The 214,661-nt window shown below is 68.1% G+C and carries 172 protein-coding genes, 2 tRNA genes and 1 pseudogene; 87 read left to right on the top strand and 88 right to left on the bottom strand.

The genetic code is table 11. From position 1 onward, the window contains the following. On the top strand, positions 1-814 hold an 814-nt coding region (locus tag V5F66_RS17465; RefSeq protein ID WP_394094364.1), incomplete at its 5' end, for a chromate transporter. Beyond that, positions 712-1,188 (top strand): chromate transporter, encoded by a 477-nt coding sequence (locus V5F66_RS17460; protein WP_394051799.1) that lies wholly within the window; start codon positions 712-714, stop codon positions 1,186-1,188. The genes V5F66_RS17465 and V5F66_RS17460, both read left to right, overlap by 103 nt. 224 nt (positions 1,189-1,412) lie before the next feature. Here V5F66_RS17460 and V5F66_RS17455 read toward each other — a convergent pair. The 7 genes from V5F66_RS17455 to V5F66_RS17425 form a co-directional block, all read right to left on the bottom strand. Beyond that, positions 1,413-1,489, bottom strand: a tRNA-Arg gene (locus V5F66_RS17455). Positions 1,490-1,668: 179 nt separating this feature from the next. Beyond that, positions 1,669-3,153 carry an ATP-binding protein gene (locus V5F66_RS17450; protein ID WP_394051801.1) on the bottom strand — a complete coding sequence of 495 codons (1,485 nt, stop codon included), beginning with the start codon at positions 3,151-3,153 and terminating at the stop codon, positions 1,669-1,671. Between the two features lie 192 nt (positions 3,154-3,345). Continuing rightward, the gene (locus V5F66_RS17445) at positions 3,346-3,738 is read right to left on the bottom strand and encodes an HPr family phosphocarrier protein (RefSeq protein ID WP_394051803.1); all 393 of its coding nucleotides are present in this window, start codon (positions 3,736-3,738) and stop codon (positions 3,346-3,348) included. Next, on the bottom strand, positions 3,707-4,108 hold the full coding sequence (locus V5F66_RS17440) for a PTS sugar transporter subunit IIA (RefSeq protein ID WP_012114839.1): 402 nt from the start codon (positions 4,106-4,108) through the stop codon (positions 3,707-3,709). Before V5F66_RS17440 ends, V5F66_RS17445 begins: the two co-directional genes overlap by 32 nt. Positions 4,109-4,216: 108 nt before the next feature. Then, positions 4,217-4,666, bottom strand: coding sequence for an HPr kinase/phosphorylase (locus V5F66_RS17435; protein ID WP_393999132.1), 450 nt, complete (start codon positions 4,664-4,666; stop codon positions 4,217-4,219). A 3-nt stretch (positions 4,667-4,669) separates the two neighbouring features. Continuing rightward, a complete protein-coding gene (locus V5F66_RS17430) occupies positions 4,670-6,478 on the bottom strand; it encodes a stimulus-sensing domain-containing protein (protein WP_393999133.1) in 1,809 nt (602 codons plus the stop codon). A 34-nt stretch (positions 6,479-6,512) separates the two neighbouring features. Next, positions 6,513-7,211, bottom strand: coding sequence for a response regulator transcription factor (locus V5F66_RS17425; RefSeq protein ID WP_012114836.1), 699 nt, complete (start codon positions 7,209-7,211; stop codon positions 6,513-6,515). A 271-nt stretch (positions 7,212-7,482) separates the two neighbouring features. Between V5F66_RS17425 and V5F66_RS17420 the strand changes: the two genes are divergently transcribed. Both V5F66_RS17420 and V5F66_RS17415 read left to right on the top strand, forming a co-directional pair. Then, positions 7,483-8,199: a HugZ family pyridoxamine 5'-phosphate oxidase gene (locus tag V5F66_RS17420; protein WP_394051807.1), complete on the top strand. Its 717-nt coding sequence runs from the start codon at positions 7,483-7,485 to the stop codon at positions 8,197-8,199. Between the two features lie 245 nt (positions 8,200-8,444). Beyond that, entirely contained in the window at positions 8,445-10,058 is a 1,614-nt protein-coding gene (locus V5F66_RS17415) for a phosphoenolpyruvate carboxykinase (RefSeq protein WP_394094363.1), read from the top strand. 111 nt (positions 10,059-10,169) lie between these two features. Here V5F66_RS17415 and V5F66_RS17410 read toward each other — a convergent pair whose 3' ends face one another. After that, positions 10,170-10,589, bottom strand: a complete 420-nt coding sequence (locus V5F66_RS17410) for a Ros/MucR family transcriptional regulator (protein ID WP_012114833.1) — start codon at positions 10,587-10,589, stop codon at positions 10,170-10,172. Between the two features lie 485 nt (positions 10,590-11,074). On the opposite strand from V5F66_RS17410, the gene msrB reads away from it, so the two are divergent. From msrB to rsmA, 8 genes are all read left to right on the top strand, one after another. Further along, positions 11,075-11,530, top strand: coding sequence for a peptide-methionine (R)-S-oxide reductase MsrB (msrB, locus tag V5F66_RS17405; protein WP_012114831.1), 456 nt, complete (start codon positions 11,075-11,077; stop codon positions 11,528-11,530). After that, complete coding sequence (locus V5F66_RS17400; RefSeq protein ID WP_394094362.1) at positions 11,520-13,616, top strand: S9 family peptidase; 2,097 nt, start codon at positions 11,520-11,522, stop codon at positions 13,614-13,616. Before msrB ends, V5F66_RS17400 begins: the two co-directional genes overlap by 11 nt. 234 nt (positions 13,617-13,850) lie before the next feature. After that, positions 13,851-15,068 carry an LptF/LptG family permease gene (locus V5F66_RS17395; RefSeq protein WP_012114829.1) on the top strand — a complete coding sequence of 406 codons (1,218 nt, stop codon included), beginning with the start codon at positions 13,851-13,853 and terminating at the stop codon, positions 15,066-15,068. Positions 15,069-15,073: 5 nt separating this feature from the next. Beyond that, positions 15,074-16,168 carry an LPS export ABC transporter permease LptG gene (gene lptG, locus V5F66_RS17390; RefSeq protein ID WP_393999137.1) on the top strand — a complete coding sequence of 365 codons (1,095 nt, stop codon included), beginning with the start codon at positions 15,074-15,076 and terminating at the stop codon, positions 16,166-16,168. 68 nt (positions 16,169-16,236) lie between these two features. After that, the gene (locus V5F66_RS17385; protein ID WP_393999138.1) at positions 16,237-18,693 is read left to right on the top strand and encodes an LPS-assembly protein LptD; all 2,457 of its coding nucleotides are present in this window, start codon (positions 16,237-16,239) and stop codon (positions 18,691-18,693) included. A gap of 110 nt (positions 18,694-18,803) precedes the next feature. After that, entirely contained in the window at positions 18,804-19,715 is a 912-nt protein-coding gene (locus tag V5F66_RS17380; RefSeq protein ID WP_012114826.1) for a SurA N-terminal domain-containing protein, read from the top strand. A gap of 139 nt (positions 19,716-19,854) precedes the next feature. Continuing rightward, positions 19,855-20,907, top strand: coding sequence for a 4-hydroxythreonine-4-phosphate dehydrogenase PdxA (gene pdxA / locus V5F66_RS17375; protein ID WP_394007499.1), 1,053 nt, complete (start codon positions 19,855-19,857; stop codon positions 20,905-20,907). After that, positions 20,904-21,770 (top strand): 16S rRNA (adenine(1518)-N(6)/adenine(1519)-N(6))-dimethyltransferase RsmA, encoded by an 867-nt coding sequence (rsmA, locus tag V5F66_RS17370; RefSeq protein ID WP_012114824.1) that lies wholly within the window; start codon positions 20,904-20,906, stop codon positions 21,768-21,770. Before pdxA ends, rsmA begins: the two co-directional genes overlap by 4 nt. An 80-nt stretch (positions 21,771-21,850) precedes the next feature. On the opposite strand, the gene metH is transcribed toward rsmA, so the two are convergent. From metH to V5F66_RS17355, 3 genes are all read right to left on the bottom strand, one after another. Then, positions 21,851-25,585: a methionine synthase gene (metH, locus tag V5F66_RS17365; protein ID WP_394094361.1), complete on the bottom strand. Its 3,735-nt coding sequence runs from the start codon at positions 25,583-25,585 to the stop codon at positions 21,851-21,853. A 161-nt stretch (positions 25,586-25,746) separates the two neighbouring features. Continuing rightward, positions 25,747-26,694: a methylenetetrahydrofolate reductase [NAD(P)H] gene (gene metF, locus V5F66_RS17360; protein WP_394051817.1), complete on the bottom strand. Its 948-nt coding sequence runs from the start codon at positions 26,692-26,694 to the stop codon at positions 25,747-25,749. Next, entirely contained in the window at positions 26,694-27,713 is a 1,020-nt protein-coding gene (locus V5F66_RS17355) for an ArsR/SmtB family transcription factor (protein ID WP_394051819.1), read from the bottom strand. The genes metF and V5F66_RS17355 overlap by 1 nt, the downstream gene beginning before the upstream one ends. 276 nt (positions 27,714-27,989) lie before the next feature. Between V5F66_RS17355 and V5F66_RS17350 the strand changes: the two genes are divergently transcribed. Then, entirely contained in the window at positions 27,990-29,249 is a 1,260-nt protein-coding gene (locus tag V5F66_RS17350; protein WP_012114820.1) for a L,D-transpeptidase family protein, read from the top strand. Positions 29,250-29,767: 518 nt separating this feature from the next. Beyond that, positions 29,768-30,340 carry an HdeD family acid-resistance protein gene (locus tag V5F66_RS17345; protein ID WP_012114819.1) on the top strand — a complete coding sequence of 191 codons (573 nt, stop codon included), beginning with the start codon at positions 29,768-29,770 and terminating at the stop codon, positions 30,338-30,340. 179 nt (positions 30,341-30,519) lie between these two features. On the opposite strand, the gene V5F66_RS17340 is transcribed toward V5F66_RS17345, so the two are convergent. From V5F66_RS17340 to V5F66_RS17330, 3 genes are all read right to left on the bottom strand, one after another. After that, positions 30,520-33,591, bottom strand: a complete 3,072-nt coding sequence (locus tag V5F66_RS17340; protein ID WP_041577039.1) for an efflux RND transporter permease subunit — start codon at positions 33,589-33,591, stop codon at positions 30,520-30,522. Between the two features lie 86 nt (positions 33,592-33,677). Beyond that, positions 33,678-34,700, bottom strand: coding sequence for an efflux RND transporter periplasmic adaptor subunit (locus V5F66_RS17335; RefSeq protein ID WP_394094360.1), 1,023 nt, complete (start codon positions 34,698-34,700; stop codon positions 33,678-33,680). Between the two features lie 265 nt (positions 34,701-34,965). Further along, entirely contained in the window at positions 34,966-35,580 is a 615-nt protein-coding gene (locus V5F66_RS17330) for a TetR/AcrR family transcriptional regulator (RefSeq protein WP_012114816.1), read from the bottom strand. A 166-nt stretch (positions 35,581-35,746) separates the two neighbouring features. On the opposite strand from V5F66_RS17330, the gene V5F66_RS17325 reads away from it, so the two are divergent. After that, a complete protein-coding gene (locus V5F66_RS17325) occupies positions 35,747-36,832 on the top strand; it encodes a WD40/YVTN/BNR-like repeat-containing protein (protein WP_394094359.1) in 1,086 nt (361 codons plus the stop codon). Positions 36,833-36,834: 2 nt separating this feature from the next. Continuing rightward, positions 36,835-37,131, top strand: coding sequence for a MoaD/ThiS family protein (locus tag V5F66_RS17320; protein WP_394094358.1), 297 nt, complete (start codon positions 36,835-36,837; stop codon positions 37,129-37,131). 167 nt (positions 37,132-37,298) lie between these two features. Here the strand turns inward: V5F66_RS17320 and V5F66_RS17315 are convergent, their stop codons facing one another. Both V5F66_RS17315 and V5F66_RS17310 read right to left on the bottom strand, forming a co-directional pair. Continuing rightward, complete coding sequence (locus tag V5F66_RS17315; protein WP_394094357.1) at positions 37,299-38,294, bottom strand: phosphoglycerate dehydrogenase; 996 nt, start codon at positions 38,292-38,294, stop codon at positions 37,299-37,301. A 185-nt stretch (positions 38,295-38,479) separates the two neighbouring features. Next, positions 38,480-38,965 (bottom strand): Hsp20 family protein, encoded by a 486-nt coding sequence (locus V5F66_RS17310; RefSeq protein ID WP_012114812.1) that lies wholly within the window; start codon positions 38,963-38,965, stop codon positions 38,480-38,482. Positions 38,966-39,215: 250 nt separating this feature from the next. Between V5F66_RS17310 and V5F66_RS17305 the strand changes: the two genes are divergently transcribed. Then, positions 39,216-39,839 (top strand): hypothetical protein, encoded by a 624-nt coding sequence (locus tag V5F66_RS17305; protein ID WP_394094356.1) that lies wholly within the window; start codon positions 39,216-39,218, stop codon positions 39,837-39,839. Positions 39,840-39,953: 114 nt separating this feature from the next. Further along, complete coding sequence (locus V5F66_RS17300; RefSeq protein WP_012114810.1) at positions 39,954-40,901, top strand: alpha/beta fold hydrolase; 948 nt, start codon at positions 39,954-39,956, stop codon at positions 40,899-40,901. A gap of 45 nt (positions 40,902-40,946) precedes the next feature. Here V5F66_RS17300 and hisN read toward each other — a convergent pair whose 3' ends face one another. After that, on the bottom strand, positions 40,947-41,729 hold the full coding sequence (hisN, locus tag V5F66_RS17295; protein ID WP_393999151.1) for a histidinol-phosphatase: 783 nt from the start codon (positions 41,727-41,729) through the stop codon (positions 40,947-40,949). Between the two features lie 1,230 nt (positions 41,730-42,959). After that, a complete protein-coding gene (locus V5F66_RS17290) occupies positions 42,960-43,847 on the bottom strand; it encodes an N-formylglutamate amidohydrolase (protein WP_012114808.1) in 888 nt (295 codons plus the stop codon). Between the two features lie 190 nt (positions 43,848-44,037). Here V5F66_RS17290 and cpdR point away from each other — a divergent pair, with 190 nt between their 5' ends. Together cpdR and V5F66_RS17280 are read left to right on the top strand one after the other, a co-directional pair. Beyond that, positions 44,038-44,400, top strand: coding sequence for a cell cycle two-component system response regulator CpdR (gene cpdR / locus V5F66_RS17285; protein ID WP_012114807.1), 363 nt, complete (start codon positions 44,038-44,040; stop codon positions 44,398-44,400). 61 nt (positions 44,401-44,461) lie between these two features. Next, positions 44,462-44,536: transfer RNA gene (locus V5F66_RS17280), tRNA-Val, on the top strand. 303 nt (positions 44,537-44,839) lie between these two features. Here the strand turns inward: V5F66_RS17280 and V5F66_RS17275 are convergent. Further along, positions 44,840-45,259 carry an EF-hand domain-containing protein gene (locus V5F66_RS17275; protein ID WP_012114806.1) on the bottom strand — a complete coding sequence of 140 codons (420 nt, stop codon included), beginning with the start codon at positions 45,257-45,259 and terminating at the stop codon, positions 44,840-44,842. A gap of 364 nt (positions 45,260-45,623) precedes the next feature. Here V5F66_RS17275 and hemH point away from each other — a divergent pair, with 364 nt between their 5' ends. Both hemH and V5F66_RS17265 read left to right on the top strand, forming a co-directional pair. Then, on the top strand, positions 45,624-46,685 hold the full coding sequence (hemH, locus tag V5F66_RS17270) for a ferrochelatase (protein WP_012114805.1): 1,062 nt from the start codon (positions 45,624-45,626) through the stop codon (positions 46,683-46,685). 112 nt (positions 46,686-46,797) lie between these two features. Next, positions 46,798-46,974, top strand: a complete 177-nt coding sequence (locus V5F66_RS17265) for a hypothetical protein (protein ID WP_157048112.1) — start codon at positions 46,798-46,800, stop codon at positions 46,972-46,974. Between the two features lie 5 nt (positions 46,975-46,979). Here V5F66_RS17265 and V5F66_RS17260 read toward each other — a convergent pair whose 3' ends face one another. Together V5F66_RS17260 and V5F66_RS17255 are read right to left on the bottom strand one after the other, a co-directional pair. Beyond that, a complete protein-coding gene (locus tag V5F66_RS17260) occupies positions 46,980-47,858 on the bottom strand; it encodes a methylated-DNA--[protein]-cysteine S-methyltransferase (protein ID WP_041577030.1) in 879 nt (292 codons plus the stop codon). A gap of 149 nt (positions 47,859-48,007) precedes the next feature. Beyond that, positions 48,008-48,781 carry an SDR family NAD(P)-dependent oxidoreductase gene (locus V5F66_RS17255; protein WP_012114803.1) on the bottom strand — a complete coding sequence of 258 codons (774 nt, stop codon included), beginning with the start codon at positions 48,779-48,781 and terminating at the stop codon, positions 48,008-48,010. A gap of 295 nt (positions 48,782-49,076) precedes the next feature. Here V5F66_RS17255 and V5F66_RS17250 point away from each other — a divergent pair, with 295 nt between their 5' ends. Continuing rightward, positions 49,077-49,652: a protease inhibitor Inh/omp19 family protein gene (locus tag V5F66_RS17250; RefSeq protein WP_394094355.1), complete on the top strand. Its 576-nt coding sequence runs from the start codon at positions 49,077-49,079 to the stop codon at positions 49,650-49,652. Positions 49,653-49,682: 30 nt separating this feature from the next. Here V5F66_RS17250 and bluB read toward each other — a convergent pair whose 3' ends face one another. The 6 genes from bluB to V5F66_RS17220 all read right to left on the bottom strand — a co-directional run bounded on the left by bluB (position 49,683) and on the right by V5F66_RS17220 (position 57,138). Then, positions 49,683-50,363, bottom strand: coding sequence for a 5,6-dimethylbenzimidazole synthase (gene bluB / locus V5F66_RS17245; RefSeq protein ID WP_394094354.1), 681 nt, complete (start codon positions 50,361-50,363; stop codon positions 49,683-49,685). An 87-nt stretch (positions 50,364-50,450) separates the two neighbouring features. Further along, positions 50,451-51,944, bottom strand: a complete 1,494-nt coding sequence (gene glpK / locus V5F66_RS17240; protein WP_394094353.1) for a glycerol kinase GlpK — start codon at positions 51,942-51,944, stop codon at positions 50,451-50,453. A 23-nt stretch (positions 51,945-51,967) separates the two neighbouring features. Continuing rightward, a complete protein-coding gene (gene glpD / locus V5F66_RS17235; RefSeq protein WP_394094352.1) occupies positions 51,968-53,470 on the bottom strand; it encodes a glycerol-3-phosphate dehydrogenase in 1,503 nt (500 codons plus the stop codon). Between the two features lie 213 nt (positions 53,471-53,683). Further along, the gene (locus V5F66_RS17230) at positions 53,684-54,445 is read right to left on the bottom strand and encodes an SDR family NAD(P)-dependent oxidoreductase (RefSeq protein ID WP_394094351.1); all 762 of its coding nucleotides are present in this window, start codon (positions 54,443-54,445) and stop codon (positions 53,684-53,686) included. A 44-nt stretch (positions 54,446-54,489) separates the two neighbouring features. Further along, the gene (locus V5F66_RS17225) at positions 54,490-56,160 is read right to left on the bottom strand and encodes an acyl-CoA synthetase (RefSeq protein WP_394094350.1); all 1,671 of its coding nucleotides are present in this window, start codon (positions 56,158-56,160) and stop codon (positions 54,490-54,492) included. A gap of 69 nt (positions 56,161-56,229) precedes the next feature. Further along, positions 56,230-57,138, bottom strand: coding sequence for an IclR family transcriptional regulator (locus V5F66_RS17220; RefSeq protein ID WP_394094349.1), 909 nt, complete (start codon positions 57,136-57,138; stop codon positions 56,230-56,232). 194 nt (positions 57,139-57,332) lie between these two features. Between V5F66_RS17220 and V5F66_RS17215 the strand changes: the two genes are divergently transcribed. After that, positions 57,333-58,352, top strand: coding sequence for a TRAP transporter substrate-binding protein (locus tag V5F66_RS17215; RefSeq protein ID WP_394051842.1), 1,020 nt, complete (start codon positions 57,333-57,335; stop codon positions 58,350-58,352). Between the two features lie 196 nt (positions 58,353-58,548). On the opposite strand, the gene V5F66_RS17210 is transcribed toward V5F66_RS17215, so the two are convergent. From V5F66_RS17210 to V5F66_RS17195, 4 genes are read right to left on the bottom strand one after another with little or no spacing between them, the layout of a single operon-like run. After that, entirely contained in the window at positions 58,549-59,511 is a 963-nt protein-coding gene (locus tag V5F66_RS17210) for a HEAT repeat domain-containing protein (RefSeq protein ID WP_012114794.1), read from the bottom strand. Positions 59,512-59,519: 8 nt separating this feature from the next. Continuing rightward, entirely contained in the window at positions 59,520-59,753 is a 234-nt protein-coding gene (locus tag V5F66_RS17205; RefSeq protein WP_012114793.1) for a 4Fe-4S dicluster domain-containing protein, read from the bottom strand. A 33-nt stretch (positions 59,754-59,786) separates the two neighbouring features. Then, complete coding sequence (locus tag V5F66_RS17200) at positions 59,787-61,523, bottom strand: fumarate reductase/succinate dehydrogenase flavoprotein subunit (RefSeq protein ID WP_394051846.1); 1,737 nt, start codon at positions 61,521-61,523, stop codon at positions 59,787-59,789. Then, on the bottom strand, positions 61,520-61,945 hold the full coding sequence (locus V5F66_RS17195) for a gamma-butyrobetaine hydroxylase-like domain-containing protein (protein ID WP_394051848.1): 426 nt from the start codon (positions 61,943-61,945) through the stop codon (positions 61,520-61,522). Before V5F66_RS17195 ends, V5F66_RS17200 begins: the two co-directional genes overlap by 4 nt. A 151-nt stretch (positions 61,946-62,096) precedes the next feature. On the opposite strand from V5F66_RS17195, the gene V5F66_RS17190 reads away from it, so the two are divergent. Beyond that, positions 62,097-63,239, top strand: coding sequence for an NAD(P)/FAD-dependent oxidoreductase (locus V5F66_RS17190; protein ID WP_394094348.1), 1,143 nt, complete (start codon positions 62,097-62,099; stop codon positions 63,237-63,239). A 115-nt stretch (positions 63,240-63,354) separates the two neighbouring features. Here the strand turns inward: V5F66_RS17190 and typA are convergent, their stop codons facing one another. Continuing rightward, positions 63,355-65,184, bottom strand: a complete 1,830-nt coding sequence (typA, locus tag V5F66_RS17185) for a translational GTPase TypA (RefSeq protein WP_012114789.1) — start codon at positions 65,182-65,184, stop codon at positions 63,355-63,357. A 209-nt stretch (positions 65,185-65,393) separates the two neighbouring features. Here typA and V5F66_RS17180 point away from each other — a divergent pair, with 209 nt between their 5' ends. The 3 genes from V5F66_RS17180 to V5F66_RS17170 all read left to right on the top strand — a co-directional run bounded on the left by V5F66_RS17180 (position 65,394) and on the right by V5F66_RS17170 (position 69,230). Then, positions 65,394-65,831 (top strand): potassium channel family protein, encoded by a 438-nt coding sequence (locus V5F66_RS17180; RefSeq protein ID WP_012114788.1) that lies wholly within the window; start codon positions 65,394-65,396, stop codon positions 65,829-65,831. Between the two features lie 48 nt (positions 65,832-65,879). Next, entirely contained in the window at positions 65,880-67,241 is a 1,362-nt protein-coding gene (locus V5F66_RS17175; protein WP_394094347.1) for a PP2C family protein-serine/threonine phosphatase, read from the top strand. A 270-nt stretch (positions 67,242-67,511) separates the two neighbouring features. Beyond that, the gene (locus V5F66_RS17170) at positions 67,512-69,230 is read left to right on the top strand and encodes a thiamine pyrophosphate-binding protein (RefSeq protein ID WP_394094346.1); all 1,719 of its coding nucleotides are present in this window, start codon (positions 67,512-67,514) and stop codon (positions 69,228-69,230) included. A 209-nt stretch (positions 69,231-69,439) separates the two neighbouring features. Here the strand turns inward: V5F66_RS17170 and V5F66_RS17165 are convergent, their stop codons facing one another. Then, complete coding sequence (locus V5F66_RS17165; RefSeq protein WP_394094345.1) at positions 69,440-70,393, bottom strand: helix-turn-helix transcriptional regulator; 954 nt, start codon at positions 70,391-70,393, stop codon at positions 69,440-69,442. Between the two features lie 527 nt (positions 70,394-70,920). Between V5F66_RS17165 and V5F66_RS17160 the strand changes: the two genes are divergently transcribed. After that, entirely contained in the window at positions 70,921-76,560 is a 5,640-nt protein-coding gene (locus V5F66_RS17160; RefSeq protein WP_394094344.1) for a hypothetical protein, read from the top strand. Between the two features lie 160 nt (positions 76,561-76,720). Beyond that, complete coding sequence (locus V5F66_RS17155) at positions 76,721-77,332, top strand: invasion associated locus B family protein (RefSeq protein ID WP_012114783.1); 612 nt, start codon at positions 76,721-76,723, stop codon at positions 77,330-77,332. Positions 77,333-77,749: 417 nt separating this feature from the next. Here the strand turns inward: V5F66_RS17155 and V5F66_RS17150 are convergent, their stop codons facing one another. The 3 genes from V5F66_RS17150 to V5F66_RS17140 all read right to left on the bottom strand — a co-directional run bounded on the left by V5F66_RS17150 (position 77,750) and on the right by V5F66_RS17140 (position 80,979). Next, positions 77,750-78,265, bottom strand: a complete 516-nt coding sequence (locus V5F66_RS17150) for a hypothetical protein (RefSeq protein ID WP_012114782.1) — start codon at positions 78,263-78,265, stop codon at positions 77,750-77,752. Between the two features lie 188 nt (positions 78,266-78,453). After that, positions 78,454-79,830, bottom strand: a complete 1,377-nt coding sequence (locus V5F66_RS17145; protein WP_394094343.1) for a lysine N(6)-hydroxylase/L-ornithine N(5)-oxygenase family protein — start codon at positions 79,828-79,830, stop codon at positions 78,454-78,456. A 75-nt stretch (positions 79,831-79,905) separates the two neighbouring features. Then, the gene (locus V5F66_RS17140; protein ID WP_394094342.1) at positions 79,906-80,979 is read right to left on the bottom strand and encodes a GNAT family N-acetyltransferase; all 1,074 of its coding nucleotides are present in this window, start codon (positions 80,977-80,979) and stop codon (positions 79,906-79,908) included. A gap of 265 nt (positions 80,980-81,244) precedes the next feature. On the opposite strand from V5F66_RS17140, the gene V5F66_RS17135 reads away from it, so the two are divergent. From V5F66_RS17135 to V5F66_RS17120, 4 genes are all read left to right on the top strand, one after another. Next, positions 81,245-82,990, top strand: coding sequence for a cyclic peptide export ABC transporter (locus V5F66_RS17135; protein ID WP_394094341.1), 1,746 nt, complete (start codon positions 81,245-81,247; stop codon positions 82,988-82,990). An 80-nt stretch (positions 82,991-83,070) separates the two neighbouring features. Further along, complete coding sequence (locus V5F66_RS17130; RefSeq protein ID WP_394094340.1) at positions 83,071-83,313, top strand: MbtH family protein; 243 nt, start codon at positions 83,071-83,073, stop codon at positions 83,311-83,313. A gap of 20 nt (positions 83,314-83,333) precedes the next feature. After that, complete coding sequence (locus V5F66_RS17125; RefSeq protein WP_394094339.1) at positions 83,334-92,936, top strand: amino acid adenylation domain-containing protein; 9,603 nt, start codon at positions 83,334-83,336, stop codon at positions 92,934-92,936. 2 nt (positions 92,937-92,938) lie between these two features. Next, positions 92,939-97,051 carry an amino acid adenylation domain-containing protein gene (locus tag V5F66_RS17120; RefSeq protein WP_394094338.1) on the top strand — a complete coding sequence of 1,371 codons (4,113 nt, stop codon included), beginning with the start codon at positions 92,939-92,941 and terminating at the stop codon, positions 97,049-97,051. A gap of 190 nt (positions 97,052-97,241) precedes the next feature. Here V5F66_RS17120 and fhuF read toward each other — a convergent pair whose 3' ends face one another. From fhuF to V5F66_RS17080, 8 genes are all read right to left on the bottom strand, one after another. Further along, a complete protein-coding gene (gene fhuF / locus V5F66_RS17115; RefSeq protein ID WP_394094337.1) occupies positions 97,242-98,000 on the bottom strand; it encodes a siderophore-iron reductase FhuF in 759 nt (252 codons plus the stop codon). Between the two features lie 10 nt (positions 98,001-98,010). Next, positions 98,011-99,990, bottom strand: coding sequence for a Fe(3+)-hydroxamate ABC transporter permease FhuB (gene fhuB, locus V5F66_RS17110; protein WP_394094336.1), 1,980 nt, complete (start codon positions 99,988-99,990; stop codon positions 98,011-98,013). Continuing rightward, entirely contained in the window at positions 99,977-100,882 is a 906-nt protein-coding gene (locus V5F66_RS17105; RefSeq protein ID WP_394094335.1) for an ABC transporter substrate-binding protein, read from the bottom strand. The genes fhuB and V5F66_RS17105 overlap by 14 nt, the downstream gene beginning before the upstream one ends. After that, positions 100,879-101,661, bottom strand: coding sequence for a sigma-70 family RNA polymerase sigma factor (locus V5F66_RS17100; RefSeq protein WP_012114772.1), 783 nt, complete (start codon positions 101,659-101,661; stop codon positions 100,879-100,881). Before V5F66_RS17100 ends, V5F66_RS17105 begins: the two co-directional genes overlap by 4 nt. Before the next feature lie 80 nt (positions 101,662-101,741). Beyond that, on the bottom strand, positions 101,742-102,566 hold the full coding sequence (locus V5F66_RS17095) for an ATP-binding cassette domain-containing protein (RefSeq protein WP_394051882.1): 825 nt from the start codon (positions 102,564-102,566) through the stop codon (positions 101,742-101,744). Continuing rightward, complete coding sequence (locus tag V5F66_RS17090; protein ID WP_394094334.1) at positions 102,560-105,151, bottom strand: TonB-dependent siderophore receptor; 2,592 nt, start codon at positions 105,149-105,151, stop codon at positions 102,560-102,562. The genes V5F66_RS17095 and V5F66_RS17090 overlap by 7 nt, the downstream gene beginning before the upstream one ends. Before the next feature lie 146 nt (positions 105,152-105,297). Beyond that, complete coding sequence (locus V5F66_RS17085) at positions 105,298-106,260, bottom strand: FecR family protein (RefSeq protein ID WP_012114769.1); 963 nt, start codon at positions 106,258-106,260, stop codon at positions 105,298-105,300. A gap of 181 nt (positions 106,261-106,441) precedes the next feature. Next, positions 106,442-107,014: an RNA polymerase sigma factor gene (locus tag V5F66_RS17080; RefSeq protein ID WP_393999182.1), complete on the bottom strand. Its 573-nt coding sequence runs from the start codon at positions 107,012-107,014 to the stop codon at positions 106,442-106,444. A 485-nt stretch (positions 107,015-107,499) separates the two neighbouring features. On the opposite strand from V5F66_RS17080, the gene V5F66_RS17075 reads away from it, so the two are divergent. The 3 genes from V5F66_RS17075 (at position 107,500) to V5F66_RS17065 (ending at position 110,634) form a co-directional block, all read left to right on the top strand. Then, complete coding sequence (locus V5F66_RS17075) at positions 107,500-108,558, top strand: ABC transporter permease (RefSeq protein WP_394094333.1); 1,059 nt, start codon at positions 107,500-107,502, stop codon at positions 108,556-108,558. Beyond that, the gene (locus V5F66_RS17070; protein WP_394051890.1) at positions 108,552-109,358 is read left to right on the top strand and encodes an ABC transporter ATP-binding protein; all 807 of its coding nucleotides are present in this window, start codon (positions 108,552-108,554) and stop codon (positions 109,356-109,358) included. Before V5F66_RS17075 ends, V5F66_RS17070 begins: the two co-directional genes overlap by 7 nt. A 154-nt stretch (positions 109,359-109,512) precedes the next feature. After that, on the top strand, positions 109,513-110,634 hold the full coding sequence (locus V5F66_RS17065; protein ID WP_394051892.1) for an ABC transporter substrate-binding protein: 1,122 nt from the start codon (positions 109,513-109,515) through the stop codon (positions 110,632-110,634). 137 nt (positions 110,635-110,771) lie between these two features. Here V5F66_RS17065 and V5F66_RS17060 read toward each other — a convergent pair whose 3' ends face one another. Genes V5F66_RS17060 through V5F66_RS17050 form a run of 3 tightly spaced genes read right to left on the bottom strand, consistent with a single transcriptional unit; the run spans position 110,772 to position 113,183 of the window. Further along, complete coding sequence (locus V5F66_RS17060; protein WP_394051894.1) at positions 110,772-112,130, bottom strand: LLM class flavin-dependent oxidoreductase; 1,359 nt, start codon at positions 112,128-112,130, stop codon at positions 110,772-110,774. 13 nt (positions 112,131-112,143) lie between these two features. After that, complete coding sequence (locus V5F66_RS17055) at positions 112,144-112,557, bottom strand: hypothetical protein (protein WP_394051896.1); 414 nt, start codon at positions 112,555-112,557, stop codon at positions 112,144-112,146. 23 nt (positions 112,558-112,580) lie between these two features. Continuing rightward, positions 112,581-113,183: a nitroreductase family protein gene (locus V5F66_RS17050; RefSeq protein WP_394051898.1), complete on the bottom strand. Its 603-nt coding sequence runs from the start codon at positions 113,181-113,183 to the stop codon at positions 112,581-112,583. A 556-nt stretch (positions 113,184-113,739) separates the two neighbouring features. On the opposite strand from V5F66_RS17050, the gene V5F66_RS17045 reads away from it, so the two are divergent. The 4 genes from V5F66_RS17045 to V5F66_RS17030 all read left to right on the top strand — a co-directional run bounded on the left by V5F66_RS17045 (position 113,740) and on the right by V5F66_RS17030 (position 118,006). Next, the gene (locus tag V5F66_RS17045; RefSeq protein ID WP_394094332.1) at positions 113,740-114,711 is read left to right on the top strand and encodes a TauD/TfdA dioxygenase family protein; all 972 of its coding nucleotides are present in this window, start codon (positions 113,740-113,742) and stop codon (positions 114,709-114,711) included. An 81-nt stretch (positions 114,712-114,792) separates the two neighbouring features. Beyond that, positions 114,793-115,137: a DUF3088 domain-containing protein gene (locus tag V5F66_RS17040; protein WP_394094331.1), complete on the top strand. Its 345-nt coding sequence runs from the start codon at positions 114,793-114,795 to the stop codon at positions 115,135-115,137. Between the two features lie 46 nt (positions 115,138-115,183). Further along, complete coding sequence (locus tag V5F66_RS17035) at positions 115,184-116,410, top strand: acyl-CoA dehydrogenase family protein (protein WP_393999193.1); 1,227 nt, start codon at positions 115,184-115,186, stop codon at positions 116,408-116,410. A gap of 147 nt (positions 116,411-116,557) precedes the next feature. Beyond that, the gene (locus tag V5F66_RS17030) at positions 116,558-118,006 is read left to right on the top strand and encodes an FAD-dependent oxidoreductase (RefSeq protein WP_394094330.1); all 1,449 of its coding nucleotides are present in this window, start codon (positions 116,558-116,560) and stop codon (positions 118,004-118,006) included. 70 nt (positions 118,007-118,076) lie between these two features. Here V5F66_RS17030 and V5F66_RS17025 read toward each other — a convergent pair whose 3' ends face one another. The 7 genes from V5F66_RS17025 to V5F66_RS16995 form a co-directional block, all read right to left on the bottom strand. Next, on the bottom strand, positions 118,077-118,223 hold the full coding sequence (locus V5F66_RS17025) for a rhodanese-like domain-containing protein (RefSeq protein WP_393999195.1): 147 nt from the start codon (positions 118,221-118,223) through the stop codon (positions 118,077-118,079). A 141-nt stretch (positions 118,224-118,364) separates the two neighbouring features. Further along, positions 118,365-119,399: an ABC transporter ATP-binding protein gene (locus V5F66_RS17020; RefSeq protein ID WP_394094329.1), complete on the bottom strand. Its 1,035-nt coding sequence runs from the start codon at positions 119,397-119,399 to the stop codon at positions 118,365-118,367. Beyond that, on the bottom strand, positions 119,362-120,372 hold the full coding sequence (locus V5F66_RS17015) for an ABC transporter ATP-binding protein (RefSeq protein WP_394094328.1): 1,011 nt from the start codon (positions 120,370-120,372) through the stop codon (positions 119,362-119,364). The genes V5F66_RS17020 and V5F66_RS17015 overlap by 38 nt, the downstream gene beginning before the upstream one ends. Continuing rightward, positions 120,369-121,262, bottom strand: a complete 894-nt coding sequence (locus V5F66_RS17010) for an ABC transporter permease (protein WP_394051912.1) — start codon at positions 121,260-121,262, stop codon at positions 120,369-120,371. Before V5F66_RS17010 ends, V5F66_RS17015 begins: the two co-directional genes overlap by 4 nt. Positions 121,263-121,274: 12 nt before the next feature. After that, positions 121,275-122,243 carry an ABC transporter permease gene (locus tag V5F66_RS17005; RefSeq protein WP_394051914.1) on the bottom strand — a complete coding sequence of 323 codons (969 nt, stop codon included), beginning with the start codon at positions 122,241-122,243 and terminating at the stop codon, positions 121,275-121,277. Between the two features lie 3 nt (positions 122,244-122,246). Next, positions 122,247-123,887, bottom strand: a complete 1,641-nt coding sequence (locus V5F66_RS17000; RefSeq protein WP_394094327.1) for an ABC transporter substrate-binding protein — start codon at positions 123,885-123,887, stop codon at positions 122,247-122,249. 68 nt (positions 123,888-123,955) lie between these two features. Beyond that, positions 123,956-125,590 carry an ABC transporter substrate-binding protein gene (locus tag V5F66_RS16995; RefSeq protein WP_394094326.1) on the bottom strand — a complete coding sequence of 545 codons (1,635 nt, stop codon included), beginning with the start codon at positions 125,588-125,590 and terminating at the stop codon, positions 123,956-123,958. Positions 125,591-125,930: 340 nt separating this feature from the next. Here V5F66_RS16995 and V5F66_RS16990 point away from each other — a divergent pair, with 340 nt between their 5' ends. Next, entirely contained in the window at positions 125,931-126,716 is a 786-nt protein-coding gene (locus V5F66_RS16990; protein ID WP_012114750.1) for an SDR family NAD(P)-dependent oxidoreductase, read from the top strand. Positions 126,717-127,194: 478 nt separating this feature from the next. On the opposite strand, the gene V5F66_RS16985 is transcribed toward V5F66_RS16990, so the two are convergent. Continuing rightward, entirely contained in the window at positions 127,195-128,208 is a 1,014-nt protein-coding gene (locus V5F66_RS16985) for a zinc-binding alcohol dehydrogenase family protein (RefSeq protein ID WP_394094325.1), read from the bottom strand. A gap of 146 nt (positions 128,209-128,354) precedes the next feature. On the opposite strand from V5F66_RS16985, the gene V5F66_RS16980 reads away from it, so the two are divergent. After that, on the top strand, positions 128,355-129,233 hold the full coding sequence (locus V5F66_RS16980) for a LysR substrate-binding domain-containing protein (protein WP_393999203.1): 879 nt from the start codon (positions 128,355-128,357) through the stop codon (positions 129,231-129,233). Positions 129,234-129,243: 10 nt separating this feature from the next. On the opposite strand, the gene V5F66_RS16975 is transcribed toward V5F66_RS16980, so the two are convergent. The 4 genes from V5F66_RS16975 to trxB form a co-directional block, all read right to left on the bottom strand. Continuing rightward, the gene (locus V5F66_RS16975) at positions 129,244-129,504 is read right to left on the bottom strand and encodes a hypothetical protein (protein ID WP_394094324.1); all 261 of its coding nucleotides are present in this window, start codon (positions 129,502-129,504) and stop codon (positions 129,244-129,246) included. Positions 129,505-129,599: 95 nt separating this feature from the next. Beyond that, complete coding sequence (locus tag V5F66_RS16970) at positions 129,600-130,112, bottom strand: peptidoglycan-binding domain-containing protein (RefSeq protein WP_012114746.1); 513 nt, start codon at positions 130,110-130,112, stop codon at positions 129,600-129,602. 316 nt (positions 130,113-130,428) lie between these two features. Continuing rightward, a complete protein-coding gene (locus V5F66_RS16965; protein WP_012114745.1) occupies positions 130,429-131,319 on the bottom strand; it encodes a LysR family transcriptional regulator in 891 nt (296 codons plus the stop codon). 279 nt (positions 131,320-131,598) lie between these two features. Beyond that, positions 131,599-132,561: a thioredoxin-disulfide reductase gene (gene trxB, locus V5F66_RS16960; protein ID WP_394051926.1), complete on the bottom strand. Its 963-nt coding sequence runs from the start codon at positions 132,559-132,561 to the stop codon at positions 131,599-131,601. Between the two features lie 314 nt (positions 132,562-132,875). Here trxB and V5F66_RS16955 point away from each other — a divergent pair, with 314 nt between their 5' ends. Next, positions 132,876-133,361: an Lrp/AsnC family transcriptional regulator gene (locus tag V5F66_RS16955; protein WP_149577726.1), complete on the top strand. Its 486-nt coding sequence runs from the start codon at positions 132,876-132,878 to the stop codon at positions 133,359-133,361. 98 nt (positions 133,362-133,459) lie between these two features. Here V5F66_RS16955 and greA read toward each other — a convergent pair whose 3' ends face one another. After that, positions 133,460-133,933, bottom strand: coding sequence for a transcription elongation factor GreA (greA, locus tag V5F66_RS16950; RefSeq protein WP_041575574.1), 474 nt, complete (start codon positions 133,931-133,933; stop codon positions 133,460-133,462). Between the two features lie 278 nt (positions 133,934-134,211). Beyond that, positions 134,212-137,574 (bottom strand): carbamoyl-phosphate synthase large subunit, encoded by a 3,363-nt coding sequence (gene carB / locus V5F66_RS16945; protein WP_394094323.1) that lies wholly within the window; start codon positions 137,572-137,574, stop codon positions 134,212-134,214. A 356-nt stretch (positions 137,575-137,930) separates the two neighbouring features. Between carB and V5F66_RS16940 the strand changes: the two genes are divergently transcribed. Further along, positions 137,931-138,365, top strand: a complete 435-nt coding sequence (locus V5F66_RS16940) for a GtrA family protein (protein ID WP_394094322.1) — start codon at positions 137,931-137,933, stop codon at positions 138,363-138,365. 14 nt (positions 138,366-138,379) lie between these two features. Here the strand turns inward: V5F66_RS16940 and V5F66_RS16935 are convergent, their stop codons facing one another. Next, complete coding sequence (locus tag V5F66_RS16935; RefSeq protein ID WP_012114739.1) at positions 138,380-139,117, bottom strand: hypothetical protein; 738 nt, start codon at positions 139,115-139,117, stop codon at positions 138,380-138,382. 260 nt (positions 139,118-139,377) lie between these two features. Further along, entirely contained in the window at positions 139,378-139,926 is a 549-nt protein-coding gene (locus V5F66_RS16930; protein ID WP_394094321.1) for a DUF2478 domain-containing protein, read from the bottom strand. Positions 139,927-140,163: 237 nt separating this feature from the next. Between V5F66_RS16930 and V5F66_RS16925 the strand changes: the two genes are divergently transcribed. Beyond that, entirely contained in the window at positions 140,164-140,619 is a 456-nt protein-coding gene (locus V5F66_RS16925) for a DUF930 domain-containing protein (protein ID WP_394094320.1), read from the top strand. Between the two features lie 39 nt (positions 140,620-140,658). Here the strand turns inward: V5F66_RS16925 and V5F66_RS16920 are convergent, their stop codons facing one another. Together V5F66_RS16920 and uvrB are read right to left on the bottom strand one after the other, a co-directional pair. Further along, the gene (locus tag V5F66_RS16920; RefSeq protein WP_394051930.1) at positions 140,659-141,288 is read right to left on the bottom strand and encodes a trimeric intracellular cation channel family protein; all 630 of its coding nucleotides are present in this window, start codon (positions 141,286-141,288) and stop codon (positions 140,659-140,661) included. A 171-nt stretch (positions 141,289-141,459) separates the two neighbouring features. Continuing rightward, positions 141,460-144,060: an excinuclease ABC subunit UvrB gene (gene uvrB, locus V5F66_RS16915; RefSeq protein WP_394094319.1), complete on the bottom strand. Its 2,601-nt coding sequence runs from the start codon at positions 144,058-144,060 to the stop codon at positions 141,460-141,462. A gap of 199 nt (positions 144,061-144,259) precedes the next feature. Here uvrB and V5F66_RS16910 point away from each other — a divergent pair, with 199 nt between their 5' ends. Both V5F66_RS16910 and V5F66_RS16905 read left to right on the top strand, forming a co-directional pair. Next, a complete protein-coding gene (locus V5F66_RS16910) occupies positions 144,260-145,051 on the top strand; it encodes a hypothetical protein (protein ID WP_394094318.1) in 792 nt (263 codons plus the stop codon). A gap of 340 nt (positions 145,052-145,391) precedes the next feature. After that, positions 145,392-145,739 (top strand): DMT family protein, encoded by a 348-nt coding sequence (locus V5F66_RS16905; protein ID WP_394094317.1) that lies wholly within the window; start codon positions 145,392-145,394, stop codon positions 145,737-145,739. Positions 145,740-145,757: 18 nt separating this feature from the next. On the opposite strand, the gene V5F66_RS16900 is transcribed toward V5F66_RS16905, so the two are convergent. From V5F66_RS16900 to V5F66_RS16885, 4 genes are all read right to left on the bottom strand, one after another. Next, positions 145,758-147,122, bottom strand: coding sequence for an 8-oxoguanine deaminase (locus tag V5F66_RS16900; RefSeq protein WP_394094316.1), 1,365 nt, complete (start codon positions 147,120-147,122; stop codon positions 145,758-145,760). Between the two features lie 101 nt (positions 147,123-147,223). After that, positions 147,224-148,468 carry a PQQ-dependent sugar dehydrogenase gene (locus V5F66_RS16895; RefSeq protein ID WP_394094315.1) on the bottom strand — a complete coding sequence of 415 codons (1,245 nt, stop codon included), beginning with the start codon at positions 148,466-148,468 and terminating at the stop codon, positions 147,224-147,226. A 7-nt stretch (positions 148,469-148,475) separates the two neighbouring features. Then, a complete protein-coding gene (locus V5F66_RS16890) occupies positions 148,476-148,838 on the bottom strand; it encodes a hypothetical protein (protein ID WP_394094314.1) in 363 nt (120 codons plus the stop codon). Between the two features lie 182 nt (positions 148,839-149,020). Continuing rightward, a complete protein-coding gene (locus V5F66_RS16885) occupies positions 149,021-149,644 on the bottom strand; it encodes a glutathione S-transferase family protein (RefSeq protein WP_393999213.1) in 624 nt (207 codons plus the stop codon). A 299-nt stretch (positions 149,645-149,943) separates the two neighbouring features. Here V5F66_RS16885 and V5F66_RS16880 point away from each other — a divergent pair, with 299 nt between their 5' ends. From V5F66_RS16880 to V5F66_RS16870, 3 genes are all read left to right on the top strand, one after another. Continuing rightward, the gene (locus tag V5F66_RS16880; RefSeq protein ID WP_394007638.1) at positions 149,944-151,146 is read left to right on the top strand and encodes a pyridoxal phosphate-dependent aminotransferase; all 1,203 of its coding nucleotides are present in this window, start codon (positions 149,944-149,946) and stop codon (positions 151,144-151,146) included. A 135-nt stretch (positions 151,147-151,281) separates the two neighbouring features. Next, the gene (locus V5F66_RS16875; protein WP_012114727.1) at positions 151,282-151,755 is read left to right on the top strand and encodes a DUF992 domain-containing protein; all 474 of its coding nucleotides are present in this window, start codon (positions 151,282-151,284) and stop codon (positions 151,753-151,755) included. Positions 151,756-152,055: 300 nt separating this feature from the next. After that, positions 152,056-152,565, top strand: a complete 510-nt coding sequence (locus V5F66_RS16870; protein ID WP_393999215.1) for a DUF992 domain-containing protein — start codon at positions 152,056-152,058, stop codon at positions 152,563-152,565. A 22-nt stretch (positions 152,566-152,587) separates the two neighbouring features. Here V5F66_RS16870 and msrP read toward each other — a convergent pair whose 3' ends face one another. Together msrP and V5F66_RS16860 are read right to left on the bottom strand one after the other, a co-directional pair. Then, the gene (gene msrP, locus V5F66_RS16865; protein WP_394051946.1) at positions 152,588-153,553 is read right to left on the bottom strand and encodes a protein-methionine-sulfoxide reductase catalytic subunit MsrP; all 966 of its coding nucleotides are present in this window, start codon (positions 153,551-153,553) and stop codon (positions 152,588-152,590) included. A 128-nt stretch (positions 153,554-153,681) separates the two neighbouring features. After that, on the bottom strand, positions 153,682-154,980 hold the full coding sequence (locus tag V5F66_RS16860) for an alanine racemase (RefSeq protein WP_394094313.1): 1,299 nt from the start codon (positions 154,978-154,980) through the stop codon (positions 153,682-153,684). Between the two features lie 346 nt (positions 154,981-155,326). Here V5F66_RS16860 and V5F66_RS16855 point away from each other — a divergent pair, with 346 nt between their 5' ends. The 4 genes from V5F66_RS16855 to V5F66_RS16840 all read left to right on the top strand — a co-directional run bounded on the left by V5F66_RS16855 (position 155,327) and on the right by V5F66_RS16840 (position 158,275). Further along, the gene (locus tag V5F66_RS16855; RefSeq protein ID WP_041575566.1) at positions 155,327-155,803 is read left to right on the top strand and encodes a hypothetical protein; all 477 of its coding nucleotides are present in this window, start codon (positions 155,327-155,329) and stop codon (positions 155,801-155,803) included. Beyond that, positions 155,800-156,462 carry a ribonuclease T2 family protein gene (locus V5F66_RS16850; RefSeq protein WP_394094312.1) on the top strand — a complete coding sequence of 221 codons (663 nt, stop codon included), beginning with the start codon at positions 155,800-155,802 and terminating at the stop codon, positions 156,460-156,462. The genes V5F66_RS16855 and V5F66_RS16850 overlap by 4 nt, the downstream gene beginning before the upstream one ends. A 233-nt stretch (positions 156,463-156,695) precedes the next feature. Continuing rightward, positions 156,696-157,556 (top strand): 23S rRNA (adenine(2030)-N(6))-methyltransferase RlmJ, encoded by an 861-nt coding sequence (locus V5F66_RS16845; RefSeq protein ID WP_012114721.1) that lies wholly within the window; start codon positions 156,696-156,698, stop codon positions 157,554-157,556. Between the two features lie 119 nt (positions 157,557-157,675). Then, positions 157,676-158,275 carry a glutathione S-transferase N-terminal domain-containing protein gene (locus V5F66_RS16840; RefSeq protein WP_394094311.1) on the top strand — a complete coding sequence of 200 codons (600 nt, stop codon included), beginning with the start codon at positions 157,676-157,678 and terminating at the stop codon, positions 158,273-158,275. 54 nt (positions 158,276-158,329) lie between these two features. Here the strand turns inward: V5F66_RS16840 and V5F66_RS16835 are convergent, their stop codons facing one another. Together V5F66_RS16835 and V5F66_RS16830 are read right to left on the bottom strand one after the other, a co-directional pair. Next, entirely contained in the window at positions 158,330-158,719 is a 390-nt protein-coding gene (locus V5F66_RS16835) for a DUF1236 domain-containing protein (protein WP_012114719.1), read from the bottom strand. A 173-nt stretch (positions 158,720-158,892) separates the two neighbouring features. Continuing rightward, a complete protein-coding gene (locus tag V5F66_RS16830) occupies positions 158,893-160,329 on the bottom strand; it encodes an aspartate aminotransferase family protein (RefSeq protein ID WP_394094310.1) in 1,437 nt (478 codons plus the stop codon). A gap of 184 nt (positions 160,330-160,513) precedes the next feature. Here V5F66_RS16830 and tmpT point away from each other — a divergent pair, with 184 nt between their 5' ends. Further along, positions 160,514-161,155, top strand: a complete 642-nt coding sequence (tmpT, locus tag V5F66_RS16825) for a thiopurine S-methyltransferase (RefSeq protein ID WP_393999220.1) — start codon at positions 160,514-160,516, stop codon at positions 161,153-161,155. Between the two features lie 181 nt (positions 161,156-161,336). On the opposite strand, the gene V5F66_RS16820 is transcribed toward tmpT, so the two are convergent. From V5F66_RS16820 to V5F66_RS16810, 3 genes are all read right to left on the bottom strand, one after another. Beyond that, complete coding sequence (locus V5F66_RS16820) at positions 161,337-162,818, bottom strand: aldehyde dehydrogenase (RefSeq protein ID WP_394094309.1); 1,482 nt, start codon at positions 162,816-162,818, stop codon at positions 161,337-161,339. Between the two features lie 80 nt (positions 162,819-162,898). Beyond that, positions 162,899-163,066 (bottom strand): DNA gyrase inhibitor YacG, encoded by a 168-nt coding sequence (gene yacG / locus V5F66_RS16815; protein WP_041576975.1) that lies wholly within the window; start codon positions 163,064-163,066, stop codon positions 162,899-162,901. 317 nt (positions 163,067-163,383) lie between these two features. Next, entirely contained in the window at positions 163,384-164,004 is a 621-nt protein-coding gene (locus V5F66_RS16810; protein WP_393999222.1) for a Maf-like protein, read from the bottom strand. A gap of 351 nt (positions 164,005-164,355) precedes the next feature. Here V5F66_RS16810 and V5F66_RS16805 point away from each other — a divergent pair, with 351 nt between their 5' ends. From V5F66_RS16805 to V5F66_RS16795, 3 genes are all read left to right on the top strand, one after another. Next, positions 164,356-164,757: a thioredoxin family protein gene (locus V5F66_RS16805; protein ID WP_394094308.1), complete on the top strand. Its 402-nt coding sequence runs from the start codon at positions 164,356-164,358 to the stop codon at positions 164,755-164,757. Positions 164,758-164,764: 7 nt separating this feature from the next. Continuing rightward, positions 164,765-165,502, top strand: a complete 738-nt coding sequence (locus V5F66_RS16800) for a cytochrome c biogenesis CcdA family protein (protein ID WP_394094307.1) — start codon at positions 164,765-164,767, stop codon at positions 165,500-165,502. Between the two features lie 261 nt (positions 165,503-165,763). After that, the gene (locus V5F66_RS16795) at positions 165,764-167,134 is read left to right on the top strand and encodes a (Fe-S)-binding protein (protein WP_394032650.1); all 1,371 of its coding nucleotides are present in this window, start codon (positions 165,764-165,766) and stop codon (positions 167,132-167,134) included. Here the strand turns inward: V5F66_RS16795 and V5F66_RS16790 are convergent. After that, entirely contained in the window at positions 167,120-168,052 is a 933-nt protein-coding gene (locus tag V5F66_RS16790; protein ID WP_394094306.1) for a LysR family transcriptional regulator, read from the bottom strand. The genes V5F66_RS16795 and V5F66_RS16790 overlap by 15 nt on opposite strands. A 250-nt stretch (positions 168,053-168,302) precedes the next feature. On the opposite strand from V5F66_RS16790, the gene V5F66_RS16785 reads away from it, so the two are divergent. From V5F66_RS16785 to V5F66_RS16770, 4 genes are all read left to right on the top strand, one after another. Then, positions 168,303-169,484, top strand: coding sequence for an MFS transporter (locus V5F66_RS16785; RefSeq protein ID WP_394094305.1), 1,182 nt, complete (start codon positions 168,303-168,305; stop codon positions 169,482-169,484). Between the two features lie 14 nt (positions 169,485-169,498). After that, positions 169,499-170,323: an aldo/keto reductase gene (locus V5F66_RS16780; RefSeq protein WP_394094304.1), complete on the top strand. Its 825-nt coding sequence runs from the start codon at positions 169,499-169,501 to the stop codon at positions 170,321-170,323. A gap of 349 nt (positions 170,324-170,672) precedes the next feature. Further along, positions 170,673-171,488: a tellurite resistance TerB family protein gene (locus V5F66_RS16775; RefSeq protein WP_393999228.1), complete on the top strand. Its 816-nt coding sequence runs from the start codon at positions 170,673-170,675 to the stop codon at positions 171,486-171,488. Between the two features lie 322 nt (positions 171,489-171,810). Continuing rightward, positions 171,811-172,326, top strand: a complete 516-nt coding sequence (locus V5F66_RS16770; RefSeq protein ID WP_393999229.1) for a hypothetical protein — start codon at positions 171,811-171,813, stop codon at positions 172,324-172,326. Positions 172,327-172,560: 234 nt separating this feature from the next. Here the strand turns inward: V5F66_RS16770 and V5F66_RS16765 are convergent, their stop codons facing one another. Next, positions 172,561-174,009: an NAD-dependent succinate-semialdehyde dehydrogenase gene (locus tag V5F66_RS16765; RefSeq protein ID WP_394094303.1), complete on the bottom strand. Its 1,449-nt coding sequence runs from the start codon at positions 174,007-174,009 to the stop codon at positions 172,561-172,563. Between the two features lie 659 nt (positions 174,010-174,668). Here V5F66_RS16765 and V5F66_RS16760 point away from each other — a divergent pair. From V5F66_RS16760 to V5F66_RS16745, 4 genes and pseudogenes are all read left to right on the top strand, one after another. Further along, positions 174,669-175,781, top strand: a complete 1,113-nt coding sequence (locus tag V5F66_RS16760; RefSeq protein ID WP_394094302.1) for a glycosyltransferase family 4 protein — start codon at positions 174,669-174,671, stop codon at positions 175,779-175,781. After that, entirely contained in the window at positions 175,765-177,966 is a 2,202-nt protein-coding gene (locus V5F66_RS16755; protein WP_394094301.1) for an amylo-alpha-1,6-glucosidase, read from the top strand. The genes V5F66_RS16760 and V5F66_RS16755 overlap by 17 nt, the downstream gene beginning before the upstream one ends. Positions 177,967-178,420: 454 nt before the next feature. Beyond that, positions 178,421-181,261 carry a hypothetical protein gene (locus V5F66_RS16750; RefSeq protein ID WP_394094300.1) on the top strand — a complete coding sequence of 947 codons (2,841 nt, stop codon included), beginning with the start codon at positions 178,421-178,423 and terminating at the stop codon, positions 181,259-181,261. Positions 181,262-181,548: 287 nt separating this feature from the next. Beyond that, positions 181,549-182,307, top strand: a pseudogene (locus V5F66_RS16745) (IS5 family transposase). Positions 182,308-182,359: 52 nt separating this feature from the next. On the opposite strand, the gene V5F66_RS16740 reads toward V5F66_RS16745, so the two are convergent. Further along, complete coding sequence (locus V5F66_RS16740) at positions 182,360-183,238, bottom strand: IclR family transcriptional regulator (protein ID WP_393999234.1); 879 nt, start codon at positions 183,236-183,238, stop codon at positions 182,360-182,362. Positions 183,239-183,632: 394 nt separating this feature from the next. Here V5F66_RS16740 and V5F66_RS16735 point away from each other — a divergent pair, with 394 nt between their 5' ends. The 10 genes from V5F66_RS16735 to V5F66_RS16690 all read left to right on the top strand — a co-directional run bounded on the left by V5F66_RS16735 (position 183,633) and on the right by V5F66_RS16690 (position 195,964). Beyond that, positions 183,633-184,886 (top strand): ABC transporter substrate-binding protein, encoded by a 1,254-nt coding sequence (locus V5F66_RS16735; protein WP_394094299.1) that lies wholly within the window; start codon positions 183,633-183,635, stop codon positions 184,884-184,886. A 93-nt stretch (positions 184,887-184,979) separates the two neighbouring features. Continuing rightward, positions 184,980-185,849 carry a branched-chain amino acid ABC transporter permease gene (locus V5F66_RS16730; RefSeq protein ID WP_012114696.1) on the top strand — a complete coding sequence of 290 codons (870 nt, stop codon included), beginning with the start codon at positions 184,980-184,982 and terminating at the stop codon, positions 185,847-185,849. Continuing rightward, the gene (locus tag V5F66_RS16725; RefSeq protein ID WP_394051982.1) at positions 185,846-188,374 is read left to right on the top strand and encodes a branched-chain amino acid ABC transporter ATP-binding protein/permease; all 2,529 of its coding nucleotides are present in this window, start codon (positions 185,846-185,848) and stop codon (positions 188,372-188,374) included. The genes V5F66_RS16730 and V5F66_RS16725 overlap by 4 nt, the downstream gene beginning before the upstream one ends. Positions 188,375-188,400: 26 nt before the next feature. After that, entirely contained in the window at positions 188,401-189,207 is an 807-nt protein-coding gene (locus V5F66_RS16720) for a shikimate dehydrogenase family protein (RefSeq protein ID WP_394051984.1), read from the top strand. A 9-nt stretch (positions 189,208-189,216) separates the two neighbouring features. Then, a complete protein-coding gene (locus V5F66_RS16715; RefSeq protein ID WP_394094298.1) occupies positions 189,217-190,938 on the top strand; it encodes an FAD-dependent oxidoreductase in 1,722 nt (573 codons plus the stop codon). Continuing rightward, positions 190,935-192,734 carry an FAD-dependent oxidoreductase gene (locus V5F66_RS16710; protein ID WP_394051988.1) on the top strand — a complete coding sequence of 600 codons (1,800 nt, stop codon included), beginning with the start codon at positions 190,935-190,937 and terminating at the stop codon, positions 192,732-192,734. Before V5F66_RS16715 ends, V5F66_RS16710 begins: the two co-directional genes overlap by 4 nt. Beyond that, positions 192,724-193,335, top strand: coding sequence for an NIPSNAP family protein (locus V5F66_RS16705; RefSeq protein WP_394051990.1), 612 nt, complete (start codon positions 192,724-192,726; stop codon positions 193,333-193,335). The genes V5F66_RS16710 and V5F66_RS16705 overlap by 11 nt, the downstream gene beginning before the upstream one ends. Before the next feature lie 11 nt (positions 193,336-193,346). Beyond that, positions 193,347-194,180, top strand: a complete 834-nt coding sequence (locus tag V5F66_RS16700) for a sugar phosphate isomerase/epimerase family protein (RefSeq protein ID WP_393999240.1) — start codon at positions 193,347-193,349, stop codon at positions 194,178-194,180. A gap of 33 nt (positions 194,181-194,213) precedes the next feature. Beyond that, entirely contained in the window at positions 194,214-195,017 is an 804-nt protein-coding gene (locus tag V5F66_RS16695) for an SDR family NAD(P)-dependent oxidoreductase (RefSeq protein WP_012114689.1), read from the top strand. A 38-nt stretch (positions 195,018-195,055) separates the two neighbouring features. Next, positions 195,056-195,964, top strand: coding sequence for an NAD-dependent epimerase/dehydratase family protein (locus tag V5F66_RS16690; RefSeq protein ID WP_394094297.1), 909 nt, complete (start codon positions 195,056-195,058; stop codon positions 195,962-195,964). Positions 195,965-195,975: 11 nt separating this feature from the next. Here V5F66_RS16690 and V5F66_RS16685 read toward each other — a convergent pair whose 3' ends face one another. After that, positions 195,976-196,857 (bottom strand): helix-turn-helix domain-containing protein, encoded by an 882-nt coding sequence (locus tag V5F66_RS16685; protein WP_394051998.1) that lies wholly within the window; start codon positions 196,855-196,857, stop codon positions 195,976-195,978. Between the two features lie 269 nt (positions 196,858-197,126). Between V5F66_RS16685 and V5F66_RS16680 the strand changes: the two genes are divergently transcribed. The 5 genes from V5F66_RS16680 (at position 197,127) to V5F66_RS16660 (ending at position 202,150) form a co-directional block, all read left to right on the top strand. After that, positions 197,127-198,839: an FAD-dependent oxidoreductase gene (locus tag V5F66_RS16680; protein WP_394094296.1), complete on the top strand. Its 1,713-nt coding sequence runs from the start codon at positions 197,127-197,129 to the stop codon at positions 198,837-198,839. Between the two features lie 42 nt (positions 198,840-198,881). Further along, positions 198,882-200,126 (top strand): ABC transporter substrate-binding protein, encoded by a 1,245-nt coding sequence (locus V5F66_RS16675; protein WP_394094295.1) that lies wholly within the window; start codon positions 198,882-198,884, stop codon positions 200,124-200,126. An 82-nt stretch (positions 200,127-200,208) separates the two neighbouring features. Continuing rightward, positions 200,209-200,565 (top strand): NIPSNAP family protein, encoded by a 357-nt coding sequence (locus tag V5F66_RS16670; RefSeq protein ID WP_393999244.1) that lies wholly within the window; start codon positions 200,209-200,211, stop codon positions 200,563-200,565. Further along, complete coding sequence (locus tag V5F66_RS16665) at positions 200,562-201,380, top strand: SDR family NAD(P)-dependent oxidoreductase (RefSeq protein ID WP_393999245.1); 819 nt, start codon at positions 200,562-200,564, stop codon at positions 201,378-201,380. Before V5F66_RS16670 ends, V5F66_RS16665 begins: the two co-directional genes overlap by 4 nt. Next, positions 201,377-202,150: a glucose 1-dehydrogenase gene (locus V5F66_RS16660; protein ID WP_394094294.1), complete on the top strand. Its 774-nt coding sequence runs from the start codon at positions 201,377-201,379 to the stop codon at positions 202,148-202,150. The genes V5F66_RS16665 and V5F66_RS16660 overlap by 4 nt, the downstream gene beginning before the upstream one ends. 56 nt (positions 202,151-202,206) lie before the next feature. Here the strand turns inward: V5F66_RS16660 and V5F66_RS16655 are convergent, their stop codons facing one another. The 4 genes from V5F66_RS16655 to pcaC are packed head-to-tail and all read right to left on the bottom strand — an operon-like array spanning position 202,207 to position 205,361. Continuing rightward, positions 202,207-203,574, bottom strand: coding sequence for an MFS transporter (locus V5F66_RS16655; protein WP_012114681.1), 1,368 nt, complete (start codon positions 203,572-203,574; stop codon positions 202,207-202,209). Between the two features lie 56 nt (positions 203,575-203,630). Then, positions 203,631-204,221 carry a protocatechuate 3,4-dioxygenase subunit alpha gene (pcaG, locus tag V5F66_RS16650; RefSeq protein WP_012114680.1) on the bottom strand — a complete coding sequence of 197 codons (591 nt, stop codon included), beginning with the start codon at positions 204,219-204,221 and terminating at the stop codon, positions 203,631-203,633. After that, on the bottom strand, positions 204,221-204,946 hold the full coding sequence (gene pcaH, locus V5F66_RS16645) for a protocatechuate 3,4-dioxygenase subunit beta (protein ID WP_012114679.1): 726 nt from the start codon (positions 204,944-204,946) through the stop codon (positions 204,221-204,223). The genes pcaG and pcaH overlap by 1 nt, the downstream gene beginning before the upstream one ends. After that, a complete protein-coding gene (gene pcaC / locus V5F66_RS16640; protein ID WP_393999247.1) occupies positions 204,939-205,361 on the bottom strand; it encodes a 4-carboxymuconolactone decarboxylase in 423 nt (140 codons plus the stop codon). The genes pcaH and pcaC overlap by 8 nt, the downstream gene beginning before the upstream one ends. 176 nt (positions 205,362-205,537) lie before the next feature. On the opposite strand from pcaC, the gene pcaQ reads away from it, so the two are divergent. Together pcaQ and V5F66_RS16630 are read left to right on the top strand one after the other, a co-directional pair. Next, complete coding sequence (pcaQ, locus tag V5F66_RS16635; RefSeq protein WP_394094293.1) at positions 205,538-206,449, top strand: pca operon transcription factor PcaQ; 912 nt, start codon at positions 205,538-205,540, stop codon at positions 206,447-206,449. Between the two features lie 85 nt (positions 206,450-206,534). After that, positions 206,535-207,596 carry a 3-carboxy-cis,cis-muconate cycloisomerase gene (locus tag V5F66_RS16630; RefSeq protein ID WP_394094292.1) on the top strand — a complete coding sequence of 354 codons (1,062 nt, stop codon included), beginning with the start codon at positions 206,535-206,537 and terminating at the stop codon, positions 207,594-207,596. Between the two features lie 34 nt (positions 207,597-207,630). On the opposite strand, the gene pobA is transcribed toward V5F66_RS16630, so the two are convergent. Further along, positions 207,631-208,803: a 4-hydroxybenzoate 3-monooxygenase gene (gene pobA / locus V5F66_RS16625; RefSeq protein ID WP_012114675.1), complete on the bottom strand. Its 1,173-nt coding sequence runs from the start codon at positions 208,801-208,803 to the stop codon at positions 207,631-207,633. 245 nt (positions 208,804-209,048) lie between these two features. Here pobA and V5F66_RS16620 point away from each other — a divergent pair, with 245 nt between their 5' ends. Beyond that, positions 209,049-209,945: a helix-turn-helix domain-containing protein gene (locus V5F66_RS16620; RefSeq protein ID WP_041575549.1), complete on the top strand. Its 897-nt coding sequence runs from the start codon at positions 209,049-209,051 to the stop codon at positions 209,943-209,945. A gap of 366 nt (positions 209,946-210,311) precedes the next feature. Here the strand turns inward: V5F66_RS16620 and V5F66_RS16615 are convergent, their stop codons facing one another. Then, entirely contained in the window at positions 210,312-210,422 is a 111-nt protein-coding gene (locus tag V5F66_RS16615; RefSeq protein WP_394094365.1) for a hypothetical protein, read from the bottom strand. 293 nt (positions 210,423-210,715) lie between these two features. Between V5F66_RS16615 and V5F66_RS16610 the strand changes: the two genes are divergently transcribed. Then, complete coding sequence (locus V5F66_RS16610) at positions 210,716-212,011, top strand: acyl-CoA dehydrogenase family protein (RefSeq protein ID WP_012114673.1); 1,296 nt, start codon at positions 210,716-210,718, stop codon at positions 212,009-212,011. Positions 212,012-212,026: 15 nt separating this feature from the next. Here V5F66_RS16610 and V5F66_RS16605 read toward each other — a convergent pair whose 3' ends face one another. Next, a complete protein-coding gene (locus V5F66_RS16605; protein WP_394094291.1) occupies positions 212,027-212,665 on the bottom strand; it encodes a helix-turn-helix transcriptional regulator in 639 nt (212 codons plus the stop codon). A 258-nt stretch (positions 212,666-212,923) separates the two neighbouring features. Here V5F66_RS16605 and V5F66_RS16600 point away from each other — a divergent pair, with 258 nt between their 5' ends. Beyond that, positions 212,924-214,324 carry an acyl-CoA dehydrogenase family protein gene (locus tag V5F66_RS16600; RefSeq protein WP_394052009.1) on the top strand — a complete coding sequence of 467 codons (1,401 nt, stop codon included), beginning with the start codon at positions 212,924-212,926 and terminating at the stop codon, positions 214,322-214,324. Between the two features lie 145 nt (positions 214,325-214,469). On the opposite strand, the gene V5F66_RS16595 is transcribed toward V5F66_RS16600, so the two are convergent. Beyond that, the coding region (locus tag V5F66_RS16595; protein WP_394094290.1) for a hypothetical protein at positions 214,470-214,661 on the bottom strand (192 nt) is incomplete at its 5' end.

Below are 214,661 nucleotides of genomic sequence, written 5' to 3'. Positions count from 1 at the left end.
GCTCACGATGCGGGCATGCACGGCACCGCCGGGGGGGGGGGGGCTGGTGGCCGGCCTGCTGTTCGTCCTACCTGACGCTGTCGTGATGCTCGCCCTCAGCATCCTCTATGCCCTCTATCGCCACATCCCGCTCATCGATGCCGCTTTCCTCAGCGTGAAGGCGGCCGTGCTGGCGGTGGTGGTGGAGGCCCTGCTGAGGATCAGCCGGCGCGCGTTCAAGAACCGCCTCATGGTGGCCATTGCCGGCCTCGCCTTCCTGGCCATCTACATTCTGCACATCCCTTTCCCGCTGATCATCCTCGCCGCGGGCCTCGCCGGGTGGGCGGGCAGCCGGGCCGCGCCCGAGCTGTTCCAGAGCGCAGGCCACGGAAACGCGAAGGCGGATTCGCATGGGGTCGTGGACCAGATGTTCGAACGTGGGGAGTTGGCCCATGCCGAGCCGTCTCTCCGGCGGGCAGCCGGCATCGTCGCGGTCTGGCTGCCCGTGTGGCTCGATTCGGTCGCAGTGCTGTGGGCGGCCCTCGGAAGTGACAGCGTCTGGACGCAGATCGGCTCCTTCTTCAGCCTGATGGCGGTCGTCACCTTCGGCGGGGCCTATGCGGTGCTCGCCTATGTGGCACAGGCGGCGGTGGACGGCTTCGGCTGGCTCGCACCGGGCGAGAGATGCTGGACAGCCTCGGGCTTGCCGAGACGACGCCTGGGCCCTTGGTCATGGTGCTCCAGTTCGTCGGCTTCCTGGCCGCCTACCGCGCGCCAGGCGCGCTCAACCCGATGCTGGCGGGATGCCTCGGAGCCCTATTCACGCTTTGGGTGACGTTTGCTCCCTGCTTCTTCTGGATCTTCCTCGGGGCGCCCTATGTGGAGGCCCTGCGAGGCAACCGCGAGCTGAGCGCGGCGCTGTCTGCCATCACCGCGGCGGTGGTGGGCGTGATCCTGAACCTCGCCCTCTGGTTCGCGATCCACGTCGTCTTCCGGCAGACGGTGAACGTGGATTGGCACGGCGTTGAGCCGGACCTTCCCTTGCTCTCGTCCATCGACTGGCGTGCATCGACTGGCGTGCGGCCGCGCTCTCCGCGATGGCCATGCTCGCCATGTTCCGGCTCAGGCTCGGGATGCTCCCCACGCTCGCGGCTGGCGGGTTGGCGGGGATGTTGCTCTCGATGTCGGGCTGGCGCGGCCGCTTGTTAGTACGACGGCGCGATCCGCAGAACACGTCACGGTCGTCCTGCCCGGATTCCAATCGAGTGCGGGAGGAGACGGCATGAGCGGGCTGCGTCTCGCCACCCAGCGTCATCCAGGATAGGCCAACTGCGCCCGCGCACATGCTGCTTCTGGTGATGACCCGACAGCGCGAACGCGCTTTCACGCGTCCAAGCATGCGGGATATTATCGTTTGTTTTCGTGAATTTAGGTGGCGCGCCGGGGAAGATTCGAACTCCCGACCCCCAGATTCGTAGTCTGGTGCTCTATCCAGCTGAGCTACCGGCGCCTGTGCCCGAAACCGGTGGGAACCGGCCTGGAAGGGAAGCCCTTCCGGGGCGTCGCGGCGTTGGAGCGCCGCGAGGACCCGTGAGCTACACCGTTCCTGCGGACCACGCAAGACCGGAGGCTTGAGAAAAATGGCGCGCTCCGTCTCCCATGTGGAAAACTATGCGGTACGCCAAAACCTCAGGCGCGGATGCGCTCGCGTCGGTGGTGGCGGCTTTCCGGTTGGTCGGGAATGGTGATGCGGAAGGTGGTGCCCACCTGGGTGTCCAGAAGGCGGATCTCCCCGCCGTGGGCCCGCACCAGTTCATCGGCGATGGGCAGGCCGAGCCCGGTGCCGCCGCGCCGCGCCGAGGACACGAACGCCTCGAACAGATGCTCGCGCCGCGCCGCCGGAATGCCCGGCCCGGTGTCGCCCATCTCGATTTCCACCACCGCGCCCTTACGCCGGGCCTTGATGCGGATCTGGTCGCGCTCGGGATCCACCGGCGCGCGCACCTCCAGCGCCTGCACGGCGTTGCGGGCGATGTTCAGGATCACGCGGAACAGCTGGTCCGGGTCCGCATCGGCCACGAGGCCCCGCTCGATATCCACCACCCAGCCGATCCCCGAGCCGCTTTGCAGGCCGAGCGTCTCGCGCACCTCGTCGAAGAGGTGGGCAAGCGCCACGTCGCGCCGCTCGGGCAGCGGCTCCTTGGCGCGGCCGTAGGAAAGGGTCTGCTCGCAATAGGTGATGGCGCGGTCGAGAGCCGCCAGCAGCTTCGGCGCGAAGCGCTGCACGGTGGGGTCCGGCACGGTGGCGAGACGGTCTGAGAGCAGCTGCGCGGACGACAAAAGGTTGCGCAGATCGTGGTTGATCTTTGAGACCGCGAGGCCGAGGGCCGCCAGGTGGCTCTTCTGGTGCAGTGTCTGGGACAACTCGCGCTGCATCTCCTCCAGCGCCTCCTCGGCGGTGCCGATCTCGTCGGAGCGGCCGGAGGGCACGATGATGCGGGAGGCATCCTCCGGGTTCTCCCGGAACGCCGAAATGCGCTCGGTGAGCCGCCGCATGGGCCGCACGAACAGCCAGTTGAGGCTCAAATAGACCAGCACGCCCGCCGCCACCGCCACCGCCAGCGACACCAGCAGCACGGTGGCGGCGAAGCGCAGCAGCGCCGCGCGCAGGGGCGTGCCGCTGAGCACGATCTCGATGAAATCCGCGCCGCGCGGCGGATCGCCCACCACGCGCAGGATGCGTCCGTCGGGGGCGGTGAGCGTGTCGAAGGCGTCGCGCACCGCGGTCCACAGGGTGGTCTCGCGCATGTCGATGTGGACATTGGCCATGGGCGGCATGTCGGAGGCGGCGAGGAGGCGGCGGGTGTCCTCGCGCTTCACCACGATCACCTTGGCGCCGACGCTTTCCAGCAACTGGCGGGTGAGGTCGGGGGAGATGCCCTCCTGCGGGGCGGCATCGAGCACGAGGGCGGCGGTGCGAGCCGCCGCCAGCCGGTCGGAGAGCCAGGCGATGCGATAATTGGCGATGGTGGGCACCAGCACCGCAATCTCGGCCATGGCCACCACGGTGACGGTCAAGGCGAGGAGCTTGGTGGACAGCCCGAGGCTCCACCGTGCGCCCCTGGGCGCCGGCCGGGTATCCGGCTGATGGCTCGTCGGCTCCAACATGGCCATGATACGGGGGGAAGGCCCGTCCCGGATCCCCGCGCCCAGCGCGCGAGCGATCGATATTAAGAAATAGGCAACCAATCGGTCACCGGCCAGAGGGACTTGAGATTGAGGTAAACGGAGGGCCAGGCGGAGCGCCGGAATGCAAAGCCGCGGCGCCTATGGCAGCCAGCGAGGCGATGCCGGCCGGGTGCGGCGTTACTCTTCCTCGCCGAAGCGGTCAGCCACCAGGGTATCGAGAGCCTCGAGCACCGCTGCCGCCTCATTGCCGGTGGCGGTCACGGTCACGCTGGTGCCGGGGCCGGCGGCCAGCATCATCAGGCCCATGATGGAATTGCCGCCGACCGCCTCGCCGTTGCGACATACGGTCACGTAAGCGTCGAACCGCTCCACGGTCTGCACGAACTTGGCGGAGGCCCGGGCGTGCAGGCCGCGCTTGTTCACGATCGGCAGGGCGCGCACCAGGGCCTCTGGGGCGATGGGGCGACCGCACGCCACCTCGGGCGACTCAACGTCCTGCAGGTCCGCCTCGTCCGCGTCCGCCCGCGGGACGAAGGCGTCATTTACCGGAGAGGACACGGCTTGCGACATTGATGTATTTCCTACCGGCTTCCTGCGCCACGTCGACGGCCTGTTCCAGCGGCATCTCTCCCCGCACCTTGGCGAGCTTCACCAGCATGGGCAGGTTGATGCCCGCCACCACTTCCACGTCCGGCGTGTTCATCACCGAGATGGCGAGATTGGAGGGGGTGCCGCCGAACATGTCGGTGAGGATCACCACCCCGTCGCCGGTGCGCACCCGGTCCACGGCTTCGATGATGTCCTGCCGCCGCCGCTCCATATCGTCCTCGGGACCAATGGTAACAGTGGCCATCTGGGTCTGCGGACCCATGACGTGCTCCAGGGCGGAGCAGAATTCGTCGGCAAGGCGGCCATGTGTGACGAGGACGAGACCGATCATGCTTCCTCCGCCTTCACCACCCTTGGATGAAGGCCTCCCGCGCTGCGGGACGGCCATATTCAGATCGGCTCAAAAATTACGCAAGGGGTGCAACGCACAAAAGCACATTTAATCATCGTGGTCACGCGTTCCGATAATGCAAGCGAGAACCAGTAGCGCCTGATCCCACTCACCCAAGGGAATACGTTGTATTTCAACACCTTGGATGACAATCCGCCGGGCCTCGATGGCCGGCATCCGGGCTGCGTCGGGTGCCGCAAGATCGACCACATGCCGCACTGCGACCAACGGACGATAGGGTAGCCGGCGGATGCCGAGGCCCCGCATCTCGATCAAACCGGCAAGCTCGGGCACCGGCCGCGCCACCAGAACGCCCTCCTCCGGCGACAGCAGCACCCGGTCGTCGGCCACCAGTTCGGCGGGCGGCAAGCTGCGCGGCGCGTCGAGGACAAGCTGCAGCGCGAGGCTCGACTTGCCCGAGCCGGACGGGCCACGGATCAGCACCCCGAGGTCGCCGATGGCGATGCAGCTGGCGTGGATGCTGGCCGGTGCGCTCACGGCTCAGGCCGTCGGCAGGCGCACGACGAAGCGGGCGCCGGCCACCTGCGAACTGCCGTCGGGGCCGGTCGCCATGCGGTTCTCGGCCCAGATGGTGCCGCCATGGGCCTCCACGATCTGCCGCGAGATGGAGAGGCCGAGCCCGGAATTCTGCCCGAACCCCTGGTGCGGCCGGTCAGTATAGAAGCGCTCGAAGATGCGCGCGAGGGCATCGGGGCGAATGCCGGGGCCGTCGTCGTCCACCACGATCTCGGCGCCATCCTTCAGGCGGCGGCAGGTGACGCGCACCGATCCGCCGTTGGGCGAGAACGAACGGGCGTTGGAGACCAGGTTATCCACAACCTGTCCCAGCCGCGAGGCATGGCCCGCGACCAGGAAATCGGCGGGCGCGCCGTGCACCCGCTCGAAGCTGAGGGAGACGCGGACGCCGTCGTCCTTGCGCACGTCCTGGGCGAGGCCCACCACCATCTCCAGCAATTGCTTGAGATCGACGTTCACCGCCTCCTGCCGCTGCAGCTCGGCATCGAGCCGGCTGGCGTCGGAGATGTCGGAGATGAGGCGGTCGAGCCGCTTCACATCGTGCTGGATCACCTCCATCAGGCGGTTGCGCGAGGTATCGGTCTTGGCGAGCGGCAATGTCTCCACCGCGCTGCGCAGGGAGGTGAGCGGGTTCTTCAGCTCGTGCGCCACGTCGGCGGCAAAGCTCTCGATGGCCTCGATGCGGTTGTAGAGGGCGCCGGTCATATCGCGCAGGGCGCCGGAGAGATGGCCGATCTCGTCGGAGCGGGCGGTAAAATCAGGGATCTCCACCCGCGACTTGATGCGCCGGCGCACCCGTTCGGCCGCCGCCGCGAGCTTGCGCACCGGATCGGCGATGGTGCCGGCGAGCAGCACCGAGAGCAGCACCATCACCACCGCCGCCACCAGGAACACGCGGACGATGACGAAGCGCTCGGCCTTCACCGCCGCGTCGATCTCGCCGCTCTGGGTGGACAACAGCAGCACGCCGAGGATGGCGCGGAAGCGCTGGACCGGCACGGCGACGGAGACCACCACCTGCCCGCGCTCATCCACCCGTACCTCGCTGGCCTTGGCGCCCAGCGCGGCCGAGGCGACCTCGGGGTAATTCTTGCCGGCCTGGGGGCCGAACTCCTTGTAGAGCGGCAGGTCGCCGCGGCCGAGCCACAGCTGCACCGCCTGCCAGGCCCGTTCCAGCACGCCGGGCTTGGGCTCGTTGGGGGAGGGCAAATCGTAGCGCAGGATCTCGCCGCGCGAATAGAGCGAGCGGGAATCCAGCAAGAGCTGGCCTTCGCGGTCATAGATGCGAGCGCGGGTGCGGGTCGGGCCCACCAGGCGCCGCAGCACCGGGGCGACGCGCTCGGGATTGATGGGGAATTCCAGCGGCGCGAAGCCGTCGTCGGGGCCGTAGCTCTCGCCCGCCTGCAATTCCAGCAGCCGCTCGGGATCGAGCGTGATGGCATTGGTCTCCACCTGCGCCGACGAGGCGATGGCGGCAGCGATGATCTCGCCCTGCACCAGAAGGCTCTGAATGCGCGCGTCGATAAGGCCGGAGCGGAATTCCGACAGGTAGAGGATGCCCGACACCAGGGCGCACAGCCCGGCGAGGTTGAGCAGCACGATGCGCCGGGTGAGAGAGGAGAAGCCCTTGAAAGCCACGAAGCGGCGCACGCGCTTCAGCCACGCGATGACGCCGCCACGCGGCTCGCGCCCCCGTTCGGCCCGGCCGCCGGAGGCCCCGGGTCCGCCCGGAGCCATCTCGTCGGCCCTGGCCTCGTCGGTGTGCGCCGTCATGTCGTCCAGAGCCCCCGGCGCGGTGCCGTGGTGCTCACTCCTTGAACCGGTAGCCGACGCCGTACAGGGTCTCGATCATCTCGAAGCTGTCGTCCACCGACTTGAACTTCTTGCGCAGCCGCTTGATGTGGCTGTCGATAGTGCGGTCGTCCACATAGACCTGGTCATCATAGGCCGCGTCCATCAGGGCGTTGCGGCTCTTGACCACGCCGGGACGCTGGGCCAGCGCCTGCAGAATGAGGAATTCGGTGACGGTGAGGGTCACCGGCTCACCCTTCCAGGTGCAGGTGTGGCGCTCGGGATCCATGCGCAGGTTGCCGCGCTCCAGCACCTTGGCACTGTCGGTCTCGCGCGGAGCGGCACCGTCCTTGGCGCCCACCCGGCGCAGCACGGCCTTCACCCGCTCCACCAGCAGGCGCTGGGAGAACGGCTTCTTGATGAAGTCGTCGGCGCCCATCTTGAGGCCGAACAATTCGTCGATCTCCTCATCCTTGGAGGTGAGGAAGATCACCGGCATGTCGGTCTTCTGGCGCAGGCGGCGCAGCAGCTCCATGCCGTCCATGCGCGGCATCTTGATGTCGAGGATGGCGAGGTCCGGCGGGTTGGTCTTGAATCCGTCCAGGGCCGAGGCGCCATCGGTGTAGGTGTCGATGCGATAGCCTTCCGCCTCCAGCGCGATGGAAACCGAGGTCAGAATGTTGCGGTCGTCGTCGACGAGGGCGATGGTGGGCATGACACCTCTTTTCAGCCGTCTGGGTACAGCGGCCTCAACTGCGGCCTTGCGCGAGGGGTGAACCCCGTTCGCGTGGCCGAAATGTGACACACAAGAGTCGACTGCCGCAAAATAGCGGGATTCTCCACCGACGCCAAACGTCACCTGTCAAACACCGCCCGTCAGGCGTCACTCGTCTCATTACCCTTGCGTCACATTACGGCAGCGGTAGCGCTTGCGCAGGGTGGGGCGCCCGCATCATCCTGCGCCGGTTCGAAGGGAGCATGGTTTCATGGCCGAATCTGCCGCCACCGCCGTCCGCCGGCTTATCCGCGAAGCGCGCTTTGGCACGCTGGCGACGCTGGAGGCCGCGGGCGGACCCTATGCCTCGCTGGTGGCGGTGGCCACGGATCCGGAAGGCCGCCCCACCCTGCTCATCTCCCGCCTTGCCCGGCACACCCGCAACATCGCGGGCGATGCGCGGGTCTCCCTGCTGATCTCGGCGGCGGGCGCCATCGACCCACTGAACGCGCCACGGGCCAGCCTCATCGGCCGCATCGTGCCGGCGCCCGAAGCCGAGGTGCGCACCCGGTATCTGGCCCGCCACCCGGCGGCGGCCGGCTATGTGAACTTCGCCGACTTCGCCTTCCACGCCATCCATGTGGACGAGGCCCACCTGGTGGAGGGGTTCGGCCGCATCGTGGATGTGCCGGGCGCCGCCCTCCTCACCGACTGGAGCGGTGCCGAGGCGCTGGCGGCCGGTGCCGACGGCGTCATCGCCCACATGAATGCGGACCACTCGGATGCGGTCGGCCTTTATGCCACGGTGCTCCTCGGCGCGCCCGAGGGGGCGTGGCGCATGGTGGCGGTGGACCCGGAGGGCTGCGAGATTTCCAGCGGCGAGCTGGTCCGGCGGCTGGAGTTTTCGCAACGCGTCACCGATCTTACTGCGGTGCGGCAAGAACTCGTGGCCCTCGTGCAGAAAGCGCGGCAGGGAACGGCAGCCTGAACGGTGGTGTTTTCAGGAAAACGCCGAACGATATGGCCGCAACGACAGAGCTTATGCCTTCAATCGGTTAGAGAGCGATGTCATCCCGGCAGATCGCGCCGTGAAGGTACACGCTTGGCCTTGTTTCTTTTGGCAACGTCTCCTTATACGCTAAGAGAGCGCGGCATCATCAAGGACGCAGGATGGCGTTCATGCGCCGCGCGGGGCCGGCTTCAGGCCGGCGGGAACATCAGGAGGACGAGTCCTTGCTCGAAACCGGTCACCGGAACAGCGCCTGCGGCGCCGCCAGCTTCGGTCTGAAACACCTCACCGCGGTTCATTGGAACCTGCTGGAGCCCGCGCTCTACGAGCACGCCCTGGCGAACCGGGAAGCCCGCCTGTCCTCCGGCGGCGCGCTGGTGGCGGAAACCGGCGCCCATACCGGCCGCAGCCCCAAGGACAAGTTCGTGGTCCGCGACGCCGACACCGAGGCCGAGGTGTGGTGGGACAACAACGGCGCCATCTCGCCGGAGCAGTTCGAGACCCTCTACCAGGACTTCCTCGCGGCGGCCGAGGACAAGACCCTCTACGCCCAGGACCTCTACGGCGGCGCCGACCCTTCCTGCCGCATCAAGGTACGCGTCTATACCGAGTTCGCCTGGCACTCGCTGTTCATCCGCACCATGCTGCGCCGGCCGGAGCAGGCGGAGCTGGACAGCTTCGTGCCGGAACTCACCATCATCGACCTGCCGTCCTTCAAGGCGGATCCGGAACGCCACGGGGTCCGCTCGGAAACGGTGATCGCGGTGAACTTCACCCGCGGCATCGTGCTGATCGGCAACTCGTCCTACGCGGGCGAGATGAAGAAGTCGGTGTTCACGGCGCTGAACTACATCCTGCCGAAAAAGGGCATCATGCCCATGCATTGCTCGGCGAACGTAGGCACCGAGGGCGACGTCTGCCTGTTCTTCGGCCTGTCCGGCACCGGCAAGACCACGCTCTCCGCCGATCCCAACCGCACCCTTCTGGGCGATGACGAGCACGGCTGGAGCCAGAGCGGTGTCTTCAATTTCGAAGGCGGCTGCTATGCCAAGACCATCCGCCTCTCGGCCGAGGCCGAGCCGGAGATCTTCGCCGCCTCCAACCGCTTCGGCACGGTGCTGGAGAACGTGGTGCTGGACAAGGTCACCCATGTCCCCGACTTCGACGACGGCAGCCTGACCGAGAACACCCGCTCCTGCTATCCCCTGTCGTTCATTCCCAATGCCAGCGCCACCAGCGTCGCGGGCATGCCGAAGAACGTGGTGATGCTCACCTGCGACGCCTTCGGCGTGCTGCCGCCCATCGCCCGGCTGACCCCGGCGCAGGCCATGTATCACTTCCTGTCCGGCTATACCGCCAAGGTGGCCGGCACCGAGAAGGGGGTGAAGGACCCGGAAGCCACCTTCTCCACCTGCTTCGGCGCCCCCTTCATGCCGCGCCATCCCTCGGTGTACGGCAATCTGCTGCGCGACCTCATCGCCGAGCACCAGGTGGATTGCTGGCTGGTGAACACCGGCTGGACCGGTGGCAAGTTCGGCACCGGGCGGCGCATGCCCATCAAGGTCACGCGCACCCTGCTCACGGCGGTGCTGGATGGCTCTCTGAAAGGCGCCTCCTTCCGCACCGACCCCTATTTCGGCTTCGAGGTGCCAACCTCCGTGCCCGGCATCGAGCCGCACGTGCTCTATCCCTCCAAGACCTGGGCGGACAAGGCGGAATTCGACGCCACGGCGCGCCGGCTGGTGGAGATGTTCCGGGAGAATTTCACAAGGTTCGAGAGCCATGTGGACGCCGCCGTCCGCGACGCCCAGCCTCACGTCCGCATCGCCGCCGAGTAGGCCCTGAAGCGGGACGGCAGCGTCCCGCCGCCGCATTCTCAAAATGCAAAGGCCCGGCGCCATGGCGCCGGGCCTTGCTGTTCCAGGGGAAGCTCTGGATGCAGGCGTGTGTCAGGCGGCGCCGCGGCGGCGCTGCTGGCCGAGGCCCATCTGCTTGGCAAGCTCCGAGCGGGCGGCCGCATAGTTCGGCGCCACCATGGGATAGTCGGCCGGCAGGCCCCACTTCTCGCGGTACTGCTCGGGCGTCATGTCGTAGCGGGTGCGCAGGTGGCGCTTCAGGGACTTGAACTTCTTGCCATCCTCCAGGCAGATGATGAAGTCCGGATGGACGGACTTCTTCACCGCCACGGCGGGCTTCGCCGGCTCGGAGACGGGCTCCTCCTCGCCGCTGGAAAGGCGCTGGAGCGTGCCGTACACCTCATGGATGAGGGACGGCAGATCGGTGAGGGCCACCGTATTGTTGCTGACATAGGCCGAAACGATGTCCGTCGCGAGCTCGATATAGGTGGTCGTATCCGTGGTTTCGCTCATGGGACCTTCTTCGCAGTTTGTTTTCCTGGCATCGAATGGATAAAATTCAAACGGGTCCACGCACCCGGCGCCGAGCCATCACTGCACGCACTGCAGGATCTTGCGCGCGAAGTTGATCTTGAACAGCACCATCTTTGAGCGAAGATCGAACCTGCATCGGCAGCTGTCGAAACCTCTACCGACCCGGCCCCGCAGGCGGCGAACCTTGTGCCCCTCCCCATTCAGCCGCCCCGCTGCAATCCGACGAAGAAGGTGCTCTATATTTGTTAGTTTCGCGACTTCACCTTTGCAACCAGTATTTCGCGAAAACGTTTGCTGTTCTTGTATACATGAGGCTGAACTCAGTTCCCGGCCGTCATCGGCCACCGGGCGCCCGCGACCGCCAACGCAGCCCGGCTCCAAAAACACCGCGCCGCGCCTGCCGCCGCCTTGCCGTCGCCACCTCGAATGCCTACCTCTCGTGAAAATCGAACCAGGGGTTTCCAATGCCCAATCCTGCCCCGTCTCCCGCCGCCGAGGGCCACGGCGATGCCAAGGTGGTGAAAAGTGAGAGCGAATGGCGCTCCTGCCTGACACCTGAGCAGTTTCGAATCACCCGCGAGCACGGCACCGAGCGCGCTTTCACCGGGCCCTACTGGGACGAGAAGCGGGCGGGCCTTTATTCCTGCGTCGCCTGCGGAACCCCTCTGTTCCGCTCCGAAGCCAAGTATGATTCGGGTACCGGCTGGCCGAGCTTCTTCGCCCCGATCTCCCCCGATTCGGTGGTGACGCACGAGGATACCTCCCACGGCATGCGCCGCATCGAGGTGCGCTGCGCCAGCTGCGAGAGCCATCTGGGCCACGTCTTCCCGGATGGACCGGCCCCCACCGGCCTGCGCTTCTGCCTGAACGGCACCGCCCTCAAGCTTGCGCCCGACGACGGAGATACCCGTGGCGCCTGAGCCGCCGCGCGCGCCACGCCGACCGAGTGAGCGCACTGTCCACGGCGTGACCCTCTCCGACGACTATGCTTGGCTGCGCGCCGAAAACTGGCGCGCAGTCATGCGCGATCCGTCCGTGCTGGACGCCGACATCCGCGCCTATCTGGAGGCGGAGAACACCTTCGCCGAGGCCTATTTCGCCCCCATGGGCGAGGCCAAGGCCGCCCTCGTCGCCGAGATGCGCGGGCGCATCAAGGAGGATGATTCCTCCGTTCCCGCCCCGGACGGGCCGTTTGCCTATTTCTCCCGGCACCGGGAGGGCGGCCAGCATCCGCTCTATTGCCGCAAGCCGCTGCCCGATGGCCCCGAGGCCATCCTGCTCGATGGCGACAAGGAGGCCGAAGGCAAGGCCTATTTCCATTTCGGCCACTGGCGCCACACCCGTGACCACGCCTTGTTCGCCTTCGCGGCGGACACCTCGGGCTCGGAGCTGTACGCCATCCGCATCCGCGACCTGTCGAGCGGCGCCGACCTGCCCGACGTGATCGAGGAAACCACCGGCGACCTGCTCTGGAGCGCCGACGGGACCGTTCTTTATTACATCCGCCGCGATGCCGAGCACCGGCCGTCGAAGCTGTTCCGCCACGTCCTGGGGACCGATCCGGCCGCCGACACCCTCATTTATGAGGAACCGGACAAGGGCTTCTTCGTCTCGCTGGGCGAGACCCAGTCCCACCGCTACGGCCTCATCGCCTGCGGCGACCACGACACCTCGGAGGTCCACCTTTTGGACCTCACCGAAGCTGCGCCCCTGCCCCGCTGCATCGCCCCGCGCGAGGCCGGCGTGCGTTACGAGGTGGAGCACCACCCAAGCCTCGCCGGCACCGACAGCCTGATCCTCCTCACCAACGCCGACGGGGCGGAGGATTTCAAGATCGTCACCGCTCCCACGGGCACTCCGGACCGCGCCCACTGGCGCGACCTGGTGCCCCACCGGGCCGGGCGGATGATCCTGAGCCACACCGTCTTCGCCGGCCACATGGCCCGGCTGGAGCGGGAGGCGGGGCTGCCGCGCATCATCATCCGGGAGCTGGCCTCGGGCGACGAGCACGCCATCGCCTTCGACGAGGAGGCCTATGCGCTGGGGCTTCACCCCGGCTTCGGCTTCGACACCAGCGCGGTCCGCTTTACCTACGCCTCCATGACCACGCCGTCCGAGGTGTGGGACTATGACATGGCGACCCGCCGCCGGGAGATGCTGAAGCGCCAGGAAGTCCCCTCCGGCCACGACCCGGCCGACTACGTGACCCGGCGCCTTTATGCCGTCGCGCCGGACGGGGAGAGCGTTCCGGTCTCCCTGCTCTATCGCAAGGGAACCCCGCTGGACGGCTCCGCCCCCCTCCTGCTTTATGGATATGGAGCCTACGGCATCACCATTCCGGCCGGCTTCTCCACCAGCCGCCTGTCGCTGGTGGATCGCGGCTTCATCTATGCCATCGCCCATGTGCGCGGCGGCACGGACAAGGGCTGGCGCTGGTATGCCGACGGCAAGCTTGCGGGGAAGACCAACACCTTCACCGACTTCATCGCCTGCGCCGAGCATCTGGTGGCCGAGGGCTTCACCCGGCCCGACCGCATCGTCGCCCAAGGCGGCTCGGCGGGCGGCATGCTGATGGGCGCGGTGGCGAACCTGCGGCCGGACCTGTTCGCCGGCATCGTGGCCGAGGTCCCGTTCGTGGACGTGCTCACCACCATGCTGGACGACACCCTGCCCCTGACCCCGCCCGAATGGCCTGAATGGGGCAATCCCATCACCGACGAGGCGGCGTTCCGACGCATCCTGGCCTATTCGCCCGTGGATAACGTGCGCCCGCAGGCCTACCCGTCCATCTTCGCCCTCGCCGGGCTGACCGATCCTCGCGTGACCTATTGGGAGCCGGCGAAATGGGTGGCGCGGCTGCGCGCCGCGGACACCGGGGGGCGGACAATCCTGCTGCGCACCAACATGGATGCGGGACATGGCGGCGCCGCCGGACGATTCGACAAGCTGGACGAGGTTGCTCTCGTCTATCTGTTCGCCTTGAAGACGGTGGGCCGCACAACCTGAGGACGCCGGGGCACGGCGCCGGCCCGGATCATGCGACGATCCGGGCGGCGAAGCGGTCTCTTTCCTTGATGTTGGCGGAACGTTCAGCGGTCTGGCCGGAGACTGAAGATCGCTCCGGACGACGAAAGCCTGCCCCGGCGGCATTTGCGCCGGGCGCAGCTTCCGGTTATCCAGAGCGCGCTCGACTGGGGGAATGCGAGAGAGGGGCGGCTCCGCGCATTGAGGCACGCTTTGATGGGCCGTCTGGATCGTTACATTTTCTCGACCGCCGCGGTGGCGTTCCTGGGTGTCGTGGTGGTGCTCGCCGGCATGATCTGGGCGACGCAGGCCCTGCGCCAGCTCGACCTCGTCACCAGCCAGGGCCAGACCATCATTGCGTTCGTCGCCATCACCAGCCTCACCATGCCCACGCTGGTGCTGGTGATTGCCCCGGCGGCGCTGTTCATCGCCACCGCCTACACCTTGCTCAAGCTCAACGGCGACAGCGAGATCGTGGTGATGGCCTCCGCCGGCATGGGGCCATGGCGGCTGCTGCGGCCCCTCATCATCCTTGCCTTGCTGGTCTCGGCCTTCTGCGCGCTCCTCGCCATCAAGGTGGTGCCGGCAAGCCTTGCCACCTTCCGCGAGCAGGTCACCAAGGTGCGCGCGGACGTGGTATCCTTCGTCGCCCAGCCGGGACGGTTCGTGAACCTGTCGCAGGGCCTGGTCTTCCACGTGCGCGAGCGTGCGCCCAACGGGGTGATGCGCGGCATCTTCATCAATGACGCGCGCGATGATGGCGTCTCCACCTACCTCGCCGACCGCGGCCAGATCATCGAGAGCGACGCAGGCATCTTCCTGGTACTGGAGAACGGCTCCATCCAGCGCCGCGGCGGCGCGGCCAAGGAGGCCGAGAAGGACGCGAGCGAGGCTAACAAGGACGCCGGCAAGGACAAGGGCAAGTCGTCCAATTCCTCGGTGGTGGAATTCCAGCGCTACGCCTTCGATCTGTCGTCCCTCGCCCCCAATTCCCAGGGCCAGGACGTGAAGCCCATGGAGCGGCCCCTGTCCTATGTGATGAATCCGCCGCAGGATGACCTCTACGTGCGCTTCTTCCCCGGCCGCTACCGGGAGGAGTTGCACAAGCGCCTGTCGGCCGGGCTCTATCCCATGGCCTTCTTCGCCATCGCCGCCGCCGCGCTGGCGAGCCCCCGCACCACCCGGCAGAGCCAGGTCGCGGCGCTCGGCGCCATCATCCCGGCCATGGGCCTGGTGCAGATCGGCAATTTCGCCATCGCCGGCCAGTTGAAGACCCAGGCCGCGGCGGTGCCGCTGATCTATCTTCTGCCCATCGTCACCGTGGCCCTCTGCGCCATGGTGGTCCAGGGCTGGATCCGCCTCTCCGCGCCGGCCGCGCTGGTCGCCTTGGCGGAGTGGCTGAGGCAGCGCTTCACGCGGCGCGCGGCGGCCTGATTCCCATGATCGGACGTATTCTCGGCTTCTATTTCGCGCGGCGGTTCGCGAGCGCGGTGGTGCTCATCTTCCTGTCCTGCGTCACGCTCATCGTGCTCGTGGACTTCCTGGAGATGGCGCGCCGCACCGCCGATCGCGAGCAGGTGACGGTGGGCCTGCTCGCCCTCGTCACGCTCTACCGCGCGCCCTCCTTCACCGAGCAGCTCATGCCGTTCGCGGTGCTGTTCGGCGCCATCTCCACCTTCGTCCTGCTGTCGCGGCGGCTGGAACTGGTGGTGGCGCGGGCGGTGGGGCTGTCGGTCTGGCAGTTCATCACCCCGCCGGTGCTGGTGGCGTTCCTCATCGGGGTCTTCTCCACCACCGTGTTCAACCCCGTCTCCGCCGACTTCAAGGAGCGGGCGAACCAGATCGAGGGCGAGATCTTCGGCTCCTCCTCGTCGGGCCTCCTGCCCCAGGGCAAGAAGGAGTTCTGGGTGCGCCAGCAGAGCGTGGACGGCCAGTCCATCATCCAGGCCCAGGCCACCCGCCAGGGCGGACGGGCGCTGTCCGGCGTGGTGGTGTTCGAGTTCGACAAGGCCGACCGTCTCGTGGAGCGTGTAGAAGCCCGCTCTGCAACCTTGGGAGATGGTGCATGGATTCTTACCGACGCCAGGGTGCTGGTTCCGGGCCTCGATCACCAGCACTATGATACCTATCTCATCGCCACGAATCTCGATCCCAAGCAGATCCAGGAGTCCCTGATCGCCCCGGAAACCGTGTCGTTTTGGCAACTTCCCGCGGCCATCCGCAGTGCAGAACAATCCGGCTTCGGCGCCGAAAGATACCGCCTCCAGCTCCAGAGTCTTCTGGCGCGGCCGTTTCTGCTGGTGGCAATGGTACTCATTGCCGCGGTGGTGGGGCTGCGGGTGTTCCGCTTCGGCGGGGTGGGACAGACGATTCTCGGTGGCGTGCTGGCGGGCTTTCTGCTTTATGTGGGGACCAAGCTCGCTGAGGATCTCGGCGAGGCGGGTTTTGTTCATCCCGTTGCTGCAGCATGGTTTCCTGCAGTAGCCGGGATTCTTCTGGGGGTCCTCATTCTGTTGCATCGGGAGGACGGATGACGGTCGGGCTTCCCCCCGCCGTAGGCAGCATCACCGGGGACCGGCGCCGCGTCGCGCGCCGGACGGGGATGCTTGCGTCCGCGGCCAGCCTCTTCCTGATGGCAGCGAGCCTCTTCGCATCCGCTCCCGCGGTTGCTCAGACGCAGGGCGGCCAGCAGCCCAACGTCACCTCCAGCGCGCTCGGCTCGGGCTTCGCGGGAACCCGCAAGCTCGACCCGAACCAGAAGATGCTGGTGACGGCCGACCAGCTTGAATACGACTACCAGAAGGAAACGGTCTCCGCCGTCGGCACGGTCCAGATCTATTATGACGGCTCGACCCTGGAGGCGAACCGGGTGGTGCTCGACCGCAAGGCGAACACCCTGTTTGCCCAGGGCAATGTCCGGCTGAAGGACAAGGACGGCAAGATCGTCACCGCCGACAATTTGGAGCTGACCCAGGACTTCAAGCAGGGCTTCATCGATTCCCTGCGTCTCGACACCCCGGACAAGACCCACTTCGCCGCCACCCGCGCCGATCGCACGGACGGCAACGTGACCGTGTTCCAGAACGGCGTCTACACCGCCTGCGAACCGTGCAAGGACGACCCGAGCAAGCCTCCGCTGTGGCAGATCAAGGCCAAAAAGATCGTCCACAACGAAGACGAGAAGATGATCTACTACCAGGATGCCTGGGTAGAGTTCTTCGGGTTTCCGGTGGCCTATTTCCCGTATCTGTCGTCGCCCGACCCGACGGTGAAGCGCAAGACCGGCTTCCTCATTCCGGAATTCTTCTCGTCGAGCCAGATCGGCTATGGCGTCGGCACGCCGTTCTTCTGGAACATCGCGCCCGACCGCGACCTGACCCTGACGCCCGCCTTCACCACCAAGCAGGGCGTGCTGATGCAGGGCGAGTGGCGCCAGCGCCTGATGAACGGCGCCTACACCATCCGCGCCGCTGGCATCCTGCAGCAGGACAAGGACGCCTTCACCACCACCTCCAACGGGGTGACCGATTATCTGCCAGGCTACCGCGACAACCGCGGCTCGCTTCAGAGCACCGGCGCGTTCGCGCTGAACAAGTTCTGGACCTTCGGCTGGGACGGCACCCTGGTCTCCGACCGCACCTTCCTGCAGGACTACAACCTGATCGGCGACGGGGTCACCACCAAGACCTCCACCGTCTACCTCACCGGCCAGGGCGACCGCTCCTTCTTCGACGTACGCGGGCTCTATTTCCTCGGCCTGTCGGTGACCGACAACCAGGACCTCCAGCCCATCGTCGGCACGCTCAATTACAACAAGGTGTTCGACAAGCCCCTGTGGGGCGGTGAATCCGGCATCAAGGTCAACCTCACCAGCCTGACCCGCCAGGAGGCCGACTTCATCGGCACCTCGGCGCTCACCTCCAACGTCGGCGCCACGGGCATCCCCACCGGCTCCTGCGCGCTGATGAACCCCAATCCCGAGCAGTGCCTGCTGCGTGGCGCGCCGGGCGACTACACGCGCCTGTCGGCGGAGCTCTACTGGAAGAAGGCCATCACCGATCCGATGGGCCAGATCTGGACGCCGTTCGTGACCGCGCGGGTGGACGTCGCCTCCGTGGATACCGGCTACCTGCCCTACAGCTACATGTATGGCGCCACCCTGCCCGGCCAGAACCCGCTCCAGTCCGGCAGCGACGACCTGATCCGCGGCATGCCGGCGGTGGGCCTCGACTATAAGTACCCCTTCATCTCCGCCGAGAGCTGGGGCACCCAGACCATCGAGCCGCGGGCCCAGGTCATCATCCGTCCCAACGAGACGGACATCGGCAAGTTCCCGAACGAGGATGCCCAGAGCCTGGTGTTCGACGACACCAACCTGTTCGAGGTGAACAAATATTCGGGCTACGACCGGGTCGAGGGCGGCAGCCGCCTCAATCTCGGCGTGACCTACACCGCCGCCATCAACGGCGCCGGCCTGGTTACCGCCGTGGTCGGCCAGTCCTACAACCTGTTCGGCCGGAACTCATTCGCCTACGGCGACATGGCCAATACCGGCCTCGAATCGGGCCTCGAGACCACGGCGTCGGACTACATCGCCAAGTTCGGCTACTCGCCCACCAAGTATCTCGAGTTTGTGACCCGATTCCGGTTCGACAACGACAACCTCTCCATGCAGCGCTTCGAACTGCAGGGGCGGGCGGAGCTGGACCGCTTCAACGTGGCCGTCACCTACGGCCGCTACGAGGCGCAGCCGCTGCTCGGCTATTACGACAAGCGCGAGGGCATCTACACCAACGCCTCGTACAAGCTGAACGACAATTGGGCCATCCGTGGCGCGGTGCGCTACGATTTCGCCGCCGGCGAGTTCGACTACACGCTGGTGGGCCTCAGCTATATCGACGACTGCTTCACCCTCGCCCTCAACTACGTCACCGACTACACCCTGAACGGCCCCAATGCGGCGCCGGTCAACAAGGTGATGTTCCGCATCGGGCTGAGAACACTTGGCGAAGGCGGCTTCTCCACCTCGTTAGGCTCCAGCAGCGAAACCAACCAGTGAGGCGGCGCGCCGGCTGACCTGGCCGCGGCCTGTGCTGCGGTCCGCGAGGCAGGCCGCATTGCCGCCACAGGAAGGGGACACAAGTCGCCGTCTGACCTTCGGACAGGACCATGCTGCTTCGTCATTTCCTCCTTACGGCCCTCGCGCTGGCCTTCCTTGCCCTCGGCGCCGGCGCGCCGGCGCAGGCCCAGCAGATCATCGTCATGGTGAACGGCGATCCCATCACCACCTTTGACGTGTCGCAGCGCCAGCTCATGCACCAGATGATCGAGCGCAAAAGCGTCAGCGCGCAGCAGGCCCTGGAAGACCTCATCGACGAGCGCATCAAGATCCAGCAGGCCATCCGCCTCAAGATGGAGGTGGAGCAGAAGGACGTGGACCGCCTGTACGCGTCCGTGGCCGAGCGCTCGGGCCGCACGCCGGAGCAGCTCACCGAGGGCTTCAAGCAGCAGGGCCTCAACGACCGCACCTTCAAGCAGAAGCTGTTCGCGGATTATGTCTGGGGCCAGTATGTGCGCGCCCGCTCCGGCACGGTGAACGTGCGCGACGCGGACGTGGTCGCCGCCCTGCAGAAGCGTGGCGAGACCCAGATGATCGCCACCGAATACACGCTCATGCCCATCGTCTTCGTGGTGCCGCGCAACGCCGGCAACTATGCCGCGCGCCTGGCGGAAGCCAATGCCCTGCGCGGCCGCTTCACCGACTGCGATGCCGGCGCGCAGACGGTGAAGTCGCTGAAGGAGGTGGTGGTCCGCCCCAAGGTGACGCGCCTGTCCTCCGAGATGCCGCCGCAGCTGCGGCAGATCCTCGACAAGACCGAGATCGGCCGCCTCACCCCGCCGGAAGTGGCCCAGTCCGGTGTCGAGACCTTCGCCATTTGCGGCAAGCGCGAAGTGCGCGGCGAGAGCGCGCAGAAGAAGGAAATCAAGGACGAGCTGTCCAACGCCCAGTTCGCCGCCGAATCCAAGAAGTTCATGGCGGAGCTGCGGAAGCAGTCGCTCATCGAGTACCGCCGCCACTGAAGCGCCTGCGGGTTGCAAACCCGGGCCTTTGCTCCGACCTTAGTATCCAACGGCCGGTTCCGGCGATTTTGCCGCGTGCCGCCGTTCAGCGCGTTTTCATGACGCAAAACCGGTTTCAACTTTTGCGGAAAACGCTGTGATGGTCGCGCCCGCTCCCCTCGTCCTCTCCCTCGGTGATCCTGCCGGCATCGGCCCCGACATCACGCTCACGGCATGGGCGCAGCGCCGGGAGCTGGGCCTGCCCACCTTCCTCGTCGCCGGCGATCCCGAAGCGCTCAAGGCCCGGGCCCGCCAGCTCGGCCTCACCGTGCCGCTGGCCGAGACCGGTCTGGAAGACGCCGCCGGCCACTTCGCCGAGGCGCTGCCGGTGATGCCCGCCGGTCCCGCCTCCACCGCCCTGCCCGGCGCGCCCGATGCCTCCAGCGCGCCCTGCGTGGTGGCAAGCCTTGAGGCGGCCCTGGGCCTCGTCCAGGCCGGCCGCGCGGCGGCGCTGGTCACCAATCCGTTGGCGAAGTCGGTCATGTATGCGGGCGGCTTTCCGTTTCCCGGCCACACCGAGTTCCTGGCCGCCCGCGCCGCGCGCCCGGGCCGACCCGCACCCCATCCGGTGATGATGATCTGGTCGGAGCAACTCGCCGTGGTGCCGGCCACCATCCACCTGCCCTATGCGGACGTGCCCGGCCATCTCACCATCGACCTCCTGGTGGAGACCGGCCGCATCGTCGCCGGCGACATGGCCCGGCGCTTCGGCCTCGCCCACCCCCGGCTGGTGTTCTGCGGCCTCAACCCCCATGCGGGCGAGGAGGGCACCCTCGGCACCGAGGATGAGGCCATCGTGCGCCCGGCGGTCGAAGCCCTCAAGCGCGAGGGCATCGACGCCCGCGGGCCGCTTCCCGCCGACACCCTGTTCCACCCGCAGGCGCGGGCCGGCTACGACGTGGCGGTGGGCATGTATCACGACCAGGTGCTGATCCCGGCCAAGACGCTGGCCTTCCACGACGGGGTGAATGTGACGCTGGGCCTGCCCTTCATCCGCACCTCGCCCGATCACGGCACCGCCTTCGACATCGCCGGAACGGGCCGCGCCAACCCCTCAAGCCTGGTCGCGGCGCTCCGGCTCGCCCGCCGCCTCGCGGATGCGGAAGCGCGGCTTGCCGCGCGCGAAGGCCACCGCGCGGCGAGTGTAGCGTGAGCGCCCTCGACGACCTGCCGCCGCTGCGCGATGTCATCCGGCGGCACGGCCTCTCGGCGCAGAAATCCCTGGGCCAGAACTTCCTTCTGGACCTCAACCTCACCGGCCGCATCGCCCGCGCCTCCGGCCCCCTCGAAGGGGCGACCGTGGTGGAGGTGGGTCCCGGACCGGGCGGGCTGACGCGGGCGCTGCTCGCTTTGGGTGCCCGGCGCGTCATCGCCATCGAGCGCGATCAGCGCTGCCTCGATGCGCTGGCCGAAGTCTCCGACCATTATCCCGGCCGGCTGGAGGTGATCTCCGGCGATGCCCTGAAGGTGGACGTGCGCCCCCTTGTGGGGGATGGCGAGGTGCGGGTGGTGGCGAACCTGCCTTACAATATCGCGACGCTTCTACTCATCGGCTGGCTCTCCACCGATCCCTGGCCGCCGTGGTTCTCGTCCCTCACCCTCATGTTCCAGAAGGAAGTGGCGGAGCGCATCGTCGCCGCGCCGGGCTCGAAGGCCTATGGCCGGCTCGCGGTGCTGGCGGGCTGGCGGACCACGGCGCGCATCGCCTTCGATGTCGCCCCCTCCGCCTTCGTGCCACCGCCGAAGGTGACCTCCTCCGTGGTGCATCTGGTGCCGCGGTCGGAGCCTTTGCCCTGCGCCTTGTCGGCCCTGGAGAAGGTGACGGAAGCCGCCTTCGGCCAGCGCCGCAAGATGCTGCGCCAGAGCCTGAAATCCCTGGGGGTCGACACCGCCGCCCTGCTCAAAGCCACTGGCGTGGAGGAAACGGCGCGAGCCGAGGAGATCGATGTGGACGGCTTCGTCCGGCTGGCGAACACGTTCGCGCAGCTGAAGTCGGGAGCCGGCGCGGCGGCGTGAGGCCGCCATCGCCCCTCGGCACCTCGCACGGAGTGGCCGGCCGCCGCGACTGGGACGGCCGGGACTGACGGAGGCGCCCCCTACTCCGCCGCGGCCACCTGCGCGGGATCGTAATTGAGGATGGGGGCGAGCCACTTCTCGGCCTCCTCCACGCTCCAGCCCTTGCGGGCGGCGTAGTCCTCCACCTGGTCGCGCTCGATGCGGCCGACGCCGAAATAGGCGCTCTCGGGGTGGGCGAAATACAGCCCCGACACCGCCGCTCCCGGCCACATGGCGAAGCTCTCCGTCAGCTGGATGCCCGCCTTGTTAGTGGCGTCGAGCAGGCGGAAGATGGTCGCCTTTTCCGTGTGGTCGGGCTGGGCCGGATAGCCGGGCGCGGGGCGGATGCCGCGATAGCGCTCGGCGATGAGGTCGTCGTTGGCCAGCGCCTCGTCGGCCGCATAGCCCCACAGTCGGGTCCGCACCAGATGATGCAGGCGCTCGGCGAAGGCCTCGGCGAGGCGGTCGCACAGGGCCTTCAGCAGGATGGCGGAATAGTCGTCGTTGGCCGCCTTGAAGGCCGCCACCCGCTCCTCCTCGCCGATGCCGGTGGTCACCGCGAAGCCGCCGACATAATCGGCGACCCCGGTCTCCAGCGGCGCGACGAAGTCCGACAGCGCCAGGTTGAAGCGGCCGTCCCGCTTCGCCAGTTGCTGGCGCAGGGTGTGGAGGGTGGCCAGCGGCGTCTTGCGGGTGTCGTCGCGGAACAGGACGATGTCATCGCCCATGGCATTGGCCGGCCAGAAGCCCACCACGGCACGGGCGCTCACCCACTTCTCCGCAACCATCTTCTCCAGCATCGCCTGCGCGTCGGCAAACAGCGCGCGGGCCGGCTCGCCCACCACCTGGTCCTCAAGGATGGCCGGATAGCGCCCGGTCAGCTCCCAGGACTGGAAGAAGGGCGTCCAGTCGATGAAGGGCACGAGGTCGGCAAGGTCGTGGTCCTCGATCATCTGGGTTCCGAGGAAGCCGGGCCGGGGCACCTCATAAGCGGAAAAGTCCAGCTTCAGGGCGTTGTCGCGCGCCTTGGCGAGGGGCACGCGCTGCTTGTTGGCATCGGCCCGCGCATGGGCCTCGGCAAGCTTGCGATATTCGGCGCGGATGTCCGCCACATAAGCGCCGCGCGTGTCCTTGTTGAGCAGGTTGGAGACCACGCCCACCGCCCGGCTGGCGTCGGTGACATAGACCGCCTGCCCGCGCTCGTAGCGGGGCGAGATCTTCACCGCGGTGTGGACGCGCGAGGTGGTGGCGCCGCCGATGAGCAGCGGCAGGGAAAAGCCCTCGCGCTCCATCTCGGCGGCCACATTCACCATCTCGTCCAGCGACGGGGTGATGAGGCCGGAAAGGCCGATCACGTCCACCTTCTCGGCCTTGGCGGTTTCGAGGATCTTCGCCATGGGCACCATGACGCCGAGATCGATGACCTCGTAGTTGTTGCACTGGAGCACGACGCCCACGATGTTCTTGCCGATGTCGTGCACGTCGCCCTTCACGGTCGCCATCAGCACCTTGCCGGCGGCCGAGGCGGAGGTGACGCCCATCTCCTCCTTTTCCTTCTCCATGAAGGGCATGAGATAGGCCACGGCCTGCTTCATCACGCGGGCGGACTTCACCACCTGGGGCAGGAACATCTTGCCGGCGCCGAACAGGTCGCCCACCACATTCATGCCCGCCATCAGCGGCCCCTCGATGACGTGGAGCGGGCGGGCGACGGACTGGCGCGCCTCCTCGGTGTCCGCCTCCACGAAGTCGGTGATGCCGTTGACGAGGGCATGGGCGAGGCGCTTGTCCACTGGCCAGGAGCGCCAGGCGAGATCCGCCTCCTTCTTCTCCTTGCCGGCCGCGCCCTTGAAGCCCTCGGCGATTTCCAGCAGGCGCTCGGTGGCATCGGGACGGCGGTTCAGCACCACGTCCTCGCAGGCCTCGCGCAGTCCGGGCTCGATCTCGTCATAGACGGCGAGCTGCCCGGCATTGACGATGCCCATGTCCATGCCCGCCTGGATGGCGTGATAGAGGAAAACCGCGTGCATGGCCTCGCGCACCGGCTCGTTGCCGCGGAACGAGAACGACAGGTTGGAGACGCCGCCCGACACGTGGGCGTGGGGCAGGTTCTGCCGGATCCAGCGGGTCGCCTCGATGAAGGCGACGCCATAGCCGGCGTGCTCCTCGATGCCGGTAGCCACCGCGAAGACGTTGGGATCGAAGATGATGTCTTCCGGCGGGAAGGCCAGCTCTTCCGTCAGGATGCGGTAGGCGCGGGCGCAGATCTGGGTCTTGCGCTCGAAGGTGTCGGCCTGGCCTTCCTCGTCGAAGGCCATCACCACCACGGCGGCGCCGTAGCTGCGCACGAGCCGGGCCTTCTCGCGGAAGGCGTCTTCCCCCTCCTTCATGGAGATGGAATTGACGATGCCCTTGCCCTGAAGCCGCTTCAGCCCCTGCTCGATGATCTCCCACTTCGAGCTGTCCACCATCACCGGCACCTTAGCGATGTCCGGCTCGGCGGCGACGAGGTTGAGGAAGGTGACCATGGCCGCCTCGCTGTCGAGGAGGCCTTCGTCCATGTTGATGTCGATGACCTGCGCGCCGCTCTCCACCTGGTCGCGCGCCACCGCGAGCGCGGCGGCAAAGTCGCCGGTGGTGATGAGCTTGCGGAAGCGGGCGGAGCCGGTGACGTTGGTGCGCTCGCCCACGTTCACGAAGGGAATTTCCGGCGTCAGCTCGAACGGCTCAAGACCGGAGAGGCGCAGGCGCGGCTCGATCTGCGGCACCACGCGCGGGGCCTTGCCCTTCACCGCTTCCGCGATGGCGCGGATGTGGGCTGGCGTGGTACCGCAGCAGCCGCCCACGATGTTCACGAGGCCGGAGGCGGCGAACTCGCCAACCAGTTCCGCCATGGCCTGCGGGCTCTCGTCATACATGCCGAATTCGTTGGGCAGGCCGGCATTGGGATAGGCGCACACCAGCGTGTCGGCCACCCGGCCGATCTCGGCCACGTGGGCGCGCATCTCCCGCGCCCCCAGCGCGCAGTTGAGGCCGATGGAGAACGGCCGGGCATGCTGGAGCGAATACCAGAAGGCGGCGGGCGTCTGGCCCGAGAGGGTGCGGCCGGAGAGATCGGTGATGGTGCCGGAGATCATCACCGGCAGGCGGATGCCGCGCTCGGCGAACAATTGCTCGATGGCGAAGATGGCCGCCTTGGCGTTCAGCGTATCGAAGATGGTCTCGACCAGCAGGATGTCCGCCCCGCCATCGACGAGACCGCGCGCCTGCTCGTGATAGGCGCCGGCGAGGTCGTCGAAGGTCACCGCGCGGAAGCCGGGGTCGTTCACGTCCGGGGAGATGGAGGCGGTGCGGTTGGTGGGGCCGAAGGCGCCGGCGACGAAACGCGGGCGGCCGTCCTCGGCCTGGGCGATGTCGCCTGCCTCCCGGGCGAGGCGGGCGCTCTCGAAATTCAGCTCGTAGACCAGCTCTTCCATGCCGTAGTCGGCCTGGGCGATCGAGGTGCCGGAGAAGGTGTTGGTTTCCACCATGTCCGCGCCGGCGCGGAAATATTCGAGGTGGATGGCCCGCACCGCATCGGGCTGGGTGAGGCTGAGAAGGTCGTTGTTGCCCTTCACGTCGCGCGGCCAGTCGGCAAAGCGCGCGCCCCGATAGCCGGCCTCGTCCAGCTTCAGCCCCTGGATCATGGTGCCCATGGCGCCGTCGAGCACGAGAATGCGCTCGGACGCGGCCTGGGCGAGGGCTGAGAAGGTGTTGGCGGCGCGGGTTTCGGTCATGGCTGAAGTTCTCAGGGCTCGGGGCTTGGGACAGCCTCGGTGAAACAGATGGACGTCCGTCGCCGGACGAAAACACGACATCGTCGCCAATTTTTCCGGCGCCGATGGGACTGTGGCCCCCTACCAACCCTCCCCCGCGAGCGGGAGAGGGCTTCCGGCGTTCAGATGGCGACAGCCTTTGGCGCATCCGCCAGCGCGCCCGCCACCTTGGGCCGCAACCCCAGCAGGTGGCAGATGGCGTAGACGAGGTCGGCGCGGTTCAGCGTATAGAAATGGATATCGGTGACACCGCGATCAACGAGGTCCGTCACCTGCTCGGCGGCCACGGCGGCGGCGATGAGCTTGCGAGTCTCCACGTCGTCGTCGAGCCCCTCGAACCGCCGCAGCAGCCAGGCCGGCACGCTGGCGCCGGTGCGGGTAGCAAAGCTGGAGGCCTGCTTGAAGTTGGTCACCGGCAGGATGCCCGGCACGATGGGAATGTCGATGCCCCGCGCCCGCACCTTGTCCAGATAGCGGAAATACACGTCGTTCTCGAAGAAGAACTGGGTGATGGCGCGGGTGGCGCCCGCATCCACCTTGGCCTTCAGGACATCAATGTCGGCATCAAGGCTCGCACTCTCCGGGTGCTTTTCCGGATAGGCGGAGACCGACACCTCGAAATCGCCGATGCGCTTGATGCCGGCCACGAGGTCATTGGCATAGGCATAGCCGCCGGGATGGGGCTCATAGCGCGTGCCCACCCCGGTCACCGGATCGCCGCGCAGGGCCACGATATGCTTCACGCCCGCCTGGCCATAGGCGCGCACCACGGCGTCGATCTCGTCCCGGGTCGCGGCCACGCACGTGAGGTGGGCGGCAGGGGCAAGGTCGGTCTCCTTGGCGATGCGCTCCACGGTGGCGTGGGTGCGCTCGCGGGTGGAGCCGCCGGCGCCGTAGGTGACCGAGACGAAATCAGGCGACAGCGGCGCGAGGCGGGCGATGGACGACCACAGGGTCTTTTCCATCTCCGGCGACTTCGGCGGGAAGAACTCGAAGGAGACCTTCACCGGCGGCCGGTCCATCTCCCGGCTCGCCCGGATCGGGGCGGGAGCAAGGGCGGGCGTGGTCATCAGGCAATCTCCCTGTCGGCAAGGTCGGCCTCGGCCATGAGCACGCGCGGGTCGCGCGCCAGCCAGAGCGAAACGGTGAGCCCGTCCCCCGCCTTGCCGTCGGGCGCGAGGGTGCGGAAAGTGACGAGGTCCAGCCCCGCGTCGGCGAGCCAGCCCTCCACCGTCTCGCGCGGGAAGCCGAGATGGCGGTGGGCATGGGCGTCGCGCAGGAACTCCAGGCCATGGGGGGCGAAATCCACCACCAGCAGCCTGCCGCCGGGACGCAGCACCCGCGCCGCCTCCTTCAGGGCGCGGCCGCCGTCGTCGAGATAATGCAGCACCTGATGCACGATCACCGCATCGAACGAATCGCGCGGCGCCGGCACCGCATAGATGTCGCTCTGGCGCAGCAGGCAGTGGCGGATGCCGGCCCGCTCCAGATTGGTGCGGGCGACGCCCAGCATATCCGGAGACAGGTCTATGCCCATGCCGCGCTCGATATCGGGCGCGAACACCTCCAGCATGCGGCCGGTGCCGGTGCCGAGATCCAGCAGCGAGCGGATGGGCGCGGCGCCCAGCGCCTGCCGCACCGCAGCTTCCACCGCCGCCTCGGGCACATGGAGCCGGCGAATCTCGTCCCATTCACGGGCGTGGGCGGCAAAATAGGCCTGCGCCGCCGCCGCGCGCGCCGCACGCACGGACACAAGGCGCGCCCGGTCGCCCACCAGCACCGGATCGTCGCGATCCAGCAGCGCCAGAAGCGCGGTGCCGATTCGGCCGCCCGCCCCATCCGCCGCCCGGCGATAGAAGATCCAGCTCGCCTCCCGGTGCCGCTCCACCAGCCCGGCCTCGGCCAGCAGCTTGAGATGGCGCGAGATGCGCGGCTGCGACTGGCCCAGGATCTCGGTGAGGTCCGAGACCGTCAGCTCCGCCTCGCCCAGCACCGCGATCAGGCGCAGGCGCGTATCCTCGCCCGCCGCCTTCAGGCTTTCGAGCACGGCGGGGAACGACAGCGACGGACCGATCTTCGGATTTGACATAAAGATATCTTTATATCCTAACGTCGCCACATTCAAGCGCCTCCGCTGGCCCGCGACGCAACGGTTGCGCACGCTGCCCCAGCCATGCTGATCACGATCAGCGGCGCTGCGCGAAGCGTTGTTGCGCCTGCACAACGGTGGGCATACACGCTTTTGTCACAGATCGGCGGAGGTGAGGGAGCGCCCGGCTCTTCCGTACGGTATTACCGACGTGGCCTGCGAAATTTTCCGCGCCCCGTTTCCAATTTCGTCACGTTTCACGGTTAACCCTCTCACATGACCCTGCGCCACAAACTTCTCCTCGCCGCCTTCGGGGCATCGGTTCTCACCGCGCCGGCCTTCGGCCAGCCCGCCAACGGCACGAGCTACAGCCTGCCCGCCAACGGGGCGGACGAAGAGGACGCCGGCACGCTGCCGCCCGGCTCCGTGGGGGGCTATGGCGCGCCGCCGCCCGGCTATTCTGATCCCTATGCCCGCCAGGCGCCCGTGCGTCACGACCAGTTGGAGCGCACCGAGCTGCCGCCCCCCGGCCAGCAGTCGGCCCCGGCCTATGGCGCGCCCGCAGCGCAGCCTTATCCGCAGCAGGCCTACCCGCAGCAGGGCTATCCGCAGCCCGTGCAGCCGAACTATTCCGCCGCGCCGAGCGCCGTCGCCCCCCAGGGCGGCCCGCAGCCGGCCGCGGTCGTGCCCCAGGGCCAGGCTTACGGAAACCAGCCCTACGGCAACCAGGGCTACAGCCAGCAGACCTATGCCGCGCCCCAGGCCGGCGCGCCGCCGGCCGGTGTCTATGGCCAGCCGGCCCCCGCTGCCTATGAGCCTCCGGCGCAGGCCACCTATGGCGGCTCCGGCCGTGGCGCGGTGGACCAGGACGCGATTTACGCCAGCATCAATGCCGGCCCGCCGCCCGCCGGCGCCTATGCGCCCAACGCCGCCGTGGTGCCCGGCACCACCGAGGCGCCGTCTGGCCCGCGCATCGAGAACGTGGACCCCACCGAGCCGGTGCCGGAGCGTTTCCGCCGCCAGACCGTGGACTATGTGACCACCCAGCCGGCCGGCACCATCATCATCGATACGCCCAACACCTACCTCTATTACGTGGTGGGCGGCGGCAAGGCGATCCGCTACGGCATCGGCGTGGGCCGCGAGGGCTTTACCTGGTCCGGCACCCAGAAGATCTCCCGCAAGGCGGAATGGCCCGACTGGCGTCCCCCGTCCGAGATGATCCAGCGCCAGCCCTACCTGCCGCGCTTCATGGCCGGCGGCCCGGGCAACCCCATGGGCGCCCGCGCGCTCTATCTGGGCAGCACCGAATACCGCATCCACGGCACCAACGAGCCCCAGACCATCGGCAAGTTCGTGTCGTCCGGCTGCTTCCGCCTGCTGAACGCCGACATCGAGGACCTGTTCGACCGCGCCGGCGTGGGCACCAAGGTGGTGATCCTGCCGAAGACCGGCACGCCGCAGGCCAATGCCGGCGCCCCTGCCCCGGTCTCCACCGCGTCCGCCGGCAAGCCCGTGGTTCCGGCCCAGCGCTGATCCTTCAAACCCGGTCGGCGCCCTGCGCCGGCCGGGTTTTCCCGTCTTCCAGCCTGCCTTCGCTCGCTCGCCACACGCCCGGGCATGCCCCGTTTGGGATGCCTCTCCGGTCTCAATCCGGACCGACGCGATGACGGCGATCCCTGAGCCCGCCCCATCGGCTCTGTTCCAGCCCACCTCCCGCTCCAGACCGCCCCGGCGCGCGAATCGCGCGAGTGCCCGTCACGCGGGTGCCCACCTTGGCCGCGCCCGGTCAGTTCCAGCTCACCGCAGCCCGCGATGAACCGGGTGGCGACGGATAAGAGCCTGTGCGCCTTTCCCGTCCCAAACTCTTCCTCCAAGCCCTTGCACGATGAGCGGCCCGCTCTTGCGCGCCGCCATCGCGGCAATGGATTGCACCCCAACTCCGGCACACCCCGCGCTGTGAGCGGTCGGTTCCTGCTGTATGATTGCAGCGGGTGGAACGACTCATCCCAACCGGCGAGGGCGCCATGCCCATCGCATCCGGAGACGGCAAAATGACAATGCCTGCGCAAACTCCCGCATCCACGGTCACCGACCAGCTCCACGCCGTGCGCGCCAGCTGGGGCTGGTTCGCGGTGCTGGGCATCGCCTTCATCGTGCTCGGGTTCGTGGCCCTCGCCCATGTGCTCGCCTCCACCGTCGTGACGGTGCTGTGGGTCGGCGCGCTGGTTCTCGTGGGCGGCGTGGTCCAGGTCATCCACGCCTTCCGGGTCCAGGGCTGGGGCCGGTTCTTCTACTGGCTGCTGGCCGGCGTGCTCTATGTGGTGGCCGGCGGCCTCATGATCAACAACCCTCTGCTCGGCGCCGGCGTCCTGACCCTGATGATCGGCGTGGCGCTGGCGGTGGAAGGCATCTTCCGCATCTTCGCCGGCGTCGGCTCCCGTCCCGCCAAGGGCTGGGGCTTCATCGTGGTGTCGGGCATCGTCACCCTGCTGCTGGGCGCCATCATCATCGCCCGCTGGCCGGTGAACTCGCTCTACATCCTTGGCCTGTTCCTTGGCGTCGACCTCATCGTCAACGGCGTCGGCACGCTCATGTTCGGCCTCGCCCTGCGCGAGAAGAACTGAGGCGGCGAGCTTCCTCCGCCCGGACACCGGGCGGAGCCGCGCTGAGGACGTCCTCCCGCCCGGCTGCGGCGGGGGGCGGTAGCCGCGACCGGGCAGGGAGGACTGTCCCGGGGGGCGCCGGGACACCGTGATCCACCGGGCGCGGCGGATCCGACCGGATCCGGCGCCAGGTGGAAAGTTCATTCGGCTGGCTGCGGCATGGCCGCCGGGGCGGGTTCGTCGTCCGTGACCTTCACGCGGAACCAGGTGGCGTAGAGCGCCGGCACCACCAGCAGGGTGAGCACGGTTGCCACCAGAAGGCCGCCCATGATGGTCACCGCCATGGGGCCCCAGAACACGCTCTCCGCCAGCGGGATCATGCCCAGCACCGCCGCCAGCGCGGTGAGCACCACCGGCCGCGCTCGGCGGACCGTCGCATCCACGATCGCGCGGTGGGGGGTGTGGCCGTCGCGGATGTCGTGGTCGATCTGGTCCACCAGGATCACCGTGTTGCGCATGATCATGCCAGCCAGCGCGATCAGCCCAAGCAGCGCCACGAAGCCGAACGGCTTGTGGGCGATGAGCAGCCCGCCCGCCGCGCCGATCAGGCCGAGCGGCGCCGTGGCCAGTACCAGCGCGAGGCGCGAGAAGCTCTGCAGCTGGATCATCAGCAGCGTCAGCATCACGATGATCATCACCGGGAACACCGCCGCCAGCGACGCATTGGCCTTGGCGCTCTCCTCGATGGAGCCGCCGGTCTCGATGCGATAGCCGGGCGCAAGCTCCGCCTTGATGGCGGCGAGCTTGGGCAGGATGCGGGTGGTCACGTCCGGCGGCTGCACCCCGTCCCGCACGTCGCCGCGCACGGTGAGCACCAGGTCACGGTCGCGCCGCCAGAGGATGGGCTCCTCATGGGCATAGGCGATGCGCGCCACCTGTCCCAGTGGCACGGCAAGCCCGTTGCGGGTGGTCACCGTGAGGGCGGCGAGGTGTTCGAGGTCCAGGCGCTCTTCGGGCACCGCACGGGCCACCACGTCGATGAGCAGATTGCCCTCGCGGTGCTGGGTCACGGTGTAGCCGGAGAGCAGGGTCTGGAGGGTCTCGGCAAGATCGCGTGGGGTGGTGCCGAGGGCGCGGGCGCGGTCCTGGTCCACGGCGAGGGTGATGGACTTGACCTGCTCGCCCCAATTCAGGTGCGGGTCGATCATGTCCTTGTCCGCGGCCATCACCACGCGCACCTTCTCGGCGATATCGCGCACCGCGATGGGGTCCGGTCCCACCACGCGAAACTGCACCGGGAAGCCGACCGGCGGGCCGAACACGAAGCGGTCGACGCGCACCCGCGCTTCAGAGAGCGCGCCGTCGGCGATGGCGGTGTCGAGCCGCGCCTTGAGCCGCTCGCGAGCCTCGATGTCCTTCGCCACGATGACGATCTGCGCAAAATTCGGGTTGGGCAGCACCGGGTTGAGGCCGAGCCAGAAGCGCGGCGCGCCGCGGCCCACGTAAGTGGTCGCCGTCGCCACGTCGGCATCGTCGCCGATCAGGGCTTCGGCCTTCTTCGCCGTGGCCTCGGTGACGGTGATGGACGTGCCCTCGGGCAGGCGCATCTCCAGGAACAGCTCGGGCCGGGTCGAGGTGGGGAAGAACTGCTGCTGCACATGGCCAAAGGCGACGATGGCGCCGGCGAACATCGCCACGGTGGCGCCGATCACCAGGAACCGGTGCCGCAGGCACGCCTCCAGCACCCGGCGGAAGGCACGGTAGAGGCGGCCGTCGTGCATCTCGTGGTGGGCGCCCTTCTTCATGTCGGGCAAAAGCACCGTGCCGAGATAGGGCGTGAAGATCACCGCCACGAACCACGAGGCGATGAGAGCGAATCCCACCACCCAGAAGATGCCGCCGGCATATTCGCCGGAGGAGGATTTGGCGAAGCCCACGGGCAGGAAGCCGGCGGCGGTCACCAGCGTGCCGGTCAGCATGGGGAAGGCGGTGGAGGTCCAGGCGAAGGTGGCCGCGCGCATGCGGTCCCAGCCCTCCTCCATTTTCACCACCATCATCTCGATGGCGATGATGGCATCGTCCACCAGAAGGCCCAGCGCGATGATGAGCGCGCCCAGGGTGATGCGGTGCAGATCCATGCCGGCGGCGAACATCACCAGGAACACGATGGCCAGCACCAGCGGCACCGACAGCGCCACCACGATGCCGGTGCGGAAACCAAGCGACAGGAAGCTCACCACCAGCACGATGACGAGGGCTTCCACGAAGGTCTTCAGGAACTCGCCCACCGATTCGCCGACGATGTGGGGCTGGTCGGCCACCTGGGTCACGTCGATGCCCACGGGCAGCTCGGCGGTGGCTTCCGCCATGGCCGCCTTCAGCTCGGTGCCGAGGGTGAGGATGTTGGTGCCCGCCGCCATGGACACGCCGATGCCGATGGCCGGGCGGCCATGCTGGCGCACCAGGAACGAGGGCGGATCTTCGTAGCCGCGCTTGACGGTTGCGATGTCGCCGAGGCGCACCAGCGACCCGTTCACCGCCACCGGGACCTCGGCGATCGCCTCCACGCCGCTGAAGGCGCCGGTGAGGCGCAGGTTGATGCGGTCGGAGCGGGTATCCACCGCGCCACCCGCCACCACAGCATTCTGCCGGGCGACGCTGTCGAACACCTGCGCCGGAGTGACGCCCAGGTTGGCGAGGCGGGCGTGGGAGAATTCGATATAGATGCGCTCGGGCCGCTCGCCGATGAGGTCGACCTTCTCCACATCCTTCACCCGCAGCAGGCGCTGGCGGATGATCTCGGCCTGCCGCTTCAGTTCGGCCGGGGCGGCGCCCTCCCCGCTCAGCATGTAGAGAGCGGAATAGACATCGCCATATTCGTCGTCGAAGCCGGGACCGATAACGCCCGCCGGCAGGTCGCCGCGCATGTCGGCGACTTTCTTGCGCACCTGGTACCAGAGGTCCTTCACCTCCCGAGCCGGGGTGGAATCCGCCAGGAAGATCTGCACGAAGGAGACGCCGGGGCGGGAATAGCTCTCCACCCGGTCGAGGTGCGGCAGGGATTGCAGTTTCTTCTCGATGGGGTCGGCCACCTGGGCTTGCATTTCAGAGGCGGTGGCTCCCGGCCACGCCGCCTGCACCACCATGACCTTGATGGTGAAGGAGGGATCCTCGGCCCGGCCGAGGTTGAGGTAGGAATAGGCACCCGCCGCCGCCAGCAGCAGGATGGCGAACAGGGTCAAAGCGCGGTGGGTGATGGCCCAGCGCGACAGGTTGAAGCCGGAGCCGGCGTCATCCGGCGCGCTCCCGGGAGGCTGGTGGGCGGAAGGCTGAGTGGCGGGGGGCTTGTCAGCAGCGCTCACGGCCGGATCTCCTTGAGGCCGGCGGCGGCCATGTCGGTGGAGCCGGGGAGCTTGGCGGTGCGCACCTTCTGGCCCGGCAGCAGCGTCTGCACGCCCAGCGTCACCACCTCATCTCCGGGCGCGACGCCGGCGGCCACCAGCACCTGGTCCTCCGTATAGGCGGCGATGGTGACCGGCCGGGCGGCCAGGGTATGGCTCGCCCCGTCCACCACGAACACCTGCGGGCCATGGCCCCGATCAATGACGGCGGACAACGGCAGCCGCGCCACCGCCTGCTGGTCCTTGGGGCGCAGGGTGACGGTGGCGGTCATGCCAAGGGCGACGCTGGCGTCCGCCCCATCGAGGGTGAAGCGGGCGGGATAGGTGCGCGAGGTGGCATCGGCCTGGGGCGAAAGCTCGCGCAGGTGGGCGGGAATGCGCCGGCCGGGTTCCGCCCACAGGGTCACGAAGGCGTCGGCAGCGCGGGCATCGGCCAGCGCCGTCTCGGGCAGGGAGACCACGGCCTCCTTCTCATCGAGCCGCGCCACGCGGACGATGGTCTGGCCGGAGGACACCACCTGCCCCGGCTCGGCGGCAGTGGCCACCACCACGCCGGCGGCATCGGCCACCAGTTCGGCGTAGGAGAGCCGGTTCTCGGCCAGCTCCAGCGATCGCTTGGCCCGCTCTATGCGCCCTACCGCCTCTTCCTTGGCGAGGGCCTTGCGGTCGAGGTCGGCGGCCGAGGAATAGCCCTTTGCCGTGAGCGAGCGGTAGCGGCCGTCCTCGGCGGAGGTCTGGTTGAGGTTGGCGGTGGCAGCGGCAAGCTCGGCGCGCGCGCTTTCCAGTTCGAGCCGCAGGTCTTCGGGATCCATGCGGGCCACCACGTCGCCCGGCGCCACGAGGTCGCCCACCTCCACCTTCCGCTGCACCATCTTGCCGCCCACGCGGAAGGCGAGGTCGATCTCCCGCCGCGCCCGGACCACGCCGACGAAGGTCTTCTCGGTCTCGCGCGGCTTGAAGGCCACGGTGGTAACCTGCACCGGCCGGGCCACCACCTGAGGCGCATCCGCCTCGGTTTGGGCCGGGGCGGACTCTCCGCAGGCAGCCAGAAGGACGGCGACGGCTCCGAGGGAAGAGGCGAGAAGGCCTGCACGCAAAAGGCGCGGCGAACCGGAAGGCAGACGGGAGTCGGGGGCAGCGACGGGCATGGCACAGTCCTGTCAAATGTCGAGTAACAGCTCAACGCTGACGAAATTCATCTTTCATCACTTTTAAGGCGCACGAAGGCGCGCGGATCACCCCCATTCAGGGGAGTGGGGTCCGCTCCACCTCGATGCTCCGCAGAATAAAGCGGAGGCTGGCCCGCAAGCCGGCCTCCAGATCCTCGTCGATATGCTGAACCACCAGCACCGGGTGGCAATAGCGCACGCAGGCGCCGAGAATGATCTGGCTCACCATCGCCGGATTGTGGGGCACGAAAACACCGCTCTCGATGCCCTCGGCCAGCACCTTGGCGACCATGCCGCCAATGCGCGCCTTGTGGGCCTCGATGGCATCCCAATTGTTCTCCATGGCCACCAGCACCATGTCGTGCACACGGCGCTCCTCAAGGAAATTCTCCTTGTGGTAGCGCAGGATGGTCACATAGCCCTCGATGATGCGCTCCTGCGGGGTCCCCTCCCCCGCGAGCACGGCGGCGATCTGGGCCTCGTTCTCAAGCAGGGTGCGGGTGCAGATGGTGGCGACGATAGCGGTCTTGGACGGGAAGAAGCGATAGACGTTGGCGGCCGACATGCCGAGCTCGGCGGCGATGTCCGCCACCGCGGTCTTGGCGAAACCCATGCGGCGGAACAGCTCCTCCGCCGTCCGCGCGATGCGCTCGCGGGTCTCGTCCGCCGTCTCCTTCACCCGGATGTTCAAGGCCATCTCCATCAGAACTGATAAATATCGTAAATCATCAGCCATCGAATTCCAAGAGCTGATGAAAACGCCCGATGGAAAATTCCGGCGTGCCTGTCGGAGGGCACGCAGCGCTTGCGTCCTCAGGAGGAGAGCGGTCGGGGCCGCGGGCGCGAGGGAGGAACAAATGGCGCAAACTGTGCTGGTGCTGGTGGGAACCAGGAAGGGGGCCTTCATCCTCGAAAGCGACGGGGGCCGCAGCGCATGGACCCTGCGCGGCCCCTATTGCGACACCTGGCCCATGAACCATGTGATCGGCGATCCGGCCACGGGACAGATCTATGCGGGCGGCGGCAACGAATGGTTCGGCCCCGCCGTTTGGCAATCGGACGATCTCGGCGCCTCCTGGCGCCATTCCAGCCGGGGCCTTGCCTATGCCGAGGGCGAGACACCGGTGAAGACCGTGTGGAGCCTCGCCCCTGGATCCGGCGGCACGCTCTATGCCGGGGTGGAGCCGGCCGGCCTGTTCCGCTCCGACGATGGCGGGGAAAGCTTCACCCACCTGGACGGGCTCCAGCAGCACCCCTCCCGCACCGAATGGAATCCGGGCGGGGCCGGGCTGATTCTGCATTCGCTCGTTCTGGACCCTGAAGATCCGGAGGGGGTGTGGGTGGGCATCTCCGCCGCCGGCGTGTTCCACAGCGCCGATGGCGGCAAGACCTGGAGCGCGCGCAATCGCGGCACCCGCGCCGACTTCCTGCCCGAAGGCCAGAATTATCCCGAGCACGGCCAGTGCGTGCATTGCGTGGTGAAGGCGCCGGGCATGCGGCATCGGCTCTACCAGCAGAATCATTGCGGCATGTACCGCTCCGATGATGGCGGGACGAGCTGGACCAGCATCGAGCAGGGCCTGCCCTCCAGCTTCGGCTTTCCCGCCGCCGCCCATCCCCGCGACCCGGACACGCTCTTTCTGGTGCCGCTGAACGGCGACACCGCGGGCCGCTTCATGCCCGACGCCAAGGCCGCCGTCTGGCGCACCCGCGACGGCGGCACGAGCTGGACTGCCCTGCGCGCGGGCCTGCCGCAGCAGAACGCTTTTTTCAACGTGCTGCGCCAGGCCATGGCCACCGATACGCTGGAGCCGGCGGGCGTCTATTTCGGCACCGGCTCGGGCGAGCTGTATGTAAGCGCGGACGAGGGCGATAGCTGGAGCCGCATCGCCGAGCACCTGCCGGCGATCTCCTCGGTGGAGACCCTCGTCGTGGAGGCCTGAGCATGCCTGCCGATCCGCAAGCGCCGGCCCGCGCCCCCGTACGGGTGCGGCTGCCGGCCCATCTGGTGCGGCTGTTCCCGGATGGCGAGACGCTGGTGGAGGTAGCGGCCGGCGATGTCCGGCAGCTGATGGATGCGCTGGACGCACGCTGGCCCGGCATGCGCGGCCGGCTCTGCGACGAGCGCCCGGCCATCCGCCGGCACATCAACGTGTTCGTGGACGGCCGCCGGGCGCGGCTCGACACCCCGCTCGCGCCCGGGGCGGATGTCTTCATCCTCACCGCCATCAGCGGCGGCTGAGGCCCGCGCCCCGCGGCGGCGGATAAATGATTAAGATTCAGTTAATTATTGTCGATTGTTGAGGCGGAGACTCAAGCTCGTCCCAGCCTCCGGCTCCAGGACCCTCCCTGCTCGGGCGCAGACGCCTGAGCGGGGAGGATCGTTTTATTTTCAATAGGGTAAACGAACTACTTCACGCGCCCGTCGGCGATCAGGCAGCCGGGCGGGAAAGGCGCACCGGCAAGCGCCGCCGCCACGCATTGCGCGGAAATGAGGTTGCCGCGGGCCAGCGCCTCCTCGCTCGATCCCGCCGCATGGGCAGTGGCCACCACGTCCTCTCGCGCGGCCAGGGCCTCTGCGAGGGGGTGCAGGGCTTCATCCGCCTCCGCCTCGAACACGTCGAGGCCGGCGCCCGCGATCTCGCCGGCCTCCAGCGCGGCAAGAAGAGCCGCGTCGTCGATTAGGCCGCCGCGCGAGGTATTCACCACCACCGCGCCACGCTTCATGGCCTTCAGCGTCGCCGCATTGATGACGTGGCGGGTTTCCGGAACCAGCGGGGCGTGGAGGCTCACCACGTCGCTGCGCGCGATTAGCTCGTCCAGCGCCACGAAGGTGACGCCCGCCGCCTCGGGATCCGGCGTGCGCGAGGTGACCAACACGGTTACATCGAAGCCGGACAGGCGGCGCGCCACCTGGCGGCCGATACGGCCGAAGCCGATGAGGCCCACCGTCTTGCCGGTGAGGTCGGCGCCGACCAGCACCCGCCAGTCGCCCCGCGCGATGGCGGCCTGGCTTGCCTTCAGGCGGCGCAGCACTGCGAGCGTGAGGGCGATGGTGTGGTCCGCCACCGCCGGATCGTTGGCCCCGGCAGCGATGGTCACCACGCGTCCGAGATCGCGCGCCGCATCCACGTCCACCCGGTCATAGCCGACACCCCTCCGGGCGATCACCTTCAGCTGCGGGTGGGCGGCCAGCACGTCCCGGGTCACCGCCCGCTGGCCGACGATCCAGCCGGCCGCACCCTCCAGCAGGGCGTTGAGATCGGCATCCGGAATGTTGGAATCAAGCGCGTCGCCGGGCAGGCCGGAGGGCACCACCTCGAAGCCCTGGGCCTCCAGGAAGCGGGTGGCGGCATCGTCGAACAGGCGGGTGGTGATCAGAATCTTGGGGCGGGAAGCTGGCAACGGAGCGGACCTTTCAGGCGGAGGGCCCCCTCTCCTCTCCTTCCGCGCCGCCAAGATCAACCCCGCTAAGATCAACCCACACATGCAAAAGGCGGCACCATCGGCACCGCCTTGAAGGGATGGGGGCGAAACCGGTTCGCCCCCGAAGCCCGCCGGCCCGGCGGGCTTTATTCAGGCAACCTTCTTCAGGCGGCCTGAGCCGATCCCACGGCCCCCTCGATGCTTTTCGGCGCCTCGGCGCCTGCAGCGGTGGCGATGGGGATGACACGGGGCTTCTTGGCCTCGGGAATGCTGCGCACAAGATCCACGTGCAGCAGGCCATTCTCAAGGGCGGCACCCTTCACCTCCACATGGTCGGCGAGCTGGAAGCGGCGCTCGAAGGCACGCGCCGCGATGCCGCGATACAGCATCTGGCCGGCCTCGGTGGATTCAACCGCTTTCTTCTCGCCCTTGAGGGTGAGGGTATTTTCCTTCACCTCGATGCCCAGCTCGGCCTCGGTGAAGCCCGCCACGGCAACGGTGATGCGATAGGCATTCTCGCCGGTTCGCTCGATGTTGTAGGGCGGGTATGTGGGTGCCGCATCCACGCCACCGACGGAATCGAGCAGCGAGAACAGCCGGTCGAAGCCAACGGTGTTGCGATACAGCGGAGACAGATCAAACGTGCGCATGGCATATCCTCCTTTGAAGCGACATGCAGGACCCTCCGAAGCCGGGTCCGGTTCCGGCGCCGCCACGAGTGCCCGGCGCCTGTGGGGGATGTGGGGAGGCCATTTTCGGGCGTCAAGAGGCGCCCGGCACAGGTCGTTTTCCTGAACGCCGGATGAACGGTGGCGTCGGATTTCGTTCAAACGCCGCCGGTAAACTTGTGACCCTACGTGACGCTCCATCCGCCAGGCGGCGGAAAGGGAGGAGCAGGCGATGCGCGCCGGCCCGGCTGCCATTTCAGCCTTCCTGTTCGCCCTGTTGGCGCTGACGGCGCCGCCGGTGGCCGCCCAGTGCACGCTCGACGAGCGACAGAAGCACGATCTCGCCCACGACCCCGCCTCCCTTCTCGACGCGGCGCGGGCGAAAGCCGGCGAGACCGAGCGCGGCACCGCTGGCGCGACCGCCAACGCGGTCGCCGACCTGAGCACTGACTTGCGCGACGATTTGGGCAGTCCAGGGTTGGCCGGCATGAGCCTGGCCGGCGCCGCGCCGGGGCAAGGGGAGGCAAACGGCGCCGGCGCGCCCGGCCTCCGTCTCAACCCCGTTGCGGAGGCGTTCGCCGCCCATGCCGCCTCCCCGCTTGCCCGCAGCCGCCCCGATCCCTACCGGCCCTACCAGAGCCGCCCGCCCGGTGCGCCGCTGCTGAAATCCGACGAGGTGGCAGCCAACCTGAAGGCCCGTGGTTTCGTCGACGTGAGCGGCGTGCGCCAGCGCGGGCGCAGCTTCCTCGCCGAAGCCACCGGGCCACGCGGCGAACGGGTCCGCCTGGTGCTGGATGCGGACAGCGGCGAGATCAACGGCATGCAGGTGATCGGCTTCCGTCCCGCCACGCCATAGGGGCGGCCGGCGAAGGCCGCGATTGTGAAGGCTCGCCCGAGCGTGTAACCCTCGCGCACCGATCCGGGCCGGGCCTTCCGGCCTGCGACGAAGCAGAGCCCGCCGAAGCCGCGCATGACATTGTTCGCCCTTCCGAACCATCCGGTGCCAGACGGCTGCGTCACCGGCGAACTCGTCGCCGAAGACGGCGTGAAGCTGCGGTTTGCCCGCTGGGCGCCCGAGAGCGGCAGCGTGAAGGGCACCGTCGCCCTGTTTGGCGGGCGCTGTGAATTCATCGAGAAATATTTCGAGGTGGTGCGCGAGCTGCGTTCCCGCGGCTTTGCCGTGGCGATGGTGGACTGGCGCGGCCAGGGCGGCTCCCAGCGCCTGCTGCGCAACCGGTTGAAGGGGCACGTGCCCCGCTTCTCGGACTATCTGCTGGACCTCGAGGTGTTTGCCCGCGAGGTGATGCTACCCGATTGCCCGCCGCCCCACTTCGCGCTGGGCCATTCCATGGGCGGCACCATCCTTTTGTCCTCGGTGCTGGACGGCCAGCGCTGGTTCGACCGCATGGTGCTCACCGCCCCCATGCTGGGACTGGATGCGGTGCCGTTCGAGGACTTCGTTCGCCCGCTGTCGTCGCTGCTCGCCCATATGGGCTTCGCCCGCGCCTATGTGCCCGGCGGTCACGGCAGGACGATCTCGCGCATGCGGTTCGAAGGCAATCTCCTGACCTCGGACCGCGCGCGGTTCGAGCGCACCCAGGCCCTCGTCAAAGCCTTCCCGGAGCTGGACCTCGGCGCGCCGACCGTGGGCTGGCTCGCAGGCGCGGAGGCCCTCATGGCAGAGCTGACGCATCCGGACACCATTAGCCGCATCCGTCAGCCCCTGCTCATCATCGCCGCCGGGGGCGAGCGGCTGGTGTCGAACAAGGCCATCGAGCATTTCTCGGCCCGGCTCATCGCCGGCGCCCATGTGGTGGTGCCGGCCAGCCGCCACGAGCTGATGATGGAGAAGGACATCTTCCGCGCCCAGTTCTGGGCCGCGTTCGATGCCTTCATCCCCGGCACGCCGATCCTGTGAGCGGCCACGCCCTCAGGCCGTGAGGAGACGCAACGCCTCCAGATTTCACGCAGTGAGCAGGCGCAACGCCTCCTCGTGAACCTTGCGGCTGCCCGCCGCCACCACGCGCCCGCCGTGCACCGGCGAGCCGCCTTCCCAGCTGGTGACGATGCCCCCCGCCCCCTCGATGATGGGGACCAGGGCGATGATGTCATGGTCCTTCAGCTCGGTCTCGATGACGAGATCCACCAGCCCCGCCGCCACCATGCAATAGGCATAGCAATCGCCGCCGTAGCGGGAGAGGCGCGCGCGCTCCTCCACGGTCTCGAAGGCGGCCCGGTCGGCGGTGTTCATCAGGCGCGGGCTGGTGGTGAAGAGGATGGCATCCTCAAGCCGCCCGCAATCGCGCGCCGACAGGATGCGCTCGCCCGCCGGGCCCCGGTAGCGCGCCACGCCGCCATCGCCGAAGAAGCGCTCGCCGATGAAGGGCTGGTGCATCATGCCGTAGACCGGATCGCCGTCCTTCAGCAGGCCGATGAGCGTTCCCCACGCCGGCAGGCCGGCGATGAAGGACTTGGTGCCGTCGATGGGATCCAGCGCCCAGACATAAGGCGCATCGCCGGCCACGTTGTCGAATTCCTCGCCGATGATGCCATGGGCCGGGAAGGTGTCGCGGATGAGCCTACGCATGGCCTGCTCGGCGGCGCGGTCCGCCTCGGTGACCGGATCAAAGCCCCGGCCGGCGCCTTTGTCCTCGACGCCGAGGGCGGTGCGGAAGAAGGGCAGGATGGCCTCGCCGGAAACGGTCGCGAGCTTGTGGACGAATGCGTCGAAATCGACGGCGGTCATGACGGCTCCGCAGAATGAAAGCGATGGGCGAGCCCCGCACCAGGCACCGGCGAGCGGCGCCGGGATTGCGGCGGTCGGCGCCAAAAAGCGCGGGGCCACAAAAACGCACAGCCCAAAAAGCGCAACGAAAAAAGCGCGTGCCCGCCCCTGCCAGGGGAAAAGACCACCTTCGCAGTGCGCCGTCGCGGATTCGCCCTGCCGTTGGGCGAACAGCAGGCATCATATTCGTGCAGTCGCGCACCAAATAGGCAGCCGACCAACAAAGCGCTGCAAACGAATGGTTTTAATTAGTCTCAGGCTGCCCAAACAATCCGCCGGCCATGGCCTTGATACAAGGGGGGCGCGGGAGCATATTGGTGCAGCGCGGCAATGCTTGTTGCAGTGCCGCTGCCCTCCTTGGGCGTTTCCTCCCTAGACTTGGACCGCTCCGGCAACGTGAGCGGTCCCTTTCTTTTTGGGCCCGCCCTGCACAGGAAGGCCTTTTTCCGGGATCCCCGACCCGGGGCTTTGGGACTGGCGCTTCTGGCGAGCGCCTTTAGGCGGAAACATCCGGGCTGCGGAGCGGCCCTCGGGGTCGCGCCAACTGCCAAAGCCAACCGCCGCGCTTCCTACTCCCACCCATCGCATCGCGCCGGCCTGTTTGCTCGCAGGAGCAACCATGGAGGGTTTGGCGCCCCTCCACCGTCCCTGCCGTAGCGCCGGACTGATCGATTGCGACTCGAGGCGAAGGGGCTCGAAGGAAAGCTCCCGGCAAAAATTTCGCCCGTGCCTATCCAAACACCTGCGCAAGCGCGCGCAGCGGCGCTCCACAACTCCCCAAAAATCAAAGGCTTATCGCGACTTCTGAGGCTGCGACAAAAGGGGACTTGATTTATGGCACCGCACTAGGCTATTTGTGCACTGCGACATGGCGATTGGCGTCGCTCTGTCGCTGCCCTCCTTGGGCGTTTCCTCCCTAGACTTGGGCCGTTCGCTCACGCGGACGGCCCCTTTCTTTTTGGGCCTGCCGGATCCGCAAATCATGCGCCGGAAGCCTCAACGACCGTCTAGCAGGCTTGCGGGAGGCGATCTGTTGCCGCCTTCTCCCCCATCAAATACCATTCCGACACCAACGCATCCGCGTTGATGTCCGCAACCGGTATAATGATGCTCAAACCATCAGCCGTGGGGAATTGGTAGCCGTGCCATACGAAAAACGCAAGGCACCAGTTTAAAAAATGCAATGCTCGCTCACTCGGCCGCCGCGCGCGATGGCGCCAGCCGATCGGTGACGGCGGCAAACAGCTCCGGCAGCAGCGCGGCGATGTCGGAACGGACCTGCTCGAATCCCGCATGCCGCTCATAGGCAGCCTCGTCCATATAGAGGCTGCGGTTGAGTTCGATCTGCACCGCGTGCAGGCCGGCGGTGGGATTGCCGTAATGCTCGGTGATGTAGCCCCCGGCGTAGGGCTTGTTGCGCACCACCCTGTAGCCGCGCGCGGTCAGGCCCGCCTCGATGGCCTCGGTCACGATCTCGCTGCAGCTGGTGCCGTAGCGGTCCCCGATGACGAAATCGGCACGCGCCGCATCGTCGCGATTGGAGGCGGACGGCATGGAATGGCAATCCACCAGCACCGCTAGGCCCCACTGGCGCTGCACCCGGCCGATGAGCCGGCGCAGGGCCTGATGGTACGGCTTGTAATAGGTCTCGATCCGCTCCAGCGCCTCGCTCACGGCAAGGCGGCGCGGATAGATCTCCTGCGCATCCCCCACCACCCGCGCGATGGTGCCGAGCCCGCCGGACACGCGGATGGACCGCGTATTGGCAAAGGGCGGCAACCGTCCGTCGAACATGCGCGGGTCCAGCTCATAGGGCTCGCGATTGAGGTCGAGGAAGGAGCGCGGGAACAGCGCCCGCATCAGCGGCGCCCCCTCCGACACCGCGTGGACGAACAATTCGTCCACGAAGGTATCCTCCGAGCGCCGAAGCGTGGCAAAGTCGAGCCGGGTCTGCGCGACGAAGCTGCGCGGGTAGATCCGCCCGGAGTGCGGGGAATTGAAAACGAACGGCGCGGCTGTGCCGACCGGCGCGAGCACCTCGAAGGCGGGGTCTATGGCGTCGGCGAGGCAGGCGGTCATCAGGAACCCAATGGATTGGAATCGTTCCAGAAAGATCCCCCGGACCGAGCCTCATGATGGCCCGGCCGGCGGCCACTTGTGAAGAGGGGTCGCGACCTTCACTTCGAATTTACCCGATTGGGTCAGACAAGACATATGGCCCCCGGCCCCGCACCGGGGAAGGACCGATCACGACATCAGGGGAAGTGGCGTGCCCAAGATCCTGCTCGCCGAAGATGACAACGACATGCGGCGCTTTCTTGTGAAGGCGCTTCAGAACGCGGGCTATTCCGTCGCCTCGTGCGACAATGGAAGGTCCGCCTATGAGCGCATGCGCGAGGAACCCTTCGAGCTTCTGCTCACCGACATCGTCATGCCCGAGATGGACGGCATCGAACTCGCCCGCCGGGCGACCGAGCTCGATCCCGACCTCAAGGTCATGTTCATCACCGGCTTCGCCGCCGTGGCGCTGAATGCCGACAACGAGGCGCCCAGCGAGGCGAAGGTGCTGTCCAAGCCCTTCCACCTGCGCGATCTCGTCTCCGAGGTGGGAAAGATGTTGGCAGCCGCCTGATCCGCACTCAGGGGCCTTGCCTCCGGCGAAACCGGCCGATATAGAGGCGGCTCCTGCGAGGGGGCGCGTAGCTCAGCGGGAGAGCACTACGTTGACATCGTAGGGGTCACAGGTTCGATCCCTGTCGCGCCCACCATCCCTCACAATGACCTTGCGAAGAATTCGTCGGGTCTCCGGCATGGCCGGAGACCGACAGGGACGAAGACACGGCGCGATGATGCGGCGTTTGCTTCGGGAACCTGCACTTTCCCGACCCGCGGCGGAAAAATCCGCCCCTCTCCCCGGATGTCCGAATCACCTTCGGCCGCCTTCACGCATCCAGCCGCCGGCACAGCGAAACCGCAAAGGCCAGCGGCCGATGAAGCGCGCTCACCGGCCCAACTGGATCTGCACCTTGCAAATCAAAGGCTTGGCTCGACCCGGTCGAACCAAGCCGGCATCACTTCACCAGCAACAGAAGCAGCTTCTGGCCGGCGGGGGCATCCAGTTCCTGCGCCGTGAGCTTGCCGTCCTTGTTGGCATCGGCCGCCTTGAAGCGGGCGCGGACCACCGCCAGAAATTCGTCCAGCTCCAGCGTCTGGTCGGCATCCTTGTTGATGGCCTTCCAGTCGGCATCTGTGAGCCGGCCCTTGGTCTCGTCCTTCTCGAGGGTGGTGTCGCCATCGGGATTAATGGCCACGAACAGCTTGCTGCCGAGGTCGATCACCTCGACGAGTTCGAGGGTATCGTCGCCGTCCTTGTTGAGCAGCGCGAGGGCGTCCTTGCCGGAAGTCGCCGCCGAGGCGGACGCCATCGCGCCGAGCGAGATGAAGCCGGTCAGCGCCGCAGCGGCTCCCAGGCGAAACAGCGAGCGCAACATGGAACGTCTCCTTTTTGTGGGCCGACCTAGCGGAAGGTCTGGTATCAGGCGGCTGTATCCTTCCGCTGCGGCGGCCGCAACACAAGGCCGCATTATGGGGTCGCCGCCATTCTGCATTGCACGGCGCGCCCCGGTCCGCGCGAGGCCGGCTCTTTCCGATCGCCGCGGCACCCGCACCGCACCTTGCCCCACGCCACACCCGCGAGATCGGCACCTCCGGAGTGTTCGATCAAGCGCCGCCGGCCATCCGGCACCGCCGCCGCTGCGTATGGATCTGGCCGGGCCTGAAGCGCCGCATCGGCACCCAACCGATTGACGCGCGGGCGCGCAGGCGCCATCTCGCCGGGACATCTTCGAGGAACCCATGACCGCCAACGTGCCCGCGTTCTCCCCCGACACGACGCACCTGCCCCCCGACCACCCGAAAGTGGCCTTCGGCCGCATCGGCGTGCTCATCGTCAATCTCGGCACGCCGGAGGCCACCGACTACTGGTCCATGCGGGCGTACCTGAAGGAATTCCTCTCCGACCCGCGGGTGATCGAGGTGAACCGCGCCGTGTGGTGGTTCGTCCTCAACGCCATCATCCTCACCAAGCGGCCCGGCCCCAAGGGTCGCGACTATGCCAGCATCTGGAACAAGGAACGCAACGAGGGTCCGCTGAAGACCATCACCCGCGACCAGGCGGAACAGCTTGCGGCGCAGCTCTCGGGCCTTGATTCGCGCATCGTGGTGGATTTCGCCATGCGCTACGGCAAGCCGCCCATCGCCGAGCGCCTCGCCGCGCTCCAGGCCCAGGGCTGCGAGCGCATCCTGCTGGTGCCGCTCTATCCGCAATATTCCGCCGCCACCTCCGCCACCGTCTGCGACAAGGCCTTCGATGCGCTGAAAGCCATGCGCTGGCAGCCGACCCTGCGCGTCGCCCCGCCCTGGCACGACGATCCCGTCTATATCGATGCGCTGGCCACATCGCTGGAGCGGCATCTGGCGGCCCTCGATTTCGAGCCCGAGGTGATCCTCGCCTCGTTCCACGGGGTGCCGAAATCCTACCTGCTGAAGGGTGATCCCTACCACTGCCAGTGCGCCAAGACCGCCCGCCTGCTGCGCGCGCGCCTCGACCTTGACGACAAGCGCTTCCGCCTCACCTTCCAGTCGCGCTTCGGCCGCGATGAATGGCTGCGCCCCTACACCGACGCGACGGTGAAAGCGCTGGCGGAAAGCGGGGTGAAGCGGCTCGCCGTGGTCAATCCCGGCTTCGTCGCCGACTGCCTGGAGACGCTGGAGGAGATCGGGGTGGAGAACCGCGAGATCTTCGAGCACCACGGCGGCGAGAAATTCGCCGCCATCCCCTGCCTCAATGCCAACGCCGAGGGCATGCGCGTGCTCGCCCACGTGGTGGAGCGGGAGTTGAAGGGCTGGGTGGGGTAGGCAGCCACCACACTGTAAGAAATTTCCACGGGGATGAGCATTTTTTCAGCGGAGCAGGAGCCAAACCGCTTCCACTCCGCTAAAAGGCGCGCAACCCCATGGAAGGACGAAAATGAGCGAGATCACCCTGCGGCGCGCCTGCCTGGCGCAGGTCCGCGAAATGGCGCAGCGCAGCGAAATCGTTTACGTCCCGGCGGGATCGCGTTGCATCGGTGCCCGGCGCACTGGCCCCATGCAGAAGATCGACCCCCGCGCGCTGATTTCCCGCAAGACCAGCCGCAAGGCCTGAGAGCCCTACTCCCCCGCAGGCTCCACCTTGCCGGCTTCCCAGCCGAGTATGGCGCGCTTGCGGGTCAGGCCCCAGTGGTAGCCGGTGAGGTCGCCGCTCTTGCCGATGACGCGGTGGCACGGCACCACGAAGGAAATGGGGTTCTTGCCCACCGCCGCGCCCACCGCGCGCGCCGCCTTCGGCCGGCCCACGTGCTCGGCGATGGTGGAATAGGTGGTGGCAAGGCCCATGGGGATGCGCAGCAGCGTCTCCCAAACCTTGATCTCGAAATCCGTGCCGATGAACACGATCCGCAGTGGCTGGTCGCCCTGCCAGGACGTGGGATCGAAAATGCGCGCTACCAAAGGGGCGGTGGCGGCGGGGTCTTCCACATAGGTGGCGTTGGGCCAGCGGGCGCGCATGTCGGCCAGCGCCGCGGCCTCCTCCCCCACGTCGGCGAAGGCGAGGCCGCACAGGCCGCGCGGCGTGGACATGGCCAGCGCCAGCCCGAACGGCGAGGGATGGAAGCCGAAGCGCACCACCAGCCCCGCCCCGCCGGTCTTCCACTCCCCCGGCGACATGGCCTCGTGCACCACGAACAGGTCGTGCAGCCGGCCGGGGCCGGACAGGCCCAGCTCGAAGGCCGCATCCAGCACGTTGGGGCATTCGGAGACGATGCGGCGGGCGCGGTCGAGGGTCACCGCCTGCAGGAAGGCCTTGGGGGTCAGCCCGCACCAGCGGCGGAACAGGTCCGTGAGCGCGCGGGCGGAGACGCCGGCGGCAGCGGCGATCTCCTCCACCTCCGGCTGCTGGCGCACATGGCGGGAAATATACTCCACTGCCCGCCGCACCACGTCATAGTCGCGGGCGGCGATGGCGAGCGGGGTGGCCGGCGTCGCGGTCATCCGGCCTCCGGAAGCGGACAGGTCGAGGGCGGGGCAATCGAGCGCCAGCACGGGGCATCTCCTTCAGGTCGAGCGTGGCCCATCTGACCAGAGCCGACAAGCCGCGCCCACCCGATTTCACCGCCCCGGGCCGGACCCCGGCCCACCTATCACACCGGGTCGCGCTTGATCGCCAGCGGACCGAAGGACTGCTGGGAGGACATGGACTGGATGCGGTTGATGTTCACATGCCGCGGCAGGGTGCAGGCGAAGAACACCTGCTCGGCGATGTCCTCGCCGGTCATGGGGGTGGCGCCGGCATAGACCTTGTCGGCCCGCTCCTTGTCGCCGCCGAAGCGGACCATGGAGAACTCGGTCTCGGTGAGGCCGGGCTCGATGTTGGTGACGCGCACGCCGGTGCCGGCCACGTCCGCCCACACGTTCAGCGAGAACTGCTTCACGAAGGCCTTGGTGGCGCCGTAGACGTTGGCGCCGGGATAGGAATAGTCGCCGGCGATGGAGCCGGTGAAAACCAGGTGGCCCTGCTTGCGCTCGATCATGGCCGGCAGGCTTGCCCGCACGGTCACCAGAAGGCCGGTGATGTTGGTGTCCACCATGGTCTTCCACTCCTCCAGATCCGCCGCATAGGCGGGCTCGAGGCCGAGGGCGAGGCCGGCATTGGCAAACACCACGTTGTAGGCGTTGAACGGTGCCGGCAGGCTGGCGAAGGCCTCGAAGGTGGCCTTCTCGTCGCGCACGTCCAGCACCAGCGGGTGGATGAGGTCACCGAACTCGGCCTTCAGCGCCTCCAGCCGCTCCGCCCGGCGGCCCACCGCCACCACCCGCGCGCCGGCGCTGGCGAAGCGGCGCACCGTCGCCGCGCCGATGCCGGAGGTGGCGCCGGTGACAAGAAGGGTCAGGGTGCTGGGATCGAGCATAGACATGGGCAGGCTCCGGCAAGCGAAGGGAGAGAAGAATCTGGCAAAAAGGTAGGGGCCTGCTGATTAACCCGCCTTAACCATCGCGTCCATCTGCCACCCGCTAACGGTACTATAGTGAGTCCATGGCCTTGGTGCTGCCATGTTCTGCCGAAAGGGTGCCCGCTGTCTCAGCCGGCAACGGAGTTGATCTCCGGGCTGGCTGTGATCCGAACGTTGATGGCGGCCTTCCGGGCTTTCCGCAGGTAGCGGAGGCTTGGAAGAGGCGCTAGGGTTTGCGGGCACGTCCGGAGTGCGTTGAATGAAGGTGGTTCAGGTATCGGCGGCCCTGTCGCTGACCCTTGGTGCATTGGCACTCGGCGGTTGCAGCACAGAGCTCGACGGCTTCGGGGCGAAGCCGTCCGCCGTGGCGAGCAATCGGGTTCTGACGGCGCCCACCGGATCGGTGGAGAGCGCGCCGGCGCCCGCGAACGTCTCGGCCTCCACGGCGGAGACCGCGACTGGCGCCATCACGCCGCGTTCCACCGCGTCCAACGTGCCGCTGACCCCGCCCGCGGCCAATCCCGGCGGCACCGCCTATGCGGCGAGCCCCGCCCAGGGCCAGCTGTCCGGCGCCTGGACTTTCGCCTGGGATGACGGGCGCAATTCCTGCCCGCTGCGCCTGAGCACCGACCGCGGCCTTTCCGGGCTCTCCGCCCAGGCCGACGTGTCCTGCCCCAGTGAGATCTTCATGACCAAGGGCTGGGACATGATGGGCTCGGATATCGTGCTGCAGAACCATCAGGGCAAGGTCACCGCCCGGCTCCAGCCGTCCGGCCCCAACCGCTATGTTGGCCTCATCTCCGAGAGCAACCAGCCCGTCACACTCAGCCGGTGATTCTCGACCGGTAATTTTCGGCCTTCGGTATCACCCGCCGACGGGGGTCTTCTCCCGTTCGCCGAAGCGCTCCTCGAACACCAGATCCTCCAGCGCCAGACGCTTGCGCCAGCCGGTGCGCTCCAGGTCGGGCTTGTGCGCGAAATGGTCCACATAGCCCATGCACAGCAGCGCGATGGGCACGATGGCATCGGGAATGGCAAGGATGCGGTGCAGGTCCGCCAGGGCGAGGATCGAGACCCAACCCACCCCGAGATTTTCCGCCCGCGCCGCTAGCCAGATGTTCTGGACCGCGCAGACGGTGGAATAGATGTCCATCTCGCTCTGGTGGGTGCGCCCGAGCACCACCGGGCCCGCCCGCTCGCGCTCGCAGGTGACGCACAACAGCAGCGGCGCCTCGCGCAGGCCTTCAAGCTTGAGCGAGCGGTAAAGCTCCGCCCGCTCGCCCTCGAACATGGCGGCGGCCTCCGCATTGGCGCGGGTGAAGGCGGCGTGCAGCGCCTCCTTGGTGGCGATCTCGCGGATGACGATGAAGTTCCACGGCTGCAGGAACCCCACCGAGGGCGCCGCATGACCCGCCGCCAGCACGCGGGCGAGCACATCGGGCGGCACCGGATCGGGAAGGAAATTGCGCCGCACGTCCCGCCGCTCGCGGATGCAGCGGTAGATGGCGGCGCGCTCTTCCGGCGAGAAGCTGTCTTCCTCCATCATCCGGGCGCCCTCCCCTTTTTGTTTCGCGGCGATCGCGACCGGTGTCGCCGAGTGGGCGGCAAGCAGGCACCCACTCGGCGGACAAGGTCAATCCCTGCCGATGAGGCATTCCACGGCGGAGCGCCAGGCCGCGAGCCGCATGGCGCGCACCTCGTCCGCCATGGCCGGCACGAACCGCCGCTCCAGCCGCCAGCCCTGCGCGAAGATATCCGGCGGCGGGAAGAAACCGCACTGCAGGCCGGCGAGATAGGCGGCGCCCAGCACCGTGGTCTCCGTCTCCGCCGGACGGTCCACCGGCGCGCCGAGGAGATCGGCGAGGCGCTGCATGGTGAAGTCGGAGGCCGACATGCCGCCGTCCACCCGCAGCACGGTGGCACCGCCCTGCCCCGGCCAGTCCGCATGCATGGCATCGATGAGGTCGCAGGTCTGGAAGCACACCGCCTCCAGCGCCGCCCGCGCCAGCTCGGCCGGTCCGGTGGCGCGGGTGAGGCCGAACAGGGCGCCGCGCACCTGTGGCCGCCAATAGGGCGCGCCAAGGCCCACGAAGGCCGGCACCAGGATCACGTCCTGCCCCTCGTCCGCCTCGGCGGCGAGGCGGTCGCTCTCGGCGGCATGGGAGATCATCTTCAGCCCGTCGCGCAGCCATTGCACCGCCGCGCCGGCCACGAAGATCGAGCCCTCCAGCGCATAGCTGCGCCGCCCGTCGATCTGGTAGGCGATGGTGGTGATCAGGCGATGGCGTGAGGCCACCGGCGTTTCGCCCGTGTTGAGCAGGGCGAAGCAGCCGGTGCCGTAGGTGGATTTCACCATGCCCGGCTGGAAGCACGCCTGCCCCACCATGGCTGCCTGCTGGTCGCCTGCCATGCCGCGGATGGGAATGGGCGCGCCGAACATCTCCGGATCGGTGGCGCCGAATTCGGCCGCGCAATCGCGCACCTCCGGCAGCAGCGCGCGCGGCACCCCGAACAGGGCCAGCAGGTCGTCGTCCCAGGCCCCCTTATGGATATCGAACAGCATGGTGCGCGACGCATTGGTGGCGTCGGTGGCATGCACCCGGCCGCCGGTGAGGCGGAACAGGAGGAAACTGTCCACCGTGCCGAAGGCCAGTTCGCCCTTCTCCGCCCGCGCGCGGGCGCCCGGCACCTTTTCGAGGATGTGGGCGATCTTGGTGGCGGAGAAATAGGGATCGATGAGCAAGCCGGTGCGAGCGCGGACCAGCGCGCCATGGCCTTCCGCCTCAAGGCGGGCGCAGGTGTCGGCCGTGCGCCGGTCCTGCCAGACTATGGCGCGGTGGATGGCGCGGCCGGTGGCGCGCTCCCACACCAGCGTCGTCTCGCGCTGGTTGGTGATGCCGATGGCGGCGATGTCGGATGGCACAGCCCCTGCCTGCCGCAACACCGCGCGGCAGCAGGAAAGCACCGTGTTCCAGATGTCCTCCGCTTCCTGCTCCACCTCGCCGGAGGCCGGGAAATGCTGGGGTAGCTCCTCCTGCGCCAGCGCCGCGATAGTGCCGTCGCGCCGCACCAGCAGGGCGCGGGAGGAGGTGGTGCCCTGGTCGATGGCGAGGATGTAGGCGGCCAATAGCTCCTCCCGGATTGTTGTTTTCAGCCGCCGCGCCGGGCGGCCATGTAGGCGTCGAGCGTCCGCGCTTCCTCATGGCAGGTGCGCAGGCCGAGCTTCGAGCGACGCCACAGCACGTCCTCGGCGGTCATGGCCCATTCCTGGTCCATCAGCCAGTCCACCTCGCGGCGGCACAGGTGGGCGCCGAACCAGTCGCCGAGGTCGTCCTCGTGCATCACCCCTTCCAGCAGGCGGAAGGTCGATGTGCCATAGGCCCGTGCGAGGCGCTTGAGCAGGGCCGGATCGAGGGCGGGAAAGGTGCGGCGCAGGCTTTTCAGGAGGTGATCGAACCCCTGCCGCGGGAAATCCCCGCCCGGCAGCGGCACCTTGCCCGTGAAGGACGGCCCCAGCACCGGCAGATGGGGCGCAAGCCGCGCCAGCGTGGCCTCGGCAAGGCGGCGATAGGTGGTGATCTTGCCGCCGAAGACCGACAGCAGCGGCGCCGCGCCGTCGGGCGCGTCGAGGGCGAGCACATAGTCGCGGGTTGCTTCCTGCGCCTTGCCCGCGCCGTCGTCGTACAGGGCGCGCACGCCGGAATAGGCCCACACCACCTGCTCCGGCGCGAGCGCGGCGGCGAAATACTCGCTGGCCGCCGCGCAGAGGTAAGCCACCTCCTCGGGGCTCGCCGCCACATCCTCCGGCCGGCCGTCATAGTCGAGGTCGGTGGTGCCGATGAGGGTGAAGTCGCCCTCATAGGGAATGGCAAAAACGATGCGCCCGTCGCCATTTTGGAACAGGTAGCAGCGATCGTGCGCGAACAGGCGGTGCACCACGATGTGGCTGCCCTTGACGAGGCGCAGGCGCGCGCTCGCCTTTACCTGCAACACATCCAGCACCTGCCCGGCCCAGGGGCCGGCGGCATCCACCAACGCGCGGGCGCGCACGCTCTCGCGCCCCGCCATGCCTTCCGCCTCGATCTCCCACAGGCCATCGACGCGATGCGCGCCCACCACTTTGGTGCGCGGACGGATGGAGGCGCCCCGGTCCGCCGCATCGCGGGCATTGAGCACCACGAGGCGGGAATCCTCCACCCAGCAGTCGGAATATTCGAACGCGGTGCCAAGGCCAGGGCGCAGCGGGAGACCGGCGGGGTCGTGCCTCAGGTCCATCGTGCGCGTGGGCGGCAGCAGGCGGCGGCCGCCCATATGGTCGTAGAGGAACAGGCCCAGCCGCAGCATCCACGCCGGGCGCAGGCCGGTATGGTGGGGCAGCACGAAGCGCAGCGGCCAGATGATGTGCGGGGCGATGCCCCACAGCACCTCGCGCTCGGCCAACGCCTCCCGCACCAGGCGGAAGGCGTAATGTTCCAGGTAGCGGAGCCCGCCATGGATGAGCTTGGTGGAGGCGGACGAGGTGCCGGAGGCCAGGTCCGCCTGCTCGAACAGCACGACGGAAAGGCCGCGCCCGGCCGCATCGCGAGCGATGCCGGCGCCGTTGATGCCGCCGCCGATGATGGCGAGGTCGAAGACGCGCGTGGTTTCCTCCATCCCCGCCTCCCCCCGGCGGCGCATCATGGCGCCGGACTTCCCGCCCTTCCCGCCAGACCATGCCGCGCCGGGCGGCGGCGTCAACTGGGCGATGACCCATTTGCCGGACCCGCGACGGCACAGCCGGAGCGCCGATCCGCGACCCAGCGCACGGCTCCTGCGCAGCAGGCATTACCAATGTCCCACCGCGAGGTAACGCCAAGGTTTCGAGGCCTAGAGCCCGATCAGGCCGCCGGCGGTGAAGCCGCCGTCGACGTTCAGGGTCTGCCCGGTGATGAAGGAGGACTTGGTCTCGTCCAGCAGGAAGGCGATTCCGCCGGCCACCTCGGATGGCACCGCATAGCGGCGCATGGGCACGGTCTTCATCCAGCCGGCACGGGCTTCCGCCGTGTGCATGGCCTTCACCATGGGCGTCTCGATGGGGCCGGGGGCGATGCCGTTCACGCGGATGTTGAAGGGCGCGAACTCCACCGCGAGGATCTGCGTCAGCACCAGCACGCCGCCCTTGGAGGCGCCATAGGCCGAGCGTCCGAGATTGCCCCGGATGCCCGAGACCGAGGCGATGTTGACGATGGTGCCGCCGCCATTCTCCTTCATCACCCGCGCCGCCTCCCGCGCCACCAGGAAGGTGCCGACGAGGTTCACGTCGAGGATCTCGCGGAACAGCGCCACCGAGGTGTCCAGCGCCGGCACGTCGCGGGCGATGCCGGCGGAATTCACCACGCCCCACAGCGGGCCGAACTCCCCTTGGGTGCGGGTGACGAGGTCCACCACCTGCGCCTCGTCGGAGATGTCGGCCACCTCAACCCGCACGCGCTCACCATGGCCGGCAAGCTGCGCCCGCGCCTTCTCCACGGCCTGCACGTCCCGATCGGCCGCGACCACGCGCCAGCCTTCCGCCAGAAGCGCCTCCACCGCGGCGAGGCCGATGCCCGAGGCGCCTCCCGTCACGATCACGCTTCGCATCCTGCTCATCATGTCTCTCCCGTGGGGCTTGGTTTGCGGTGCCGCGGCGTTCTTCAGGCCGAGCGGGTGGCGGGCGGCGGCTCCAGCAGGCCGCGTTCGGCGAGGGCCTCGCGCACCATCTTCTTGGTGATCTTGCCGTAGGCGGATTTCGGCAGCGCGTCCCAGAAATGAACGCGGCGGGGCATCTTGTAGCGGGCGACCTTGCCATCGAGGAACGCGATTAGCTCGTCCTCGGCAAGGCTCGCCCCCTCGCGCAGCACGCATACCGCCACGCCCACCTCACCCCACATGGGATCGGGCACGCCGAGGATGGCCACCTCCGCCACCGCCGGATGGGTGAGCACCTTTTCCTCCACCTCGCGCGGATAGACGTTGGAGCCGCCCGAGATGTACATGTCGGAGGCCCGGCCTGTGATGTAGACGAAGCCCTCGCTGTCCATGTGGCCGAGGTCGCCGGTGCGGAACCAGCCGTCGCGGAACGCCTTCGCGTTGGCTTCCGGGTTATCGTAATAGCCCGCGAACACGGCGGGGCCGCAAACGCAGATTTCACCGGTCTCGAAGGGCTGCACCTCCTCGCCCATGTCATTCTGGATCTGGACTTGGATGCCCGTGCGCTCGAAGCCGCAGGTGCCGAGCTTCACGCCTGGTCCGTCCTCGGGATCATGCAGGGCCGGCGGCAGCACGGTGATGTTGCCGGTGACCTCACCGAGCCCGAAATACTGCACCAGAACCTTGCCCAGCGCTTTGAGCGCCCGCTTCTGATCTTCCCGATACATGGGCGCGCCGGCATAGATGACGTAGCGCAGGGAGGAGTGGTCGTAAGTGTTCACCGAGGGATGCTCGGCCAGAAGCTTGGTGATGGTGGGCACGGTGAACATGTTGGTGACGCGCCACTGTTCCACCAGCCGCCACGCCTCGGCGGGGTCGAACTTCTCGGACGGCAAAAGGATGGTCTTCACCGCCCGGGCCACCTGCACCAATTGGTGCACCCCCGCCCCGTGGGAGAGCGGCGCCACCACCAGCGAGGCGTCGGCCTGGGTGGTGCCGGGCATCAGGTCGCACAAATGGTTGGTGATGACGAAGGCCATCTGGCCGTGGGTGAGCACCGCCGCCTTGGGCCGCCCGGTAGTGCCGGAGGTGAAGAAGAACCAGCACGGATCGTCGTGCTCCACGTCCGCCACCTTGGCTTTTTCCCCGAGGCGGGCGGCGACGAGGTCGGCATAGTCGGGCCCGAAATCGGCGGCGCCGATGGCAATCACCGCCGTGACGGATGGCGCCTCCGCCAGAACGGCGGGCACATGCTCGGGAAAATCAGCATGGCAGATCATCAGCGCGGCGCCCGAGGCGGAGGCGAGATAGGCCACCTCCCCCGGCGTCTGACGGAAATTGGTGGGCACCCACACCGCGCCGATGCGGAAGGCGGCGAACATGCTCTCGAACATTTCAAGGCAGTTCTTGGATTGCACCAGGATGCGGTCGCCCTTGCCCACCCCGCGATGGGCAAGCTCCGCCGCCATGGCGTCCACCCGCGCCTCCATCTCGCCCCATGTCACGGTGCGGGCGCCGTCCACGAAGCCGATCTCGTTCGGGAAGCGCCGCGCCGCCTGGCGCAGCACATGGGACAGGTTCATCACCCGCCGGCTGGAGCGGGCGACCCCGCCCCTGGGTGCGGCTTCGGGGCCGACGGCAGTGGCGGCAAGGGTTTCGACAGGTTCAGGCGACATGGGAACGCTCCGGGCGGGAGGCGCGCGCAGGGGGCGCGCGGAAAGACAGGGACTTGTGGGCGGGCACCATCACGGCGCCCCCTTGGCGATGGCACGGCCGGGGGGAGGCGCGGCCGAGGCGGGCTCGCCGCCGGCGCGGTGGCCGAGGGCGGCTTCCAGCGCCTGCGCCTCGCGCTTCAGCAGGGGCACCAGTTCAGCCTGACGCTCAGGCGAGAGCCGGCTTTCGATGGCGGCCAGCGACAGCGCACCCAGTGGACGCCCGTCCGGCCCCAGCACCGGCACGGCGATGCCCCAGGAGCCGGCGACATAAAGGCCGGGATTGAGCGCGTAGCCCCGCGCGCGGGCATCGACCACCTGCGCGCGCAGCACCTCGACCCCATAGCCGGGATAATGGGCCGCCAGCGCCGGCGCATTGGCGGCGAGCATGCGCTCCACCTCCGCATCCGGCAAAGCGGCGAGCAGCGCGAGCCCGCCGGCGCCGATTCCCAGCGGGTGCCGGTCGCCGGCCTGCAGCACATGGGTGCGGATGGGCCAGGTGCCCTCCTCCCGGTGCAGGCACACGCTGAATGCGCCACGCGGAACGGAGAGGAAGGCGCAGTCGCCGCTGGTGCGGGCGAGGCGGGCGAGGCCGTCCATCGCCAGGGCATGGATGCCGAAGCGGGTGCCGGCGAGGGTGCCCAGCACATAGGCTTCCGGCCCCACATGATAGCGCCGCGTCACCTCGTCCTGGTCGAGGAGGCCGGTGCGCACCAGCGCCAGCAGCACCCGCCGCACGGTGGGCTTGGGCAGGCCGCACAGCCGCACCAGATCGGACAGCCGCGCGCCCTCGGGGGCCGAGCGGCCCACCGTCAGAAGCAGCGCCACCGCGCGCTCGATGCTCTGGGTGCCCCCGCCGGCGGATTCGCCGGAAGACAAGCCGCCGGCGCGCGCCGGCTCGGGGCCGGGCCGGACGGCGGGGGGCCTGTGTGCCCGTCCCACGCGCTCTCCCATGATCCAGTATGTGGACCTAGATCGTTATATCGTTGAGACCACCGCAGCGCAGCGTCTTCAACGACCATAATGGGCTTGCGAAAATCCCACAAGCGGGCCAGCATGGGCCGCAGGGATATGAGGTCCATATACTGGACCCAGAGGAAACCGGTCCGAATGGACCGCCAGGAGGAGCTGCCAGCATGATGTTGACCCGTCGCACCCTTTTCAAGGCCGGCGCGGCCGGAGCCCTTGCGGGCGGCGTGTTCGCCCCCTTCGTCGCGCGGGCGCAGAGCGCGGAATTCTCCTACAAATACGCCAACAACCTGCCGGTCACGCACCCCATGAACGTGCGCGCGGGGGAGATGGTGGACAAGATCAAGGCCGAGACCCAGGGCCGCGTGGAGATCAAGGTGTTCCCCTCCAGCCAGCTCGGCGGCGACACCGACATGCTGAGCCAGCTGCGCTCGGGCGGCATCGAGTTCTTCACCCTCTCCCCGCTCATCCTCTCCACCCTGATCCCGAACGCCTCGGTGAGCGGCATCGGCTTCGCCTTCCCGGATTACGCCACCGTGTGGAAGGCCATGGATGGCGGGCTCGGCGCCTATGTGCGCGGCCAGATCTCCAAGGCCGGCATCATCGCCATGGACAATATCTGGGACAACGGCTTCCGCCAGATCACCACCTCCACGAAGCCGATCGAGACCGCCGCCGACCTCAAGGGCCTGAAGATCCGGGTGCCGGTGTCGCCGCTGTGGACCTCCATGTTCCGGGCCTTCGACAGCGCCCCCGCGAGCCTCAACTTCGCCGAGGTCTATACCGCGCTCCAGACCCGCACCGTGGATGCGCAGGAGAACCCGCTGGCCATCATCGCCACGGCGAAGCTCTATGAAGTGCAGAAATACTGCTCCATCACCAACCACATGTGGGACGGCTTCTGGTTCCTGGCCAACCGCCGCGCCTTCGAGCGCCTGCCGGACGATCTGCGTGCCATCGTGGCGAAGAACATCAACGCCGCCGGCCTCAAGGAGCGCGAGGACGTGGTGGTGCTCAACGGCAACCTGCGCAAGGAGCTGAGCGAGAAGGGCCTCGCCTTCAACGAGCCCAAGGTGGACAGTTTCCGCGAGCAGCTGCGCAAGGCCGGCTTCTATTCCGAGTGGAAGGGCAAGTACGGCGACGAGGCCTGGTCCATCCTGGAGAGCTACACCGGCAAGCTGTCCTGAGGGACCGTTTGAGAACACGGTCGGACCGGCGCTGTGTCACCATCATGGCCGGGCTTGGAAGAGCTTTCGCAAGCTGTCCCAGGCGGCTCGGCGTGGATGCCCGGCACAAGGCCGGGCATGACGGGGGTGAGGACTGGCATGGCCTTTTGACATGCGGCCTGAATGCCGGGCGGGGGATCGACCGCGCCCGGCACTGTCACGCCGCGGCGTGGCAGCGCTCCAGCGCCCAGCGCACCAGCTTGCGCACGTCCGGGTCGGGATCGTCGAAGGCGGCTTCCAGCGCACCGACGGCGGACGGATCGGCGATCTCGCCGAGCGCGGCGGCGGCTTCCTTGCGCACGTTGCTCAGGCCATGGGACAGCGCCTCCGCCACCACCGGCACCGCCGTGCGGGCCTTCAGCTTGCCGAGCGCATTCACCGCCTTGGCCTGCACCTGCCAGCTGTCGTCATTGGCCGCGACCATCAGCGGGTCCACCGCCTCCGGCAGCTTGGCCTTGCCGATGGAGAAGGCAGCTTCCTCGCGCACCTGCCAATGGGCATCCTTCAGCCCGGCAACGAGGGCGGGCACCCCCGGCGTGCCGCTGCGCACGAACACGAGGGCCGCCATCACCGCCCGGCGCACCGCCGGCTCGGGATCGGTGGCCGCCAGCAGCAGTGCCGGCAGCGCCGCATCCGCCTTCAGGTAGCCAAGCACGCCCAGGGCCTCGCGGCGCACGGCCATGTCGGGATCGGAAAGCGCCGACAGGGCCACCGGCATGGCGGCGGGATCCTGCATGTCGCGCAGGGCCCGGAGCGCGGCGGCGCGCACGAAGGCGCTTTCCGCCTGAACGCGCGCGATGAGGCGAGGCGCGGAGCCGGGCTCCTTCTTGTCGGCGAGGCTCTCGATGGCGGCGAGGCGAACCGCCTCCACCTCATCGTCCAGCGCCTCGATCAGGCCGAGGGCGGCGGGCAGGCCGGAATGCTCGTCGAGGGCCTTGGCGGCGGCCTCGCGCACGCCGGCGTCCTCGTCCTTCAGGCCGGCGAGCAGCAGCTCCACCGCCTGCGGGTCCACGCTCTCGGCGAGGGTGAGCATGGCGACGCGGCGGATGCCGGGATCGGCATCGCGGGCGCGCTCCGCCACGGCGTCCATGTCGTCGTCGAAATCATCGAACAGGGCCATGGCTCACCTCAGCGCAGGAGATAGGGGATTTCGACCTTCACGGCCCCGGTGGGGCAGTCCACCTCGCACGGCATGCAATACCAGCACTCGTCATACTTCATGTGCGCCTTGCCGGAGGCGGGGTTGATGGCGAGCACGTCGAGGGGGCACACGTCGATGCAGACGCGGCAGCCCTTCTCGGCAATGCACTTCTCGTCGTCGACCGTGACCGGCACGGAGGTGGGATGGTTGGCGAACGGCATGGGGCAGGCTCCGGAGTCTCGAATTCTGGGAGGTCACTCGGCGGCGAGCGCCGGGGTGCGCAGCTGGTGGTAGGCGCCCATCTCCTCCTCGGGGATGTCGACCACGTAGGGGTCCACCGCGCGCTTCCTGTGAGCCATGCGGCCGAACTCGTCCTTGTAGAGCAGCGTGTGGCAGAACCAGTTCTCGTTGTCGGTGGCCGGGTGGTCCACCCGCCAGTGGTAGAGGCCCCAGCGGCTTTCGGTGCGATAGAGCGAGGCGGCAGCGGCCATGTCGGCGCAATCGAGGATGGATTGCAGCTCCAGCGCCCGCATCAATTCATGGGGATCCTTCACGCACAGGGCATTGAGGTCCTCGCGGATCTCGGCAAAGCGCGCCTGGGCGATGCGATACTTGGCGGTGACCTTCGGCGGCTGGAGATAATCATTCACCAGGCGGCGGGTCTTGAACTCCATCTCGTGGGGGGTCAGGCCATCGTCGCGGCGGGTGGGGGCAAGCACGCGCTCCTGCTCGGCGACCACATCGGCTTCGTCATAGGCCGGCAGGTCGGTGGAGGCGCAGTAATCGGCCGCGTCCTGACCGGCGATGCCGCCGTTCACGAAGGCGCCGAGCATGTAATTGTGCGGCACGCTGGCCATGTCGCCGGCGGCGTAGAGGCCGGCGACCGTGGTGCGGGCGTTCTCGTCCACCCACACGCCCGAAGCCGAATGGCCGGAGCAGAAGCCGATCTCGGAGATGTGCATCTCCACCATCTTCTCGCGATAGTTGGTGCCGCGATTCTCATGGAAGCGCCCGCGCGAGGGCCGCTCGTTGGAGTGCAGGATGGTCTCGATCTCGGAGATGGTCTCCTCGGCGAGATGGGTCATGTTGAGGAAGACCGGGCCGTTGCCGCTCTGAAGTTCTGAATAGAACTCCTTCATCATCTGGCCGGACCAGTAATCGCACTCGATGAAGCGCTCACCCTTGTTGTTGGCGGTGTATCCGCCGAACGGGCCGGTGACATAGGCGCAGGCCGGGCCGTTGTAATCCTTGATCAAGGGGTTGATCTGGTAGCATTCGAGGTTCGCGAGGCCCGCACCCGCATGATAGGCCATGGCATAGCCGTCGCCGCAATTGGCCGGGTTCTCATAGGTGCCGAACAGATAGCCCGACGCCGGCAGGCCGAGGCGCCCGGCGGCGCCGCAGGCGAGGATGACGGACTTCGCCCGCACCACCAGGAATTCGCCGGTGCGGGTGTTCACCCCCATGGCGCCAGCGATGCGGCCGTCCGGGGCGTTCAGCAGGCGGGTGGCCATGTAGCGGTTGGTGACCAGCACCTGATGCTTGCGCAGCTGGCGATAGAGCGCCTTCTTGACGTGGTGGCCCTCCGGCATGGGCAGCACATAGGTGCCCATGTGATGGACCTTGCGGACATTGTATTCGCCGGAGCCGTCCTTCTCGAACTTCACGCCGATGGAATCCAGATACTGGATCATCGGGTAGGAGCCGGTGGCATAGGCCATCACCGCCTTCTGGTGGACGATGCCGTCATTGGCGACGGTGATCTCCTTCACATATTGCTCGGGCGTGGCGTAGCCGGGGATGACGGCGTTGTTCAGCCCGTCCATGCCCATGGAGACCGCGCCGGAGCGCTTCACGTTGGCCTTCTCCATCAGCACCACCTTCAGGCCGGGATTCTTCTCCTTGGCCTTGATGGCGGCCATGGGCCCGCCGGTGCCGCCGCCGATGACGAGGATGTCGGTTTCGACGATCTCAGTCTTGATCTCGCTCATGGTTTCACCTCTGGAAGGTCGGGGCCGGCCGCATCCGCCGCGAGGGCGGCGAGATAGGCGAAGGGGTAGACCCCGCGCGCATGGCCATCGGAGAAGGACAGGTTGACCCCGTGCGCGCCGAACGGCGCGACATGGGTGAGGGTGACGCCGGCAAAATCGGCGGAAAAGGTTCCCCGTGCCTGGTCAGCGACGCAGGCCGCGCAGCGGCAAGCGGCGCGGAGCGCCGGAGCGCTGAGACTGGCGCGGAGCGCCGGAGCGCTGAGGGCGGCGCGCTGCGCCGGGGCATTGAGGCTGGCGGGCACCGCCGGCCTGCCGGAAAAGGCGAGATGGAGGTGGCGCCGATCACGATCGAGGCGGATCTCCTCGATATCGGGAACCGGCTCCGACGGCGCCGGAAGGGGCTGGGGGGCAGACGTCATCATGGGAGCGATTGGACATCGCGACCGCCCCAGCCGATAGCAACTAGTTGCTGGCTGGAGCACTTCCAGGGAGCGCGGCGCGCGGCACCTCAAGGTCCTGCCCACCGGCCGCGCCTGCGCTATGGTGACCGCCGCAGCAATGGGCGACTCCGTCATGGATCAGGTGGAAGCCATCGTCATCGGCGCCGGCGTGGTGGGTCTTGCCATCGCCCGCGCGCTGGCCTGCGCCGGCCGCGAGGTGGTGCTGATCGAAGCGGCGGGGGCCATCGGAACCGGCATCTCGGCGCGCAGTTCCGAGGTCATCCATGCCGGCATCTATTACGAACCGGGAAGCCTGAAGGCCGAGCTGTGCGTGAGGGGCCGCGACGCCCTCTATGCCTTCTGCGCCAGCCATGGGGTCGGCCACGCCCGCATCGGCAAGCTCATCGTCGCCGCCAGTGCGGACGAGGTGGCCTATCTGAAAAAGCTCGCCGCCCATGGCGCCGCCAACGGGGTGGGCGACCTCGAGATGCTGGGCGGCGCCGAAGCGCGGGCGCTGGAGCCGGCGCTGGATGTGCATGCCGCCCTGTTCTCGCCCTCCACCGGCATCGTGGAGTCCCGCGGCCTGATGCTGGCGCTGCAGGGCGACATGGAGGCCGCCGGCGGCGTGCTGGCCCTCGGCGCGCCCTTCGTCGGTGCCGAGCCGGGGCCAAACGGGCTGATTGTGCACACGGGGGGCGACGCGCCCCAGGTGCTGGGCTGTCGCCTGCTGGTGAATGCCGCCGGCCTCGATGCCCCGGACCTCGCCCGCCGGATCGCCGGCATGCCGGCCCACCTCGTGCCCGAGCAGACGCTGGCCAAGGGCAACTACTTCACCTGCGGGCGCAAGGTGCCTTTCAGCCGCCTCATCTATCCGGTTCCGGAGCCGGGCGGGCTCGGCACCCACCTCACCCTCGACCTCGGCGGCCAGGGCCGGTTCGGGCCGGATGTGGAATGGGTGAGCGAGCGGGACTATCAGGTGGACCCGGCCCGCAAGGCCTCCATGATGGCCTCCATCCGCCGCTACTGGCCGGACGTGCGGGAGGAGGACCTTTCCCCCGGCTATGCCGGCATTCGCCCCAAGATCCCGGGGCCAAACGGCGGACCGCAGGATTTCGTCATCCAGGGGCCGGATGTGCACGGTATCGCCGGGCTGGTGAACCTGTTCGGCATCGAATCGCCCGGCCTCACCAGCTGCCTTGCCATCGCCGACAGGGTGCTGGAGGAGGCCAAAAAGAACACCCATGGCGGGCGCGCTTCACGCAGCGGCCATGGGTGAAGCCCGCGCGGCGCCTGAGCGTGCCCACTTGGCCTCGGTGAAGGCCGAGGCCAATGGCAAAAGGGCCGCCCCGAAGGACGGCCCTCAAAATCAGCAGCGCTGGATCGATCCGGCCTCAGGCCAGCTCGGTTTCCTTCTTGCGCTCCTCGCGCTTGCGCTCGTTGGGATCGAGGTAGCGCTTGCGCAGGCGGATCGACTTGGGGGTCACCTCCACCAGCTCGTCGTCCTGGATCCAGGCCAGCGCGCGCTCCAGCGTCATGCGGATCGGCGGGGTCAGGCGCACCGCCTCGTCCTTGGAGGTGGTGCGGATGTTGGTGAGCTTCTTGCCCTTGAGCACGTTCACTTCCAGGTCGTTGTCCCGGTTGTGGATGCCCACCAGCATGCCCTGGTACACCTTCCAGCCCGGCTCGATGATCATCGGGCCGCGGTCTTCGAGGTTCCACAGGGCATAGGCCACCGCCTCGCCCTGCTCGTTGGAGATCAGCACGCCGTTCACGCGGCCGGCGATCTCGCCCTTGTAGGGGGCGTATTCATGGAACAGCCGGTTCATGATCGCGGTGCCGCGGGTGTCGGTGAGCAGCTCCGACTGGTAGCCGATGAGGCCGCGGGTGGGAGCGTAGAACACCAGGCGCTGGCGGTTGCCGCCGGAGGGGCGCATCTCCACCATCTCGGCGCGGCGCTCGCTCATCTTCTGCACCACGGTGCCGGAATATTCCTCGTCCACGTCGATGAGGACTTCCTCGATGGGCTCCAGCGCCTGGCCGGTGGCCTCATCCTTCTGGAACACCACGCGGGGACGCGACACGGCGAGCTCGAAGCCCTCGCGGCGCATGGTCTCGATCAGCACGGCGAGCTGCAGTTCGCCGCGGCCGGAGACGAAGAAGGAATCCTTCTCGGTGGATTCCTCGATCTTGAGCGCCACGTTGCCTTCCGCCTCGCGCAGCAGGCGGTCGCGGATGACGCGGCTCGTCACCTTGTCGCCCTCGGTGCCGGCCAGCGGCGAATCGTTGACGATGAAGGTCATGGTGACGGTGGGCGGATCGATGGGCTGGGCCGCCAGCGGCTCGGTCACTTCGAGCGCGCAGAAGGTGTCGGCCACCGTGCCCTTGGAGAGACCGGCGATGGCGACGATGTCGCCCTGCACGCCTTCCTCGATGGGCTGGCGCTCGATGCCGCGGAAGGCGAGGATCTTGGAGACCCGGCCCTGCTCCACCAGCGAGCCGTCCTGCGCCAGAACCTTGATGGGCTGGTTTGGCTTGATCGAGCCGGAGGTGATGCGCCCGGTGATCATGCGGCCGAGGAAGGGGTTGGCCTCCAGCAGCGTGCCGATCATGCGGAACGGGCCGTCATCCACGGTGGGCTCGGGCACATGCTTCAGCACCAGGTCGAACAGGGGCGACATGCCCTGGTCGGAGGGGCCTTCCGGGCTCTCGGCCATCCAGCCGTTGCGGCCGGAGCCGTAGAGGATGGGGAAGTCGAGCTGCTCGTCGGTGGCGTCGAGCGCGGCGAACAGGTCGAACACCTCGTTCACCACCTCGGTGATGCGGGCGTCGGAGCGGTCCACCTTGTTGATGGCCACGATGGGCTTGAGCCCCACCTTCAGCGCCTTGCCCACCACGAACTTGGTCTGGGGCATGGGGCCCTCGGCGGCGTCCACCAGCACGATGGCACCGTCCACCATGTTCAGGATGCGCTCCACCTCGCCGCCGAAGTCGGCGTGGCCGGGGGTGTCCACGATGTTGATGCGCGTGTCCTTCCAGACCACCGAGGTGGCCTTGGCGAGGATGGTGATGCCGCGCTCCTTTTCCAGATCGTTGGAATCCATCACGCGCTCGGCCACGCGCTGGTTCTCGCGGTAGGAGCCCGACTGCTTGAGCAACTCGTCCACCAGCGTGGTCTTGCCGTGGTCGACGTGGGCGATGATGGCGATGTTGCGAAGCTTCATGGTCGTCCAGCACGAAAACGCGGGTCCGAATAACTCGGGCCCGCCGGGAAAGGGATTATTGCGGCGCAAAATACACACAAACCGATCAAGATCAATGCGCGCTGCCAAAACCGGCCGGAATTGCCGCGCATCTCTTGCCCCCGCGCCGGCTCTGGGCTTGAGAAACAACGGTGCGATGAACGGGCAGGCCTGAGCGGGAGAATGCGCCCTTGTACTGGTTCCTGGACGGAGAATTTCTGCTCGGCGGGCTCGTCAGCGTCGTCGCCATTGCCATCCAGGCGCTGGTGACGGTGCTCGTCATCAAGGTCGGGCGCGTTTCCGCGCGCCATCTGTCTCCCCGCCGCCGGATGGTGACCCTGCTCGTCGTCATGGGCACGTCGGGGACGCTTCTCATGATCGCGCATGTCCTGGAAGTGGCGGTCTGGGCTGCCGTGTATGAGCTGGTTGGCGTGATCGAGGCCAAGAATGCCTATTATTTCGCCTTCGTGAACTTCACGACCCTCGGCTACGGCGACATCCTGCCCGCGCATCGATGGCGGGTGATGGGCCCCATCACGGCGGCCAACGGCATGCTGCTGTTCGGCTGGTCCACGGCGGTGCTGTTCGCGGTGCTGTCGCGGGCGCTGCGCATCCTGCGTTTGGGTTAAAGTCGCCGGCCGGACCTGGGTTATAGTGGTCGCGCCCAAGGAAAACCCATGCCGCCACTGACGTTACGACAGGATGAGGCGTCCCGCCTCGACCCGGAAGAGGTCTCCTCCGCCACCGCGATGATGGCGCGGCATCCCTATTTTGCCGACTTCCCGCCCGCCGTGCTGGCCGCGCTCATCGCCGGCGGCGAGAAGATGGTGGTACCGCCGGGCACCCGCCTGATCCAGCGGGGCGATACCGACACCTTCGCCCTGCTGGTGGTGGAGGGCACGGCGGTGGTCACCATCGATACCCCCTATGCCCATGTGGAGCTGGCCCATCTGGCGGCCCCGGCGGTGATCGGCGAGATCGCGGCCTTCACCGGCGTCGCCCGCACCGCCCATGTGGATGCCGCCACGCAACTTACCGCCATCCGGCTCCCGGCCCAGGCGCTGGAGGCGGCGGGCCGCGCCCATCCCGCCCTGCTGTCGGCGGTGATGCGCCAGTTCGGCAGCCGGTTCGAGACCTTCAACCGCGTCTTCGGCTTCTATGCCAATGCGCTGAACGCGCTGGAGCGCCGCGAGTTCGACCTGAAGCTGCTGGACGAGCTGCGCAATCCCCTGCCCGAGCTGGTGGATTTCTCCCACTCCTTCCGCCGCCTCGCCGAGGCCATCATGACGCGGGTGGCGGAGCGGCGCGAGATGGCCAATGCCGCCGCCATCCAGCGTTCCATGCTGCCGCTGCCGCTTGCGGCGGATGTGCTCGGCGGGCGCGCCGACATCGCCGCCGCCATGCGTCCGGCCAAGGACGTGGGCGGCGATTTCTACGATTATTTCCTCATCGATGCCCGCCACCTGGTGGTCAGCCTCGGCGACGTGGCCGGCAAGGGCACCCCCGCCGCCCTGTTCATGAGCGCCACCCAGACCGCCCTGCGCATGGTGCTGCGACGGGAGGCGGATCTCTCCACCGCGGTGGCCACGGTGAACGACCTTTTGTGCGCCACCAACGGGGAGGACATGTTCGTCACCCTGTTCTGCGCCGTGATCGACCTTGAGACCGGCGATCTCACCTACTGCAATTGCGGCCACACCGACGCGATGATCCTGCGCGCGGACGGCGCCATCGAGCGGCCGGCGGCCACCGGCATGGCGCTCGCCATCCTGGAAGGGATGAAGCCCCGCGCCGTCTCAAGCCGCCTTGCCCCGGGCGACCGGCTGTTCCTGTTCTCCGACGGGCTGACGGATGCCATCAACCTGGACGAGGTCTCGTTCGGCGACGCGCGGCTGGAAGCGGCGGCGACGCGCGCGCTGCACCTGCCGGCCGAGGCTTTCCTCGCCACATTGCTCGACACGGCCGCCGCCCATTCGGGGGCAGCGCCGCAGTTCGACGACATGACCGCGCTCGCCGTCACCTTCACGCCCGTGGGCTGAAGACCACTCACGCCGGTAAAGCCTTGGCGTGAGGCGCCCCGCCGCAGATTCCATGAGAGCGCTGGAGCGCCGCACCGTCCTGGTGGCTTCCTTGGTGACTTCGCCATTGGCGGAAGGCCCACGCCCGTGTCGCTGGCCAGCCCGACGCCGGCTTGACCTCAGGGGCACGCGCATGGTGCCGGAGACCAAGGGCAATTTCCGCTAAAGTTGAAGCCTGCGCCGGTGTCCCTCATCCGGCGCAGGCCCTCCTTTCCCTGCACGGGCCAGACAATGCAGCATTCCGCGAACATCCGCTCCGGCGGCGAGATCCTGGTGGACGCGCTGAAGATCCACGGCGTCGACACCGTCTATTGCCTGCCCGGCGAGAGCTTCCTGCCCGCCATCGACGCCCTCGCGGGGGCCATCGGCCGCATCCGCACCATCGTGACCCGCCACGAGGCCGCGGCGGCCAACATGGCGGAGGCCTACGGCAAGCTCACCGGACGGCCCGGCATCTGCTTCGTCACGCGCGGGCCGGGCGCGAGCCATGCCGCCATCGGCATCCACACCGCCGCGCAGGATTCCACCCCGCTCATCCTCTTCATCGGGCAGGTGGGCACCGCCATCCGCGGCCGCGAGGCGTGGCAGGAGGTGGATTATCCCGCCATGTTCGGCGGCATGGCCAAGTGGGTGGTGGAGGTGGACCGGCCGGAGCGCCTGCCCGAGCTGGTCTCCCGTGCCTTCCATGTGGCGGTTTCCGGCCGCCCCGGCCCGGTGGTGGTGGCCCTGCCCGAGGACGTGCTGGGCGCCTCGGCGCAGGTGGCGGACGCGCAGGCGTACAAGCGCGTCGCCGCCCATCCCGGCGCGGACGACCTTAACCGCCTCACCGCCATGCTGGAGGCCAGCGAACGGCCCCTCGTCATCGTCGGCGGCGGCGGATGGAGCGCCAGGGCCTGCCGCGACTTCCAGCATTTCGTGGAGGACTTCGACCTGCCGGTGGCGGCGGCCTTCCGCCGCCAGGACATCCTCGACAACCACCACCCCAATTATGTGGGCCATGCGGGGCTCGGGCCGAACCCCAAGCTGGTGGCCCGCATCCGCGCTGCCGACCTGATCGTCGCTATCGGCCCCCGCCTCGGCGAGACCACCACCGCCGGCTACACCCTGTTCGAGCTGCCGCGCCCGGCGCAGCGCTTCGTCCATGTCCATGCCGACCCGCTGGAACTGGGCCGGGTCTATCAGGCGGACCTTCCCATCAACGCCGGCATGCCCGAGTTCGCCGCCGCTGCCGCCGCGCTGAAGCCCAGGGGCGCCGCCGGCTGGCACGCGCCGTGGAGCGCCGCCGTGAAGGCCGCCCGCGCCGACTATCTCGCCGACCAGACCCCCGGCGCCATGCCGGGCCGGCTCGATCTCGGCGCGGTGATGGTGCACCTGCGCGAGAGCCTGCCCAGGGATGCCATCCTCACCAACGGCGCCGGCAACTACGCCATCTGGGTGCACAGGTTCCACCGCTACGGCGGCTTCCGCACCCAGCTTGCCCCCACCTCCGGCGCCATGGGCTACGGCCTGCCGGCCGCCATCGCCGCCAAGCTGCACCAGCCGGCACGGGACGTGATCTGCTTTGCCGGCGACGGCTGCTTCCAGATGAGCGGGCAGGAACTGGCCACCGGCTGCCAGTACGGCGCCGGCGTGGTGGTGCTGCTGGTGAACAACGGCATCTATGGCTCCATCCGCATGCACCAGGAGAGGGAATATCCCGGGCGGGTGTTCGCCACCACGCTGGAGAACCCCGACTTTCCAGCCCTGGCGCGGGCCTATGGCGCCTTTGGCGAACGGGTGGAGGAGACGGCGGCCTTCGCCGACGCATTCAATCGCGCCCGCGCCTTCGCGGCGGACCGGAACAAGCCGGCCCTGCTGGAGCTGGTCATCGATCCCGAAGCCATCACGCCGTCCGCCACCCTCACCGGCCTGCGCGTGGCCGCGCTGAAGGCCGGCCAGGGCACGACATGACGCCGGCCAAGGCGGGGAGGAACGGGCACGAACCCTTCACCGCCATGCGGACGCACAGCGTCATCCAAGGCGCCTGGCAGGGCGCCGCCTCGGGCGAGACTGCCGTGAGCTACGACCCGGCCACCGGGGCCGCGCCCGGTCAGCGGGCCATCGCGTCCCGGTGGAGGCGGCGCCGACACCCCACCCGCAACGCCCTGGAACGGCCCCGGTCACGACCCGCCGTCGCGCTGGCGCAGGGACGAGGGCGTGCGCCCGAAGCTTCTGCGGAACAGCCGGTTGAAGGTGGCGATGTCGTTGAAGCCGGCCTCGAACGCGATGTCGGACACCTTCTTGTTCGCATTGGCGGGATCGGCCAGGGCGCTGCGGGCGAGTTGCAGGCGCGACCAGGTGAGGTGTTCCTTCAGGGTCACACCGTGCTGCTGGAACATCTTCTGCAGGGTGCGCACATTGATCTTGTGGCGCTGCGCCACCTGCGACACGCCGAAATCGTGCCGGCTGCAATTGGCGGCGATGTCGAGCAGGATCTCCTGGTAGAGCGCATCCCGGCCGTCCGGCCCGCGCGCAGGGGCGCTGCCGCCGGGTCCGGCGGCGAAGGCGAGGAGGCCGAGCAGCGCGCTTTCGCAGAACAGGGCCAGAGCGGGCGGCAGCGTGCGGCCAAGAAGCCCCGCGGCGTGCGAGACCAGGATATCCAGCGCCGGGTCGGGCCCGGTCGAAACCCCGAACGGCACCGCCTTGAGCGCGTCGGCGAGCTTCAGCACCTGGCGCGGGAGCAGCACCAGGGTCACCTCGCCGGCCGCGTACTGCAGCTCGGCCTCCCGCGCGACCACCCCGAGGAAGGCCCGGCCGGCCTCGATGGCGACCGGTTGCATGTCATCGATACGCACCGTGGCAGATTCGAAACACCTGCCGATGAAAACCCCCGGCTCCGGCGACGAGGCGACGTGAAAATTGCCGGAAACCTCCGCCTTTCCGCCAATAATCGCAACTGTATGCAGGGCCGTGGCCTGGAACGGGGAAGCCGTTTCCTCCTTGGATTGTTCACCATCCGTGTTGAGACCAGCGCCTCCCAAGGCAACTAAAGGGAATGCGAGCGCGATATTCTGCACCGCATTTTCACCAATACTTACGCTGTTGTACTTTCCCGCTTTGGTTGTGCTGTTCATGACCCGGCGGCCGCTCCCCATGCCGCAGCGGAGAACAATACAAATAGAGTGTAAATGCAAATAGTGGTATTTTATTACCTCCTTTTAACTTGCGTCAGCGAAACTGCCCCAAGGTATCATGCGCTGGAATGGCATCCGAAAACCCGACTTATCATTTTGTAATAGCAATTATATTTGCCGTTTCGTGCAAAACTGCAACACACCCGACGAATATGAACAAGTTCGCATTTTGAGTAGCAATGAGTCGCTGACTGCGGAGCGGCGATTGCGTACGCTGGATAAGTTCGCAGGAGTTGCATGGTGCCCTAAGCGCATCGGCATCCAAGGGTCGCATCGTGGTCAAAGCGCCGCAACGCGACCGAAGCAATGTTTTTCCGGCTGGTTCAGGGCACCGGCCGATTACTGGGGGTTCAGATGGCCAATACGGGCGGCACCATCCTTTCGGGCGCTTCTGGGGAGCTCTCTCCCTGCGCCACCGGCGCACCCGCGCCCTTCTCCTCAGCTCGGCGCTGGTTCCGGCACTCGCCGTGGGCGCACTCCTGGTGCCGACCACGGCTGAAGCGGCTTGCAACAACGCGATCAACCTGTTCGGCAATGCCACGCTGAACTGCAACTCGGCCAACGGCGTCGGCGTCATCGGCACCGCCGGCAACAACCTCACGGTCAACCTGACCAACGGCGCGAACGTCGGCGGCTTTGGCATTGTCGGTACGGCCGACAACAACATCATCGTCAATACCTCGGGGACGACGACCTCCGCCGGCTTGCTGAACGGCATGTCGTACACCGCTACGAACGGTGACGTGACCATCACGAATTTCTCGAGCACGACTTCGGGCGGCGTGAACGGCCTCGTCATCGTCGCCGACGACGAGATCGACCTCACCGGCTTCAAGGGCAACGCAAGCGGCCTGCTGGGCAATGGCATCTCCGCTACGGCAGGCGGCGACATCACCGCGGACAACTTCACTGCCCCGGCCTCGGGTTCCGCCCCCTATATCTCCGGCGGCATCAACGGCATGAAGCTTGAGAGCGATCTCGGCGACATCAGCGTCAAGAATTTCGCCAGCTCGGCCCAGGGCGGCGTCACGGGCATCAATGTCTCCACCAAGGTCGGCAACATCAACCTGTCCGGCTTCACCGGCACTTCGACCGGCCTGCTGTACGACGGCATCCAGGCGCAGACGAAGAGCGGCAACATCACCGCCAACAATTTCGGCGCCAACGCCCAGGTGACCGGCCTCGTGAACGGCCTCGACCTGTCGGCCAGCGTCGTCGGCAATATCAAGGTGAACAATTTCCAGGGCACCGCGACGGGCACGCTGGGCGCGGGCATCCTGGCCCAGACCGCCCAGGGCGACATCGAAGTCAAGAACTTCTCCGGCTCGGCGACCGGCGGCGTCGCCGGCCTCGCCCTCACCACCGACAACGGCGACCTCACCGTCACCAACTTCTCCGGCACGGCGAAGGGCACCCTGCCGCTGGTGAGCTCCGGCCTCTACGGCTCCGCCGACGAGGTCATCACCGTTTCCACCACCGGCAACGCCAACCTTTCCGGCGCCCTTGCCGGCCTCAACCTGGTGCAGGGCGGCGATGACGTGAACGTCACGCTCGGCGGCGCCACGCAGGCCACCGGCGGCCCCCTCGGCTTCGGCGTCCTTATCAACAGTGACTCCGCTGCCACCGGCAACGTCGACGTGAACACCGCCGGCGGCACCACCGTGTCGGGCGGCCTCGCCGGCATCGCGATCAACAAGACCAGCGCCGGCGGCAACGTCACGGTCAACACCAACGGCATCGTCAGCAGCGCCTCCGGCGTCGGCATCGGCGTCAAGTCCGTCATCGACCAGACCACCACCACCAGCATCACCTCCGCGGGCACCACCAGCGGCGGCCTGGGCGGCATCTTCGCGTCCACCGAGAGCGTCTTCGGCAACGCCACCAGCACCATCGACACCTACGGCCCGGTGAGCGGCGGCGCGGGCGTCGCCATCACCGGCCTCGCCACGGCGCAGGGCGGCGGCAAGAATGCCACCAGCACGGTCGAGCAGTACGGCGTCATCAACAACTCGGCGGCCGGTATCCTTGCGTCGGCCGATGCCAGCAATATCGCGACCACCAGCGTGAAGGTGGACAACACCATCGACGTCACCGGCTTCGGCGTGACGGCGCTCGCGTCCGGCAAGACCGGTTCGGTGAAGGTGGAGACCACCACCGCCGGCGTCATCAACGCGGGTACCTTCGGCATCCTTGCCGGCGCGTCCGGCGATGACTTCACCGTCGATGTGACCACCAACGCCGGCATCACCGCCGGCTCCCAGGGCATCATTGCCGGCCTCGCCGGAGACCGCGGCAAGGTCACCGTCGTCACCAACGACTTCATCAACGCCGGCTCCCAGGGCATCGCCGCCGGTATCCTCGGCGACAAGGGCACGCTCGACGTGACCACCAACGCCAAGATCACGGCCGGCTCCCAGGGCATCGTGGCCGGCATCGTCGGCGATGGCGGCACCGTGACGGTGACCAACAAGGCCGAGATCGACGCGGGCGGCTCGGGCATCATCGCCTTCAACACCGGTGGCGACACCACGGTGAACGTCGATCAGAAGATCTCGGCCGACGGCCTGTTCGGCGCGGCTGCCTTCGCCGGCGGCACCGGCAGCGCCGTGCTGAACGTCAATGCCGTGATCGACCCCCCGATCATCGGCGGCGCGGCCGTGACCTTCGGCTCCGGCCTTGCCCAGGCCAATGTGAACGCCAACGTTCAGGCCCTCGGGATCGGCATCCTGGCCGGCAATCTCGGCACCGGCGCGGTGGACGTGAACATCAATGCCGGTGGGACCATCCAGTCCGACGGCATCGGTGTCGCCACCTTCAAGGTCGGAGATTCCGGCGCCACCACCATTGACGTGGACGCGGCCATCGGCGGCCTCTCTGGCACTGCGACCGGCGGCGACGGCATCGCGGCGAGCGCCATCGGGACCTCGGCGTCGTCCGTCACCCCGATCACCATCACCACCACTGCCAACGGCACCATCAATGCCGGCGACGATGGCATCTCGGTCTTCCACCTGAGCGGCGGCAACGTCGATATCACCACCAACGCGGCGATCACTGCCGGTGACGAAGGCATCCAGGTCCTCAGCGGCACCTTCTCCACCAGCAACGTGACGGTGACCAACAACGCCGCCATCGATGCCACCGACAACGGCATCTTCATCCTGAAGGGCGGCAACGGCGACGTGGCGGTGAACGCCAACGCCAACATCACCAGCGCCTTCGGCAACGGCATCGAAGCCAACGCCCTCTTCGGCGACGGCAACGTGACGGTGGCGCAGGCCGCCTCCACCACCATCACCGCTGACGACATTGGCATCATCGCCTCCAAGTCGTTCGGCGACGGCAACGTGAGCGTGACCACTGGCGAGAGCAGCGCCATCAAGGCCGGCCTCGGCGGCATCGTGGCCCTGAAGGTGTTCGGCGACAGCGCCACCGTGGGCGGCGACGCCGTGACGGTGACGACCGGCAAGAACAGCTCGATCCTGACCGCGGGCGTCGGCATCACCGCCGGCCAGGCCTTCGGCGACGGCAACGTGGTCGTCACCACCGGCGAAGGCTCGACCATCGGCTCGAACCCCTTCGTCGACACCACCGCACCGGTGTTCGCCGGCATCGTCGCCGGCAAGGCCTTCGGCGACGGCAACCTCTCCGTCACCACCGGCCTCAACAGCATCATCTTCGCCCAGACCAACGGCATCACCTCGGCCCACCTGTTCGGCACCGGCGACAACAGCGTCACCACCGGCGAGAACTCCGCCATCCTGGCCGGCAATGACGGCATCAACGTCACCTCGCTGTTCACCACGGGGGCGACCAACGTCACCACCGGCACCAACAGCCTGGTCCAGGCCCTTGATGACGGCATCGTCGCGAACAAGTTCGGTGGGTCGGGCGATCTGACTGTCACCATCGGCGCCACCAGCGCCGTGGTGGCTGTCGACGACGGCATCCGGGTGTCCAACCGCTCCTTCGGGGCCGGCGATATCTACGTCAACGTGCTCGGCGGAACCTCGATCCAGCCGACCGTGATCTCCGCTGGCGACGACGCGATCCACGCCCACGGCTGGGACAACGTCAACGTCACCACCGGCTCCTATGTCCAGATCATCGGCGACGCCGACCAGAACGGCGCCGGCAACGCGATCCGCATCTCGGACGCCGACATCGCCACGATCAGCATCGGCGAGAACAACATCGTGTCCGGCTCCGGCAAGAGCTGGTCCAACGCGGTGATCTCGGTGCGCAGCGACGATGCCACCAACATCACCGTGGGGGCGAACAGCACCGTCGCCTCCTGGTCCTTCTTCAACGGCGACCTCATCACCGCCGCCAGCGACATCGTCATCGACACCGACGTCGGCGCCACCACCATCAACAACTACGGCACCATCATCGGTCGCGTCGGCCTCACCGGCAACGACGACATTTTCAACAACTTCAGCTCCAACACCTGGGTCACCGTCGGCAACAACTACTTCGGCGGCGGCAACGACACGGTCAACAATCCGGGCCGGATCGTCACCGCGCTCCAGGGCGCCGTGGCTGAGACCACCTCCTTCTACAGCCTCGAGACCTTCAACAACGGCGATGCCGCCTATGTGGGCGCCGGCCTGCTCGACCTTCGGGACGAAGCCCCCGGCCAGATCGCCTGGAACGGCGCCCGCGACGTGACCTACGTGAGCGGCGTGTTCAACGGCGTCGGCAACAGCGCGGTGGGCCTCGACACCTTCGTCGGTGCCGCCGGCTCCACCTCGGACATCCTGCAGGTGGGCGGCCGCGACGTGAACGGGAACGACATCGTCGGCCTCGTCACCCCCGGCCAGACCCAGCTGGTGATCCACGACGTGAACACCGGTGCCGGCGCGTGGAACCTCGCGGGCATCAAGGTGGTGGACGTGGTCGACCCGACCGGCGTCACCTACGGCAAGAACACCCCCGGCGAGACCGCGAGCTTCGTGATCTCCTCGGCCTCGACCAACTACAGCTCCAAGTTCGGCGGCGTGATCGACAAGGGCCTGTTCTTCTACGACCTCGTGGCCATCGGCAACGACCAGTACCTCGTCGGCCTGCCCGACCAGGAAGTGTTCGAACTGCCGAAGCTGGTCACCGGCGCCCAGGCCATCTGGCAGGAGACCACCGGCGTGTGGCTCGACCGCCAGGCCGACCTGCGCACCTACCTGCAGGGCACGACCACGACCCTCGTCACGAAGGAAGGCATCAAGACCGTCAACGGTGCGCCGGCCTCCGTCACCCCCGGTGTCTGGGGCAAGGTGATCGGCAGCTGGGGCTCGCGTGACGCCTCCGACAACTACGCCGCCTACGGCCGCGCCTACGGCTTCGACACTGGCTACAACCAGAACATCTACGGGTTCATGGCCGGCGCCGACTTCGGCAAGGAAGGCGTGTTCAACTCGAACGACGCGGTGGTGTTCGGTGTCCTCGGCGGCTACGTGGCCTCCGACCTCAACTTCTCGGGCTCGCCCTCCACGGCGAACTACACGGGCGGCACGGTCGGCGTCTACGCCACCTACCTCAACAACAACTGGTTCCTCGACGCCCTGTTCAAGGCCGACTTCCTGTCCATGGACTACCAGGCTCCCACCCTCGTCGGGGCGGGCTACTTCGGGCAGTCCCCGGATGCCAAGAACTACGGCTTCGTGGTCGATACCGGCTACCGCTTCTACAAGTGGGGCACCTCGGGCTTCGTGGATGGCCTGGCCACCCTCAGCTACGTGAACACCAACATTTCGAACCTCAGCATCGTGCCCGGCACGCTGGTGGACTTCGGAAACAACGACAGCCTGCGGGGTGCCATCGGCGCCCGGGTCGGGGCCACCGCCTACGACGCGGCCACCTACCGGATCGAGGCCAGCCTCACCGGTCGCCTGTGGTACGAGTTCCTCGGCGACAACGCGGTCACGATCTACAACCCCGGCGTCCCCTTCACCACGGTGGACAGCTTCAACGGGTTGTTCGGCGAGGTTGGCTTGGGCCTGAACTACTTCGCCAAGGACAGCGGCTGGAACGGCTTCACCAACGCCGACATCAAGTTCGGCGAGAGCTATGTCGCCGGCAGCGCGAAGGGTGGCGTTCGCTACCAGTGGTGAGATCGCCCATCCGGGTCGAAATGAGGCGGCGTGCTCCGGCACGCCGCCTTTCCCACCTCAAGGGCAGGCCGATCGGTCCTCTCGCAGGCTGATCGGAGACGGCCCGTCTTCACGAGAACCGCGATCCACTTCGCCTGAGTGCGAGATGTCGGAGACGTCCGTGACCGCTTCCAGATCCTTTTCCCTTCGCATCGGCGCGGTGCTTGGCGCCGGCGCCGCCGTGATGCTGGCCGCCACCTGGCTGGTGGCCATCTCCGCTGCCGAGGCGCAGCAGCAACAGCAGCAGCGCACGGCCCAGCCGGCGGCGCCCGCCGCCCCGACCGGGCCGGTGAAGACTGAGACCCAGCGCTTCGACAGTTGGATCCTGACCTGCCAGGAGTTGCCCCCGGCGGCCGGCGCCAAGACCGCCAAGAAGACCTGCTGGGCCACCATGCGCGTCACCGACGCCAAGACCAACCGCGCCGTGCTGGTGCTCAAGGTCGGCCGCGACGGCAAGGATGTGCCGACCCTCGCCATCACCACCCCTACCGGCGTGCTCGTGCGCGAGGGCGTGGACTTCACACTCGGGCAGAACGTGCGGCGCCTCGCCTTCCAGACTTGCGCCCAGGCTGAGTGCGAGGCTTCCATTTCCTACGATCAGGCCTTCGCCAACGACCTCTCCGCCGCCAAGGAGGCGACCGTCAGCTTCTACCTGATCGACGGTCGCCAGGTGAGCGTGAAGGTGGCCATCGCCGGCATCGACAAGGTCCTGGCCGCCCTCAAGAAGGCCTGAGCCTGCCGGCGCATCCCGCCGCGGACAGCCTGCAATCCGACGCCGCCGGACGCTCCCCAGCGTCCGGCGGCGTCATGTTTGGCGGGCAGACACGGACAGGCGAAAGCCCGCCGGTTTGCATCGGCGGGTGTTTTGCTGAGATCAGCTTTCAGTGGATCCGGATGGTCTCGAAGGGGAACCCCGCCCGGCGGTCGCCTCGCCGATCCACCCGTCCACGAGCCGCGCCGGGGCCACCTCAGCCTCGGTGTCTTGCAGGGTGTGCCCCTCCCGCAGGACGATGACGGGGCGAAGCGTCTCCTCGACCAGTCCGGCGCGCTTCTCCCGGGCGCTTCTCTTGCAGAGTCGCATCGTCCGCCCCGTCGTCAGCACACCGGTTCGGCCATATGCTCGGCGGTGGCGACGATCTGCTGGGTAGCCTCAGCGCAGATGCAGGCGGGCCCATCGCGCCAGGACCCGCAGCCGCGCCTTGAGCTCGGCGAGGCGCAGCCAGCTCACCACGGAGGCGCGCACGGCGCCCGCGGTCGTGATCAGCCAGGCCATGGGCCGCAAGGTCATGAGCTGCGCCTTCCCGGCGCTGAAGATGCGCTCGATGAGGACGAAGCTCACCAGATTGGCGAGGAGGAAGGCCAACACGCCCACCTTCCCGTGGCCGTTGGCGATGCCGATCAGCGCCAGAAACTTCAGCGGCTCCACCACGATATAGGGCACGCCGATGAGCACCAGCACCAGATAGGGCGAGCGCCGGGCGACCCATCCCTCGAACGCCTGCATGAGACGCAGTTCGGCGATGCGGCGGATGAGCGGGCGGTAAAGCGGCCGCACCAGCTCGTCGAGCAGGATGACCACGCCGCACACCACTCGGAAGGCAAACCGCAGCGCGGTGACGACCGGGTTTTTGGAGCTGCGGCGGGCGGGCGGGGCGATCTGCGTCATGCGCGGCGCACGATCAGGGCCAATTGCGGCCGACTTCGGGCCGTCGGGGCGTCAAGGGCGCGAATGCCCGCGGGGGAAAGGCCTGAAAGGCCGGCGAGGCGGCAGCCAACCGCCGCTCCGGCCGGGGCGGACTTCGGCTGCCGCGATGCGAGGGGCCTGTCATCGGGTCAGCTGACGGGAAGGATGCCCTACGCGCGCCCCATCTGGCGCCGCACCGGTGCTACAGAAGCCCCCGAAGCCGAGCGGGCGGCCAGCACCGCATCGGCGATCTCCTGGCCCCGGGTGGCGAGGACCGAGAGCAGGGTGTCGCTGAGGCCGTGGGTGCTCTCATTGGTGCCCTGGATGAACACCGAAGGTCGGAACCCCGGGGCGGTGGCAAGGCGATAGTCGCGCCCCACCGCGCCGACGGTGACATAAGGCTCCAGCCCGGCGAGCAGCGCCCGGCCGCTGTCGCGGGCATAGCCGGTGGCGAGCACGACGGCATCATAGACGGCCCGCCCCTCGGTCCCCTCCGGACCGATGGAGAGGTCCAGCACGATGCCCCCTTCCGCCTCCGCCACCCGCGTCACCTGGGTGAGGCGGCGGACCTGGTGGCGCTCCTCCCCGCTCACCTTCTGCTGGTAGAGCAGGCTGTAGATCCGGGCGATGAGGTCCGCGTCTACCACCGAGTAATTCGTGCTCTTGAAGCCGGCGATCAGCGCCCGCCGCCGGGGTTCGCTCTGGTGGAAGATGAAGTCGGTGAAATCCGGGTTGAAGATCTCGTTCACGAAGGGGGTGTCGTCGGAGGGGCGCAGGGCGTGGCCGCGCACGATCATGTCCACATGGCCATTGGGAAAGCGGGCGGACAGGTCGAGGAAGATTTCCGCCGCGCTCTGCGCCGCGCCCACCACCGCGATGCGCGGGGCGGGGTGCGTGTCGAACCCGAACGTGTCGATGTTCGAGAGGTATGCGGCCGAATGAAAGATGCGCGGCACGCTGCGGAACGGCGCGAACAGCTCCGGCACACGCGGGGTGCCCCCGGTGGCCAGCGCCACATTGCGCGCCCGCCGCACCTTCGAGCGTCCGTCCACCCCTCGCGAGACCACCCGCACCACGTCCACCGTTCCGCCGGACACCTCCGGCTCCAGCGCCACCACCTCCTCGCCATAGCTCACGCAAGCGTCGAAGCGGCGCGCCGCCCAGCGCAGATAGTCGTTGAATTCCAGGCGACTGGGGAAGAACGTCTTCTGGTTGATGAAGTCCATCAGCCGGCCCTTCTCGTGCAGATAGGCGAGAAAGGTGAAGGGGCTGGAGGGATCGCGCGGCAGGGCCAGATCCTTCAGGAAGGAGATCTGCATGTCGCTGCCCGGCAGCAGCATGCCGCCATGCCAGACAAAGCTCTGCTGCTTCTCGATAAAATGGGTCGAGACCCCGACATCTCCCATTCCGGCCAGCGCAATGGCGATGGCAAGGTTGGACGGGCCGAAGCCCACGCCGATGAGGTCGTGGATCCCGTCCTCGCCTTCGGATTTCGGCTCAGCAGGGCGACGGGTGGCGGGCAATGGGCGGCTCTCGCTATAGGTCATGGTGCGTTTCCTGATGCGAAATGCGAATTCAAGAACGGGTCCCGACGCCGCGACGACGACGAGCTTAAGGACCTGTCAGGCCTCGGCAAAAACGCGCGGCGGCGGCGCCTTCCCGGCCAGCGCCGCAACCGGCAGGCCGCCATCGGGCACGAACAGGCGATCGCCGAAGAAGCGCTCGCGCAGCAGCATCACCAGAGCGGCCCGCTTGTGCGGGAAATCGAACGTGCTCACCCGCGCAAACCCCGAGCGCTCCAGGTTGCGTAACTGCTGGTGATGGTCGGAGCGCGGCTCGCCGACGATGCGCTGGGTGCGCGGATCATCGAGGAAAATGAAGTGCATGAGGGAGGGCAGCCAGGTCGCCACATAGGCCCGCCCCCGGAAGGCGTCCTCGCCCACCAGCACGTGCCAGCCGCGATCATGATCGCCGGCATCGTAGAAGGGGGCGATGCGGTTTTCCTTGGCCCAATAGACCTCAAAATAGGCGAACGGCACGCCATCCACCGTCCCCATGAGCGGCAGCATGTGGGGGTCGGCCGCAAGCCCCTCGAGATAGGCACGGTGCTTGGCAAGGTCGCCGGCCTCGTCCCAGATCTCGGCGACGCGGGGATCGTTCATCCAGCGGCTGAAGCGCGCAAGGTCGGTGGCCACGTCCACCGTCCGCAGCTCGAAGCGCGCGCCGAGCCAGGGAATAAAGCGCGTGTAGACAATGCCTTCCGGCTTCGGCGGCCGCACCGGGTGGCGTCGGCCCTGGGTGAGGGCGAAGCGCTGCGCGAACGGCGGGCGCGCCTGCGGCAGCCACAGCTCGGCCTGCTGCCACAGCGCCTCCGGGAACACATCGAGCACCGCGCCGCCCCCGGCCGCGAGCCCTTCGGCGAGAAGGCGCGACCTGAGCGCCGCCGCAAGCGCGCTCCTGTCCGCTTCCAGCCCGGAAACGGGCAGCGGCACCGGCGCGGGCCACAGGGCGGTCGCCTGCTCCAGCGCGCGCAGCAGCAGGCTGAAGGCCGTTGCGCCATCCGCCGCGCGAACATCCGACAGCACAACGCCGCCCGTCGCCGCGTCGGGTGCCAGGGCAAGGCGCGAGCCGTCCTCGCACCGGGCCACGATGCCCTCGCCCTCGCGATGCTCGACGACGATCTCTCTAGCGGCCATGGCTCCTGTCCCTCCGGTCGGCGAACGGGTTTCAGGAGCTAAGACGAATGCGCCGGGCGCCGATTTAGGAACATCTCGCAACTTGTCCGGCGCGGCGGCGGCGGGCGGCCCGGCACCCCTAAATTTCTGCGCCGCTTGAGCGTCTTCAGCTTCAGGCCCGGCCGCGTCCGGGCTCCAGACCTTACGTTTGGAGGGCGATTCACCGCGCAAATTGATTCAATTTGCCGGGCTCGCGCTCCAAAGCCATCGAGGGAGCCGAACACACATGGGCCCGTCACCCGCGCCCGTCGCCGCGGACGCTGCCAACGCCGCATCGCGGCCCCCGCAGGAGAGCGGCTTCTCGCTTCTGGGCTTCGTGTTCGGGCAGAACCCGGTGGAATTCTCCACCGCCGTGGCCACCAGCCTGCTGAGCGGCGTCGCCGCTGTCGCCCTGATCATCCTCATCAACATGGCGCTGGCCTCCGACGGGTCGGACCTTGCGACACAGGGCCTCGTCTTCGCGGCGGTCGCGGTGGTGACGGTGGCGCTGCAGACGGCGTCCGGCATCCTGTTCGGCCGGCTCGGGCAAGAGGTGCTGGCCCGCCTGCGTAGCCGCATCGCCGAGCGGGTGGAAGCCGCGCCCCTGCGCGCGGTGGAGCAGGTGGGGCCGGCGCGGTTGCAGGCCCTCATCACCGACGATGTGTTCACCCTCGCCACCGTGGTGGTGCGGCTGCCGGTGCTGTTCACCAATGCCGTCGCCATCTCCGGCTGCCTCTTCTATCTCGCCTGGCTGTCCCTGCCGCTGTTTGTTGGCGCGGCGGGGATGATGGCGCTGGGAGTCGCCGGCTACATGCTGGTGGCGAGGCGGGCGCGGCATCATCTGGAACATGCGGGCGGGCGGCAGGATACGCTGTTTGCCCACCTCTCGGCCCTCGTCCTCGGCACCAAGGAGCTGAAGCTCAACCGCGCCAAGGCCGAGGATTTCCGCACCCGCCATCTGGGCGCCGCCATCGAGACCGTGCGGCGCGCTCGCACCCACGGCATCACCCTGCTGGCGCTCGGCTCCGCCTGGGGCAGCCTGATCGTGTTCGGCTTCATCGGCCTCGTGCTGTTCGTGTTCACCGGCGGCGGCACGGTGGCCACCGGCTATGCGGTGGTGCTGCTGTTCCTCATCGGGCCGCTCGCCGCCGTGATGGAGGACCTGCCCCGGCTGGCGGTCGCCCGCGTCGCCGGCCAGCGCCTTGCCGAAACCGAGGCGGCCCTTGCCACCCGCGACACGGAGCCGGCCCCGCCCGCGCCGTTCGAGAGCCTCGCCTTCGAGGCCGTCACCCATGCCTATTGGGACGAGCGGACGGCGGAGATGTTCCGCCTCGGCCCCGTGGACATCGCCTTCGCACCGGGGGAAATCGTGTTCCTGGTGGGCGGCAACGGCTCCGGCAAGACCACCCTCGCCAAGCTCGTCACCGGCCTTTATGCGCCGGAGAGCGGCACGGTGCGGCTCAATGGCGCCATCGTGGACGACACCAGCCGGAGCACGCAGCGCGCCCTGTTCTCAGCCGTGTTCGGCGACTTCCACCTGTTCGAGAGCCTGGTCGGCCTGTCAGGCGCGCCGGACCTCGACGCCCGCGCCAACCGGCTGATCTCGCGGCTCGCCCTGACCCACAAGGTGAGCGTGGATGATGGGCACTTCTCCACCCGCGATCTCTCCACCGGCCAGCGCAAGCGCCTCGCCCTCGTCGCCGCCGTGCTGGAGGACCGCCCCTTCCTGGTGTTCGACGAATGGGCGGCGGACCAGGACCCTGCCTTCAAGGGCGTGTTCTACCGCGAGCTGCTGCCGGAGCTGAAGGCGCTGGGCAAGAGCGTGCTCGTGATCTCCCACGACGACCGCTATTTCGATTGCGGCGACCGCATCGTGCACATGGAGAACGGGCAGATCACCGGCGATGCGCGCACCGGCGCCGACGATGATGCGCGGCGCGAGGACCCTAAATTTCCCGAGCCCTCGTTCGTCTTCCAGTCGACCCCCATTTGAGGCCCCCACTTACGGCCCGGCGCACCTACCCATCGGCAGGGCGCCGGCCATGATCCGCCCGGACGGGTGCGAAGGTTGCCATGGCATTCGATGACGAGAACGCGGTGTTCCGAGTGGTCCGCAACGACGAAGACATGTACTCCATCTGGCCGCTGCACCGGCCCGTGCCCGCCGGCTGGAGTGACGCCGGCTTCACCGGCACCAAGGCCGCCTGCCTCGCGCACGTGGAGCAGATCTGGACCGACATGCGCCCCCTGAGCCTGCGCCGGGCGATGGACGGCGAGAAGGCCGCAGACGCGGACGGCAGCGGAGCCGCCCGGTGAATCGCCTGCCGCAGCCACCCATGCTCCTCGCCTCCGCCGTCCCGTCCGCCGACATGGCGACCCACCTTGCCGATCTGGCGGCCCGCCAGGGCGAGGCGCTGGCGCTGCACCTGCTGGACGATCCGCGCGACGGCGAGCGCACCGTGAGCTACGCCGCCCTCGACGCGCGGGCGCGGGCCTTCGCCGCGCGGCTGGCAGACCACGCGGAGCCCGGTGCGCGGGTGCTGCTGTTGCTCGAAACCGGCCTTGATTATGTGGGCGCCTTCTTCGGTTGTCTTTATGCCGGGCTGATCGCCGTTCCCGCCTTCCCGCCCGAGGCCAACCGGCCCCAGCACCAGGCCCGCCTTGCCGCCATGGCGCGCGATTGCGGCGCCGCCATCGCACTCGTCCATGCCAGCGACCGCGCGGCGGCGGAGAGCCTTCTCGCCGCCCAGACGGGCACGGCGGTGCTGAGCGTGGAGGAGGTGGCGGATAGCGACGGAGACGGCTTCGCCCTGCGCCGGCCCAGCCCGTCCGATATTGCCTTCCTGCAATACACTTCCGGCTCCACCTCCACCCCCAAGGGCGTGATGGTGAGCCACGGCAACCTCATCGCCAACGAAATCGCCATCCGCGCCGGCTTCTCGATCCAGCCAGACAAGACCATCCTGAGCTGGCTGCCGCTCTATCACGACATGGGCCTGATCGGCGGGCTGCTGCAGCCGCTGTTCAATGGCGCCGCCTGCATTCTCATGTCGCCGAGCCATTTCCTCGCCCGGCCGGTGCGTTGGCTGGAGGCCCTGTCGCGCTTCCGCTCGGAGGTCAGCGGCGGGCCGGACTTCGCCTATCGCATGTGCGTCGAGCGCATCGATCCGGCGCAGGTGCAGGGGCTCGATCTCTCGTCCTGGAAGGTCGCCTATTCCGGCTCCGAGCCGGTGCGCGCCTCCACCATGGAAGCCTTCGCCGCTCGCTTCGCTCCGCTGGGCTTCGACGCCCGGGCGGTGCATCCCTGCTACGGCCTTGCCGAGGCGACCTTGTTCGTCACCGCCCAGCGGCGGGGCGAGGGCCTGAAGGCACCCGGGTTCGACGCCGCGCGGCTGGCCGAGGGCGAAGCGCAGCCGGGCCAAGACCCTGAAGCGGTGCGCGTGGTCGCCTGCGGCGCGCCGGCGGACGACCACGGCGTGCGCATCCTCGATCCCGCCACCGGCGCGCCGGTGCCCGAGGGCCGGGTGGGCGAGGTGGTGGCCTTCGGCCCCAGCATCGCCCAAGGCTACTGGAACAACCCCGCCGCCACCGCAGCCACCTTCCCCGAAATCGACGGCGTGCGCATGCTGCGCACCGGCGACCTCGGCTTCCTCACCGGCGGACAGCTTTATCTGGCGGGCCGGGCCAAGGACCTCATCATCATCCGCGGCCAGAACCTTTACCCCCACGACATCGAGGAGGTGATCGAGCGGGAGGTGGATCTGGTGCGGCAGGGCCGCATCGCCGCCTTCCCCGTGGCCTGCGACGATGGCGAGGGCATCGGCGTCGCTGTGGAAATCTCCCGCCGCACCCGCAAGACCGTGTCGGCGCGAAGCATCGCGGCGCTGGTGTCGGAGGTGGTGGGCGACGCCTTCCTCGAACCAGCGCGGGTCGTCGTCCTGCTGGAGCCCGGCGCGCTGCCGCGTACCTCCAGCGGCAAGCTGCAGCGTAGCACCGTGGCGCGGGGCTATCAGGATGGCACCCTCGACGCCTTCGCCATCCTGCGCGACGGCGTGCTGGAGGACCGGACCGGCGAAATCGCTCCCATGACGCCAGTCGCGCCCGCCCTCAGCGCCATGGCGGACAAGCTTGCCGCCATCTGGTCGGAGGTGCTGGGTCGGCAGGACCTCACAACCGACAGCCATTTCTTTGCCCTCGGCGGCAATTCGGTGGAGGCCATGCGGGTGCGCGCGCGCCTCGCCGCGCTCGGGCTGGATGTGCCCGTGGCGGAGCTGTTCCGCCATCCCACCCTCGGCCGCCTAGCCGCCGCTTTGGAGCAGATCGGGGCGGCTAAACCCGATTTCGTTGCACCCGTGACCACCCCGGATGGCCCGGCGCCGCTGCCGCCTGCGCAGCGACGCATGTGGTTCCTCTGCGAGGTCGCCGCTGGTGCGGCCAGCCGGGCCGCCTATCACGTGGCCGGCGGCATCCGCTTTCAGGCTCCGGTCGACCGTGACGCACTCGCCGCCGCGCTTCAGGACCTGGTGGCCCGCCACGGGGCGCTGCGCACACGCTTCCTGCGCATGGAGGACGGCGATGCGGTGCAGGAGGAATTGGCTGCCGCCGATTTGCCCCTCGCCACCGCCGACCTTGGCGACGACACGGACGGCGCCCATTATGCCGCCCTCGCCAAGACCCATGCGGAAGCACCGTTCGACCTCGGCGCCGCGCCCCTTGCCCGCGCCCTGCTGGTGCGTCGTCCGGACGGGCGGGATGAACTGCTCGTCACCCTCCATCACCTGATCTGCGACGGCTGGTCCCTCGCCCTTCTCAGCGAGGAACTCGCCGCCGCCTACACCGCGCGCGCCGCCGGATCCGCACCCGCGCTGCCGCCGGCGGGATCCTACCTCGCCTATGCCCACCAGCAGGCTACGGAGGCCCCGGACCAAGCCGGCCTTGCCTTCTGGTGCGACCGCCTCACCAATGCCCCCGCCCTCACCACCCTGCCCGCCGACCACCCCCGACCGGCCGAGGCGAGTCATCGCGGCGGGCGGCTCGACATCACCTTCGACCCGGCTCTGACGGCCGACCTGCGCGCGCTCGCGGCAGCCGCCGACGCCACACTGCCCATGGCGCTCCTCGCCCTGTTCAACGTGCTGCTGCATCGCCTTTCGGGCGCCGACGACCTCACCGTGGGCCTCGCCTTCGCCAACCGCGCGGCCGCCGACAGCCACGTCACCATGGGCCTGTTCGTGAATACCCTGCCGCTCCGCCTTGAGGTGGACGGCGCTGCGGCATTCGCCGAGGTGTTGCGCCGTGTCCGCGACGGGGTGATGGAGGCGCAAACGCACCAGCACGTGCCGCTGGATCGGGTGCTCGACGCCCTCGGCACCGCGCGCAGCCTCAGCCGCCATCCATTGTTCCAGACCCTCTACACCCACCTGCCGCGCCGGGCCCGGGCAGGAGTGGACACCTTCACCCGAGACAGCGGCGGCCAGCAGTTCGACCTGGCGCTGGAGACTGCCGAGACCGCAGATGGCGGCCTCGTGCTGGCCTTCGGCTATGCGCTGGACCTGTTCGAGCCGGCCACCGTGGCCCGCTTCGCCGACGCCTTCGCCACCCTCGCCCGAGCCACGGTCGCGGCGCCCGATACCCGGCTCGACCTCCTCGCGCTGGTGGACGAGGCGGCACTCGCCGCCCGCGCCGCCCCCTGGCCGGACGACAGCGCCCTGCCCGACCTGCCGGTGCCGGACCTCATCGCCCTGCAGGCGCGGCTTCGGCCCGACGCTCCGGCGGTGATTTTCGGCGAACAGGTCACATCCTTCGCCGCGCTGGAGGGTGAGGCCAACCGCCTCGCTCATGTGCTCGTCGCCCATGGGGTGGGGCCGGAAGCGCGGGTGGGCGTGGGCCTGCCGCGCGGGCCGGGCCTCATCGCCGCCCTGCTCGCGGTGTGGAAGGCCGGCGGCGCCTTCGTGCCGTTCGATCCCGACCATCCGGCCGAGCGCATCGCCCACATCCTCGCCGATGCCGGCACCACGCTGGTGCTGGCGCGGGAGGGCGTCACGCCAGGGGTGCCCGTTCTCGACCCGGACCAGATCGACTTGTCGTCCCAGCCGGCGACCCCGGTGAGCCGGACGGCGCATTCCGAGCAGCTCGCCTACCTGGTCTACACCTCCGGCTCCACCGGCCGCCCCAAGGGGGTGATGGTGGCCCACGGCGCGCTCGCCATGCACTGCCGCGCCACCGGCGCGCTCTACGAGACCTCCGAGCGCACGCGGGAATTCCACTTTCTCTCCATGAGCTTCGATGGCGCCCACGAGCGCTGGATGGTGCCGCTCATCCACGGCGGCGCCATCATCCTCACCGACCGTACCCCCTGGGCCACGGCCGACACGCTGGACACCCTCGCCCGCCACCGCGCCACCCACGGCGGCTTCCCTCCGGCCTATCTCGATGCGCTGGCCGACACCGCGCAGGCGCGCGGCGAAGCCCCTCGCGTGGACATCCTGTCCTTCGGCGGCGAGGCCATGCCGGCGGAGAGCTTCGCGCGCGTCGCCAGCGCGCTGAAGCCCCGGCTGCTCATCAACGGCTACGGCCCCACCGAGGCGGTGATCTCGCCCCTCGCCTGGAAGGTGCCGGCGACAACCCACCTCGACACCCCCCACGCCCCCATTGGCCGCGCCGTGGGCGCGCGGCGGGCCTATGTGCTGGATGGCGCCCTCAATGCCTTGCCCGTGGGCGTGCCCGGCGAGCTTTACGTGGCCGGGGAAGGCCTGGCGCGCGGATACCAGGCCATGCCCGGCGCCACCGCCGAGCGCTTCCTGCCCGATCCCTTCGGGCCGCCGGGCGGGCGCATGTATCGCACCGGCGACCGCGCCCGCTGGCGCGCCGACGGCACGGTGGAGTATCTCGGCCGCACCGACCGGCAGATCAAGCTGCGGGGCTTCCGCATCGAGCCCGGCGAGGTGGAGGCCGCGCTGCGGGCGCTGCCCGGCGTTAGCGCCGCCGCAGTTGCCCTGAAGACCGTGGGCGCTTCGGCCCAGCTCGTGGGTTATGTGGTGGTGGCGGCGGATGCAGCTCCCGATGCCGCAGCGCTGCGCGAGGCCTTGCCCTCCACGTTGCGCGAGGCCTTGGGCCGTCGCCTGCCCGATCACATGGTGCCCGCCCGCCTCGTGGTGCTTCAGGCCTTGCCACTGACCCCCAACGGCAAGGTGGACTACGCCGCCCTGCCCGTTCCCGAGCGCCCCGCCCCGACGACCGAGAGCCGCCCGCCGCAGACGGAAGAAGAACAGATGCTCGCCCGCATCTGGGCGGAAGTGCTGCGCCTGCCGGACGGTCCCAACCTCGACGCTAATTTCTTCGAGCTGGGCGGGGATTCCATCCTGAGCCTGCAGATCGTCGCCCGCGCCCGCCGCGCCGGGCTGGTACTGTCCGCCCGCGACCTGTTCGAGCACCAGACCATCGCCCGCCTCGCCGGTGCCGCCCGGCGGGAGGAGACGCCGGCGGCACCCGAAGCCCCGCATGGCGCCCTGCCCCTCACCCCGCTCCAGCGCGCCTTCCTCGACAGCGGCGCGCCGCGCCTCCAGCACTTCAATCAGTCGCTGGTTCTCTCCCCCACCCGCCCGCTGGATGCCAGCCATCTCGCGGCCGCCGTCGACCATGTGACCCGCCAGCACGGCGCCCTCCACCTGCGCTTCACGCGGGGAGCGGACAACTGGCGGCAGGAGGAGGCTGATGCCGCCACGACACCGCCCCTCGCTGTGGTCGCGGCGGCGGACCGGGAGGCCGCAGGCGCCCTCTTCGCCTCCCTCGAAAGCGCGCTTGACCTCGCCGCAGGCCCGCTCTTCCGTGCGATGTTGGCAAACCTCGACGATGGCACGCAACGGCTGTTCCTCACGGCCCATCACCTGGTGGTGGACGCGGTGTCCTGGCGCATCCTGCTGGACGAGATCGAGAGCGCCTATCTCGACCTGGAACAGGGCCGCCCCGTCGCCGCGCCGGCCCCCGGCACGCCCTTCGCCGCCCGCACCATGCACCTGCCTGCGGCGACAGTCCCGGTACCCGCCATCCCCCTGCCCTGCGACCATCCGGAGGGCGCGAACACGTTCGGCCACCGCCGCGTGACCCGCCTCGCCCTCCATGCCCCGCAGGTGGAAGCGCTGCGTCAGGTGGCGCTCGCCCACCATGCCCGGCTCGATGACCTCTTGCTCGCCGCTGTGGTGCGGGCCACAGGGCGCCTGTGCGGCATGCCCCAGCTTACTGTGGGCATCGAAGGGCACGGGCGGGACCTAGTTCCGGGCGCCGATTTCAGCCGCACGGCGGGCTGGTTCACCACCCTCGCGCCGGCGGCGGTGCCGCTGGAGGACGACCTGCGCCGCGCCCTCCTCGCCACCAAGGAGGCCGCCCGCCGGGCGGTCCCGGACGCACAAGCCCCGGCCCCGGCACTCATTTTCAACCATCTCGGACGGGTGGATGCGGGCCGCGCCGGCGCCCTGTTCACCCTCGACGCCATGGACCTCTCGGCCGATCCGGACCTGCCCCTCGGCGCAGAGCTGATCGTGGACGCCAGCGAGAGCGAGGCTGGCGCCGAACTGCGCCTCACCACCTCTGCCGCGCGCTGGGAGGATGCGACCCTCGCCCGCCTCAGCGAGGCCATCGCCGCCGACCTTGCCCGCCTTGCAGCGCTCGACAGCGACGGCGCCTCGCCCTCCGACTTCCCCCTTGCCGGCCTTTCCCAGCCGGCGCTGGACCGTCTCGCCCTGCCCTGGCGCGAGATCGAGGACCTATACCCGTTGACGCCGACCCAGCAGGGCATCCTCTTCCATGTGCTGGAGGGGTCCGGGGATGGCGCATATGTGAACCAGCTCCGCGTCACCATCACCGGGCTGGACGCCGAGCGCTTCGCCGCCGCCTGGGTGCGGGCGGTGGCGCGCCACGCCATCCTGCGCAGTGCCTTCCTGTGGACCGCCGACCTCGGCGCGCCCTTGCAGGCGGTGCGGCGGCATGTGCCTTTCGCCGTGGACCGGCACGCACCCATCGACCCAGCGGACCCGTCCGCCCTCGACGCCATCGCGCAGGACGACCGCGCGCGCGGCTTCGCGCTGGATGCGGCGCCGCTCATGCGCATCCGCCTCGTGCCGCTCGGGGCCGACGGGCATCATTTCATCTGGACCGCCCATCACCTGCTGCTGGACGGCTGGAGTTCCGCCCGCCTCATGGCGGAAGTGCTGGCCGACTATGCGGGCGCCGCCGTGCCCCCGCCCCCGGCACGGTTCCGCGATCATGTGGCGGCCCTCGCCGCCCCGCGCGCCGATGGCGAGGCCTTCTGGCGTCCGCGGCTGGCCCGGCTCGAAGAGCCATCCCTGCTTGCCAGCGCAACCAGGGCTCCTTCCGTTCACCGGCACCTCACCGTGCCACTGGCGGCGGAGCGCTGGGATCGCCTGAGCGCGGCCGCGAAGTTTGAGCGGGTGACCCTCGCCAGCCTGTTCCAGGCGGCCTGGGCGCTGGCGCTGAAGCACATGACCGGGCGGGCCGCCGTGGCATTCGGCACTACGGTCTCCGGCCGGCCGGACGACGACCCGCGCATGGAGAGCGTGCTCGGCCTGTTCATCGCCACCGTGCCGACGATCCTCACCGTGCCAGGGTCCGGGCGGGTGGCGGATTTCGTGCGCGCGGTTCAGGCGGAAAGCGTGGCGACCACCGCCCAAGCGGACACCCCGCTGGTGGACATCCTGCGCTGGGCCGGACGCAGTGGGCAGGCGCTGTTCGACAGCCTGCTGGTGTTCGAAAACTATCCCATGGAAGCCGGCCTGAAGGCGCGCGTGGTGGAGGGACTCGCCTTCGGCCCGGTGATCTCGCAGGAGGCCACCAACTTCCCCCTCACCCTCAGCGTCATCACCGACGCCGAGCCTCGCCTCGCCTGGAGCTACGACGCCGCGCGCTATTCCCCCGCCGCGGTGGAGCAGATCGCCGAGCGCCTGCTGCTGGCCCTCGACCTCCTGTCGGGAAACCCCGAGGCGGACCTTTCCGTCCTCTCCCTCGCCCTGCCGCAGGAGATCGCCGCCGTTCGTGCACACGGCATTGCCGCCACGCACGTCGCGGACTTCAGGCCGGTGCATGAACGCATCGCCGCCCAGGCCCGCCTGCGGCCGGACGCCATCGCCGTCACCTGCGGCGCGGACGCATTGACCTACGCCGATCTCGACCGCCATGCGGAGCGCATCGCCCGCCGTCTTGCGGAGGCGGGCGTGGGGCCGGGCGACATCGTGGGCATCAGCGCCGAACGCTCGCCGGCGCTGATCGCCGGGCTCCTCGCCATCCTGAAGACCGGGGCCGCCTACCTGCCCCTCGATCCGATCTATCCTGAGGCGCGCCGCGCCTACATGATCGGTGATGCCGGGGTGCGCTGCATCCTCGCCGACACCGCCAATTCTGCCGATCTGCCGCAGACCGGGCTGCGACACATCCCCCTCGACCTTTATGGGGAGGCCGAGGAGGATGCGGCGGCGACACGCCTTTGGCCGTCGCCGCACCCGGACCAACCCGCCTATGTCATCTACACGTCCGGCTCCACCGGCGCGCCGAAGGGCGTGGTGGTGACCCATGGCAACGTGGCGCGCCTTTTCACCGCCACCGCGCCGTGGTTCGGCTTCGGGCCACACGACGTGTGGACCCTGTTCCACGCCTACGGCTTCGACTTCTCGGTGTGGGAGATCTTCGGCGCCCTCAGCTTTGGCGGGAGGCTGGTGGTGGTGCCCCACGAGGTGAGCCGCGCGCCGGAGGAGTTCCTGGACCTCGTGGTGCGCGAGCGCGTCACCGTGCTGAACCAGACCCCCTCCGCCTTCCGCCCCTTCCTGCAGGCGGCGCTGGCACGGGCCGAGACGCCGGACCTTGCCCTGCGCCACGTCATCTTCGGCGGCGAGGCGCTGGACGTGGGCGTGCTCGGCCCCTGGTACGCGCGCTTCGGCATCAAGGCCCGCCTGGTCAACATGTACGGCATCACCGAGACCACGGTGCATGTCACCTACCGCCCGCTCGGCCCAGGCGACGTTTTAGGCGCAAGCCGCAGCCCCATCGGCGGTCCCATCCCCGACCTCACGCTGCATCTCCTCGATGACATGCTGGACCCGGTGCCGGTCGACGTTCCGGGCGAGCTGTGCGTCGGCGGCGCGGGCCTTGCCGCGGGCTACCTGAAGCGGCCGGGCCTTACCGCTGCGCGCTTCGTGCCGGACCCCTATGGGCCGCCCGGCAGCCGGCTCTATCTCAGCGGCGACAAGGCGGTGCGACGGCCGGACGGAACCCTCGACTATCTCGGTCGCGGCGACGGGCAGGTGAAGATCCGCGGCTTCCGCATCGAGCTGGGCGAGATCGAGGCGCGCCTGCGCGACGATGCCACTGTTACCGACGCCGCCGTGGTGGTGCGGGAGCTTCCCGGCGGACCGACCCTGGTGGCCTATGTGGTGGCGACCGGCACGGTCGATCCGACCGCCGTCCGCGAGCGGCTTCAGGCGGGATTGCCGGACTATATGGTGCCGGCCCATGTGGTCGCCCTCGACGCGCTGCCCCTCACCGCCAACGGCAAGCTGGACCGCGCCGCCTTGCCCGAGCCGCGTGCCACCGCCACGTCCTCCGCGCCGCCGGAAGGAGCCGACGAGGAAGCCCTCGCCGCCATCTGGCGCGACGTGCTGGGCGCAGGCGCGATCGGCCGCGAGGACAATTTCTTCGCCCTCGGCGGCCATTCCCTGTCGGCAACGCAGGTCCGGCTCGAAATCCGCGAGCGGCTCGGCGTGGAGGTTCCGGTGCGCCGCCTGTTCGAATGCCAGACCCTGCGCAGCCTTGCCCAGGTGCTGGCCGAGATCCGCGCCACGGAGACGCGCGCCACCGGGGCCGCGCCCGGGCCGGCACTGGGCGCAGATGCGCTGGCGCAGATGGATGCGCTGCTCGGCGAACTGGAGGGATGAGCATGGCCCCGTCGCCGCACGACCTCGCCTGCCGCTTCGCCCAGCTGGCGCCAGAGAAGCGCCGCCACTTCCTGGACGCCCTCGCGGCGGCAGGGGTGGACTTCCGCCTGCTGCCCATCCCGACGGCGCCCCGGCCGAACCGGCGCGCGCCCTTGTCCTTCGCCCAGAATCGCATGTGGGTGGCGCAGCAGATGGGCGGCAATGGCGCCCTCAACACCATCGCCGGGGGCCTGCGCCTCCACGGCGCGCTTGATGGCGATGCTCTCGCCGCCGCCTTCGCCGACCTCTCGGCCCGCCACGAGGCCCTGCGCACCACCTTCGCCCTGACCCCGGAGGGGGTGCCCGAGCAGGTGATCCACGAGACGGCGTCAATCGATCTCGATCACGTGGACCTTTCCGGCGCCGCCGATCCGGACGGGCGGCTGAAGGCCCTGTCCGACGCCGATGCCGCGCGGCCGTTCGATCTTCTCGCCGGACCGCTCACCCGTGCCACGCACGTGCGCCTTGCGCCAGACGCCCATGTGCTGCTGCTGACCCAGCATCACATCGTCTCCGATGGAGCCTCCCTCTCCGTGCTGCTCCGGGACCTGATGGCGCTCTATGCCGCCCGGCGCGCCGGCACGTCCTCCCCGCTCACCCCTCCGGCGCTGCACTATGCCGACTACGCCATCTGGCAGCGCAACTGGCTCGAGGCGGGCGAGATGGCGCGGCAGATCGAGGGCTGGCGCACCCGCCTCGGCGACGGCGGCGCGCTCCTCGCCTTGCCCACGGACCGGCCACGCCCGGCCACCCAGAGCCATCGCGGCGGGCGCCACGCCATCACCCTGCCTCCAGAGCTGGCCGCGCGCCTGCGCGCCATGACGCAAGAGGCCGGCGCCAGCACCGCCATGGGGCTGATGGCTGTGCTGCTGGCTTTGCTGTTCCGCCTCACCGGCGAGCGCGACCTGCGCCTCGGCATCCCCGCCTCCAACCGCGACCGGCCGGAGACACAGGACCTCGTCGGCCTGCTGGTGAACACGCTGGTGATCCGCACCGAGTTCACCGGCGCCACCAGCTTCCGCGAACTGCTGGAAGCGGCGCGGGCCGCCCTGCTCGATGCCCAGACGCTTCAGGACGCGCCCTTCGAGGAGGTGGTGGAGGCGCTCCAGCCTGAGCGCAGCCTGGCCCGCAGCCCGCTGTTCCAGGTGATGCACAGCCATCTGGTGGACGAGCGCCCGGCCCGCATGGCCGGCCTCACCCTCTCCCCGGTGGCGCGCGACACCGGGGCCATCGCCTTCGACCTGGTGCTGGAGACCACCGAGCAGCCGGACGGCGCCATCATCGCCGCCTTCGGCTATGCCCGCGACCTGTTCCGGGCGGCGACCGTGGCGCGGATCGCGGAGCTTTTCTTAGCCCTCGCTGAGCGCTGCCTCACCCTGCCCGATGCTGCCATCGCCGACTTCCCGCTGGTGGACGAGGCGACCCTCGACCGGCTCTCCGCGCCATGGCCCGGCGACCTGCCCCTCGCCGATGGTCTGGTGCCCCATCTGATCGCCGAAGCGGCGCAGCGGCGGCCCGATGCCCCCGCCGTGATCTGCCGCGACGAAACCCTGTCATTCGCCGAACTGGAGCGAGCTGCGAACCGCATCGCCCATCATCTCCTGGGCCTCGGCGTCGGGGCGGAGACGCGGGTGGCGGTAGGCCTACGGCGTGGGCCGGGGGCGGTGGCAGCCTTCCTCGGGGTGCTGAAGGCGGGGGCGGCCTTCGTGCCGTTCGATCCCGACCACCCGGCCGAGCGCATCGCCGATGTCGTGACGGATTCCGGCGCCACTTTCGCCCTTGTGAACGCGGACGGGCCGGCGCTGCCGCAGGCCGTCACCGCCCTGGTGCCCGAGTGCCTCGACCTCGCCGCCCTTCCCGAGACCGCGCCGCAGGTGGTGATCCACCCCGAGCAACTGGCCTATGTCATCTACACCTCCGGCTCCACCGGGCGGCCCAAGGGCGTGGGCGTGCCCCACGGCGCCCTCGCCATGCATGTGCGCGCCACCGGGGCGCTCTATGGCACCGGCGAGGAGACGCGGGAGCTGCATTTCCTCTCCTTCGCCTTCGATGGCGCTCACGAGCGCTGGATGGTGCCTTTGGCCTTCGGCGGCGCCATCGTGCTGCGGGACCAGGGCCTGTGGAGCGCTGAGGAAACGCGGGACGCGCTGGCCCGCCACCGCGTCACTCACGCCGGCTTCCCGCCGGCCTATCTCACCCAGCTCGCCGAATGGGTGGAGAGCGCAGGGCATCCGCCGCCGGTGCAGGTATATTCCTTCGGCGGCGAGGCCATGCCCCGCGCCGGCTTCGAGGCGGTGAAGCGGGCGCTGCGGCCGCAGGTGCTCATCAACGGCTACGGCCCCACGGAGGCGGTGATCTCACCCATGGCCTGGCGGGTGCCGGCCTCCGAGAGCTTCGACGGGCCATATGCCCCCATCGGTCGCGCCGTGGGCCAGCGCCGCGCCTATGTGCTCGACGATGGCCTCCAGCCGGTGCCCATCGGTGTGGCGGGCGAGCTCTATCTCTCCGGGGAAGGGCTGGCGCGCGGTTATCTGGGCCGCCCCGGCGCCACCGCCGAGCGCTTCCTGCCGGACCCCTTCGGCCCCTGCGGCGGGCGCATGTACCGCACCGGCGACCGGGTGCAGTGGCTGGCTGACGGAACCGTGGAATATCTCGGCCGCGCCGACCAGCAGATCAAGCTGCGCGGCTTCCGCATCGAGCCCGGCGAGATCGAGGCCCAGTTGAGGCAGGAGGAGACGGTGCGTCAGGCGCTGGTGATGCTGCGCACCGATGGCACGGCCCCCCGGCTCGTCGCCTACGTCACGCCCGCCGAGGGCGCGGTGGCCGAGGAGGCAACCCTGCGGGCCGCCCTTCTGCGCCGCCTGCCGGACTATATGGTGCCCGGCCGCATCGTGGTTCTCGACGCCTTTCCGGTGACCCCCAACGGCAAGCTGGACCGCGCCGCTTTGCCCGCCCCGCCTGAAACGCAGGATCTCGTCACCCCGCCCGAGGGCGAGACGCAGCAGGCCATCGCCGCCATCTGGTGCGATGTGCTGGGGCGGGCCAGCGTGGGCGCCAACCAGAACTTCTTCGACCTCGGCGGCAATTCCCTCGCCGCGCTCCGGGTGCTGAACGCCCTCAGGACGCGCTTCCCGGACAAGACCATCGGCGTGCCCCTGCTGTTCAGCCATCAGGATGTGGCCAGCCTTGCCGCTGCCATCGACGCCGATGCGGTGGGCACGACCCAGGTGGTGCGGCTGAATCCGCGCGGCAGCCGGCCCAGGCTCTACTGCTTCCCCGGCCTGATGGTGAACACCCGCGAATATGCCCCGCTGGTGCGCCGTCTGGGACCGGACCAGCCGGTGACGGGCTTCGTGTGCTATTCCCTAACGGAGGAGCGCAAGAGCGTGGTGTCGGTAGAGGACATCGCCGCGCGCTACGCCGCCCACATCCGCGCCGAATGCGCCGGCGGCAGCGCCACGCTGCTCGGCTGGTCCTGGGGCGGGGTGCTGGCCTTCGAGGCCGCGCGGCTTCTGGCCGGCGAGGTGGACATCGGCTTCGTCGGCATGCTCGACGTATGCAATCTCGACGTGAACTTCGCCGTGGGCCGGCTCGCCGACATCGCCTCCGCCGATCGCGCCCGCCTTGCCGCGCAGGTGGCCGCGTGGCTCGACAGCGCCCCCATGCGGGCGGAGTGGGAGAACCTGTTCGCCCGCATGGACGACACCCTGTTCACCCAGTTCCTGCGCTATGTGGAGACCATCGGCGGCGACCTGCCGGCGGACGGGCCGGGCCTCGGCAGCCGCGAATACGAGCTCTTCACCTTCATCGACAACACCCTGCTCTACCGGCGCTATTCCATGGCGCCGTTCGATGTGCCGGTGCGGGTATGGTTGGCGGAACACTCGGTGGCGCGCGGGCTCGACCTCGTGGACTGGAGCCGCTATTCGCCCCGCGTGGACCAGGTGGAGGTGATCCCCGGCGTCACCCATCGCGAGATCGTGGACAGCGCGCGCTTCCATGACAGCTTCGCCCGCAGCCTCGCCAAGGCGTGGGACGCACCCAGCCGTGCGGCTTTGGCCGGGGCGGCGGAATGAGGGTCGTGCCCGCGATCCGGCAGGCCCTGAGCGGCCGAGCCGCAATCATGCCGTCATGCCCGGCCTTGTGCCGGGCATCCACGCCTGCCCGCCGGAACACACGCTTGATGGCTGGTCGCGCGTCCCGAACGTGGATGTGGGGCCGCGCGTCCCACCGATCCGGCCTTCGCGATTCTCCTCCAGCACGCGCTCAGGGCACGGTCGCCCCACGCGTTGCCTTGCCCTTGGAGGTTTTGTCGCCCGCGAGCACATGGGGGCAGTTGCTGCAATAGCCGCGCTCCGGCAGCAGGTAGCGCACGCAGCACACCCGCCGCCAGCGCCCCTCGCCGCCCGGCCCGGCCTCGTAGCGCACCGGGGCGTAGAAGGGATTGCGCGCGCCATCGCTCCAGCGCGGCGCGGCCACCAGTCGATCCCCAGCCGCCACCGCGGAGGGAACCTGCCCGGTGCCCTCCAGCTCCCGCAGGATGGCCTCGAACAGGTTGGCCGCATTGGTCCACATCACCTTGGTGGAGAGCCCCGAGCGCACCGCCAGCGCCGCGAACACCGGCTCCAGATGGTCGAAGACCAAAGGCTTGAAGCGCACGAACGGGTCGGCCTCGCCATCCGCATGACCGTCGTGGGGCAGCACGAAATGGTCAGGCAGGCCCTCCTCGTCCAGCACGATGGCAAGGTCGGCGAGCGCCACCGGCAGGTGATGGCCGAGCACCAGGTTGGCCACCACCACCACCGGCATCAGGATGTGCACGTAGTGGATGGAGAACAGGGAGGCGAGGGCGCGCCGGTCGTCGCCTCCGAAATGCGCCGCCACAAGATCCAGCGCCGCATCGAGCCGCGCGGGGGCGAGCAGTTCGGGCAGGGGAAAGGCGCCGGGCTTGTCGCCGGGCAGCACCAGCGTGTCCGCATAGGGCTCCAGCGGACCGTGGAAGATGGGGGCGAGGACGGGGATCATGGGATGTCCCTCACAGCCGCCGGATCCGCCACAGCAGATAGGGCGCGCCGATGAGCGTGGCGAGGAGGCCGGTGGGGATCTGCCGGGGATAGATCAGCGTGCGCCCCAGAACATCGGCTCCCACCATCACCAGGGCGCCGATGAAGGCCGCCGCGATCAGATGCGGCAGCGCGCGCGAAAACCCCGCGAGACGCGCCAGGTGCGGCGCCAGCAGGCCCACGAAGGTCAGCGGCCCCACGATCAGCGTGGCGGTGGCGGTCATCACCGCCGTGAGCAGCAGCAGCAGCAGGCGGGCGAGCTTCACGTCCACCCCCACGGCGCCGGCGGTCACCGCGCCCAGCGGCAACAGATCGAGCCAGCGGCTGAACGGCACTGCCGCCGCCCCCAGCGCCGCGAGGGCGACGAGGCCGGTGACCGCTTCGGCTTCCCCAACGCGCGCGGTGGACCCGGCGAGCCACGCCAGAAGCGTCATGGCGCGCGGATCGCCGGAGGCCGTCACTGCCACCACCAGAGCGTCGAACAGGGCCCCCAGCGCGATGCCGGCGAGCAATATGCTGTCCGGCGCGAACGCGGCGCGGCGGGTCAGCGCCAGCAGGCCGAAGGTGGTGAGCGCCGCGCCGGCCGCGCCGGCCGCGATCTCGGTGGCGCGGTCGGCCCCGGGCAGCGCCATCACCACCACGATGAGGGCCAAAGCCGCGCCCGAGGTGAGGCCCAGAACTTCGGGGCTCGCCATGGGATTGCCGGTGACGCGCTGGGTCACGGTTCCCGCCATGGCGAGGAGGCCCCCGGCCGCAAGCGCCGCCGCCACCCGTGGCCAGCGCCAGTCCAGGAAATCGCCGGACAGATCGAGGCTCCAGCCGCCCGCAAGGTGGGACAGCAGCAGCGCCGGCAACAGCAGCACGCAGAGCACGACGGCCACCTGGCCCAGCGCCAGCCCCGGCCTCTCCAAACGCGGCTCCAGTACCGGGGCGACCATGCGCGGCGGACGGACATCACGTTGAAGCCGGGGCAGCAGCCACAGCAGCAGAGGCGTGCCGAACAGAGCGGTGAGCGCGCCGGTGGGCACCAGGTCGCCATAGAGCCCGGCCAGAAGCTGCACTAATTGGTCGGTCAGCCACAGCAGCGCGGCGCCGATGAGCGGCCCCCACACCAGCCGGGCGGCGAAGGTGCGCGCGCCGGCGAGCGTCGCCAGCGCCGGCGCGGCGAGGCCGATGAAGCCCACCACGCCCACCGCGCTCACCACCGCCGCCGCCAGCACCACCGCCAGCGCCAGCGCCGCGAGGCGCAGCCCCACCAGCGGCACGCCGAGGCTGCGCGCGCCCTCTTCATCAAGGTCCAGCAGCGCCAGCGGGCGCACCATCAGCGCCGCGCCGAGGCCCGAAGCCGCCACCAGCGGCGCCAGATGCACCACCACATCCCAATCCTGCTGGGCGAGGGAGCCCGCGCCCCAGATGAACAGGCCGGCGAGATAATTCTGGTTGAACAGCACCAAAGTGGCGCCGAGGGCGCCGAAATAGAGGCTCACCACCATGCCCGCCAGCACCACCGCGAGCGGCGCCAGCCCCTTGTTCCAGGCCAGCGAGAACACCAGCACGGCGGCAACGCCGCTGCCCGCCAGCGCCACCGCCTCGCGCCCGAAGCCGGCAAGGCCAGGTACTGCCAGGGTCGCCACCACGAGGGCAAGGTGGGCGCCGGCGGACACGCCCAACGTGGTGGGCGAGGCCAGCGGATTGCGCAGCACCTGCTGCATCAGCACGCCCGAAAGACCAAGCGCCGCCCCGCACAGCCACGACACCAGCAGGCGCGGCAGCCAGCTGAAATGCACCACCACCTCGCCCATGGCGCCGGGACGCACCAGCGCCCGCACGAGGGAGCCCGTGCCGATGCGGGCATCAAGGCTCTGCGCGCTCAGCGCAGCGGCGCACAGCGCCAGGACCAGCACCAGCGCGGCGGGACGGAACAGGCGGACGGAACGTTCAGCCACGGGCATCCCCCCTCCCCGCGCCGGAGACGGCGGACGCGGCGGCATGGTCGGCCAGCACGCGGGCAAAGCGCATGGCGGAGACGAGGCCGCCGAACGACCAGACCGGTGGCAGCAGGCCGATGCGGCCGGCCTCCACCATGGGCAGGCGCTGCCACAAGGGGCCGTGCGCCAGGGTGGCGCGGGCCTCGGGCGGCACCGGCTCGAACACCAGCAACGCCGCATCCTGCGCCGCGGCCAGATGCTCCAGCCCGAAGGTGGCGAAGCCCCAGAAGCTGGTGGGACCGGTAAAGGCATTGGCGATGCCGAGGCGGGTCAGCACCGCATCGAACAGGGAGCCGCGGCCATAGACGCGCACGTGCCGGGCATCCATGAAGCTGGCGAGATAGAGCGGCCGGGCGGTCAGCGGGGCCACTTTCGGCCGGGCCGCCTCCAGCGCGGCGTCGGCCTGCGCGAGAAGACGGGCGCCGGCGTCCTCGCGCCCGGTTGCAGAGGCAAGCGCCAGCGCCACCTGCCGCGCCCGTGTCCACACGTCGCCGTCCTCGTCGAAGATGGCGAGGCTGAGGGTGGGCGCGATGCGGGCCAGCATGGGCTCGAACGAGGCGAGTTGCGGGGTGATGACGATGAGGTCCGGCTTCAGCCGCGCCACCGCCTCCATATTGGGCTCGACCCGCAGGCCGAGGTCCGGAATGCCCGGCGGCAGCGCCGGCTCGCGCACCCATTCGGCATAGCCATCGCCTTCCGCGCCCCCCGCCGGCACCACGCCGAGGCCGAGCAGGGTCTCAACGATGCCCCAGTCGAACGCCACCACCCGGGGCCCGGGAGCAGCCATCGCCCGGCCGGCGAGGACCGCCGCCGCACCCGCCATCAGCGCGCGGCGGGAGAATAATGCGTCTGTCATGCGACCGCCTTGGACGCCGCGCCGCGGACGTTGGGGTGTCGCTCTGACAGCGGGCAGCGCGGGGCGGGACGCGGCGTCTTCTCCGGCTGCGCCTGGTCCAGTTGAGCCTTTTCAGGGGCAGGTGTTTTGGCCGCGCGCGCCTTGGGGCAGCTTGCCTTGGGACAGCGGGCGGTGGTGCGCCCACAATAGGCGTCGATGCTGTCGCGGCAGACCTTGGTGGCGTCGCGCACCATGAAATTCACCAGCGTGCGCGACACCCCCAGATGTTCGGCGATGTCCTTCTGCGGCATGCCGTCGATGCGATGGCGCAGGAAGGCGAGGCGGGTGCGCGGCGGCAGGGTGTCGAGGGCGCGGATCACCACCTCCAGCATCTCGCGCTGCTCCAGGCGCTCCAGCGGGCAGGCGCAGGGCATGGCCACGTGGGCGGCCTCCTCCGCGCTGCCGGCCAGACTGCGCTCGCGCTTAAGCCGGCGCGCCCGGTCGATGGCAAGGTTGCGCACCAGGCGGTAGAGGAACGGCGCCGGATGGTCCGCCGCAATCACCCCCTCGCCCTCGCAGAGCTTGACCGCCACGTCCTCCACCACATCCTCCGCCAGATGCCGGGACTGGACGATGCGGAACGCCATCCGCACCAGCCGGGCGCGGTGGGCGAGGAGGGTGTCGAACAGCGGCGCGCTCGCCGTCGCGCCAGAAAGCGCCGCGGAAGCGGAAGCGAATGAAGCAGGGGCCACAGAAGCAGAGGCCGAATAAGCAGAGGGATGGCGCAGCGGCGCAGTCATGGGAACCCCTTTCCGCCGGCCGGCGGCATTCTCCGCGCAAACCGGCACGTCCTGCCCCCGCCCTTAAGCCGTGGGGAAGCTCAGCGAACGAAACTCACCGGCCACCCGCCCACCGGGTGGGCCATCACCGCCATGGGAATGCCGTAGATCTCGGCGAGCGCTTCGGCGGTCACCACCTCGTCCGGCGGGCCGCGCATCAGCAGCCGACCGCCGCGCAGCGCCACCAGCTCGTCGCAATAGCGCGCGGCCATGTTGACATCGTGCAGCACCAGCGCCACGCCGAGCCCGTGCTCGTGACCGAGCCTGCGGGCCAGCGCCATCACTTCCACCTGGTGGGCCACGTCGAGGGCCGCGGTGGGCTCGTCCAGCAACAGGTAGCGCGCCTCCTGCGCCACCAGCATCGCGAGCCACGCCCGCTGCCGCTCGCCGCCGGAGAGGGTCTCCACCAGCCGGTCGGCGAAACCACCCACGTCCGCCAGCGCCAGCGCGGTCTCCACCGCCGCGCCGTCGCGCGCACTCTTGCGGCCGAGCGCGCCGTGCCAGGGATAACGCCCGCAAGCCACCAGCTCGCGGACCTTCAGCGCGCCGGCGGACGGCGGCGTCTGCGGCAGATAGGCGACCATGCGGGCGAACGCCCGGCTGCTCCATGACGCGAGGCTTTGCCCGTCGAGGAACAGCGTCCCCGCGCTCGGCGCCTGCTGCCGCGCCAGCAGCTTCAGCAGCGTGCTCTTGCCGGAGCCGTTATGACCGATGATACCCACCACCTTGCCGGGCGTGAGGGTAAAGGACACGTCGCGCAGCAGCGGACGGCCTTCGGCGGCAAAGCCGACTCCCTCCAGCGCAAAGCCCTTCGGCTCCGCCGCTTCCGCGCGCAGTTCCCCTGCTGTTTGCAGGTCACTTACCATTTGTAAGTCACCTGCGCGGTGATGGTGCGGGTCTGCCCATAAGAGCAGCCGATATAGGTATTCGCGATGCTGGAGCAGGTGCCCACATAAGCATTGTCGAACAGGTTCTTGGCGGTGAGCGAGAACAGCCAGCTGTCCTTGGCGTAGCGCACCGCCGCGTCCACCAGCGTGTAGCTGGGCACATAGATGGTGTTCTCGCGGTCGCCCCAGGTGGAGCCCACGTAGCGCACGCCGCCGCCAAGGCCGAAGCCCTTCAAGGCACCGTCCTGGAAGGTGTAGTCGAGCCACGCCGAGGCGAGATGCGCCGGCACGCGTTCCGGCGTATTGCCCACGATGCTCGGCTCACCGACCGGGGGAATGTCCGCCGTCACCTCGGCATGCAGATAGGTGTAGGCGGCGAGGAGCTTGAAGCCGTTCTCGAAATCCACCGCGCCTTCCACCTCGAAGCCTCGTACCTGGACCTCGCCGGTCTGGTAATAGGCCTGCTGCATGGGGTCGGTGGTGTCGAAGCTTACCGCATTCTGCTTGGTGAGTTGGTAGAGCGAAGTCTGGATATAGCTCTTGCCGTTGTTGGGCTGGTATTTCAGGCCCACTTCATACTGCTCGCCGGTTTCCGGCTTCAGCGGCTGCATGCTGTAGCTGATGGGCAGCGGGCCATAGTCCGTATCCACCGTCACGCTGGACTGGGTGAAGCCCGGCACCACGTTGAACGAGCTGGAATAGCTGGCATAGGGCGTCATGCCATTGTCGAACAGGTAGGACAGGCCGACCCGGCCGCTGAAGGCGCCGTTGTTGGCGCTGGTCTGGAACGTGCTCGGAACGTTGACGCCGTAATAATAATTCAGCAGCGGCGCGAGCTGCGCCAGCACCGGGCTCTGCGTCGAGCTTTCGGTCTGAACCCAGTCGTAGCGGCCACCGAAGGTGAACACCCATTTGTCGTGGAGCTTGAACATGTCCTGGGCATAGAGGCCGGTCTGGCTCAGACTTTGGGACGTATTCAGGGTATTGATCAGCGGCGCGACGGTGCTGTCGTAGACGGGGAAATAGGGATTGATCGGCCCCACCGGCGAGGAGCCTGTGATGAGGCTCTGCAGCGTGCCGCCATATTGGGTGCCGTCCTGCTGGGTGTTGGAATAGTCGAGGCCGAACACCACCTGGTTCTTGGCAAACCCCAGATCGCTGTCGTACTGGGCCTGGTTGTCGATGGTGAAGACGCCCAGCGTCTGGTTATTTTCCTGGGCGGTGCGCAGCAGGGTCGTTGTGTCGCCATAGGCGGCGATGGGATAGGCGGTGCGATAGTCCACGTCCACCGACGCGTAGCGCAGGTTCTGTCGCAGCGTCCAGCCGTTGTCGGCACGGTGCTCGAAGAAATAACCGCCCGAATACTGGGTGGCATCATACTTCGACCAGTCCGGCACGCCGAGGAACCGCGAGGACGGGATCTTGCCGTAGACGCTGGGGTAGAGCGTGCCCTCCGCCGGCAGCAGCTGGTAGGTGTCGCCGGTGTGGTCCTGCTGCAGGTTGGCGAACACGGTGAAGGTGGTGTTCGCATTGGGCGTCCAGGTCAGGGTCGGCGCCACGTAGATGCGGTCGTTGGACACATAGTCAACCTGGGTGTCGGCCCCGCGCACCAGCCCGGTGAAGCGATAGGTGATGTTCGAACCGTCCACGCCGGCGCCATTGATGTCGAAGCCGGTCTGGAGGTTGTCGAACGAGCCGTAGGAGGCCCAGATCTCGCCGAACTGCGCGCCCACCACCGGCAGCTTGGAGACCAGATTGACCAGGCCGCCGGGATTGTTGAGGCCATAGAGCGTGGAGGTCGGGCCGCGCAGGACGTCCACGCGGGCCAGGCCATAGGGCTCCTGGCGGAAGCCGGCGAAGCCGGCCGTGGGCATGCGCATGCCGTCGCGATAGACGCCCAGCAGGTTCTCGTCGAAGCCGCGGATCACGAACTGCTCGAAGCGATTGTCCTGCCCGTAGGGCGAGGCCGAGACACCCGCCGAATAGTCGATGGCATCGCTCAGGGTCTGCACCCCGCGATCATCCATCTGCTGGCGTGTCACCACCGAGACCGATTGGGGAACCTCGCGCAGCGGCACATCCATCTTCATGCCGGTGGAGGTGTCGACGGCCACGAAGGGACCGGCGACGCCGTCCGCCTCCACCGTCACGGTATCGAGCTGGATGCCGCCTTCCGGCAGCGCCGCGCCGCCGCTCTCCGCCGGCCGGGCGATGGTGACCGTGTTGGCGCTGGTGAACCGATAGGTGAGGCCGGTGCCCGCCAGCAGGCGGGACAGTGCCTGCGCCGGCGCCAGGGTGCCGGACACGCCGGGCGACTGGACGCCACGTGCCAGATCCGCCGCGTAGAGCACCTGAAGATTGGCGCGATCACCGAATGCCGTGAGGGCCGAAGTGAGGGAGGACGGCGGGATGGCGAAGGCGACGGCCGCCGTCTGCTGCGCCATGGCCGCCGAACCGGTGAAGGCCGACGAAAGGGCCGTGCTGGCCAAAAGGGCGACGCCCAAGCCGAGACGGATGGCCTTGCCGCTCACGCGCGACGGCCGACGACAGCGATAGTCCAGCATGGCACCCCGAAAGCCCGATGAGCTGAGCGGCAGCGCCGACCCGGAAAATCCAGACCGATCGCCGCGATATCTCAGAGACGGACGGGGGTGGCCGGGACCTCACCTTGGTGGCGAGAAAAAATCGAGGGGACGAACCTTGGCCGTCGTCAGGCGGGGTAAAGCAGCACGAGATAGCGGGTGAGCGCCATGGAGCGCACCGGCAGGCTGCGAGTGATGGCCTCCAGAACGCCATCCGGCTGGCGGATGTCGAAAATGCCGGAAACCCGCAGCCGCAGCAGGGTGCTGTCGGTGACCATGATGGTGCCGGGCCGGTAGCGGTTGACGTCCGCGATCACCTGACGAAGCGGGCGATCCTCGAAGATCAGCTTGCCGCGCCGCCAAGCCGAGGCCTGGGCATCGCTCACCTGTTCGGTTTCGCCGATGCCGGAGGCATCATAGCTCACCGCCTCCCCCGCCTTGAGCCGGGACAGCGCGGCAGCGCCGGCGCGGATCGACACTGCGCTCTCGCTGACCGCCACAGTCACTTCGTTCGACCACAGGTGCACGGAGAACTGGGTGCCGGTGGCCGTGGTGACCCCGCCCGCAGCCGTCACTGAGAACGCCCGCGCCGGATCGGGCGCCACATCGAAGAAGGCGCGGCCGCGCTGCAAGGTGAGCCGGCGCGCCTGCGGCGTGAACTGGAGCGACAGGGCGGAATCGGCATCGAGCACCACCCGCGAGCCATCCGCTAGGGTCAGCTGACGTTGCTCGCCGACGCCGGTGCGGATGGCACCGTCGAACCAGTCCGGCACGCCCAGCGCCACGCCCGCCACCACCGCCGCCGCGACGCCCGCCGCCCCAAGGAACAGGCCGCGCCGCGACATCATGGGGCGCGATGCCGGGACGGACGCCGCGACACGGCGTGGATCGCCCACCTGGTCGAGGTCGCCCCAGAGCGCCTCCAACGCATCATATTCCCGGCGGTTATCGGCGGCAGCGGCGATCCATTGCTGGAAATCGGCAACCTCCGCTGGCGTTGCCTCGCCGGAGCGCATCTTGACGAACCAGCCGAGCGCTGCGTCGCGGGCCGTGGGTCGGACTGTCGTGTCTCGAACTTGCGATTTGCGCACACCGGCACCTGTGGAGCGAACCTTGCGGCGACGAGCCGGTTTTTCGACCCGTTCTTCGCCGCTCTGCCTCTCCTGACGAAATAGACCGGCCGGCACCTCACCTCAACATTTAGAAATTTTCTAGAAATCGCTCCCGGGCACGATCACCGCCCAGAACGTCGCCAATATCGGTGGCAGAGGCCTAATCGAGCAGGTCCGCCAGCCGGTCGCGGCAGTGGACCAGCGCCTTCATCACATGCTTCTCCACCATGCTGCGACTGATGCCGAGGCGCTCGGCGATCTCGCCATGGCTCAGGCCATCGAACTTATGCAGCAGGAACACCTCGCGGCACTTCGGCGGAAGCTCGGCGACGGCGGCGTCCAACGCCCGCAGGCGCTGCTTGTAGTCGAGGGCATGCTCGGGAGAGGGGTCGGGCGCAGCGACGCCCTCACATTCGGCGTCCGCCGAAACCACCCGCGAGCGCACGGCTTCATGGCGCAGATGGTCGATGGCGATGTTATCGGCGACGCGAAAGAGATAGGCCGCCGGGCTGGCAATCTCGGCGGTGGGCGCGCAGGCATGAACCCGCAGGAAAGTGTCCTGAACCACGTCGTTCGCCGCAGCCGGATTGCCGATCCGGCGCGCGACATGACGCAGCAATTCGTCGTAATGCCGCGCGAAGGCGTTTAATAGAAATATTCTACTTTTCGGCTCCACAACTCGGAACTTCCTGTCGGAATTGGAAAAAGCGGGCAACGCTTCAATTCCAATCATCAGATGATCCAATCAATGCTGACAAAATAGTGCATGGGCCGGATCAATGCAATGGATTCGCAAATGCAGATCGACCGGTCGCAAGCCCTGCAGAGGCCCCTGGAAGGCGTGCGCCGCCCCTTCCTGAAGTGAGCCCACCGCACGCAGGACCGGCGGCCTCGCCAGCTCCCGCGCTCCCGCCCGCCGCCGAAAAGCGGCGCACCCCCAATCCTTGGCTTGACTCAATTTATATAAAGTCGATAAATTTTATTATATTTCATTTGCAACCGATCCGAGGAGTGCCATGCCGACTCATTCTGACGACGGCACGCGCGACCGCCCGGGCCGCAAGAGGCCCGGACACAAGACCTGCAGGAACCTCCGTCGCCTTGGCCCCGCGCCCGACGCCGAGGAACTGAGAGTGGTCCAGGTTTTCACTCCGACAAGCAACGTCCGGCGCTTTGCGGAAGACGTCGATGCGGACGTCCTGAGCTGAGGAGAATGAGATGACTGACCAGCTCGTCGAGGCCGCCGGCAGCCATGCCGGGTCCGTGGCCCCAAAGAGATCCAGAAACCCAGCCAAATCGAGAACCGCACGTAAATCCAGAAACGCCGCCCGCCCCAAGGTCTGGGCCACCGGCCTCGTCGCCGGTGCAGCGTGGCTCGCGGCCGCCGCCTATGCCGATTTCGTGCCCGATGCGGACGACTTCGCCTACACGCAGTATTTCGCGGTGGGCCTTGCCGCCATCGGCGCCGCGCTCATTGTCCTCAGCCTGTCCGGCCCGGTCACCGGCCTGCCCCTCAAGGGCCTGCGCTATTGGGGACCCTGGCTGGTGGTGATCCCCCTCGGCCTGTTCGCCTGGGAGGCGGTGACCGCCAAGCTCGAACTGTTGCCCCGCCCGTTCTTCGTGCCGCCCCAGTCCCTGATCGAGGTCTATCTGGATGACTGGCCGAAGCTCGGCATCAGCACGGTCGCTTCGCTGAAACTGCTGGCCTGGGGCTACGGCATCGGCACTGCGGTCGGCGTCACCCTCGGGGTCGCCATCGGCTGGTGGCGCACCGCCGGCTACTGGGCGCATCCGGTGCTGCGCTTCATCGGCCCGCTGCCCGCCACCGCGTGGCTGCCGGTGGCGTTCTTCCTGTTCCCCTCCAGCTGGAGCGCCAGCGTGTTCCTGTTGGCGCTGGCGACTGGCTTTCCCGTCACCATCCTCACCTGGTCGGGCATCGCCAGCGTCAACAAGGATTATTACGACATCGCCCGCACGCTGGGCGCCAGCCAGCGCTTCCTGGTGCTCAAGGTGGCCATTCCCGCCGCCTTGCCCCACGTGTTCGTGGGCCTGTTCATGGGCCTCGGCACCTCCTTCGCGGTGCTGGTGGTGGCGGAGATGCTGGGCGTGAAGGCCGGGCTCGGCTGGTACCTGCAATGGGCGCAGGGCTGGGCTGCCTATGCCAACATGTATGCCGCCCTCATCGTCATGGCGCTCATGTGCTCGGGCCTCGTCACCCTGCTGTTCAAGATCCGCGATCATCTTCTCTCCTGGCAGAAGGAGCTGGTGCGGTGGTGATCGAAGCGCTCTCCCCCACCCGCGCGCCCGCCATCAACCGCGGCCCCGGCATCCGCCTCGACGTGGAGAATGTGAGCCACGCCTTCAGCCTGGAGGGCGCGCCCCTGCCGGTGCTGCGGCAGGTGAGCTTCACGGCGGCACCGGGCGAGTTCGTCGCCCTGCTCGGCCCCTCGGGCTGCGGCAAGTCCACCTTGCTGCGACTGGTGGCCGGGCTCGATCACCCCACCGAAGGCCGGGTGGCGGCGGACGGCGCGGCGATCACCGATCCCGATCCCTCGCGCATCCTCGTGTTCCAGGACCCGACCCTCTATCCGTGGCGCACGGTGGGGGCGAACGTGGCGCTGGGGCTGGAGGCCCGCGGTCTCCAGCGCAAGCTGAAGGGGCGGGTGCAGGACGTGCTGGAACTGGTGGGGCTGGCCAACTTCGCCAGCGCCTATCCGCGCCAGCTGTCCGGCGGCATGGCCCAGCGCGTGGCGCTCGCCCGCGCTCTGGTGAACGATCCGCGTCTGCTGCTGCTCGACGAGCCTCTGGGCAAGCTGGATTCGCTCACCCGCATCACCATGCAGGCCGAAATCCTGAAGCTGTGGCAGGACGCCCGCTTCACCGCCCTGCTGGTGACCCACGACGTGGAGGAAGCGCTCTTCCTCGCCGAGCGCGTCATCGTGTTCAGCGATCGGCCGGCCCGCATCAAGGCCGATGTGAAGGTCGACGTGCCCTACCCGCGCCATCGCGGCGATCCGCGCCTCGCAGAGCTGCGTCACCACCTGCTCGGCCTTCTGGGGCTCGACGCCACCTGGTGACGGGGCGGAGCACCCGCCCCCCGAAACATTCGGCCGGATCCGGGGAACCCGGTTCCGGCCGCAGGCGTAGGGCGAACCGCAAGGCCCGATCGGCCGGCCATCGCCCAGCGCCCCATTCCTTTTCAGGTCCCGGTTCTTTCAGGAGCTTCCAACCATGACCACATTCCGGAACGACGACACCCCCGACGCCCGGACCAGCCGTCGCACAGTCCTGCGCTACGGCCTTGCCGGCGCCGCCGCCACCGCCTTCGGCGGCCTGGGCGGACACGTGCTCGCCGCCAATCTCCTCGGCGCGCCGGCGCCCATCGGCACGGCGGTGGACGCGCAGTTTCCCCTCTGCCTCACCGCCGCCGACGGCGCCGCGCCCGCCGGCCCGCTGCGGCAGCTGAAGCTGGCCTGGAACGCCAGCGCCATCTGCACGGCCGCAGCCCCGGTGGCCAAGGAAACCGGCATCTTCGCCAGGCACGGCCTCGACGTGGAGTTCGTCAATTTCGGCAGCTCCACCGAGCAGTTGCTGGAAGCCATCGCCACCGGCAAGGCGGATGCGGGCATCGGCATGGCCCTGCGCTGGCTGAAGCCGTTGGAGCAGGGCTTCGACGTGAAGATCACCGCCGGCGTCCACGGCGGTTGCATGCGCCTGCTGGGCGATGCCGGTGCCGGCATCACCAGCATCTCATCGCTCAAGGGCAAGACCATCGCGGTCTCGGACCAGGCATCGCCGGGCAAGAACTTCTTCTCCATCTACCTCGCACAGAACGGCATCGACCCGTTCAAGGACGTGGAATGGCGCCAATATCCGCTGGAAGCGCTGCCGCTCGCCATCGACAAGGGCGAGGCCCATGCCCTGGCCGACGCCGATCCGCGCACCTGGATCTGGATCAAGGAATCCAAGGGCAAGCTAGTGGAACTGGCCACCAACCTCTCGGATAAATACGCCGACCGCACCTGCTGCATCATCGGCGTGCGCGGCAGCCTCATCCGCGACGAAAAGCCGGTGGCCGCCGCCCTCACCCGCGCCATCCTGGAGGGCGCCCATCAGGTAGGCGTCGATCCCGCCCTCGCCGCGCGCGTTTTCTCCGGCTACGGCGGCAAGGGCTCGGTGGACGACCTCGTCGCCATGCTGACCAGCCAGGACCACCACCACAGCCCCATCGGCGGCGACCTGACCAAGCAGATCGCCCTCTATGCCGACGAGCTGAAGCTGGTGCAGGTCTTCAAGCCCAACACCAACACCCAGCGCTTCGCCGAGAAGGTCTATGCGGACGTGCTGAGCTGACGGACGCGGCCGGTCCCGCTCCACCCACGCGGTCGGAGCGGGATCGGCAGGAAAGGCAAGTGCCACAAAAGCAAAGGGCCGGAACGTGCTGCGCTCCGGCCCTTTTGGTGTTTCCGCGTCGAAGAAGGCGCAGGCCCCTATTCGGCCGCCTCGGCCGCGTGCTCCCGCAACGTTGCCGGATGCGCCGGGAAGGGCAGCCCGAGGTTTTCGCGCAGGGTCGTGCCCTCGTATTCCCTGCGGAACAGGCCGCGCTTGCGCAGCAGCGGCACCACCTGCTCGATGAAGTCCTCAAGACCGCCCGGCAGGTGCGGCGCCATGATGTTGAAGCCGTCCGCGCCCTCCTTCACGAAGCGCTCTTCCAGCTGGTCGGCGATCTGCTCGGCGGTGCCCGCCACCTGCCAGTGGCCGCGGGCCCCGGCGATGGAGAGATAGAGCTGGCGGATGGTGAGGTTGTCGCGGCGTGCCGCGTCGAGAACCAGCTGCTGGCGGCTCTTCGGCCCGTTGGTCTCGGGCAGGTCCGGCAGCGGCCCGTCCACGTCGTAGCCAGACAGGTCGCCCACGCCCATCACCGTGGACAGCAGCTGAAGGCCCACCGCCGGATGGATGAGGGACTGCAACTCCTCGAACTTCTCCTGCGCCTCCGCCTCGGTGCGGCCGATGACCGGGAACACGCCGGGCATCACCTTCACATGGTCCGGGTCGCGCCCGGCCTTGGCGGCGCGGGACTTGATGTCGGCGTAGAAGGCGCGGGCCTCCGCCAGCGTGCGGTGGGCGCAGAAGATGGCCTCCGCGCTCGCCCCGGCGAGATCCCGCCCGTCCTCGGAGGCGCCCGCCTGGACGATCACCGGATGGCCCTGCGGCGAGCGCGCCACGTTGAGCGGCCCCGTCACCTTGAAGTGCCTGCCGCGGTGGTTCAGCACGTGGAGCTTGTCGGGATCGAAGAAGGCGCCGCTCACCTTGTCGCGAATGAAGGCGTCGTCCTCCCAGCTGCTCCACAGGCCCTTCACCACATCCACGAACTCGCGGGCGCGATCGTAGCGCTCGGCGTGGGGCACATGGCGGTCGAGATTGAAGTTGCGCGCCTCCTCCTCGCCCGAGGAGGTGACGAGGTTCCAGCCCGCGCGCCCGCCACTCATGAGGTCGAGGGAGGCGAACTTGCGGGCGATGTGGAACGGCTCGTTGAAGCTGGTGGAGGCGGTGCCGATGAGCCCGATATGGTGGGTCACCACCGACAGCGCGGACAGCAGCGTGAGCGGCTCGAAGCCCACGTTGCGCGAGGTCCGGCTCACGGAATTCAGGTTGGTGTCGCGCACGCCGAGGGCGTCGGACAGGAAGATGGCATCGAACTTGGCGGCCTCGGCGATCCGGGCGAGGCGCAGGAAATGATCGACGCGCACATTCGCGTTGGCGGGCGAGCGCTCGTGGCGCCAGCCGGCGATGTGGTGGCCGTCCGTCATCAGGAAGGCGCCGAGCTTGATTTGTCGGGCTTTTGTCATGGGTCGCCTCCATTCAGGCGATGTCATTCCGGTCGTGGTTGGCGAGGCAGCTCCACCACGGGGCGGTCAGGCTGGAGATCGGGCGCGATGCCCCCGCCGCAGGTGCAGGGCCAGCGGCGCTGCCAAGGTAGTTCGACGGCACCGGTTCCGGCACCCGAAGCGGAACAGGAAGGTGCAACACATAACTGACTATTTCAATAAAAATGATTGAAATATATTCTACCGTTACGTCATCGTCCCGGAACTTCCTCCCACAATTGGCGTGCTGCTCTCGGTCATCCACGGCGGCACCCTGTCCGGCTGGGTGTTCCTCGCCGCGGCCTTTGCGGGGATATTCGTCGGCCTGCGCCGGGCACGGGTGTGACAGGAACGGGTGTGACGGGAAAAGTGGGGCCGACATCGCGGTCGGCCCCATGGTCTTGTTCAATGCTCGGCGTTCCCTGCCCGGCGTCAGGCGGCGGGGAAGGCGCCCTCGAACGCCGTGTCCTTCACCGGGCGGCGGCCGTTGGGCGTCTCGCCGCCATGGAAGCTCTCCGGCAGGATGGACTTGTCGCCGCGCCGGCCGACGGCGATGGCGGCCTGCACCTCATAATCGTCGGGCACCTTCAGCTCCACACGGGTGCGCTCCACGTCGAAGCCGCCGATGCCATGGGCATGCCAGCCGAGCTTGGACGCCTGGAGCGCAAGGTTCGCCCAGGCCGCCCCGGTGTCGAAGCCATGGCTGCGCGAAACCAGCACTTCCGTGGTCCCCGGCCGCACGAAGGTGCGCGCCGACAGGGCGATGATGATCACCGCGGCGTTCTTCGCCCATTGCTGGTTGTAGGGGTTGAGCAGGCCGAGGAAGGTCTCGAAGACCGGCGTGCCGCGCCGGGCATAGAGGAAGCGCCACGGCTGGGAATTGTAGCTGGAAGGCGCCCAGCGCGCCGCCTCGAACAGCGAATCAAGATCGGCCTGCGAAATCTCCTCACCGGTGAAGGCGCGGGGCGACCAGCGCTCGACGAAGATGGGATCGATGGGGTGCTCGGCCTGGCGCGGATTGACGGCAATGGTCATGGCTTGGGTCTCCTGGGAGGGACGGGAAAATTCGGGTCACAGCCGCAGGCCCGCCTGCTTCAGCAGCGGCAGGGTGGTTTGGGCGAAATGGTCGAAGTCGGGAGCGAATCATAGAAGTTGGACTGCACCCCGTCGATGCCCGCCACCTTCAGTGCGGCGCGTTGCTCCACCGCCGGTTGCTGAACAGGGTGACGCCCTGCGGCGCGGGGAGATGCACCGCCGCCAGTCGTCATAGACGACCTGCTGGACGGTGAACCAGAACTGGCGCCGCTGGGCCGGATCGCTCACCACGGGCGCGACTGCCCCCGCACCGACACGCAAAAGCAGCGCTACGCACCGACGCCGACGGTGTCCGCGGCTGGGTGCGCGCGGGCGGGTTCAGATGAAGCGTGCTGAGGCGCATTCCCGGGTCTTGGCCGTGACAAGTTGGAGGCAACGATAGGGGGAGGGCCCATTTCGTCAATTGATTTAATATAAAATCGATGCATTAAGTAGATTTATAAACCGACGGGTCCCGCCCCAGCCCGCTCCGGATGCGCAGGAGAAAGGACAACACATGAGCAGCCCGGCTTCCGCCCTCATCACGGATCCGGCATTAAACGGTCCGCCCCGGCACATCGCCATCCATCCGCTCACCGGCCATATTGGCGCGGAGATCGAAGCAGGCGACCTCTCCCGGCCGCTTGCACCCGAGGTGGTGGACGAGATCCGCGCCGCGCTCCTGAAGTGGAAGGTGGTGTTCTTCCGCGACCAGCCCCTCACCCATGCCCAGCACGTGGCGCTGGCCCGGGCCTTCGGCGCGCCCACCATCGGCCATCCAGTGTTCGGCTTCGTGGACGGCCATCCCGAGGTCTATTCCATCAGCCGCGAGCGCTTCGCGACGCGCCATGTGGGCGAGCCCCTCATCCGGCCCTGGACCGGATGGCACACGGACGTGACCGCCGCGGTCAACCCGCCGGCGGCCTCCATCCTGCGCGGCGATGTCATTCCCCCCTACGGCGGCGACACCTTCTGGACCAATCTCGCCGTGGCCTATGATGGGCTTTCCGCCCCGCTGCGCAGCTTCGTTGATACCCTGCGCGGCGTCCATGCCTTCACCGCGCCCGAGGGCCAGGGCACGACCGAGGACTTCAAAGAGAAGAACAGGCGCCGGCCGCTGGTGAGCGAGCATCCCCTGGTGCGCGTCATCCCCGAGACCGGCGAACGGGTGCTGTTCGTCAGCCCGTCCTTCCTCAAGCGCATCACCGGTCTTGCCCCGCGCGAGAGCCAGCAGATCCTGGAATTGCTGTTCGAGCACATCACCCGGCCGGAATACACGGTGCGGTTCCGCTGGCAGCCCGGCTCCATCGCCTTCTGGGACAATCGCACCACCGCCCACCTCGCCCCGCGCGACATCTACGCCCTCGCCTTCGACCGCCAGCTCTACCGCATCACCCTCAAGGGCGACGTGCCGGTGGGCGTGGACGGGCGTCCCTCCAGCATCATCGAGGGTGAACCCATCGAGGCGTTCTCCGCCGGGACGGCCTGAGCACGGCAGGCCGCCTTTCGCCCGCCTTGACGGATCTGCGCCACCGCGCAGGCCCGCCCTCCTGCTGCCGAGCCCCCATCCATGAGCCGTGACCGCCTGTTTCTCATCGCCCCGGGATTTGAGGACCCCGCCTCACCCGGGCGCAGCTTCTTCTGCCCGGACTGCAACCAGGTGGAAGGCGTGCTCGCCTCCAACCCCGGCCTTGCCGAACGCATCGAGGTGACGCGGGTGCCGTTCGCCCGCCCGCGCGTGCCGGTCATCGCGCTCTTGGGCGAAGAGAACCAGAGCCTGCCGGTGCTCATCCTCGGCGACGCGTCGCCCGCGCCCGACGATGCGCTCACCCACGGGGCGCTACGGTTCGTGACCGACACCCGCCGTATCCTGGAACTCATCGCCGCGCGGCACGGCGTGCCCTTTCCCCATTGAACATCACCCGCCCCGCCCGGCGGGACCGATTGCAAAGGACCCGATCATGAGGACCCAGATCGACGACGCCTGGGGCGCCGGCCCCACCACCCGCTACGAAGAGCTGGCGCAGCGCTTCCGGCCGGTCTTTCGCCGCATCCGCGAGAGCGCGGTGGAGCGCGAGCTGAGCCACCGCCTCCCGCGCGAGGAGATCTCCTGGCTCAAGGATTCCGGCTTCACCACCTTGCGCCTGACGCAGGACGAGGGCGGCTTCGGCGCCAGCCTGCCGGAGCTGTTCAACCTCTTGATCGAGCTCTCGGCCGCCGACCCCAACGTGACCAATGCGCTGCGGGCCCATTTCGGCTTCACCGAGGAGGTGCTGAACTCCCCCTCCAAGGATTATCGCGACCGCTGGGTGAAGCGCATCGCCGCCAGGCAGACCTCGGGCAGCGGATTTTCCGAGGCCGGCGACACCAAGGTCGGCCATTTCTCCACCCGCGTGGTACGCGACGGCGACCAGTGGCGCATCGACGGCGAGAAATACTACACCACCGGCTCCCTCTTCGCCGACTGGATCAATCTCGGCGCCGATGACGAGAACGGCGAGCTCATCCTGGTCCAGGTGCCCACCGACGCGCCGGGCGTGACCATCGTCGACGACTGGGACGGCTTCGGCCAGCAGCTCACCGCCTCCGGCACGACGAAGTTCGAGGGCGTCACCATCTCCGACGACCTCGTCAATCCGCAGCGCAAGCGCTTCCGCTATTCAGTGGCCTTCTACCAGTTGGTGCACCTAGCGACGCTCGCCGGCATCGGCCGGGCGGCGGCGGCGGACGTGGCCCAGCTCGTCGGCGCCCGCAAGCGTGTGTTCAGCCACGGCAATGCCGATCGCGTCGGGGCCGATCCGCAAATCCTCCAGGTGGTGGGCAAGGTGCGGGCCAACGCCTATGGCGCCGGCGCCACCGTGCTGAAGGCCGCCGAGGCGCTCCAGCGGGTCTATGAGACCCGCGATACTAAGGCCGCCGAAACCCAGGACCTCTCCGTCGCGGTGGCGGACCTGGAGGTGAACCAGGGCGTGACCGTGGTCACCTCCCTGATCCTCGACGCCACCACCCTCCTGTTCGACGCGCTGGGCGCCTCGGCGGCGAAGCGCGGCGTCGGCCTCGACCGGCACTGGCGCAACGCGCGCACCCTGTCCTCCCACAATCCGCGCATTTATCGCGAACGCATCGTCGGCGACTTCGCGGTGAACGGCACCTGGCCCCCCGGCCCTTACCGCATCGGCACGCCCTGAGCGGGACTACACCCCGCGCCCGTTCCGAACCGTCTCATCCTCTCTCACCATCAGACAGGGGCGCGCGTCATCCGATCTGCCCGCCGTCAGGCAGGTCGGCGCGCGCTCCGGAGCGCAAAACAGCTCCGGCCATTCAAGGAGCCCACCATGTCCAACCCCCACGACGCCCTGACACGCCTTGCGGAAACGGCCCGGCGCGATCTGGAGTTCATCGGCGAGACCGGTACCGACTGGGTGCCACCCGCGCCGGGCACTGATCACAACGTGGTCGTGGTGGGCGCGGGGCAGAGCGGGCTTTCCATCGCCTTCGGCCTCAAGCGGGCCGGCATCGGCCGGGTGAGCGTGGTGGATGCCGCCCCGCGTGGCGCAGAAGGCATCTGGCGCGGCCCCGCGCGCATGAGCGTGCTGCGCACCCCAAGGGTACCGCCGGGACCTGAGCTCGGCCTACCCGGCCTCTCCTTCCAGGCCTATTACGAGGCCGCCTACGGCACTGCGGCCTATGCGGAGCTGCGCGAGATTCCTCGCACGGTGTGGGCGGACTATGTGGACTGGTTCCGCTCCGCCGCCGCCATCGCGGTGCGCAATGGCGTCGCGCTGGTACGGGCGGAGCCGCAGGACGGCCATCTCCGGCTCCATTTCGCCGAAGGCGGACGGACCTTCACGGAAACCACACGCAAGCTGGTGATCGCCACCGGCATTGCCGGCTCGGGCGGGCCGCTCATCCCGGCGGTCCTTCGCGAGAACCTGTCGCCCCATCTCTACGCCCACACCCACACCTTGGACCCGGCCGCGCTGGCGGGGAAAAGGGTCGCCATCCTCGGCTCCGCGGCATCCGCCTTCGATGCGGCGGGCGCGCTGCTGGAGGCCGGCGCCCGTGCGGTGGACCTGTTCTCCAGGGGCTCGGACCTTGCCCGCGGCTCCGCTATGAAGCCGTTCTCCTTCTTCGGCGCCTGGGAGCACTTCTACACGCTGGCGGACGACGAGCGCTGGCAGGTGATGCAGCATTTCCGCCGCCGCGCCTCGTTCCCGCCCCTGCCGGCGGTGCGGCGGGCGGTGGCGTTCGCCAATTTCCGCATTCATCTGGATGCCGGCTGGCGCAAGGTGGCGCCCCATGGGGACGGAGTGCGGATCACCACCGCATCGGGGCAGATCCATGACGCGGACTTCGTGGTCGCCGGCACCGGCTATCTTACCGATGCCCGCCTGACGCCGGCTTTCGCCGACTTTGCCCCCGCCATCGCCCGCTGGTCCGACCGCGTGGCGGTGGCCGGCGCGGAAGACGAGGCGCTCGCCGCCGCGCCCTATCTCGGCCCCGGCTTCGAATTGGTCGGCCGTGACGCGGACGCCCCGGCATTTCTCGCCGACATCCACTTCCTCGCCTTCTCGGCCATGACCAGCACCGGGCGGCCGGTGGGCGACATCGCCAGCCTGCGCCACAACGTGCCGCGCCTCGTCGCCGCCGTCGGCCGCGACCTGTTCCTGGAGGACCGGGAGCTGCACCTTGCCCGCTTCCTCGCCCCCGTGGGCGAGGACCTGCCCCGCCCGGCCTACGCCGCCGCCCTCGCCACCGAGACCGCGGTGGTGGCCGCAGGCTGATCCCTCGCCCGCTTTTCGCCGCTCTCAGCAAAAGACCCCGGAATGCCGAAGCATTCCGGGGTCTTTTTCATCAGGCGTACAGCCAATTTCGGGGGAAGATCTTGAACGCCACGGTGTCGTCGCGGTCGATCTGACGGATCAGGTCGATCTCCCAGTCCAGATAGCGGCGGAAGGCGGCATGGCGGTCTCCCACCTGCTGGTAGGGTGAGCGCCGCACATCGTCGGCTGTATGGAGCAGGCCGGTGTCCCCAGCCTCCAGCGGCAGCCCGGCGCTCTCCGGCCCCGGCGCGCGCGGCGCGGGCTGCGGGCCATGGGCCAGCGGCTGGCCGGCGAGCCGACGGCTTTCCCCATGCCGGGCTCACGCCGGCGCGGGACCCCCCTCATTGAGATGGCAGGCCACCACATGGCCCGACCCGACATGGCCCGACCCGAGATGGTCCGGCCCAACTGGGCGCAGGACCGGCGCCTCGCAGCGACAGCGTGCCTGAGCGAGGGGGCAGCGGGTGTGAAAGGCGCAGCCCGGCGGCGGCGCATAGGGGCTGGGCAGGTCGCCCGAGAGGGGCACCGTGGCGCTGCGCGGCCCGCCGATCTGCGGCACCGCGTCGAGCAGCGCGCGGGTGTAGGGATGGCCCGGCGCGCGGAACAGGGTTTCGCGGTTCGCCAGTTCGACGATGCGGCCGAGATACATCACTGCCACCCGATCGCTCACATATTCAACCACCGACAGATCGTGGCTGATGAACAGGAAGGCGACGCCGAGCGCCTCCTGAAGATCCGACAGCAGATTCAGGATCTGCGCCTGCACCGACACGTCGAGGGCGGACACCGGCTCATCCAGGACGACCACTTCGGGATCGAGCGCAAGCGCGCGGGCGATGCCGATGCGCTGGCGCTGGCCGCCGGAGAACTGGTGCGGCGTGCGCTCGGCCGCGTCCTGCGGCAGGCCCACCTTGCGCAGCAGGTCTCGGACGCGGGCGCGCCGTTCCTCCCGCGTGCCGATGCCATGGATATGCAGCGGCTCGGCGATCAGCTCGCCCACCGTCCAGCGCGGATCGAGCGAGGCGAAGGGATCCTGGAACACCATCTGCACCTTGCGCCGCGCCGTGCGCAGGCGATGGCGGGGCACATGGGTGATGTCCTGTCCGGCGAGATGGATGCGGCCGCCCGCCGGCTCGATCAGCCGCACGATGGCGCGGCCAAGGGTGGACTTGCCGCAGCCGCTCTCGCCCACGAGGCCGAGGGTCTCGCCCGGCGCGAGGGCGAGGGACACACCGCTCACCGCCTGCACCGTGCCCCGTCCGGTCTGGAAGCGGACGGAGAGGTCCTCCACCTTGAGGACCGGCTGGAGGACGGGCTCAGGCTGAGAGCGGCTCAAGCCGAGGCTCTGCAACATAACGGTCTCCCGAACGAAGGCAGGCGACGGCGCCCCCCTCCACGGTCATGAGAGGGGGGATCTCCGCGCGGCAGGCCGCATCCGCGTGGGCGCAGCGGGGGGCGAAGGCGCAGCCGTCCGGCATGGCGGCAAGGCTCGGCACGGTGCCCGGGATCTCGGCCAGTCGCCCTCGCGCCGCGCTGGCGCCGAGTTGTGGGCGGGCGGCGATGAGGCCGCGCGTGTAGGGGTGGAGGGGGCGGGCGAACAGGTCCGCCGTGGCCCGGGCCTCCACCTTGCGGCCGGCATACATCACCAGCACCCGGTCGGAATGCTGCGCCACCACGCCGAGGTCGTGGGTGATGAGCACCACCGCCGTGCCGTGCTCGCGCTTCAGCTCGTCCATGAGGGCGAGGATCTGCGCCTGGATGGTCACATCCAGCGCGGTAGTGGGCTCGTCCGCCACCAGCACCGCAGGCGAGAGCGCCAGCGCCATGGCGATCATCACCCGCTGGCGCATGCCGCCGGACAGCCGGTGCGGGAAATCCGAGAAGCGGCGGCGGGCGTCGGGGATGTGGACACGCTCCAACAAGGCGAGCGCGCGGTCGCGGGCGGCGGCGCGGCTGACCCTCTCGTGCTCGAGGATCGCCTCCATGATCTGCTCGCCGATGGTGAGCACCGGGTTCAGCGCCGTCATCGGCTCCTGGAAGATCATGGCGATGCGGGCGCCGCGCACCTTGCGCAGCTCGGCCTCCGACAGCGCCACGAGATCGCGCCCCTCCAGCCGCACGCGGCCGCCGTCGATCCGCCCCGGCGGGGGCACGAGACCCAGCAGGGACAAGGCGGTGATGGACTTGCCGCAACCGCTCTCACCCACGATGGCCAGCGTCTCGCCGCGGTCGACGGCGAAGGACAGGTCATGGACCGCGCGGCGCGTGGTGCGCCCGCTGGCGAAGGCGATGGACAGGTTTTCCACCGCGAGCACGGGATCGCTCATCGCCGCGCCCCCTTGGGGTTCAGGGCATCGTTGAGGCCGTCGCCGAGCAGGTTCAGCGCCAGCACGGCGGCGACGATGGCGAGGCCCGGTACTGTCGCCACATACCAGTCGGTGCGCAGCACCTCGCGCCCCGCCCCCACCATGCCGCCCCAGCTCACCACGTTGGGATCGCCGAGGCCGAGGAAGGCGAGGGAGGATTCCGTGAGGATGGCGCTCGCCACCAGGATGGAGGCGGAGACGATCACCGGCGCCAGCGTGTTGGGCAGGATGTGGAGCAGGATGATGCGCGCGTCCGATGCGCCGAGCGCGATGGAGGCCGCCACCATCTCCCCATGCCGCAGCTTCAGCACCTCCGCGCGCACCAGCCGCGCCAGGCTCGGCCACGCGGTAATGCCGATGGCGAAGGTGATGGTGGGAATGGACGGCTGCAGGATCGCCACGATGGCGAGGGCGAACAGGAACGGCGGCACCGTCTGGAACAGCTCGGTGATGCGCATCAGCCCGGCATCGACGCGCCCGCCATAATAGCCCGAGACCGCTCCGGTGGTGACGCCGATCACCAGCGACACCATCGTTGCCACCGCGCCGATGAGCAGCGACACCCGCGCGCCGTGGAAGATGCCGGAGGCGATGTCGCGCCCCAGCATGTCGGTGCCCAGCGGATAGGCCGCGTCCTGCCCCGGCCAGAGGAAGGGCTGGGCCACCATGTCCAGCGGGTCATCGGGATAGACCATGTCCGCCGAAGCCGCCATGGCGATGATGAGCGCGAAGAAGATGAGCCCCGTCACCGCCGACGGCCTCCGCAGCAGACGGCGCAGCAGCGTGTCGCGGGGCGCGGCGGCGGTCGTCTGGGACGACACGGGCGGGGAAGCGAAATCGAGGAGGGCCATGGTCAAACCTCCTCAGCTCAGCTCGATGCGCGGATCGAGCACCGTATAGGCGAGATCCACCGCGAGATTGACGATGACCACCACCACCGACGAGCAGAACAGGATGCCCAGCAGCAGGTTGAGGTCGCGCTGGAACAGCGCCTCGAAGGCGAGCCGGCCGAGGCCCGGCCATGCAAACACCGTCTCCACCAGAATCGCCCCGCCGAGGATGGAGCCGAGCTGCACGCCGAGTGTGGTGACTATGGGCAACAGCGCGTTGCGCAGCACGTGGCGCAGGGCGATGCGCCGCGGCCGCACCCCCTTGGCCCGCGCCGTGCGCACGAAATCCTGCCCGTAGACCTCCAGCATGGAGGCGCGCATGAGGCGGGTGTAGATGGCCAGATAGAACAGGCCCAGCGTCAGCGCCGGCAGGATGAGGTGCCGCGCCACATCGGCGGCATAGCCAAGCCCGGTGAGGCCGGATTCGATGCTGGCCATGCCGCCCACCGGCAGCCAGTCCAGCAGCACCGAGAACACCACCACCAGCATCACGCCGATCCAGAACACCGGCGTCGCGTAGAACACCAGCGCGACGGAGGAGATCACCGTGTCCGCCAGCCTGCCGGCATGGCGCGCGGCGAGGAACCCCAGCGTGCCGCCGACGCTGACCGCAAAGGCGATGGAGGTTCCCATGAGCAGCAAGGTCGCCGGCAGGCGCTGGGCGATGAGCGCCGACACCGGCATGCCCTGCCGGAAGGAATAGCCAAGGTTGAGCGTCAGCACATTCTTCAGATAGGCGAGGAATTGCACATAGAGTGGCTGGTCGAGGCCGAACTGTCGGCGCAGGGCGGCCATGTATTCGGGTGTCGCCGATCCCGCCTCCCCCGCCATCACCTGCGCCGCATCGCCAGGCGCGAGGCGCAGCAGGAAGAAGTTGATGATGGCGATGCCGAGGATGACGAAGGCAATCTGCCCGAGCGACCGCTTCAGGTATCGCGCCACGCCTCAGTTCCCCTTCGGCGCGTCGGCGTTCGGCCCATCGAACCAGGCGTTGCGGAGCGAGGAATAGACCTGGTCGCCCTGCTCCACCGCGCCCTTCAGGTTGGCGGCGTGGACGGTGAAGAACTTCAGCTCCAGCAGCGGCAGGGTGGGCACATCGCGCTGAACGATCTGCTGGAAGGCACGGAACGCGGCAGCGCGGGCTTGCGGATCGCCCTCCACGGCCGCCTTCTCGATGAGCGCATCCACCTGCGCATTGCGATAGCCGGAGCCGTTGGTCCACGGCGTCTTGGTACCCAGCCAGCCGGACCAGTATTCGCGCACGACGCCGATCTGCGGATCGGGGAAGGCGGCGTTGTAGGAGGAGGAGATGTCGAAGTCGCGGTCGGCATAGACGCGCTTGATGAAGGCGCCGCTGTCCTGGGCGCGGATCGCCACCTCGATGCCCACGCGCTTCAGCGCCTGCTTCAGGAACTCGCCGGTGCGGCGATAATCGTCGCCATAGGGCAGGAAATCGTGGGTGAGCGCGAAGCGCACCCCGTCCGGCCCACGCCTGAAGCCGGCTTCGTCCAGCAGAGCCTCGGCCTTCTTCGGATCGAACGGATAGGTCGGCACGCTCGGGTCATGGAAGGCGGTGAGCGTGGAGGGGATGGGGCTGACGGCGGGCTTGCCGTAGCCAAACCACACCACCTTGGACAGCGCCGCCTTGTCCACCGCATGGGCGATGGCCTGGCGCACCCGCACGTCCTTCAGATAGGGGTTTTCCACGTTGAGGTCGAAATAGAGCACCGGCGACAGCCATTCATAGCCGCGCGTCTCCACCTTCAGGTTGGGCAAGGCGGCGAGGCGCTCCACGTCGCGGAACGGCACGGGATTGAACGGCGCATACTGCACCTCCCCCTTCTCGATGGCCGCCGCGCGGGCCGCCGCATCGGGGATGACGCGGAACACCAGCTTGTCGAGATAAGGCTTGCCGGCATCCCAATAAGCGGGGTTGCGCTCGAGCACGAGGTATTCGCCCTTGCGCCATTCCTTGAAGACGAACGGCCCGGTTCCCACCGGCTTGTTGTTGTAGGGATTGTTGAGAATATCCGTGCCGTCATAAAGGTGCTTCGGCAGGATCGGTGCGCCGACGCCGTTCAGCACGGAGAAGATCGGCAGCGACGGCTTGGAGAACTTCAACACCACCGTGTGGTCGTCCGGGATCTCCACGGCGGAGACGTTCTCGAACAGCGCCTTGTTGCGCGGGTGGATGGTCTTCCACACATTCTCCAGCGACCATTTCACGTCGCTGGCCGTGAATGGCTTGCCGTCGTGCCAGGTGACGCCCTTGTGCAGGCGGAAGGTGATGGTGAGGCCGTCGGGCGCCACCTCCCAGCTTTCCGCCAGCTGGGGCGCCGGCTTCAGGTCGAAGCCGTAGGTGACGAGGCCATCGAAGACATTGCCCGCCACCACCTGGGTCGGCTGGGCGACATTCGCCACCGGCGTCAGGGTCACCGGCTCCGGCTGGAGGATGATGGACAGGGTCCCGCCCCGCACCGGGCCATCGGCAGCGGCAGCGGCCTGGAGGTTCGTCGGGCTGACCGCTGCGGCGAGCGCGAGGGCCGCGGCGGCGGCAAGGAATTGGCGGCGGGAAAAGGAAGCCATGGCGGTGTCTCGGACATGAAAGAAGGGGCCGTCCGGGCGAACCGGGACGGCCAAGTTCCGGGAGAAACTCAGTTGGATTTCGGCGCGTCGGCTACCTTTGCGTCATCGATCCAGAAGTCGCGGAACGAGCCGTACACCTGGTCGCCGCGGACCTTGGGATGCCTGAGATTGGCGGCCTCCACGCTGAAGAACTTCAGCTCCACCAGCGGCAGGGTGGGAAGATCGGTCAGAACGGTCTTCTGCAGGTCCTTGAACAGCTGGATGCGCTTTTCCGGATCGGCCTCGCCCTGGGTGGCGGAGATCAGGGCATCCACCTTGTCGTTGCGATAGCCCGAGCCGTTGGTCCAGGGAATGTTCTTGCCGACGGAGCCGGACCAGTAGGCGCGGTTCACGCCCACCTGCGGATCGGAGAAGGCCGCGAACCAGGTGATGGAGATGTCGAAGTCGCGATCGCCATAGACGCGGCGGGTAAAGGCGGCGGTGTCCTGCGAGCGGACATTGGCCTCGACGCCCACCCGCTTCAGCGCCTGCTTCAGGTATTCGGCGGTGCGCTTGAAGTCGTCGCCATAGGGAATGTAGTCGATATCGAGGGTGAAGCGGGTGCCGTCCGGGCCGCGCTTGTAGCCGGCCGCGTCCAGCAGCGCCTCGGCCTTCCTGGGGTCGTAGTCATAGGCGATGCCGCCGGCATCGTGAAACGTGGCAAGGGTGGAGGGGATGGGGCTGGTCGCGGGCTTGGCGAAGCCGAACCACACCACCTTGGAGATGGTGTTGCGGTCGATGGCCTGGGCCAATGCCTGGCGCACCTTCACGTCCTTGAGGGGCCCGCGCTCCACGTTGAAGTCGGCGAACAGCCAGGGCGACAGCCACTCATAACCTTCGGTGGATACGCGCAGGTTGGGCAGCCTGGCGAGGCGCTCGGCATCCTTCAGCGGCACCGGGCTCAGCACGCCCCACTGCACTTCGCCCTTCTCCAGCGCCGCGGAGCGCGCGGCGGCGTCGGGGATCACACGGAACACCACGCGGTCGAGGTAGGGCTTGCCCTTGTCCCAGTATTCGGGATTGCGCTCGAGCACGATGTAATTCCCGCGGCTCCATTCCTTGAAGACGAACGGCCCGGTGCCCACCGGCTTGTTGTTATAGGGATTGTTGAGGATGTCGGTGCCCTCGTAGAGATGCTTGGGCAGCACCTGGGCGCCGTTGGAATTCAGCGAGGACAGGATGGCCACCGAGGGCTGGCTCAGGTGCAGCACCACGGTGCGGTCGTCCGGCGTGTCCACCGAGGTGACCTTGGCGAAGATGGCCTGGTTGCGGGGGTGGATCTTCTTCCACACCTCCTCCAGCGTCCACTTCACGTCGGAGGAGGTGAAGGGCTTGCCGTCGTGCCACTTCACCCCGCCCCGCAGATGCAGGGTGAAGGTGAGGCCGTCCTTCGCAGTTTCCCAGCTCTCGGCCAGGGCCGGCACCGGCCTGAGGTTGGAATCATAGTCCACGAGGCCGTCGAAGATGGAGCCGGTGACGATGCCGGTGGGCGCCGCCGTATTGAGCGCGGCGGTGAGAATGACGGGCTCGGGCTGGATGATGGCAGACAGCGTGCCGCCGCGCTTCGGCGTGTCCCCGGCCTGCTGAGCGCCGGCGGCCCCCGCCACGAGAACTGCCGCCACCGCGAGCACGGCACCCGCTTTCCATCGCGCCAGATGACCCATTTTCGGACTCCACATAATACATCTCAAACTCGCTATTTGAGACGATATGCGCCGATGCCCTATTAGTCAATATTTTCTACTGATTTAATATACTATGCTCCTGCATCATGCGATGGCCTGCCCATCCCGGCAGCGCCCGCGACCTCCTCTTGCAACCGGAAAACCGTGCTCCGGCGTGGCCCATGCGCCATCGCGCTATGCCTGATCTCCGCACGCGCCAGGAGCACCCCGACCGGCGCTTCGTTCCAACAGACCAAGGCGCGGGCGCCCACGCACAAGGGCATTTCGTTTCCACGCGCACCGGGATAAGACGAACCAAAATCCGGGAATCGAAACGCTCATGTCCAAAGATCAGAAAGTCGCCCTCGTCACCGGCGCCGCGCGCGGCATCGGGCTCGCCGTGGCGCAGAAATTCCTCGCCGAGGGCTGGCGGGTGGCGCTGCTCGACATCCAGGGCCCGCTGCTGGAGGCCGCCGTCGCGAGCCTGAACCAGCCCGAGCGCACCCTGGCACTGACCTGCGATGTTTCAGACGCCAAGGGCATCGCCGCCGCCGTGGGCACGCTGGTCGCGCGGTTCGGCCGGCTCGATGCTCTGGTCAACAATGCCGGCATCGCGGTGTTCAAGCCGCTGCTGGAGATCGAGGACGCCGAATGGAGCCGGGTGTTCGATGTGAACCTCAGCGGTCCGTTCATCTGCACCCGGGCCGCCGCGCCGCTGATGCGCGAGCAGGGCGGCGGGTCGATCGTCAACATCACCTCCATCTCGGGCCTGCGCGCCTCCACCCTGCGCACCGCCTACGGCACCAGCAAGGCCGCCCTCGCGCATCTCACCAAGCAGCTTGCGGTGGAACTGGCCAGCCTCGGCATCCGGGTCAATGCGGTGGCACCCGGCCCGGTGGAGACCGCCATGGCCAAGGCGGTGCACTCCCCCGAGATCCGCGCTGACTACCACGACAGCATCCCGCTCAACCGCTACGGGCTGGAGCAGGAGCTGGCGGAAGCCATCTTCTTCCTGTGCAGCGACCGCGCCAGCTACATCACCGGCCAGGAGCTGGCGGTGGATGGCGGCTTCGACGCCGCCGGCATCGGCCTGCCCACCCTGCGCGGCGCCCGCCGCAACGGCTGAGGCGACCGCGGCGGCGCTTCAGGAGGGCCCGGCTGCCATCTGCGCGTGGCCTTCCATCGCGTGGGCCGTGAATTCGGGCCCAGTGCTCCAACGGGCCCGGTCTTCCTCAGAGCCCGGTTGGAAACTCAAAAAGGCATAATCGCGATTACTCCCGTCATGCCCGGGCTTGACCCGGGCATCCACGCCGAACCGCTTGAGACGACTTGTGAAAATCGCCCCCAGCCTTGCCGCGTGGATGGCCGGGTCAAGCCCGGCCATGACGGCGATTAGGGGGCGTGAGCGCTGCAGGCGCCCGCTTGGGCGAATAACCAAGCAGTCTCTCAGCGACGGCGCCCTGCTGGCACAGGTGCGCACGCAGAAGGGGCGGATCGAGCGCTAGAGTGTTTTCCGCTCGCCCTGGCTCAGAGAAAGCGTTCTAGACTCTTGCGCCGATGCGTTGTCTTCACGCGAACCGGTGTCCGCTTCGTGCCAAAAGGCTCTAGAACCCCACCAGCACTGCCTTGCCGATGCTGCGGCCGCTTTCCACCAGCGCGTGGGCCTTGCGCAGGTTGGCGGCGGTGATGGCGCCCAGTTCCTCGCGCAGGGTGGTGCGCAGCAGCCCGGCATCCACCAAGGCCGACACCTCGTTCAGCAGCTGGTGCTGGCGGATGAGGTCGGGCGTGTCGAACAGCGGGCGGGTGAACATGAGCTCCCAATGCACCGACAGGCTCTTGCGCTTGAACGGCACGATGTCGAGGGTCTTGGGATCGTCGATCAGCGCCAGCGCGCCCTGCGGCGCCAGGGCATTGGCGATGGCCGGCAGATGCTGGTCGGTGGCGGTGAGGCTCGCCACATACTGAACCTGAGGGATGCCGATGGCCTTCAGGCCCTCGTCCAGAGGCTGGCGATGGTCGATCACATGGTGCGCGCCCATGTCCTTGCACCATTGAATGGTTTCGGGCCGGGAAGCGGTGGCGATCACGGTGAGGCCGGTGAGCCGTCGCGCCAACTGGATGAGGATGGAGCCGACCCCGCCCGCCCCGTTCACGATGAGGATGGCGCCACCCTGCGTCTTCACCCCGTAAGGCACGCCAAGGCGATCGAACAGCAATTCCCAGGCGGTGATGGCGGTGAGCGGCAGCGCCGCCGCCTCGGCGTCAGTGAGGGTCGTGGGCTTGCGGCCGACGATGCGCTCGTCCACGGCATGAAGCTCTGAATTGGTGCCGGGCCTGTCGATGCTGCCGGCATAGAATACCTCGTCGCCGGGCCGGAACAGGGTCACCTGCGGCCCGACGGCCTCGACGGTCCCCACCGCGTCGTAGCCGAGGACGTGAACCGTGCCCTCCGCGGGCGTCGTCCGGGCGCGGACCTTCACATCCACCGGATTGACCGAGACCGCGCGCACCCGCACCAGCAGGTCGTGCGGCCGCAGCTCCGGCGCGGGGATGTCCAGATCGACCAGAGACGCTGCGTCCTCGATGGGCAGGGACGCATAAAATCCAACGGCTTTCATGGCGGAACCTCTGTGCGGCGGGGGGCGGCCGCGGGCGACTAGGCACGCAGCCTCGTGGGGAAACAGGAGTGCAAGATCGCTTATTGGCTTCAAGAAGAAAAACGCATAATTCTGATCATAGAAAATCGAGATACGAATAGATCCCCATGCGCTTTCCCGATCTTGAACTCGACCTGCTGCGTGCCTTCGTGGCGGTGGCGGAGACCGGCGGCTTCACCGCCGCCGCCGAGGTGGTCGGCCGCTCGCAATCGGCGGTGAGTCAGAAGATCCTCAAGCTCGAGGAGCTTCTGGGGCGCCGCGTGTTCGAACGCACCAGCCGCTCCCTCACCCTCACCCGCGAGGGCGAGACGCTGCTGGGGATGGCGCGGCGTATCCTGGAACTGAACGAGCTTGCGGTGCGCTCCCTGCTGGAGCCCACTGTCGGCAGCCTGCGCCTCGGCGTGTCCGAGGATTTCATGCCGAACCTGCTGCCAGGCATGCTGGCGCGCTTCCAGCGACTTTATCCGGGCCTGCACATGGAATTGCGCACCGGCCTCAGCTGCGAGCTGCTGGCCACCTACGATTCCGGACAGCTCGACGCGGTCATCGCCAAGAAGGACGGCACCGCCCAGCGCGGTCGCGTGATCTGGCGCGAGCAACTGGTGTGGATGGCCTCCGCCGACTACCAGCCGGACTTCGAGCGGCCGGCACCGCTGGTGCTGCTGCCGGCGCCCTGCACCTATCGGGAGGTGATGATAAAAGCGCTGGACGCGGTGCGCCGGCCCTGGTTCGCGGCCTGCACGGCGTCAAGCCTCACCGGCATCCGCGCGGCGGTGGCCGGCGGGCTTGGCGTGACCGTATTGGGGCGCTCCTTCATCGGCCCCGACATGCAGGCCCTGCGCGCGCCGGACCACTGGCCCGCCTTGCCCATGACCGAAGTGGTTCTGGTGGGCGAGGAACGGGCGGAAGCGGACCTGGTGCGCCCGCTGGTCACCTTCCTCACCGAAACGCTGGCGACCCAGGCCTTTCCCTCAGCCGTCGCATGAACGTCGAAACTTACGCCATCCGCACCGGCTCCAGCGGCAAGGGCGGGGGATCATCCAGCGGTGCCGGCTCGGGGAACGGTTCGCGGCGCGGCTCCCGGGAGGGGTCGTCATCGGGAAGCGGCGGCAGGTCGGGGCCGGGAACCGGCACGGCGGGTGGATCCTCCACCGGAAGGGGCGGCTGGATCGGAGGCTCCGGCGACCGGCCGGGATCGGGTATCGGACTGATCGGCGATGCGGCCTCGGCAGCCGCGCGAACCCGGGCGAACATCATGCAGCGTTCCTCTCTCAAGTCGGAACGCGGCGTCGCGCCGGCCTGTTCCGGCCGGCGCGCAGCTGTCCTGTCCTACGGTGTCCTGTCCTGTCGGCTCAGGAGAAAAACTCGGTGATGGACTGCCAGATGCTCTTCTTCGGCGCCCCGGCGACGGAGGCTTCCGCCGGCTTGGCACCGGGGGAGACGGTGCCGGCCTGCGACTTCGCCACCGCATCGGGCGTGACCATGGAGGCGAAGACATCGATCTTGGAGAGGGTTACCGGGCCGGCCATGCCGTCGGCCTCCAACCCGTTCTTGGCCTGGAAGGCCTCCACCGCCTTGGCCGTGCCCGGGCCATAGGCACCGTCGGCGGTGATGCCGAGGGCGGTCTGGAGCTTCTTCACCGTCTCGCCCTTGCTGCCCTGAGTGAGCAGGATCAGCTCAGGCAGGCCGAGGGCGGCGAAGGTGTCGGGTCCGGCGATGCCGTCCGCGGCGAGACCGTGCTGCGTCTGATAGGCCTTCAAGGCCTCTTCCGTTCCCGGGCCGAACTTGCCGTCGGCGGCGACGCCGAGCTTGGCCTGAAGGATTTTCACCGGCTCGCCGGAGAGTCCGCGCTTCAGAAGTGCCATGTTTGAATTTCCCGTCGTCAGAAAGAGAGGGCCGACAGCCTGAATATAGGCGTCAAGCGTAACAACGGGACAGGCGGGAAAAGGTGCCCGGAAAAGAAAAATGCCGGGTCCGATGAGGGACCCGGCAAGTATCGCCGCAGTGCGGCGAACCTTCCAGAGGGGAACAGCTGAGGCACCGCACAAGGTGCAATCAGCGCAGAGCCAAGATGCCCGCCTCTTAGGCAGTTTGCAACGGAGAATGGCTGCATATCAGGCATGTGCCCAGCGCTTGGCTGGCATACGCTATCGCTAGCATAATACCATTACCCGTCATAAATCAGTAATTCCACCGCTGTGCCTTGGAGATCAGGAAGTCTCGGAAGACCTGAATCCGGGCCACGGAGCGCATTTCTTGCGCATAGGTAAAGTATGCCTCAAGTTTGGGCGTCTCGCGGTCGGTGAAGAGCTGCACCAGCGACGAGGCATCATCCGAGAGATAGTCGGGCAGCGTGCCGATGCCCACGCCGCGCTCCACCGCCCGCTTCAGGCCCAGCACGCTGTTGACCTCGAAGGCCGGCACACGGGGCGTCGAGCCGTCGCGCCCGGCATGCTCGAGCCAGTTCAGCCCCTGGAAATAGGGCGGGATCGGCCCGCCGAGCAACAGGATGCGGTGCTTGTCCAGCTCATCGATGGAGCGGGGATGGCCATGCCGCTTGAGATAATCGGCCGACGCGTAGGCGTGGAAATGCACCGTGAACAGCCGGCGCTGCACCAGATCCGGCTGCACCGGCTGGCGCATGCGGATGGCCACGTCCGCCTCGCGCATGGCGAGATCCAGCTCCTCGTCGGTGAGGATGAGCTGGATGCGGATGTCCGGGAACAGCTCCACAAACTCACCCACCCGCGCCGTCAGCCAATGGGTGCCGAGCCCCACCGTGGTGGTGACGCGCAATTCACCGTTGGGCTTCTCGCGGCTGTCGGTAAGCTGGGCGCGCGCCGATTCCAGCTTCAGGAACACCTCGTGGGCGGTGCGATACAGCAGCTCGCCCTGCTCGGTGAGGATGAGGCCACGCGCATGGCGATGGAACAGCGGAACCTTCAGCTCCGTCTCCAGGGCTGAGACTTGCCGGCTCACGGCCGACTGGGAGAGGCCGAGCGTCTCGCCCGCATGGGTAAACGAACCCGCTTCGGCGGCGACGTGGAAGACCTTAAGCTTGTCCCAATCCATCAGGCCCGAGCCCCTTTGGAGCGCGCCGGCGTCCTTCTGAACGCAGAATCGCCCACTCACCCTTCAAGGGGACGGATCGCGCCCGTTGGGTGGCTCGCTTAGCGGCCCGCCCGGCTCTGGTCCGGCCCCCGCGTCGCCGGCTCATCGAGGGGCCGGACGACGTACTCTATTCAATCGGTTCAATGCGGAAGAACGGACAATCCGAGGACCCACCCCGGCCAGCCGACCCTTCCCGCCAAACAGGATCGCCGCCGGACGCCGGTGCGGGCGAGCGACGGGTTATTCCGCCGCCTTAGCCACGCCCTGGTGGGCCAGGAAGCGCTCCGCCTCGAGAGCGGCCATGCAGCCCCGGCCCGCGGCGGTGACGGCCTGACGATAGACGTCGTCCGCCACGTCGCCGGCCGCGAACACGCCCGGCACCGACGTTGCCGTCGAATCGGGCGCGGTCCAGACATAGCCGCTCTCCTTGAGCTTCAGCTGGTCTTTTACCAGCTCTGTGGCAGGCGCATGGCCGATTGCGATAAATATGCCGTCAGCGGGTAGCTCGGTGAGGGCTCCGGTTCGCACGTCACGCAGTTTCGCGCCTGTGACCTTGGTGAAGGGGTCGTCCTGGCCCACCACCTCGGCCAGCTCCGCGTTCCACACCACCTTCACCTTGGGATGGGCGAACAGCCGTTCCTGCAGGATCTTCTCCGAGCGGAAGCTGTCGCGGCGATGCACGACGGTGACGTTGGAGGCGAAATTGGTGAGGAACAGCGCCTCTTCCACTGCCGTGTTACCGCCGCCCACCACCACCACGTCCTTGCCGCGATAGAAGAAACCGTCGCAGGTGGCGCAGGCGGACACGCCGGAGCCGCGGTAGGCCGCCTCCGATTCGAGTCCCAGCCAGCGCGCCTGGGCTCCGGTGGCCAGGATCACCACATCCGCCACATAGGTGTCGCCCGATTCGGTCACCATGCGGAACGGCCGGTGCGACAGGTCGAGGCTCGCCACATGGTCGGTGACGATCTTGGTGCCCACGTGCTCGGCCTGCGCACGCATCTGCTCCATCAGCCACGGCCCTTGGATGGGGTCGGCGAAGCCGGGATAATTCTCCACATCCGTGGTGATGGTGAGCTGGCCGCCGGGCTGGATGCCCTCGAACAGCACCGGCTCAAGCATTGCACGCGCTGCATAGATGGCCGCGGTGTAGCCAGCCGGCCCCGAGCCGATGATGACGACCTTGACGGTGTGGGCAGTCATGAGTGTCCCCGAAATCCGTGCGGTGCCGCGGCAGGATGTGGAGCGGCGACGGCCGCGGGGGCCGGCGCTCCCGGCCGCAGCGTGAGCTATGCTCGAATGTAGGGGCTGCCCCCCAAGCTCACAAGGCTGGGCGAAGCATCCACAGGGCGCCCCGCACCGCGCCGCAGGACGGAAGGCGCGCCAACACTGCATTCGCCGACACGGGGCGGCGCCCGCTGCGACGCTTTGGACCGCGACAGTGGCGCAAGATTATTTCGTTGCGTTGCCACAAGCGCGCACTAAGGTGCCGTGACGTTGCCGTAGGGAGTTGTGCCTTGACCGTTCGCCTTGATGCAGTCGACTGGAAAATCCTCGACGAACTGCAACGGGATGGGCGCATGACCAATGTGGAGCTGTCCCGCCGCGTCGGCATTTCCGCACCGCCCTGCCTGCGCCGGGTGCGCGCGCTGGAAGAGGCCGGCATCATCGAGGGCTACCGTGCGCTGCTCGACGAAAAGAGCCTTGGCTATGACCTCATGGCCTTCGCCATGGTGCATCTCATCAGCCAGGCCGAGGTGGACCTCGACGCCTTCCAGGACATGATCGCCCAATGGCCGCAGGTGCGCAGCGCCTGGATGCTCTCCGGCGATGTGGATTTCCTGATGCTGTGCGTGACCCCGGACCTACGCAGCTTCCAGAACCTAGTGCTGGACATCACCGCCGCACCCAACGTGCGCAACGTGAAGACCGCCCTCACCCTGAAGCAGTCCAAGAACGCCCCGGTGGTGCCGCTGGAAGCCGGCCTGCCCAAAGGCGCGTGATAAAGGGGGGCGAGATCCGGGGGGCGTGAGACGACGTGTCCTGAAGCCGCCCGGAGCCCCTCCCCCGCGTGCGGGAGAGGGTGTGAGGAGAATACGGCTCAGGCCCAGCGCACCGCCACGATCTCGAAGGAGCGCGCGCCCTTGGGCGTGACCACCTCCACCGAGGCGCCCTTCTTCTTGCCGATGAGCGCGCGAGCCACGGGCGAGGAGATGGAGATGCGGCCCGCCTTGGCGTCGGCTTCGCTGTCGCCGACGATCTGCCAGACCTTCTCCTCCTCCGTGTCCTCGTCCACGAGGGTCACGGTGGCGCCGAACTTCACGATGTCGCCCGACAGCTTGGACACGTCGATCACCTCGGCCCGGGACAGCTTGTCCTCGAGATCGGCAACCCGCCCTTCATTCAGCGACTGCTGCTCCTTGGCAGCGTGATATTCCGCATTCTCGGAGAGGTCGCCATGGGCGCGGGCCTCGGAGATGGCGCTGATGATGCGCGGACGCTCCACCTGCTGGCGCTGCTTCAACTCTTGCGCGAGGGCGGCGTAGCCCGCCGCCGTCATGGGAATCTTCTCCATGGGTCCTTCTTCAGACCTCCTGAAACAGGTCACTGCGCCGGACACCCCTGGAGGGGGCGCCTCCGGCGCTAGAAAAGAAAGCCGCACCGCGCGGCGTTGGCCCACGGTTGCGGCGGCTGCCCCCGCCCGGCGGAAAACTCCCTAGGGAGCCGCACGGCGGCGAAGGCTCCACCTGCCCGACGCGAATGCGCTGGGCAGGCACGTCGAAAACGCCCGTGGAGGCAAAAAGCCCAGGGACAAACCCGGGCCCACGTGCGCCGCACCCAGCGGACGCAGAATCAGGCGACGGAGGCCTTGCCCCGCGCCTCTTGCCCGCCGGCTTCGAAATAGTCCTGCAACGGGCGCACCTTGAGATCTCCGCCTGCATAGGCCTTGATCCCCTGCGCCGCTGCAATGGCTCCCGACAGCGTGGTGTAATACGGCACTTTCTGCAAGAGGGCCGCTCGCCTCAGGGACCGGCTGTCGGCGAGGGCCTGCGCGCCCTCGGTGGTGTTGAAGACGAGCTGGACCTCGCCGTTCTTGATGGCGTCCACGATATGGGGACGGCCTTCAAGCACCTTGTTGATCTTGGCCGACGGCACCCCATGCTCCTCCAGGAAGCGCTGGGTGCCCGAGGTGGCGATCACCTTGAAGCCGATATCCAGCAGCATCTTGATGGAGGGCAGGATGCGTTCCTTGTCGCCTTCCTTCAGCGACACGAAGACAGTGCCGGACTTCGGCACCTTGGTGCCGCCGCCCAGCTGGCTCTTGGCGAAGGCGACGCCGAAATCGGTGTCGAGGCCCATCACCTCGCCGGTGGAGCGCATCTCCGGGCCCAGCACCGTGTCGACGCCGGGGAAGCGGGCGAATGGGAACACCGCCTCCTTGATGGCGATGTGCGCCACCTGCGGCCGCTCAAGGTTGAACGAGGCCAGCTTCTCCCCGGCCATCACCCGCGCCGCGATCTTGGCGATGGGCAGGCCGATGACCTTGGCCACGAAGGGCACCGTGCGCGAGGCGCGCGGATTGACCTCCAGCACATAGATGACATCGCCCTTGATGGCGTACTGCACGTTCATCAGCCCGACCACGCCCAGAGCCAGCGCCATGGCGGCGGTCTGCTTCTCCAGCGCGGCGAGGATCTCCGGGGAGAGCGAATAGGGCGGCAGCGAGCAGGCGCTGTCGCCGGAATGGATGCCCGCCTCCTCGATGTGCTCCATGATGCCGGCGATGAACACGTCGGTGCCGTCGCACAGGGCGTCCACGTCCACCTCGATGGCGTCGGACAGGTAGCGGTCGAACAGCAGCGGGTTCTTGCCCAGCACCGTGTTGATCTGGCCGGTCTTGTCGTTGGGGTAGCGGGCCTTGACCTCCTGCGGCACGAGGCCGGGCAGGGTCTCCAGCAGATAGTCGCCGAGCTGGCTCTCCTCGCGGATGATCTGCATGGCCCGGCCGCCCAGCACGTAGGAGGGGCGCACCACCATGGGATAGCCCAGCTCCGCCGCCACCAGACGCGCCTGCTCCACGCTGTAGGCGATGCCGTTGGCGGGCTGGCGGATCTTCAGGCGGTCCAGCAGGGTCTTGAAGCGGTCGCGGTCCTCGGCGAGGTCGATGGCGTCCGGCGAGGTGCCGAGGATCGGCACTTCCGCATCTTCCAGCGCCTTGGCGAGCTTCAGCGGGGTTTGGCCGCCGAACTGCACGATGACACCCTTCAGCGTGCCGCTGGTCTTCTCGCGGGCGATCAGCTCCAGCACATCCTCGGCGGTCAGCGGCTCGAAATAGAGCCGGTCCGAGGTGTCGTAGTCGGTGGAGACCGTCTCCGGGTTGCAGTTGACCATGATGGCTTCATAGCCCGCGTCCTTCAGGGCGAAGGCCGCGTGGCAGCAGCAATAGTCGAACTCGATGCCCTGCCCGATCCGGTTCGGGCCGCCGCCGAGGATGATCACCTTCTGCCGGTTCGAAGGTCGCGCCTCGTCGGCGACGGCGCCGGCAAACGGCGTCTCGTAGGTGGAATACATATAGGCGGTGGGCGAAGCGAACTCGGCCGCGCAGGTGTCGATGCGCTTGTAGGCCGGGCGCACGTCAAGGCGCTGCCGACGTTCCCGCACCTCGGCTTCCGACAGACCGGCCAGGGTCGCGAGGCGGGCGTCGGCAAAGCCCATGGCCTTCAGGCTGCGGAAGGCACCGGCGGTGACCGGCAGGCCGAGCCGGCGCACCTTCGCCTCGGTCTCCACGATGCCGCGGATCTCGGCGAGGAACCAGGGGTCGATCTTGCAGGCGGAATGGATCTGCTCGTCGGTCAGGCCGAGGCGCATGGCCTGCGCCACATAGAGCAGGCGATCCGGGGTGGGGGTGCCGAGAGCGGCGCGGATGGCGTTCTTGTCGTCGCCCTGCCCCAGCCCCTCGATCTCGATGTCGTCGAGGCCGGTGAGGCCGGTCTCCAGCGAGCGCAGGGCCTTCTGGAGGGATTCCTGGAAGGTGCGGCCGATGGCCATGGCCTCGCCCACCGACTTCATGGCGGTGGTGAGCACCGGATCGGCGCCGGGGAACTTCTCGAAGGCGAAGCGCGGCACCTTCGTCACCACATAGTCGATGGTGGGCTCGAAGGAGGCCGGGGTCGCGCCACCGGTGATATCGTTCTCGATCTCGTCCAGCGTGTAGCCCACGGCGAGACGCGCCGCGACCTTGGCGATGGGAAAGCCCGTGGCCTTGGAGGCCAGCGCCGAGGAGCGCGACACCCGCGGGTTCATCTCGATGACGATGAGGCGGCCATCCGCGGGGTTCACCGCGAACTGCACATTGGAGCCACCGGTCTCCACCCCGATCTCGCGCAGCACCGCAAGCGATGCGTCGCGCATGATCTGGTATTCCTTGTCGGTCAGCGTCAGCGCCGGGGCGACCGTGATGGAATCACCGGTGTGCACCCCCATGGGGTCGATGTTCTCGATGGAGCAGATGATGATGCAATTGTCCGCCTTGTCTCGGACAACCTCCATCTCATACTCCTTCCAGCCGAGCACGCTCTCCTCGATGAGCACCTCGTTGGTGGGCGAGGCGTCGATGCCGCGCTCCACGATCTCGATGAACTCGGCCTTGTTGTAGGCGATACCGCCGCCGGTGCCGCCCATGGTGAAGGACGGGCGGATGATGGCGGGCAGGCCGACCACCTCCAGCGCATCCAGCGCCTGGGACAGGGTCTTGATCTGGCGCGAGGTGGGCGTGGAGAGGCCGATCTTGGTCATCGCCTCGCGGAACAGCTCGCGATCCTCGGCCTTGTCGATGGCCTCGGCGGTGGCGCCGATCATCTCCACGTCGTATTTTTCGAGCGTGCCCATCTTCTTGAGCGACAGGGCGCAGTTGAGCGCCGTCTGACCGCCCATGGTGGGCAGCAGGGCAAAGCCCTTGGAGCGGTCGCCGCGCTCCTTCTCGATGATCTTGGTGACGATCTCGGCGGTGATGGGCTCGATATAGGTCGCGTCCGCCATGTCCGGGTCGGTCATGATGGTGGCGGGGTTCGAGTTGACGAGGACGACCCGGTATCCCTCCTCCTTGAGCGCCTTCACCGCCTGCGTGCCGGAATAGTCGAACTCGCAGGCCTGCCCGATCACGATGGGACCGGCGCCAATGATGAGGATGGTTTCGATATCGGTGCGTTTCGGCATTTCTGTCTGGCGCTCTCCACCGTCGCCGCCCGCTCCCGGGTAGACACGGGGGCGGACCGCGGGATCCGTTTCGTCGATGCTTCCGGGCAGGTTTGCCTCAGGGGCACTCGCGCCTTTCCTATCGCGCTCCGGGCGCAAAAAAAGGGCCGCGGGTCACGCGCCCCCCGAAAGGATCGAGCACCGCCCCGGGCAGTCCCGGAAGCGTGCGCGCATGGGGGCGGAGGAAGTGCGAGGAGGTCACACCTCGGGAATTCTCTTTCACCCTGCGCGCTGATGGGCTTCCTTAGACCATAATTTGCGGCGACGGAAGCCATGACGCCGACGTTGACGGCTCACTCCCTCCGGAGACAGACGCGGTGCCAACCACCTTCGCCGAACTGGTCGTCAGATACCGCGCCCTCATCCGGCAGCTGGCCACCTTCGTGGGCGTGGGCCTCACCGCCACCGCTGCCCATTTCGCGGCGCTGACGCTGCTGGTGGAAAACAGCCTCACCGGCCCGGTGGCGGGGTCCGGGGTCGGCTTCGTGGTGGGCGGGATCGTCTCCTACAGCCTCAACCGCCGCTTCACCTTCGAATCCACCCGCTCCCATGCGGGGGCGGTGCCGCGCTTCATGGTGGTGGCCGGGGTAGCCTTCGTGCTGAACGGCCTCATCATGGGCCTGCTGGTGCACGAACTGGGGATCTACTACCTTTTGGCCCAGTCCATCACCACCGGCATCACCATGCTGTGGACCTTCTCCGGCTATCGCGTGTGGGCCTTCGCCCACCGCACCGGCGCCCGGCAGGCCTGAGCCGAACCGACCAGCTATCGGTAGGTCACCCAGAACACGCCCACGGTTGGGGCGGCAGAGCGCAGGGCCGCATCGCTGGAGGCAATGCTCTTTGGCCCGGACAGCCGCGCCTGGGCCTGGTCCGAAGCGCTGGCCGAAAGCGCCAGCTGCACGCCGAGGGTGCAGCCGCCGCCCAGGTTGCCGAGCCGCCCGCCGCGCCAGTCCGCCACCACGCCGCCGCCATTGCCGCCGAAGCCCTGCACCCGGAACGGCTTGCCGTTGGCCTTCTCGAGATCTGCGAGGGTGGAGCCGATGGCGATGCCGTTCACGCTCCAGGCGCTGGATTCGGTGAAGGCCACCCGGCGCGGGCCCACCATGTCGATGGCGTCCTTCCAGGCGATCTCCAGGCTCAGCGCCGGATCGTTGGGCAGGACCACGAGGCCGGGCGAGGTGCTGCCATCGGGGGAGATGATGTTGCCGGTCACCACATTGGCCTGGCCGAAATCGGCGGCGATGTTGACGGCGCTGGTATTGGGCGCGAACGGGCCGGCGCACTGGAACTGGCGCGGGCCGGCGGTGGGCCGCGGGATCGCCACCACCGTCTCCGAATAATCGCCGAACGCGTCGGACTGCTTCACCACGCCCGTACCCCAGCTGTCCGGATTGCCCTGGCAGGCCGTCAGGGCCAGGGCCGCGGCAAAGGCCGCGCAAAGGGCCGCAGCGGGGAAGGTGCCGGGCGCGGCCGGACGGGCAAGGGGACGACGCTGGGCCATGGCTGCCTTCTGGACATGACGAGGAAGGGCTGGTCGTCCCCGGCCTGTCGCGGTACCGCCGCGCAAAACGCCATGGATCGTCCCTGCCCGACGCCCTTCTTAGAGCGTTTTCGAGCCAAGGGGATACCGGCCGGCGTGAAGAAACGCCTCACCCCGTGCCTGCGTGGCATCTTCCGCGCGCTTCTGCGACGGCAAAACCCGTTAGATGGCAAGCCGTTGTCCGGCGAAGGGGGCGGACGGCGGGCATTGCGGCCCGCGCCTCACTCCACCAGTTCGCGCGCGAAGCAACCCCACCAGTCCTCGACCTCGCTCAGGCTGGCCGGGGCGATCTGCGCGAGATCGCCGACGAAGCTGTCCCACTGGTCGCGCACAGTGGGGGAAACCGAGGTGAGCACGGAGAGCTCCGCCGCCACCGCCGCGTGGAAGGCGCTGGTGAGCCCGCGCCCCTCTGCCTCCTGACGGCCGAACTTGGAGAGGATCACCACCGTGTCGGAGAGGTCGCCGCCCTCATCGAGGCGCGCGGCGATGGCCCGCTCCACGCCTGCGGAAGCGGCCGCGAGCCCGGCGGGATCGAGGCTGCAGCCGGCCGCGCCGGGGCCGAGATTCTGGTGCAGGCGATTGGTCTCGCCGGAGACGAGGTCGAGCAGCAGTACGTCCTCGTGGGCGCAGCCGGGCGGCAGATGTTCCACCACGCCCAGGACGCGCACGCCGGACGCACGCAGCCCCTCGGCCGCCTCGATCAGCAGGGACTGGATCTTCTCCCGGTCTGCCCCCTGCACGGCGAGGATCATCGCCCGCTCACCCGCCATCCCCAGATCCAATCCTGCGTTTTACCCTCGCGGGGCCTTATAGCATTGGAGCCGTCACCCGGCGACGCCATCAAAGCTATATCTAAACCAGCATATCACATGTCGCGACGTGGAAAACGGGTCACATCTTCGCGCGGTGCGTCCCACCCTTGCCACGACATTCTATTATGCGCAGGGCTTCGGGACTGTCAGCCGTGGATGTGAACCCTCGTGAAGCGCCTTTTGCAAACGCTCCTCTTGTCAACGCTGCTATTGCCAGCCTTCGTTGCCCTGTCGCTCGCCGCCCTGCCGACGCCGGCCGAGGCGGCTCACAAGCACACCCATTCCAAAAAAAGCCATTCCCACACCGCCCAGCCCGACAACGGCCAGCCGAAGCGCGACGCGGCGATGCTGCACGTGGACCTGCCCACCCGCATCGAGCAGCGCTGCAACGCCCGCGCCATGGGCACCGTAGGGCGCGAGCATGCCGACATGCAGCCCGAGGAGGCCGTGGCCTATGCCTTCGCCGATCCGCAATTGGGGGAGGCCTCCATCACCGCGCCGGGGGCGGCCATTCGCAGCCACGGGCACTGGTACCACCTCTCCTACACCTGCCACACCAGCGCCGACGGCATGGACGTGGACACCTTCAGCTACACGCTGGGAGAGGAAGTGCCCCGCGACGAGTGGTCGGCGCATTCGCTGGTGCCGTAAGGGCCTTCGGTCTTGGTCTTGAATGACCGCGATCGGTCCTCAGTGGATCGTTTCGGTGTAGACGAACTTGGGCATGCGCCAGCCGAACCGCAGGGCAAGCATGCGCATCCCCAACCCGAGCGCCATGACGCCGATGGTAAGGGGATCGTGCGGCAAATCCAGCGCCTTGCCCGCCACATAAAGGCCGCCGGTGACGATGGACACCGTGCCGTATAGCTCGGCCCGGAACAGCAGCGGGACGTCCGCGCACAGCACGTCGCGCAGGACGCCGCCGACGCAGCCGGTGATCATTCCGGCGGCGATCACCACCACCACCGGCATGTCGAGGCTCATGGCCACGTTGCAGCCTATGACGGTGAACACCACCAGCCCCACCGCATCGAGGAACAGGAAGACGTGCCGCAGGTGGCGCATGTAACGCGCCACCATGATGGTCGCCAGCGCCGCGCCGCAGGTGATGAGCAGGTATTCCGGATGCTGCACCCAGGACAGGGGATGCCGGCCCAGCAGCACGTCGCGCACCGAGCCGCCGCCGAGCGCCGTGACCGAGCCGAGCAGGCACACGCCCACCCAGTCCATCTCCCGCCGCCCCGCCGCCAGCGCGGCCGTCATCGCCTCCGCCACGATGGCGACGATGTAGAGAACCTTGAGAAGATCCGCCGTCTCCATGCCCGCCTCCCCGCCCCACGGTCCGCAGGGCGTAGCACGGGGGCGGCGGGATGGGCGAGCGGCGCGGCCTCTACCATCGGCCTCGGTCGTTGACCGACGCCAAGTGGCTCCGCTCAAGCGCCGCGCGAGCTTTACCAAGGGCCCGTGAGCTTTGTTTACGGGCCCTTGGCTTTACCCCTTCGACCGTCGCCCGCCCTTCCGGTAGCCCTTGGTGCCGGGATCGGGGCGCGGGCCGGGGCGGAAGGTGTCTTCCGTGATGGGCACGGCGCGGTCCGAGCCGGGACCCATGTCGTCAAGGGAGGGCTTGTGGGCGCGGGTGACCGGAGCGACGTAAGACGCCTGCTCCTCGCCCATCCCCTCCTGGTCCTCTCCCGCACGCGGCTTGCGCCCCGCCCCGCGGCCGCGCGGCAAGAGCTTGCCGGCGTCTTCCTTGGGCGGCAGGTTGGCCGCCTTGCCGTATTTGCGCGGACCCCGGAAGCCGCCGGACTTGTCCTCCACCGCCTCCTGCCGGGCGAGGGGATCGTCGGCCACCGCCAGCTCGGTCGCCTCCAGCCGGCGGATCTCGTCGCGCAGGCGGGCGGCGGTCTCGAAGTCGAGGTCCGCGGCGGCGGCGCGCATCCGCTTCTCCAGGTCCGCCATCACCGCCTTGAGGTTGTGCCCGAAGGCCGCCCCCTCCTCCGCCAGGCCCGCATCCACCTGCACGTGGTCGCGCTCGTAGACGGAGTTGAGGATGTCGCCGATGGCCTTCTTCACGCTCTCCGGCGTGATGCCGTGGGCGGTGTTGTAGGCCACCTGCTTCTCGCGGCGGCGGGAGGTCTCCGCCATGGCCCGCTCCATGGAGCCGGTGACCCGGTCGGCATAGAGGATGACGCGGCCGTCCACGTTGCGGGCAGCGCGGCCGATGGTCTGCACCAGCGAGGTCTCCGAGCGCAGGAAGCCTTCCTTGTCCGCGTCCAGGATGGCCACCAGCCCACACTCCGGGATGTCGAGGCCCTCGCGCAGCAGGTTGATGCCGATGAGCACGTCGAACGCCCCAAGCCTGAGGTCGCGGATGATCTCGATGCGCTCGATGGTGTCGATATCGGAATGCATGTAGCGCACGCGGATGCCGTGCTCGTGCAGATATTCGGTGAGGTCCTCGGCCATGCGCTTGGTGAGCACCGTCACCAGCGTGCGGTAACCTTTCGCCGCGAAGGCGCGCACTTCGCCCAGCAGATCGTCCACCTGGGTGCGGGCGGGGCGCACTTCCACCGGCGGGTCGATCAGCCCCGTGGGCCGGATCACCTGCTCCACGAACACGCCGCCGGTCTTCTCCATCTCCCAGGTTCCGGGGGTGGCGGAGACATGGACCGTCTGCGGCCGCATGGCCTCCCATTCCTCGAAGCGCAGTGGGCGATTGTCCATGCAGCTCGGCAGGCGGAAGCCGTATTCCGCCAGCGTCGCCTTGCGGCGGAAGTCGCCGCGATACATGGCGCCGATCTGCGGCACGGTCACATGGCTCTCGTCGATGAAGACGAGGGAATTGTCCGGCACATATTCGAACAGGGTCGGCGGCGGCTCGCCCGGCTTGCGGCCGGTGAGCCAGCGCGAATAATTCTCGATGCCGGCGCAACTGCCGGTGGCCTCCATCATCTCCAGGTCGTAGCGGGTGCGCTGCTCCAGCCGCTGGGCCTCCAGCAGGCGGCCCATCTTGTAGAGCTCGTCGAGGCGCATCTTCAGCTCGGCCTTGATGCCGGTGATGGCCTGGATCAGCGTCGGACGCGGGGTGACGTAATGGGAGGCGGCGTAGACGCGCACGCTCTTCATGTCGCCGCTCTTGTGGCCGGTGAGCGGATCGAACTCGGCGATGCTCTCCACCTCGTCGCCGAACAGGGAGACGCGCCAGGCGCGATCCTCGTAGTGGGCGGGGAAGATCTCCACCACGTCGCCGCGCACCCGGAAGGTGCCGCGGGCGAAATCCGACTGGATGCGCTTGTATTGCAGGGCCACGAGATCGGCCAGCAGGCCGCGCTGGTCGATGCGCTCGCCCACCTTGATGTCGAAGGTCATGGCCGAATAGGTCTCGACCGAGCCGATGCCGTAGATGCACGACACCGAGGCGACGATGATCACATCGTCGCGCTCCAGAAGGGCACGTGTCGCCGCATGGCGCATGCGGTCGATCTGCTCGTTGATGGAGGATTCCTTCTCGATATAGGTATCCGTCCGGGGCACATAGGCTTCCGGCTGGTAGTAATCGTAGTAGGAGACGAAATATTCCACCGCATTGTCGGGGAAGAAGCTCTTGAACTCGCCGTAGAGCTGGGCCGCCAGCGTCTTGTTGGGTGCGAGCACGATGGCCGGGCGCTGGAGCTGCTCGATCACCTTGGCCATGGTGAAGGTCTTGCCCGATCCGGTGACGCCCAGCAGCACCTGATCGCGCTCGCCGGCCTGCGCCTGGGCGCACAGCTCGGCGATGGCCTGCGGCTGGTCGCCGGCGGGCTCGAAATCGCTCTTCATGATGAAGCTGACGCCGCCCTCGGACTTCTCCGGACGCGGCGGACGATGGGGCACCCAGGTCTGGCCGTTGACCTCCGGCCGCCCGTTCTCGATCAGCTGCGACAGCGCCTGCACCGTGGCGGAGGCCCCGGCGGACGCGAAATCGAGGCTCACGTCCCCGGGCGCGAGCCCGAGGGACTGTGCGAGTTCAGGATCCAGCGCCTGCTGGGGCGCCGGCTCGAAATGACGCTGGGAGCGCTCTCCGAGCTTACCGGGACGGGATGCTTTGGCCATGGGGGGAATATGGGGGTCTCAGGCGCAGAACGGAAGGCGGCTGTCACAACGACAAAAGTGACGGTGCGAGAATCCTAGCATCCGCGTGTTGCGCCACAGCAACACACCTTAATATTGTATATGACAAAAACACAATCAAATTGACGTTGACAGATCGTTAACCCTTCAATCGTGCCGGGGAGATTGAAGGGGGGCTACCGTGCAATTTATTGGTCGTGTTGTTGTGATTATGAGCGCTCTTTTGTGCGGTGGGTGCTCCTATTGGAACAAAAGCATGCGGCCGATTCCGCTTGCGGAGTATCCCGCAACCGATGTGTATGGCGTGAACGTAGACACCGGCCAGGTCGGCCGCATGACTTCCGCCTTCTCGTCAACCGAAGTTCCGATCCTTTCAGAAAAAATACTTGAGTACGCACTTACGAGCTCTGCTCATCGTGACTGGGTACAGGATGCCCTACTCCAGAGATCAGATGCCCTATGTGGACAATATATTGATTATCTTTATGCTCAGGTGACAGCACGAAAGTTCGGCCTTAGCGAAATAACGACCATCGCCAATGCCGTCGGCACCCTATCAACAACGCAGGGCGTAACGAAAGCGATGACGTTTATTGCCACGATCAGCAACAGCACGAGCGCTAACTTCGATTCAGAAGTCCTTCAAAGTCAACTGATTACGCTCGTCATTACGCAGATGAAGCGAAACCGCGAACAGATATTGGGTTTGATTATGAGTAAGCGAGAACAATCAACCGTCACCAGCTATCCGGTTTCGCTGGCGATCCGCGATGCTGACCGTTACCATCAGCAATGTTCGTTCCTGGCTGGCATGTCGGGTCTCACCGAGGCGGCGCAGAAACCGAGCCCTTCGAGCCAGCCTCAATCCAACACCCCCGACGCGAACAAGGCGAATGCAGAAGCCGCGACGGCGCAGGCGGGCGCGGCGGCGCCGGGCGCGCAGCAACAAAAACCCGTCGGAAAAGGCCGTTGATGCGGGAACGGCGGGGACGCTTTGCCCCGCCCCCTCAAATCCCCCGCCGCAGCGTCCGCAAGCGCCAGCACGGCCCCCGACCGCCATCTTGAGACGGAAACGGTTCGGGCTCGTCACCATCGGGGTGCCGGCATCAAAACTCGGCGGGGGCGATCAACGCCATAACGAGCGGCCAGACACCGCGGACAAGACACCGACGTAGCCCCTGGCAAGCCGCCAATGCCTCCTCCGTCACGCCCCAGACCAAGGCGCAGGACAAGCAAAAATAGGTGAGGAGTCTTGGGGCGGGCATTTCGTGCTAGAGGCGGCTCAGGTCCCACACAACCGGATGCCCTGCCCCATGACGATCCCGCCCCAGATCACCCCCATCGTGATGCTTGTCGCCTCCAACGTCTTCATGACGTTCGCCTGGTATGGGCATCTCAAGCACAAATCGGCGCCGCTGGTGCTGGCGATTTTTGCCAGCTGGGGCATCGCATTTTTCGAGTATTGCCTCGCAGTTCCGGCCAACCGATTCGGATCTGAGGTCTATTCAACAGCCCAGCTCAAGACCATGCAGGAGGTCATCACCCTCCTCGTCTTCGCCGGCTTCTCGGTGCTCTACCTGAAGGAGCCGCTGGGCTGGAACCACCTTGTGGGGTTCGCCTTCATCTCGGCCGGGGCCTTCTTCATCTTCCACAAGTTCTGAGCAGCGGCATTTCCGCCATCAGGACGGCGCCAGCGCCGCCAGCTCGGCGGCGAAGGAATTGTGCCGCCGCACCGTCGCCGGCAGGTCGATGGTGAGGAGGCGGCCGTCGCGCACCACCACGCGGCCGTTGATGATGCTCAGGCTCACCTGCTGCGGCGCGCAGAACAGGAGCGCCGCGACCGGATCGTGCAGCGCCCCGGCATAGGCCAGCGCCGACATGTCGAAGGCGACGAAATCCGCCGCCATGTCCGGGGCCAGCGCGCCGATGTCGTCCCGTCCCAGCACCCGCGCGCCGCCCAAAGTCGCCAGTTCCAGCGCCGTGCGCGCACTCATGGCGTCGGGGCCGAAGGCCACGCGCTGGAGCAGCATGGCCTGGCGTGCCTCAGCCAGGAGATGGCCGCTGTCGTTGGAGGCCGAGCCGTCCACCCCGAGGCCCACCGGGATGCCTTCCGCGCGGAACCGCTTCACCGGCGCGATGCCCGAGGCGAGGCGCATGTTGGAGCACGGGCAATGGGCTATGCCTGTGCCCGTGCGGGCGAACAGGGCGATACCCGCCTCGTCCAGCTTCACGCAGTGAGCATGCCACACGTCCGGCCCAACCCAGCCCAGCTCGCGGACATATTCGGTGGGGCCCATGCCGAAGGTCTTGTGGGAAAAGGCGATATCCGAATCGTTCTCGGCAAGATGCGTGTGCAGGGTCAGGCCGTTGGCGCGGGCGAGGCGGAGCGTGTCCCGCATCAGGTCGTGGCTCACGGTGAAGGGCGAGCACGGCGCCAGCACCACCCGCAGCATGGAGAAGCGAGCCGGATCATGATAGGCGCCGATGAGGCGCTCGGCGTCCTGCATCACGAAGCCCTCGTCCTCCACCACCCGGTCGGGAGGCAGGCCGCCCTTGCTCTCGCCCACGCTCATGGAGCCGCGAGCGGCGTGGAAGCGCATGCCGACCTGCCGCGCAGCGCGGATGGAATCGTCGAGCCGCACCCCGTTGGGATAGATGTAGAGATGGTCCGACGACGTGGTGCAGCCGGAGAGGATCAGCTCCGCCATGGCGGTCAGGGTCGCCGTCTCCACCATCTCGCCGGTCAGCCCGGCCCAGAGCGGATAGAGCGCGCGCAGCCAGTCGAACAACTCGCCGTCCTGCGCCGCCGGCACCGCGCGGGTCAGGCTCTGCACCATGTGGTGGTGGGTGTTGACGAGGCCGGGGATCACCACATGGCCGGCAAGGTCGATGATCTCGTCCGCCTGCGCCGGCAGGTCAGCGGGGCGCCCCACCGCGACGATGCGCCCGTCCTCCGCATAGAGCCCGCCGCCCGGGATCTCCCGGCGCTCTCCATCCATGGTGACGAGGACGAGGGCGTTGCGGGCGAGCAGCGTCTGGGCCATGGGGTCTCCGCGGAACAGGGCGCCCGGAATCAAGAGCCAAGCGCCATCGGCGACCCGATGTTAGGAGCGATGGGGACCCAAGGGAATCCCGTCAGGGCCACTCATTTGGCGGCGGCGGGCACCACGCGCAGGATCTCGCCGGTGTCGTCGGTGGCGAGCCACAGCGCCCCGTCCGGTCCCTGCCGCACGTCGCGGATGCGCTTGCCTAACGGCAGTTGCTCCTCGCCGGTCACGGCGCCGTTGCGGACCTTCACCTCCACCAGCGCCTGCCCCGCCAGCGCGCCGACGAAGAGCTGGCCCTTGAACGCGGGCAAAAGGTCGGCGGAGTAGAAGGCCGCGCCGGAGGGCGCGATGGAGGGATCCCAATAGAACAGGGGCTGCTCCATGCCCTCCGTGCGCGTCCCGACGCCGATCTTGGCGCCGGAATAATGCCGGCCGTAGCCGATGATAGGCCAGCCGTAGTTCTTGCCCGCCTCCGGCCGGTTCACCTCGTCGCCGCCGCGCGGACCGTGCTCCACGGTCCACAGCCGTCCGGTGGCTGGCTCGATGACACCGGCCTGCACGTTGCGATGGCCGTAGCTGAAGATTTCCGGCCGCGCGCCGGGGCGGTCGCGGAAGGGATTATCCGCCGGGATCGAGCCATCCGGCGCGATGCGCACCACCTTGCCAAGGGTGGTGGAGAGGTCCTGCGCCTTGTCCATCAGGTCGAAGCGCTCACCCAGCGTCACGAACAGCATCCCGTCCGGCGCGAACACGAGCCGCGAACCGAAATGGTTGCCGCCGGAATGGGCGGGCTGCTGACGGAAGATCACCTGCAGGTCGGTGAGCCGGGTCAGGTCCTCCGAGAGGCGCCCGCGCGCGACGGAGGTGCCGGCACCGTCCGGGCGGGGCTCGGCATAGCTCAGATAGATCAGGCGGTTGGTGGCGAAGGCCGGGTCCAGCGCCACATCCAGCAAACCGCCCTGCCCCCGCGCCGCAACCTCGGGCACGCCGGCGATGGGAGCGCCGAGCTTTCCGGAGGAATCGATCACGCGCAGGCGCCCGTGCCGCTCAGTGACGAGCAGGCGGCCATCGGGCAGGAAGGCCATGCTCCAGGGACGCTCGAGCCCTGAAGCGAAGGGCACCACGCGCACCTCTTCGCCGGCGAAGCGCCTCGCGGCACCGGCATCGTCGGCCGCGAAGGCAAAGGCGCCGGCGACAAGCAGGCCGAGCAGCGCCAGCGCAGCGATGGCGGCGCGGCGGCCGGGACGGGGAAAAGAGGAACGCTGCCGGTGATCGCGCCGGGCAAGAACCCCGCCCACCTCGCGCGGCAGGGTACGGAAACGGGGATCGGGTCGCAGCTGCATCGCCGGCTCAGCGCGGCCGGCGAAAGAACTCGGCATCACGGGCCGTCCGTGACCTGGCGCGGACGAGGCGTTGCGCGGCACGGCGGCCGACAAGAAGGACGCTGCCGGCCATGGCCAGGCCGAGCAGGATGCCGGAATAGTCGATCACGCCGTTGACGATGAGCTGGCTGGCCGCGGCCGCATGCTCCGCGCTGAGCACGAAGGCGACGGCGCCGATGGCGAGCATGAGGGCGAAGGTGAGAGCCGCTTGGGCGAGCGCGTCGCCCACCTTGTGGTCACGCACCGCGCGGGCAAGTACTTCCGGATCGGCGGACGAGACGCCCGCGCCTGGGCGATCAAACCGCCCCAGGGTGAAGTGCCCAACTTCCATGTCACACCGTCCGGACATGATGATCTCGCTCAGTAGAACGCAACCAACCAACGTCGACGCTTGCGAATCAGTTCCGCCGACACATGCGAGAGTGGAAAGGAATCGTGGCGCCACGGCGGCTTGGCCTTTGCATATCATGGCAAGATGATGTCACCCCCTCACGGAACCGCGATCAATCCCCGCTATGTTTCCGCGACAGACGGCCGCCATTCCATGTCCACATGGCCGGGCTCCGCCGCCACCCGCTCCAGCCACGCCCGCACGGCGGGGAAGCCGCGCAGCGAGAAGTCCCCCTCCTCAGCCACATGGGTGTGGGCATAAAGCGCCATGTCGGCGATGGTGAGAGCCTCGCCGACGAAGTAGCGCCGGCCGGCGAGATGGCGCTCCATCACCTTGAGGGCGGCGTATCCCTCCTCCATCCAGCGGTCCACGTCGTGGGTGCGCAGGTCCCGGCCGCCCCGCACCTGCTTGAGCCAGAACCGCGCCGCGGCAATGCCGGGCTCGTGGCTATGCTGCTCGAAGAACATCCAACGCAGCGTCTCCGCCCGATCGAAGGGGTCGGCGGGCAGGAAGGGCGTGCCGTCCGCCAGATAGAAGAGGATGGCGTTTGATTCGGCGAGGAAGCGCCCGTCGATGCCCAGCAGCGGGACCCGTCCCTCCGGGTTGCGGGCGAGGAATTCCGGGGTGCGGTGCTCGCCGGCGAAGATGTCCACTTCTTCCAGGCGGAACGGCCGGCCAAGCTTCGCCAAAATAAGGCGCACCTTGTAGGAATTGCCCGAGGCCTGGGTGGAATAGAGCGTCAGCACCCGTCCCCTCCCCGCGATCCAACGTCTTTCAATGCGATCGCCGCCTGATGCGCGCCCGCCGAGCTTGGCCGTCGCGCCTTCATGTGGCCCGTGGGTTGCGTTGCCGCAAGGGCCGCGCCCGAGCCGTGGCGATCCATCACGGGCGCGTGCCGCGATATTCAAGATCGTTGCTTGTTTGCGGGCGGCGGCTGAACTAGTGTCCGCGCCGCGTCGGCAGGAGCCGGCTGCGATCCTGCCAAATGCCCAGCCCGCGCCGCCTTTTGCCTCGTGCGGCCGGGCGCGTCCGGAGCCTAAAGGCCATGAGCCTCATCTCGTCCGCCCTGAAGCGCATCAAGCCCTCCCAGACCATCGCCATCTCCAACAAGGCGCGGGAGCTCAAGGCGGCCGGGCGGGACATCATCGCGCTCTCCGCCGGCGAGCCGGACTTCGACACACCCGAGAACATCAAGGAAGCGGCCATCGCCGCCATCCGCCGGGGCGAGACCAAGTACACGGCCGTGGACGGCATCCCTGAGCTGAAGGCCGCCATCTGCCGCAAGTTCAAGCGCGAAAACGACCTCGACTACAAGCCTTCGCAGGTCACGGTGGGCACCGGCGGCAAGCAGGTGCTGTTCAACGCTTTGGTCGCGACGGTGGATGCCGGCGACGAAGTGCTGATCCCCGCCCCCTACTGGGTGAGCTACCCGGACATCGTGGAATTCTGCGGCGGCAAGCCGGTGCCGGTGATGACCACCATCGAGGACAACTTCAAGCTGCGTCCCGACGTGCTGGAAGCCGCCATCACCCCCAAGACCAAGTGGCTCATCTTCAATTCGCCGTCCAACCCTTCGGGCGCGGCCTATTCCTTCGACGAGCTGAAGGCGCTCACCGACGTGCTGGTGAAGTATCCGCAGGTGTGGATCCTCACCGACGACATGTACGAGCACCTCGTCTACGACGACTTCAAGTTCGTCACCCCGGCGCAGGTGGAGCCGAAGCTCTATAACCGCACGCTGACCATGAACGGCGTGTCGAAGGCCTATTGCATGACCGGCTGGCGCATCGGCTACGCCGCCGGCCCCGAGGCCCTCATCAAGGCCATGGGCACGCTGCAGTCCCAGTCCACCTCCAACCCCTCCTCCATCGCCCAGTGGGCGGCGCTCGAGGCGCTGGACGGACCGCAGGACTTCATCGCCGCCAACAACAAGGTGTTCAAGGAGCGCCGCGACCTGGTGGTGTCCATGCTGAACCAGGCGAAGGGCCTGCACTGCCCCAAGCCCGAGGGCGCGTTCTACGTCTTCCCGTCCTGCGCCGGCACCATCGGCAAGACCACGCCCGGCGGTGTCACCATCGCCAGCGACGAGGACTTCGCCACCCAGCTGCTGGAGGCGGAAGGCGTTGCCGTGGTGCATGGCTCGGCCTTCGGCCTGGGCCCGGCATTCCGGATTTCCTATGCCACCGCCACGTCGGACCTTGAGGAAGCCTGCCGGCGCATCCAGCGCTTCTGCGGCTCCCTGAGCTGATCCGGGCACAGGCCCCGGAAAAAAGGAACACATAGCCCTTTGAAGCGTTGGCGCAGCAGTGAAGTCTGGGCTAAGGCTTCGCTGTCGTCGGGTGCAGGGATCAACCCGCCCGCTTCCCACAGGAGGAACGACATCATGAAGACTGTTTTCAAGGCCGGCCTCGCGGCTGCTGCCCTCCTCGTCGCCGGCGCCATGCCCGCTTCCGCCCAGTCTCGCGTCCAGGTGGGCACGCTGAGCTGCAACCTCGCGCCGAACGTGAGCTTCGTCCTCGGCTCCGTGCGTGAGATGAGCTGCTCCTTCCTGCCGTCCTCGCGCAGCGCCAAGGCTGGCACCTATCAGGGCGTGACCCGCCGCTTCGGTCTCGACCTGGGCTTCAGCACCTCCGGCCGCATGGTGTGGGCCGTGTTCGCCCCCACCGCCGTGGTCGGTCGCGGCGCCCTGCGCGGCACCTATGTGGGCGCCTCCACCAACGCCTCGTTCGGCGTGGGCCTCGGCGCCAACGTGCTGGTGGGCGGTTCGTCCAACACCATCGCGCTGCAGCCGCTCTCCGTCGAAGGCCAGACCGGCGTCAACCTCGCCCTCGGCGTGTCCGACCTGACCCTGCGCTGATTCGGCCTCGCCCGCGGCGGAGCAGCTCCAGGAGCCTGCTCCGCTACGGCATGATGCTGCACCTGTCCCGTTCGATGCGCCCCCGGCCGATGGCCGGGGGCGCATGCGTTTTCAAGGCCCCCCCAACGCATTCGGGGATGGACGGCAGGATGAGTCTCCGCCAGCGGGCTGACCCCGCCCGGCAGCGCGTTACCCCTTTTTGCCCCGCTTCATGAAAAAGCCGGATCTTGGGCGCCACACTCGCCTTTGGTCGCATCGCGCAGGCGGTTCGATGCGACGGCCTTGTTGCGGGGGTCCGGAATGTCTCACCTGTTCGCCCGGCTGTTGATCCCGGGCGCTGTCGCCGTTTCATCGATCGCGGTTTCCGCCGCTGCCCTGGCGGGCGCCAGCATGCCCCAGGTCTCCGCCGGGCTGCTGGAATGCCGGGGGGAATTCGCCACCGCCTATGGCTTTGGCTCCACTCGGAAGGTGCGCTGCGAGTTTCGCCCCTCCGTGGGGATGAACCACTATTATGCCGGCACCCTCGACCGCGTCGGCCTCGATTTCGGCGTCTCCGACCAGGCCAGCATGCTGTGGGCGGTGCTTGCCACCTCGCCGCAGGTGGATCCGGGGGCGCTGGCCGGCACCTATGTGGGCCTGTCCACCGGCTTCTCCCTGGGACCGGGCTTCTCGGCCAACATGCTGGCCTCGCAGGACGCCACAAGGCAGGTGACGTTGCAGCCCATCAGCGTCTCCTCCGACAGCGGCCTCAGCGTCTCCATCACCGGCGCGACCCTGACCCTCGCCCCCTCGGGTCCCATCCCGCAATAGCGCGGGATGGGACTAACCCGCGTCAGAACCAGATCTTTTCCGCCTCGCGGCCGGCATAGAGGCCGGCGACATATTCGCCATAGCCGTTGAACAGCTCGGTGGGGCGGCGGTTACCGGTGGCGATGTCCTCCTCGCTCGCCTGGCTCCAGCGCGGGTGCGGCACCTTGGGATTCACATTGGCCCAGAAGCCGTATTCCGCGCCCTGGACCTCCTCCCAGAAGCTTAGGGGCTGCTTGTCCGTGAAGGAGAAGCGCACGATGCCCTTGATGGATTTAAAGCCATATTTCCAAGGTGTTACCAGCCTGAGCGGGGCACCGAACTGGCCCGGCGCCGGCTTGCCGTAGACTCCGGTGACGAGGAAGGCCAGCTCGTTGGTGGCCTCGGCTAGGGTCAGGCCCTCCACATAGGGCCACGGATAGCGGAAATCCCTCTGATTCGACGCGACTTTCGGGCTCAGGAAGGTCTCCATCCGCACGTATTTCGCGCCCGCCTTGGGACCCGCCAGCGCCACCAGGTCCTTCATGGCAAAGCCGGTCCAGGGCACCGCCATGGACCAGGCTTCCACGCAGCGGTGGCGGTAGAGGCGTTCTTCCAGCTGGACCTTCTTGAGCAGGTCGTCGATGCCCAGCTCCTGGGGGTTGTCCACCAGCCCGTCGATCTTCACCAGCCAGGGCCGGCGCTCGAAGCGACTCATGGAGGGGGCGACGTTCTTGCCGTAGCTGAACTCGTAATAATTATTGACGGTGCTGGACTTGGCCTCGGGCGTCACCGGCCGGTCGAGGGTGTAGCGGGGGTTCCGCGCGGCCGGGTAGAGGCCTGCGGAAGGGTCGGGCAGGTCGCTGACGCGCTGGGCCGCCGCGGGGCCCGCAAGGCTTGCCGCCGCCAGCATCGCGCCGGCGCCCATCAGCTCCCGGCGGGAGAAATAGAGGCCCTCCGGCGTCGCCGCTGATTCGGGAATTTCCCAGCCCCGCCTGCGTCGAATGTACATGCTGTGTGTCCTCCAATGGCGGCGGAGGATCGCGGCGTCGCCCGGATGGGGCAATTCAAACGGGCGTGTGCTCGATCACCGTTTCGGGTTCGAGAGGTTCGCCGACATCGGCGCGTTCAAGTTCGGATTTAAGCCTCCACGACGCCGCGCCGCTCGGGCTCGGCGAAGCCCTCCGGCGCGTCGCCCGCCTCGAAGGGGGTCTCCACCTCCACGAAGGTATCGGGATAAAACCCATTGAAGCGGGTGCGCAGGGAGAGGGAATAGGCCCCGATGTGGCCGATCTCGATCCAGTCGCCGGTGTCCACGCTCTCGGGCAGGAAGAAGGGGCGCGAGAGCACGTCCACGCTGTCGCAGGTGGCGCCATAGATGCGGAACGGCTCGATCCGCCCGCTGCCCGACGCCCCCCGCCCCGCCCGGCGGCGGCGGGCGGGATCCGGGATATGCCGCACCGGCAGGAGGATCTTGCCCGTCCACGAATCCGACAGGGAGGACCAGATCCCGTCATTGATATAGAGCCGCTGCCCCTTCTTCAGCAGCACCCGCACGATGACCGAGAAGGACCGCGCCACGATCACCCGCCCCGGCTCGGCCACCAGCGGGGTGCCGGCAAAGCCGTTGCGCTCCACCGCGCCCATGAGGCCGGAGATGATCTCGTCCAGCGGCGGCATGGGCGGCACCGGGCGACGCGGGTTGCGGGCATAGGTGGCGGGAAAGCCGCCACCCACGTCGAGGGCGACGATGGGCACCCCCGCCGCCGCCCGCACCTCCGCCGCCACCGCCACCGCCCGGGCATAGGTGTCCGGGTCCTCCACCTGGCTACCCACGTGGAAGCACAGGCCGCACTTGATGCCGATGCCGTGGATGCGCTGGAGCAGTTCCGCCGCATGGCCGGGCGCCGCGCCGAATTTCTTGGACAGCTCGTAGGCCGCATCCCCCTTGGAGGCGATGCGCACGAACAGGGTGAGGTCTTCCGGGTCCAGATCCAGCGCGCGCACGATGCGCACGATCTTGGCCACCTCGTCCTCATGGTCGAGGGCGGTCGAGCGGATGCGGTAGTGCTCCAGGGCGAGGCGGATGTCGGACTGGGCCTTCACCGGATGCATGTAGAGCAGCTCCGCCCCCGGAGCTGCGGCGCGGGCGGCAGCGAACTCGGCGGGGCTGGCTACGTCGAAGGCGGAAATGCCGGCCTTGGCCAGCACGTCCAGCACCATGGGCTCGCCATTGGTCTTCACCGCATAGGCGGTCTTACCGGGAAAGGCCTCGACGAAAGCCCTGGCATCGGCGGCCAGCACATGGGGGCGGAAGCAATAGACCGGCTGGTCCGGCCGCAGCTCCAGCGCCGCCTCCCGGCCGGAGGCGAAGCGGGGCGTCGCGACGGCGGCGGTAACTGCGGGTGGAGGCGCGCTGGCGAAGCGGGACTGCGACATGAACCCTCCCGGTCGGCCGACGGATGGTGAGTCGGGGATCAAGCATGCCGCGCTTTTCCGGCGAGAGCACGACCGGACCGCCGCGTTCTGCCATCGGCCTCGCTCGTTGACCGATGCCAAGTGGGTACGCTCAAGCGCCGCGCGGGCTTGACCAATGACCCATGAGCAAAGCTCACAGGCCATAGGTCTTAATTTTCTCGCAAGGTGTTGCCGCCGTGTCCTTGACCGGGCGAAAGCGCCGCCGCATCGTCCCCCGTCAAGTTCGCCCGACACGGGCGGGGGGCCTGAAGTGGAGTGGACCATGGTTATTCGGGCGCGGAGCGCAGCGGCGAAGGCGAAGCGCGCGATGTCCCTCGCGACGGTATCCGGCGCAGTGAAGGCTGCGGCGGTCGTGGCAGGGCTTGCGCTCGTGTCCATGGGCGGGGCCTCGGGTGCCAAGGCGGCGAACCTGCTTGAGCTGAATTTCTGGCTCTCCGGCCCCAATTATTCCGGCGTGGTGCCCGCCTGCGAGGACCAGCAGGCCCTCGACCTCATCGCCAGCCGATTCGCCGAGACCGAGCGGCGGTTCTGGGCCTCCGATCTGACCATCACCGGCTTCGAGAAGGTCCACGAGATCGCGTTCCGTCCGTGGGGACCGCAATACCAGCCGCGCCGCTACTGCAAGGGCACGGTGTTCACCACCGACGCCCGCAAGCGCGCCATCTATTATTCCATTATTGAGGACGGCGGCTTCATCGGCGCCAGCTGGGGCGTGGATTGGTGCGTGGTCGGCCTCGACCGCAATTATGCCTATGCCCCGTCCTGCAAGATGGCGGGTCCGTGAGGCGCGCCCTCTTCGCCCTTACCCTGTTCGCTGGTCTGCTCGTCGCCGCTTTGCCGGCGGCGGCGCAGGGGCATGAGCCCGGCCGGTTTGACTTCTACGTGCTGTCCCTGTCCTGGTCGCCCACCTATTGCGAGGACAAGGGTCCCAAGGCGGCCAACGAGCCCCAGTGCAACCTCACCCGCCCCTACGCCTTCGTGGTCCACGGCCTGTGGCCGCAATACGAGCGCGGCTTTCCGCAGGACTGCCAGCGCCCGCCGCCCTACGTGCCCAACCCGCTGGTGAGAAGCATGCTGGACGTGATGCCGAGCCGGGGGCTCGTCATCTATGAGTGGAAGAAGCACGGCACCTGCTCCGGCCTCTCACCCCAGGCCTATTTCGACCTCGTGCGCGCGGCGCGGGACAAGGTGGCCATCCCCGCCGAGTTCACCCGGCTCGACGACTACCGCATGGTCTCGCCCTCCGACGTGGAAAGCGCCTTCCGGGCCGCCAATCCCGGCCTGTCGCCGGACATGTTCTCGGTGCAGTGCGACCGCCGGCGGCTGACCGAGGTGCGCATCTGCCTCAGCCAGGATCTCGCCTTCCGGGCCTGCCCCGACGTGGACCGCCGCGCCTGCCGCCTGTCGCGCATGGTGATGCCGCCCGTGCGCGGCGGCAAATGAGGCGGCTAGGGCCCGTTTCGGCGATTGACCCACATGGGCCCTTGCAGACCGCGACAACGCATTGCCATCGTCATGGCCGGGCTTGTCCCGGCCATCCACGCGGAGAGGCTGGGATCAACTTTCGAAAGCTATCGCAAGCGGTTCGGCGTGGATGCCCGGGACAAGCCCGGGCATGACGGGAGGGTTGCGGTTAGCCCTTTTGAATTTCCAAAAAGGCGGCTAAGGCCAAGCCCATGAATTACCGTCATTCGTTCCATGCCGGGAATCCCGCCGACGTGATGAAGCACGCTGCCCTTGCGCGCGTGCTCGCCTATCTCAACAAGAAGGAAAACGCCTACCGGGTGCTCGACACCCACGCCGGCGCGGGCCTCTACGATCTCGATGGCGCCAACGCCCAGCGCACGCTGGAGGCCGATGCCGGCATCGAGGCGGTGCTGGCCGCCGATCTCGCCGGCACCCTGCCGAAGCCCGCCGCGGCCTTGCTTGCGCCCTATCTCGATGCGGTACGCGCCACCCGCGCCGGCGGCCGCAGGCTTTACCCTGGGTCGCCTGCGCTGGCGCTCGCCCTGTCGCGGCCGCAGGACCGCTTCCTGTTCTGCGAGTTGCACAAGGAAGAGCGGGCCAAGCTGGAAAAGCGCGTGGGCGAGGATCACCGGGTGAAGATCCTGCCCCAGGACGGCTGGCAGGGCATCGCCGCCCACCTGCCGCCGCGCGAGCGGCGCGGGCTGGTGCTGGTGGACCCGCCGTTCGAGGAGCCGGGCGAGTTCCAACGCCTGGTGGCGGGACTGGAGGCTGCTTACCAGCGCTTTGCCACCGGCATCATCATGCTGTGGTATCCCATCAAGGACCTGAAGGCGGTGGATGCCTTCCGCCGCGACGTGGCCCGCCTCGGCCTGCCCAAGACGCTCAGGGTGGAGCTGGATTTCGCCACCGTCCGCAGCCTCGATGTCCTGTCGGGCTCGGGGCTCATCATCGTCAATCCGCCGTTCACGCTGGCCGACGAGATGCGCACGATCCTCAATGCCCTCGCCCCGCTCTTGGCCCGCGACGGACAGGGCCGCGCCCGCGTCTCCTGGCTCACCCCGGGCGGCTGAGGCGCTCCACGCGGGCAAATGTATTCCTGCTTGTGATGATTTGGCCTTCGCCTTTTGACTTCCGGCGCAGGCGGCCGCGCGCTATCTGGGAGGTCCCTCCTCAGCCCCGGACCTGCCCCATGCTGCTGCGTTTTTCCGCCACCTCGCCCTTCGTGCGCAAGGTGCGTGTCGCCGCCGCCCTCCTCGGCCAGACGCTTGAGATCGAGCCCGCCGACACGCTGGACCCCAACGATACCCTGCGCAGCCAGAATCCCCTCGGCAAGGTGCCGGCGCTGCTCACCGATGACGGACAGGTGCTGTTCGATTCATCCGTGATTCTCGCCTATCTCGACATGCTGGCCGGCGGCGGCCGCATCCTGCCTTCCGACCCCAAGGCGCGCATCGCCGCCCTGCGCAAGGAAGCGCTGGCGGACGGCATGATGGATGCCGGCATCCTGCTGCTGTACGAGGGCCGCTTCCGGCCGGTGGAGAAGCACGAGCCCAAGTGGCTGGAGCATCAGGAGGGCAAGCGGAGCCGCGCCCTCGACGCCTTCGAGGCCGACGCCGTCCCGTTCGACGGCGCCATCACGGTGGGGGACATCGCGCTCGCCTGCGCGCTGGGCTGGTTCGATTTCCGCTTCGAGGGCAAGTGGCGGGCGGATCACCCCAGGCTCGTCGCCTGGTACGAGGCTTTCGCCGCTGCCTGCCCCCACTTCGCGGACTCCACGCCGGCGACGTGACGGCCATTCACGCCATCATGCCCCGGGGTCGCCGGGGCATGATGCGCGTCACCGTCATTCCACGATGTAGACCACCTTGCGGGTGCGCGGTTCCACGATCACCCGGCGGTCGTTGACAACGGTATACTCATAGTCGTTGGTGCTGGGGATTTCGTAGAGCGTCACGTTGGGCGGCAGCGGTTCGCCCACCACCACCTCGCGCTCCAGGCGGACCGACGAGCGGCGCTCCTTTGCCACATAGGTGCGAACCTCCTGGGGCGGCTCGGCGGCCGCGCCAACGGTGGCGCCGACCGCGCCGCCCACCACCGCGCCCACGGGCCCACCCACCACGGCACCGACCGCCGCACCGCCGATGGCACCGGTCGCGGTGGACGCCTGTGCGAACACGGCGGTGGGGGCAAGAAGGCCGAGCACGAACGAGCCGATGATAATCTTGTTACGCATGTTACCTCTCCTGTTGCGTTTCGTTCGCAGCAGAAACAGGTTTCCACGGGCTTTCGTTCCAAGTGCCCGAGATTTTATGTAATGGTGGTAAATCCAGTGCAGCGCGGCGGTGGGATACGACTTGATGTTTGTCGCCCCACCACCGCGAGACTGGCGGCTGTCCTTAAGTCGGGTCAGGCCGAAGCTTGGACCGGACGCGCAGGAACCCGCGGAACCGGAACCATCATCCCGCGTTTATGCAGTTCCGCGTAGGTGAGATCCAGCACCCGCCAGGTGATGGCCACCAGTTCGTCGGCCTCCTCGTGGGACAAGGTGAAGGGCGGGGCGAGGATCATGCCGTCGCGCACCGCGCGCATCACCAGCCCTTCCTTGAACGAGAAATCGCGGCAGATCAGGCCCACCGTGCCCTCTTCCGCCGCGAACGCCGCGCGGGAGGCCTTTTCCGGCGTCAGCTCCAGCGCGCCGATGAGGCCCACCATGCGCGCCTCGCCCACCAGGGGATGCTCGGCGAGCTTCAGCCAGCGCTCCTGCAGGTAGGGCCCGATGTCGGTGCGCACCCGCTCCACCAGCTTTTCCTCGTGCATGATCCTGAGGTTGGCCAGCGCCGCCGCGCAGCCGCCGGGATGGCCCGAATAGGTGAAGCCATGGTTGAAGTCGCCACCATGCTCGATGAAGCCTTCCGCCACCTTGTCGCCCACGATGACGCCGCCGAGGGGGAAGTAGCCGGAGGTGATGCCCTTGGCGAAGGTGATGAGATCCGGCTTCACGCCCATGAAATCAGCGCCGAACCACCGCCCGGTGCGGCCGAAACCGCAAATCACCTCGTCGCACACCAGAAGAACATCGCGCTCGCGGCAGATCTTCTCCACCTCCGGCCAGTAATTGGCCGGCGGAATGATAACGCCGCCCGCCCCCTGGATCGGCTCGCCGATGAAGGCGGCCACATTCTCCGGCCCGGCTTCATCGATGGCGCGGGCCACCTCGCGGGCGGCAAAGAGGCCGAACTCCTCGCGGCCCATCTCCCCGCCCTCGGCCCACCAATAGGGCTGCGCCACATGGATGATGCCGGGAATGGGCAGCCCGCCCTGGGCATGCATGGGCTTCATGCCGCCCAATGAGGCCCCGCCGAGGGTGGAGCCGTGATAGCCGTTGCGCCGCGAGATGAAGATGGACTTTTCCGGCTTGCCCAGCGCCGCCCAATAGTGGCGCACCATGCGCAGCACCGTGTCCACCGCCTCCGACCCGCCGGAGGTGAAGAACACATGGTTCATGTGCGCCGGCGCCACGTCCGAGATGGCGGCGGCCAGCTCCGCCGCGCCGGGATGGGTGGTCTTGAAGAAGGTGTTGTAATAATCGAGCTGGTTCAGCTGGGTGGCGATGGCATCCACGATGGCGCGCCGCCCGTGCCCCACCTGCGAGCACCACAGGCCCGACATGCCGTCGAGGATCCTGTTGCCCTCGCTGTCGAACACATAGACCCCTTCCGCCCGCGTGATGACCCGCACCCCTTCCGCGTTGAGCGCCTTGGTATCGGAGAAGGGGTGGAGGTGGTGCGCCGCATCCAGCGCACGCCAGTGGGCCGTCGAGTTCGAGAGGGGGGCGGATGTCACGATGGGCTGCTCCGATGAGGACCGCGAAACTCCGAGCCGGATCCGATCATGTTGATTCAATCTGATCGGCGCGTGCTCAATGTGGAAAGTCATATCGCGAAAGCCGGGCCGCGCCCATATGTGCTGAACACCGGTGCGGGCGCACCGGTCGGCGATGTGACGGGATGAAGCAAGGGAGGCGCGGATGGAACCGGATTTCTGGCACGCGAGATGGCAGACCAAGCAGATTCAGGGCTTCCATGAAGGCAAGGCCAACGCCTTCTTGGTGAAGCATTTTCCCCGCCTGCCGGTGGCGCCGGGCGCGCGCGTGTTCGTGCCCTTGTGCGGCAAGACGCGGGACATCGCCTGGCTGCTGGGTGAAGGATTTCGGGTGGCCGGCGCGGAGCTGAGCCGCATCGCGGTGGAGGAGCTGTTCGCGGAACTGGGCGTTGTGCCTGAGGTGACGACGCAAGGCGCGCACACGCGCTTCAGCGCCCCAGGCCTCGACATTTTCCAGGGCGACATCTTCGCGCTCACCCCCGACACCCTCGGGCCGGTGGATGCGGTGTGGGACCGCGCCGCCCTCGTCGCCCTGCCGAAGGACATGCGCGCCCGCTACGCCCCGCACCTCGTGGCGCTGACCGACACCGCCCCGCAATTGCTGGTGTGCTTCGAGTATGACCAGTCGCTGCTGGCGGGCCCGCCCTTCAGCGTCCCACCGGAGGAGACCCGCACGCTCTATGGCGCCGACTACGTGGTTGCGGCGATAGACACAGCGCCGGTGCCCGGCGGCCTCAAGGGCCAGTGCGAGGCGGTGGAGCACGTCTGGCTGCTGGAGCGGGCGTGAGGGGGGCGCGGGATTGTCCCAACCACTCGACATTGGCGAGGCGGTTAGGACCCCCAAAGCCGTCATGGCCGGACTTGACCCGGCCATGACGGTTATGCTCAGGCGCCCACGTCTGGAAATGCTCCGTCCTGCTTGCGAATAGCCGGGCGATGGAGCGCGCGTCAGAAGGTATCAGTAACCCCTAAAGCCGCGTCCACACCGTCTTCAGATCGCAATACTTATCCAGCGCGTGCAGGGACTTGTCGCGCCCGAAGCCGGACTGCTTCACGCCGCCGAACGGGGTGGTGATGTCATCGGCATCGAAGCAGTTCACATAGACGATGCCGGCCTTGAAACGCCGGGCGACCTTGTGCGCGGCGGAAAGATCGCCGCTCCACACCGCCGCGCCGAGGCCATAGACTGTGCCGTTGGCGATCGCAACAGCCTCCTCCAGCCCGTCGAAGCCGATCACCGAAAGCACCGGGCCGAAGATCTCCTTCTGCGCCAGCGCGGATGAGGGTGCCACGCCATCGAACACGGTGGGCGCCACGAAGGCGCCGCCGGTCTCCTGCCGCACCGCCGTGCCGCCGGTGACCAGCCGCGCACCGGAGGCGACGCCCTCCTCGATGGCGGAAAGAATCCGTCCCTGATGCTCGAAGCTCACCACCGCGCCGGCGCGGGCCGCGGGGTCCTGCGGATCGCCCGGCATCCAGCGCGGCGCCAGCGCCGCCACGCGGGCGACAAGGTCCTCGCGGATGCGATTGTCCACCAGCAGCCGCGAGGCCGCCGTGCACATCTCGCCCTGATTGAAGAAGATGCCGGCAGCCACCGCCTGCGCCACCTCGTCGAGGTCGGGCACGTCGTGGGCCACCACGAAGGCGGTCTTGCCGCCCAGCTCAAGAAACACCCGCTTCAGGTTGCTGTCGGAGGAATAGCGCAGGAAGTAGCGCCCCACCTCGGTGGAGCCGGTGAAGGCGATGGCGTCCACGTCCATGTGCAGGCCCAACGCCTTGCCGGCTTCCACGCCGAGGCCCGGCACCACGTTGAACACCCCGGCCGGCACCCCCGCCTCCAGCGCCAGCTCGCCGAGGCGCAGCGCGGTGAGGGGGCTTTCCTCCGCCGGCTTCAGCACCACGGAATTGCCCATTGCCAGAGCGGGAGCCACCTTCCAGGCGGCCATGATCATGGGGAAGTTCCACGGCGTCACGCAGCCCACCACGCCCAAGGGCTCGCGCAGCACCAGGGCGAGGTTATCGGCGGTGGTGGGCGCCACCTCGCCATAGACCTTGTCGCAGCACTCCCCGTAATAGGCGAAGCAGTCCGCCGCCGCGCGCACGTCGATGGAGCGCGCATCGGCGATGGGCTTGCCCATGTTGAGGGTTTCGGTGAGCGCCAGCTCGTCGCGATGGGTGCGGATCAGCTCGGCGAAGCGCTGGAGGATGCGCTTCCTCTCCACCGGCCGCAGCCCCGCCCAGCGGCGATCCTCGAACGCGGCGCGGGCGGCCTTCACGGCGCGGTCCACATCGGCGCTGTCGCAGGCCGCCACTTGCGCGAGGACCTTGCCGGTGGCCGGATTGACGGCATCGAAGGTGCGGCCCGAGGCGGCCGGCGCGAACACGCCGTCGATCAGCGCCTGCGTGCGGAAGGAAGGGTAATGGTCTGCCGTCCGTTCCGCCGCCGCCATGATGCGCTCCTCATCCCCAGAGGAAGGCAACCTCGCGCGGCGCTCGGTGCGCCGTCAAGATGGGGGCGGGAAGAGGCCCCTCACCCCTCGTCCTGGGCCTCGCCGTCCTCTTCCTCTTCCGGGCGGCCGGGGATGGCGTAGGAGCCGGAGAGCCAGCGGTGCAGGTCCACGTCGGCGCAGCGCTTGGAGCAGAAGGGGTGGAAGCGCTCCGCCGAGGGTTTGGAGCAGATGGGGCACGGCTTGGACACATATCTGGAGGCGGACGGCGTGCCGGCGGCCGCGTCGGGTGCGCGCGTGTCCGCCGAGGCCACGTCGATTGCGGCCTTGGGCGAGGCGGTTTTGGGCGCGCTCGCCTTCGTGGTCGTCTTCGGGGCAGGTGTCTTTGATGCGGGAGTCTTTGAGGCGGCGGTCTTCGGCGCCGGGGCCTTTTTGGGAGCGGCCGTTTTCGGGGCGGCCGCCTTGGCGTCGCCGCTGGTCCCTACAGCGCTCTTCACCGCCCCACTTTTGGCCTTCCCTGCCCCGGCCTTCGCGGCCTTGGGCTTGTCGCCGCCGTCCTTGTCCGCGCTCATGCGGCGCGCTCCACCCAGCCGGCGCGCACGTCATAGCCCTGGCCGGACAACAGACCGATGGTTTCCGACAGGGGTAGGCCCACCACATTGCTGTAGGAGCCCACCAGCTTCACCACGAACGACCCGGCGATGCCCTGGATGGCGTAGCCGCCGGCCTTGCCCCGCCATTCGCCGCAGGCGAGGTAATCGGTGATCTCGTCCCGCGACAGGCGCTTGAAGCGCACCCGGCTTTCCACCAGCCGGGTGTGGGCGCGGCCCTTCAGGTCCACCAGGCACACCCCGGTATAGACCCGGTGGGTGCGGCCCGAGAGCAGCCGCAGGCAGGCCTCCGCCTCGTCCTCGAGGTCAGGCTTCGGCAGGATGCGCCGGCCCACCGCCACCACCGTGTCGGCGGAGAGAACGAGCGCGTTCATCTCGGCGTCCTTGGCGCGCTGGGCCACCAGCTTGCCCTTGGCTTCCGACAGGCGCTGGGCGAGGCGGCGCGGCAGCTCGCCGCGCTCGGGGGTCTCGTCCACGTCGGCGGGCATGAGCAGGTCCGGCTCGATCCCCGCCTGATTGAGCAGCGCCAGCCGGCGGGGCGAGCCTGAAGCAAGCACGAGCTTCACCTGATCGGTCACGGAACACACCTTTCGAGCCAGCCAGAGCCGGATCCGCCGGGGTCTTGATCGCCCCGACGGCTGATCCGCCTCGAAACCAAGGAGGGAGCGCGGACGGCGCCTCACGCTCATCTACCGGAAAGGGGCTGCCGTGTGAACGGGCGAGGCGTCACGCGACGCACCCGGCTCGGCCGTTCCGGACAAGATCAACTCGGTGTGACCACGCCGCCCGCCTGTAACCCCGAGCCGCCCCCCGGCGAAATCCCGGTGTCGGCCCCCTCAGGGCCGCCCCCGGCGCTCCCCAGCGCCGGGCCTGCCGTGCCGGCGCAGGTGCGCCGCACGAAAATCTTCGGGACGTGGAGCTGAAGACACATGTTCACCCGTCGTGCCACCCTCGCCTTGTCGCTTGCCGCCGCCCTCGTCGCCGGCGCGTCCGCCATGGCCTTCGCCGAGCCCGAGCACACCACCTACACCCCCGCCGCCTTCCAGGCCGCCCAGCATGCGGGCAAGCCCATCCTGGTGGAGATCCACGCTTCGTGGTGCCCGGTCTGCGCCGCGCAGGCCCCCATCCTGTCGGAACTGCTGAGCCAGCCCCAGTTCAAGGAGATGGTGGTGTTCCGCGTGGACTTCGACAGCCAGAAGGACGCGGTGAAGAACTTCAAGGCGCGCGACCAGAGCACCCTGATCACCTTCAAGGGCACCACCGAGACCGGGCGCTCCGTGGGCGACACCCACAAGGGCTCCATCGAGGCCCTGCTCTCCCACGCCATCTGAGGCGATCATGGCCCTCGAAAGCCTCGCCTTCGGCAGCTTCGCCCTCGCCTTCATGGCGGGGGTCCTCTCCGTGCTCTCGCCCTGCGTGGTGCCGCTCCTGCCCATCGTGCTCGGGGCGGCGGCGGCCGAGCATCGCCTGGCGCCGGTGGCGCTGGCGGCGGGGGTGGCCATCTCCTTCGTCACCATCGGGCTGTTCGTGGCCACCATCGGCTATGCCATCGGCCTGGAGGGCGATGTGTTCCGCATCCTCGCCGCGCTGACGATGGTGGGCATCGGCACCGTGCTGGCGGTGCCGCAGCTCCAGACCCGCCTCGCTGCCGCCGGCGGGCCGGTGAGCGACCTTGCCGCCCGCCGGCTCGACGGCTTCTCCCGCACCGGCATCGGTGGTCAGTTCGCCGTGGGCCTGCTGCTCGGGGCGGTGTGGAGCCCCTGCGTCGGTCCCACCCTGGGGGCCGCCTCCGTGCTGGCGGCACAGGGGCAGAGCCTGCCGCAGGTGGCGGGGGTGATGGCCTTGTTCGGCCTCGGCGCCGGCCTGCCCCTGGCGCTGCTGGGCACCTTGTTCCGCCCGGCGCTGGCGCGCTGGCGCGGCCGCCTGCTGGGCGCCGGCAAAGGGGCGAAGGCGGTGCTGGGGCTGGTTCTGGTGCTGGTGGGCATGCTGATCCTCACCGGGACCGACAAGCGACTGGAATCGGCGCTGGTGGCCGCCTCCCCGGCCTGGCTCACCACCCTCACCACGCGGTTTTAGACGCTCAGGCGCCGCGCGGGGCTCGACACGCTCAGGCGCCGCGCGGGCTTGACACGCTCAGACGCCGCGCGGGCTTGGCCCCTGCGCAAAGCACACGGGCGTGGCCATCCTATTGTCTTTCCGAGCTGCGGTGCGTGCGTCGTCCAGTGACGCACCGTGGAACCGGCTCCGGGGCGCCATCGCCCTTCTCGTGCCCTGGAGCCGGCCCTCTTCGCCTCGGGTACGCATCTTGCTTCGCCGGGCGCGAACGGGGCCCGCGGCATGAAAACCTTCCTCGACTGGTCGGCTTACGACACATATGGCATCGGCGACGCCTATTCCGGCATTCCCGCCACCGGCGGGAACTACGCGAAAGCGGTGGCCGTGTGCATGCACAGCCGCGATTGTCGCAATACCGGCAAGGGCGTCATGTGCCCGAGCTACCGCATTACCGGCGACAAGGACCATTCCACGGAAGCCCGCGTCGCCGCCTTCAAGGCGGCGCTGAACGACGGCACCGACGCCAACGCCTTCGCCGATCCCCGGCTCGACGCGGCCATGGACCTGTGCGTGTCCTGCAAGGCCTGCAAGAAGGAATGCCCCAGCGCCGTGGACATGACGCTGATCAAGACCGAGTACCTCGCCCAGCGCCACGAGATCAAAGGCGTGCCCCGGCGCACCCGGCTGTTCGGCGGGGTGCCGGAATGGACCGGCCGCCACCGCCGCCTGCTGCGCCTCGCCATCATGCTGCGCAACCGCTCGCGGCTTCTGACCAAGGCCGCAGAAAAGCTGCTGGGCATCAGCGCCCGCCGCGCCATCCCCGAGCCGGCGCCCCGCCCCTATGCGGAGCCGTCTGCCGTGCCAACGCCGGCACACGCCCCGGCCCCGCGCGGCGAGGTGATCCTGTTCGTGGACACCTTCTGCCACCATTTCGAGCCGGAGGTGGCGGAGGCCGCCCACGCGGTGCTGACCCACGCCGGCTATAGCGTGCGCATTGCCCAGCCCGATCCCGCCGATGCCGAGCCCGACCGGCCCCTGTGCTGCGGCCGCACGTACCTGACCACCGGCATGGTGGAGAAGGCACGTGGCGAGGGACAGCGCGTGCTCGCGGCCTTCCGCAAGGAGATCGCGGCGCAGACCCCCATCATCGGGCTGGAGCCCTCGTGCCTGCTCTCCCTGCGCGACGAGCTTTACAGCCTCGGCCTCGGGCCGGAGGTGGGGGCGCTGGGCAAGCAATTGTTCCTGCTGGAGGAGTTCCTCGCCCGCGAGCACCAGAACAAGGGGCTGCGGATGCGGTTGAAGCCTCTGCCCGGCCCGAAGGCGGTGCTGCACGGCCACTGCCACCAGAAGGCGTTCGGGGTGATGAAGGCGACGCGCAAGGTGCTCGGCTTCATCCCCGGCTTCTCCTACGACATCGTGGAGACCAGCTGCTGCGGCATGGCCGGCAGCTTCGGGCTGGAGGCCGAGCATTACGACGCCTCCATGCAGATGGCGGAACTCGCCCTTTTGCCCGCCATGCGCGCGGCGCCGCAGGACGCCCCGCTCATCGCCAACGGCTTTTCCTGCCGCCACCAGATCGAGCACGGCTCCGGCCGCAAGGCCCGCCACATCGCCCTGCTCTTGCGCGACGCGCTGGATCTAACGCCCGCCTGAGCCGTCCCTGGGTTCCGTCTCCTGCCTGATGGCGTCGGCGAGGAAGTCCACGAAGGCGCGGATGCGGGCGGCAAGGTGGGCGTGGCCCACATAGACCGCGTGGATGGGCTCGATGTCGCCGGCGTTGAACTCCTCCAGCACGCTCACCAGCGTTCCGGCGGCGAGATCGCCCCGCACGTGATAGCGGCCGAGGCGCGCCAGCCCCGCCCCGTCGAGGGCCAGCCGGCGCAGCACCACGCCGCTATTGCCCAGCGCCGTGCCGGAAACCGCCTGGGTGAAGGCCTTGCCGCTCTCTGGATCGCGGAACGGCCAGTCCTCCGGCGAGCGGCGGAAGTTGAAGCACAGGCACAGGTGCCGGGCGAGGTCTTCGGGATGCTGCGGCACGCCGTGGCGCTCCAGATAGGTGGGCGATGCCACGATGACCCGGCCGATCTCGAACAGCTTCCGCGCCTTCAGGGTCGAATCCCTCAGCCGCCCGGTGCGGATGGCGATGTCGGTGCGCTCGTCCACCAGATCGATGACGGCGTCGCTCAGGGAGATGTCCAGCTCCACCTGCGGATAGAGTTCGAGAAACCGCGGCACGCGGGGCAGCACGCACATCTCGCCGAACGCCACCGAGGCGCTGATGCGCAGCCGCCCGCGCGGCACGGCACCGGCGCCGGTGGCGATCAGGCGCTCGGTGTCGTCGATCTCGGCGAGGATGCGTCGCGCCCGCTCCAGATAGAGCGCGCCCTCGGCGGTGAGCTGCAATTGCCGGGTGGAGCGCACGAACAGGGGCGTGCCCAGCCGATCCTCCAGCCGCGTCACCAGCTTGCTCACGGCGGACGGCGACAGGCCGAGCTTGCGGCCGGCGGCCGAAAAGCCCTGCGTTTCCGCCGCCGCCACGAACACCACCATCTCGCCCGCGCGATTGTCCAAGGGGCCCGCCTCGCCTGCAGCTGTGAACCAAATTCAAAGTCGCTTTTACATAATAGGCGGTTCAGTAAAAGCGCAAGGGCGCTCATGTTGCAGTGCAAGCGGTGCCGGCTCCGGCGCCGGTTTCCATTGTGCCGCCGCCGGCTCCTGGAGCGCGATCCGATCGGATCGCGCTCTAACTCTAAGAAAGAGACCGCGTTATCCGATGAGATCGTCATGCGATCTCTTCGGCGCGGGCTCTAAGGACATCGCCATGCCCCTTGCGCTCTATGCCCTCACCATCGCCGCCTATGCCATCGGCACCACGGAATTCGTCATCGTCGGGCTGTTGCCGACAGTGGCCGCCGACCTCGGCATCACCCTGCCCATCGCCGGGCTGATCGTCAGCGTCTATGCGCTGGGCGTCACCTTCGGCGCGCCGGTGCTCACCGCGCTCACCGGCGGCATGGCGCGCAAGCCGCTGCTGCTCGGCCTGATGGCCCTGTTCATTGCCGGCAACACCGCGGCCGCGCTCAGCCCCAGCTATGAATGGCTGCTGGTGGCGCGGGTGCTCTCTGCCTTCGCCCACGGCGTGTTCTTCTCGGTGGGCGCCACCATCGCCGCCGATCTGGTGCCGGAGAACCGCCGCGCCTCGGCCATCGCCCTCATGTTCATGGGGCTGACGGTGGCCATCGTCACCGGCGTGCCGCTCGGCACCTTCATCGGCCAGAGCTTCGGCTGGCGCGCCACCTTCTGGGGCGTGGCGCTGCTGGGCATCATCGCCTTTGCCGCCATCGCCCTGCTGCTGCCGTCCAACATCCGCAAGGCGCCCGCCGCCTCCCTGCTCGATCAGGTGCGGGTGCTGGGCTCCGGCCGGCTGCTGCTGGTGTTCGGCATGACCGCGCTGGGCTATGGCGGCACCTTCGTGGCCTTCACCTATCTGGCCGCTATCCTTGAGACCGTCACCGGCTTTGCCGCCTCCCAGGTCAGCCTCATCCTCATCCTCTACGGCCTTGCCATCGCGGTGGGGAACCTCTCCGGCGGGCGCATCGCCGACCGCGATCCGGTGAAGGCGCTGACCATCCTGTTCACGCTTCAGGCGCTGGTGCTGGTGGCCTTCTTCTTCACCGCGCCATCTCCGGTGCTTACGCTGGTGACGCTCGCGGCGCTCGGCTTCCTGTCGTTCGCCAATGTGCCGGGGCTGCAGATCTATGTGGTGGAGCTGGCGAAGCGCTATCGTCCGGGGGCGGTGGATACCGCGTCCGCCCTCAACATCGCGGCGTTCAACCTGGGCATTGCGCTCGGGGCCTGGATCGGCGGGCTGGTGGTGGCCTCGCCGATGGGCCTCGGCGCCACGCCGGTGGTGGGCGCCCTCATGGTGGCCGGCGCGCTGGGGCTGACGGTTTGGAGCGCCGCATTGGACAACCGCGCCCGCGCTGTCGCCTGCCCGGTCTGAACAAAGGAGACAGCATGCATAATGTGATCGCCAATGGCGCTGAAATCCCCGCCCTCGGCTTCGGCACCTTCCGCGTCTCGGCGGCTGATACCCTGCGCATGGTGCCCGCCGCCCTGAAGCTCGGCTTCCGCCACATCGACACCGCGCAGATCTACGGCAACGAGGCCGAGGTGGGCGAAGGCATTGCGTCGTCCGACGTGAAGCGGGGCGACATCTTCCTCACCACCAAGGTGTGGGTGACCAACTATGCCCACGACGCCTTCCTCGCCTCGGTGGACGAGAGCCTGAAGAAGCTGAAGACGGACTATGTGGACCTGCTGCTGCTGCACTGGCCCAATCCGGCGGTGCCCCTGGCCGAGCAGATCGGCGCGCTCAATGCGGTGCGAGCCGCCGGCAAGGTGCGCCACATGGGCGTGTCCAACTTCAACACCGCGCTGATGGCGGAGGCGATCGCCCTGTCCGACGGGCCGCTGGTGACCAACCAGATCGAGTTCCACCCCTATATCGACCAGTCGAAGGTGATCGCGGCCGCCCGCGCCGCCGGGCTCTCCCTCACCGCCTATTACGCCATGGCGGACGGCAAGGTGTTCGCCGATCCGGTGTTGAAGGACATCGCCGCCGCCCACAAGCGCACGGTGGCGCAGGTGGTGCTGCGCTGGGTGGTGCAGCAGGAGGGCTTCGTCGCCCTCTCCAAGACCGTGAGCGAGGCCCGCGCCGCCGAGAATGCCGCCATCTTCGACTTCGCGCTCACCGAGGCGGAGATGGCCGCCATCTGCGCCCTCGCCCACCCGGACGGGCGCATCGTCAGCCCCGAGGGGCTGGCGCCTGTATGGGACTGAGCGGCGGAAGAACTTTGGAGGCGACTTTGAGGCGTCGTACCAATCGTGTCGGCAAGAGCTACGTCATGCCCGGCCTCGTGCCGGGCATCCACGCCGACCCGCCTGGAACCACTCAGGAAAGCTGATCCCGGCCGCCCGGTGTGGATGGCCGGGACAAGCCCGGCCATGACGGCGGCAAGGCTCCAGTGTGTCTCAAAACAATATTCTGAGCCAAGCCCTGTCGCCGACCCGGCCTCGCATTCACCCTGCTGGCAGGCGGCGGGATGCGCAATGGCGCTTTATCGGCGCTCGTCTGCCGGCTATCAAGGATGCGGACACGGAACGTCCGGCCGGAATCCGCGAGCCGCCCATGAACGCCATCACCTCGCTCAAGTCCTTCCTCCTCGATCGCGTGGAGCTGCTGGGCGCGCCCTTCTATGCCCACGCGGACCGGCTCGCCGTGCCCCACGACGACCCCCACGACGCCCTGGCCGCCGAGGCGCCGGAGGATCACGACCCGGCGGACGGGCAGGCCTTCGCCATCGATTATGTGGACCATGCGGGCAATGCCAGCCATCGCCGCATCTCGGTCTGGGCGGTGCAGCGCAATGTGGAGGGCGTGCCCATCCTCATCGCCAAGTGCCATGAGCGGCAGGCCGCCCGCGCCTTCCGCGTGGATCGCATCACCGCCGTCACTGACCTCGACGGGGCCAAGCGCGAGCCGCTGGTGCGCTTCTTCTACGAGACCTTCGGCTTCCTCTGGCCCAAGGACGCCATCCTGGCGCCGGCCGAGGAAGACGCCGACCTGCGCTGGGACCGCATCCGCGCCATCATCCGCAAGGCCGGGGTGACGCTTCTGGCGGCGCTGGCTCGCGCCGACCGGGACGTGGGGGCCGCAGAGGTGGAGGAGATCGTGTTCTTCTGCGAGCGCGCCTGCGCGGCGGAGGACCTCGACCTCACCGGCGCCGAGCGTGAGCGCCTCGCCGCCTATGTGGCCCGCCTGCGCCCTACCGCCGAGGCGGTGGATTTCGCCCTCGACACCCTGTTTCAGAGCGGCACCGAGGCCATCGCCACCCTGCTGCGCGCCGGCATGCGCGTCATCAGCGCCGACGGGGTGCTGAAGGAGCAGGAAGCCGAGCTGCTCGACGCCTTCTGCTTCGCCCTCACCGGCCGCCACGTGCGCTGAGAGGCTTTGCGCTGAGGGCGGCTGGAGGCAATAGATTGCCATTTCTCCAGTCGTCATGGCCGGGCTTGTCCCGGCCATCCACGCGGTGCGGCCGGGAACAGCCTTGAGCGGGCCGCATCAGCGGCTCTGCGTGGATACCCGCCACAAGGCCGGGCATGACGCGGTTGCAGCCTTGAAGCCAGAAGCCCGCGCGGGGCGCCTGGGAGAAAAGATGGCATCGGTCAAAGACAGAGGCCGTCACCCCCCAACAAGCTGAAGCGTGTGGTGGCACCAAACGGCCGTGCTGGCGTTGTCTCCCAAAGACCTGTTCCGGAGACGGCTGATGCGAAGCGGTTCACGCGCCCCTCTTATCCTCACGGCCGCGCTGGCACTTGCGCTCGGCGCGAGCTTTGCCTTCGACCTTGCCCTGACCACCCCCGCCGCCGCCCAGCAGGCGGCTGACCCTGTGCCGCCGCGCCCGGCCGGTCCCGGCCAGGCGGCCCCGCTGCCTCCGCCCGTGCCGGTTCCCGCCGTGCCGGCGGCCCCGGCCGCGGCGAGCGAACAGGCGGTGAAGGAGGCGGAGGCCGAGGCGCCGGAGGACGCGGAGCGGGCGGTGGCCTGCAAGGCGCACGCGCTGGAGCGGCTGAAGGCGCGCTCGCCCTCTATCTCCGACATCTTCATCGACATGGACGGCCTCACCATCGCCAAGGCCGACGTGTCGGTAGGCAGCACGCGCGTGACCGGGGTGCTGATGGGCGAGGCCTATATCCAGCGCGACCGTTCCGACAAGGCCCACCGCTTCCTCTGCCTCGTGGGCGAGGACGACAAGGTGCTGATGACCTTCCTCACCGAGCGGTAGAGCACGCGCCGCTCGCGCACTGCCAACACGCCCGCGCCCTCTTCACGCCGTCATGCCCCGGCTTGACCGGGGCATCCACGCCGAGCCGCAGGCGCAGTGCCGGGGTCCGCAGGTCCGGCCCGGCCGCACCATGGATCCCCGGTCGGGCCGGGGGATGACGGCGGAAAGGGGTCGGGGCCACCGCCGCCGGGTAAAGGGACGGCAAGCGCCGGCGCGGACGCCGGCGCTGCCCGTTCAGACCCCGGCCTGGGAGACGAACTTCGGGTTGAGATACGCCTCGATGGCCTCCGAGCCGCCTTCCGAGCCGTAGCCGGAATCGCGCACGCCGCCGAACGGCACTTCCGGCAGGGCAAGGCCCAGGTGGTTGATGGTCATCATGCCCGCCTGCACCTGGTGCGCCACCGCCTGCGCGGTCTTGGCCGAGCTGGTGTAGGCGTAAGAGGCAAGGCCATAAGGCAGCCGGTTGGCCTCGGTGATGGCCTCGTCGAAATCGGCGAAGGGCAACAGCATGGCGAGGGGGCCGAACGGCTCCTCGTTCATCATGCGCATCTCGCGGGTGACGCCGGTGACCACGGTGGGCTCGAAGAAATAGCCCTTGTTGCCGATGCGCGAGCCGCCGGTCTTCACCTCCGCGCCCTTCTGCCGGGCGTCGGCGATGAGCGCCTCCATGGCCGGGATGCGGCGGTCGTTGGCGAGCGGGCCCATGGTGGTGCCCTCGTCCAGCCCGTTGCCCACCTTCACCGCCTTGGCGACGGTGACGAAGGTGTCCACGAACTGCTCATAGACGTTCTCCTGCACCAGGAAGCGCGTGGGCGACACGCAGACCTGGCCGGCATTGCGGAACTTGGCCGTGGCGATCTGCTTGGCTGCCGCCTGCACGTCCGCATCGTTGAACACGATGACCGGGGAGTGGCCGCCCAGTTCCATGGTCACGCGCTTCATGTGCGCGCCGGCCAGCGCCGCCAGCTTCTTGCCCACCGGGGTGGAGCCGGTGAAGGTGATCTTGCGGATGACCGGGTGCGGGATGAGATATTCGCTCACTTCCGCCGGCACGCCATAGACCAGGGCGATGACGCCCTTGGGCACACCCGCATCCACAAAGGCGCGGATCAGCTCGGCCGGGGAGGCCGGGGTCTCTTCCGGCGCCTTCACGATGATGGAGCAGCCCGCCGCCAGAGCGCCGCACAGCTTGCGCACCACCTGGTTGATGGGGAAGTTCCACGGCGTGAACGCCGCCACCGGACCTACCGGCTCCTTGATGACCAGCTGGTACACGCCGGGCGCGCGCGCGGGGATGACCCGGCCATAGGCGCGGCGCGCCTCTTCCGCGAACCAGTCGATGACATCGGCGGCAGCCAGCGTCTCCATCCGCGCCTCGGGCAGGGGCTTGCCCTGCTCCAGGGTCATCAGGCGGGCGATGGAATTGGCGCGCTCGCGCAGGATATCGGCCGCCTTGCGCATGAGCTTGGAGCGCTCGAAGGCGGAGGTGCGGCTCCAGGTGGCAAAGCCGCGCTCGGTGGCAGCGAGCGCCTCGTCGAGGTCGGAGATGGAGCAATGGGCAACCGTGCCGATCTCTTCCTCGGTGGCCGGATTGATGACGGGAATGCGCTTGCCGCCATCGGCGTCGCGCCAGACGCCGTCAATGTGCAGCTGAACGTCGGGATAGGTGACGTCGGAACTCATGGGGAGCCTCCTCAAGACCTGTAGGAAGTGCGGCACGGCGCGGCCATGGCAGCCGGCCGCGCGATTTGTAACGATTTAGCTCGAAGCTTCCGGAGCCATTTCCGCTCGCCCAGGCTCACGGCAATGGCCCCAGAGGCTTGTGTTGACGCGTTTTCTTCACGCGAACCGGTATCCACTTCGCTCGAAAACGCTTTAAGGCGACGCCCGGCTTGGCTCCAACGGTCCGCGCACGGATGCGCCGAATACCGGTCGGCAAGGCAAGGAAGGCATCTGGGGGAACATCCGGTTGAACGGTTCAGGTGGGGCGCGGGACGCCGCCGGCGAAACCGACGAGCGTACGCTCGCTAACCATCCTAGAGCGCGATCCCGTCGGACGGAAGCGCTTCCGCCAGCGCCCCATGCCTCAATCGCCCGGTCGTGATGGGCGCCGGTAGCGCCATGCGCGGCGCGGTTGCGCGCCATCGCGATACCCGCCCGGTCCCGCGCCTTCCGCTGGAGCACCTGCGGGCGCAAGGCCCGGCGCGGGTGATCGGTGCCGCTCTTTTTCCGCACTGCGGGAAACCTTGGAGGCTTTCCACACGTTCTTTCCACAGAACCTTAATTTTTCGTTTCAACGGCCGGCCTTGGCGGGGACACCCCCACGGCCGCAGGAGAGAGCCATGCGCATCGCCCAGGTCGCCCCGCTGATCGAAAGCGTACCACCCCGCCGCTATGGCGGCACCGAGCGGATCGTCTCCTATCTCACCGAGGAGCTGGTGCGCGCGGGCCACGAGGTGACCTTGTTCGCCAGCGGCGATTCACTCACCTCCGCTGCGCTGGAAGCCATGTGCGACACCGGCCTGCGCCTCACTACGGGCCCGGTGGACCCGGTGCTCTACCACCTGCTCATGCTGGAGGAGGTGCGCAAGCGCGCGGAGGATTTCGACGTGATCCACGCGCATGTGGACCTGCTGCACTATCCGGTGCTGCGCGCGCATCGGGGCCAGTGCCTCACCACCCTGCACGGCCGGCTCGACCTGCCCGCTGCCCATCGACTCTATTCGAATTTCGCCGACTATCCGCTGATCTCCATCTCTGATCACCAGCGCACCCCCATGCCGCCGGTGAACTGGGCAGCCACCATCCATCACGGCCTGCCCAAGGACCTCCTGCCCTTCAACCCGAAGGGCGGTGACTATCTCGCCTTCCTCGGCCGCATCTCGCCGGAGAAACGGCCGGACCGGGCCATCGCCATCGCCGCGCGCGCCGGCATGCCACTGAAGATCGCCGCCAAGGTGGACCGCGCCGACCAGGCCTATTGGGAGGACATGATCCGTCCCATGGTGGAGGCCAATCCCAACGTGGAGTTCATCGGCGAGATCGACGAGCGCCAGAAGGCGACATTCCTCGGCAACGCCGCGGCCCTGCTGTTCCCCATCGACTGGCCGGAACCGTTCGGGCTGGTGATGATCGAGGCCATGAGCTGCGGCACGCCGGTCATCGCCTTTTCCCGCGGCTCGGTGCCCGAGGTGCTGGAAGACGGCGTCACCGGCTATCTCGTGGACAGCGTGGAGGAGGCGGTGGAGCAGGTGGGCGACCTTTCCCGCCTCGACCGCGCAACCATCCGGCGCACTTTCGAGCGCCGCTTCTCGGCGGAGCGCATGGCGAAGGATTATGAGGCCGTCTACCAGCGTTTGGCCGCCACCCGGGAGACCGCCCCAGCGCTCCTGCGCGCACCCAAGCCCGAGCTGCGCCTTGTCGGGACCGATGCCGTCCATGACGCCATTCGCTGACGTTGCGGCGGCGGTGGCCGCGCCCGAAGATCGCGAGCCGAACTATGTCATCGCCGCCAGCGCCTCGCAGATCGAAACCACGCCGCGCACCCTGAAGCACGACGACACCTTCGCCGTGTTCGACGCCCATGGCGATGCCGTGCCGGGGCTGGCCAGCAACCATGGCCTGTTCCATCGCGACACCCGCCACCTCTCGCACTTCTTCCTCACCATCGAGGGGGTGCGCCCGCTGCTGCTCAGTTCCACGGTGCGCGAGGACAACGCCACCCTCACCTGCGACCTTACCAATCCCGACCTGCCCGGCCGGGACGGCGGCGAGGCGCTGCTGCACGACCTCATCCACATCCGCCGCTCGCGCTTCCTCTTCCGCTCCGGCTGCCACGAATGCGTGTCGTTGCACAATTTCGACGTGGTGCCGCGACGGGTGGACATCGCCTTTTCCTTCGATGCCGATTTCACCGACCTGTTCGAGGTGCGCGGCGCCAGGCGCAGCCGGCGCGGCGTGCGCCACGCCCCGCTGCTGGCCCGCGACGGCGTGCGTCTGTCCTACACCGGCCTCGACGGCACGGTGCGGCGCACCGGCCTCCACTTCGAGCCGGCCCCCCGCGAGCTGGACGGGTCGCAGGTCCGCTACAGCATCGACCTTGCCCCCGGCGCCACCCAGGTGATCTACATCGAGATCCGCTGCGACGGGGCCGAGCCCCATGGCGGCGCCAAACTCACCTTCCGCCGGGCCCTGCGCGCGTCCCGCGCGACGCTCAGGGCGCGGGTGGCGCGAGCGGCGGAGGTCACCTCCTCCAACCAGCATTTCAACGACGCCATGAAGCGCGCCGTCAGCGACCTCGCCATCCTCATCACCGACCCCCCCGAGGGCGCCTATCCCTATGCGGGGGTGCCGTGGTTCAGCACCGTGTTCGGGCGCGACGCGCTGATCACCGCCTTCGAGACCTTGTGGATGGACCCGGCGATTGCCCGTGGCGTGCTGCTCCACCTCGCCGCCAACCAGGCCGACACGGTCGACCCCGCGGCCGACGCCGAGCCCGGCAAGATCCTCCATGAGGTGCGGTTCGGGGAGATGGCGGAACTCGGCGAGGTGCCGTTCCGCCGCTATTACGGCAGCGTGGATTCCACGCCCTTGTTCGTCATGCTCGCCGGCGCCTATGTGGAGCGCACCGGAGATCTCGACACCGCGCGCCTGCTTTGGCCGGCGGTGGTGGCGGCGCTGGGGTGGATCACCGACTATGGCGACCGCGACGGCGACGGCTTCGTGGAATATGGCCGCAGGAGCGGCGACGGGCTGGTGAACCAGGGCTGGAAGGACAGCCACGATTCGGTCTTCCACGCCGACGGCCGGCTGGCGCGCGGCCCCATCGCGCTGGTGGAGGTGCAGGCCTATGTGTTCGGCGCCTGGCAGGCGGCGGCCTCCATCGCCCGCCGCCTCGGGCAGGCGCCCGACGCCATGGTGTTCGAGCGCAAGGCTGAGCTTCTGCGCGATGCCTTCGACGCCGCCTTTTTCGATGTGGGGCTCGGCACTTACGTGCTTGCGCTCGACGGCGAGAAGCGGCCGTGCCGGGTCAGGAGCTCCAATGCCGGGCACGCGCTGTTCACCGGCATCGCCCTGCCCGGGCGGACGGCGGCGGTGGCCGCCCAGCTCATGGGCGGCGCGTCCTTTTCCGGCTGGGGGGTGCGCACCATCGCCGCCGGCGAGGCGCGCTATAATCCCATGAGCTATCACAACGGCTCGGTGTGGCCCCACGACAATGCGGTGATCGCCATGGGCCTTGCCCGTGCCGGCTTCCGCCGGGAGGCCGCGCGCATCTTCGAGGGCCTGCTGCGGGCCTCCATCTCGTTCGACCTGCGCCGGCTGCCGGAACTGTTCTGCGGCTTTGCGCGCCAGCGCAGCCAGGGGCCGGTGTCCTATCCCGTCGCCTGTGCACCGCAGGCCTGGGCGGCGGCCGCCCCGCTGGCGCTGCTTCAGGCGACACTGGGGCTGGGGTTTGACATCGACGCCTGCCGCGTCACCTTCGCCCGGCCGGAACTGCCGGAATTCCTCGACGATCTGGTGCTGCGCCGCCTCTCGCTGGACGGCGAGATGCTGGACGTGCGCATCCAGCGCGCCGGAGGGTCGCCGGCCCTGTCGGTGCTGGACCGGCGCGGCGATATCGCGCTGTGGGTGGAAGCGTGAGGGAACGTGGGAGCAGGTGAGGCGAGCCGCCGGCCGTGTTGGCCCCCCTCCGGCGGAGTGCGGCCGGAGGCTGATGGGGCCTTGGGTGGTCGCAGATGATCCACTTGCCGACGCCGACCGGGACCCGTGAGCCTCGGCCGGCATCCGTTCAGCAACCGGACATCTGTGCACATTTTGCCAACAACCTGCAGGTTGTGGCGGCCTATTACCCGTGACTCTGCAATAAGGCCATGTCCAAAGCCAATAATCGGGCGCGAGATGACGCCATTGAACGCGCAAGTACGGTTCAAAGCTACCGCCATATAGAATGCATTTCTCTATCATCTCAGGCGACATCAGCCTGAGAGACGCGTTTTGCTGAGGCCGGGCCTTCACAATCTGCCGTATTCATGGGAAGCATCGGCGCCGAAAGTCGTTTGCCTTTCGGCGCAAGGCCCTTCCCTTGGAGGCGAGAATGACAGGCGAAATGGTGAGCTTCAGCAGGATGCGAGGCGGCCACCGCCGTCATCTTCTGGCATTTTGCGCGCTCGTCGCGGTGTCCGCCGCGGGGTGCCTGCCCTCCCGGGCCCAGGCGCCGGATCGTGTCGACATCGGCGATTTCGACGCCAGCAAGCTCCCCCGCCTTCCCGGCGCCAAGGACGTTTTCGCCAGCCCGTTCACGACGATCTTCGTCTCGCCCCAGGCGATCGGCCCGACGGCTGACGCGGTGGAAAAGGCGCTGGTCGCTCTCGGCTGGCAAAAATATGCCGCCCCCAACACCGCGTCTGCCGAAAATCCGACAATGAGGACACTGACGCTGAAAAAAGGACGGCAGGCCCTCAACGTCTTCATCACGGTCGCCCCGGCCCAGAACAACGCCATCAGCGTGCAGTATTCCGCCGTGCCGCTGAAGGTGGACCTGCCGTTCACCGCCGATGCCGCCGATATCGAATATTCGCCCGACCGGCCATCCCTGAGCCTGGTCAGTGGCGAGCCGGTGGAAAAGCTTCTCGACTTCTACCGCCAGGAACTCGCCAGCCGCGGCTGGGTCCTGTGGTCGGCAAAGGCCAATGGCAAGCAGGCGCCGGGAGGTCCTTCGGGAACGCTCCATGAGAGGGGCGGCTTCGCTTACTTCGTCAGCGACCAGGAGCCGAAGGCGACCCTGGCGCTGGTGCTGCAAAAGACCGATGCCGGAAAGGTCAGGGTCGAGATCAAGCCCCAGCCGATCAGCGTTCTTGCGAACGAGCGCCAAGTCTATCTGGGTCGCGACAATGTCGCGCCGCTGGTCGCCGTGTCCGATCTGCCGCGCCTCCCCGGCGCGCGCGACACCGGGAAGTCGACTGCCGAGCGTGTGTCCTATTCGGTTCCCGGCAATGTTCCCGCCACCACCGCGGCGATCAAGGCGCTGCTGGCCGCTCAGAGCTGGACCTTCTATCTGGTTCCGCTTGATGACCGGCATTCGACCTGGCTGACCTTCATCAAGGGACAGCAGGGCCTTTCGGTTCGTTTCACCATTTCGCCCGGCCGGAACGAGGAAAACACGGACCAGACCACAGTCGAATACATCGCCGATCGGCTGCAATTCGCTCCGCCGGTTGCGGAGGACGCCGCCGAGGTGATGTTCGACGAGCATCGGCCCTATCTCAGCCTGATCTCGGGCGGCACACCGCAGAGCCTGCGCGAATTCTATGCCCGCACGCTTGCCGCCAGCGACTGGGAGCCGCTCCCGGAAGCGGACATCGCCACCAAATGGCCGAATGCGAAGCTCGATCCCAAGCCCGCCAATGGCGACATCGCCTATTTCATGCGCGGCAATGTCCGGCCGCTCATGCTCGTCCTGCGGACCACCGGCCAGGGCAGGACGCAGGTCGAGCTGAAAGCGCCCGCCTTCGCCGAGCTACAGTCGCTCGAAGCTGATAATGACATTTTCGGCCTGCCGGTGCCCAAGCCGCGCAAGAACGCGGGTGGCACCAATGGCGGGACCGGGCGGGAAATCCACGCCCAGGTCATGGCGAGCCTTGAGGCGGTGTTGTCGTTCTACCGGGGTGCCCTTTCCGCGCGCGGGTGGAAAGAAGATGCGCGCGCCATGGTCGGGCCGGAGGACGCGGAGGTGAATTTCACCTTTCCCGAGGGCACGGCGTCTTTAAAGCTCGCCCGCCAGTACGGGCTGACGACTGTCAGCCTCATTGAGAAGATCACCAAGCCCAAGCCCCAGAGCGTGGCCGGCTCCGCCTCGGTCAACGACATGCTGCAGCAGGCCCAGCAGATGATGCGCGACGCCGAGGCGCAAGCCGGGGTCCCCATCCAGCCGCCGGCCGCCGCGCGCGGGGCCGACGACGCCGTCCAGCCCCTGCAGCCGCTTGCCGGCGGCAATGCCCCCATTCCGCTCCCCGAGACGGCGCAGGATATCGATTTCGACGGAGAGGACGGCACCCTCCAGTTCGCGAGCGCCTCCAGCGTCAAGTCGATCGCCGAGTTTTTCCGGTCGGCCCTGCAGCGGTCCGGATGGCGCGCGAAGCCGAGCGTGATCAACAACGCCAACATGGCGCAGCTTCAATTCGCCAAGGGGAACAAGGATCTCTCCATCACAGTGATGAAGATGGGCCCCAGCACCAATGTGAATGCGCGCGGCTCGGGCCTGCAGGTGGCGGCCGCGAAGCCCGACGCGCCTGCTGCAGGAAACCGAAGCGCGGGCAGCGCGCCGGCGCCGGCACCGTCGGCGGACGATCTCATCGTCGAGGAAAGCGCGGGGCTGCCCGTTCCCAAGCGCCACACCATGTCAGAAGGAACGCAGACACCGTTCCGGCGCGAGCTCAACGCCAATGTACCGCTCGATCTCTCCGTGGTGCTTGAATTCTATCGCCGTGAGCTCGGTACTCGAAACTGGAAAGAGGACGCCAAAAGCGTGGTGGTTGCAGCCGACCGTGCGACGGTTCGCTTCGCCTCCCCGGACGGGCCGGCCGTGTTGAAGCTCAGCCGAAAGGGCAATGAGACGACCGTCAACCTCGCTGTGAAAAATCCCGAGGCGGCCCGCAAAGCGGGCATCCTGCCGCCGGCCGGAAAGGCCCACGTGATGTTCGGCAATATCATGCCCGAGGACGCCTCGCTCACCTTCAATAACCGCACGATCAAGGTCGCGGCCAACGCCGGAACCAAGGGTCCCGATGGGCCGGCCCTGGATCTCGCCCCCGGAAAATACAAATATTCGATCAAAACAGGGGGAAAGATCGATGCTGACGAGGTGGAGATACGCTCCGACGAGACCTGGGGACTGATGATCGGACCGGGTGGTGTGCTGGCGTTGCAGGCCTATTGAACCGGGAGCCCTGGTTTCATCCGGGCAACTTCAATGGTGATGCAGGCGGCGAGGGTGCCGGAGCTGTGTCCGGGGATCGCGTGATGTGAATGCGCCCTCGTAGGATCCTGGAACTTCGAAACTGAAAAGCAGACCACTTACAAATTCAGTTCGAATGTTTTCGAGACCGCCGAAGGATCTTCAAGAGATCCTTCGGCAGCCCGATGGCTGGATCCTAGGGTCGGGACCCATAGATCGGTTGGCTTAGCCAGTGCGGTGTGATTCACGGCTTCCGGGAGGAAGCCGGAATGAATCCGGATCGTTTCTGGCTCACGGATGCGCAATTCACACGGATCGCGCCGCATCTGCCGACGGACACGCGTGGCAAGCCGCGTGTTGACGATCGCCGGGCGACCAGCGGCATCGTCACCATGTTTTCAAGTCCGGCGGGCACTGGATCGACGCGCCGCCCGACTACGGGCCATGCAAGACGCTCTACAACCGTTATTTCCGCTGGGCTGCCAAGGGCGTTTGGGGCGATCTCTTCCATGCTCTGGCGGGCGCCGGCGTCCCTCCAGCCCGGGTGCTTATCGATAGCTCCGCCGTGAAGGCTCAACCGCTCGGCCTCGGGCGGAAAAGGGGGAGCGCAACCAAGCCATCGGCCGCTCGCGCGGCGGGCGCACGACCAAGATCCACGCGCTGACTGATCGCGACTGCCGGCGCATCGCCTTCCTGCTCACTGGAGGCCAAGCCGCGGATTGCACGGCGGGGGCGGTCCTGCTGAGGCAGATGCCGGCCGCCCGCATCCTCCATGGTGACAAGGGCTAAGACAGCAACGCCATCCGCAGGCAGGTCGAGGAGAACGGCACGATGCCCAACATTCCGCCCAAGCCAACCGGCGCTGGAAGAACTGTTTCTCGCCCGCGCTCTACCGCGACCGAAACGCCATCGAGCGCATGTTCTGGCGCCTCAAGGACTTTCGCCGCGTCGCCACCCGATACGACCGCAACGCCGTCAACGTCCTCGCAGCCGTCTGCATCGCGGCCACGCTCAGCTGCTGGTCATGAGTCTCGCCCCTAAGGCGCTCGATTTCGCCGGTCTCAGCGGACACCCCCCCGCTCAGGCTTCGCCCGGTCCCGCAAAGAAGCTCGATCGGTCACTCTCGCGCCGGGCGGCAAGGCCGGGGGAGGCGCTCACTGCCATGGACAGCTCGCGCGCCGCTTCCATCAGCAGCGACCCGAGCTCCAGCATACGCGCCTCGGTGAGACGCACATTAGGCCCTGCGATCACCACCGTTCCGGTCACTTCGCCGGTGGCGATGCTGCGCACTGGGGCGGCGCAGGCATTCATCCACGGCGTATAGGTCTGCACGGTCACGGCAAAGCCCCGCTTGCGGGCGACGCGCAGATATTTCAACAGCGCGGTCCGGGTTTCCGGCGCCCGCGGACCGAAGTCGCGGCGCGCGCCATAGCCCTGTGTCTCCACCAGAGCGATCGCCTCCTCTTCCGGCAGGCACGATAGCCAGGCGTGCCCAGAGGCCGAACAGGACAGGCGACCCACCTGCCCCATGTCCGGGTCATAGCGCAGCCCGAAGGGCGAGCCCTGGGATTTCGCCACCCAGATCAGCTCACGGCCATCGATCATCGCGAGGCGCACCAGCTCCCCGGATTGGTGAGCGAGGCGGTCGAGAATGGGCTGGGCGAAGTCGGTGATGCCGCTGGCGGCAAGGAAAGTGAAGGCCAGGGAGGTCAGCTTGGCCGTGAGCAGATAGGCCCCGAGCTGACGCTCCTGGCGCACGTAGCCGTGCTCCACAAGGCTGTTGAGGATGCGGTGAGTGGCGCTGCGCGGAATGCGGAGATGGTCGGCCACCTCGTAGAGCGGCAGGCCGTGGGCATGGACCGCCAGCAACTCCAGCACCGCAAGGGTCCGTTCCAGAAGGCCACTCGGGCTGGCCTCGGCGTCGCTCTCGACTGGGGTTTGCGGGAGTTTCTTGTCCATGGCTTCGTCACGCTGTCCATTCCGCACGGTGACCTGCCGGCCGCCTTTGATGGGATCCGCACCCACTTCAGAGGGCAGCGACGTCTTGGCAGAAGGGGCCATTGCACCGGGCATTGCTGCCTCCACTGATAGGTCTGGCGCTGATCGACTGCAACCGGCGCACTTGCGCCTTCCGCGCGCAGCGGCCGGGCACCGGCAGACGGCATAGCCTTTCACGGGACCGGGACTGCGGTCAATAAAACTGGAATCCAGTTCCAAAATTAAAATTGGAATCCGATTCCAATCATGCTACCGAATGAGCCGTCCGACGAACGCTCCATCGCGAGCATTCGGGCCACCACCAAAAAATCCGCAAAGCGGGCATTCCGGGAAAACCGTGTCCAGGGAGGACAGGATGGGCGACGAAACGAGTCCGCGCTCCGGCGCATTCGCCATCAATCGACGCAACCTGCTGCTCGGCGCGACCGCCGGCGCCATCGCCATGCCGTGGGTCAGCCGCGCCCATGCAGCCGAGCCGATCCGCATTGGCATGCTCTACGGCAAGACCGGCCCCATCGTCGGCCAGTCCGAGCATCTCGCCCAGGGCAGCTTCCTTGCGCTGGAACAACGCGGCGGCACCCTGCTCGGGCGGCCGACGGAGATTGTCTGGCTGGATGAACCCAATCCACAGGGCGCCCAGCAGAATGCCGAGCGCCTGGTCGGCGAGCACAAGGTGGCCGGCCTTGTCGGCGGGGCGCTCTCGTCCCACGCCTTCGCCATCTCGGCGGTGGCCAAGAAGGCAAAGGTGCCCTTCATCGCGACCAATGCCGCGGCCGACGCCCTGACCGGTGCGTCCTGCAATCGCTACACTTTCCGCACCCAGGCCCCGGTGGAGGTGCAGGCCCGGGTGCTGGCCCCCCAGGCCGCCGCCATCGGCAAGAAATGGTACCTGCTGACGGCCGCCTATGCCTTCGGCCAGGACGTCAAGCGCTTCTTCGGCCAGTACGCCAAGGAAAACGGCGGCACCATCGTGGGCGCTGATGACGTGCCCGTGGGCACGCAGGACTTCTCCTCCTTCATTCTGAAGATTCGCGCCGCCAAGCCCGACGTCGTCATCGGCGGCATCGCCGGCAGCGACCTCATGGGCTTCCTGAAGCAATGGAACGAACTGGGCATGCGTGGTCGCATCCCGTTCGCGGAAATTGCGGTAGGCAACACCGACCTGTGGGGCGTGGGACCCGAGGCCGCCGACGGTCTCTACACGAGCACCTGGTACTACAAGAACCCCGCCAATCCGCCAAATGAACAGGCCATGACGGCGGCATACGAGAAGAAATACAATCGCCCTCCAGCCGACAAGGCCTGGATGGGATGGTTCGGCACCAACATCCTTCTCGATTCCATCGAGGCCGCCGGCTCCACGGACCCGACGGCGGTCGTCAACGCAATCGAGCGCTGGCAGACCAAGCGTGGCGGGACGCGCGAGATCTCCTTCCGGCCCTTCGACCACCAGTTGACGAGCACCGTGGTCGTGCTCGGCGTGAAGCCGAAGATTACCGACAAGTGGGACTTCTTCGACGTCAAGGCGGAGGTGCCGAAGACCGAGGCCGAGGCGAACGCCCTCTACGGCCCCGAGAGCGCCTCGGCCTGCAAGATGGAAAGCATCTGAGCATCCGCTGCTTCGCGGCGCGCGGAGTCCTGGACGCGGTCCCACGCGGGACCGCGACCGGTCGCGCGCGGCTGCCCCCACGAGGACATGGTAATGCTCGACATGATCTTATCGCAGGCGGTAAATGGCCTGGTACTAGGATTTCTCTACGTTCTGATTGCTGTCGGCCTGTCGATCATCTTCGGCATGCTGGGCATCGTTAACTTTGCGCACGGCGCCTTCTTCGCCATCGGCGCCTATCTCGCCCTGGTGCTGACGCAACAGTTCGGATGGGGCGCGGCGCTGCTGGCGCCGCTGCTCACTGGCCTCATCGGCATGGTCGTGGAGATGGTTCTGATCCGGCGGCTCTATGACAAGGAGCCCCTCATCAGCCTGATCCTCACCTTCGCGCTGGCGCTGCTGGTGGAAGCAGTGCTCCGCCTCGTCTTCGGCGGCGCACCCCAGCCCTTCAGCCCGCCGAGGCCGCTGGCCGGCTTCGTGGAATGGGGTGCGATCCTGATCACCACCTACCGCGTGGCGGTTTTGTGCGTGACCATCGCAGCGCTGGTCGCGTTCTGGGCGTTCCTTGCCTTCACGCCGTTCGGCCGCATCATCCGAGCGGGCTCGCGTGATCCCGAGATGGTGGGCCTGCTCGGCATAAACCTGCCCATCGTGCTTTCAGGCGTGTTCGGCATCGGCTGCCTGCTCGCCGGCCTTGCCGGCATGCTGGCCGGCCCGCTCTGGACGGTAAGCCCCGCCATCGGCGCGGCGGCGATCATGCCAGCCTTCGTCATCGTCACCATCGGCGGCCTCGGATCCTACCGCGGCGCCATCGTCGCCGGGCTCATGGTGGGCCTCGTCACCGCCCTGACAGTTCAATTCTATCCCGATTGGTCCGGCGTCGCGATGTACGTGCTCATGGCCGTCGTCCTCATCGCGCGCCCCCGCGGCCTCTTCGGCGAGAAGTGGGAGCGCTTCGAATGACCCTCCGCGCCGTACTCCTCCATCCCGTCCTGTGGACCGCCGTGGTGCTGGGCGCGCTCAGCGCGCTGTGGCTCGCCCTCGGCGCCCCGATCCAGCTCGTCACCCAGATCGCCATCTACGCGCTCTACGGCGCCGGGGTGAACCTGCTGATCGGTTATACTGGCCTGGTGCCCTTCGGCGCATCGGTCTTCTTCGGCTGTACAAGTTATGCCGCCGCCTACTTCATCCTTGGGCTCGGCGGCAACGAGATCGGCGCGCTGGGCCTGTCGGTGGTGTTCGCCGCGGTGTTGGGCCTTGGCATCGGTGCCGTCATCCTGAGGCGCAAGGGGCTCTATTTTTCCCTGTTGACGCTCGCCTGCTCGCAGATCGCGTTCGAGATCGCCTTCAAATGGACCTCCGTCACCGGCGGCGAGAACGGCATCCAGGGCGTCCCGCGACCGCTCATGGAGAGCCCGTTGACCTTCCATGTCTTCGTGGTGGCGACCGTGGTCGGGGTGATGTGGCTGCTGTGGCGCCTCGCCCACGCGCCGTTCGGACGCGTGCTCCAGGCGGTGCGTGACAACGACGTGCGGGCGGCGAGCCTCGGCTATGACGTCTATCGCGTGCGGCTCGTGGGCTTCACCCTGTGCGCAGTCGTGGTCGGCTATGCCGGCGCGCTGCTCACCTTCCTGCTGCAGGGCGTCTATGCCAACAATCTCGGCTGGCAGCATGCCGGCGACAGCCTGCTGATGACGGTGCTCGGCGGCGTGCACCACTTCCTCGGCCCGCTGTGGGGCGCCATCACCTTCATCGTGCTTGAGAACCGCCTGTCCGCCATCACGGAGAACTGGTGGCTGATCTTTGCTCCGCTGCTCATCGCCTTCGCGCTGGTCTCTCCGGAAGGCATCCAGGGCCTCGTCCAGCGGCTGTTCCGCTGCGAGCGCTGGACCCTGACACGCAACACCATCCCACCGCGCCCCGGGCTGATCGTGCCGTATTCCAGCGCATTGCAGACGCTCGATCCGCGCAAGCCGATCCTCGAAACGCGGGGGCTGAACAAGAGCTTCGGCAGTCTCGTCACGGCCAGGAGCATCGATTTTACCGTCTATCCCAACACGCTGCACACCATCATCGGGCCGAACGGCGCCGGCAAGACCACCTTCTTCAACATGCTCACGGGCGTGCTGCCGCCAACAGCCGGACAGGTCCTGTTCGAGGGAGCGGACGTCACCCACCTGCCGCTTCACGCCCGCGCCAGGCTCGGCATGGGCCGCTCGTTCCAGATCCTGTCCATCTTCCCCCACCTGACCGTGTTCGAGAACGTGCGCGTCGCGGTGCAGGCGCAGCGTCGCGGGGCGCGGGGCCTGTTCGTGGACGCCCATAGCCTGGATGCGATCAACGCCCGGGCCTGGTCGCTACTCGACGCCGTGGGCCTCGCCGACAAGGCGGCCGCGCGCAGCGCCGATCTGCCTCACGGCGCCAAGCGCCTGCTGGAGATCGCCGTGACGCTATCCATCGACTCCAAGCTGCTGCTCCTGGACGAGCCGCTGGCCGGTCTCGCCGAGGCGGACCGCGTGGTGGTGGCCGATCTCATCAAGCGATTGTCGCGCAGCCATGCGGTGCTGCTCATCGAGCACGACATCGACCGCGTCCTTGCCATCTCCGATCGCATCTCGGTGCTGCACCAGGGCCGTATCGTCGCCGACGGGCCGCCGCTGGAGGTGGCCGCCCATCCGGAGGTGATCGCCGCCTATCTCGGCGCAGCCAAGGACGGCGAGCGCGCCGCCCCTCCGGCGGTGGAGCGCCAAGCCCATGCCGCCGCCCCGATCCTCCTCGAAGCCAGGGGCATGGTTGCCGGCTACAACGGCTCCAGCGTCCTCGCCGGCATCGATCTCGTGGTGCACGAGGGCGAGGCGGTGGCGCTGCTCGGCCGCAACGGCGTGGGCAAGACCACGACCCTGCGTGCCCTCACCGGCAGCCTGCCCCTCGCCGCCGGCGAGCTTAAGCTGAAGGGCGAGGCGCTGACCGGCCTGCGCCCCTACGAGATCAACCGCCGCGGCATCTCCCTGGTGCCGGAGGGCCGCCGCCTGTTCCCCAACCTGACGGTGGTGGAGAACCTGCAACTGGCGGCCCGGCCCGGCGGCATCAGCCTGGACGAGGTGTTCGAGCTGTTCCCCCGGCTCAAGACCCGCCAGGCGGCGCGGGCGGAGAACCTCTCCGGCGGCGAGCGCCAGATGGTGGCCATTGCCCGCGCCCTGGTGATGCCGTCCAGGCTCATCCTGCTCGACGAGCCGTTCGAGGGCCTCGCGCCCGCGGTGGTCAACGAGGTCATGGAAGCCCTCGTGAAGCTGCGCGGCAAGGTGGCCATGGTGATCGTCGAGCACCACACCGAAACCGTCCTGCCCATCGTCGACCGCGCCTATGTCCTGGTGAACGGGCAGGTGGCCTTCGCCGGCGACGCCGGGCGGCTCGAAGCCGATCACGCCCTGCAGGCCCGCCTCCTCGGCGTGGTGCAGGGCGAAGACCTCATCGCCGCGGCCAGCTGACGCGCGCCATCTCCACGGAGCCCCCCATGAACATCGACCTGTCCGGCGCAACCCGCCTCTACATCATCGTCGGCGATCCGATCGCCCAGGTGAAATCCCCCGCCGGCATGACGGCCGCCTTTCTCTCCCGCAATCATGACGGCATCCTCGTGCCGGTGCAGGTGGGCACCGGGGATCTCGGCGACCTGCTTGCCGTCTCGGGCAAGCTGAAAAATCTCGGCGGCGTCGTCGTCACCGTGCCCCACAAGTTCGGCTGCTTCTCCCACTGCGCCGAAGCCTCCGACCGCGCCGCCTTCATCGGCTCGGTGAACATCATGCGCCAGCGACCCGAAGGCGGTTGGTACGGCGACATCGTGGACGGCCTCGGCTTCGTCAGCGCCGCGGTCAATGCGGGCTTCGATCCTGCCGGCAAGCGGGCGCTGCTGGTTGGGGCGGGCGGCGCGGGTTCCGCCATCGCTCTCGCCCTGATCGATGCGGGCGTTGCCGAGCTCGCCATCCATGACGCCGATGTGGCGCGGCGCGATGCCCTCGTCGCCCGCCTCAACACCCTCGGCAAGGGCCGGGCGGTGGCGGGTTCCACCGATCCCGCCGGCTTCGACCTCGTCGCCAACGCCACGCCCATGGGCATGAAGGAGGGCGATCCGCTGCCCGTGGATGTGACGAGGCTCGCGCCCGCGACCCATGTGGGCTGCGTCATCACCCAGCCGGCGGTGTCGCCGCTGATCGCCGCCGCCCGCGCCGCCGGCTGCCCCACCTCCACCGGCACCGAGATGTACTTCGCCCTGCAGGAGAAGATGGTGGACTTCCTGCTGCACACCGACTCCAACGCTTGAGCCGGCGCCATGATCACCACCCTGGATGCCCTCCCCCCAGACCATGTCTATGACCTCGTCGTCGTCGGCTCCGGTGCCGGCGGCATGGCGACGGCGCTGTTTGGCGCCATCGCCGATCTGAAGGTGCTGCTGGTGGAGCGCACCGAATATGTCGGCGGAACCACCGCCTTGTCCGCGGCCACCACCTGGATCCCCCTGAACCGCCACTCCGCCGAGGTAGCGGCGGACGACAGCTTCGAGAAGGCCGAGCGCTTCCTGGACGGGGTGGTGGGCAACCGCTCCCCGGCTGTGCTGCGGCGCGCCTTCCTGGAGAGCGGGCCCGAGGCCATCGCCACCCTTGAAGACCAGTCCCAGGTGCGCTTTCGCCCCTACGCCACCCATCCGGACTACGAGCAGGACCATGAGGGCGCCACCTTGCGCGGGCGGGCGCTGGAGCCGGTGCCCTTCGACGGCCGCAGCCTCGGTGCGGACCTCGCGCGCATCCGGCCGCCGATCCCGGAATTCACCCTCTTCGGCGGCATGATGATCGACCGCACCGACATCGGGCACCTGCTGGGACTGACGAAGTCGTGGCGCTCCTTCCGGCATGCCGCCTCGATCCTCGCCTGGTACGGCCGCGACCGGCTGGCGCAGCGGCGCGGCAGCCGGCTGGTGATGGGAAACGCCCTGATCGGGCGCATGCTCGCCTCCCTGAAGGCCCGCAACGTCCCGATCCTGCTGGAGGCCACCGTCCGCGCCGTCGACGCGGGGCGCGGCGGCGTGGAAGGCGTCACCGTGGCGCAGAACGGCACGGAGCGGCAGATCCGCGTCCGTCGTGGCCTCGTGATCGCGGCGGGCGGTTTCAACCGCCACCCCACCCGCCGTGCCGAGCTTCTGCCCAAGCCGACACCCGCCTACAGCCCGGCCGCGCCCGGGCATACCGGCGCCATGCAGGACTTCGCCCTGAAGCTCGGGGCCCGCTTCGGCACGGGGGGCGACCAGCCGGCCTTCTGGGCGCCGGTCTCGGTGCGCCGCCGCGCCGACGGTTCCACCGCGGTCTTCCCCCATTTCGTGATGGACCGCTCCAAGCCAGGCACCGTGTGCGTGGACCAGACCGGGCGGCGCTTCGTGAACGAATCCACCTCCTATCACCAGTTCGGCAAGGCCATGTTCGCGGCGAACCGGGATCGGCCGACCATCCCCTGCTTCATCATCACCGATGCGGTGGGCCTGAAGAGATTTGGCCTCGGCATGGTGCGCATGGGCACGCGCAACCTGAAGCCGTTCCTCGACGACGGCTATCTGGTGGAAGCGCCCACCATCGCCGCCCTCGCTGCGAAGCTGAACATGGATGCCGCCGTATTGGAAGAAACAGTCGGCGCCATGAACACTTTTGCCAAGACCGGTGTTGATACGCAGTTCGGTCGCGGCACCACCGCCTATCACCGGATCAACGGCGATGCGGCGCACGGTCCCAATCCCACCCTCGGCCCGATCGATACCGCGCCCTTCTACGCCGTGCGGCTCTATCCCGGCGACATCGGTGCAGCCACCGGCCTCGTCATCGACGAATGGGCGCGGGTGCTGAAGGAGGACGGCAGCCCGGTTCCCGGCCTCTATGCCTGCGGCAACGAGGCCCAGTCCATCATGGGCGGGACCTATCCCGGCCCGGGCATCACCATCGGCCCGGCCATCACCTTCGCCTATCGCGCCGTGCGCCATGCCTGCCAAGCCGGGGAGCAGCGGCCATGAACCCGCATCCGGGCCCCATCGCGCCCTCCGGCGCCGCACGCCAAAACGCCAGGCGAACATGCGACCTCGTGGTGATTGGCTCGGGAGCGGGTGGCCTCGCCACCGCCGTCACCGCCGCTCTCCTCGGCCTTGAGGTGGTCGTGGTGGAGAAGGATGCCAAGATCGGCGGCACCACCGCCTGGTCCGGCGGATGGATGTGGATCCCGCGCAATCCGCTGGCTGTGGAGGCCGGGATCGTCGAGGACATCGAGGCGCCGCGCACCTATCTGAAGGCCGAGCTGGGCAATGCCTATGACGAGGCCCTGGCCACCATGCTGCTGGAGCAGGGTCCGCGCATGGTGGACTTCTTCCGCCGCAACACCAGCCTCGCCTTCGTGGACGGCAACGCCGTTCCCGATTTTCACGACACCTCGCCCGGTGCGGCCAAGGGCGGGCGCTCGCTGTGCGCCGCACCGTTCGACGGACGGCTGCTCGGCGCGCGCATTTGCGACCTGCGCGCGCCCCTTGACCTCATCTCGCCCTTCGGGATGGGCATCGCCTCAGGGCGCGACATGCTCCATTTCCTGGAGGCCACGCGCAATGCCTCCTCCTTCACCCATGCCGCCGGGCGCATCCTGCGCCATTTCATCGATGTGGCGCGCCACGGCCGCGGCATGAAGCTGGTCAACGGCAACGCCCTCATCGCCCGCCTGCTGAAATCGGCCGACGATCTGGGCGTGACCATCCTGACCTCGTGCCCGGCCAGCGAGGTGCTGGTGGAAGAAGGGCACGTGGCGGGCATCATCGCGGGCTCCGGAGAAACGGTGCATGAGATCCACGCCCGGCGCGGCGTGGTGCTGGCGAGCGGCGGCTTTCCCCATGACCTCGCTCGCAAGGCGGCGCTGTTTCCCCACGCACCGACCGGCCGCGAGCACTGGTCGGCGGCGCCGCAGACCAACAGCGGCGACGGCATTCGTCTGGGGGAGGCCGCTGGCGGCTGCTTGCGTACGGACCTCTCGGACGCCGGCGCCTGGGCACCGGTGTCGCTGGTCCCGCAGGCCAGTGGCACCCCGGCGTCCTATCCCCACCTCGTCGAACGCGCGAAGCCCGGCCTCATCATGGTGCGCGCGGACGGGCAACGTTTCACCAACGAAGCCGATTCCTACCACGACGTGATGCGCGCGCTACTGGCGGCAACGCCCCCTGGCGCGCCCGTGGAAGCCTGGATGATCTGCGATCATTCCTTCCAGCGCCACTACGGCCTCGGCCGCACGCGGCCCCGGCCGTTCCCGCTGCGCCCGTGGCTCGCCAGTGGCTATCTGAAGCGCGGCAACAGCTTCGCCGAGCTGGCCCGCGCCTGCGGCATCGATGCCGACGGGCTGGAACAGACCCTCGCGGATTATAACCGCGCCGCCGCACGCGGCGAGGACCCCGCCTTCGGCCGCGGCTCCAGCCTCTACAACCGGGTGCAGGGCGACGCGGCGCACCGGCCCAACCCCTGCGTCGCGCCCATCGCCCGCGGACCGTTTTATGCGGTGAAGGTGGTGGCCGGCAGCCTCGGCACCTTCGCCGGCCTCGCCACCGACGCCCATGCCCGGGTGCTCGACGGTTCGGGCACGCCCATCGCCGGCCTCTATGCGGTGGGCAACGACATGTCGAGCATGATGGGCGGGCGCTATCCGGCAGGCGGCATCACCCTCGGCCCGGCCATGACCTTTGGCTTCGTCGCCGCGCACCACGCCAGCGGCACCCCCCTTCCTTCCGACACCATCGACAGCGGACAGCCGCGTCCGCCCGGAGAGTCCCATGCGCTATGAACTTTTGTCCCTCACCATCCGCTTCGGCACGGTGCCTGCGGTGACCGCCGGCATCGAGGCCCATGCGAAGACGCCGGGCGCCGGCACGCTGCTCGGCTGCTTCGTCAGCGAGATCGGGGACCTCAACCACGTCATCGTGTTCCGCAGCTTTGCCGACGACGCCGAGATGCAGGCCGACCGCGCCCGCATCCACGGCGCCACCGATCCCTTCGGCGCGGGCGATGCCATCGTCGAGATGGAGTTCACGGGCTATGCGCCCTATTCCTTCTCCCAGCCGGTGGTGCCGGGCAAATACGGCCCGGTCTACGAGATCCGCACCTATCGCGTGAAGCACGGCTGCCTGCCGGCAGTGGAGCGCGTCTGGGGCCCGGCGCTCCCGGGGCGTTTGGCCCTCTCTCCCCTCACCATCGCCATGTATGCGCTGGAGGGCACGCCCCGCATCACCCACATCTGGCCCTATGCCAGCCTCGATGACCGCGCCGAGAAGCGCGCCCGCTCGGTTGCCGAAGGCGTATGGCCGCCGCCCGGCGGGCCGGCGCTTCTCACCGGCGACATGCGCTCGGTCATCGCCTTGCCCACCGCCATCTCGCCGCTCACCTGAGGAGGTTGGCCGTGGAGCCCGTCTATTCGCTGGCCTATCTCACGAGCGCGCCCCTCGACGCACCGGATGCGGTCCTGCTCGCCCATCGTCTCGGTTATGGCGCGGTCGGCCTCAGGGCGCTGCCGGCCGCGCCGGGCGGCGAGGTCAACCCGCTGCTCCACGATCCCGCCGCGGAGCGGGAAACGCGGGCGCGCCTGGCCGATACCGGCGTCACCCTCTTCGACATGGAGATCGTGCGGATCGGCCCCGATTTCCGCGTGGAGGACGTGGCGGCGTTCCTCGATCTGTGCGGGCGGCTTTCGGCCCGCGCGGTGCTGGTGGCGGGGGACGATCCCGACGAGGCGCGCCTTGTCCAGTCATATGCCGCCTTCTGCGCGGCGGCTCGGCCCTATGGGCTGACGGCAGACCTTGAATTCATGCCGTGGACCCATGTGCCGGACGCGAAGACCGCCCTGCGCATCGTCACGGCGGCGGGAGCACCCAACGGCGGCATCCTGGTGGATGCGCTGCACGCCGCCCGCTCGGCGACGACGCACGCCGATCTTGCCGCCATTCCGCGCCATCTGCTGCACTACGCCCAGATGTGCGACGCGCCGGCCGAAGTCCCGGCCACCACCGAAGGCCTCATCCACACCGCCCGCGCCGAGCGCCTGCTGCCGGGCGACGGCGGCATCGACCTTGCCAGCATGTTCTCCGTACTGCCGCTCGATCTCCCCATCAGCCTGGAACTGCCCAACGTGACCGAGAAGCCGCGCCTCGGCATCGAGGAATGGGCACGCCTCGCACTGGAGCGCGCACGGCGGGTCGTCCACGCGATCGAGCAACGCCGGCCGGTCGCCGTCTGAGCAGAACAACAACCATCAGGAAGGAACGCCGCGATGGCGCAGGAGAACGGGGACTGGCTGGGCCTCAGGGACCGGCTGTGCGTGGTGACGGGTGGCGGGCGGGGCATCGGCCTTGCCATCGCGCGGGAGTTCCTGGCCGTCGGCGCACGGGTGGTGCTGCTGGGCCGCTCTGCTCCAGCTCTCGCCGCGGCGGCCGCGACCATCGATCCCGACGGTAAGCGCAGCGCGGTTCGTGCCTGCGATGTGGCCGACACCGCCAGCGTCGCCGAGGCCGCAGGCTGGGTGGAAGACGCCGTGGGGCCGGTGGACGTGCTCGTCAACAATGCGGCGGTCATGCACCCCGGCGCCCTCGACACCCTGGACCCCGCCGACTGGCAGGCCCAGCTCGACGTGGACCTCACCGGCTGCCTGCGCACCGCACAGGCTTTCGGCGCGGGCATGCTCGCACGGGGCTCGGGAGCGCTGGTGCACATCTCCTCCATCGCGGGGAGCAATGTGCAGCCATCCAGCGGCGCCTACAGCGCGGCCAAGGCCGCCCTTATCATGCTGTCCCAGCAGTTGGCGGTGGAATGGGGACCGCGCGGCGTGCGCTCCAATGTGGTCAGCCCGGGCCTCGTGGAGGCGCCCATGAGCGCCGCCTTCTACGCCGTTCCCGGCATACGCGAGAAGCGCGAGGCGTTCGTACCCGCGCGGCGCATTGGAACGCCGGAGGATTCCGCCGCCGCCGTGGTCTTCCTCGCCAGCGCGCGGGCGTCCTACATCAACGGGGAGGAGATCGTCGTGGATGGCGGCCTCAGGCGCTCCCTCATGGGCCACATCCCGAGACCCGGATACTAAGGCGCCCCCTCCACCACGATTGGACCAGAGGTTCAACCATGAAGGTCCTCGTCACCGGCGGCACCGGATTCATCGCCGCCTGGATCATCCGCCGCCTGCTCCAGCGCAGCGTCGCCGTGCGCGTCCTCGACATCGCCAGCGATAGCGCCGCCGTGCGCGACATCCTGGGCGACCTCGCACGCGAGGTGGATTGGCGCTTGGCCGATATCCGCGACACAGACGCGGTGCATGCGGCCGCGCGGGGCTGCGGCGGGATCGTGCACATGGCCGGCATCCTCACGCCCGCCTGCCGGGCGGATCCGGTGAAGGGCGCCCAGATCAATCTCATCGGCACGCTCAACGCCTTCGAGGCCGCCCGGCGCGAGGGCATGCCGCACGTCGTCTATGCGAGTTCGGCGGGCGTGTTCGGGCCGCGGGACGGACACATCCCCTGCCCCACCACCCATTACGGCGCCTTCAAGCTCGCCTGCGAAGGCAGCGCCCGGGCGTATTGGGAAGACCATCGCATCGCCAGCATCGGCTTCCGGCCCTTCATCGTCTACGGGCCGGGCCGCGGCGAGGAAGGCGCCAGCGCCGGGCCGACGCTTGCCTGCCGCGCCGCAGCACAGGGCACGCCTTATGTGATCCCCTATGTGGGCTCCACCGGCATGATCTATGTGGACGATGTGGCGGTGGCCTTCGAGCAGGGTCTGTTTGCCCCGCTGGCGGGCGCGCACGCCTTCAATCTGGCCGGACGCCCCGCGACCGTCGACGAGGTGATCGCCGCCATCCGGCGCCAGGTGCCCGATGCGCGCATCACCGCCACCGGCGCTCCCATGCCCATCGCCGGGGAGCTGGCGCCGGATCACCTTTCCTCCGTGTTGCCGGACTTGCCGGAAACGTCCCTCGACACCGGCATCGCCGCCACCATCGCCTATTACCGGGAGCGGGCCGCCGCGCGGGCGTGAGCGCCTGCGTCCTATCGCGGTGCGGCGCGGAACGCTGCCGGTGAGCGCCCGGCATGGCGGGTGAAGAAGCGGGAGAAATAAGCCGGATCCTGAAAGCCAACGGCGTGGCCCACCTCGCCGACGCTCATGCTCGTGTAGAGCAGGTTGCGCTTGGCTTCGATCATCAGGCGGTCGTGCATGAGCTTCAGCGCGCTCTTGCCCGCCACTGCCCGGCAGGCGGCGTTGAGGCGGGCATAGGTGATGTTGAGCCCGTCGGCATAAAAGGTGAGCGGCTGGGCCTGCCGGAAATGCTCCTCGATGAGCCGGCGATAGCGCACCACGATATCGGCATCGCGGCGCATCAGCGGCCCTCCCGCCGGCGCACCGCCATCCTTCAGCCGGGCCAGCGCGACCAGCACCCGCAGAAAGTGTGCGCCGATGGCCGCTCGCCGCCCCGGCGCCGCGCCGATGAATTCCCGTTCCAGCCACTGGAAGGCATCCAGCAGGCCGTAGCCGTCGCCATCGGGCCCCTGGGCCGGATAGAGGCCCGCGGCGGCGGGTACATCGGCAAAGGCCGGATCCGTCTGCGCCATCGCCGTCACGTAGGAGGCGGCGATCGTAAGCGCGAAGCCGTCCGAGCCCGGTTCAAAGCGGATTTCGTGGACCGCCGTCGGGGGGATGACCACCACCGTGGGCGGATCAAGCTGCCACTCGTCATCCTCCACGCGGATTCGCCCACCGCCCTCGGTCACGAACAGGAACTGGACGTGCTCGGGATGGGCATGTGGACGGATCGTCCAATCATGCACGCTTGAGCGGATCCGGATGGCTTCCACATGGAGGAAGTCGAGATCCACATCTGCCAAGGCTTCGTCGTAAAGAAAGAAGCTCGGGATCACATTTTGCCGTGTCATTCGCAAGTGCAGCATTGTCGTGACGCGACCACGAGGATGCTGCTGCCTTACGAAAAGTACAACAGGATTTTGCTTTCATCCATTGTCGGCCCATTTTGGCGGGCCTATCCATGGGACAACAACGAGCCGTCGAAGAGCTGGTCAAGCCAGCCGCGGAGTGAGCGACGCCAGTGCGTCGGCACCGCGGTGCCATGCGATCACACAACGCCTTTTGCGCACAGGAAGCGCGGACTTCACACGCCCGGCGCGTGTCGAGGAGGAGCCTTTTCATGTCTTTGAGCGAACACGCCCCTCTCGTGTGCGACGTGCTGGTCATCGGGTCCGGAGCCGGCGGCCTGTCCACGGCGGTCACCGCGAGGAAGCACGGCCTCGACGTCGTCGTGGTGGAGAAGGAGGAGCATTTCGGCGGCACCACCGCCTTTTCGGGCGGCGTGCTGTGGATCCCTGGAAATCCCCATGCTGCGGCGCAGGGCATCACCGACACGCGAGACGCCGCCCGGCTCTACCTGAAGACCGAGACCGGCAACTTCTACCGCGAGGACGCGATCGAGTGCTTTCTCGACAACGGCCCGCGCATGCTCGACTTCTTCGAGCGCGAGACCGAGGTGAAGTTCGTCGCCTCCGCCTATCCCGACTACCATCCGGATCTGCCGGGCGGCGTGGATATCGGCCGCTCCGTCGTCGCCGCGCCCTATGATGCGCGCGGCCTTGGAGGCGAGATGAACCGGCTCAAGCCGCCGCTCGCGACCATCACCTTCATCGGCATGATGTTCAATTCATCCAACAATGAACTGAAGCATTTCTTCAACGCCACGCGCTCGCTGACCTCCGCGCTCTATGTGGCGAAGCGCCTTGCCAATCACCTGAAGGATCTTCTTTTGTACCGGCGCGGGGTCCAGGTCACGAGCGGCAACGCTCTGGCGGCCCGCCTCGCCAAATCGGCCTTCGACTGCGGCATTGCGATCCGCACCGGCACAGCCGCCGAAAAGCTGATCGTCAAGGATGGCGCGGTGACCGGCGCCGTCGTGAAAGACGCCTCCGGCACCCAGCGCATCACCGCGCGACGGGGGGTGGTGCTGGCCTGCGGCGGCTTCCCCCATGACGAGGCGCGCATTGCGGGCATCTATCCCCACCGCCGGCGTGGCGGTGCCCATGTCTCCCCCACCCCTGAGGGCAATACCGGCGATGGCATCCGCCTCGCGGAAACCGTGGGTGGGCAGTTCGAGGCGCGCTTTCCCGATGCGGCGGCCTGGATGCCGGTGTCGAAAGTGCCCCTCGGCAACGGACGCTTCGGTGTCTTCCCCCACCTCGTGGACCGCTACAAGCCCGGCGTCATCGCGGTGAACCGGCACGGCCGCCGCTTCACCAACGAGGCCAATTCCTACCACGACGTGGGCGCCGCCATGATCGCCGACAGCGAGGGGGAGGGCGAGACCGTCGCCTGGCTGGTCTGCGACCATGCCACCCTCCGCAAGTACGGCCTGGGCTTTGCCAAGCCCGCTCCGGTGCCGACCTCGCTCTATACCCGCACCGGCTATCTGCTGAAGGGTCGCACGCTGGCCGACCTCGCCCGCGCGGCCGGCATTGATGCCGCCGGCCTGGAAGAGACAGTGCGCACCTACAATGTGGGCGCCGTAAAGGGCGAGGACCCGGCATTCCACCGCGGCTCCACCGCCTTCAACCGCTATCTCGGCGACCCCGACCACAAGCCCAACCCCACGGTGGCGCCCATCGATCAAGGGCCGTTCTATGCGGTGAAGATCTTCATGGGTGATCTCGGTACCTTCGACGGGCTGTCCACCGACCCGCTCGGTCGGGTGCTGGACACGAACGCGGCCCCCATCGCCGGGCTCTACGCCGTGGGCAACGATGCGGCGAGCATCATGGGCGGCAACTATCCCGGCGCCGGCATCACGCTCGGGCCCATCATGACGTCGGGCTATGTCACCGGGCGGCACCTGGCCGGCGTCTCCGCCCACTGACGAAAACAAAGATAAGACAATAAACCATAAGGGAAAAACGCCATGGCCATGGATCGCAGGAGCTTTCTCGGCACAAGCCTTGCCGTTACCGCGTTCGGGCTCGGTCCGGCGGGGAGGGCGCGCGCAGCGGACGACACCATCCGCATCGGCCACATCACCGACATGTCCGGCATCTATCGCGATGTGGAAGGACCGACCAGCGTCGCCTGCACCCGGCAGGCCATAGAGGAGTTCACCGCCGCCAATCCGGGCATCCGGGTCGAGTTGGTCGTGGCGGACCACCAGAACAAGCCGGACGTGGGCCTCACCATCATCCGCAAATGGTTCGACGAGGACGGCATCGACCTCATCACCAACGTGGGCAACAGCGCCATCGCGCTGGGCTCGCGCGGCATCCTGCAGGAGCGCGACAAGGTCTCCATCGTCACCTCCGCGGGCAGTTCCGATCTCACCGGCAAGAGCTGCAGCCCCAATCTCCTGCACTGGAGCTGGGACAGCTGGTGCCTCGCCCATTCCACCGCCACGGCGCTGGTGAAGACCGGCGGCACGAAGTGGTTCTTCGTCACCGCAGACTATGCCTTCGGCAATGCCGCCCAGGCGGATGCCACCCGCTTCGTCGAGGCCTCCGGCGGCAAGGTGGCGGGCGCGGTGAAATATCCCTACGGCTCGACCGCGGATTTCTCCTCCTTCCTGCTGCAGGCGCAGGCGTCCGGCGCCAATGTGGTGGCCTTCTGCAATTCCGGCACCGAGCTCATCACCTGCCTGAAGCAGGCGCAGGAATTCGGCCTCGACGCCGGCGGCAAGGTCCGCCTCGCCGCCACTGTGGGATACATCACCGACGTGATCGCCATGGGCCTGCCGGTGGCCCACGGCCTCTCCCTCACCGAAACCTTCTACTGGGACCTCAACGACCGCACCCGCGCCTTCATGAAGCGCATCGCTCCGAAGCTGCCGGCGGGCGTGTTTCCAAACATGAGCCAGGCCGGGGATTATTCCGGCGTCACCCATTATCTCAAGGCGGTGAAGGCGCTGGGCGTCGCCCGCGCCAAGGCCTCCGGGCGGGACACCATCGCCGCCATGAAGCAGATGCCCACGGACGACGACTGTTTCGGCCCCGGCCGCGTGCGTGAGGACGGGCGCAAGATCCACCCAGCCTATCTGTTCTCGGTGAAGGCTCCCGCCGAGAGCAAAGCCCCCGGCGACATCTACAAGCTCGTCTCCACCATCCCGGCCGAAGAGGCCTTCCGGCCTGTCGCCGAAGGCGGCTGCCCCTTCGTGAAGACCTGAATACGCCCGGCCCCCTGGGCTCCGCGACGTGCATCCCCGGAGCCGAAACCGCTCCGGGGTGTAAAACTCATCAAGGATTGTCATGACCGGATACCGTATCGCGGACTTGCGCATCTACACCATCAAGCCCCGCGGCCTCGGCGAGTTCATCGAGATCTTCGACACCCTCGCCATGCCGGTGCAATTGCGACACCTCGGGCCGCCCATCGCTTTTTTCGCCAGCGACATCGGCCCTCAGAACCAGGTTGTGCATCTGTGGGGCTACGATAGCCTCGCCGACTATGACCGCCGCCGCATCGCGCGCGATGCCGATCCCGACTGGCCGGCCTATCTTTCGGCCTCCGGCCACCTGCTGGTGGCGCAGGAGAACCGCTTCATCAAGAAGATCGACCTCGCGTCGGTCGCCCGCTTCCTCGGCAGCGAAGGAGCGGCCCAATGAGCGCGCCCGACACCGGCTGGCTCGGCCTTCGAGGCCTCACATGCGTCGTCACCGGTGCCGGCGGCGGCATCGGACGCGCCGTGGCGCTCGCCTTCGCGCAGGCCGGCGCAAACCTTGCTCTTGCCGACAGGAATCCGGACACCTGCGCCGAAACCAAGACCGAGGTGGAGAAGCTGGGTGGGCGGGCGCTGGCGCTTCAATGCGACATCTCCGAAGAGGCCAGCATCGCCTCGGCTGCGGCGGCAACGCTGGCCGCATTCGGGGGGGCGGACATCCTCGTCAACAATGCCGGCATCCTGCGGCCCGGCGGCATCGACATGGTCTCCACGGCGGACTGGGAGCACATGCTGAAGGTGAACCTCACCGGCTATTTCCTCACCACCCGCGCCTTTGGTGCGGCCATGCTGGAGAAAGGCGCGGGCGCCATCGTGCACATCTCGTCCATCGCCGCCAGCGAGCCCCAGCCGTTCAGCGGCGCCTACAGCCCGGGCAAGGCGGCGGTGTCCATGCTGTCGCGGCAGATCGCCTTCGAATGGGGGCCGCGCGGCGTGCGCTCCAACGTGGTCAGCCCCGGCCTCGTGCGCACGCCCCTGAGCGAGCCCTTCTACACCGCACCGGGTATTGCCGAGAAACGCGAAGCGATGGTGCCGGTGCGCCGCATCGGCCAGCCCTCGGACATCGCCGACGTCGCCGTGTTCCTGGCGAGCGGGCGGGCGTCCTATGTCAACGGTCAGGAGATCGTGGTGGACGGCGGCCTGTCCCAGACCCTGATGAGCCTTGTGCCGCGTCCCGGCTTCGGAGAGACCGCGCCATGAGCCCTTCCGCATTGATCACAGGCGCGGCCGACGGTATCGGCTGGGCTATTGCACGCACCTTGGCGGCCACGGGCTGGCGCCTCGCCCTGGTCGATCTCGACGAGGGCGCCGCCGCCGCGCGGGCGGCGGAACTCGGCGCAGGCCATCTCGCGGTCCGCGCCGACGTGTCGGTGGAGGAGGACGTGGCCGAGGCGATGCGGCGGGCGGTGGCCGCCTTCGGCGGTCTCGACGCGGTGGTGAACAATGCCGGCATCGCCGACACCCACCTGCCCACGGTGGAGCAGGACGCGGCGCGCTTCCGCAAGATCCTCGACGTGGACCTCATCGGGGTGTTCCTGGTCTCGCGGGAGGCCGCGCGGGTGATGCTGCCCCGACGCAGCGGCTCAATCGTCAACCTCAGCTCCATCGCCGGCATCACCGGCCTGCCCCGCCGCAATGCCTATGGAGCGGCCAAGGCGGGCGTGGTCGCCCTGACGCGAAGCATGGCTTGCGAGTTTGGGCCCGCCGGCATCCGGGTCAACGCGGTGGCGCCCGGCTATGTGGAGACCGCCCTCGTGAAGGCCCTGGAGCGCGACGGCAGGATCGACCTCGGTCGCATCCGCCGTCGCATTCCGCTGGGCTTCCTGGCGCAGCCGGACGACATCGCGCAGGCGGTGGCGTTCCTCGTGTCTCCCGCGGCGCGCTACGTGACCGGCACCGTGCTCTCGGTCGATGGCGGATGGCAGGCCTTCGGCGATGCAGGCGATGCTTTTCCACCACCGGCAGGCTGAGACGATGCGCGCCCGGCCGGAGCCTGGAAGAGGGTCACGCGGTGCGCTCGCGGGGCTCAGTGGCCGAGCGAGGGCACCGGGCCGGCCGAGGCATCAGGCTTGGGACCCAGCCACGCCTTGGTGAGGATGGCGAGGGTGGCGATCAGGGCAGGTCCCGCCATCACCAGGAACACCGCCGCGGTGCCGAGCTGCCGCCGCCCGAGCTCGGCCACCAGGAACGAGCCGGCAATGCCGCCGAACCGGCCGATGCCGAGCATCCAGGCCACCCCGGTGGCCCGGCCCCGGGTCGGATAGAACATGGCGGCCAGCGCGGGCAGAGAGGATTGCGCGGTGTTCATGACGGTTCCGGCAATGAAGACCGCCGCCGTGAGCGGGCCGACCTGGCCCACCACCTGGCCGATGGCATAGACCGCCAGCGCCGTGAGCAGGAAGCCGGCGGCCACCACCAGATCGGCATGGAACCGATCCATGAGCCAGCCGGCCAGGATGGCGCCGAGGCCACCAAGCGGGAACAGGGCCGAAATGAGTGTCGCCTGGGTGGGGCTGATGCCGCTGTCGCGCAGGATGATCGGCATCCAGTTGATGAGGCCGTAAAAGATGACCAGGCCCATGAAATAGGCGACCCACAGGCAGAGCGTGCCGAGGATATAGGGCGCGGAAAACACCACGGTGATGCCGCGCCGGCCGGCTTCCGCAGCGCCCTCGCCTTCATTGAGCACGAAACGGGTCGCCCCCTTCGCGGCAGCGGAAATGCGCCGGAGAATGCGGCCGATCTTCTCCGCCGGGGCACCATGCTGGGCAAGGTGACGGACCGATTCCGGGAGCAGGACAATCATCACCGCCACGAGCAGAAGCGGGGCGATGCCGCCGAGGTCCAGCACGCTGCGCCAGCCGAAGTGCGGGATCATCCAGGCTGCGACGAAGCCGCCGGCCGCCGCGCCCAGGGGGAAGCCACAGAACATGGCATTGGTGACGAGTGCACGGCGCTTGGCCGGACAGTATTCGCTCACCAGCGTCACGGCATTCGGCATGGCGGCGCCGAGGCCGAGACCGGTGACGAAACGCCAGATCACCAGCGCATCGAGGCTGCCGGCGGTGGCGGCCACGAGGCTGGCGACGCCCATCACACCCGCCGCCGCGAGCAGCACCAGCTTGCGGCCGAAGCGGTCGGCCAGGGGCCCGGAGCACAAGGCCCCGCCGGCGAGGCCGAACAGGGCGGCGCTGAGCACCGGGGCCAGATCCGCCTTGGCGATGTTCCATTCGCCCAGGAGCGAGGGGGCGATATAGCCGATGGCGGCAGTATCGAAGCCGTCCAGCAGGACGATCGCGAAGCACAGGGCGAAGATCAGCCACTGGAAGCCGGAGATCGGCTGTTCATCAAGAAACCGGCGGACGTCGATCGTCCGCTCCGCTGGCGTGGTCATGGTTTCCTCCCGCGCCGGTCCGCCGCAACACGCGGCGGCCGGCTTGGTGTTTTTGGTTACATGTCGAAGAAGACGGTCTCGTTTTCGCCCTGCAGGCGGATGTCAAAGCGGTAGGTGGCGACACCGTCCGCATCGCCGCGCAGGCCCACGAGGGTGTCGCGCCGCCCCACCTGCTCGATGGACTTCAGCACCGGGTCACCAGCATTCGCCTCCGCCTCATCGGAGAAATACATGCGGGTGTGCAGGTGAATATTGATGCCGCGGGCGAAGATGAGCAGGGAGACGTGGGGCGCCTGGGGACGCCCGTCACGCCAGGGCAGCACGCCCGGCCGGATGGTGTCGAAGCTCCATTCCCCGGTGGCAAAGTCGGCGGCGGCGCGGCCGAAGCCCAGGAAGTCCGGATTGTCGTGACGCCCATCGCCGTCGGCCTGCCACAGCTCCACCAGCGCGTCCTTCACCGGGTGGCCCGAGCCGTCCCACACCGTGCCGAGGATGCGGATCCGCTCGCCCGGAACGCTGCCGGAGGCGAGGATGGACAGGTTCTCCTGCGTGCGGACAGGCAGGCCCGCCACCGCCGGCAGCGTGCCGATATGCACATAGGGGCCGCCGGTCTGCGACGGGGTTTCCTTGAGGTATTCGACCGGCATCAGTGCCCCTCCCTCTTGTTCTCGAAGAACGTCTGCCGGCGTCCACGCAGCACGATGTCGAAGCGGTAGGCCAGCGCGTCGAACGGCATCTGCTGGCCCATGTCGAGGCGGGCGACCAGCCGCTCAACGGCGGCCTTGTCCGGAATGGTATTGATGATGGGGCACAGCGGGATCAGCGGATCGCCCTCGAAATACAGCTGGGAGATCAGCCGCTGCACGAAGGCTTCGCCGAAGACGGAAAAATGGATGTGCGCCGGCCGCCAGTCCGAGCCGTTGTTGCGCCACGGATAGGGGCCGGGGCGGATGGTGCGGAAGGCATAGCGGCCCTCGGAATCGGTGAGGCAGCGACCGACGCCGCCGAAGTTCGGATCGAGCGGGGCGAGATAGCTGTCGTTCTTGTGCCGGTAGCGCCCGCCGGCATTGGCCTGCCACACCTCGATGAGGGTGTCGGGCACCGGACGGCCGCTCTCGTCGAGCACCCGGCCGTGCACCACGATGCGCTCGCCGATGGCCTCGCCGCCCTTGGAAAAATTGCGGATGAGGTCATTGTCGAGCGGATCAAGGCCGGACCGCGGAAAAATCGGGCCGGCCTTCTCGCCGATGCCCTGCTCCAGCGACACCAGCGCGAAGCGCGGCGAGCGCAGCACGCTGGTCTTGTAGCCGGGGGTGAAGGCCGGCGGATGCCAGCCTCGGTCCCGGCGCATGAAATCGCCCGTCTCAACCATGGTTTTCTCCCTGTGCGTCGCCGTCGGTACGCGCTTGCGCGTAGACATCCTTGGCGATCTTGTAGGCGCGGTTCGCCGCCGGCACGCCGGCATAGACCGCCACATGCATGAGCGCCTCGGCGACATCCTCGGCGCTCGCGCCGGTATTGCGGGTGGCGCGCACGTGCATGGCCACTTCCTCGTCATGCCCCAGCGCCGCCAGAAGCGCGATGGTGATCATGGACCGCTCGCGCCTGGTAAGGCCCGGCCGCGACCAGACCGACCCCCAGGCGCCTTCGGTGATGAAGGTCTGGAACCCCTCGTCGAATGGCGTGGTACGGGCGGACGCCGCGTCCACATAGGTGTCGCCGAGCACGGAGCGGCGGGTTGCCATTCCGGTGGTCCAGCGCGAGGAGCGGTCGGTGGGAAGTGTCACGGGACGGCCTCATCTGGGCGCGGCGCCTGCCGGGCAAACTTGGACTAAACGTGCAGGCGCACGCTTGGGACGATCCGGCTGGCACCGTTTGGGATCGCCGCGAGAGTTTCATGTAGCGCATGATATGGAAAATGATATTTTTCTATCTATCCATGCAGTTTTGGTATGCATAAGCCATGATCGACGGACGCATGAAGCTGCGCCACATCGCCTGCTTCCTGGAGGTGGCGGCACGGTCCGGGTTCGGCCGCGCGGCCGATGCGCTCGGCCTCACCCAGCCGGCGGTGTCGCGGGCCATCGCGGAACTGGAGGACATCCTCGGCGCGCCGCTGTTCGAGCGCGGCCGCGGCGGCGCCGTGCTGACACCGCAGGGCATCGCCTTCCGCACCCATGCCGGGGCGGCCTTCGCGGAACTGGGACGCGGCATCGACACGCTGCGACGGCCGGCCGCCGGCGATGTGGTGCTCAAAGTCGGCGCGCTGCCCACGGTGGCGGCGCGGATCATGCCCGGGGCGATCCGGCGGGCGAAGGAGATTGGCCTCGATGCCACCATCGCCATCGAGGCCGGGTCCAACGGCTGGCTTCTCGACCTGCTGACCGAGGGCCGCCTCGATCTGGTGGTGGGCCGCCTCGCCGAGCCCAAGGCCATGATGGGCCTGACCTTCGAGCACCTGTATTCCGAGCCCATCGTCTTCGTGGCGCGGCGCGGCCACCCAGCCGACACCGGCCACCCGGTGGGGCTCGTGGAGCTTGCGCGCCATCCCTTCATCATGCCGGGACCGGGCTCCATCATTCGTCCCGAGATCGACCGGCTGTTCCTGATGGAAGGCCTGGCCGGCCCCGCCGAGCGCATCGAGACCACCGATGCGAGCTTCTCGCGGGCCTATGTCGGCGCCAGTGACGCGGTGTGGGTCATCTCCCACGGGGTGGTGGCTGGCGATCTCGACGCCGGCACACTGGTGCGCCTCCCCCTGTCCATGTCCATATCCGGCGGCCCGGTGGGCCTCACCACGCGGGCGGGACACGCTCCCCTGCCGCAGGCCGCGATCTTCCTCGAGGCCCTGCGCGAGGTTGCCCGCGCCCTGTGAGCCGGACCACACAACAGGCTTGACGCCAGAGCGCGCCGCAGTGGAGCTTGCGGCCCGTTTCGTTCCCGAGGAAGGCCCCAGATCCATGAGCGTGTCCGTGTTCGAGCACCCCTTCCTGCGGCCACTCCTTGGCGATGATGCCATCGCCGCGGCCTTCACCGCCGAAGCCGACATCGCCGCCATGCTCCGTTTCGAAGCCGCGCTGGCGGAGGCGGAGGCGGAGGCCGGCGTCATTCCGCACGAGGCGGCCGCTGCCATCGCGCAGGCGGCACGTAGCATCGCCATCGCACCCGCGGATCTGGCCGCCGCAGTGGCCCGCGACGGCGTGGTGATCCCGGAGCTGGTGCGCCGGCTGCGCGCGGCGGTGGGCGAGCCCCATGCGGGCTTCGTGCACAAGGGCTCGACCAGCCAGGATGTGATCGACACCAGCCTGTTCCTGCGCCTGAAGGCGGCCTCCGACATCCTGCTGGCACGCCTCGACGCGCTGGTCGGCAGCTTCGATCGTCTCGCCTCCACCACCGGCGCTCTGGCGCTGACGGGCCATACGCGCATGCAGCGGGCGCGGCCCATCACCCTCGCCCACAAGGTTGCCACCTGGCGCGAGCCCCTGGCGCGGCACCGGGCCCGTTTTCCGGCGGTGGCGGACGATCTGTTCCGGGTGCAGCTCGGGGGCGCTGTGGGCAACCGGGCCGAGCTGGGCGAAGCCGCCGGGCGCGTGGCAGACGGCCTCGCAACCCGGCTCGGCCTAGGCGCCGCGCCGCGCGCCACCCATGCCGAGCGGGACGCTATCGCCGCCTATGGGCATTGGTGCGCGCTGCTGGCCGGTTCGCTTGGCAAGTTCGGCGCCGATATCGCCCTCATGGCCCAGAACGAGGTGGGCGAGGTGACCATCGCCGGCGGCGGCGGCTCCTCCGCGATGCCGGAGAAGAACAATCCCGTGGGCGCCGAGATCCTGGTGACCCTGGCGCGCTTCGCCGCCACCCTCCAGGGCGGCCTCGACCAGGCCCTGGTGCACGAGAACGAGCGGTCCGGCGCCGCCTGGACCCTGGAGTGGATGATCCTGCCCCAGTTGGTGACGACCGCCGGCGCGGCCACCCGCACCGCCTTCGCGCTCATCGAGGCCCTGCGTTTTCCTGCAGCATCCTGACGACGCGGCGGCGGCCGACGGGCGGCAACGGGCTTCAGAATGGCAGGCCCACGTAGTTCTCGGCCACCGTGGTCGCCGCCGCCTCCGAGCCGGCGATATAGTCGAGCTCGGCAAGCTGCATGCGGGCCACGAAGTCCCCGGCTTCTGGGAACAGATGCAGCATGGAGGTCATCCACCAGGAGAAGCGCTCCGCCTTCCAGATCCGTCTCAGCGCCCGCTCGGAGTAGGCGTCGATGCCGGCGTCCGATTTGTCCCGGTAATGCTCGATCAGCCCGGACGCGAGGTAATGCACGTCGCTCGCCGCCAGATTGAGGCCCTTGGCCCCCGTCGGCGGCACGATGTGGCCGGCATCTCCGGCGAGGAACAGCCGTCCGAAGCGCAACGGCTCCGCCACGAAGGAGCGCAGCGGGGCGATACTCTTCTCCATCGACGCTCCGGGGACAACGCGCGCGGCCACCTCCTCCGGCAGCCGGCGGCGGAACTCGTCGTAGAACCGTTCGTCAGACCAGTCCTCCACCTGGTCGGAAAGCGGCACCTGGATGTAATAGCGACTGCGCGTGTGGGACCGCATGGACGCCAGCGCAAAGCCCCGTTCGTGGCGGGCATAGATGAGTTCGTTCGAGGCCGGCGGTACGTCGGCGAGCAGCCCCAGCCAGCCGAAGGCATAGACCCGCTCGAATTGGGCGATGGCCGTTTCCGGAACGGAACGACGCGCGATGCCGTGAAAGCCGTCGCAGCCGGCGATGAAATCGCAGGTGATCTCGTGGGTGACGCCGTCCTTGTGATAGGTCACGCGCGGGCGGGGACCGTCGAAATCGTGCAGGGCCACGTCCTGCGCCTCGTAGATGGTCGGGACGCCCAGAGCGGCGCGGGCCTCCATCAGGTCGCGCGTGATTTCCGTCTGACCGTAGACCACCACCGACTTGCCGCCGGACAGGCCTTTAAGATCGATGCGATGGGTGCGGCCGGCAAAGGCGAGGTGGAAGCCGTCGTGCACGAGGCCTTCCCGGTCCAGCCGCTCGGCGCATCCCGCCTGCCGCATGAGATCCACAAGGCCGCTCTCCAGCACGCCGGCGCGGATGCGCGAGAGCACGTAATCGGCGCTCCGCGCCTCCAGGATCACCGCGTCGACGCCGGCCTTTGCCAGGAGCTGGCCGAGGAGAAGGCCCGACGGTCCGGCGCCGATGATGCACACTTGATGTCGCACGTCTGTTTCCTCCCAGGGACGCTACGCGCGGAGCGCCTTCGACGTGCCGACGCAGTCCCATGTTTTTTTCAGGTTGAGCAATGGAGAGAGCAGGACCGCGGCTCTGGCAGGAAGGCGGCCACAGACCCATTCTCGCGCCGCGTCGCGCGCGGCGTCGGCACTGGTGAGAATGGCGCGTGGCCGGCTTGCGCGGAATGGAACCTTCGCGCACTCTCTTGGATAAATCGAACCTATCGGACGTGCCAATGAGACGCGCCGCGCCCCCGGTGCCCGCCTACGCCCTCTACGGCGAGAGCGCGGATGGCTTTCCCGACGAACTGCACGTGGAGACCATCACGGCACGCAGCGCCAAGTATGACTGGCGCATCCGCTCGCACCGCCACGGCGACCTCTACCAGTTCTTCTTCATCGCGGAGGGAGGCGGTACGGCCGTCATTGATGGAACCGTCCACGCCCTCGGCCCCGGCACGGCCATCGCCATGCCGCCGCTGGTGGTCCACGCTTTCGAATTCGCCCCGCACACCGACGGCTACGTGGCCAGCGTGCCCGCCGCGGTGCTCGACCACTGGTCATCTCCCAAGACCCAGTGGCGCAGCCTGTTCAAGGCGCCGCTGGTGCTGGCGGTCACGCCGGCACAGGCGGGGCAGTTGCGGACCACGCTCGAACTCGCGCTTGTCGAATCCGGTGAACACGGCGCCAGCCGGCGCGAGGCACTTACCGCCTTCGCCGGTCTGGTCCTGGTGTGGTTCCACCGAACTTTGGCCGCGGGTCGGCCGGACGACGACGACCTGGCATTCGCCGGCGTCCAGCTCGTGGAGCGCTTCACCGCCCAGGTGGAGGAGGATTTTCGCCGCCATCCCAGCCTCACCGATCGCGCCCGGCGGCTCGGGGTGAGCGTACCCCACTTGAGCCGCGTGTGCCGGCGCGTGACCGGTCGTTCGGCCCTGGGTATCGTGCAAGAGCGCCTCGCTCTCGAAGCACGAAGGCATCTCGCCTACACGTCCATGACCGTGGCGGAGATCGCATTCGGCCTGGGCTTCGAGGATCCCGCCTATTTCACCCGCTTCTTCACCCGGCACCTGGGCGTGAGCCCGCGGGCATACCGGGCGGATCCGTCGCGGACCCGCTCCGAAACTGCGTGAACTGTCGCAAACGTTCTTCGACCGGAGCCCGCTCACCCGCCGCGGGATCTGCCGCTGGGCCAAGCCAGGAGCACCGCGCCAGATTCCCGCTTTACCCGCAACCAGGCAACGTTGACCTGCTCCCCGTTTCCGGGCGGTCTGTATGGGGCGGGTTGAGGCTTTGAAGCCAAATTAACTTCTGCACATCGGCACCAAGGCGCTCGAAGCCTTTCCGAACGTCAAAGCGCTTGACCGCAACGTGCCCCGAGCTGCTGTTCTCGCGCGGCGTGATTTTCGTCGAGGGTGACGCCTGGGAAGCGCTGATGCCGGCGTTCGCGGATGGCTATGACGCCCCAGTCGGTCGTTCGATTGGAAGTGTGAGCCGCGCTAAAGGGCCAGCTCTCCAACGGCTTCGATTCCCCTGGGCACCGCGCTGGCAGCTCGGCCCGGGCTGTTCATCCCTTCGACGCGCATGGTCCGCACATCCGTGATGCCAATGAACCCGAGGATTTGACGGAGGTAAGGTTCGACATAGTCCCAGGGACGCCACGGACCGTCTGTAAAACACCCCCAGAAGCCACAATCCGGATCACTTTCTTGTCTTTTGCCAGGCCGAGAACGCCGCGCTGTCGGTGGTTGAGCTGGTCAGGACGATCGCCCCGCCGTCGCGCATCAGCGGCTGACTTCCACCCGGCGAGATCGTTAGGCATGGTCGCCGAGAGCCGCAATTCCCGAACCTCTTTTGGCATATAAATTGCTCAAAAGAGGCTTTACCTGTTGGGAGACCGATTATGCCGATCGACTTCACGCTCACGGCAAACCAGAAGCGGCTGCGGACCGTAGCGCGGGAGTTCGCCAACGACATCCTCGCCCCCCGTGTCCGGCGAGCTGACGAGGAGCCGGACCCGCAGAAGGCCTTCCAGGACATGAAGGGCGCCTACGTGGAAGCCTACAAGCTGGGCTTCGCCATGGGATTCGTCCCCAAGCGCTATGGCGGCGGCGGCATCAGCAGCCTTGATCTCCAGGTGGTTGCCGAAGAGATCTGCGCCGTGGACCCGGGCTTCGCAACCATCCTTCTGGTCAATGGCCTCGCCCTCATGCCCTTGGTCTGGTTCGGCAACGAGCGGCAGAAGCAGAAGTGGCTGACGGCGGCGACGGGCGATCCGCGCGGCGAATATCTTGCGGCGTGGACGGTCAGCGAGGCGGCGGGGTCGCCCGGGGGCACCGCCAATTTCGACCATCCGGCGCCGTGGCCGGCGGGCGTTTCGCTGACGGCGACCCATGACCGCAAGAATGGCGAATACATCCTGAATGGCCGCAAATATTGGCCCTGCAATGCCGGCGGCTGGGACCTCGCGGGCGCAAACATCAATATCTGCATCGTCCGCACCACCCCGAAGCGCGGCGGCACGGAAGGGCTGTCGGCGATCATCGTGCCGCGGGGCACGGCCGGTGTCTTCTACGAGCCGCCTATCTCCAAGATCGGCCACCGCATCTGCCAGAACAATTCCATCGTCTTCCAGGATTGCCGCGTGCCGGAGGAGAACGCCTTTGCGATCGGCGATGGCGACCTCGCGATTGCCCGCGCCTTCACCTGGTCCGGCCCGGTGGCCGCCATCGCCGCGGTCGGGGTCGCGCGGTCCGCCTATGAGTACGTGCTCGACTGGGCGAAGACCCACACCGCCGGCGGCCCGGAGCCGATCATCAACCATCAGGCGGTCGGCTATGCGCTCGCCGACGTGGCGATGAAGATCGAGGCCTGCCGTGCCTTCGCCTGGAAGGCGGCGCACTATCTCGACCGCAACGAGAGCCAGGGCCATGCCATCTGCGCCATGGCAAAGGTCTTTTGTGGAGAAACGTTGTTCGGCGCCGTGTTTGGGGCGATGCGGGTCATGGGGGTGAATGCCCTCGACCGGCGGCATCCGCTGGAGCGCTACCTGCGCGAGGCCGCCGTCTTCCCTCTCTATGACGCGGGCAATCTGGGCATGCAGATGCGCAAGATCTGGTCCGTCATGCGCCATCCCGATTTCGATCCGCGCGCTTTCATGGACCTATCGCCGACACCGTTCGACAAAACCTTGAGATAGCGCCGCACGCCGCCGTCAGGCGAGGGGCACGAAGCGGAAGCGGCAGACCTGCCCATCATCCCGCTGCATGCACTCCTCCTGGTCCACACCCGCACCCATCAGGCCACTGATGAAACCGATGTCGAACTGGCACACCTCCGGATAATCCTTCGATAGGTCGTGATAGACGCAGTTCCGGCACTCGATACGCGGAAGCTTACCTGGCTCTTCGTCAGGAACAGTCTGCGCGATAAAGCCAGTTTCATTCATGATCCGAACGATCTCGACGATGCGCTCGATCCGCGTCTTGCCGGTGATGCGCGGCAGCGCCATGGCCGACATGTCGACCCCGAGATTGAACATGAACTCGCCCAGGTCGGCATCGCCGATGCGCCCACGCAGCGTCTGGAGCAGGATCCGCGAGAACCAGGAATATTGCTTGGGAAATATGCCGATCCCGCTTTCGGTCAGCACATAAATCTGCTCCGGCCGGCCGCCGGTCTTGCGGGCCGAGCCTCGTGCGACATAGCCGTCGCGCTCCAGACCCGACAAGTGCTGCTTGACGGCGCTGCGACTGATATCGAGCCGCCCGGCCAGCTCATCGACGGAGAGGCCGGATTTAACTTCAAGAAGCTGCGCAAGCAGCCGGCGCTGGGTGTCTCCCCCGCTGAGCACGGTTGAATCCTCACATGATACTTCAACCATCATAGAAGCGAACCCTTTACTCCACAACGTATCTTGCCAAAGGCGTCAGGGTCGCGACGCCGTCGCGGAGCCGCCGAAACGGGCACAGCCTGGCGCCCTTTTAATCACAATATTCTTTTGACAGTTTTTTATGTCGAAACTAGCATTTCATCGTTCGCACGCCGTCCTGACATCGCCTTTCCGCCACGCCCGACACCCGTCGCGGCGAACGGGTCTGCGCGGCCATGGATGGTGCGAGCGGAACAACAACGAAGGGGAACTTCAATGGCAATCGACTTCACCATGTCGCCGGAACAACGGCAGATCCAGGCGATGGCTCGCGAATTTGCGGAGAATGTGCTGGCTCCCGTCGTTCCCGAGGCAGATCGCGAGCCAGATCCTCTGCTGGCCCATGCCAGGACCAAGGGCGCCTATGTCGAGGCGTACAAGGCCGGCATCGCCATGGCCATGCTGCCGAAGGAATATGGCGGCGGCGGCCTCTCGTGCCTCGATTTCACCATCGCGGCCGAAGAGATCTGCGCCGTCGATCCTGGCTTTGCCTGCACCGTGCTCTGCAATGGCCTCGGCCTGATGCCGGTCGCCTGGTATGGCACCGAGGAGCAGAAGAAGCGCTTCATCGGCGCGGCCACCTCCGACCCGACCGGCGAATTCCTCGGCGGCTGGACCGCCGGCGAGCCTCCGGGCGGCACCGGCGGCACCGCGAATTTCGACAACCCTTTCCCCCGGCCTGCGGGCATCGGGCTGACTGCGACCCGCGACGGTGACCATTATATCCTCAATGGCCGGAAGAAATGGTCTTCGGCAGGCGGCTGGGATGCCAAGGGGGTCAATGCGCAGACGGTGATCGTGCGGACCGACGGCGACGTCGGCGGCACCAAGGGCCTGTCCGCCATCGTGGTCGAGCGCGGAACGCCCGGCATCTCGTATGAATTCGTCAACAAGGAGGGGCACCGTACCGCGTCCAACGCCCTCATCACCTTCGACAATGCGCGCGTTCCGGTCGACAACCTTCTGCCCGGCGCCGCCGGCAATGGCGATTTCGTCATCAACCGCAATTTCGCCTGGTCCGGCCCCGTGGCCGGCATCGCGGCGGTGGGCATGGCCCGGTCCGCCTACGAGGCCGCCCTCAAGTTCTGCAAGGCCAACACGGCGGGCTCCCTGACACCGATCATCCGCTTCCAGAATGTCGGCTACATTCTCGGCGACTGTGCCGCCAAGATCGAATCGGCCCGCTATTTCTGCTGGCGCGCCTCGGACTATCTCGACAAGCATGAGCAGCATGCCGAGCTCGTCGGCGCCATGTGCAAGATCAACACCACCGAGGCCATGTTTGACGTCATCTACAAGTGCATGCAGGTGGTGGGTGTAAATAGCCTCAGCACCGAGTATCCGTTCGGCCGTTTCCTGCGGGAGGCCTCCGTCCTGCCCATCTATGACGGCGGCAACATGGGCATGCAGCGCCGCCGCGTTCACGGCGTCATTGCCGACGAGGGGTTCAATCCGCGGGCGGTGATGGAGGACAGCACGATCGTCTTCGAAAAATCGATGGAGAGCATCGGCACCGTTGCCGACTGGGACCGCCAATACTCCAATTCCGGCTCCACTCCGTTCGTATCCGCGGCCGAATAAGCTGAAACAACCGTGCGCGGACGTCGCAACTGGCGTCCGCGCACGTGGCGCAGGTGCCGTCGCCCTCGCTCCGAATTGGCCACTGCCACGGCCTGTGGAGGTTGAAGCCGACCGGCCGCAGAGCTCGCCGGCGCACCGAGCGAGGTCAGCCGCTCGAACAGTCGCTGGGCAGCCCGGCGCGATCGACGTCGGTCTCCAGGGTGCCGGGCACCACGTCGTGGTCCCGCAGCCGACTGACGGCGTCGCCGGTGCTCCTGGCGCGCTGCTTCGGCACCTCGTCTCGAGGCGGGCGGCTTGCACTGTACGGCGTGGGTAAACCAAGAAATGTGCCAGGAAG

Origin of the sequence: Xanthobacter versatilis (genome assembly GCF_043193975.1) — a bacterium.
GTDB lineage: Bacteria > Pseudomonadota > Alphaproteobacteria > Rhizobiales > Xanthobacteraceae > Xanthobacter > Xanthobacter autotrophicus_E.
The sequence above is the reverse complement of the archived record's forward strand: the minus strand, read 5'-3'. Positions and strand labels throughout refer to the sequence as shown.

Excerpts from the sequence above, each read along its gene's own strand:
- V5F66_RS17460 (WP_394051799.1), top strand. The coding sequence starts at position 712 with ATGGTGCTCCAGTTCGTCGGCTTCCTGGCCGCCTACCGCGCGCCAGGC.
- V5F66_RS17450 (WP_394051801.1), bottom strand. The coding sequence starts at position 3,153 with ATGGCCATGTTGGAGCCGACGAGCCATCAGCCGGATACCCGGCCGGCG.
- V5F66_RS17445 (WP_394051803.1), bottom strand. The coding sequence starts at position 3,738 with ATGTCGCAAGCCGTGTCCTCTCCGGTAAATGACGCCTTCGTCCCGCGG.
- V5F66_RS17440 (WP_012114839.1), bottom strand. The coding sequence starts at position 4,108 with ATGATCGGTCTCGTCCTCGTCACACATGGCCGCCTTGCCGACGAATTC.
- V5F66_RS17430 (WP_393999133.1), bottom strand. The coding sequence starts at position 6,478 with ATGACGGCGCACACCGACGAGGCCAGGGCCGACGAGATGGCTCCGGGC.
- V5F66_RS17425 (WP_012114836.1), bottom strand. The coding sequence starts at position 7,211 with ATGCCCACCATCGCCCTCGTCGACGACGACCGCAACATTCTGACCTCG.
- V5F66_RS17420 (WP_394051807.1), top strand. The coding sequence starts at position 7,483 with ATGGCCGAATCTGCCGCCACCGCCGTCCGCCGGCTTATCCGCGAAGCG.
- V5F66_RS17410 (WP_012114833.1), bottom strand. The coding sequence starts at position 10,589 with ATGAGCGAAACCACGGATACGACCACCTATATCGAGCTCGCGACGGAC.
- msrB (WP_012114831.1), top strand. The coding sequence starts at position 11,075 with ATGCCCAATCCTGCCCCGTCTCCCGCCGCCGAGGGCCACGGCGATGCC.
- V5F66_RS17395 (WP_012114829.1), top strand. The coding sequence starts at position 13,851 with ATGGGCCGTCTGGATCGTTACATTTTCTCGACCGCCGCGGTGGCGTTC.
- lptG (WP_393999137.1), top strand. The coding sequence starts at position 15,074 with ATGATCGGACGTATTCTCGGCTTCTATTTCGCGCGGCGGTTCGCGAGC.
- V5F66_RS17385 (WP_393999138.1), top strand. The coding sequence starts at position 16,237 with ATGCTTGCGTCCGCGGCCAGCCTCTTCCTGATGGCAGCGAGCCTCTTC.
- V5F66_RS17380 (WP_012114826.1), top strand. The coding sequence starts at position 18,804 with ATGCTGCTTCGTCATTTCCTCCTTACGGCCCTCGCGCTGGCCTTCCTT.
- pdxA (WP_394007499.1), top strand. The coding sequence starts at position 19,855 with ATGGTCGCGCCCGCTCCCCTCGTCCTCTCCCTCGGTGATCCTGCCGGC.
- metH (WP_394094361.1), bottom strand. The coding sequence starts at position 25,585 with ATGACCGAAACCCGCGCCGCCAACACCTTCTCAGCCCTCGCCCAGGCC.
- metF (WP_394051817.1), bottom strand. The coding sequence starts at position 26,694 with ATGACCACGCCCGCCCTTGCTCCCGCCCCGATCCGGGCGAGCCGGGAG.
- V5F66_RS17355 (WP_394051819.1), bottom strand. The coding sequence starts at position 27,713 with ATGTCAAATCCGAAGATCGGTCCGTCGCTGTCGTTCCCCGCCGTGCTC.
- V5F66_RS17350 (WP_012114820.1), top strand. The coding sequence starts at position 27,990 with ATGACCCTGCGCCACAAACTTCTCCTCGCCGCCTTCGGGGCATCGGTT.
- V5F66_RS17345 (WP_012114819.1), top strand. The coding sequence starts at position 29,768 with ATGACAATGCCTGCGCAAACTCCCGCATCCACGGTCACCGACCAGCTC.
- V5F66_RS17325 (WP_394094359.1), top strand. The coding sequence starts at position 35,747 with ATGGCGCAAACTGTGCTGGTGCTGGTGGGAACCAGGAAGGGGGCCTTC.
- V5F66_RS17320 (WP_394094358.1), top strand. The coding sequence starts at position 36,835 with ATGCCTGCCGATCCGCAAGCGCCGGCCCGCGCCCCCGTACGGGTGCGG.
- V5F66_RS17310 (WP_012114812.1), bottom strand. The coding sequence starts at position 38,965 with ATGCGCACGTTTGATCTGTCTCCGCTGTATCGCAACACCGTTGGCTTC.
- V5F66_RS17305 (WP_394094356.1), top strand. The coding sequence starts at position 39,216 with ATGCGCGCCGGCCCGGCTGCCATTTCAGCCTTCCTGTTCGCCCTGTTG.
- V5F66_RS17300 (WP_012114810.1), top strand. The coding sequence starts at position 39,954 with ATGACATTGTTCGCCCTTCCGAACCATCCGGTGCCAGACGGCTGCGTC.
- hisN (WP_393999151.1), bottom strand. The coding sequence starts at position 41,729 with ATGACCGCCGTCGATTTCGACGCATTCGTCCACAAGCTCGCGACCGTT.
- V5F66_RS17290 (WP_012114808.1), bottom strand. The coding sequence starts at position 43,847 with ATGACCGCCTGCCTCGCCGACGCCATAGACCCCGCCTTCGAGGTGCTC.
- V5F66_RS17275 (WP_012114806.1), bottom strand. The coding sequence starts at position 45,259 with ATGTTGCGCTCGCTGTTTCGCCTGGGAGCCGCTGCGGCGCTGACCGGC.
- hemH (WP_012114805.1), top strand. The coding sequence starts at position 45,624 with ATGACCGCCAACGTGCCCGCGTTCTCCCCCGACACGACGCACCTGCCC.
- V5F66_RS17265 (WP_157048112.1), top strand. The coding sequence starts at position 46,798 with ATGAGCGAGATCACCCTGCGGCGCGCCTGCCTGGCGCAGGTCCGCGAA.
- V5F66_RS17260 (WP_041577030.1), bottom strand. The coding sequence starts at position 47,858 with ATGACCGCGACGCCGGCCACCCCGCTCGCCATCGCCGCCCGCGACTAT.
- V5F66_RS17255 (WP_012114803.1), bottom strand. The coding sequence starts at position 48,781 with ATGTCTATGCTCGATCCCAGCACCCTGACCCTTCTTGTCACCGGCGCC.
- V5F66_RS17250 (WP_394094355.1), top strand. The coding sequence starts at position 49,077 with ATGAAGGTGGTTCAGGTATCGGCGGCCCTGTCGCTGACCCTTGGTGCA.
- bluB (WP_394094354.1), bottom strand. The coding sequence starts at position 50,363 with ATGATGGAGGAAGACAGCTTCTCGCCGGAAGAGCGCGCCGCCATCTAC.
- glpD (WP_394094352.1), bottom strand. The coding sequence starts at position 53,470 with ATGGAGGAAACCACGCGCGTCTTCGACCTCGCCATCATCGGCGGCGGC.
- V5F66_RS17230 (WP_394094351.1), bottom strand. The coding sequence starts at position 54,445 with ATGAGCAGGATGCGAAGCGTGATCGTGACGGGAGGCGCCTCGGGCATC.
- V5F66_RS17225 (WP_394094350.1), bottom strand. The coding sequence starts at position 56,160 with ATGTCGCCTGAACCTGTCGAAACCCTTGCCGCCACTGCCGTCGGCCCC.
- V5F66_RS17215 (WP_394051842.1), top strand. The coding sequence starts at position 57,333 with ATGATGTTGACCCGTCGCACCCTTTTCAAGGCCGGCGCGGCCGGAGCC.
- V5F66_RS17210 (WP_012114794.1), bottom strand. The coding sequence starts at position 59,511 with ATGGCCCTGTTCGATGATTTCGACGACGACATGGACGCCGTGGCGGAG.
- V5F66_RS17205 (WP_012114793.1), bottom strand. The coding sequence starts at position 59,753 with ATGCCGTTCGCCAACCATCCCACCTCCGTGCCGGTCACGGTCGACGAC.
- V5F66_RS17200 (WP_394051846.1), bottom strand. The coding sequence starts at position 61,523 with ATGAGCGAGATCAAGACTGAGATCGTCGAAACCGACATCCTCGTCATC.
- V5F66_RS17195 (WP_394051848.1), bottom strand. The coding sequence starts at position 61,945 with ATGATGACGTCTGCCCCCCAGCCCCTTCCGGCGCCGTCGGAGCCGGTT.
- V5F66_RS17190 (WP_394094348.1), top strand. The coding sequence starts at position 62,097 with ATGGATCAGGTGGAAGCCATCGTCATCGGCGCCGGCGTGGTGGGTCTT.
- typA (WP_012114789.1), bottom strand. The coding sequence starts at position 65,184 with ATGAAGCTTCGCAACATCGCCATCATCGCCCACGTCGACCACGGCAAG.
- V5F66_RS17175 (WP_394094347.1), top strand. The coding sequence starts at position 65,880 with ATGCCGCCACTGACGTTACGACAGGATGAGGCGTCCCGCCTCGACCCG.
- V5F66_RS17170 (WP_394094346.1), top strand. The coding sequence starts at position 67,512 with ATGCAGCATTCCGCGAACATCCGCTCCGGCGGCGAGATCCTGGTGGAC.
- V5F66_RS17165 (WP_394094345.1), bottom strand. The coding sequence starts at position 70,393 with ATGAACAGCACAACCAAAGCGGGAAAGTACAACAGCGTAAGTATTGGT.
- V5F66_RS17150 (WP_012114782.1), bottom strand. The coding sequence starts at position 78,265 with ATGACGCAGATCGCCCCGCCCGCCCGCCGCAGCTCCAAAAACCCGGTC.
- V5F66_RS17145 (WP_394094343.1), bottom strand. The coding sequence starts at position 79,830 with ATGACCTATAGCGAGAGCCGCCCATTGCCCGCCACCCGTCGCCCTGCT.
- V5F66_RS17140 (WP_394094342.1), bottom strand. The coding sequence starts at position 80,979 with ATGGCCGCTAGAGAGATCGTCGTCGAGCATCGCGAGGGCGAGGGCATC.
- V5F66_RS17135 (WP_394094341.1), top strand. The coding sequence starts at position 81,245 with ATGGGCCCGTCACCCGCGCCCGTCGCCGCGGACGCTGCCAACGCCGCA.
- V5F66_RS17130 (WP_394094340.1), top strand. The coding sequence starts at position 83,071 with ATGGCATTCGATGACGAGAACGCGGTGTTCCGAGTGGTCCGCAACGAC.
- V5F66_RS17125 (WP_394094339.1), top strand. The coding sequence starts at position 83,334 with ATGCTCCTCGCCTCCGCCGTCCCGTCCGCCGACATGGCGACCCACCTT.
- V5F66_RS17120 (WP_394094338.1), top strand. The coding sequence starts at position 92,939 with ATGGCCCCGTCGCCGCACGACCTCGCCTGCCGCTTCGCCCAGCTGGCG.
- fhuF (WP_394094337.1), bottom strand. The coding sequence starts at position 98,000 with ATGATCCCCGTCCTCGCCCCCATCTTCCACGGTCCGCTGGAGCCCTAT.
- fhuB (WP_394094336.1), bottom strand. The coding sequence starts at position 99,990 with ATGCCCGTGGCTGAACGTTCCGTCCGCCTGTTCCGTCCCGCCGCGCTG.
- V5F66_RS17105 (WP_394094335.1), bottom strand. The coding sequence starts at position 100,882 with ATGACAGACGCATTATTCTCCCGCCGCGCGCTGATGGCGGGTGCGGCG.
- V5F66_RS17100 (WP_012114772.1), bottom strand. The coding sequence starts at position 101,661 with ATGACTGCGCCGCTGCGCCATCCCTCTGCTTATTCGGCCTCTGCTTCT.
- V5F66_RS17095 (WP_394051882.1), bottom strand. The coding sequence starts at position 102,566 with ATGGTAAGTGACCTGCAAACAGCAGGGGAACTGCGCGCGGAAGCGGCG.
- V5F66_RS17090 (WP_394094334.1), bottom strand. The coding sequence starts at position 105,151 with ATGCTGGACTATCGCTGTCGTCGGCCGTCGCGCGTGAGCGGCAAGGCC.
- V5F66_RS17080 (WP_393999182.1), bottom strand. The coding sequence starts at position 107,014 with ATGATTGGAATTGAAGCGTTGCCCGCTTTTTCCAATTCCGACAGGAAG.
- V5F66_RS17075 (WP_394094333.1), top strand. The coding sequence starts at position 107,500 with ATGACTGACCAGCTCGTCGAGGCCGCCGGCAGCCATGCCGGGTCCGTG.
- V5F66_RS17065 (WP_394051892.1), top strand. The coding sequence starts at position 109,513 with ATGACCACATTCCGGAACGACGACACCCCCGACGCCCGGACCAGCCGT.
- V5F66_RS17060 (WP_394051894.1), bottom strand. The coding sequence starts at position 112,130 with ATGACAAAAGCCCGACAAATCAAGCTCGGCGCCTTCCTGATGACGGAC.
- V5F66_RS17050 (WP_394051898.1), bottom strand. The coding sequence starts at position 113,183 with ATGACCATTGCCGTCAATCCGCGCCAGGCCGAGCACCCCATCGATCCC.
- V5F66_RS17045 (WP_394094332.1), top strand. The coding sequence starts at position 113,740 with ATGAGCAGCCCGGCTTCCGCCCTCATCACGGATCCGGCATTAAACGGT.
- V5F66_RS17040 (WP_394094331.1), top strand. The coding sequence starts at position 114,793 with ATGAGCCGTGACCGCCTGTTTCTCATCGCCCCGGGATTTGAGGACCCC.
- V5F66_RS17035 (WP_393999193.1), top strand. The coding sequence starts at position 115,184 with ATGAGGACCCAGATCGACGACGCCTGGGGCGCCGGCCCCACCACCCGC.
- V5F66_RS17030 (WP_394094330.1), top strand. The coding sequence starts at position 116,558 with ATGTCCAACCCCCACGACGCCCTGACACGCCTTGCGGAAACGGCCCGG.
- V5F66_RS17020 (WP_394094329.1), bottom strand. The coding sequence starts at position 119,399 with ATGTTGCAGAGCCTCGGCTTGAGCCGCTCTCAGCCTGAGCCCGTCCTC.
- V5F66_RS17015 (WP_394094328.1), bottom strand. The coding sequence starts at position 120,372 with ATGAGCGATCCCGTGCTCGCGGTGGAAAACCTGTCCATCGCCTTCGCC.
- V5F66_RS17010 (WP_394051912.1), bottom strand. The coding sequence starts at position 121,262 with ATGGCCCTCCTCGATTTCGCTTCCCCGCCCGTGTCGTCCCAGACGACC.
- V5F66_RS17000 (WP_394094327.1), bottom strand. The coding sequence starts at position 123,887 with ATGGCTTCCTTTTCCCGCCGCCAATTCCTTGCCGCCGCCGCGGCCCTC.
- V5F66_RS16995 (WP_394094326.1), bottom strand. The coding sequence starts at position 125,590 with ATGGGTCATCTGGCGCGATGGAAAGCGGGTGCCGTGCTCGCGGTGGCG.
- V5F66_RS16990 (WP_012114750.1), top strand. The coding sequence starts at position 125,931 with ATGTCCAAAGATCAGAAAGTCGCCCTCGTCACCGGCGCCGCGCGCGGC.
- V5F66_RS16985 (WP_394094325.1), bottom strand. The coding sequence starts at position 128,208 with ATGAAAGCCGTTGGATTTTATGCGTCCCTGCCCATCGAGGACGCAGCG.
- V5F66_RS16980 (WP_393999203.1), top strand. The coding sequence starts at position 128,355 with ATGCGCTTTCCCGATCTTGAACTCGACCTGCTGCGTGCCTTCGTGGCG.
- V5F66_RS16975 (WP_394094324.1), bottom strand. The coding sequence starts at position 129,504 with ATGATGTTCGCCCGGGTTCGCGCGGCTGCCGAGGCCGCATCGCCGATC.
- V5F66_RS16970 (WP_012114746.1), bottom strand. The coding sequence starts at position 130,112 with ATGGCACTTCTGAAGCGCGGACTCTCCGGCGAGCCGGTGAAAATCCTT.
- V5F66_RS16965 (WP_012114745.1), bottom strand. The coding sequence starts at position 131,319 with ATGGATTGGGACAAGCTTAAGGTCTTCCACGTCGCCGCCGAAGCGGGT.
- trxB (WP_394051926.1), bottom strand. The coding sequence starts at position 132,561 with ATGACTGCCCACACCGTCAAGGTCGTCATCATCGGCTCGGGGCCGGCT.
- greA (WP_041575574.1), bottom strand. The coding sequence starts at position 133,933 with ATGGAGAAGATTCCCATGACGGCGGCGGGCTACGCCGCCCTCGCGCAA.
- carB (WP_394094323.1), bottom strand. The coding sequence starts at position 137,574 with ATGCCGAAACGCACCGATATCGAAACCATCCTCATCATTGGCGCCGGT.
- V5F66_RS16935 (WP_012114739.1), bottom strand. The coding sequence starts at position 139,117 with ATGGCCCAGCGTCGTCCCCTTGCCCGTCCGGCCGCGCCCGGCACCTTC.
- V5F66_RS16930 (WP_394094321.1), bottom strand. The coding sequence starts at position 139,926 with ATGGCGGGTGAGCGGGCGATGATCCTCGCCGTGCAGGGGGCAGACCGG.
- V5F66_RS16920 (WP_394051930.1), bottom strand. The coding sequence starts at position 141,288 with ATGGAGACGGCGGATCTTCTCAAGGTTCTCTACATCGTCGCCATCGTG.
- uvrB (WP_394094319.1), bottom strand. The coding sequence starts at position 144,060 with ATGGCCAAAGCATCCCGTCCCGGTAAGCTCGGAGAGCGCTCCCAGCGT.
- V5F66_RS16905 (WP_394094317.1), top strand. The coding sequence starts at position 145,392 with ATGACGATCCCGCCCCAGATCACCCCCATCGTGATGCTTGTCGCCTCC.
- V5F66_RS16900 (WP_394094316.1), bottom strand. The coding sequence starts at position 147,122 with ATGGCCCAGACGCTGCTCGCCCGCAACGCCCTCGTCCTCGTCACCATG.
- V5F66_RS16895 (WP_394094315.1), bottom strand. The coding sequence starts at position 148,468 with ATGCAGCTGCGACCCGATCCCCGTTTCCGTACCCTGCCGCGCGAGGTG.
- V5F66_RS16890 (WP_394094314.1), bottom strand. The coding sequence starts at position 148,838 with ATGGAAGTTGGGCACTTCACCCTGGGGCGGTTTGATCGCCCAGGCGCG.
- V5F66_RS16880 (WP_394007638.1), top strand. The coding sequence starts at position 149,944 with ATGAGCCTCATCTCGTCCGCCCTGAAGCGCATCAAGCCCTCCCAGACC.
- V5F66_RS16875 (WP_012114727.1), top strand. The coding sequence starts at position 151,282 with ATGAAGACTGTTTTCAAGGCCGGCCTCGCGGCTGCTGCCCTCCTCGTC.
- V5F66_RS16870 (WP_393999215.1), top strand. The coding sequence starts at position 152,056 with ATGTCTCACCTGTTCGCCCGGCTGTTGATCCCGGGCGCTGTCGCCGTT.
- msrP (WP_394051946.1), bottom strand. The coding sequence starts at position 153,553 with ATGTACATTCGACGCAGGCGGGGCTGGGAAATTCCCGAATCAGCGGCG.
- V5F66_RS16860 (WP_394094313.1), bottom strand. The coding sequence starts at position 154,980 with ATGTCGCAGTCCCGCTTCGCCAGCGCGCCTCCACCCGCAGTTACCGCC.
- V5F66_RS16855 (WP_041575566.1), top strand. The coding sequence starts at position 155,327 with ATGTCCCTCGCGACGGTATCCGGCGCAGTGAAGGCTGCGGCGGTCGTG.
- V5F66_RS16845 (WP_012114721.1), top strand. The coding sequence starts at position 156,696 with ATGAATTACCGTCATTCGTTCCATGCCGGGAATCCCGCCGACGTGATG.
- V5F66_RS16840 (WP_394094311.1), top strand. The coding sequence starts at position 157,676 with ATGCTGCTGCGTTTTTCCGCCACCTCGCCCTTCGTGCGCAAGGTGCGT.
- V5F66_RS16835 (WP_012114719.1), bottom strand. The coding sequence starts at position 158,719 with ATGCGTAACAAGATTATCATCGGCTCGTTCGTGCTCGGCCTTCTTGCC.
- tmpT (WP_393999220.1), top strand. The coding sequence starts at position 160,514 with ATGGAACCGGATTTCTGGCACGCGAGATGGCAGACCAAGCAGATTCAG.
- V5F66_RS16820 (WP_394094309.1), bottom strand. The coding sequence starts at position 162,818 with ATGGCGGCGGCGGAACGGACGGCAGACCATTACCCTTCCTTCCGCACG.
- V5F66_RS16805 (WP_394094308.1), top strand. The coding sequence starts at position 164,356 with ATGTTCACCCGTCGTGCCACCCTCGCCTTGTCGCTTGCCGCCGCCCTC.
- V5F66_RS16800 (WP_394094307.1), top strand. The coding sequence starts at position 164,765 with ATGGCCCTCGAAAGCCTCGCCTTCGGCAGCTTCGCCCTCGCCTTCATG.
- V5F66_RS16795 (WP_394032650.1), top strand. The coding sequence starts at position 165,764 with ATGAAAACCTTCCTCGACTGGTCGGCTTACGACACATATGGCATCGGC.
- V5F66_RS16785 (WP_394094305.1), top strand. The coding sequence starts at position 168,303 with ATGCCCCTTGCGCTCTATGCCCTCACCATCGCCGCCTATGCCATCGGC.
- V5F66_RS16780 (WP_394094304.1), top strand. The coding sequence starts at position 169,499 with ATGCATAATGTGATCGCCAATGGCGCTGAAATCCCCGCCCTCGGCTTC.
- V5F66_RS16775 (WP_393999228.1), top strand. The coding sequence starts at position 170,673 with ATGAACGCCATCACCTCGCTCAAGTCCTTCCTCCTCGATCGCGTGGAG.
- V5F66_RS16770 (WP_393999229.1), top strand. The coding sequence starts at position 171,811 with ATGCGAAGCGGTTCACGCGCCCCTCTTATCCTCACGGCCGCGCTGGCA.
- V5F66_RS16765 (WP_394094303.1), bottom strand. The coding sequence starts at position 174,009 with ATGAGTTCCGACGTCACCTATCCCGACGTTCAGCTGCACATTGACGGC.
- V5F66_RS16760 (WP_394094302.1), top strand. The coding sequence starts at position 174,669 with ATGCGCATCGCCCAGGTCGCCCCGCTGATCGAAAGCGTACCACCCCGC.
- V5F66_RS16755 (WP_394094301.1), top strand. The coding sequence starts at position 175,765 with ATGACGCCATTCGCTGACGTTGCGGCGGCGGTGGCCGCGCCCGAAGAT.
- V5F66_RS16750 (WP_394094300.1), top strand. The coding sequence starts at position 178,421 with ATGACAGGCGAAATGGTGAGCTTCAGCAGGATGCGAGGCGGCCACCGC.
- V5F66_RS16740 (WP_393999234.1), bottom strand. The coding sequence starts at position 183,238 with ATGGACAAGAAACTCCCGCAAACCCCAGTCGAGAGCGACGCCGAGGCC.
- V5F66_RS16735 (WP_394094299.1), top strand. The coding sequence starts at position 183,633 with ATGGGCGACGAAACGAGTCCGCGCTCCGGCGCATTCGCCATCAATCGA.
- V5F66_RS16730 (WP_012114696.1), top strand. The coding sequence starts at position 184,980 with ATGCTCGACATGATCTTATCGCAGGCGGTAAATGGCCTGGTACTAGGA.
- V5F66_RS16725 (WP_394051982.1), top strand. The coding sequence starts at position 185,846 with ATGACCCTCCGCGCCGTACTCCTCCATCCCGTCCTGTGGACCGCCGTG.
- V5F66_RS16720 (WP_394051984.1), top strand. The coding sequence starts at position 188,401 with ATGAACATCGACCTGTCCGGCGCAACCCGCCTCTACATCATCGTCGGC.
- V5F66_RS16715 (WP_394094298.1), top strand. The coding sequence starts at position 189,217 with ATGATCACCACCCTGGATGCCCTCCCCCCAGACCATGTCTATGACCTC.
- V5F66_RS16710 (WP_394051988.1), top strand. The coding sequence starts at position 190,935 with ATGAACCCGCATCCGGGCCCCATCGCGCCCTCCGGCGCCGCACGCCAA.
- V5F66_RS16705 (WP_394051990.1), top strand. The coding sequence starts at position 192,724 with ATGCGCTATGAACTTTTGTCCCTCACCATCCGCTTCGGCACGGTGCCT.
- V5F66_RS16695 (WP_012114689.1), top strand. The coding sequence starts at position 194,214 with ATGGCGCAGGAGAACGGGGACTGGCTGGGCCTCAGGGACCGGCTGTGC.
- V5F66_RS16690 (WP_394094297.1), top strand. The coding sequence starts at position 195,056 with ATGAAGGTCCTCGTCACCGGCGGCACCGGATTCATCGCCGCCTGGATC.
- V5F66_RS16685 (WP_394051998.1), bottom strand. The coding sequence starts at position 196,857 with ATGACACGGCAAAATGTGATCCCGAGCTTCTTTCTTTACGACGAAGCC.
- V5F66_RS16680 (WP_394094296.1), top strand. The coding sequence starts at position 197,127 with ATGTCTTTGAGCGAACACGCCCCTCTCGTGTGCGACGTGCTGGTCATC.
- V5F66_RS16675 (WP_394094295.1), top strand. The coding sequence starts at position 198,882 with ATGGCCATGGATCGCAGGAGCTTTCTCGGCACAAGCCTTGCCGTTACC.
- V5F66_RS16670 (WP_393999244.1), top strand. The coding sequence starts at position 200,209 with ATGACCGGATACCGTATCGCGGACTTGCGCATCTACACCATCAAGCCC.
- V5F66_RS16665 (WP_393999245.1), top strand. The coding sequence starts at position 200,562 with ATGAGCGCGCCCGACACCGGCTGGCTCGGCCTTCGAGGCCTCACATGC.
- V5F66_RS16660 (WP_394094294.1), top strand. The coding sequence starts at position 201,377 with ATGAGCCCTTCCGCATTGATCACAGGCGCGGCCGACGGTATCGGCTGG.
- V5F66_RS16655 (WP_012114681.1), bottom strand. The coding sequence starts at position 203,574 with ATGACCACGCCAGCGGAGCGGACGATCGACGTCCGCCGGTTTCTTGAT.
- pcaG (WP_012114680.1), bottom strand. The coding sequence starts at position 204,221 with ATGCCGGTCGAATACCTCAAGGAAACCCCGTCGCAGACCGGCGGCCCC.
- pcaH (WP_012114679.1), bottom strand. The coding sequence starts at position 204,946 with ATGGTTGAGACGGGCGATTTCATGCGCCGGGACCGAGGCTGGCATCCG.
- pcaQ (WP_394094293.1), top strand. The coding sequence starts at position 205,538 with ATGATCGACGGACGCATGAAGCTGCGCCACATCGCCTGCTTCCTGGAG.
- V5F66_RS16630 (WP_394094292.1), top strand. The coding sequence starts at position 206,535 with ATGAGCGTGTCCGTGTTCGAGCACCCCTTCCTGCGGCCACTCCTTGGC.
- V5F66_RS16620 (WP_041575549.1), top strand. The coding sequence starts at position 209,049 with ATGAGACGCGCCGCGCCCCCGGTGCCCGCCTACGCCCTCTACGGCGAG.
- V5F66_RS16610 (WP_012114673.1), top strand. The coding sequence starts at position 210,716 with ATGCCGATCGACTTCACGCTCACGGCAAACCAGAAGCGGCTGCGGACC.
- V5F66_RS16600 (WP_394052009.1), top strand. The coding sequence starts at position 212,924 with ATGGTGCGAGCGGAACAACAACGAAGGGGAACTTCAATGGCAATCGAC.